At 73.3% G+C, this 205,131-nt stretch carries 164 protein-coding genes and 2 pseudogenes; 106 read left to right on the top strand and 60 right to left on the bottom strand.

Going from position 1 to position 205,131, the window contains the following annotated elements; genetic code table 11:
* Positions 1-137 precede the first annotated feature (137 nt).
* From ABT006_RS09480 to ABT006_RS09470, 3 genes are read left to right on the top strand one after another with little or no spacing between them, the layout of a single operon-like run.
* Positions 138-1,097 (top strand): carbohydrate ABC transporter permease, encoded by a 960-nt coding sequence (locus tag ABT006_RS09480; protein ID WP_350704621.1) that lies wholly within the window; start codon positions 138-140, stop codon positions 1,095-1,097.
* The gene (locus ABT006_RS09475; protein ID WP_350678952.1) at positions 1,094-1,927 is read left to right on the top strand and encodes a carbohydrate ABC transporter permease; all 834 of its coding nucleotides are present in this window, start codon (positions 1,094-1,096) and stop codon (positions 1,925-1,927) included. The genes ABT006_RS09480 and ABT006_RS09475 overlap by 4 nt, the downstream gene beginning before the upstream one ends.
* Positions 1,928-1,935: 8 nt before the next feature.
* Positions 1,936-2,319, top strand: a complete 384-nt coding sequence (locus ABT006_RS09470) for an L-rhamnose mutarotase (RefSeq protein WP_350704619.1) — start codon at positions 1,936-1,938, stop codon at positions 2,317-2,319.
* Between the two features lie 62 nt (positions 2,320-2,381).
* On the opposite strand, the gene ABT006_RS09465 is transcribed toward ABT006_RS09470, so the two are convergent.
* Positions 2,382-3,512, bottom strand: coding sequence for a mandelate racemase/muconate lactonizing enzyme family protein (locus ABT006_RS09465; RefSeq protein ID WP_350704618.1), 1,131 nt, complete (start codon positions 3,510-3,512; stop codon positions 2,382-2,384).
* A 130-nt stretch (positions 3,513-3,642) separates the two neighbouring features.
* Between ABT006_RS09465 and ABT006_RS09460 the strand changes: the two genes are divergently transcribed.
* The 13 genes from ABT006_RS09460 to ABT006_RS09400 all read left to right on the top strand — a co-directional run bounded on the left by ABT006_RS09460 (position 3,643) and on the right by ABT006_RS09400 (position 16,666).
* The gene (locus ABT006_RS09460) at positions 3,643-4,578 is read left to right on the top strand and encodes a thiamine pyrophosphate-dependent dehydrogenase E1 component subunit alpha (RefSeq protein WP_350704616.1); all 936 of its coding nucleotides are present in this window, start codon (positions 3,643-3,645) and stop codon (positions 4,576-4,578) included.
* Positions 4,571-5,551, top strand: coding sequence for an alpha-ketoacid dehydrogenase subunit beta (locus tag ABT006_RS09455; RefSeq protein WP_350704614.1), 981 nt, complete (start codon positions 4,571-4,573; stop codon positions 5,549-5,551). Before ABT006_RS09460 ends, ABT006_RS09455 begins: the two co-directional genes overlap by 8 nt.
* A complete protein-coding gene (locus ABT006_RS09450; RefSeq protein WP_350704612.1) occupies positions 5,548-6,309 on the top strand; it encodes an SDR family NAD(P)-dependent oxidoreductase in 762 nt (253 codons plus the stop codon). The genes ABT006_RS09455 and ABT006_RS09450 overlap by 4 nt, the downstream gene beginning before the upstream one ends.
* Positions 6,310-6,348: 39 nt before the next feature.
* A complete protein-coding gene (locus tag ABT006_RS09445; protein ID WP_350704611.1) occupies positions 6,349-7,674 on the top strand; it encodes a helix-turn-helix domain-containing protein in 1,326 nt (441 codons plus the stop codon).
* Positions 7,671-7,970 (top strand): YciI family protein, encoded by a 300-nt coding sequence (locus tag ABT006_RS09440; protein WP_350704609.1) that lies wholly within the window; start codon positions 7,671-7,673, stop codon positions 7,968-7,970. Before ABT006_RS09445 ends, ABT006_RS09440 begins: the two co-directional genes overlap by 4 nt.
* Positions 7,970-9,547, top strand: coding sequence for a hypothetical protein (locus ABT006_RS09435; protein WP_350704607.1), 1,578 nt, complete (start codon positions 7,970-7,972; stop codon positions 9,545-9,547). Before ABT006_RS09440 ends, ABT006_RS09435 begins: the two co-directional genes overlap by 1 nt.
* A 170-nt stretch (positions 9,548-9,717) precedes the next feature.
* Positions 9,718-10,095, top strand: a complete 378-nt coding sequence (locus tag ABT006_RS09430) for an SCP2 sterol-binding domain-containing protein (protein ID WP_350704605.1) — start codon at positions 9,718-9,720, stop codon at positions 10,093-10,095.
* A complete protein-coding gene (locus ABT006_RS09425) occupies positions 10,092-12,155 on the top strand; it encodes an amylo-alpha-1,6-glucosidase (RefSeq protein WP_350704603.1) in 2,064 nt (687 codons plus the stop codon). Before ABT006_RS09430 ends, ABT006_RS09425 begins: the two co-directional genes overlap by 4 nt.
* 76 nt (positions 12,156-12,231) lie before the next feature.
* A complete protein-coding gene (locus tag ABT006_RS09420) occupies positions 12,232-12,801 on the top strand; it encodes a TetR/AcrR family transcriptional regulator (protein ID WP_350704601.1) in 570 nt (189 codons plus the stop codon).
* A gap of 10 nt (positions 12,802-12,811) precedes the next feature.
* Entirely contained in the window at positions 12,812-13,168 is a 357-nt protein-coding gene (locus tag ABT006_RS09415) for a hypothetical protein (protein WP_350704599.1), read from the top strand.
* Positions 13,169-13,252: 84 nt separating this feature from the next.
* Complete coding sequence (locus tag ABT006_RS09410) at positions 13,253-14,242, top strand: ABC transporter ATP-binding protein (protein WP_350704597.1); 990 nt, start codon at positions 13,253-13,255, stop codon at positions 14,240-14,242.
* Positions 14,239-15,033, top strand: a complete 795-nt coding sequence (locus ABT006_RS09405) for an ABC transporter permease (RefSeq protein ID WP_350704595.1) — start codon at positions 14,239-14,241, stop codon at positions 15,031-15,033. The genes ABT006_RS09410 and ABT006_RS09405 overlap by 4 nt, the downstream gene beginning before the upstream one ends.
* A gap of 235 nt (positions 15,034-15,268) precedes the next feature.
* Positions 15,269-16,666 (top strand): hypothetical protein, encoded by a 1,398-nt coding sequence (locus tag ABT006_RS09400; RefSeq protein WP_350704593.1) that lies wholly within the window; start codon positions 15,269-15,271, stop codon positions 16,664-16,666.
* Between the two features lie 114 nt (positions 16,667-16,780).
* Here ABT006_RS09400 and ABT006_RS09395 read toward each other — a convergent pair whose 3' ends face one another.
* From ABT006_RS09395 to ABT006_RS09385, 3 genes are all read right to left on the bottom strand, one after another.
* Entirely contained in the window at positions 16,781-17,311 is a 531-nt protein-coding gene (locus tag ABT006_RS09395) for an SRPBCC family protein (protein ID WP_350704591.1), read from the bottom strand.
* Positions 17,312-17,405: 94 nt separating this feature from the next.
* Positions 17,406-18,800: an N-acetylmuramoyl-L-alanine amidase gene (locus ABT006_RS09390; protein ID WP_350704589.1), complete on the bottom strand. Its 1,395-nt coding sequence runs from the start codon at positions 18,798-18,800 to the stop codon at positions 17,406-17,408.
* Positions 18,801-19,039: 239 nt separating this feature from the next.
* Positions 19,040-20,020, bottom strand: coding sequence for a DMT family transporter (locus ABT006_RS09385; RefSeq protein ID WP_350704587.1), 981 nt, complete (start codon positions 20,018-20,020; stop codon positions 19,040-19,042).
* Positions 20,021-20,045: 25 nt separating this feature from the next.
* Here ABT006_RS09385 and ABT006_RS09380 point away from each other — a divergent pair, with 25 nt between their 5' ends.
* The 4 genes from ABT006_RS09380 (at position 20,046) to ABT006_RS09365 (ending at position 24,313) form a co-directional block, all read left to right on the top strand.
* Positions 20,046-21,452, top strand: coding sequence for an aminotransferase-like domain-containing protein (locus tag ABT006_RS09380; RefSeq protein ID WP_350704585.1), 1,407 nt, complete (start codon positions 20,046-20,048; stop codon positions 21,450-21,452).
* A 271-nt stretch (positions 21,453-21,723) separates the two neighbouring features.
* The gene (locus ABT006_RS09375; protein ID WP_350704583.1) at positions 21,724-23,313 is read left to right on the top strand and encodes a hypothetical protein; all 1,590 of its coding nucleotides are present in this window, start codon (positions 21,724-21,726) and stop codon (positions 23,311-23,313) included.
* Between the two features lie 137 nt (positions 23,314-23,450).
* Positions 23,451-23,840 carry a hypothetical protein gene (locus ABT006_RS09370; RefSeq protein ID WP_350704581.1) on the top strand — a complete coding sequence of 130 codons (390 nt, stop codon included), beginning with the start codon at positions 23,451-23,453 and terminating at the stop codon, positions 23,838-23,840.
* Between the two features lie 77 nt (positions 23,841-23,917).
* A complete protein-coding gene (locus ABT006_RS09365) occupies positions 23,918-24,313 on the top strand; it encodes a hypothetical protein (RefSeq protein WP_350704579.1) in 396 nt (131 codons plus the stop codon).
* A gap of 245 nt (positions 24,314-24,558) precedes the next feature.
* Here ABT006_RS09365 and rpsD read toward each other — a convergent pair whose 3' ends face one another.
* The 5 genes from rpsD to ABT006_RS09340 all read right to left on the bottom strand — a co-directional run bounded on the left by rpsD (position 24,559) and on the right by ABT006_RS09340 (position 29,604).
* Positions 24,559-25,155 carry a 30S ribosomal protein S4 gene (rpsD, locus tag ABT006_RS09360; RefSeq protein WP_350704577.1) on the bottom strand — a complete coding sequence of 199 codons (597 nt, stop codon included), beginning with the start codon at positions 25,153-25,155 and terminating at the stop codon, positions 24,559-24,561.
* Between the two features lie 209 nt (positions 25,156-25,364).
* The gene (locus ABT006_RS09355; protein ID WP_350704575.1) at positions 25,365-26,396 is read right to left on the bottom strand and encodes a methyltransferase; all 1,032 of its coding nucleotides are present in this window, start codon (positions 26,394-26,396) and stop codon (positions 25,365-25,367) included.
* Positions 26,393-27,571, bottom strand: coding sequence for an aminotransferase class V-fold PLP-dependent enzyme (locus ABT006_RS09350; RefSeq protein ID WP_350704574.1), 1,179 nt, complete (start codon positions 27,569-27,571; stop codon positions 26,393-26,395). Before ABT006_RS09350 ends, ABT006_RS09355 begins: the two co-directional genes overlap by 4 nt.
* Entirely contained in the window at positions 27,568-28,827 is a 1,260-nt protein-coding gene (locus tag ABT006_RS09345; RefSeq protein WP_350704573.1) for a tryptophan 2,3-dioxygenase, read from the bottom strand. Before ABT006_RS09345 ends, ABT006_RS09350 begins: the two co-directional genes overlap by 4 nt.
* 72 nt (positions 28,828-28,899) lie before the next feature.
* Positions 28,900-29,604 carry a tryptophan 2,3-dioxygenase family protein gene (locus ABT006_RS09340; RefSeq protein WP_350704571.1) on the bottom strand — a complete coding sequence of 235 codons (705 nt, stop codon included), beginning with the start codon at positions 29,602-29,604 and terminating at the stop codon, positions 28,900-28,902.
* A gap of 355 nt (positions 29,605-29,959) precedes the next feature.
* Here ABT006_RS09340 and ABT006_RS09335 point away from each other — a divergent pair, with 355 nt between their 5' ends.
* Together ABT006_RS09335 and ABT006_RS09330 are read left to right on the top strand one after the other, a co-directional pair.
* Positions 29,960-30,484, top strand: a complete 525-nt coding sequence (locus ABT006_RS09335; RefSeq protein WP_350704569.1) for an SMI1/KNR4 family protein — start codon at positions 29,960-29,962, stop codon at positions 30,482-30,484.
* Between the two features lie 110 nt (positions 30,485-30,594).
* Entirely contained in the window at positions 30,595-31,179 is a 585-nt protein-coding gene (locus ABT006_RS09330) for a mycothiol transferase (protein WP_350704567.1), read from the top strand.
* A 64-nt stretch (positions 31,180-31,243) separates the two neighbouring features.
* On the opposite strand, the gene ABT006_RS09325 is transcribed toward ABT006_RS09330, so the two are convergent.
* From ABT006_RS09325 to ABT006_RS09300, 6 genes are read right to left on the bottom strand one after another with little or no spacing between them, the layout of a single operon-like run.
* Positions 31,244-33,049 carry a hypothetical protein gene (locus tag ABT006_RS09325; protein WP_350704566.1) on the bottom strand — a complete coding sequence of 602 codons (1,806 nt, stop codon included), beginning with the start codon at positions 33,047-33,049 and terminating at the stop codon, positions 31,244-31,246.
* A 46-nt stretch (positions 33,050-33,095) separates the two neighbouring features.
* Complete coding sequence (locus tag ABT006_RS09320; RefSeq protein WP_350704564.1) at positions 33,096-34,940, bottom strand: hypothetical protein; 1,845 nt, start codon at positions 34,938-34,940, stop codon at positions 33,096-33,098.
* Positions 34,937-39,454 carry a hypothetical protein gene (locus ABT006_RS09315; protein WP_350704562.1) on the bottom strand — a complete coding sequence of 1,506 codons (4,518 nt, stop codon included), beginning with the start codon at positions 39,452-39,454 and terminating at the stop codon, positions 34,937-34,939. The genes ABT006_RS09320 and ABT006_RS09315 overlap by 4 nt, the downstream gene beginning before the upstream one ends.
* Complete coding sequence (locus tag ABT006_RS09310; RefSeq protein WP_350704560.1) at positions 39,454-44,253, bottom strand: hypothetical protein; 4,800 nt, start codon at positions 44,251-44,253, stop codon at positions 39,454-39,456. The genes ABT006_RS09315 and ABT006_RS09310 overlap by 1 nt, the downstream gene beginning before the upstream one ends.
* 1 nt (position 44,254) lies before the next feature.
* Positions 44,255-47,845: a DUF6603 domain-containing protein gene (locus ABT006_RS09305; RefSeq protein WP_350704558.1), complete on the bottom strand. Its 3,591-nt coding sequence runs from the start codon at positions 47,843-47,845 to the stop codon at positions 44,255-44,257.
* Positions 47,846-47,900: 55 nt separating this feature from the next.
* A complete protein-coding gene (locus tag ABT006_RS09300; RefSeq protein WP_350704556.1) occupies positions 47,901-52,268 on the bottom strand; it encodes a peptidoglycan-binding protein in 4,368 nt (1,455 codons plus the stop codon).
* A gap of 679 nt (positions 52,269-52,947) precedes the next feature.
* On the opposite strand from ABT006_RS09300, the gene ABT006_RS09295 reads away from it, so the two are divergent.
* The 9 genes from ABT006_RS09295 (at position 52,948) to ABT006_RS09255 (ending at position 62,790) form a co-directional block, all read left to right on the top strand.
* Positions 52,948-53,589: a hypothetical protein gene (locus ABT006_RS09295; RefSeq protein ID WP_350704555.1), complete on the top strand. Its 642-nt coding sequence runs from the start codon at positions 52,948-52,950 to the stop codon at positions 53,587-53,589.
* Positions 53,586-54,863: a sensor histidine kinase gene (locus ABT006_RS09290; protein WP_350704553.1), complete on the top strand. Its 1,278-nt coding sequence runs from the start codon at positions 53,586-53,588 to the stop codon at positions 54,861-54,863. The genes ABT006_RS09295 and ABT006_RS09290 overlap by 4 nt, the downstream gene beginning before the upstream one ends.
* A 2-nt stretch (positions 54,864-54,865) precedes the next feature.
* On the top strand, positions 54,866-55,510 hold the full coding sequence (locus ABT006_RS09285; RefSeq protein WP_350704551.1) for a response regulator: 645 nt from the start codon (positions 54,866-54,868) through the stop codon (positions 55,508-55,510).
* Positions 55,511-56,091: 581 nt separating this feature from the next.
* Positions 56,092-56,874 carry a transposase family protein gene (locus ABT006_RS09280; RefSeq protein WP_350704550.1) on the top strand — a complete coding sequence of 261 codons (783 nt, stop codon included), beginning with the start codon at positions 56,092-56,094 and terminating at the stop codon, positions 56,872-56,874.
* 41 nt (positions 56,875-56,915) lie between these two features.
* The gene (locus ABT006_RS09275; RefSeq protein WP_350704548.1) at positions 56,916-57,392 is read left to right on the top strand and encodes a hypothetical protein; all 477 of its coding nucleotides are present in this window, start codon (positions 56,916-56,918) and stop codon (positions 57,390-57,392) included.
* Between the two features lie 288 nt (positions 57,393-57,680).
* Positions 57,681-58,112: a hypothetical protein gene (locus ABT006_RS09270; protein ID WP_350704546.1), complete on the top strand. Its 432-nt coding sequence runs from the start codon at positions 57,681-57,683 to the stop codon at positions 58,110-58,112.
* A 253-nt stretch (positions 58,113-58,365) separates the two neighbouring features.
* Entirely contained in the window at positions 58,366-58,986 is a 621-nt protein-coding gene (locus tag ABT006_RS09265; protein ID WP_350704544.1) for an L-threonylcarbamoyladenylate synthase, read from the top strand.
* Between the two features lie 216 nt (positions 58,987-59,202).
* Positions 59,203-60,813, top strand: coding sequence for an L-lactate permease (locus ABT006_RS09260; RefSeq protein WP_350704543.1), 1,611 nt, complete (start codon positions 59,203-59,205; stop codon positions 60,811-60,813).
* A gap of 339 nt (positions 60,814-61,152) precedes the next feature.
* Positions 61,153-62,790: a BCCT family transporter gene (locus ABT006_RS09255; RefSeq protein WP_350704541.1), complete on the top strand. Its 1,638-nt coding sequence runs from the start codon at positions 61,153-61,155 to the stop codon at positions 62,788-62,790.
* 188 nt (positions 62,791-62,978) lie between these two features.
* Here the strand turns inward: ABT006_RS09255 and ABT006_RS09250 are convergent, their stop codons facing one another.
* Positions 62,979-64,187: an MFS transporter gene (locus tag ABT006_RS09250; RefSeq protein WP_350704540.1), complete on the bottom strand. Its 1,209-nt coding sequence runs from the start codon at positions 64,185-64,187 to the stop codon at positions 62,979-62,981.
* Positions 64,188-64,773: 586 nt separating this feature from the next.
* On the opposite strand from ABT006_RS09250, the gene ABT006_RS09245 reads away from it, so the two are divergent.
* The 9 genes from ABT006_RS09245 (at position 64,774) to ABT006_RS09205 (ending at position 82,315) form a co-directional block, all read left to right on the top strand.
* Positions 64,774-65,538, top strand: coding sequence for a LuxR C-terminal-related transcriptional regulator (locus tag ABT006_RS09245; protein ID WP_350704538.1), 765 nt, complete (start codon positions 64,774-64,776; stop codon positions 65,536-65,538).
* 5 nt (positions 65,539-65,543) lie between these two features.
* Positions 65,544-66,383 carry an aminoglycoside phosphotransferase family protein gene (locus tag ABT006_RS09240; RefSeq protein ID WP_350704536.1) on the top strand — a complete coding sequence of 280 codons (840 nt, stop codon included), beginning with the start codon at positions 65,544-65,546 and terminating at the stop codon, positions 66,381-66,383.
* A gap of 212 nt (positions 66,384-66,595) precedes the next feature.
* A complete protein-coding gene (locus tag ABT006_RS09235) occupies positions 66,596-67,750 on the top strand; it encodes a S8 family peptidase (protein ID WP_350704534.1) in 1,155 nt (384 codons plus the stop codon).
* Positions 67,751-68,059: 309 nt separating this feature from the next.
* Positions 68,060-71,287: a non-ribosomal peptide synthetase gene (locus ABT006_RS09230; protein WP_350704532.1), complete on the top strand. Its 3,228-nt coding sequence runs from the start codon at positions 68,060-68,062 to the stop codon at positions 71,285-71,287.
* Positions 71,280-73,550, top strand: coding sequence for a beta-ketoacyl synthase N-terminal-like domain-containing protein (locus ABT006_RS09225; protein ID WP_350704530.1), 2,271 nt, complete (start codon positions 71,280-71,282; stop codon positions 73,548-73,550). The genes ABT006_RS09230 and ABT006_RS09225 overlap by 8 nt, the downstream gene beginning before the upstream one ends.
* Positions 73,550-73,816: a phosphopantetheine-binding protein gene (locus ABT006_RS09220; protein ID WP_350704528.1), complete on the top strand. Its 267-nt coding sequence runs from the start codon at positions 73,550-73,552 to the stop codon at positions 73,814-73,816. The genes ABT006_RS09225 and ABT006_RS09220 overlap by 1 nt, the downstream gene beginning before the upstream one ends.
* A complete protein-coding gene (locus ABT006_RS09215; protein ID WP_350704526.1) occupies positions 73,816-77,379 on the top strand; it encodes a non-ribosomal peptide synthetase in 3,564 nt (1,187 codons plus the stop codon). Before ABT006_RS09220 ends, ABT006_RS09215 begins: the two co-directional genes overlap by 1 nt.
* Positions 77,379-80,303 (top strand): beta-ketoacyl synthase N-terminal-like domain-containing protein, encoded by a 2,925-nt coding sequence (locus ABT006_RS09210; RefSeq protein WP_350704525.1) that lies wholly within the window; start codon positions 77,379-77,381, stop codon positions 80,301-80,303. Before ABT006_RS09215 ends, ABT006_RS09210 begins: the two co-directional genes overlap by 1 nt.
* Positions 80,300-82,315, top strand: coding sequence for a non-ribosomal peptide synthetase (locus ABT006_RS09205; protein ID WP_350704523.1), 2,016 nt, complete (start codon positions 80,300-80,302; stop codon positions 82,313-82,315). Before ABT006_RS09210 ends, ABT006_RS09205 begins: the two co-directional genes overlap by 4 nt.
* Before the next feature lie 90 nt (positions 82,316-82,405).
* On the opposite strand, the gene ABT006_RS09200 is transcribed toward ABT006_RS09205, so the two are convergent.
* Positions 82,406-85,282, bottom strand: coding sequence for a condensation domain-containing protein (locus ABT006_RS09200; protein ID WP_350704522.1), 2,877 nt, complete (start codon positions 85,280-85,282; stop codon positions 82,406-82,408).
* Between the two features lie 181 nt (positions 85,283-85,463).
* Here ABT006_RS09200 and ABT006_RS09195 point away from each other — a divergent pair, with 181 nt between their 5' ends.
* From ABT006_RS09195 to ABT006_RS09155, 9 genes are all read left to right on the top strand, one after another.
* On the top strand, positions 85,464-91,019 hold the full coding sequence (locus tag ABT006_RS09195) for a non-ribosomal peptide synthetase/MFS transporter (protein WP_350704520.1): 5,556 nt from the start codon (positions 85,464-85,466) through the stop codon (positions 91,017-91,019).
* A gap of 1 nt (position 91,020) precedes the next feature.
* Complete coding sequence (locus tag ABT006_RS09190) at positions 91,021-92,526, top strand: class I adenylate-forming enzyme family protein (protein ID WP_350704518.1); 1,506 nt, start codon at positions 91,021-91,023, stop codon at positions 92,524-92,526.
* 26 nt (positions 92,527-92,552) lie between these two features.
* Positions 92,553-95,639, top strand: a complete 3,087-nt coding sequence (locus ABT006_RS09185; protein ID WP_350704516.1) for a non-ribosomal peptide synthetase — start codon at positions 92,553-92,555, stop codon at positions 95,637-95,639.
* Between the two features lies 1 nt (position 95,640).
* Entirely contained in the window at positions 95,641-95,934 is a 294-nt protein-coding gene (locus ABT006_RS09180) for an acyl carrier protein (protein WP_350704514.1), read from the top strand.
* 112 nt (positions 95,935-96,046) lie between these two features.
* Entirely contained in the window at positions 96,047-97,858 is a 1,812-nt protein-coding gene (locus tag ABT006_RS09175) for a hypothetical protein (protein WP_350704512.1), read from the top strand.
* A gap of 364 nt (positions 97,859-98,222) precedes the next feature.
* Positions 98,223-98,939: an SCO2525 family SAM-dependent methyltransferase gene (locus tag ABT006_RS09170; RefSeq protein WP_350704510.1), complete on the top strand. Its 717-nt coding sequence runs from the start codon at positions 98,223-98,225 to the stop codon at positions 98,937-98,939.
* Between the two features lie 237 nt (positions 98,940-99,176).
* Positions 99,177-101,018 (top strand): SCO2524 family protein, encoded by a 1,842-nt coding sequence (locus tag ABT006_RS09165; protein WP_350704508.1) that lies wholly within the window; start codon positions 99,177-99,179, stop codon positions 101,016-101,018.
* A complete protein-coding gene (locus ABT006_RS09160) occupies positions 101,019-101,948 on the top strand; it encodes an SCO2523 family variant P-loop protein (RefSeq protein ID WP_350704506.1) in 930 nt (309 codons plus the stop codon). It abuts the gene before it with no gap.
* Positions 101,933-102,910, top strand: a complete 978-nt coding sequence (locus tag ABT006_RS09155; RefSeq protein WP_350704504.1) for an SCO2522 family protein — start codon at positions 101,933-101,935, stop codon at positions 102,908-102,910. The genes ABT006_RS09160 and ABT006_RS09155 overlap by 16 nt, the downstream gene beginning before the upstream one ends.
* A 6-nt stretch (positions 102,911-102,916) precedes the next feature.
* Here the strand turns inward: ABT006_RS09155 and ABT006_RS09150 are convergent, their stop codons facing one another.
* The gene (locus ABT006_RS09150) at positions 102,917-103,873 is read right to left on the bottom strand and encodes an SCO2521 family protein (RefSeq protein WP_350704502.1); all 957 of its coding nucleotides are present in this window, start codon (positions 103,871-103,873) and stop codon (positions 102,917-102,919) included.
* Positions 103,874-104,168: 295 nt separating this feature from the next.
* Between ABT006_RS09150 and ABT006_RS09145 the strand changes: the two genes are divergently transcribed.
* The 7 genes from ABT006_RS09145 to ABT006_RS09115 all read left to right on the top strand — a co-directional run bounded on the left by ABT006_RS09145 (position 104,169) and on the right by ABT006_RS09115 (position 116,021).
* Positions 104,169-108,386, top strand: a complete 4,218-nt coding sequence (locus ABT006_RS09145; protein ID WP_350704500.1) for a HEAT repeat domain-containing protein — start codon at positions 104,169-104,171, stop codon at positions 108,384-108,386.
* A 279-nt stretch (positions 108,387-108,665) separates the two neighbouring features.
* Positions 108,666-110,474, top strand: a complete 1,809-nt coding sequence (locus ABT006_RS09140) for a RyR domain-containing protein (protein WP_350704499.1) — start codon at positions 108,666-108,668, stop codon at positions 110,472-110,474.
* Entirely contained in the window at positions 110,464-110,976 is a 513-nt protein-coding gene (locus ABT006_RS09135; protein WP_350704497.1) for a hypothetical protein, read from the top strand. The genes ABT006_RS09140 and ABT006_RS09135 overlap by 11 nt, the downstream gene beginning before the upstream one ends.
* A gap of 204 nt (positions 110,977-111,180) precedes the next feature.
* Positions 111,181-111,969: an ATP-binding cassette domain-containing protein gene (locus ABT006_RS09130; RefSeq protein WP_350704496.1), complete on the top strand. Its 789-nt coding sequence runs from the start codon at positions 111,181-111,183 to the stop codon at positions 111,967-111,969.
* The gene (locus tag ABT006_RS09125) at positions 111,966-112,745 is read left to right on the top strand and encodes an ABC transporter ATP-binding protein (RefSeq protein WP_350704494.1); all 780 of its coding nucleotides are present in this window, start codon (positions 111,966-111,968) and stop codon (positions 112,743-112,745) included. The genes ABT006_RS09130 and ABT006_RS09125 overlap by 4 nt, the downstream gene beginning before the upstream one ends.
* A gap of 34 nt (positions 112,746-112,779) precedes the next feature.
* Positions 112,780-114,279, top strand: a complete 1,500-nt coding sequence (locus tag ABT006_RS09120; RefSeq protein ID WP_350704492.1) for an ABC transporter substrate-binding protein — start codon at positions 112,780-112,782, stop codon at positions 114,277-114,279.
* The gene (locus ABT006_RS09115; RefSeq protein WP_350704491.1) at positions 114,276-116,021 is read left to right on the top strand and encodes an ABC transporter permease subunit; all 1,746 of its coding nucleotides are present in this window, start codon (positions 114,276-114,278) and stop codon (positions 116,019-116,021) included. Before ABT006_RS09120 ends, ABT006_RS09115 begins: the two co-directional genes overlap by 4 nt.
* Before the next feature lie 22 nt (positions 116,022-116,043).
* Here the strand turns inward: ABT006_RS09115 and ABT006_RS09110 are convergent, their stop codons facing one another.
* Both ABT006_RS09110 and ABT006_RS09105 read right to left on the bottom strand, forming a co-directional pair.
* A complete protein-coding gene (locus ABT006_RS09110; RefSeq protein WP_350704489.1) occupies positions 116,044-116,493 on the bottom strand; it encodes a hypothetical protein in 450 nt (149 codons plus the stop codon).
* Positions 116,494-116,539: 46 nt separating this feature from the next.
* Positions 116,540-116,950 (bottom strand): DoxX family protein, encoded by a 411-nt coding sequence (locus ABT006_RS09105; protein ID WP_350704488.1) that lies wholly within the window; start codon positions 116,948-116,950, stop codon positions 116,540-116,542.
* A gap of 291 nt (positions 116,951-117,241) precedes the next feature.
* Here ABT006_RS09105 and ABT006_RS09100 point away from each other — a divergent pair, with 291 nt between their 5' ends.
* The 3 genes from ABT006_RS09100 to ABT006_RS09090 all read left to right on the top strand — a co-directional run bounded on the left by ABT006_RS09100 (position 117,242) and on the right by ABT006_RS09090 (position 119,414).
* Entirely contained in the window at positions 117,242-117,601 is a 360-nt protein-coding gene (locus ABT006_RS09100; protein WP_350704486.1) for a YciI family protein, read from the top strand.
* Positions 117,598-118,821 carry an RNA polymerase sigma factor gene (locus ABT006_RS09095; protein ID WP_350704484.1) on the top strand — a complete coding sequence of 408 codons (1,224 nt, stop codon included), beginning with the start codon at positions 117,598-117,600 and terminating at the stop codon, positions 118,819-118,821. Before ABT006_RS09100 ends, ABT006_RS09095 begins: the two co-directional genes overlap by 4 nt.
* Before the next feature lie 155 nt (positions 118,822-118,976).
* Entirely contained in the window at positions 118,977-119,414 is a 438-nt protein-coding gene (locus ABT006_RS09090; protein ID WP_350704482.1) for a helix-turn-helix transcriptional regulator, read from the top strand.
* Between the two features lie 329 nt (positions 119,415-119,743).
* On the opposite strand, the gene ABT006_RS09085 is transcribed toward ABT006_RS09090, so the two are convergent.
* From ABT006_RS09085 to ccsA, 5 genes are read right to left on the bottom strand one after another with little or no spacing between them, the layout of a single operon-like run.
* Complete coding sequence (locus ABT006_RS09085) at positions 119,744-120,634, bottom strand: cytochrome c-type biogenesis protein CcmH (RefSeq protein WP_350704480.1); 891 nt, start codon at positions 120,632-120,634, stop codon at positions 119,744-119,746.
* A complete protein-coding gene (locus ABT006_RS09080) occupies positions 120,631-121,170 on the bottom strand; it encodes a TlpA family protein disulfide reductase (protein ID WP_350704478.1) in 540 nt (179 codons plus the stop codon). Before ABT006_RS09080 ends, ABT006_RS09085 begins: the two co-directional genes overlap by 4 nt.
* Complete coding sequence (locus ABT006_RS09075; protein ID WP_350704476.1) at positions 121,167-123,107, bottom strand: heme lyase CcmF/NrfE family subunit; 1,941 nt, start codon at positions 123,105-123,107, stop codon at positions 121,167-121,169. Before ABT006_RS09075 ends, ABT006_RS09080 begins: the two co-directional genes overlap by 4 nt.
* Positions 123,097-123,504, bottom strand: coding sequence for a cytochrome c maturation protein CcmE (locus tag ABT006_RS09070; RefSeq protein ID WP_350704474.1), 408 nt, complete (start codon positions 123,502-123,504; stop codon positions 123,097-123,099). Before ABT006_RS09070 ends, ABT006_RS09075 begins: the two co-directional genes overlap by 11 nt.
* Positions 123,501-124,262 (bottom strand): cytochrome c biogenesis protein CcsA, encoded by a 762-nt coding sequence (gene ccsA / locus ABT006_RS09065; protein WP_350704472.1) that lies wholly within the window; start codon positions 124,260-124,262, stop codon positions 123,501-123,503. Before ccsA ends, ABT006_RS09070 begins: the two co-directional genes overlap by 4 nt.
* Positions 124,263-124,464: 202 nt before the next feature.
* Here ccsA and coxB point away from each other — a divergent pair, with 202 nt between their 5' ends.
* The 10 genes from coxB to ABT006_RS09015 all read left to right on the top strand — a co-directional run bounded on the left by coxB (position 124,465) and on the right by ABT006_RS09015 (position 133,656).
* Positions 124,465-125,436 carry a cytochrome c oxidase subunit II gene (gene coxB / locus ABT006_RS09060; protein ID WP_350704471.1) on the top strand — a complete coding sequence of 324 codons (972 nt, stop codon included), beginning with the start codon at positions 124,465-124,467 and terminating at the stop codon, positions 125,434-125,436.
* A gap of 21 nt (positions 125,437-125,457) precedes the next feature.
* Positions 125,458-127,386 carry a cytochrome c oxidase subunit I gene (gene ctaD, locus ABT006_RS09055; RefSeq protein ID WP_350704469.1) on the top strand — a complete coding sequence of 643 codons (1,929 nt, stop codon included), beginning with the start codon at positions 125,458-125,460 and terminating at the stop codon, positions 127,384-127,386.
* Positions 127,383-128,012, top strand: coding sequence for a cytochrome c oxidase subunit 3 (locus ABT006_RS09050; RefSeq protein ID WP_350704467.1), 630 nt, complete (start codon positions 127,383-127,385; stop codon positions 128,010-128,012). Before ctaD ends, ABT006_RS09050 begins: the two co-directional genes overlap by 4 nt.
* The gene (locus tag ABT006_RS09045) at positions 128,012-128,401 is read left to right on the top strand and encodes a hypothetical protein (protein WP_350704465.1); all 390 of its coding nucleotides are present in this window, start codon (positions 128,012-128,014) and stop codon (positions 128,399-128,401) included. Before ABT006_RS09050 ends, ABT006_RS09045 begins: the two co-directional genes overlap by 1 nt.
* Positions 128,398-129,288 carry a cytochrome c oxidase assembly protein gene (locus ABT006_RS09040; protein WP_350704463.1) on the top strand — a complete coding sequence of 297 codons (891 nt, stop codon included), beginning with the start codon at positions 128,398-128,400 and terminating at the stop codon, positions 129,286-129,288. Before ABT006_RS09045 ends, ABT006_RS09040 begins: the two co-directional genes overlap by 4 nt.
* Complete coding sequence (locus ABT006_RS09035) at positions 129,285-129,674, top strand: c-type cytochrome (protein ID WP_350704461.1); 390 nt, start codon at positions 129,285-129,287, stop codon at positions 129,672-129,674. The genes ABT006_RS09040 and ABT006_RS09035 overlap by 4 nt, the downstream gene beginning before the upstream one ends.
* A gap of 4 nt (positions 129,675-129,678) precedes the next feature.
* The gene (gene qcrC / locus ABT006_RS09030; protein WP_350704459.1) at positions 129,679-130,545 is read left to right on the top strand and encodes a cytochrome bc1 complex diheme cytochrome c subunit; all 867 of its coding nucleotides are present in this window, start codon (positions 129,679-129,681) and stop codon (positions 130,543-130,545) included.
* Positions 130,542-131,405: a QcrA and Rieske domain-containing protein gene (locus ABT006_RS09025; RefSeq protein WP_350704457.1), complete on the top strand. Its 864-nt coding sequence runs from the start codon at positions 130,542-130,544 to the stop codon at positions 131,403-131,405. The genes qcrC and ABT006_RS09025 overlap by 4 nt, the downstream gene beginning before the upstream one ends.
* Positions 131,402-133,156: a cytochrome bc1 complex cytochrome b subunit gene (gene qcrB / locus ABT006_RS09020; protein ID WP_350704455.1), complete on the top strand. Its 1,755-nt coding sequence runs from the start codon at positions 131,402-131,404 to the stop codon at positions 133,154-133,156. The genes ABT006_RS09025 and qcrB overlap by 4 nt, the downstream gene beginning before the upstream one ends.
* Positions 133,157-133,434: 278 nt before the next feature.
* Positions 133,435-133,656 (top strand): hypothetical protein, encoded by a 222-nt coding sequence (locus tag ABT006_RS09015; protein ID WP_350704453.1) that lies wholly within the window; start codon positions 133,435-133,437, stop codon positions 133,654-133,656.
* Here the strand turns inward: ABT006_RS09015 and ABT006_RS09010 are convergent.
* The 5 genes from ABT006_RS09010 to ABT006_RS08990 form a co-directional block, all read right to left on the bottom strand.
* Entirely contained in the window at positions 133,634-133,930 is a 297-nt protein-coding gene (locus ABT006_RS09010) for a GYD domain-containing protein (RefSeq protein ID WP_350704452.1), read from the bottom strand. The two genes, ABT006_RS09015 and ABT006_RS09010, sit on opposite strands and share 23 nt — an antisense overlap.
* A 282-nt stretch (positions 133,931-134,212) precedes the next feature.
* Entirely contained in the window at positions 134,213-135,283 is a 1,071-nt protein-coding gene (locus ABT006_RS09005) for an FUSC family protein (protein ID WP_350704450.1), read from the bottom strand.
* Between the two features lie 776 nt (positions 135,284-136,059).
* Positions 136,060-136,929: a PhzF family phenazine biosynthesis protein gene (locus tag ABT006_RS09000; RefSeq protein WP_350704448.1), complete on the bottom strand. Its 870-nt coding sequence runs from the start codon at positions 136,927-136,929 to the stop codon at positions 136,060-136,062.
* Positions 136,926-137,174: a hypothetical protein gene (locus tag ABT006_RS08995; RefSeq protein ID WP_350704446.1), complete on the bottom strand. Its 249-nt coding sequence runs from the start codon at positions 137,172-137,174 to the stop codon at positions 136,926-136,928. The genes ABT006_RS09000 and ABT006_RS08995 overlap by 4 nt, the downstream gene beginning before the upstream one ends.
* Before the next feature lie 105 nt (positions 137,175-137,279).
* Entirely contained in the window at positions 137,280-138,323 is a 1,044-nt protein-coding gene (locus ABT006_RS08990; protein ID WP_350704639.1) for an NAD(P)-dependent alcohol dehydrogenase, read from the bottom strand.
* Between the two features lie 2 nt (positions 138,324-138,325).
* Between ABT006_RS08990 and ABT006_RS08985 the strand changes: the two genes are divergently transcribed.
* The gene (locus ABT006_RS08985) at positions 138,326-138,508 is read left to right on the top strand and encodes a hypothetical protein (RefSeq protein WP_350704641.1); all 183 of its coding nucleotides are present in this window, start codon (positions 138,326-138,328) and stop codon (positions 138,506-138,508) included.
* Positions 138,509-138,624: 116 nt separating this feature from the next.
* On the opposite strand, the gene ABT006_RS08980 is transcribed toward ABT006_RS08985, so the two are convergent.
* Both ABT006_RS08980 and ABT006_RS08975 read right to left on the bottom strand, forming a co-directional pair.
* Complete coding sequence (locus ABT006_RS08980) at positions 138,625-139,125, bottom strand: PQQ-dependent sugar dehydrogenase (protein WP_350704444.1); 501 nt, start codon at positions 139,123-139,125, stop codon at positions 138,625-138,627.
* Between the two features lie 288 nt (positions 139,126-139,413).
* Positions 139,414-140,304 carry a helix-turn-helix transcriptional regulator gene (locus ABT006_RS08975; RefSeq protein ID WP_350704442.1) on the bottom strand — a complete coding sequence of 297 codons (891 nt, stop codon included), beginning with the start codon at positions 140,302-140,304 and terminating at the stop codon, positions 139,414-139,416.
* A gap of 266 nt (positions 140,305-140,570) precedes the next feature.
* Here ABT006_RS08975 and ABT006_RS08970 point away from each other — a divergent pair, with 266 nt between their 5' ends.
* Positions 140,571-141,578, top strand: a complete 1,008-nt coding sequence (locus tag ABT006_RS08970; protein WP_350704440.1) for a zinc-dependent alcohol dehydrogenase family protein — start codon at positions 140,571-140,573, stop codon at positions 141,576-141,578.
* Here the strand turns inward: ABT006_RS08970 and ABT006_RS08965 are convergent.
* The 8 genes from ABT006_RS08965 to ABT006_RS08930 form a co-directional block, all read right to left on the bottom strand.
* A complete protein-coding gene (locus tag ABT006_RS08965) occupies positions 141,568-141,693 on the bottom strand; it encodes a hypothetical protein (protein ID WP_350704438.1) in 126 nt (41 codons plus the stop codon). The two genes, ABT006_RS08970 and ABT006_RS08965, sit on opposite strands and share 11 nt — an antisense overlap.
* Before the next feature lie 115 nt (positions 141,694-141,808).
* Positions 141,809-142,873, bottom strand: coding sequence for a golvesin C-terminal-like domain-containing protein (locus ABT006_RS08960; protein ID WP_350704437.1), 1,065 nt, complete (start codon positions 142,871-142,873; stop codon positions 141,809-141,811).
* Positions 142,874-143,259: 386 nt separating this feature from the next.
* Positions 143,260-143,739: an MFS transporter gene (locus ABT006_RS08955; protein WP_350704637.1), complete on the bottom strand. Its 480-nt coding sequence runs from the start codon at positions 143,737-143,739 to the stop codon at positions 143,260-143,262.
* Positions 143,646-144,419: an MFS transporter gene (locus ABT006_RS08950; protein ID WP_350704435.1), complete on the bottom strand. Its 774-nt coding sequence runs from the start codon at positions 144,417-144,419 to the stop codon at positions 143,646-143,648. The genes ABT006_RS08955 and ABT006_RS08950 overlap by 94 nt, the downstream gene beginning before the upstream one ends.
* Before the next feature lie 50 nt (positions 144,420-144,469).
* Positions 144,470-144,862 (bottom strand): universal stress protein, encoded by a 393-nt coding sequence (locus tag ABT006_RS08945; RefSeq protein ID WP_350704433.1) that lies wholly within the window; start codon positions 144,860-144,862, stop codon positions 144,470-144,472.
* On the bottom strand, positions 144,859-146,364 hold the full coding sequence (locus tag ABT006_RS08940; protein WP_350704431.1) for a tripartite tricarboxylate transporter permease: 1,506 nt from the start codon (positions 146,362-146,364) through the stop codon (positions 144,859-144,861). Before ABT006_RS08940 ends, ABT006_RS08945 begins: the two co-directional genes overlap by 4 nt.
* Positions 146,364-147,122 (bottom strand): tripartite tricarboxylate transporter TctB family protein, encoded by a 759-nt coding sequence (locus ABT006_RS08935; protein WP_350704429.1) that lies wholly within the window; start codon positions 147,120-147,122, stop codon positions 146,364-146,366. Before ABT006_RS08935 ends, ABT006_RS08940 begins: the two co-directional genes overlap by 1 nt.
* A 5-nt stretch (positions 147,123-147,127) precedes the next feature.
* Complete coding sequence (locus tag ABT006_RS08930) at positions 147,128-148,135, bottom strand: Bug family tripartite tricarboxylate transporter substrate binding protein (protein WP_350704427.1); 1,008 nt, start codon at positions 148,133-148,135, stop codon at positions 147,128-147,130.
* A gap of 99 nt (positions 148,136-148,234) precedes the next feature.
* Between ABT006_RS08930 and ABT006_RS08925 the strand changes: the two genes are divergently transcribed.
* From ABT006_RS08925 to ABT006_RS08885, 9 genes are all read left to right on the top strand, one after another.
* Positions 148,235-149,929, top strand: coding sequence for a sensor histidine kinase (locus ABT006_RS08925; RefSeq protein WP_350704425.1), 1,695 nt, complete (start codon positions 148,235-148,237; stop codon positions 149,927-149,929).
* Positions 149,926-150,600: a response regulator gene (locus tag ABT006_RS08920; protein WP_350704423.1), complete on the top strand. Its 675-nt coding sequence runs from the start codon at positions 149,926-149,928 to the stop codon at positions 150,598-150,600. Before ABT006_RS08925 ends, ABT006_RS08920 begins: the two co-directional genes overlap by 4 nt.
* A 166-nt stretch (positions 150,601-150,766) precedes the next feature.
* Entirely contained in the window at positions 150,767-151,924 is a 1,158-nt protein-coding gene (locus tag ABT006_RS08915; protein WP_350704422.1) for a CapA family protein, read from the top strand.
* 115 nt (positions 151,925-152,039) lie between these two features.
* Entirely contained in the window at positions 152,040-152,477 is a 438-nt protein-coding gene (locus tag ABT006_RS08910) for a DUF6463 family protein (RefSeq protein ID WP_350704420.1), read from the top strand.
* 375 nt (positions 152,478-152,852) lie between these two features.
* Positions 152,853-153,458 (top strand): winged helix-turn-helix domain-containing protein, encoded by a 606-nt coding sequence (locus tag ABT006_RS08905; protein ID WP_350704418.1) that lies wholly within the window; start codon positions 152,853-152,855, stop codon positions 153,456-153,458.
* Between the two features lie 126 nt (positions 153,459-153,584).
* The gene (locus ABT006_RS08900) at positions 153,585-154,223 is read left to right on the top strand and encodes a nucleoside/nucleotide kinase family protein (protein ID WP_350704416.1); all 639 of its coding nucleotides are present in this window, start codon (positions 153,585-153,587) and stop codon (positions 154,221-154,223) included.
* A gap of 161 nt (positions 154,224-154,384) precedes the next feature.
* The gene (locus ABT006_RS08895) at positions 154,385-154,783 is read left to right on the top strand and encodes a TraR/DksA family transcriptional regulator (protein WP_350704414.1); all 399 of its coding nucleotides are present in this window, start codon (positions 154,385-154,387) and stop codon (positions 154,781-154,783) included.
* A 44-nt stretch (positions 154,784-154,827) separates the two neighbouring features.
* Positions 154,828-155,700, top strand: a complete 873-nt coding sequence (locus tag ABT006_RS08890) for a DUF72 domain-containing protein (protein ID WP_350704413.1) — start codon at positions 154,828-154,830, stop codon at positions 155,698-155,700.
* Between the two features lie 301 nt (positions 155,701-156,001).
* Complete coding sequence (locus tag ABT006_RS08885) at positions 156,002-156,430, top strand: DUF2267 domain-containing protein (protein WP_350704411.1); 429 nt, start codon at positions 156,002-156,004, stop codon at positions 156,428-156,430.
* A gap of 111 nt (positions 156,431-156,541) precedes the next feature.
* Here the strand turns inward: ABT006_RS08885 and ABT006_RS08880 are convergent, their stop codons facing one another.
* Positions 156,542-157,288: a PIG-L deacetylase family protein gene (locus tag ABT006_RS08880; RefSeq protein ID WP_350704409.1), complete on the bottom strand. Its 747-nt coding sequence runs from the start codon at positions 157,286-157,288 to the stop codon at positions 156,542-156,544.
* A 256-nt stretch (positions 157,289-157,544) separates the two neighbouring features.
* Here ABT006_RS08880 and ABT006_RS08875 point away from each other — a divergent pair, with 256 nt between their 5' ends.
* Both ABT006_RS08875 and ABT006_RS08870 read left to right on the top strand, forming a co-directional pair.
* Positions 157,545-157,892 (top strand): hypothetical protein, encoded by a 348-nt coding sequence (locus ABT006_RS08875; RefSeq protein WP_350704407.1) that lies wholly within the window; start codon positions 157,545-157,547, stop codon positions 157,890-157,892.
* Between the two features lie 9 nt (positions 157,893-157,901).
* Complete coding sequence (locus ABT006_RS08870) at positions 157,902-159,170, top strand: cupin domain-containing protein (protein ID WP_350704406.1); 1,269 nt, start codon at positions 157,902-157,904, stop codon at positions 159,168-159,170.
* 54 nt (positions 159,171-159,224) lie between these two features.
* Here the strand turns inward: ABT006_RS08870 and ABT006_RS08865 are convergent, their stop codons facing one another.
* From ABT006_RS08865 to ABT006_RS08845, 5 genes and pseudogenes are all read right to left on the bottom strand, one after another.
* Entirely contained in the window at positions 159,225-159,890 is a 666-nt protein-coding gene (locus ABT006_RS08865) for a hypothetical protein (RefSeq protein ID WP_350704404.1), read from the bottom strand.
* Positions 159,887-162,550, bottom strand: coding sequence for an FtsK/SpoIIIE domain-containing protein (locus ABT006_RS08860; protein ID WP_350704402.1), 2,664 nt, complete (start codon positions 162,548-162,550; stop codon positions 159,887-159,889). Before ABT006_RS08860 ends, ABT006_RS08865 begins: the two co-directional genes overlap by 4 nt.
* 163 nt (positions 162,551-162,713) lie before the next feature.
* Positions 162,714-163,811 (bottom strand): annotated as a pseudogene (locus tag ABT006_RS08855) (hypothetical protein); the annotation flags it as partial.
* A gap of 9 nt (positions 163,812-163,820) precedes the next feature.
* A complete protein-coding gene (locus tag ABT006_RS08850) occupies positions 163,821-164,081 on the bottom strand; it encodes a hypothetical protein (RefSeq protein ID WP_089000636.1) in 261 nt (86 codons plus the stop codon).
* 124 nt (positions 164,082-164,205) lie between these two features.
* On the bottom strand, positions 164,206-164,610 hold the full coding sequence (locus tag ABT006_RS08845) for a hypothetical protein (RefSeq protein WP_350704397.1): 405 nt from the start codon (positions 164,608-164,610) through the stop codon (positions 164,206-164,208).
* 195 nt (positions 164,611-164,805) lie between these two features.
* On the opposite strand from ABT006_RS08845, the gene ABT006_RS08840 reads away from it, so the two are divergent.
* From ABT006_RS08840 to ABT006_RS08830, 3 genes are read left to right on the top strand one after another with little or no spacing between them, the layout of a single operon-like run.
* Positions 164,806-167,361: an ATP-dependent Clp protease ATP-binding subunit gene (locus ABT006_RS08840; RefSeq protein WP_350704395.1), complete on the top strand. Its 2,556-nt coding sequence runs from the start codon at positions 164,806-164,808 to the stop codon at positions 167,359-167,361.
* Between the two features lie 14 nt (positions 167,362-167,375).
* Positions 167,376-167,546, top strand: a complete 171-nt coding sequence (locus tag ABT006_RS08835; RefSeq protein WP_350704394.1) for a hypothetical protein — start codon at positions 167,376-167,378, stop codon at positions 167,544-167,546.
* On the top strand, positions 167,546-167,896 hold the full coding sequence (locus tag ABT006_RS08830) for a DUF3140 domain-containing protein (RefSeq protein ID WP_350704392.1): 351 nt from the start codon (positions 167,546-167,548) through the stop codon (positions 167,894-167,896). Before ABT006_RS08835 ends, ABT006_RS08830 begins: the two co-directional genes overlap by 1 nt.
* A 68-nt stretch (positions 167,897-167,964) precedes the next feature.
* Here ABT006_RS08830 and ABT006_RS08825 read toward each other — a convergent pair whose 3' ends face one another.
* The 3 genes from ABT006_RS08825 to ABT006_RS08815 all read right to left on the bottom strand — a co-directional run bounded on the left by ABT006_RS08825 (position 167,965) and on the right by ABT006_RS08815 (position 169,940).
* Positions 167,965-168,207, bottom strand: a complete 243-nt coding sequence (locus ABT006_RS08825; RefSeq protein ID WP_350704390.1) for a hypothetical protein — start codon at positions 168,205-168,207, stop codon at positions 167,965-167,967.
* A 19-nt stretch (positions 168,208-168,226) separates the two neighbouring features.
* On the bottom strand, positions 168,227-169,222 hold the full coding sequence (locus ABT006_RS08820; RefSeq protein ID WP_350704388.1) for a LysR family transcriptional regulator: 996 nt from the start codon (positions 169,220-169,222) through the stop codon (positions 168,227-168,229).
* A 109-nt stretch (positions 169,223-169,331) separates the two neighbouring features.
* Positions 169,332-169,940, bottom strand: coding sequence for a hemerythrin domain-containing protein (locus ABT006_RS08815; RefSeq protein WP_350704386.1), 609 nt, complete (start codon positions 169,938-169,940; stop codon positions 169,332-169,334).
* Positions 169,941-170,123: 183 nt separating this feature from the next.
* Between ABT006_RS08815 and ABT006_RS08810 the strand changes: the two genes are divergently transcribed.
* Together ABT006_RS08810 and ABT006_RS08805 are read left to right on the top strand one after the other, a co-directional pair.
* Positions 170,124-171,452 carry a M20/M25/M40 family metallo-hydrolase gene (locus tag ABT006_RS08810; protein ID WP_350704384.1) on the top strand — a complete coding sequence of 443 codons (1,329 nt, stop codon included), beginning with the start codon at positions 170,124-170,126 and terminating at the stop codon, positions 171,450-171,452.
* Between the two features lie 62 nt (positions 171,453-171,514).
* Positions 171,515-172,165, top strand: coding sequence for a hypothetical protein (locus ABT006_RS08805; RefSeq protein WP_350704635.1), 651 nt, complete (start codon positions 171,515-171,517; stop codon positions 172,163-172,165).
* A 77-nt stretch (positions 172,166-172,242) separates the two neighbouring features.
* Here the strand turns inward: ABT006_RS08805 and ABT006_RS08800 are convergent, their stop codons facing one another.
* From ABT006_RS08800 to ABT006_RS08790, 3 genes are all read right to left on the bottom strand, one after another.
* Positions 172,243-172,434: a DUF5703 family protein gene (locus ABT006_RS08800; protein ID WP_053655860.1), complete on the bottom strand. Its 192-nt coding sequence runs from the start codon at positions 172,432-172,434 to the stop codon at positions 172,243-172,245.
* Between the two features lie 164 nt (positions 172,435-172,598).
* Complete coding sequence (locus tag ABT006_RS08795; RefSeq protein WP_350704383.1) at positions 172,599-173,684, bottom strand: SseB family protein; 1,086 nt, start codon at positions 173,682-173,684, stop codon at positions 172,599-172,601.
* Entirely contained in the window at positions 173,681-174,151 is a 471-nt protein-coding gene (locus ABT006_RS08790; RefSeq protein WP_350704381.1) for a YbaB/EbfC family nucleoid-associated protein, read from the bottom strand. Before ABT006_RS08790 ends, ABT006_RS08795 begins: the two co-directional genes overlap by 4 nt.
* Positions 174,152-174,191: 40 nt before the next feature.
* Between ABT006_RS08790 and ABT006_RS08785 the strand changes: the two genes are divergently transcribed.
* The 3 genes from ABT006_RS08785 to ABT006_RS08775 are packed head-to-tail and all read left to right on the top strand — an operon-like array spanning position 174,192 to position 176,501.
* Entirely contained in the window at positions 174,192-174,521 is a 330-nt protein-coding gene (locus ABT006_RS08785; protein WP_350704379.1) for a hypothetical protein, read from the top strand.
* The gene (locus ABT006_RS08780; RefSeq protein ID WP_350704377.1) at positions 174,518-175,576 is read left to right on the top strand and encodes a WXG100 family type VII secretion target; all 1,059 of its coding nucleotides are present in this window, start codon (positions 174,518-174,520) and stop codon (positions 175,574-175,576) included. The genes ABT006_RS08785 and ABT006_RS08780 overlap by 4 nt, the downstream gene beginning before the upstream one ends.
* Before the next feature lie 22 nt (positions 175,577-175,598).
* Positions 175,599-176,501, top strand: coding sequence for a hypothetical protein (locus ABT006_RS08775; RefSeq protein ID WP_350704375.1), 903 nt, complete (start codon positions 175,599-175,601; stop codon positions 176,499-176,501).
* A 54-nt stretch (positions 176,502-176,555) separates the two neighbouring features.
* Here the strand turns inward: ABT006_RS08775 and ABT006_RS08770 are convergent, their stop codons facing one another.
* On the bottom strand, positions 176,556-177,527 hold the full coding sequence (locus ABT006_RS08770; RefSeq protein WP_350687314.1) for an aldo/keto reductase: 972 nt from the start codon (positions 177,525-177,527) through the stop codon (positions 176,556-176,558).
* Between the two features lie 179 nt (positions 177,528-177,706).
* On the opposite strand from ABT006_RS08770, the gene ABT006_RS08765 reads away from it, so the two are divergent.
* The gene (locus ABT006_RS08765; protein WP_350704373.1) at positions 177,707-178,759 is read left to right on the top strand and encodes an LLM class F420-dependent oxidoreductase; all 1,053 of its coding nucleotides are present in this window, start codon (positions 177,707-177,709) and stop codon (positions 178,757-178,759) included.
* Positions 178,756-179,592 (top strand): undecaprenyl-diphosphate phosphatase, encoded by an 837-nt coding sequence (locus ABT006_RS08760; protein WP_350704371.1) that lies wholly within the window; start codon positions 178,756-178,758, stop codon positions 179,590-179,592. Before ABT006_RS08765 ends, ABT006_RS08760 begins: the two co-directional genes overlap by 4 nt.
* 89 nt (positions 179,593-179,681) lie before the next feature.
* Here ABT006_RS08760 and ABT006_RS08755 read toward each other — a convergent pair whose 3' ends face one another.
* Positions 179,682-180,290 (bottom strand): helix-turn-helix domain-containing protein, encoded by a 609-nt coding sequence (locus tag ABT006_RS08755; RefSeq protein WP_350704369.1) that lies wholly within the window; start codon positions 180,288-180,290, stop codon positions 179,682-179,684.
* Positions 180,291-180,411: 121 nt separating this feature from the next.
* On the opposite strand from ABT006_RS08755, the gene ABT006_RS08750 reads away from it, so the two are divergent.
* From ABT006_RS08750 to mshC, 4 genes are all read left to right on the top strand, one after another.
* Complete coding sequence (locus tag ABT006_RS08750; protein ID WP_350704367.1) at positions 180,412-181,125, top strand: histidine phosphatase family protein; 714 nt, start codon at positions 180,412-180,414, stop codon at positions 181,123-181,125.
* Positions 181,126-181,249: 124 nt separating this feature from the next.
* Positions 181,250-181,825 (top strand): DUF3090 domain-containing protein, encoded by a 576-nt coding sequence (locus ABT006_RS08745; protein WP_350704365.1) that lies wholly within the window; start codon positions 181,250-181,252, stop codon positions 181,823-181,825.
* Positions 181,822-182,640 (top strand): SCO1664 family protein, encoded by an 819-nt coding sequence (locus tag ABT006_RS08740; RefSeq protein WP_350704363.1) that lies wholly within the window; start codon positions 181,822-181,824, stop codon positions 182,638-182,640. The genes ABT006_RS08745 and ABT006_RS08740 overlap by 4 nt, the downstream gene beginning before the upstream one ends.
* 87 nt (positions 182,641-182,727) lie before the next feature.
* Positions 182,728-183,966, top strand: coding sequence for a cysteine--1-D-myo-inosityl 2-amino-2-deoxy-alpha-D-glucopyranoside ligase (mshC, locus tag ABT006_RS08735; protein ID WP_350704361.1), 1,239 nt, complete (start codon positions 182,728-182,730; stop codon positions 183,964-183,966).
* Between the two features lie 130 nt (positions 183,967-184,096).
* On the opposite strand, the gene ABT006_RS08730 is transcribed toward mshC, so the two are convergent.
* Positions 184,097-184,888 carry a GntR family transcriptional regulator gene (locus ABT006_RS08730; RefSeq protein ID WP_350704359.1) on the bottom strand — a complete coding sequence of 264 codons (792 nt, stop codon included), beginning with the start codon at positions 184,886-184,888 and terminating at the stop codon, positions 184,097-184,099.
* A gap of 126 nt (positions 184,889-185,014) precedes the next feature.
* A complete protein-coding gene (locus ABT006_RS08725; protein WP_350704357.1) occupies positions 185,015-185,884 on the bottom strand; it encodes a PAC2 family protein in 870 nt (289 codons plus the stop codon).
* Positions 185,885-186,146: 262 nt separating this feature from the next.
* Here ABT006_RS08725 and metH point away from each other — a divergent pair, with 262 nt between their 5' ends.
* Positions 186,147-189,662 carry a methionine synthase gene (gene metH, locus ABT006_RS08720; protein ID WP_350704355.1) on the top strand — a complete coding sequence of 1,172 codons (3,516 nt, stop codon included), beginning with the start codon at positions 186,147-186,149 and terminating at the stop codon, positions 189,660-189,662.
* A 100-nt stretch (positions 189,663-189,762) separates the two neighbouring features.
* Here metH and ABT006_RS08715 read toward each other — a convergent pair whose 3' ends face one another.
* Positions 189,763-191,133, bottom strand: a complete 1,371-nt coding sequence (locus ABT006_RS08715; protein ID WP_350704353.1) for a serine hydrolase domain-containing protein — start codon at positions 191,131-191,133, stop codon at positions 189,763-189,765.
* 287 nt (positions 191,134-191,420) lie between these two features.
* Here ABT006_RS08715 and ABT006_RS08710 point away from each other — a divergent pair, with 287 nt between their 5' ends.
* From ABT006_RS08710 to ABT006_RS08685, 6 genes are all read left to right on the top strand, one after another.
* Complete coding sequence (locus ABT006_RS08710) at positions 191,421-191,861, top strand: phage holin family protein (RefSeq protein WP_350704351.1); 441 nt, start codon at positions 191,421-191,423, stop codon at positions 191,859-191,861.
* 113 nt (positions 191,862-191,974) lie between these two features.
* Positions 191,975-192,154 (top strand): hypothetical protein, encoded by a 180-nt coding sequence (locus ABT006_RS08705; protein WP_350704349.1) that lies wholly within the window; start codon positions 191,975-191,977, stop codon positions 192,152-192,154.
* A 224-nt stretch (positions 192,155-192,378) separates the two neighbouring features.
* Positions 192,379-194,148, top strand: a complete 1,770-nt coding sequence (locus tag ABT006_RS08700) for a thiamine pyrophosphate-dependent enzyme (RefSeq protein ID WP_350704347.1) — start codon at positions 192,379-192,381, stop codon at positions 194,146-194,148.
* A complete protein-coding gene (locus ABT006_RS08695) occupies positions 194,145-197,273 on the top strand; it encodes an FAD-binding and (Fe-S)-binding domain-containing protein (protein WP_350704345.1) in 3,129 nt (1,042 codons plus the stop codon). The genes ABT006_RS08700 and ABT006_RS08695 overlap by 4 nt, the downstream gene beginning before the upstream one ends.
* A 5-nt stretch (positions 197,274-197,278) precedes the next feature.
* The gene (locus tag ABT006_RS08690) at positions 197,279-198,358 is read left to right on the top strand and encodes an enolase C-terminal domain-like protein (RefSeq protein ID WP_350704343.1); all 1,080 of its coding nucleotides are present in this window, start codon (positions 197,279-197,281) and stop codon (positions 198,356-198,358) included.
* A gap of 135 nt (positions 198,359-198,493) precedes the next feature.
* A complete protein-coding gene (locus tag ABT006_RS08685) occupies positions 198,494-198,937 on the top strand; it encodes a PPC domain-containing DNA-binding protein (protein ID WP_350704341.1) in 444 nt (147 codons plus the stop codon).
* A gap of 5 nt (positions 198,938-198,942) precedes the next feature.
* On the opposite strand, the pseudogene ABT006_RS08680 reads toward ABT006_RS08685, so the two are convergent.
* A pseudogene (locus ABT006_RS08680) lies at positions 198,943-200,729 on the bottom strand (glycoside hydrolase family 15 protein).
* A gap of 155 nt (positions 200,730-200,884) precedes the next feature.
* Complete coding sequence (locus ABT006_RS08675; RefSeq protein WP_350704339.1) at positions 200,885-201,136, bottom strand: DUF7660 family protein; 252 nt, start codon at positions 201,134-201,136, stop codon at positions 200,885-200,887.
* A 425-nt stretch (positions 201,137-201,561) separates the two neighbouring features.
* Here ABT006_RS08675 and ABT006_RS08670 point away from each other — a divergent pair, with 425 nt between their 5' ends.
* The gene (locus ABT006_RS08670; protein ID WP_350704337.1) at positions 201,562-201,873 is read left to right on the top strand and encodes a hypothetical protein; all 312 of its coding nucleotides are present in this window, start codon (positions 201,562-201,564) and stop codon (positions 201,871-201,873) included.
* A 757-nt stretch (positions 201,874-202,630) separates the two neighbouring features.
* Here the strand turns inward: ABT006_RS08670 and ABT006_RS08665 are convergent.
* On the bottom strand, positions 202,631-203,023 hold the full coding sequence (locus tag ABT006_RS08665) for a dihydrofolate reductase family protein (RefSeq protein WP_350704335.1): 393 nt from the start codon (positions 203,021-203,023) through the stop codon (positions 202,631-202,633).
* Between the two features lie 437 nt (positions 203,024-203,460).
* Here ABT006_RS08665 and ABT006_RS08660 point away from each other — a divergent pair, with 437 nt between their 5' ends.
* Both ABT006_RS08660 and ABT006_RS08655 read left to right on the top strand, forming a co-directional pair.
* Positions 203,461-203,676, top strand: coding sequence for a hypothetical protein (locus ABT006_RS08660; RefSeq protein ID WP_350704333.1), 216 nt, complete (start codon positions 203,461-203,463; stop codon positions 203,674-203,676).
* 1,013 nt (positions 203,677-204,689) lie between these two features.
* Positions 204,690-204,878, top strand: coding sequence for a DUF7677 family protein (locus ABT006_RS08655; protein ID WP_350704331.1), 189 nt, complete (start codon positions 204,690-204,692; stop codon positions 204,876-204,878).
* The last annotated feature ends 253 nt before the right edge of the window (positions 204,879-205,131 follow it).

The following is a 205,131-nucleotide window of genomic DNA, read 5'->3' as shown; positions in this document are numbered from 1 at the left end:
CAACCCCCTCTATACGGGCCCCCCCCTGCGCCCGCCGCCCCCGCCCCCCCCCCCCCCCCCCCCCCCCCCCCCCCCCCCCCCCGGGGCGGGGCGCCCCCCCCCCCCCCCCCCGGCCCGCCCGGAAAGAGGAACCCCCGATGAGCATCTCCACCGCGCCGGTGTCGGAGCCGGTGGTCGCGGACCGCCCGCCCGAGCCCGCACGCCGTCCGGCCCGCGCCGCGCGGCTCCGGGAGTGGTGGCTGGGTGCCGCCCTGGTGCTGCCGGCGCTGGCCCTGGCCGTCGCGTTCAAGTTCGTGCCCCTCGGCCGGGGCGTGGTCACCAGCCTCGAATCGTCGAGCGGTTTCGGTGGCAGTTCCTTCGCCGGCGCCGACAACTACACCCGGATGCTCGACGACCCGGTGGTGCGCTCCAGTTTCCGCAACGCGCTGCTCGTGGTGGCGACGCTGCCGATCTGGGTCGTGCTGCCCCTGGTCCTGGCGGTGGTCATCCACCAGCGCGCCCCGGGCTGGAAGTTCTTCCGCGCCGTGTACTTCATCCCGTACACCATCGCGCCGATCGTCGTCGGCATCATGTTCCGGCAGATCCTCGCCCCGGACGGGCCGCTCAACGCCTTCCTGCGCTCGGTCGGGCTGGACCCCCTGGCCCTCGAGTGGCTCAACGGCCGCTACAGCGCCCTGTTCTCGCTCGTCGCGGTGGCCCTGTGGAGCCTGTTCGGCCTGGGCGTGATGACGTACCTCGCCGGCCTGGCCACCATCCCCGACGAGGTCCTCGAGGCCGCCTACCTCGACGGGGCGAACTTCTGGCGGCGGCTGTTCTCGGTGGTCGTGCCGATGCTCCGGCCCACCGTCGCCTACTGGAGCGTGCTGTGCGCCTCCGGCGTGCTGATCTGGTTGTTCCCGCTGATCTACGCGCTGACCCAGGGCGGGCCGGGGGACGCCACCATGCTCCCCGAGTACCTGGTCTTCCTCACCACCTTCCAGTTCCTGGACCGGGGGTACGGCTCCGCCATCGGCATCGCCCTGTTCGTCTTCGTCGCCCTGCTGTCGATCCTCAGCGTGCGGCACATGTTCACAGAGGGGACCCGGAAGTCGCGATGAACCGGCGTGCCACCGCCCGGCTGGGGCGTTACCTGTTGACCTTCGCGCTGGTGGTCGTCGCGGTCGCGGCGGTCTACCCGTTGCTGTTCACCATCGTCAGCTCGCTGAAGACGCAGACGGGCTTCGCGCGGGACCCGCTGGGCCTGCCGGCCGGCGTGACCCTGGAGAACTACCTCGAGGCGTTCCGCCGGATGGACATGCCGCGGCTGCTGCTGAACTCGCTGATCACCACCGCCGGTGGGCTGGTGCTGTCGGTGCTGGCCGCGCTGCTGGTCGCGTACGCGGTGACCAAGCTGCGCTTCCGGGGCGGCAAGCTGGTCTTCCTGCTGATCATCGTCACGTTGACCATCCCCAGCCAGGCGATCATCTATCCGCTGTACCAGACGGTGCTGGACCTGGGCATGTCCGGGCAGTACCAGGGCCTGATCCTGGCGTACGCGGCGTTCGGCCTGCCGTTGGGCACGTACCAGCTGGCCGGTTACTTCCAGCAGGTGCCCGACGAGCTGATCGAGGCGGCCAGGGTGGACGGCGCCGGCCACTTCACCATCCTGTTCCGCCTGTTGGCGCCGATCGCGACCCCGGCGCTGGCCGCGCTGGCCATCTTCAACTTCGTCTGGATGTGGAACGACCTGCTGCTGCCCCTGGTCATCATGGGCGGCTCGGACAGCAAGACGTTGATGGTCGGTGTCTCCCTGCTCAGCGGCCAGTACGACGTGTCGGTGCCGCTGGTCAGCGCCGGTCTGATCGTCGCGCTGCTGCCGGTGCTGATCATCTATCTGGTCTTCCAGCGGCAGTTGGTGGCCGGCGCGCTGGCCGGCTCCGGCAAGTGAGCCCGCCGGTGGAGGTTTCCGGTGCGGACGGGGCGGCCGGGCCGGGGGAGGCCGGGCCCGGGGTCCAGCTGTGCCACCTGTACCGGCTGCGCCCCGGGGCGGAGCGGGAGTACGAGCGGCGGCACGCCGAGATCTGGCCGGAGATGTCGGCGTTGCTCGACGACGCCGGCATCTACGACTACCACATCTACCGGCACGGGCTGCTGCTGATCTGCGTGCTGCGGACCCGGCACGGTCACCCGCACGCCCGGCGGGTCACCGGCGCGTCCGCCGTGCAGGCCCGCTGGAGCCGGTCCCTGGCGCACCTGTTCGCCGAGATCGCCGACGCCGACGGCGAACCGCTGTGGGCGTACCCGGTCTTCCACCACGCGGGCCGTCCCGCGGGATGCTGAGCGCGGCGTCGCGCACCCCCGTGGCCCGGCGGACCGTCCCGCCGGGCCACGGGGGTGAGCACTCAGACCGCGTAGGCGACCGAGCCGTCGGCGCGCAGCGGGATCCGGGTCAACGGGCGACCGGTCAGGTCGAGCGGCGTGGCGCCGGTGAGGTCCAGCGTCACGCCGAGTCCCGGTTCCTGCGGCACCGGCAGGAAACCGCCCTGCCGCCGTACGCAGGCACGCGCGGGCCCGTCGGCGAGCTGGTCGTCCAGGGGCGAGTACTCCTGCACGACGAAGTTCGGGATGGCCGCGTCCAACTGCACCGAGGCCATGGTCAGCAGTGGACCGAGACAGTTGTGGCTCACCACGGCGGCGTGGTGGGCCTCGGCCAGTGCGGCGATCTTGCGGGCGTGGCTGATCCCGCCGGCCAGGCCCAGGTCGGGGCGGACGTACTGGGCGCCGCCCTGGGCGAGCAACTCCTTGAACTCCCAGATGCTGTGGAGGCGTTCGCCGTTGGCCATCGGCACCCCCGCCACGCGGCGGGCGACGTCGGCCTGGCTGCTGACGCTGTCGATCTGGATGGGGTCCTCCACCAGCAGCGGCAGGTGTCTGGCCAACGCGGGCACGACCGCCTCGGCCTGCAGGGGCGTGAGCTTGCGGTGCAGCTCGATGAGCAGGTCCACGTCGGTGCCGACGGTGTCGCGGACCGCGGCGGTGGTGGCCTCGGTGGCGGTGACCAGCCGGGCCAGCGACAGGTCGGCGTAGTCGGCCGGCAGCGGGTCGAACTTGACCGCCGTGAAGCCGTCGGCCACGGCTGCCGCGGCCTGCGCGGCCAGCGCCTCCGCCCCCGTGCCGGGCAGCAGCAGGTGCAGCCGGATCCGGTCGCGCACCCGGCCGCCGAGCAGCTGCCAGACCGGGACCCCGAGGCGCTTGCCGAGCAGGTCCCACAGGGCCAGGTCGACGGCGGAGACGGCGGCGGAGAGCACCGAGCCCCGGAACGGTCCCATCCGGTAGAGGTGGTGCCAGTGGTGCTCGATCCGGGTGGGGTCGGCGCCGAGCAGGTGCGGGCGGAACGCCTCCACGACGGCGTGCACCGCGGTGGGGTAGCCCCAGCAGGCGGACTGGCCGACGCCGACCAGCCCGTCCGACGTGTGCACCTGGACGAAGTGCGCGTCGCCCAGCACCACCGACTCGACGGCGGTGATCTCCATACCTGCCTCCAAATAAGAGACCAATAACGGCCAGAAACTTGCTCTTGCACTCTTCCATAGGCTTACAGCGCTGGTCTAGGCTTCAAAACGAACGAGCCGGAATAAGGCTCTAACTACCACTGGGGGTGTGATGGGTCTGCCGGACGACTATCGGCTCATGGCCCGGATCCGCCGGTTCGAGGAGCGGCTGGCCGCCCTCAAGGACGACGGCGAGATCCCGGGCTCGATCCACCTGTGCAACGGCCAGGAGGCGATCCCGGTCGGCGCCTGCCGGCCGCTGCGCGACGGCGACCACGTGACCGCCACGTACCGCGGCCACGGCTGGGCGATCGCCCGGGGCGTGGACATGGTGGGCCTCTTCGCCGAGATGATGGGCCGCGACTCCGCCCTCTGCGGCGGCCGGGCCGCCTCGCCGTACCTGTCCGACCCGGGCCGGTGGTTCCTCGGCGAGAACTCCATCGTCGGCGCGGGCGTGCCCGTCGCCGCCGGCGCGGCCCTCACCGCCCAGCGCACCGGCAGCGGCGCGGTGTCCGTGGTCAGCATCGGCGACGGCGCGATGAACCAGGGCAACGTCCACGAGGCACTCAACCTCGCCGCGGTGCTCGACCTGCCGCTGGTGCTGGTGGTGGAGAACAACGTCTACTCCGAGATGTCCCGCATCGAGGACATGGTGCGCGTCCGCCAGCTCGCCGAGCGGGCCGCCGGCTACGGCATCCCCGGCCGGGTGGTGGACGGCAACGACCCCGACGCCGTCGCCGAGGCGGTCACCGAGGCGGTGACCCGGGCCCGCGAGGGGTCCGGACCGTCCATCGTCGAGGCCATGACCGAACGGCTGGTCGGCCACTACAGCGGCGACGTGCAGCACTACCGGCCGGCGGGCGAGGTCGCCGCCGCCCGGGAACGCGAGCCGCTGGCCCGGATCCGGCAGGCCGCCGACGCCGCGCTCACCGCCCGGCTCGACGCGATCGACGCCGAGGTCGCCACCGAGGTGGAGGCCGCCGTCACCGCCGCCCGTGCCGTGCCGTTCCCGGACCCGGCGACCGTCAAGGAGCACGTCCATGTCTGAGTCCCTGCGCTACATCCAGGCCGTCAACGCCGCGCTCACCTGGGCGCTGGACAGCCGGGAGGACACCGTCTACTTCGGCGAGGACGTCGCCCTGCCCGGCGGGCCGTTCGGCGCCACGAAGGGGCTGCACAAGCGGTTCGGCTCCGCGCGGATCTTCGACACCCCGATCTCCGAGACCGGGTTCCTCGGCATGGCCCTGGGGGCGGCGATGACCGGCCTCCGGCCGATCGCCGAGATCATGTACGCCGACTTCTCGTTCGTGGCCATGGACCAGTTCGTCAACCAGATCTCCACCATCCACTACTCCAGCAACGGGCGGTGGAAGGCGCCGCTGGTGATCCGGATGCAGCAGGGCTACTCGCCCGGCGCCTGCGCCCAGCACTCGCACTCACCCGAGGCGTACTTCGCGCACACCCCCGGGTTGCGGGTGGCCCTGCCGGCCACGCCCGACGACGCGTACCAGATGCTGCGCACCGCGGTCGTCAGCGACGACCCGGTGGTGGTCGCCGAGGCGCGCATGCTCTACCCGACCCGCGGCCCCGTCCGCACCGACGCCCCGGTCGAACCGGTCGGCGGCGCCCGCGTGGTCCGCCCGGGCACCGACGTCACCGTCGTCGCGTGGTCCCGGATGGTCTCGGCGTCCCTGGACGCCGCGGGCCAGCTCAGCGAGGAGGGCATCGAGGCCGAGGTGATCGACCTGCGCTGGCTCAACCCGCTGGACTTCGACACCGTCGCCGCCTCGGTGGCCCGCACGGGTCGGCTGGTCGTCGCCCACGAGGCGAACCTGACCGGCGGGTTCGGCGCCGAGATCGCCGCCCGGGCCGCCGCGGAGTGCTTCGCCGACCTGCGCGCCCCGGTCGCCCGGGTGGCCACCCCGGACGTGCCGATGCCGGCCGCCCCGGCCCTGCAGGCCGCCGTGATCCCCGAGGCGGCCGACGTGGTGGATGCCGTGCGCCGCACGGTCGCGCGATGACCGCTGACACTCCGCCGGCCGGCCTGCTGGCCGGCCGGCGGGTGGTCGTCGTCGGCGGCGCCTCCGGCATCGGCCTGGCCACCGTCCACGCCGCCGCCGCGGCCGGCGCGGCGGTCGCGGTGCTGGACGCCGACGGCGACGGCGCGGCCGGGGCCGCCGACGCGGCCCGGCGCACCGGGGCGAGCGCCAGCGCCCGCCGGGTCGACGTGACGGTCGAGACCGAGGTCGCCGCCGCGCTCGACGACGTCGCCGCCGAGTGGGGCGGGATCGACGCCGTGCTGCACGTGGCGGGCGTCATGCGCGGCCAGGGCCTCGACGTCCGGGAGGTCACCGCCGAGCTGTGGGCGCAGGTGATCGCGGTCAACCTGACCGGGCCGTTCCTCGTCGCCAAGCACGCGGTGCGGCACCTCACCCCGGGCGCCGGTGTCCTCGTGCTGGTGGGCTCCAGGGCGGGCGTGCAGAACGGCTCCGGCTCGGTACCCTACGGCGCGAGCAAGGGTGGACTGCACGGCCTGGCGCTCACATTGGACCGACAGCTCCGTCCACAGGGGATCCGCGTGCACACGCTGTGCCCCGGCGACATCGACACGCCGCTGATGCGACGGTCGCTGGACGAGGCGCGGACCAACGGGACCGACGCCGGCCGGGTCGCGGAGATCGAGGCGGCCCTGGGCCGTCCGGAGGACGTGGCGTCCGCGCTGGTCCTGTTGGCGTCGCCGGTCAGCGACGGTGTGGTCGGCACCGTCCACACCCGCTGAGCAGCCCGCCCGAGACGGCGACGACGTGGAGGTGGCAAGGTGATCGGCATCATCGGTCCGGAGGACTCGATCCGGCTCGTGCAGGAGGTCGCCGCGGGCGAGGGCCGCGCCACGGACCTGACGGCCCGCACGTACACCCGGCCGGAACAGGCCCTCGAGCTCGCCCGCGAACTCGACGAGCTGTGCCAGGTGCTGCTCTTCACCGGGCGCATCCCGTACGCGTTCGCCGCCGCCGCCGCCGGCGACCTGCGCGCCGAGATCGACTACATGCCGCACGCCGGTATCGACCTCTACCGGACACTGTCGCGGATGCTGCTGGCGAGCGGCGGACGGCTGCCCACGGTGAGCGTGGACACCATCGAGGCCGACATCGTCCGCGAGACGTACCACGACATCGACCTGGTCCCGCCGACCGAGATCCTGCCCATCGCGGACTCGTCCGGCCTGCTCTTCTCCGGCCTCGACGAGATCACCGCCTTCCACCGCGAGCGGTACGCCTCCGGCGCGGTCGAGGCGTGCCTGACCTGCCTCGGCGCCGTGCACCGCGACCTGGCCGACAGCGGGGTGCCGGTCTGGCGGGTGGAACACACCCGCGCCTCCGTGCGGGACGCCCTGCGCCGGGCGTGGCTCGCCGCGGAGGTACGACAGTCCCGCGCCACCCAGATCGCGGTGATGATGATCGAGCTGACCGAGCCCGCCAGCCGCCAGCAGGACCCGTACCAGATGGAACGGGAGCGGCTGCGGCTGCGCGAGGCGTTGCTCGAACACGCCGAGCGGATGCGGGGCAGGCTGGGCACGATCGACGACCGGACGCTGCTCATCACGACGACCCGCGGCACCGTCGAGAGCGCCATCGCCCGGCACCGGGCCGGCCACGCCTCCCTGCTGACCCTCCGTGGCGTCGACGTCGAGCACACGGTCGGCTTCGGTGCCGGCACCACCATCGCCGCCGCCGAGGACAACGCCCGCAAGGCGCTGGCACTCGGCCGCGGCAGCGGCGACACCCACGTCGTCTTCCCCGACGGGCAGATCTACTCCAGCCGGGAGAGCCCGGTGAAGCAACGGCTCCGCGAGACCGCGCCCGAGGTCCTGCGGATCTCCGAACAGCTCCGCCTCGGTCCGCTGTCGACCCGCCGGTTGCTGGACGCGCTGCACCAGATGGACCCGAACCAGGTGACCGCGCGGGCCCTGGCCGACGCCTACGGGGTGGAGGCACGATCGGCGCGCCGACTGCTCAAGTCGCTGCGGGCCGCCGGCTTCGCCGAGGAGGTCGGCGTGCACGTCAGCACCGGCGCGGGCCGGCCGCAGACGGTCTACCGGGTGGCGATGCGGCGGCTGCTCGAGGCCATCGGCGGTGAGGCGTGAGGTTCGAACCGACCTTCCTGGTCACGGCCACCTTCGCCGCGGACGCCGCCACCCGCCGGGAACCGCACCGGCAGGCCCACCTCGCCCACGTCGAGGCCCTGCTCGCCGACGGCACCGCCCTGCTCGCCGGGGCCCGGGCCGACCTCGGCGCTTCCGTCCTCGTCCTGCGGGCCGCCGACGCCACCGCCGCCCGCAACCGTGTCGAACAGGATCCGTACTGGCAGCACCGGGTGTGGACCGGCATCGAGGTGGTCGACTACCTCGCCGCCACCCCGCAGTCCCTCGGGAGGTCATGATGTCGCAGTACCGCCAGATCGCCGGAGTCCGGGTGCAGGGCAGCGCGTCCGCGCCGTACGCGGCCCGGCTCCTGGGCGAGGCGTGGGGAGAGACACCCGAGGGGGTGCCGGTCCGCTTCGAGGCCGACCCGGCGCGGCCCGAGGGCGGCTACCGGATCGAGGTGCCCGAGCAGGGCGAGATCCGGCTCAGCGGCGACCCCTTCGCCGGCCTGGTCTACGCCGCGCGGGAACTGCTCGCCCTGGCCACCCCGGCCGGCGTGCCGGTGGGCGTCCGGGAGGGCGCGCCTCGGCTGCCGCTGCGCAACCTGTGGACCTGGGACCACTCCACCAACTGGGACCTCCGGCAGCTCGGCCAGCAGGAGATCGGCGCGCTGAACCCGTACGCCAAGCCCGCCGAGGCGTTCGGCGCCGACTACCGGCGGCTGGTCGACTTCTGCAGCCGGGAGCGGATCGGCGGCATCGTGGTGTACGGGCTGCTGCGCGACGCCCACGGCGGCGTCGAGGCGGCCCGCGAGCTGTGCGAGTACGCCAACGCCCGAGGCGTACGGATCATCGCCGGGATCGGCGTCAACGCCTACGGCGGCATCTACTTCGACGGCCGGCACCGCTACAACCTCGCCACCTGGCTGCGGCAGCGCCCCGACCTGGCCGCCGAGCTGCCGAAGAAGGTCGGGTTCGACATCGACGACTTCGGCGACCTGCACTTCCCGGCCAGCGAGTACATGATGGCTGCCTGCCCGTCCCAGCCGGACAACCTGGCGTGGCACCGGGAGGCGGTCGACTGGCTGCTGGACACCCTCCCCGTCGGCGGCGTCAACTTCGAGACCGGCGACTACGGCAGCTGCGCCTGCGCCAGGTGCGCGGCCCGCACCGGCGGCGAGCGCACCTCCTGGTCGTACGAGGCCATGCGGTCGGTCTACCCGACCCTGCTCGAGACCGCCCGCCGCACCGGGCCGGCGGGGGTGCCGCTGCGGCACCTCGTCGAGGTCTACTGGGACAACATCTTCGACCTGGAGGCCCAGAAGCCGCTGGCCGACCTGCCCGACGACGTGGCCTACCAGTACTGCGTCAACCGGGGTTTCTGGCACGACAACCGGGACCGGCTCACCGCCGACCACGTCGACGGGCTTCCGCACACCACCAACGTGCTGCGCACCCACGCCGGCTCCCAGTGGAACCGGCAGCGGCACTCCTGGGTGCCCGACCTGTACGCCGACATGGCGACCCGGGCCGCCGGGGCGGGCATGCGCGGCCTGACGATCTTCGCCGAGGCGTCGGCGTACCACCCGACCAACGAGATCAGCTACCTGGCGTACGCGCGCTTCACCTGGAACCCGGACCTGGCCTGGGCGGACTTCTGGCGCGCGGAGGTGGCACCGCGGTTCGGCGGCGCGGCCGAGGCCGAGGCGTTCCGCGCCGGCGCGGCCGTGCTGGACGACCCCACGGCGACGGCGGACGCCCTCGGCGCGGTCCGCGGCGACGCCCTGGCGATGGTCGCCGCCACCAGCGGCGACGTGCAGCGTCGGTGGCTGTGGCTGGCCGAGCGCGCGGCCCGTCACGCCCACTCCGCCGGCTGACCTGCCAGACCCCCCCCGGAGGCAGCGGTGCGGCCGGACGACCGGCCCCCGCTGCGCGGCGGGTACACCGCCGGCGACTTTCACCCGCTTCGGGTGACGGCCGCTCACCACCGGGCGTTCCAGGCTGTACGAACAGTGCTGCTCGCGGGGGTGTCGGAAGGAGGTTTCTGATGGGGGACCCGACCGCCGACTATCTCGGCCGGCTGGGCCGGCGCCCGGCCACACCGATCACGATGAAGGCCCGGGGCACGATCCGGCTGGAAGTCGAACGCGATACGGGAGCAGATGTCTGGTTCGTAACGTTGTGCGACGGCACGACCCAGGTGTCGCGCCAGGACCAGCGGCCGGACCTGGTGATCCGGGGCCACCAGACGCTCTTCGACCGGCTGGTCCAGGGTCGGGCGCAGCTCTACGCGGCGCTGATGCGCAACGAGATCAACGTCGAGGGCGACCTGGCGCTCCTGTCGTCGTTCGAGCGGCTGCTGCCCGGCCCCGAGGGCGCCCACCACCCGCGCGACTTCGCCCGTGCAGGAGGACAGGGCTCATGAGCGAACGAGGCGTCAGCATCCTGGACGGCAACACGTTCGTCGTCAGCGACGAACGTGGCGACCTGCACCCGTCGCCGACCTTTCCCACCGGGCTCTTCTCGTTCGACACCCGGTTCCTGTCGACCTGGGTGCTGACCGTCGACGGCGAACCGCTCAACGCCCTGTCCCGGGACGACCTGCAGTACTTCGAGACCCGCTACTTCCTCGTACCCGGCGAGCCGACCCACTACGTCGACGCGAAGGTCTCGGTCATCCGGCAGCAGCAGATCTGCCGGGAGTTCAGCGAACAGTTGACGGTACTCAACCACGACACCGAGGAACGGCACCTCACGTTGCGGGTGGAGATGGCCACCGACTTCGCCGACCTGTTCGAGATCAAGGACGTGCGGCAGAAGACCGGGAAGACTCTGACGAGCGTCGAGGACGGTCATCTGCGGTTCCGTTACGAACGAGGTACCTTCCACCGTGAGACGATCATTTCGAGCACTTCGCCGGCGCGCGTCGACGAAACGGGGATGACCTTCGACCTCCGGATCGCACCGCGCGGCAGGTGGAGCACGGAACTGCACGTCTACCCGATCGTGCGCGGCGCGCGGGGCCTCGACATCCGGGCCAGCCTGGACGCCCACCAGGGGCAGGTGAAGCCGCAACTGCGGCAGGACCTCGACGACTTCCTCGTCCAGACACCACAGCTGGTGTGCGACCACCGGTCCCTGCAGACGGCGTACGAGCGCAGCCTCACCGACCTGGCCGCGATGCGGTACTCACCGCTGGCCTTCCCCCGGCGGTTGCCGGCCGCGGGGCTGCCCTGGTTCATGACCATTTTCGGCCGGGACAGCATCTTCATCAGCCTGCAGACGCTGCCGTTCGTGCCGGAACTCGCCTCGACGGTCCTCCGTGACCTCGCCTTCCAGCAGGGCAGCAAGCTGGACGACTACCGCGACGAGGAACCCGGGAAGATCGCGCACGAGTTCCGCTACGGCGAATCGGCGGCGTTCGAGGAGCAGCCGCACAGCCCCTACTACGGATCGGCGGACTCCACCCCCCTGTACGTGATCCTGCTCGACGAGTACGAGCGGTGGAGCGGGGACGCCAGCCTGGTGCGACAGTTGGAGCTCGAGGCCCGCGCGGCGCTGAACTGGATCGACGAGTACGGCGACATCCTGGGCAACGGCTACATTTCGTACCAGCGGCGAAACACCGTGAACGGCCTGGAGAACCAGTGCTGGAAGGACTCCTGGGATGCCGTCTCCTACCGGGACGGCCGGCTGCCCGGACTGCCACGCGCGACCTGTGAGCTGCAGGGGTACGCCTACGACGCGAAGCTGCGCGGCGCCCGTCTGGCCCGGCACTTCTGGAACGACCCCGCCTACGCCGACCGGCTGGAAGCCGAGGCGGCCGACCTCAAACGGCGTTTCAACCGCGACTTCTGGATCGAGGAGGGGGAGTACTACGCGCTCGCCCTCGACACCGACGGCAAGCCGGTCGACGCCATGTCATCCAACATGGGCCACCTGCTGTGGAGCGGCATCGTCGAACCGGACCGGGCCCAGAGGATCGCCCAGCACCTCCTCGGGCCGAGCATGTTCTCCGGGTGGGGCGTCCGCACCCTGGCCGACACCGCGGCGCGGTACAACCCGGTCGGCTACCACGTCGGCACGGTCTGGCCGTTCGACAATTCGATCATCGCCTGGGGCCTGTGGCGCTACGGCTTCCGCACCGAGGCCGGCCAGATCGCCGAGGCGGTCATCGACGCGTCGCAGTACTTCGGCGGGCGGCTGCCCGAAGCGTTCGCCGGCTACGAGCGGCCCCTGACCAAGTACCCCGTCGAGTACCCCACCGCCTGCAGCCCGCAGGGCTGGTCGGCCGGAGCGACCCTGCTGTTCCTCCGTACGATGCTCGGCCTCAATCCGCACGAGGACCACCTCGCGGTCGACCCCGCTCTGCCGGCCGCGATCGGCCGGATCGAACTGCTCGACATTCCGGGCCGTTGGGGGCGCGCCGACGCGTTCGGCCGGAGCGGGATCGACAGCCGGCGTCGGGCCAGGGCTCGACGGTAGGGGCGGAACAGGGCCCACGGAATTTAGGAACGATCGTTCTTGACTGGTCGTTCCTAAACCCGCTACTGTGGCTGACATGGGGAGACCACGTGGGTTCGACGAGGATCAAGCTGTCCAGGCGGCGATAGGAGTTTTCGCCGAGCGGGGATACGACGGCACGTCCGTCGACGACCTGGTGGCCAGCCTCGGCGTCCATCGCAACAGCCTGTACAAGACCTTCGGCAGCAAGGGCGGGCTCTACACCAGGGCGCTGCGCTGGCACGTGGAGCACCAGGTGCGACCACTCGTCACGGCCGTCGCGGCGGCTGGCGACATCACCGAGGCGATGCATCGCGTACTCGCCACCGACGCGGCGAAACCCGGCTTCGACCTGCTCCTGAGGGCCGCGGTCGAGCGCGCCCCGGTCGATCCCGAGGTCGCCGAAGTGGTCGCCCAGTGCCTGCGGGAGATGGACGAGGCCCTCGGTCGCGCCCTGATCGCCGAACATCCGGGCGCCGACGGAACCGCTCGCGTCGAGGCACTGACCACCGCGCTGACCGCCACCGTGCTGGGTCTGCGCCTGCGGGCCAGGGCCGGCACCTCCGATACGCAAACCACCGAAGCCGGCAGGGCAGTGGCCCACCAGCTCAGCCACCACGAGATCTGAGGAGACAGATATGGCACGTGTGTATGTCGACGGCGAGGCCCTCGTCGTGGAGATCGAAGGCATGGACAAGCTCTGGGCACTGAAGAGCCGGCTCACCATCCCGCTGGTCAACGTCAGGGGCGCGACCGCCGACCCGGGGATCGTCAAGGAGCCGAAGGGCCTGCGAGCGCCGGGAGCCCACCTCCCTGGGGTCATCGTCGCGGGCACCTTCCACCACGACGGCGAGCGGGTGTTCTGGGACGTCCGCGATCCAGCGAAGGCCGTCGTCATCGAACTGACCGACGAACGCTACAGCCGCCTCGTCGTCCAGGTCAGCGACCCCCACGCCACGGTCCGACTCATCGAAGAGGCCACGCGGACGCCCTGACCAGTCCGTCCGTCGCTTCCCGGCCGGTGGCCGCTCCGGCGGCCACCGGTCCCTTTTTCACCCCACCTCGAACGGCGATGCCTCATGCCCAAGATCCAAAGGCTGGTTCCCAGTGACCACGACAAACCGCTCACCGGCATCACGACGACGTCCGGCGGCGTGCGGGTGCAGGTGCGCAACCTCACCAAGCGGTTCGGTGTCGTCCCGGCGGTCACCGACCTGAGCTTCACCGTGGAGCCCGGGCGGGTCACCGGTTTCCTCGGCCCGAACGGCGCCGGGAAGTCGACCACCCTGCGAATGATCCTGGGATTGATTCGGCCCACCTCCGGCGGCGCGCTCATCGGTGGCCGACGGTACGTCGAACTGCCGCAGCCGGCTCGTACCGTCGGCGCGGCCCTGGACGCATCAAGCTGTCATCCCGGAATCAGCGCCCGGAACCACCTGCGGATCTACTGCGACATGGCCGGGCTGCCGGTACGACGCGCGGACGAGGTCATCGAGGCTCTGGACATGTCCGGGTTCGCGGGCCGGAAGACCGGCGAATTCTCCACGGGTATGCGCCAGCGGCTCGCCCTCGCCACGGCCCTACTCGGCAACGCTCCCGTGCTGCTTCTGGACGAGCCGACCAACGGGCTCGACCCCGGGGGGATCGCCTGGCTACGCCGGTTCCTACGCCAGCTCGCCGACGAGGGGCGCACCGTCCTGGTCTCCAGCCACGTGCTCAGCGAGGTGGAACAGATGGTGGACGGCGTGGTCGTGATCAGCGGCGGGCGCCTGATGGCCGAAGGCACCCTCGACGAACTCGCTGCGGTGACCGTTCCCGCCGTCGTGGTCCAGTCTCCTGACGCCGACCTCCTCGCCGCGCGACTGGCCGATGCCGGGACGACCGATGGTCGCCCGCCCCGGATCGACAACACGGGTCCGGGCACCCTCCGAGTCCATGGCCTCAGCGCCGAACGGATCGCAGACACCGCAGCGGGCGCGGGCCTGCGCGTGTACGGACTGACTCCGTGCCGCACCGACCTGGAGCATGCATTTCTGCAGTTGACCGGGGAAAAGAGGACCACCCGATGAGCCACCTCGTCCGAGCCGAGTTCCGCCGGCTGTTCGCCACCCGCCTCTGGATCTGGGCGGTGGCCGCCGCGGTCGTCTTCGGCGGCGGCCTGGTCGGGCTGCTCACCATCATCGGTCCCGAGAACGTCAATCCGCCACTGCCCGGACTGGACACCGAAGCCGGCATCCGGGCGGTACTCGGCCTCGCCGGGCTCGGAGTGATCGTCCCTGCGCTGTTCGGCGCGACAGCGGTCACCTCCGAGTACCGGCACCGGACCATATCGGCCACGTTTCTGTTCGCACCTCGACGCTGGAGCGTGCTGGCCGCGAAACTCCTCGTCTACCTCGTCGCCGGGGTGGCCTATGGGCTGATCACCACGATCGCGGCCGGCATCGCGCTCTACGCCGGGACGGCTGTCCGGGACATCCCCACCGGCGCACCGCTCGATGTCGTCGTCAGTCTGCTGCTGCGCCTGGTCGTGGCGATGGCGGCCTACACGGTACTGGGCGTGGGCATCGGCGCACTGGTCCGAAACCAGGTGCTCGCGTTGGCCGGCTTGGGCGCGTACCTCTACATGGGCGAGAACCTGCTGCTCTTCGTTCCTGGGGTGAACACGGCTTACCCGTTCCTGCCCGGCGGTGCCACCGCCGCGCTGACCAACTTCACCGCGCTCACCCAGGTGGCGAGCGACACGACCGGAGCCGCACCGCAACTCCTCTCCCCGCAGGCCGGCGCCGGGCTGCTGATCGCCTACGCGCTCGCCGCCGCACTACTGGCTGTCGTCCTGCCCCTACGCAGGGACGTCGTCTGATCGGGGCGGACGACCGGACGGGCACAAGGCGTGCGTCGGGTCGGCACCCCCGGGCTTTCCCGGTCAGGAGGGCCGGCCCACGCCCAGCGGGTCCAGCCAGCCGTCGACGTCGAAACCCTGCGCCGCTCTCGGTCTGCCGTCGGCAGGCGCTGGCCTTGTACCGTCTTGGAACTGGTCCGCCGCAGTCGCGTCGGGAACGGTGGTGTCAAGGACCGACGTCAGCCAAGGAGGGGCAGTGCGAAGTTTCGCCCGGACGTTCGTCGGCAACCTCGTGCTCTTCACCGTCCTTGGGGCGGCGGGGCCGATCCTGCTCGTCTGCGGCGCCCTGGGCGTCACCGATGCCGGTGAGGGCGAACGGGGCGTCCCACTGGCCTTCCTCCTCGCCGGGCTGGGGCTCACCCTCGCGATAGCCGTGAGCGCCTTTCTCTTCACCCGCAGGCACCACCCGGTTCTCACCGACCGCGACCGCGTGTCCACGGCGCACCAGTGGGACGATCACACCTTCGCCATGTGGACCCCCAGCGCCCGGATTCCCATCCAGGGCGGCCGGCTGGCCACGGCCGAGGTGCGCGAGGCGGCGCTCGTGTCGTACGGCGACGACTGGGAGGCGACGTACCAGTCCTACGGCGACCTCGACCCCGACGAGCCGAAGCCGCGCATCCGGCTCAGGCTGCGGGTGCACCCTGACGGCGGCGCGCCGTTCGAGTCGACGCACACGTGGCGGGTGCCGTCCCTGTGCCTGGCGGCCGTCACCGCGGGGCGACTCGTCGCCGTCGTCCATCCCGACATCCCCGGGGAGTTCGGCATCGACTGGCCGCGCAGCGCCCTGCTGTCGGGCGCCAGGACGTGCAGGCTGCTCGGCCTCGACGGGCGGCACGTCGAGCTGACCGGTCGCCCGGATCTCCTCCTGGAGCTGTGGCGGATCACCGGGACCGGGACCGCGGGCCGGATCACTATGGACGGCGACACGATCGACCTGCGCCGCGTCGAGCCCGCCGTGGCGACGCGGCTCCAGAGCCTGGTCGAGCGGGCCGCCGGCGGGTGGCCGATGCCCGAGCCGGTGCCGGACGGGCAGTCCAGGTGGGTGCTCGATCGTTTGCCCGCGCAGGAAGGGGCGTTCGGCGGCGTGGACCGTCGGTGGGCCCGCCACGGCGGGCACCTCGTCCGTGGCCGGTTCCTGGAACTGCGGGGCACGAAGACCTTCCAGTACGCCGGCCCGGTGCTGGAGACCGTCCTGCGGGTCTTCCCCGCCGACGGCACCGCCCCGATCGACCTCGGGAAGAAACTGACGGTGCCGATGACCTACCTCGCGCTGCTGCACCGCACGAAGCAGCTCGTCGTGCGGGTCGGCCCCGGCCGCCGGTCGTACGAGATCGACTGGGTGCGCACCACCCTCGCCGTCGGGGCGAGCCCGGCCGTCGTGATCGGACCCGACGGTCGCCGGTTCGACCTGACCGGCCGGTTCGACGCCCTGTTGGCGATCATGCGGCTGCTCGTGGCCAACCGGGTGAGTGTCTCCGGCAACGTCCTGGATCTCCGGGACCGCCGTGCCTCCGCGGTGGCGGCGCAGGTCATGGACGTGGTCTCTGCGCGTCCCGACCGGCATTCGCACCTGGACTTCCCGGTGCCGTAGAGCGGGGCCGCACTCGCTGCGCCACCAGTGCGGCCCGCCCACCGCCGCGGCGGTGTCGCTCGACGTGGCCGAAGGCTCGAATCCGGTGGTGGCCGGGCCGCGCCGTCGGTGTGGTCAGCGCGGCTGCTCGGCGAGGCCCCGGATGCCCTGCAACGTGGCGGTCATGGCGTCCCGCAGGGCGGCCCGCCGGTTCTCGATGATCTGCTCCTCGTTCTCGGGTGCCCGGTCGATGACCAGGCTCACCCCGCTGCGGCCGGGGCCGATCCGCACGGACTGGACCAGCCGGCAGCCGTCATCCTCGGGCGTGAGCCGGAACTGCCAGGTGGCGGCGGGGTGCCGTAGGTCGGCGGGGCCGCCACCGAAGCGGTTGTCCGGGTCGAGCACCACCCAGCCGAAGACCTGCGGCTCGTCGAACCGCACGACGTGGGAGATGGTCCGCCACTCGCCCAGCGCGGGATGGTGGTTGTGCCCCTCGAACCGGGCGCCGAGCGCTGCCCCCCGGCTGCCGTCGAGCCATCGGACCCGGCGCAGCTCCGTACTGAACCGCGTGGGCAGCTCGATGTCGGTGACCAGTTCCCACACCCGGGCCGGATCGGCCGCCAGGTGCAGGTCACACTCCACCGTCGGGCCATCGACGTAGCGCACGGCATCCTCCCTTGTGTCCTTCGGCTCTCCAGATCCTCTCACCGCGTCGACCGTCGGCGGGGGGCCGCTCCGCCCGGGTTCGGTGCGGGGGCGGTCAGCACCGTGGCACGTTGGGGATGAAGCCGTCGTGGCCGGTCAGGACGTAGGCGTCCGAGACGTACCTGTTGATGCCGATCCGGTTCCAGACGTTGGTGGTGCCGTAGGTGCCGGTGACGGTGGTGCCGACGGCCTGGCAGTAGATGCTGACCGTCGCGCCGTCGGCGACGGATCCGACGATGGCGTAGCCGGAGCCGGGTCCCGAGCGGATGTTGAGGCCGGCCCCTCCGGTGTTCACGGTGCCGGAGCCGATGCCGGTCTTCCCGTTCACCAGCTCCATGTAGTAGGTCCAGTTCCAGTGCGGGCCCGGGTCGGTGTGGGTGGCCCCCGGCACCTCGTTGTGGCCGATGATGTGTGCCCGGTCCTTGGGGATGCCGTACTTGTTGGCCAGGTTGCGGGTCAGGGTCGCGGACGCCCGGTACATCGCGTCGGTGAACCAGGCGGGGTTGTCGACGTAGCCCTCGTGTTCGATGCCGATGGACTGGGTGTTGTACGTCCAGTTGCCGGCGTGCCAGGCGATGTCCTTCTCGCGCACGGACTGGGTGACGGCCCCGTCGGACGAGCGGAACGTGTAGTGCGCGCTGACCTTGGCGGCCGGGTTCTGGAACCAGCTGATCGATCCGGCGTAGCTGCCCTGCGTGATGTGGATGACGACGTACCTGACGGGGTGGCTGCCGGGCCGGCTGGCCACGGTGTAGTTGCTGGGGCTGGCCGGCGCCCACGCGGCCGGTCCGTAGTCGGTGCTGAGGGTTCCGACCCCGCCCGCTGCCTCGGCGAGCGCGCCCCGCTGCGGCGCGACCGGACGGTCGGGAACGGCCAACGCTTCGGGCTGTGCCGTCTCGAAGCCGGTTCGGAGCAGGTCGTAGACGGCGTCGGCGTAGAGCCGGGCGAGCGCCGGGGTGCTTGCCCCGCCGTAGCGCGCGACCGAGCCGTACCACGTGTTGACGTCCTGGCGCTCGACGGCGGTCAGGCCGGCCTGGTCGGCGTAGAAGCGTAGGACGGCGGCGGCCCCGGCGACGTTCGCGGTCGGGTCGGCGCGCAGCGTGTCCCGGTCGAGCCCGGTCAGCCGGGCCGCCTCGTCCAAGGTGTGCAGGTTCGGGTTGCTGACCAGGTGCATGAGGCCGTAACCGCCCGCCGCGCTCGGTCTGCCGCCATGCCCGTCGAGGCGCGTCTCGGCGTGGCCGAGGGCGAGGAGCAGATCGCGGGGAACGTCGTACCGTCCTGCGGCGGTGTCGAACGCGGTGGCCAACCGACTTGATGCGGCCGAGCCCCGGTCCGGGGCGGCGGATGCCGGCGAAGCCGCCAGGACCGACTCACCGGACAGGACCAGAGCCGCGGCGAGCATGGCGCCGAGCAGCCCGTGGGTACGCCGTGAGGCGCGTCGACCAGTCATCTTCCACCCCTCAGTACATCGATTTGTTATAGATGGAGTTCGATGGATGGCCCGTAACATACCTCGCGGCCGGCGGCGGTGTAAACGGTTTGCGATGCCGGGCTTTCGGGGCGGCGGAATCCTTCATTGGCGACGCGCCCGGCCGGGACCGCGCCGAGCGGCGGGAGAACCAGCGGGTCACCGTCGACGCGGCCCGCGCACGCCGCCCCGCCGGGCGCGCCAGGTGGTGCCGGTGCGCATCAGGACGGATCCGGCGACGGGTGGGCTGCCGACGCCACGACTGGTCTCGCGCCGGAACCGCCCGGCTCGCCCGTCGGCGACGGAGCAGCGGTTCGTGTTCCGGTGCGGGAGCGCTGGGTCAGGACGACGCAGGCGAGCACCACGAGCGCCGCGGCGACCGAGGCGGGGGCGACGGCCTCGCCGACCAGCAGCGCCGACCAGGTCAGGGTGAGGACGGGCTGGGCGAGCTGGATCTGTCCGACCTGCGCGATGCCTCCGCGGGCGAGGCCCGCGTACCAGGCGAAGAAGCCCAGGAACATGGAGACTGCGGTGAGGTAACCGAACGCTGCCCAGGCGACGGCGCCGGCGTGCGGTCGGTGGACCGTGGCGGTCACGGCCGTGACGGGCAGGGTGACGGGCAGCGACAGCAGCAGTGCCCAGCAGATCGTGCGGGCGCCGCCCAGTTCGCGGGCGAGCGCGCCGCCCTCGGCGTATCCCAGGCCGCACAGCACGACCGCCGCGAGCAGGTACAGATCCGCGAGGGACAGGGCGCCGCTGACCGCGCCGCTGACGATGAGGAACGCCAGGACCGCCAGCAGCCCGCCGATGCTCGCGGCCCAGAACAGCGGCGGCGGACGCTCTCCGGCGCGCAGCACCGCGAACATCGCGGTCATGGCCGGCAGCACGGCGACGACTACCGCGCCGTGCGCGGAGGTCTGCGTCGTCAGGGCCAGCGAGGTGAACAACGGAAAGCCGACGACGACACCGAGCGCGACGATCGACAGGCGTCGCCACTGACCCCGGCTGGGCCGGGGCGCGCCGGTGGATCTCAGGTACGCCCATGCCAGCAGCGCCGCGCCGACGGCCCGGCCGAAGGCGACGAACCAGGGGTCCAGTTCCTGCACGGCGACGCGGGTCATGGGCAGCGACATGCTGAAGGCCAGCACGCCCAGCGCGCCGAGGGCGAGCCCGACGGTGCGATCCGCTGTTACCGTACTCACGGCAGTAGCGCTACTCTTACCCTTCATGGGTAACGGTAACGCAGCCGAGCGCGTCATCCAAGATCTGCGCGCGCTCGTCGCCAGGTCCGACCCGGGGGACCGGCTGCCGTCCGTACGCGAGCTCACCGCGCGCCACCAGGCCTCCCCGGTGACGGTCACTGAGGCGATCCGGCAGCTCACCGCCCAGGGACTGGTCGAGGCGCGGTCAGGGCGGGGCACGTTCGTGGCCGCCGCGCCCACGCGGCAGCCCGGGTCGGACCTGTCCTGGCAGACCGTGGCGCTCGGCCCCCGCCCACCGGGCGAGGAGGACATGCAGGCGTTACTGGCGCTACCGCCCTCGGGCGCGATACCGCTGGCCGGCGGCTACCTGGACCCGGATCTCCAACCGGCCGCCGCGCTCGGTGCCGCGCTGGCCCGAGCCGCCCGACAGCCCGCGTCGTGGCAACGCGGCCCGGCCGAGGGCCGCGAGGACCTGCGCGCCTGGTTCGCCCGCGAGGCCGGAGGCGGGCTGAGCGCCGGCGACATGGTGATCTGCCCGGGCGGGCAGGCCGCGCTCTCCTCCGCACTCCGCGCGCTCGCCGCCCCCGGTGACACCCTGCTCGTCGAGTCGCCGACCTACCTGGGCGCGCTGGCCACGGCCCGCGCCGCCGGACTGCGGGTGGTGCCCGTCCCCGCCGACGCCGACGGCGTACGGCCCGACCAACTGGCCGCCGCGTTCACCCGCACCGGCGCGCGATTGTTCTACTGCCAGCCGCTGTACGCCAACCCCACCGGCGCGACCCTGGCCGCCCACCGCCGCGCCGAGGTCTCCGCGGCCGTACGCGACGCCGGGGCGTTCCTGATCGAGGACGACTACGCCCGGGACCTCGCCATCGACGGCGAGGCCACACCTCCACTGGCCGCCGACGACCCCGATGGACACGTCGTCTACCTGCGCTCCCTGACCAAGTCCGCCGCGCCCGGGCTCCGCGTCGCGGCGATCGGCGCCCGTGGCCCGGCCGGCGCCCGCCTGCGGGCAGGCCGGCTACTCGACGACTTCTTCGTCGCCGGCCCCCTGCAGCAGGCCACGATCGAGTTCGTCACCTCCCCGGCGTGGGCGCGTCACCGCCGCACCGTGCGCGCCGCGTTGCAGGCGCGGCGCGCGGCACTGCTGGCCGCGCTGCGGCGGCACCTGCCCCCACTCGCCCCGCAGGTGGTTCCGCGGGGCGGCCTGCACCTGTGGGCCCGCCTGCCCGACGGCACCGACGACGTCGCGCTGGCCGCCGCCGCGGCCCACGAGGGCGTCGTGGTCTTCCCCGGGCGGCCGTGGTACGCCGCCGAACCCCCGGCCCCGCACCTGCGCCTCACCTACGCGGCCGCGCCACCCGACCTCATGGACGAGGCCGTCCGCAGGCTCTCCCGTGCGCTGGCGAGCCGAACGGCATCCGCCTGACGCGTCCCGGCCGACGATTCCGTTCCCAGGAACACCGCGGCGGGAGACTTCCGCCTGCTACAGCCGGCGAGTTCGCCGAGCGTGGACACGCAACCCGCCTCGACGGCGCCGCCCTCGTCGAGGTCGGCGTCGTGCACCGCGAACACGGCGATGCCGTCCGGCCGGGGAACGAGCCGCGTGTCCGGGCCGGACCGCAGCGGCGGGCGAGGGCCGACCGCGCCAGTCGTCTGGCCGACAGCCGTCGCCCGGCTGCGGAAACTACAGTGGGTGGATGCGGCGGCCACCGCTCGTGTCTGGCGGACTGGTCCGCCGTACCGGCCTCGCGCCCACGGTCGGATGGCTCCTCCGCACCAACCGGGTGCTCTCGCCGATCACCGACCTGCGCCGGGCGTCCCGCTTCGCTCCAGCCTTCCGCGGCGGATCGTGGCCGCACGGCCCGGTCAGCGAGAGCCGGGTGTCCCGCTGGGAGTCGGGCTTCACCCCGGTGCCCCATGCCGCCGTCCGCCGCTACGAGGAACTGCTGCTCCTGCCGCCGAACACCCTCGTCGCCCCGCTGGACAACCTCTACCGGTATGTCGCGGCCGCCGAGCCGCTGCGGCTCACCCTCTGCCGGGACACCCTCCCCGACGACCCGTCCGAGGGTCTCGACAACCTGCTCGACCTGGCTGTCACCGCGGTGCCGCTCACCGGCGGGCAGTGGGACGACCTCACCGCAGCCCTCGTCGCCGACCCCCGCATCCGGCTCGTGCCGTCGGCGAGCTGGTCGACGATCACCGACCGGCTGGTCGCGGAGATGGTCATGTCCGACGGCGTCGACTGGCTGCAACGGCACGAGGCGCTCAACCGCCTGCTGGCCCACCCTGTCGGCTGCCAAGCCGCCATCGACAGTTGCGCCAGCCTCGCGCGAGACCGCGAGAACCAGGTGTTCATCGAGACGGTGTGCGCCCTCGAGGCGACCGGACACCCGGACGCCGCCCGCCACGTCTTCGCGCAACTGCGGGACCCGACCCACCAGCGGGCCAGAGTAGGCGCTCTCCTCGCCGCGATGCGCAAGCTCACCGTCGGGCACTTCACCGAGGAGCAGGTCGCCGACCTCGTTCCCCTGGTCGTCGACCTGCTTGCGGACCGCGACACCGCGCACCTGGCCGCCCAACTCGCCGCAGGACTTTCGCTCGACCGCGACCGCCGGTACCGCCAGTTCCTGGCCCGTCACCGCGCCCCGGTCACGACCCCGCCCGACACCCTGGCGCGGCAGCAGACCCTCGCCGCCCAGATCGCGTACGCGGCCAGCGCGGAAGCGACCCACGACCAGGTGCTCCGCGCCGATCCGATTCTTCCCGTCCTGGTCGGGGACACGTTGTTCCACCCGTCGCCCGACGTCCGCCTCTACACCCGCTTCCTGGTCGCCGCCACCCCCTATCGCGCCGCGCTCGCGACCGCCCTCGCCAACGAACTCGGCGGCGGCCGGCTCCGTCACGACCCCGCCCTCGCCGAGGCGATCCTGGATTCGTTGCGGATCCTCGGCGATCGGCGCCAACAGCCGCTGGTCGAACGGCTGGCGATCGCCGACGGCGTCCCGACGGCGGTGCGGGTCTCCGCCGCCCACGCCGTCGGGCACCTCGGGGACGGGGTCGCCCGTACGGTGGTCGAACATGCCGCCGGGCGGCTGGCGGGCCGGCCAGAACGCACCGGAGGAGACCGGCCGGTGCTGGAGGCGATCATCTACTCGCTGGGCATCAACGGCCGTGACGACCTGCTCCGGCAGTTGGCCACCGACCCGAGGCTCCCGGCGACGGCGCGCCGCTCGGCGTCCTGGTGGTTGGACCGACCGGGGTACGTCCGCCGCAGCGCGTCGCGCTGAATCCCACCAGGGTCCGGCCTCTTGCAGCCGGCGGTGGCGGCTGCAAGACCGCCGTCGCGGGCCCGCGTCGGCTTCTACCGTCAAGCAGGCACCGGCCAGGAGGCCGGAACCCCGACACCGGACAGGACGGTGGAGCGATGCGCGCAAACCTGATCATCCGACCTCGCCGGCTCGCCGCCGCGCTCACCGCGGTCGCGGCCGCCGGTCTCGCCGTGCCCCAGCCGGCACAGGCCGCCGCCGGCGACCTCAGCTACGTCCTCAACCACACGAACGTCCGCGTCTGCGGGTCGGTCCGGCCGATCCAGTGCCCCGACGGCGCCGGCCCCAACGGCGTCATGGGGTCGGTGGTGGGCGACCAGTGGGACCGGACCTGGTGCTGGCGCGACGGCGAGTGGGCCGGCGAGCCGGCCACGAACCGTTGGTTCAAGGTCACCGCGAACACCACCGCCGGCTGGAAGACCGGCTGGGTCAGCGCCGCGCAGGTACCGATCCAGGCGTTCGTCCCCTGGTGCTCGAGCTGGAACTGACCTTCCGGCACCCGTACGACGACAGCGGCACGTGCGCCGCTTCCTCCATCAACTGCCTGGGATAGAAGGGACTTCTCATGGTCATGCCGACACCGACGCGAGCCGAGCAGCGGAAGCCGGGCGCCCCGAGGACGATCCACCGGATCGTCGGCGTCGTCGCCGTCCTGGTCGCGTCGATCCTGATTCCGGGTGCACCGGCCAGCGCAGCTCCGTGCAGCCCGGTCTCCTGCGTCCACAACACCAAGGGCAGCCAGGTCCTCGTGAGGTGCTGGGACGGCGCCTGCACCCCGGGAACCAACGTGTGGCTGAACAACGGCTACCAGGTCTCCATGTCGTGCTGGTTCGACGCCGCCAACTTCGACGGCAACTACCCGAGCACCCGCTGGTTCCTCGTGCGGAGTGTCCCCCTGGCGGGCAGGTGGCTGGTCCACTCGTCCTACGTCTACAACCAGACCTCCGTCGGGCACTGTTAGGCGCGGTGGCACCACCGACCGGGAACTGCCCCCGCTCTCCCGAACAGGGGGAGCGGGGCACCCGGTCAGCCGGCCGGGTCGACGTGTAGGCGACGACCAGCTCCCATGCGCCGGGCAGCACCGCCACCCGCTCGAAGCCGACCCCCACGAGCAGCTTGGTGTAGAACTCCGCGCGCCGCCGGTGCGGGTGTCGCACGGCAAGGTGGCCGAAATGCCGCACCGTTGATCACAACCCGATACGTGCCCTAGTCGGACCGGACGGTGAGCGGGACGTCGCGCAGGTCGGGCACCTCCTGTCGGCGCGGCTCCCGGGTCAGTGTCGCGGTGAATTCCTCCGGCCGAACCTCCAGGTACGGCGGGGCCTCGACGTCGCGGAACCCGCCTGCGGCGACCACGGCCGGTGTGGGGCACTGCCGCTCCGGGCGTACCTGGATGATCTGCCCCGGCTGGACCAGGTACGAGGGGCGGTTGACCTTGCCGCCGTCCAGGGTGAACGTGTTGTGCTCGACCAGGCTGCGGGCCTCGCCGACGGTGCGGGCGAAGCCGGCGCGGTGCACCAGCGCGTCCAGCCGCTGCTCCAACTGCCCGGCCAGGTTCTCCGCCGCGTCGCCGGGCTGACCGGCGGCCGTCACCAGTGCCCGGACCAGTTGCCGCTCCCGCAGGTCGTACGCGGCCCGGATCTGCCGCCGCTCCGCGTCGGGCAGTCGGTAGCCGCGCGGGGCTCGGCGCGGCCCGCCCCGGACACCGATCGGATGCCGCTGCCGGCGCAGTCGGTAGCCATGCGCCGGCTTCAGCGGCACGTCGTCGGTCGGCGCGATGTTGACCTTGGAGCGGAGCGTCATGGTGCCCTCCCTGGCTGTCGTGGGTCACCACACTCTGTCCCGCACCGGGGTGAGTCCGCCCCACCCGGTCCGGGTGATCCGCCCTGGGCAGGGGCGTCGAGACCTGGGACGGCCCTGCGGTCGGTCAGGCGCGACGAGGCCGACCTTGCTGTTCGACCGGGCCGCAAGGCGACGAAGAAGGGCGGAAGGCGCGGCCGGGGCGGGGCCGGTCAGCCGGCCGGGGTCGGCTTGTACGCGACGACCAGCTCCCAGGTGCCGGGCAGCACCGCCACCCGCTCGAAGCCGACCTCCGCGAGCAGCTTGGTGTAGAACTCCGCCTCGCGCAGCCGGCTGACGCAGCTGTCCACGCCGATCAGGAAGTAGCTCCAGAAGAACTGCATCGCCAGCCGGTCCGGGGTGCGGAACTCCTCGCAGATCAGCAGCAGCCCACCCGGCTCCAGCGCCGCGTACGCCTGCTCCACCAGGTGACGGGCCACCTCGTTCGGCCAGTCGTGCAGCACCCGCACGAACGACATCGCGTCGTACCCCTTGGGCAGCGGCTCGGTCAGGAAGTCGCCGCCGACGAACCCCAGCCGCTCGGTGTGCCCCCGCGCGACCCGGGTGGCCGCCACCAACGGCGCCACCGCCGGGAGGTTGTAGACGTCGGCCCGCAGGCCCGGCGCGGTGTCGAGGACGTGCGCGGCGAGCGTCCCGTCGCCGCCGCCCACCTCCAGCAGGCGACGCCGGTCCGGCCACAGCAGATCGGCGTGCCGCCGCACCGCCTCGATCACCGGTCCCAGCCCGACGGCCATGCTGCGCTCGAAGTCGGCGGTCTGCGCGTCGGTCTTCGGCGGCCAGGCGAAGTCGTCGTCGCCGATGCTGACCTGGCCGCGCAGGCTCTCGGGCAGCCGGCCGTGCAGCCGCCGCCAGGGATAGCGGTCCCGGTCACGCTCGACCGCGCCGGGGCCGACCACCGCGGCGACCGCGTCGCGCAGCCCCGGCACGGCCCGGTAGCTGGTCGTGCCGATGTCGTCGTCGGGCTCGTCGCGCGTCAGGAAGCCCAGGCTTTCCAGGCAGTCGAGGAACTTGTAGAGCCGTAGCGGGCGTACCCCGAACCGGGTGGCCAGCGCGTCGAGACGGACCGGTCCGGGCTCCAGCGCGTCGAGCAGGCCCATGCCGAGCGCCGTCTCCAGCACGTCCATGGCCTTCGGACCGTTGGCGAGCAGGCTCATCAGCGCCCGCGGCGAGAGGGTGACGGTCACCGGTGCAACTCCTTCTCCAGCGCGTCCATGAACGCGTCGACCTCGCCGAGGGTGTTGTAGACGTGCGGACCGACCCGCAGGTAGCCGCGCCAACTGCAGATCAGGTCACGGGCGGCCAGCCGCCGCTTCACCGCCTCGCCGTCGGGCACGTCCAGGCACACCACGCCGCCGCGGCGGTGCGGCGCGGTGGGGCTGACCACCGCGATGCCGGCCGCGCCGGCCCGGTCCAGGACCCGCTGGGTGAGGGCCAGCGAGTGCCGCCGGATGGCCTCGGTACCGATCCCGGCCAGCAGGTCCAGGCCGACCTGGGAGACCAGGGAGGTGACCGGGTACGGCGTGCCGCCGGCGAACCGCCGGGCGGCGGGCGCCCAGCCGGTGGACGGCTGGAACGTGAACGCCCGGTCGCCGGCCTGCCAGCCGGTGGCGGCCGGCGCCAGTTCCGGCACCAGGTCGGGGCGGACGTAGAGGAAGGCGGTGCCGACGCCGCAGAGCCACTTGTGCGCGCCGCCGAGGACGACGTCGACACCGAGGGCGGTGACGTCCATCGGCACCACCCCCACGGTCTGGAAGGCGTCCACCACCACCAGCGCGCCGACGTCGTGGGCGCGGGCGACCAGGCGGGGCAGGTCGACGGTGGCGCCGGAGGTGAAGCTGGCGTGCGACACGCACACCAGCAGCGTCCGCTCGTCGAGGCGCGCCTCCAGGGCCTCCTGGTCGAGGTGCGGACCGCCGGTGCCGACCACGTCGAGGCGGGCGCCGTAGCGGCCGAACGCCCGGAAGACGAACGGCACCGTCGGGTACTCCAGGTCGGTGGTGACGACCCGGTCGCGCGGCGGGCGGTAGTCGAAACAGGACGCCACCCGGGCGAGCAGAGTGCTCAGGTTCGCGTCGGTGACCACGCTGCCCGGCGGTGCGCCGATCAGGGCGGCCACCGAGTCGGCGTACCGGTCGAGGCCGACGTGCCAGCCCTGCCACACGTCGTCCCGCCAGGTGCGCAGCGTCTCCCAGTAGTCGTGCAGCACCCGCTCCGCGCCCCTCGGCACCGCGCCGGTGGAGTTGTTGTTCAGGTAGACACAGGTCTCCAGCAGGGGGAACTCGGCGCGCAGCGCGGCCTGCGTGGCGGCGTCGAGGCACCGGGGCGCGTCGGGCCCGGGCGCGGGGTGGGATCGACTCACGCGGTGTGGCCTCCAATCGGGTCGATCGGGCGGGAGCCGGCGGTGCCGACCGTGAAGACCGGCACGTCGCGGACCGCCGCCAGATAGGGGGTGCCCTCCGTGTAGCCGGTCCCGGAGCGGGGACCGAGCATCCGGGTGGCGATCCGGTGGTGGGTGCGCCGCCACTGCAACAGAGCCCCGGCGAACGTCTCCATCCGCCGCGCCACCAGCGTGCGGTCCGCGCCGTCGAGCCGGCCCGCACGCACGGCCGACCGGTACGCCTCGTCGATCGTCGGCTGGCCGGCCCGCACCAGGGACCGCACCTCCGGCACCGACCGGTAGGCCACCGAGTCCAGCCGGTCTCCTTCCGGCGTACGGCAGAGCGACTCCACGAGCTTGTAGGAGCGGGACTGGATGGCGCTGGCCCCCTCGGTGTACTGCCGGAACGTCCGGAACGACTCCGCCTGCATGGTGGCCAGCAGCGAGAAGAGCGGGCCGGCGGCGCCGAGCAGGTTCCCGGCGTACCCCAGCCGGTCGGCCGCCGCACGTGGCGCGGCCCCGGCCAGCGCGGCGACGGCGGCGCGCAACTCGTCCGCGACCCCGGCGAAGAGACACTCGTACGCCTGGAGCACCCGGATGAACAGGTATTCGTCGTGGGTCACGTGGACCGGCAGCATGCTCAGCCGCAGCGTCTGATCCCCGTCGGGGTCGAGTTCGACGGCGACGGCGTGCAGCGCGGCGGCGCTGGTCGCCGGCTCGTCGTCGCCGACCGCGACCAGGCCGAGGCGGGCCAGCGGGGGCAGGGCGGCCCGGACGCCGAGGCGGCAGCGTTTGGTCACCACCGGCGGCCCCGGACGCTGCTGCGGGAGCAGGTCGGTGGTGTGGGCGGCGGCGGCCAACTCGAAGGCCAACGCGTCGGCGACCAGGCGGACGAACAGCCGGTCACGGGCGCGCCGCGAGGTGGCGTCGTCCTCGGCCGGGGGCGGGTCGTCCGCGCCGCAGGGCAGCCGGAGCAGGCGTAGGGCCAGGTAGCTGCGGTAGTCGTAGCGGCCGTCCCACTTGTCGAGCGTCACGTCGAGGAAGTCGGTCAACAGCCGCGCCTCGTCGCCGCCGGCCGCCGTCGCGCCGGCCACCCTCGCCCGCGTCTCGTCGAGCAGGGCGAGGAGTTCCTTTTCGACGAAGTGTTTGCCGACCCGATGGAATTCGTGCAGCACCGCCGGGTAGGGAAAAGTGCGCGGGTCGGCCGTACCGGACAACCAGGTCGTCAATTCGTGCACGAAGCGCCCCTCGACATTTCCGAATCGGCACCACAATGGGAGGACGCCGGTCACCGCCGGCGAGTGCGGAAGTCAGGGCTTGGCGGCACCGGAATCGTCGGCCGCGGGCTGGAGTCGGGCCTGCCACAAATCGGGAAAGAACCGGTGCCCGACAAGTTTGGCGAGCATGGTGGCCGGGCTGCCCGGGGTGCCGGCCGGAGCGTGACCGCCGACCCGCAGGGCCACCTGGTAGTGCCGCGTGCGCCACAGCGACACCCGCTCGTCCCACTCCACCATCGCCTCGGCCAGCCGGTGGACGGGGTCCGCCGGGTCTGCCGGGCACAACGCCGCCACCGGGATGCCCCGCTCGGCGAGGCAGTCGGCGAACGCGCGCCCGAGTTGCCGGCTGGCCGCCTGGACCTGCCGCCAGCCCGGCGACTCGGCGCCGGAGCCGTTGCCCAGCGCGGGCTGCATCGCCTGGAAGTCCACGGGGGACAGGTGCCGGAACATCTCCAGTTGGTCGGTGATCAGCCGCACGGCGAGCGTCGCCCGCGCCAGCAGCGCCTCGGCCGTCGCGGGGTCCCCGGCGCCCACCCGGGCGGTCGCCTCGGTCAACTCGGCCGCCGCCAGTTTGAGCCACAGTTCGGCCGACTGGTGCACCACCTGGAAGAGCAGTTCGTCGCGGTGGATCATCTCGGCCGGCGACCGTTGCAGGTCGAGCAGCGCATCCGTGCGCATATAGCGTGCGTAGTCGGTGGCGCCGCTGCCCGGCAGCACAGGCGACTGGTCACGCTTCACGGAATAACCTTTCGGTCGGTATCGGCACGCCGGGATCGCCCGTGCGTCGGCGGCAAGTATGCAACGACGTGAAGCGATGCGCTACCCCTTGATTTCGATCCGTTTCCGTGCGGCGGAGAAAGGGCTGAATGTCCACTTGAGAGGAGTGGCTAACGCATCACATTTGACGATCTGGGTCAATATGTGTGACGTGTGTCATTGCCGCAGGGCGTCGGAGGTGGCACGCCCTGGAACCTCGATCCGATGACGTTCGTGCCGGCCGCCACGGCGCCCTTGTCGAGTCGGGGCGGCCGGTCGAGATGGTCGAGCCGGGTGGTCGCGCCGTTCCTGTCGTGGCCCCCGCTACGGTGCGCGGGTGACCGGAGAAGAACTCACCCTGCCCGCCGCGCTGCGGGAGGCCCAGGACGGCGGCTTCGACTACGCGGGCGGCGACGGCGTCGACTTCGAGCCGTACGACAGCTTTCGCACCCTCGGCGAGACCGCCGAGTGGTGGCACGCCTGGAGCGGCAACAGCTCGATGGACGGCCTGGACCTGCGGATCTTCGGCCGGGACGGCACCGGCGGACTGGCCGCCTTCTGGCTGGCCCGGCCGGGTGAGCCGGTCGACCGGCAGCCGGTGGTGTTCCTCGGCTCCGAAGGTGAGACGTCCGTCGTCGCCGGCGACCTGGGGGCCTACCTGTGGCTGCTGGCCGATGGTTTCGGCCCGCTGGAGGCGACCATGTGGCCGCGCCACGAGCACCGCCCCCGTCCGGACGCCCGTCGCACCGTGATCGCCGAGCGCTACGCGCCGCAGGCACGGCGGACCGCGCCCGAGGTGATCGAGGCGGCACGGGCCGAGTTCCCCGACTTCGAGTCGTTCGTCGATTCCCTCTGCCGCTGACCGGTTCGTCAGTCGGTGGTGCCCTCGGCCAACCCGGCCCAGGTCGAGTCCGCACAAGGTCTGTGACTTCGCGGACACGGGTTGTCGGAGGCCAGAGCTACGGTGGCGCCATGAGCAACAGCGAGTACCCGTGGGAGCCGCCCCTCGCCGGCACCGAGGTCGAGCATCTCGTCGGTGCGCTCGACCGGCTGCGTGCGACCTTCCGTTGGAAGGCCGACGGCCTCGACGCCGCCGCGCTGCGGACCCGCTTCGGCGCCTCCTCGCTGACCCTCGGCGGCCTGCTCAAGCATCTCGCCGCCGTGGAGGACAGCACCTTCACGACCAAGCTGACCGGGCAGCCGATCGGCGCGCCGTGGGAGGGCACGGCCTGGGACGGCGGCAACGACTGGTCGTTCGCCTCCGCCGCCACCGACACTCCCCAACAGCTCTACGCGCTGTGGGACGGCGCCGTCGAACGATCCCGCGCGAGGCTCGACGCGGCCCTGGCCGACGGCGGGCTCGACCAACCCGTCCACGCCGCCACGCCCGACGGCCGCCACGCCAGCCTGCGCCGGCTCGTCTGCGACCTCGTCGAGGAGTACGGCCGGCACACCGGCCACGCCGACCTGCTCCGCGAGGCGGTGGACGGACTGGTCGGTGAGGACCCGCCGGCCGGCTGGCGGCCCCGCGGCGCGCCCACGCGCGTGAACCCCTGACGCATGGACAGCACCGGCCGCAGGGGCCGGGCCCGATTACGGGTGGCCCGGCCCCGAGGGCAGGTCAGTGCGTCGCCGGCACCTCCACCTCGAGCGGCTCCAGGTCGTCGCGGACGGCCTTGACCTCCCAGTAGAAGGCGTGCGAGGCCGGCGACCCGTCGACGGTGCGGACGCGGAAGGCCCCGTCCTTCACCCGGCTCGCGGCCAGCGCGGAGACCGGCTCGTCGTCGTCGAAGACCGGCGTCAGGTGCACGGTCCGGCCCTCCGGCCGGGTCAGCGCCTCGAAGTACGCGGGCAGTTCGACGGTGGCGGTGCCGCCGTCCAGCCGCGCCTCACCCCGGTAGTAGACGCCGTTCTCCGGCCCTTCGATGGCGGCGTGGATGAGCTGGCGGCGTTCGGTGGCGTCGGGGGCGTCCAGCGGGTGGTCGATGGCGAACTGCTTGGACTTGCCCTTGATCACGCCGCTGCCGGCCATCAGGCTGATCGTGTAGCCGCCCGACTCGGTGCCGAGATAGATCGCGCCGGAGGAGAACAGGTCGAACGTGCTGATGCCGCCGCCGCTCCAGGAGGGCACCGTGTTCGGGCTGACCGCGACGCCGAGCTGGCCGTTGATCTGGACGTTCCCGCCGAAGAAGCCGCGCTTCTCGACCCACAGGCAGCCGGTCTCCGGGCCGCTGCCCTCGCCGTAGCCGACGTAGACGCCGGCGCTGTTGAGCAGGTAAAGCCGTTCGGGGCCGTTGATGTGCAGTCGGTTCGCGCCGTTGAGGGAGCCATAGGACGGCATGGAGATGTTCCCGCCCGTCCACAGGCCACCCTGCACCGTCAGGTCGCCGTTGCCGTTGGCGTCCTTGACCACGGTGACGCCGCCGGTGGCCCGCACGGCGACGCCGCCCTCGGCGGTCAGCGACAGCCCGCCGCGCCCGCGCAGGCTCGCCGCCCGCAGCTCCTTGACCGCCAGGTCGGCGTACGGCTTGCTGCCCTCGCCGTAACCGAGCCCCGGCACGTCGTTGCTGCGGTCGACCAGCTCGAAGCCCCTGCCGGCCCGGAACGACAGTTGCGCGTGCTGCACGCCGGGGCCCCAGAAGCCGAGCCCGGTGACCACCTGGCCGGGGGAGACGGTGGCCCCCTCCATGCTGCCCAGGTGCAGCATGCCGCCGGCGATGCGCAGCCGGTCCGCGTTCTGCTGGGTGAAGGCGATGATGTCGTCGGCGTCGTTGTTGTTGGCGATGCGCAGGATGGTGTTCTCGCCGCTGTACGGCCAGTACCGGATGTACGCCTCGTCGCCGGCGCCGCCGCCGGGGTCGCCGGGGAAGGTGATGCCGGACTGGGCGCCGCCGCCGACGGCCGGCACGATGGCTCCGACCGGGACCCGGAGGCCCGCCGCCATCCGCCCGCTGCTCTGCACGGTGATCGTGCCGCCGGCGCGGGTGACCGTGCCGAGCACGATGGCGTGGGCCGGGTCGGTGGGGGTGGCGGCGGAGAACTCGATGCGTCCCTCCTCGGTCCACCGGGTCTCGCCGGCGACCCCGCCCTCGTCGCGCCGCTCGGTGAGGTACTCGTGGTAGCGGATCACCACGTGCCAGCCGCTGCCCTCGGCGGGCAGGGTCTTGCGGGTGTTCTCCGCCAGCACGATCACCCGGCCGGCGCCGTCGATCGCCACGCCCTGGCCGATCGTCACGTCGCCGCCGGTGGCGGTCAGGTCGAGGCCGGTGACCACGCCCCTGGGCTGCAGCAGCCGGGCGGCGAGGTTCTGCCGGGCCAGCAGGTAGTCCAGCGCCTGGGTCAGGTCGCCGGCGCGCAGGTACTGGTGGTCGTAGTACCGGGGCCGGGCCATCGGCAGCGGCAGGTCGTTCTTCCAGGTGATCGTCATGGTGGTCTCCGCTGATCTGGTTCGGTCGGTGCGCGGGTGGGGTCGTTCAGCGCGGTTGGACGGTGTCGTAGCGCAGGCCGCTGGACAGCTCGCCCGTGCCGGTGTGGCGGGCGCGGCCCAGCCACAGGTGCACCGACCCGTCGGTCCACCGGGCGAGCTGCCACCGGCGCAGCAGCCGGGTGCCGGCGCGCGGCACCTCCTCCTCGGGGATGGCCAGCTCGACCAGGTCGTCGCCGCGCCAGCGCCAGTCGAGCAGGCGACTGTGGCCGGCGACCGCGACCGGCGGACCCTCGCGGGACGGCTGTTGCAGCGGGACCCGGCGCAGCCGGACCACGTCGGGTCGGTCCTGCGTCGGCCCCGGGATCAGCGGCACCCAGTTGTCCGGCACGGTCGTGGCGAAGGCGTACGACAGGCTGGGCACCGCCTCGGCGTCGGCGACCGGTGGCCGCGGCGGCGGCGCCGCCCGACCCACCTGGGCGCCGCGGTCGATCGGCCGGCCGGTGGCGCCGGTGACGGTCCGTTCGACGGCCCACGCCAGGTTCGCCATCTCGTCGCGGCCGAGGCGTACCTCCTCCACCGGCTCGGAGTCGAGGGTGACGGCGGCCGTCGCGGGCAGGACCAGCACGTCGGCCGGCCCGCCGGCGGTCGCCCCGGACGGGCGGAACAGCGCCGTGTCGTCGGGCGCGGCCGGCACGAGCGTCTGGATGCCGAAGGTGTCGGTGACGATCAGCGACCGGATCCGGGTGGCGGACCCGACGGGCAGCTCCAGCGGCACCAGGAAGTGGTCGTTGCCGTAGACGAGGCCGTACTCGACCAGGAACATCCGGGCCAGGTCGCCGGCGCCGGCGCCGATGCCGGCCAGGTTGACCCGGGCGTCCTCCAACTCCCAGAAGCGGGTCGAGGGCATGCCGGCGTACGCGACCGGGGTCGGCAGCAGCACCTTGACGACGTCCTCGACCGCCGGGACGGCGTCGAGGGTCGCCCCGGGTTCGTGGTCGAAGTGGTACCAGTCCAGCCGGTCGCCGTCGTACTCGTGGGCGGTGAGGACAAGTTCGCCGGCGCAGCCGTGCGCGCCGACGGCGAAGTCGTACTCCAGCCGCTCGCGCCGCCACGCGGGCCCCTCCTGGCCGGGGGCGCTGAACAGGGGCGTGAAGTCCTCGGGCGGCCACGGCGGCGCGGCGGGCCGGGACGCGCCCGGCGCCAGCACGGCGGGCAGTTGCAGCAGGTAGCCGTCCGGTGGGCCGGCGGGGCGGGGCGGCACGCCCAGCCAGGTCATCCACTCGGCGATCGCGGCGGTGACCGCGCCGACCAGGGCGGACGGAACCTCGTTCTCGGCGACGAACCGGCCTTCGGCGCAGGCGCGCAGCGCCAGGTCGCCGTGCGGTACGCGGCCGGCGGCGATGCGCAGGTAGCCGAGGGTCTCGGCGTCTGCGGCCGACGTGGCGTCGGGCGGCACGGCGGGGACGGGATACCTGCTGCACAGCCGGGGTGCCAGCTCGCCGGCGCCGGCGGCGGCGAGCGACCGCAGCAGCTGCTGGCCGCTCTCGACGGCGAAGCGCAGGTCGCCGGCGGTGGCGGCGGACTCCCGTTCCACCACCGCCTCCAACGGTGTGGCGGTGGGCAGGCCGACCGTGCTGGCGGAGGCCGTGCCGGGCCGGTAGCGGGTGAACCGGGCGGCCTCGGCGTGCACCCGGGCGCTGACCGGCGAGCCGGTGTCCTCGCCGGTGAACTCGCCGAGCTGCCACTGCCGGGCGAGCAGCCACAACGGGTCGGCGGTGCGGGCCTCCACGGCGGGGGCCAGGTCGGCGCGGCGGGTACGCGGTTCGAGGCGGGTCCAGGTGGTGACCGACGGGGTGTGCGTGTCGGCCAGGGCTGGTTCGACGGTGGTCACTGGCCCTCCTGCCCGCCCTGCGGCGCGAGCGTCGCGTCGGGGACGAAGTCGGTGGTGGTCGTGGTCTCGGCGATGTTGGTGGGGAAGTAGAGGGCGGGCAGGAACTGGCCGGCCGCGCCGAGGGAGTCGACGTCGACGGCGCGGGCGACGGCCAGGTCGAGGGCCTCCTCCAGAACGTTGGCGAGGGTGGCCGGCTGCCACGTCGCGGCGCCGTCGGGCGCGAGGCCCAGCAGCACCGCCTGCGGCGCGGCGGCGCCGGGGGCGTCGTACTCGAAGGTGAGGCCGGTCTGCACCCGCCCGGCGGGCACCACCTCCGTCCACTCGTCGACCAGCAGGCCGTGCACCGGCCTGGTCGCGTCGATGCCGCCGGGGGCGACGACGACCAGGGACACCGGTTCGGTGTTCGCGCGCGGCGGGGCCTCGCCCACCCAGCGGTCGCCGGGGGCGTACGGCAGCTGTGCCACCCGGACGGTGGCGGGCAGCTTCACCACGCCGCCGGCGTCCAGTGCCTGCGCGGTGGTCAGCACCTCCTGGAGCCGGCCGACGGCGGGGCGGACCCGGCCGTAGCGGGACAGCCACCGGCGCACCGGGTGGGGGGAGCCGCCCTGCAACGCGTCGCTGGCGGCCAGCGCGGCGGCCAACCGCTCCGGCTGGGGCGCGCCGGCGGCGGTCAGGACCGGCATGTCGGGGCCGAGCAGCGCCCGGACGCGGGCGATCTGGGCTTCCCGCCGCCGCGCGGGGGGTGCGGTCGGCCGGTCGAAGTCGGTCGCCGGGTCGCAGGTGCAGGCCGACGGTGGGCAGGGCGCCCGGTCGTGCAGGTCGGCGACGACCCGGCAGTGGGCGGCCAGCCGGCGGTCCAGCTCGTGGCCGGCGACCAGGGCGGCGTCGGCGACCGCGGCGGCGGTGCCGGCGGCCGGCGGCGGGGGCACCGCGCCGGTGACGCCGAAGCCGGCGGCGGTGTCCAGCAGCAGGCGGACCGCCGTCTCGTCCCAGGCGGGCGCGTCGGCGGCCGGGGTGGCCCGCAGCGCGGCGGCGGCGGTCCGCGCCGACTGCCACAGCTCGTCGGTCTGCGCCTTCATCACCGGATCGACCTGCGGGGGCGCGTCCGGGTCCAGGCCCAGGTCGGCGGCGAGGACCGGCCGGGAGCGGCCGAACAGGTCCCGCAGCACGTTCACGGCGTGCAGGAACTCGGCCAGGCCGACCTTGTCCGCTGCCCAGGCCGGGTCGCGGTCGTAGTCCAGCTCCAGCGTCCAGTCCGGTCGCACCTCGGCGGGCAGCAGCTTCGCCCAGGTGACGAGGGCGATGCGGCGGTCCAGTTCGGCGTCGTCGGGGCGGCCGGGGTGTGGCGGGGCGGCGAGCAGGTCGATCGCCGGGGTCTGCAGCCGGTCCAGACTCGCGTCGCGCCACGGCGTGGCGGTGACGCCGTCGGGGGCGTGCCAGCGGTAGCGCCAGAACACCCGCGGCGAGGGCGGCAGCAGCACGGCGGTGAGCGCGTCGGCGGGGCTGCCGATGATGCGCGGGTGCTGGGCGCGGGCGGCCGGCCAGTCCCGCCGCAGCGGGTCCATCCGGTCGTCGACGTTGATCAGCAGCAGCACCCGGTGGGTGAGGGTCGCGCCGGTGGCCGGCGTGCGGGTGACGTGTAGCCGGGGTGGGCTGGCGGCGGCGCCGGAGGCGGCGTCGACGGCGGCCGCGGCCCGGTTCATGTCGCCCAGGGCGAGCTGGTGGACGCTCTCGGCGAGCAGCGTGTCGGCCACGGCGTCGGTGGCGTCGGCCAGGTCGGCGAGGACCTGCCGCACGGCGGTGCGGGCCGCGCCGGGCAGCGCGTCGAGTGGTGACTCGATGGCCTTGGCCTGGTGCAGCCGGTGCAGTTCCAGCCCGTCGACGGTCGCCGCCGACTCGACGGTCGCGGTGACCGTGGTGGTGTCGTCGTGGGCGTCGACGCGGTGGGCGCGCGCTGGCGCGAGCCGGCGGAACAACGGCAGGAACTGGTCCAGCGGACCGTCGGGGTGGTCGTGCAGGCCGCGCTCGAAGCGGTAGCCGAGCAGGGCGCCGAGGCTCTGGCCGGCGCGGACGCCGTCGAGCAGTTGCTCGGCGAGGCGGACCCGGCGGGAGGACAGGTCGACGGCCATCGGGTGGTCGCCGCCGTGGTGCGAGCGCCACGCGCTGCGCAGCACGGCGGTGGTGACGGCCTGCGCCGGCGAGGGGGCGTGCACGTGACCCGCGCCGTCGGGGGCGACGGGCAGCGTGGGCGGCGCCACGGTGTCGGGCACGTCGGCGGGGCGGGGCACCAGCCGCGGCGGCCCGGCCGGCCGCAGGTCGACCAGCCAGCCGTACCCGCCGACGTGCACCCCGGTCGGCGGCCCGGCGGTGAGCTGGGCCAGCCGGCGGGTGGCCAGCGAGGTGATCCAGGCGTCCAACCGGTGCGTGGCCAGGCCGAGGGTGCCGGCGACGTGCCGGTGCAGGTCGGCGGGGGACAGCCCGTCGTCGAGCGCGTCGCCCAGGTCGGTCAGGGCGGCGCGGAAGGCGCGCAGGTCGGTGGTGGCCCGGATGTGGCGGGGGTCGAGCTGGGAGCTGGCGAGGTAGCTGCCGACGGTCTCGCCGGGGGCGCCGGGCACGGACACGGCGAGGCGGCGGCGCAGCACCGGGGTGCGGTCGTGCGGCCGGATGTCGACCAGTTCCGGCTCCGGGACCTCCGCCGCGGCGGGCAGGGACGCCTCGGCGGCGAACGCGTGCGCGGCGGCGGAGTGCTCGGCGATCAGGGCGGCGCGCAGCAGCCGGTGGAACAGCGGCACCGGCCCGTCGCCGGGGCTCACCGGAACCTCGTCGCCCTCCAGGCCGACGGCGGCGAGCGCGTCGAGGTACGCGCGGATCCGGTCGGCGCGCGGCTGTCCGGGCCCGTCGAGCAGGGGCGTGCCGAGGGCGTACGCCTCCTTGGCGAACACGGCCAGGGACAGCCGCGGGTCGGTGGGGCTGCCCAGCCCGAGGGCGGCGAGCAGGTCCCGGGCCGGTTCGACCACCTGCTCGCGCCAGTCCGGGCCGAGGCCGAGGCGGGCGAAGCGCCACAGCCAGCTGACGTACTCGTTGCCGAGCATGCTGCGGGCGCGTACCTCCAGCACCCGCGCGTCGGTGGCCAGGATGTCCAGCAGGGTGCGCTCGGGGTCGGCGAGGCCGGGGACGATCCGGGAAACGGGGGAGGGCAGCCACACCTGCTGCCACAGCTTGGTGAGCAGCCCGACGGCCCGGGCCTCGCCGCCGCCGGCCGGGCGCCAGTCCCGCAGGCTGGCCACCGGCAGCAGTCCGTACGGCTGGCGGCCGATGCGCAGCGTCGGCAGCGGCCCGTCGGCGTGCACGTGGGCGACGAAGTGCGCGCGCAGCGCGGCCTGCTCGGCGGCGGTGGCGACGGGCAGCAGGTCCCGCAGCAGGGCGCCGAAGCTGGCCGGCCAGAGCAGTCGCCGCACCAGCCGGCCGGTGGGTCGGTCGGCGACGGTGGCGCCGGTGCCGCGGGCGAGCGCGGTCGGCGCGCCCTCGCGGGTCGGCGCGCCCCGGGCGGCGGTCAGCGCGTCGTCGGGTTCGGCGGTCAGCGACACGCCCAGGGCCGCGGCGACCAGCGCGGCGGCGGCGTCGGGCGCCCCGGCCCCGGTGGCGGTGTCGGCGGCGCTCGGCGCGGCGGTGGTGGGGGCCGCCGCCGGCGCGGCGGTGGCGGTGTTGTTGGTGGGGGTGTCGGGGGCGAGGAACGCCAGCCCGTCGGTCGCGGCGTGCGCCTCCAGCAGGCGCCCGAGGGCCTTCGCGGCGGCGTCGGGCGCGGCGGTGGTGTCGAGCCCGAACACCAGCAGCCGTTCCACCGTCTCCGGTTTCCCGTCGGTGCCGGTGGGGACGGTGACGGTCAGCGCCATGCCGGCGGCCTCGGCGGTGGCGAAGTCGACGGTCCAGCGCATCCCGGCGTCCACGGGCGGCGCCTCGGCCGGCACCTGGTCGATGGTGCCGGTGCCGCCGGCCGGCACGGGGGTGGGTCCGACGGGCAGGTCCGGGGTGACGGTGCCGGAGGTGCCGGTGAACAGCCGGCCGCTGGCGGTGCGGCCGACGGCGTACCAGCGGGTGGGCAGCAGCCGGGCCCGGGCCGGTTCGCACCAGGGGCTGGGGCGGGGCTGCGGCTCGGGGAAGTCGCCGGCGACGGGTTCCATCACCCGGGCGATCCAGGCGGCGCGGGGCGCGCCGAAGCGGCGGACCAGGTCGTTCCAGGCCGCCTCGTCGGGTGCGCCGGTGACGCCGCCGGGCCGGCCCTCGCCCCAGTACGTCCGGCCGGCGGCGATCTCCTCGGCGGTGAGGTCCGGCTCGTGGTCGTCGACGTGGATCTGGTCGGGGTAGACGCGGATCTTCAGGGTCGCGCCGGCGAACCGGGTCTCCAGGCGCACCGGCAGCATGACCGCGGGGACGAGCGCGGACGACGTCCACGGGGCCTGCGTCAGCACGGTGGACAGCGGCGGCCGGTTCGCGGCGTACGACGAGGTGGTCATCACTGGGTCTCCGGCGTCGGTAGCAGGTCGCTGGCGTGGCGGGCGAGCAGGACGGGGCGTTGCAGCACCGCGAGGGCGGTGTCGGCGGCGTTGCGGCCCTGCCGGGCGGCGAAGACGACCGCGTCCGGCGGCAGCGGGTCGCCGGTGAGGTCGACGCCGAAGCGGGGCGCGGCCGGCTGCTCGCGCAGCAGGAAGAAGTAGCCGGCGGGGCCGGCGGCCTGCCGGGTGGCGCCGCGGGCGACGTCGGCGGTGAACGGGAACCCGAACAGCAGCAGGTCGGGCGACAGCCACGCGTGGAAGATGGGCAGGATGTCCGGCCCGGCCGGTTCCCGCTGCTCGGGGCCGGTCCACGTGGCCTGACGCATGGTGACGATGGTGGACGGGTAGCGGCGCAGCAGCTCACCACGGATGACCAGCACGAGGGACTGCTCGCCGGGGGCGCCGACGGCGGTGAGGTGGCTGCCCAGCGGCCCGTTGTGCCAGGCGTCGTCGGTCAGCGGCGGGATGTCGGTCAGTGGCGCGCCGGCCGAGACGGCGCCGCGGACGTCCCAGAACTGCCGGAACCAGGTCTGCCGCGGGTCGGCGGGGAACTCCCGCCACAGCATCTCCCGGCTCATCTCGTGGTTGAGCCCGACCAGGAACGCTTCGATGAACCGGGGGTTGGCGGCCAGCGCGGTCATCGTCTCCGGCGCCACCGCGGGCAGGTTCGGCACGACGTGCTCCTGGGACAGGCCGCGCAGCAGCTCGTAGGCGGGGACGGTGAAGCTGACCCCGGCGAGCAGCCGCCGCAGCGGGTCGCCGCTGTCGGGCAGGGCGTCGACCAGGTCGCCGTCGCCGAGGCTGAGCCCGGCGAGCACCTCCCCGGCCACGGCGGTCTCGGGGCGGACCGTCTCGCGTACGGCCGCCGCGGCGGTGGCGAGGTCGACCGGTGCGGGCCGGTGGTTGCGGGCCAGCGACTGCGCCGGGGCGAGCCGGCCCTGGTGGGCCGCGGCGGCGGCCATGAAGTCGTCGCCCATCCGGGCCCGGTCGGCGACGAGGTCGGCCCGCAGGTCGGCGATCGCGACCGCGCAGCCGCGGGCGGTGCCGGCGTCGGCGGCCCCGGTGACGGTGACCGCGGGGCTCCAGCTGACGGGTACGCCGGCGGGGTCGAGGTCGAAGGCGGTGCGGTAGGTGATGGTGGTGCCGCTGCGGCGGGCGACGACGAGGTCGGGGCGGCGGGTGCCGGTCACGTCGGCCACGGCGATGCCCGCCCCTGCGGCGCCGGCGACGGCCGCCTCGTCGGGCACCGCGCGGGCGGCCGTCCAGCCGTTGACGATCCGGCCGCGCCGGTTGAGCCCGAGCCCGGTGGAGTAGCGGGCCACCGGGGTGGCGCCGACCGCGCCGGCGGCGAAGACCAGCAGGTCGGGGACCTGGTCGCCGGTCATGTCGACCACGTCGACGCCGACGGCGGTGATGGTGTCGAGCTGCTGCGGGGTGGGCTGCGAGTCACCCCACCCGCGGGTCACCGTGCCGGCCGCGTCCAGGCCCCACCCGACGCGGTAGTACACCCGGTTCTCGGTGCCGCCGGGGCGGCTCACCCCGTACGCGACGACGAGTTCGGGCTGCTCGTCGCCGTCGAGGTCGGCGAGGGCGACGTCGAGGCCGGCGGCGTGGGCGCTGACCGGGTCGGGCAGCTCGTACGGGCCGCTCCACCCGGCGGCGGCCGTGCCGGTGGCGGTGGCGTCCCGGCCGATCCAGTAGCTGATCCGGCAGGTGCCGTCCGCGCCGGGCAGCAGGGCGGCGGTGACCAGGGCCGGGCGGCCGTTCGGCGCGAGGGGGCCGATCGTGGTGGCGGTGGCGCGGGCGGCCACGGGGATGGCCGGTCCGTCCACGGCGGCGGTGAGGACGTTCTCCCGCACCGCGCCGTCGTCGCCCACGTTGTGCCCGATCTGCATCCGGGCTCGGCTGCCCGCGCCCACCGGGACGGTGTGGGTGAACAGCAGCGACGCGAGCAGCCCCACCCGGGGGGCGAACCGCAGGTGCGCCGGGGCGGGCGCGGTGTCCGGGCCGGCGCCGCGCGGGTCGGCGGGGGTGCCGTGGTCGATCCAGCCGGTCGGTGCGTAGCCCCAGCGCCACGAGGTGAGCCGGCCGTCGCCGGTCACGGCGAAGATCTCGCCGCTGCGGAACTCGCCGAGCACGGGCCCGGGGCGGTGCCGGCCGAGGCCCCCGGCCGGCGCGGACCCGATCACTTCCCAGCCCCAGTACTCCCGTTCGTGCCCGTCGTGGTAGTAGCGGTAGCGGCGCATGAGGCGCACGTCGGCCGGGTTGGCGTCGGGCGCGCCGAGGGCGATGATCGACATGCCGTCGTCCTCGCCGATCTGGGCCGCCTGCTGCCCGAGCGAGACCAGCCGCCGCCCCTCGGGGGCCGCGTCGTGCCGGTAGAGGGAACCGTCGGAGAGCTGGGAGACCAGCCAGCCGTCCGTGGTGAGGTAGGAGAAGCGGGACCCGTACGCGGACGGGTGCTGGCTGGCCGGTGAACCCCACACCGGCGGGATGGCGTCGTTGCCGACCTGGCTCCACTGCCCGCTGTGGACGAACAGCCGGTTGTGGCTGGTGGCGACCAGGACCGTCGTCCCGATCGGGCGGGGGGTGCCCCAGAGCCGTTCGGTGGACCACATCGCCGGCTTTCCCAGCGACGTCCACGACCCGGCCGCCGGGTCGTAGCGGTACAGGCTGCCGTCCCCGCCGAGCACATGGACCAGGTTGCCGCCGGCCGTCGGGCGGCTGCGCACCCCGAGCGGCGGCGCGCCGCAGTCGCGCCACACCCACCTGTCGCCGTCCCACCGCCGCTCGAACAGCCGGCTGTCGCGGGTGCGGACGAACACCCGGTCGGGTGCCACGGTGGCGCCGGAGGTGGCCACGGCGGTGCCCGGCGGGAGGCCGTGGTCGCGCCACACCCACTGCTCGCCGACGCGGCGGCGTTCGAACAGCCGACCGTCGGCGGCGCCGAGGAAGAACCGGTCGGCGCCGAGCAGGTCGCCGGCGTTGGTGGCCACGGTGGTGACGGGGTCGTCGGCGGCCAGCGCCCGGATGCCCGCCGTGAGGCCGGCCGCGCTGGTGGTGTGCCACCACGGGTTCTGGGCGGCCTGCTCGATGACGGCGCGGGTCAGCGAGCCGAGCCCACGGCCGTCGGTGACCAGCGTGTCCAGCACCTTGCCGCCGGCGGGCACCTTCGCGGCGGGCACCGCGCTGGCGCCGCCGGCCAGCCGGGCCAGCGTCGCCGGGCCGCCGTCGGCGTCGACCCGGCGGGCGAGGGGCCCGCGGGGGCGCAGCAGCCGGCGCAGCGGCGCGCTGGTGGCGGCCCGCGCGCCCGGGTTGCCGTCGAGCTGCCGGTCGAGCGGGTCGCCGGCGGCGGCGAGGCGGGCACCGGCGCCCGGGTCGACGAGGTCGTGCACCGGCTGGGTCATGGCCACGAGCTGGTCGTCGCCGACCGGCGTGCCGGGGGAGTCCGGGTCGACGCGGCGGGCGAACAGGGCGGTGGCGGTGTCCCGGGCGGCCTGGCCGCGGCGGAGCTCCTCGTTGGCCTCGCGCAGCTCGGCGGCCCGTTCCCACGCGGCGGCGGCCAGGTCCTCCTGGTGGCGTTGCACCACCTGGGTGCCGAGGGCGGCGGCGGCCCGGTATCGGGGGTCCAGGTTGAGCCCGGCCAGCCAGCGCGGCTCCGCGCCGTCGGTGGGGACCTGCCCCTGCTGGGTGTGGATGTTGCCGTACAGCGGCGGGGTCAGCCGGTCGTCGGCGTGGCGCAGCAGGTCGGTGAGCGCGCCCTGCCAGGCCTGGCGGACGTCGTCGGCCCAGGCGGTCGGGGTCATGCCGGGCGCGGCGAGGGCGCCTTCGAAGCCGAGCACGGAGCGGCCCTCGACGCCCTCGTCGTCGCCGGCGGGCAGGCCGCCGCCGGGCGCGGCGATGTCGACCGGCTGCCGGCCGACGTCGTCGGGCAGGACCCGGGCCCGCAGCCGGCGGGCCAGGGACTCGAAGTCCCCGTCGGGCCCGGTGCGGAACGTCCAGTGGTGGTAGACGGGCAGCAGCACCGGATCGTCGGGGCCGGGGTGGGCCGAGTCGGGACCCCAGGCGGGGGCGAGCGGGCCGGTGTCGTCGACGGTCTCGCCGAGCCCGGCGCGGACCCCGGCGGCGAAGGCGGGCACCACGGCGGCCAGGTAGTCGGTGCCGGCGGCGAGCCGGCGCGGGCATACCAGCCGCGACAGGGTGCGTTCCGGGGCGGAGGCGATCACCTCGGACAGGTCCTCGTCGTCGGTGACCAGCACCTGGGCGTGTGCCCACGCCCACGACTCGGCCAGCACCGGCAGGTGCCGCACCGTGGTGGCGAGCCGGGCCAGGGCCTGGCCCGGCTGCGTGCGCAGCTGCGCGCCGTCCTCGCCGACCGGCACCACGACGAGGACCAGCCACGGGCGCAGCGCGCCGTTGTCGTCGGGCCGCGCAGGGGTGTACCGCCACGGCAGGTCGGGGTTGTCGAACTCGACCGCGGCCAGCAGGGACACCTCGACGTTCTCCGCGCCGGGTGCCGGGTAGCTGCGGATGATCTCGTGCGGGTCGACGCCGACGACGTCGCCGGGCCCGTGCAGCAGCGCCGTCGAGGTGCCGGTGATCTGCTCGGTGTCGCCGGTGGCGGTGTCGGTGCCGAGCGCGGCGACGGTGAGGGTCACCTCGGCGCGGGGGCGGGGCAGCGCGCCGGTGAGGGTGTCGGTGTGGGAGACCACGCGGGCGACGCCGTCGCGGACCCAGGGCAGGAAACGCAGGCCACCCATGTCAGCAGACCTCCAGCTCGACGGGCGTGATCCTCGGGTGGGGAACCCGGACGCGGGGGCGGCGCGGCCCCGCCGGGGCGGCGGTCGCGCGCCGCTGCGCCGGCACGGTCGCGGCGGCGGCGCGCGGCGCGCGGGCGGCCGGCGCGGTGGTGGCCAGGTCCAGGGTGGGTCCGGTGAAGCGGGCGGCGCCGCCGTGGCGGCTGCCCGCGTAGGCGGCCGGCGCGGTGGCCGCGAACCGGGCCAGCAGGTCACCGCCGCGGGCGGCGAGCCGCGCCGCCGTCGCCGGCTGGGCGGGCAGGGGCCGGCCGGCGGCGTCCGGGTCGTCGATGATGATCCGGTCGTACGCGGAGTCGTCGGCCAGCTCGGCGAACGTGGTCAGGTCGGCAGGCGGCAGGGTGGTGCCCTCCGGCAGCGCGACGGTCCGCCCGGCGGCCAGCCGCACGAACCCGGGGGTGGTGAGCTGCTCGACGGGGGACAGGTCGCGGAACTGCCCCGGCGCGAAGTCGTCCTCGACGGTGTCGCCGAGGGTGCCGGAGAGCGCGTCGTCGCCGGTGCCGACACTCACCCCGGTCAGCGTGAACCGGTTCGGTCCGCTGATCCGGGACGTGCCGACGCGTTGCAGGTCGGTGTCGAGCGGCAGCACGTTCTCCCGCACCGACAGTTGCGCGCCGGGTTGCAGCAGCATCGGCCCGGTCCAGCCGGTCAGGTCGCGCAGTGTCACCGGCTCGCCGGCGCCGATGGCGGGACGGATCTCCCACGCCTCGGGTGCGGACAGCGCCGCGCGCAGCGTCTCGGCGGCGTCGACGTGGGTGGGTTCGTCGGCCGCGGCGGTGTCCCCGTCGGTCCAGGAGAACTTCGCCGACACCTCCCAGAACAGGAACTTGATCCGGGCCTCGCCCCAGGCCTTCCACGGGCCGGGGCCGGAGACCCCGATGAGCAGGTTGATCGCCAGCAGTTCCGTGTCGCCGTACTTCAGCGACACGGTGGCGCCGATGTCGGCGGTGAACCAGAACGGCTTGAACTGGAACATCACGTCGAGCCAGGCGCGGCCGTCGATGACGAAGCCGCCGCCCTCGAAGTGCAGCTTCAGCTCCGCGCCGAACTGGGCGGTGTTGCTGGTGACCGCCAGGTAGGCCAGCAGGTCGATGCCCTTGCCGGACTTCTGCAGGGCGATGCTGAAGCGTTTGACCGGCGGAAAGCCGGGCGGGGGTGTGTAGCGGGGGTGGAAGCCGCCGATCGAGATGGCGAAGGTGCGCCCGGCACCCCAGCGGGCCCGCAGCGCCATCTCCCCGGAGACCGGCCGGCCGAACAGCTTCGAGTCGATGAGTGCGGCATCGAGGCTGATCTCGCGGCGGGCGAAGTCGACCATGCCGAAGGAGTCCAGCCGGAACCTGCCGGCGTCCTTGAAGTCGATCACCAGCTTGCCGAGCAGCAGGATGCGTACCGGGTCGGGGAACTCGACGAGCACCCCCAGGTCGGCGACGACCTGCCCACCGAGGAAGTTCAGCCGCACCATCGCCCCGAGGACGGTGCCGGTGGTGTCGACCGGGAACAGCCGGCTGAGGGTGGCGATGACGGCCGGGGCGTTGGCGACGGGGTCCTGCGGGAACAACAGCGCGTCGAGGGTGCCGGAGCGGGCGGCGTTGCGGAACTCCTCGGGGTTGCTGCGCCGGTTGTGCCCGACGACCAGGCCCAGGCCGGTGATGGAGATGCCCCAGAACAGCATCAGCCCGGGGAACCACTCGTACGTGCCGGCGAGGAGCAGGGAGAAGCTGTGCCCGCCGTCGGCCTCGGTCAGTCGGCTGCCGTCGGGGTTGCGGGTGTTGACGATCGCGGTGGCCTGGAGCCGGAACCCCTTCATCGGAGCGAGCGGCGTGGTGGAGGTCATGCCGAGCTGCAGGGCGCCGGCGTACATGCCGCGGGGCTCGTCGACGAACAGGTAGCCGCCGCCGGAGACGAAGCCGTTGTCCATCCGCAGCGCGACGCCGTCGGGCGCCTTGAACCCGGGCGCCAGGTCGGCCACGCCGAGGTTGCCGCCGCGGGCGTCGTCCCCTCCGCCGGCCGGGAGCGCGGGCGGGAAGGTGAGGTCGGCGCGGACGCCGATGTTCTCCACCGTGACGTGCAGCGGCCCCAGCGCGGCCTGCACGGTGGTCGTGATCAGCAGGCTGACCGCGCGGGTCCGCGTGGAGGCCTGCAACGCGATGCGCAGCCCCTCGATGCCGATGCCGTGCCAGGACAGGTGCACCGGGTACTCGGCGGCCAGGGCGGCGGCCCCGGCCAGGTGCAGACCGGTGCGCATCGACCAGGCGGCGCCGAGGTCGAGGCCGAGGCGCAGCCCGTCGGCGGGCAGCAGCTTGGCGAGCAGCCCGTCGCCGTCGCCGGCGCGGATGACCAGCTCGGCGCGGCCGGCCTGCACGCCCAGCTCGACGTCGTCGCGGCCGGCGCCGAGGCTGGCCCGGCCGGTGACGACGAGCTGCCCGACGGCGAGGTGGGTGCCCTCCGGTGCGCCGATGATCCAGCCGGGCTCGCCGGCCGGCGCGATCCGGGCGATCTCGGCGGCCCACTTGACGACGGCCGTGTCGCCGCTGAACGTGACCCCGTCGCTGTTGACGGCGATCGCGGGGCCGGCGCCGCTGAGGTCGGTGGCGACGTTCCACGCGCCGATCGACCCCTCCAGGTGATCCTCGCCGGTCGGGGCGAGGATCACGGTGAACCGGCCGTCCCAGCTCGCCAGGCCGAGGGTGACGCCGACGCCGAAGGTGGGCTGCCACGCCGCGAGCCCGGCGCCGGTCGGTGGGGGTTCCCCGCCGGGGGTGCGCAGCCCGGTGAACCGCAGCCGCAGCAGGCTGTCCGCCAGCCGTCGCCCCACCTCGCCCTGGTCGGGGCCGACGCCGGGGCGTACGCCCTGGTCGGCGTCGAGGCCGAGGGCCCGCAGCGCCCGGGCCAGCCGGGGCAGCAGCCGGGCGGACAGCTCCGCCACGCCCTCCGGGGTGTCCCAGCCGGCCGGGGCGTACAGGCCGCGGAAGTAGGCGCCGGGGTCGGCGACGAGGTCGACGACACGTTCGAGGTGCAGCTCGTCGCGTCGGCGGGGCAGCCGGATCGGGGCGTCGCCGGGCGGCATCGGCGCGCTGGGCAGGCCGTCCGTGGCGGGGGTGACCAGGCCCAGCAGGTCCAGCACGGGCACCGCCCACGGCGCCCGGCGCAGCAGGTACGTCAGGATCAGCAGGTCGAGCAGGTCGTCGGCGAGTTCCTCGGGCAGGCCGGCCACGTCGGGCAGCTGCCCCTGCAACGTCGGCGGGAGGGCGCCGATCTTGCCGAACGCGTCGCCGGCGGCGGCACCGAGCTTCTTCACCGCCTCCAGGCTGTCCAGCTCCGCCTCGGCCGCCGTGCCGAGCGCGTCGAGGGCCGGGCCGATCGTCTTCACCCAGTCCTCGAAGCGGGCGGCGTCGAACCCGCTGACCGCCTCCAGGTCCCAGCCCAACGCGCGCATCAGCCGGGCCCGCTGCCACGGGTCGTACGCGGCCAGCACCGGCTCGGCCAGCAGCCGGATCTCGTTCCACAGCAGTGCCAGCGCGTTCTTGGCGTCGCTCATCGTCCACCCCGTCCCTTGTGCTGCCGGCCGCTGTCCGTCGCCGGTCGTGTGCTGCTCACGCGGTCACCCGCGACAGGTCGCCGAGGTCCAGCCGCAGCGACCCGCGGGCGGCCGACAGGCCCCGCTCGGCGGCGGGCAGCGCGTCCAGCGGCAGCGTGTAGTGCCGCCCCGTCGGCCAGGACGGCCAGGCGGCGAGCCGGGTCAGCGCGGTGGCGACCTCGGCGTCGCCCGCGACGACCTGGCCGATGGCGGTGATCAGCGCGGTCTCGTGCGCATCGGTCCAGCCGGTGGGCGCCCCGCTGAAGTCCGCGCCCAGCGCCCTGGCCTTCGTGAGCACCAGGTGCAGCGGGGTGGCGGCACGCGCCCGGGTGCGGAACTCCGGCTTCTCCGCGTTCGCCGACGGCGGCCCGACGGCGACGAGCTGGTGCGCCCGGTGCTGCTGCCAGCAGGCCAGCAGCGCCACCGCCCGCTCGGAGGTGAACAGGTCGCCGACGCGGGCCCGCCGCGGGTTGCCGTCCGCCCCGGGCACGTTCGCCACCGTGGGGGAGACGTCCGGGTCGGGGGAGTCCCAGTCGGTGGCCAGCAGGTCGTGCAGCCGCTGCCGGGCGAACGTCCAGATCCCCCGGCGGACGCCGTCGTGGCCGCGCAGGGCGAGCGCGTAGCGGTGCATCCAGTGCCACGACCGCAGCCCCAGCAGCTCCAGCGTCGTGCTGATGCCCTCGCGGGCGGCGCCGGTCGCGTCGGTCCGCGCCGGGCGGGCCCGCAGCACCCGCAGGTCGGTGAAGAGCAGCCCGCCGCCGTCGCGCCCCCACCCGGGCACGGCGGTGACACCCGCCAGCCCGCCCAGCGCGTCGTAGGCGTCCCGGTCGGTGGCGCGCAGGAACGCCAGGTAGGCCCACATCTCGCCCGGCTCGGAGTTCAGGTCGAGGAAGGTCGGCACCGACGTCGGCGTGACCAGCGGGCCGTGTGCCCGCCATCCGAACGGCCCGAACCGGATCACCGCCGGGTCGTCCGCGGCGACCGCGTCGAGGTAGCCGCCGGCGGCGTCCGGCACCCGGTTCTCGGCGACGGCACGCAGCACCTTGAAGGTGGACAGCTGCCGGGCGGCCCGCGCGCCCGCGTCCCCGCCGGCGCCGATCGCCGCCACCAGCGCGGCCAGCGACGGGCCGCTGCCGTGGTCCTGCGGGCGCGGCAGCACCGCCTCGGGCAGCAGCTCCGACTCGGCGTCGAGCACCGGGCCGCTCCACTCGGCCCCGGTGGGGTGCGCCCGGTACGCGCCCAACCGGATCAGCTCCGGGTACCCGTCCGGGGCGCGGCCCGCCCCCGCCGGCCGCCCGGTGACCACCCGCGAGTACACCCGCCGGTCGGCGGCGGTCACCTCATCGAAGTTCCACACGTTCGGCTGGTCCAGCCGCTGCGGAGCGTCCCCCGCCACCTGCCACGCCTCGACCACGACGGGGCAGCGCCACCGCTTGTCCAGCCAGTGCTTGATCGCCACCTGGGTCGCCAGGTCGGCCATGCCGCTGACCGGCCCGAGGTACCGTTCGGCCTCCGGCACGTCCACCGGCTGCAGCCGGTCGGAGTAGCGGGGCGCGGTGGCACCGGCCGGCTCGACCGCGGCCCGCTCCCGGCGGGCGTACGTCTGGAACTCCAGCACCGCCCAGTAGGTGAGCAGGCCGAACACCCCGTCGACCTCGGCCGGTGCCAGGAAGCCCAGCGTGGCCAGGTCCTGCTGCAACCGGGTCACCCAGCGGTCCTTGACCAGATCCGCCGGCCGCTCCAGCCCGTCGTAGCGGGCCTTGGCCGTCGCCGTGGCGTCCCGGTCGTCGGCGCGCAGGTTCCACCCCCCGTACGGCGGGGTGACGGCCAGCGAGCAGCCGAAGGACAGGTCCACGGTGAACGTGGTCAGCGCGGCCGCCCGGTTCTCGCCGGGCAGGTGCCACCAGAGCCGCTGCGTCGCCGACTTGCACTCCCCGTCCGGCCAGTCGAAGGTGACCTCGCCGAGGTTGTTGCGGCCGACGATCTCCTTGCCGTTGCCCCACGACCCCTTGTAGTGGTCCAGGTTGCGGGCCGCCGCCAGGTACTGCGCGAGCGCCTGGTCGCGCGGCAGGCCCGCCGGGTCCACCACCGACTCGGGCGTGCCGTCGCGGCGGACCTCCGGGTCGGCCTCGTCGTGGCGGACGAACTGCACGTGCACGTTCCACTCCGGATGCCGGGTCAGCACCTTGAGCGCGTCGAGGTCGCTGACCGAGGGCCGCCCGGACACCCACCAGCCGGTCACGTCGTCGGCGGCCAGCGTCACCTGCACGCCGGCCTGCATGCGCTGGCCCTCCTTGTCGGGCAGCTCGTTGGCCCAGCCGACCAGGTCGATGCGGCCGGTGCCGTCCAGCAGCGGCACGTACCCGAGCGCGTGCAGGATCCGGGTCTTGCCGTCCTCGTTGCGGAACCCGCTGGACACGAACCCGGCGAGCACCCCCTCGGTGCGGTTGACCCCCTCGAACGGCTTCGCGGGGTCGGGCCCGCACGCGTACGGCAGGGTGGCGGAGTAGCGGATCCGCTCGGCGGAGCCGAAGTGGATGTCACCGCCGAGCATGACCAGGCGCCGCCGCCGGACACCGTCGGCCCCGGGAGGCGCCGCCGCGAACAGCCGGGCCAGGATCTTGTGTACGGCGGCGTCGCTGGTCACCCACGCGTCCTCGGCGTCGGCCTCGTACCGGCCGGCGAACACCCTCGCGAGGGGCTGCGCGAGCTGCTCCAGGACGGGCACGCCGAACAGGGCGACCGGCTGGGCGACGACGGTGACCGCGTCGTCGCCGAGCACCCCGCCGCCGCTGATCATCTCGTTGAGCGGCTGGTCGTCGTAGAGCAGGCCGCCCGGCTTGCCCGCGCCGGCCGGGTACTGCCGCCAGGTGCGGGTGTCCAACGCGACCAGCTGGTAGCGCGGCCAGGTGACGGTCCAGTGGTAGGTCAGCGCGCCCGCCGGCCGGGCCAGCCGGCCCTCGCTGGTGACCGCCGTGGGCAACCCGAGACGGGTCCGCAACGCCAGGTCGTCGCCGTCGTTGGGGGCGGCGACCCAGCCGCGCAGCGCGGCCAGCGCGGCCCGGCCGGGCTCCCCGGCGGCCCCGGCCTCGGCATACCGCTCCGGGGTGTTCCCCCACGCCTGGAACACCGCGTACGCGGCCATCGCGTTGCGTACCACCCGCCGTCCCAGCGGGGAGTTCACCACCGCGTCGGTGACCCACGAGCTGGTCATGTTCCAGTCGTCGGTGACCTCGTGGTCGTCGGCCACCATGTACGTCGCCACGTTCGCCAGCTGCCGGCGCACGGCGCCCAGCCCCTGCCGGAACATCCGCAGCGCGAGCGCCTGCCGCTGCCACCGCTCGAACCGCTCGATGATCTCCTTCTGCTGGGCGCTGGGCGTGTACGCCCGCCCGGCCAGCATGAGGTCGTACACCGTCTCGCCGGGGCGGCGGTCCTGCGGGTCCTTCAGGATCCGGGTGTCCGCCGGCAGCACGTGCTCGAACCTCGGCCAGCTCTCCGGCCACAGCACGTCCGACCAGACCAGCAGGTACATGCACAGGTACTCGCGCAGCGACATCAGGTGGCTGTCGGCCGCGCCGGAGGTGAACTTCGCGTCCTTCGCCATCGCGTCGGCGCGCTTGCCCGGCGCGTACCGCGCGTCCGTCGGCTGATCGGTCGTCCCGACCGGCAGCACCTCGGCGGCCAGGCCCAGCCGGGCGGCCACCCCCTGGTACGCGGGCACCGCCGGGTCGCTGCCGTTCGCCGCCAGCGCGTCGTGGCCGTGGATCAGCGCGAGCAGCGGGTCGGCCACGTCGTCGGCGTAGATCTGGTCCCCGCCGAGCACCAGCTGGTGCGGGCGCCGGGCCGGGTCGCCCGCCGAGGCCGCGATGATCGGGTCCAGGGCGGGGAACGCGTCGTAGCCCTCGCCGTGCGGCTTGCGGCACGACCCGTGGAAGATCCGCAGCCCGTTCGGGTCACCGGGCGGGGTGGCGAAGGTCGGGAACGCGGGCGCGGCGGCCGGCGCCTGCGGGTGCCCGACGTACGTCAGGGCCGCCCGCGCCGCCGCCGCGTCGGCGGCGACCACGCCGGCGTCGAACAGGCTCCCGACGGTCGAGCCGCCGGAGAACCCCAGGTCGTAGCCGTAGAGGGTGCCGGGTTGCAGGGTGATCCCGCTCGCGGTGACCGCGACGACGTGCAGCCGCTCCCCGAGCCGCACCGTCGTACGGCTGGCGGTGCCGACCGTGGCGCCGCGGGCGAACCCGGGAGCCGCGCCGACCGCGAACACGTTCAGGGTCACCGTGCACTCCGCGCGCAGCGCGACGAACACCGTGACGCCGGTCGGGTCGACCCGACGCACGACGGGACCGCTGAGCACCAGAGGCAGACTGGACGGAGCCGTCATCGCGCATCCCTTCGCCAGTGGCCGAGCGACGGGACGGTGGGAGTCGCGCGGTGTCTACGACGATTGAAGTCGCCGGGATCCGCCGCGCCTACCGGGCAACGGTGCGGAAGACCCGTCCCGGCGTTCGGCAACCACCGGATCCACGACGGGCGGGGCGCGCCGTCCGGGCGGGCCGGATGTCCACTCAGGTCGTTCCTCTGACGGAGACCCGACGCCGGCTTGCCGCCGGGCATCGCGGCGCGGTAACACCGGCAGCGCCGGGCCAGGTGCCGACGTGGTCGCATGCCTTTTCCCTCCCCGTGCGGACGCCGCTCCGACGGCCGAGGTCGGCACGGGAACGTGAGTCCGGATGTCGTGGCGGCCGGCCCGTCCACCCCGTGTGGTGCGAGCGGGTTGTGCCGGGTGTAGCCGTTGCCGCGCAACGGTTCCGGCGGGTCTGCCGGCCACCTCGCCCGCAAGCCTGTCGGCCCGGGGGGTACCAGCGACAGGGTCCGCTGTCCCGGGCGGCCGGGACACGGGGTCCGGATCTTTCGACCGTCCGCACGACAACAGGTGTCCAACCATCCGGGACGGCCCACCGGCCCGAGCCCTCCGAGCCGACCGGTCAGAAAGGCGCGGGTGAGGCGTGCCCTCCGGCCCGCAGCGCGTTGGTGGTGTTGCTACCCCCACCATCGGCCGCGTGGTGCCACGATCGCGGCCCCGGCTCGACGCGACGAGCATCGAACCGTCACTGTCCACGACCGAGGGAGCCGAGATGGCCGAGGTGAGCACGTCCGACCTGACCACGCCTACTACCCGTGACAGGACGATCCGCGGCGGCAGCGGACCGCTGCGGCGGTGGGTCGTCGCCCCGACGGTTCGTGGATTGACCGGGCTGCCGCTCGCGCTCGCCGCAGCACCGTTGGCGTTGATCAGCGCCACCGCGCTCGGGCGGGTGCAGCTGCGGCTGGCCGACCGGTACAGCGGCGCCACCGGCGTCGAACGGCAGCCGAAGACCCAGCCGGTCGGCCCGGTACGCGTACTCGCGCACAGCGTTCTGGTGCTGATACCGGCCAGCGCGGCGTTCGCCCTGGTCCTCCTCCAGATGGTCCTGATCTGGTCCGGGCACCTGTACCCGCTCCGGCCGGACGCCATCGGGGCGATCGGGCATCCGTTCACCGCCGATCCGCTCCTGAACGGCGCGTGGGGCGGGCCGACGCTGGTCGGTGCCTGGTTGGTGCACTCCGCGCTCGCGCTGGTGATCCAGGTGTGCTGCGCCGGGCTGCTGCGCGGTCTGCTCGCCGCGATGAACCGGATCACTCGGCGGGTACTCGGCGGGTGACCGGGACGGCCACCACCCAGCACAATGGCGGCGTGGTGCTGCGGGTGTTCCAGGTAACCGGCAGGGCCCTGCTCTCCCGCCGGTCCTGGGCGGACCTGGCGTACCTGCTGATCACGGCACCGCTGGACGTGGCCGGGGCGATCCTGCTGCTTGCCGGCGGGCTGGTCGGCGCCGTACTGCTGGTGACCCCACTCGGTCCGTGGCTGCTGGCGTCGGTGCTGTCGGCCGGCGCCGGACTTGGCGCGGCCCGCCGCGCCACCGCCGGGTGGTTGCTCGACGAGCACGTTCCCACCCCGCCGCGGCCCGATCGGGGCCGTGGCCTGTTCGCCCGCCGCCGCGCCGTGTTCAGCGACCCGGCCAACTGGCGGGCGCTGGGCTATCTGCTGATCAAACTGCCGCTCGGGCTGCTGTCCCTCGCCGTCGGCGGCGGGGCATACGTGTACGCGGTCGTGTTCCTCACCTATCCGCTGCAACGGCACGGGTTCGCGCCGTGGGGGCTCACCGTGGCCGGCTGGGTGCTCGGTGCGGTGCTGCTGCTCGCCGCCCCGTGGGTGGTCCGGTCCGTGCTACTGGTGGATCGGGCGCTGATCCGTGGACTGCTCGGCCCGAGTCGAACCGCGCAGCGGATGCGTCACCTGCGGGAGACCCGCGACCGGGCGGTCAGCGACGCCGACGCGACGCTGCGGCGCATCGAACGGGACCTGCACGACGGTGCGCAGGCACGGCTGGTGGGGGTCGGCATGCAGTTGACGTTGGTCCGGGAACTACTCGGCGCGGGCGCGTCCGTCGAGCAGATCCGTGCGGCCGTCGACACCGCGCAGGGGAACCTGACGACCGCGCTGGCCGAGCTGCGTGACCTGGTACGGGGCATCCGCCCGCCGGTACTCGACAACGGCCTGGCGGCGGCGCTGGCGACGGTGGCGTCCGGCAGCACCGTGTCGGTGTCGGTAGACGTCGACCTGTCGTCGCGACCGTCTCCCGCCGTCGAGCGCATCGCCTACTTCTGCGCCTGCGAGCTGCTCACCAACGTCAACCGGCACAGCGGTGCACGGCACGCGGCCGTGCGGATCACCGACAGCGGCGGGGCGCTGCGACTGCGGGTACGCGACGACGGCCGGGGCGGCGCGTCCCGGCGCCCCGGCGGCGGCCTGGCGGGGCTGGCCGAACGCATCCAGGTCGTCGACGGGACACTGTCGGTGGAGAGTCCGCCCGGTGGTCCCACCGTGGCCACCGTCGACATACCCGTCGCCGCGTTGGAACGGAGCACCCGGTAGCCATGCGTGTCGTCATCGCCGAGGACTCCGCGATCCTGCGCGAAGGGTTGGCGCAACTGCTGACCATACGGGGGCACGAGGTGGTCGCCACCGTCGTCGACGCGCCGGCTCTGCTCGCCGCCGTGGCGACCGAACGTCCCGACGTCGCGATCGTCGACATCCGGCTGCCGCCCACCCACACCGACGAGGGGCTGCGTGCGGCGATCCGACTCCGCCGGGAGGCGCCCGGCGTCGGCGTACTGATCTTCTCGCAGTACGTCGAGACGAGTTTCGCCGCCGAGCTGCTCGCGGGCGGCTCCGACGGGGTCGGGTACCTGCTCAAGGAGCGGGTGGTGCAACTCGACGATTTCGTCGACGCGCTGACCCGGGTGGCCGCGGGCGGCACCGCGCTCGACCCGGAGGTGGTGACGCAGCTGGTCGGGGCGAGCCGGCGCCGGGACCAGCTCGACGCGCTCACTCCGAGGGAGCGGGAGGTGCTGGGGCTGATGGCGCAGGGACGTACGAACACGGCGATCGCCACCGCGCTCTCGGTCACCGATCGGGCGGTGGAGAAGCACGTCGCCAACATCTTCACGAAGTTCGCCCTGCCGCCGTCCGAGGCCGACCACCGCCGGGTCCTGGCGGTACTGCGCTACCTGCGGAGTTGACCAGCCCGACGGTTCTTGTCGGTGCCGGTCGGCACCATGTCGCGGTGACCGTCTTCGCCTACCGCAGCCCGTACGCGGGGCCGCTCAGCAAACACATCCGTCGGCTGCCTGACCCGTCCGGCCTGCACTGGTTCCGGCGCGGCTGGTTCAACGCACGGGACGATCCCGAGGCGTGGCCGAGCGTGAGCTGGGCACCCGGGTCGACGGGCTCTGCTCGATCTTCGAAGCGGCGGCCACACACGACCTGGCGAAGCCGGCGACGTGATGTTCTCGGCAAATCGTGGGACTGGCGCTGGGACATCCACGACGCCGAGTTCTACGGCACCCACTGGGTGCTACGCGGCGGCGGCCGGTTCGACGAGAACTGGAGTTGTCGGGGCGTCCGTGCGGCGGCGCAATCACCCGACCTTCCAGGTCGACGACATCGGATCCGCATCGCACGCTCTGCCGTGCACTGAGCCTTTTCCAAGCTGGTCATGCAGCTCAGAAACGGTGTTGGCGGGCCGAGGATCGATGAAGACGAGGCTCCAGGTAAGACAGCAGTCGACCAAGATCAGATGCCCCGACCGGGAGCCTCGCCTGTGCTGTCTTACCCGTCCACGATCTCGTTGTCCAGCCGGACCTTGAACCATCTCGCCGACCGCATCCGCAGCCGTCGCAAGCAGCATCGGTCCCGCTGGCGGCGCCTCGATCCGGGACGGCAGGCACTGCTCGTTCTCGCTCATCTGCGTAACGGCGATACCTACACCCGTCTGGCCGCCGGGTTCGCCGTCGGTGTGGCCACCGCCTGGCGCTACGTGCAGGAAGCGGTCGCGCTGCTCACGGCATCGGCCGACGACCTGGCCGCGGCGATGCAGCGGATCCGGCTGCTGGCGTACGCGATCCTGGACGGCACGCTGATCCCGATCGACCGCGTCGCCGACCAGAAGCCCTACTACTCCGGAAAGCACCAGCGACACGGGGTGAACGTGCAGGTCATCGCCGACGCGGCCGGCCGGCTCGTCTGGGCCTCGCCGGCACTGCCGGGCGCGGTCCACGACCTGACCGCAGCCCGCACCCACGGCATCATCGAAGCGCTGACCAGCGCGAACGTGATGACGTTCGCGGACAAGGGTTATCAAGGTGCCCGTGGCAGCGTCCGCACCCCATTCAAGCGGCACCGCTACCGGCCGAAGCTGTCACGCCGACAGAAAGCCGTGAACCGTGCGCACGCCAAGATCCGCGCCCGTGGTGAACGAGCCATCGCCACCTTGAAGACCTGGAAGATCCTGACCAAGCTGCGCTGCTGCCCACGTCGAGCCACCACGATCGTGCAGGCCATCCTGGTCCTGCACCGGGTCGAAGCCAACCGCTACGCAGGATGAAAAGAGCTCACTGATCCACCTGAAAGAAAGCGAGCGAGTCGATGGCGATACCTGATCACATCAAACAGCAGATCGTCAAAAACATTGACAAAAAGCGAGACAAAACTCTATCGAAGCTGCGCGAGGTTCTGGACTACCCCTACCACCCTGACACCAAAATCCTGATCTTTCGCGTGGAAGGTGACTCAGGCGCGTACGGTATGAACCTGCTGGCAGCGAACGAGCATTGGGACATGATCGAAGTCAACGCGGATGGAGAGGATCTGTACGGCACCCGATTCCTCCACTTCGGATTCAACTTCTACGTCCTTGAAGACTGCGATGTGAGCCCAGCCAGGACGAGCCTGCCCGAACAGATAAGCAAATTTACCAGGGACTACCTTTACCCGTGGTTCGCGGATCGGTTCGAGGAGTTGGGCGGAAAAGACCGCCCCTTCGACTGCGTCTTGCAGAAACACGACACGCTGCGCGGATTCTCCATGAAGGAGCGAAAGTGGATCAAGGTTCACCCGGTATAGGGACGTGATCGGGCTGGTCTGCCGGTCGCCGCGACCGATGTTGCGGCGAGCTGGCAGGCCCGCGCCGGGGCGATGCGCGGTGGTGGTTCCGACGCCCTGCGAACGTGATTCGAGGATAACCAGGCGCGGCACGCGCGTAATGAGTTGATCTCAGCAACGCGAATGCGTTGATTGGGGCGACATGGACGGTCCGTCCGACGTGGACCGGGCTGGATTCGGGCGTGGAGCCCCCACAGGGCTCTGGAGGCAGTGCCTTTGGCGTGGGTGAGTGCCCGTAGGATGTGCGCCGTGGGATACCTGGTAGAGCCTTCAGGCCGCCTGAACCTTCCGCAGTCGGACGACGCCGCTGCCGTCGCCGCCGTCAAGGCCGCCATGGCTGAACGATGTGTGTGGTTCGCCCCGGATGAGTCTGCGGTAGTCGACACACTGGCCGACATCGCGGAGGAGGCGGCAGCCTTGATCATCCGCGACGGAGACTGGATCGAGTTCGGTTACGACGATGCGGGAGACCCCAAGTGGTCGGATCAGGCCACGGCCTTCTACGTCGCGATTGCGCCGTTCGTTCGCTCGGGAATCGTCCATATCGAGGGCGAAGACGGTTCCCGCTGGTCCTGCACCTATGCTGATGGGCAGATCACTCAACAGGGTTGGAACGGTTGGGATGGATCCATCGAGCCGTTTGGCGAGCCCGTGGAGCCCCCTCCGCCCGACCAGCTATAGGCGTCCGCGGCGGTGTCGAGCGTTGTCGTGCTGTTCCTGGTCGCACTGACTCTGATCCGGCCGCGACCGGCGCTGGGCCACCATCGGAACGCGGCGGCACTCCGGGGAAGCTCAGCAATCGCGTCTTCGCTGGTAGACACGCTGTCTCTGCTGGCCGCTGAGCGGGAGGCCCTGGTCGCCCGCCGCGTAACCCGGGGCTGACCTGCGAAGACGCCGAATTTACCAGCTACGGCGGGAGTACTAGTCTCGGCGTATGGCGAGGTACTACGACGTGCACCCGGACAATCCCCAGCCCCGGGTCCTCCGTCAGGTCGCCGACCTGATCCGGGACGGCGGGCTGGTCGCCTACCCGACGGACTCGTGCTTCGCGTTCGGTTGCCAGTTGGGCAACCGGGCCGGGCTGGACCGGATCCGGGAGGTCCGTCGGCTGGACGAACGGCACCACTTCACGCTGGTGTGCCGCGACTTCGCCCAGCTCGGCCAGTTCGTGCAGGTCAGCAACTCGGTCTTCCGGCTGGTGAAGGCGAGCACCCCGGGCAGCTACACGTTCATCCTGCCCGCCACCCGTGAGGTGCCGCGTCGACTGCTGCATCCCAAGAAGCGCACGGTGGGCGTACGCGTCCCCCGGCACACGGTCGCCCAGGCGCTGCTGGCCGAACTCGGCGAGCCGTTGGTGTCGAGCACCCTGATCCTGCCCGACGAGGACGAGCCGATGACCCAGGGGTGGGAGATCAAGGAACGGCTGGACCACGTCCTCGACGCGGTGATCGACGCCGGCGACTGCGGAAAGGAGCCGACGACCGTGGTCGACCTGTCGCAACCCGAGCCGGAGATCCTGCGCGAGGGGGCAGGGGACCCGTCCCGCTTCGCGTGAGTGCACCGCCGCCCTGATCGGCGTCCACCTGTCCGTCGGCTTTTCCTCCGCGGCCTCTCCTCACCGCCCTGGTGACACGGTCCGTCACGGAGCGCGTGCGCGGCCGGCACGACGGCTTGCGCAAGGTGGAAGGCGCGTCCCGTTGGCTGCGTCCGGTGAGATGAGCCGTACGCCACGCCGCCGGGACCGGGGGCGTCCGCAGCCGAGGCGGTCTCGATGTACCAGCAGCCCCTGCAACCTGTCGCCGGGTCGCTCGCGCTGAGCGCCGCCTGTGCCGCGCTGCCCCTGTTGACCCTGTTCGTCCTGCTGGGCGTCGTGCGGGCGCGGGCCTGGGTGGCGGCGTTCGGCGCGCTGACCGTGGCGGTCGTCCTGGCCTGGTGGCTGTGGCGGATGCCGTTGTCGCAGACGCTGCTGGCCGCCGGCCAGGGTGCCACCTTCGCTCTCTTCCCGCTCGTCTGGACGTTCGGCACGGCGATCTGGATCTATCGCCTGACCGTGTACACGGGGCACTTCGACACGCTGCGGCAGGGCTTCGCCCGGATCAGCGGCGACCGCCGCATCCAGGCCATGGTGATCGCGTTCTGCTTCGGGTCGCTGCTCGAGGCGTTGGCCGGCCAGGGCACGCCGGTGGCCGTCACCACGGTCATGTTGCTGGCCCTCGGTTTCACCCCGGTCCGGGCGGCCGCCGTGGCGCTGGCGGCGAACACGGTACCGGCAGCCTTCGGGCCGCTCGGCCTGCCGATCACCACGCTGGCCGGCGTGACCGGGCTGCCCGCGCCGGAACTGGGCATGATGGCCGGCCGGCAGGTCCCGGTGATCGCGGTCGTCGTGCCCCTGGTCCTGCTCGTCGTCGTCGACGGCCGCCGGGGCGTACGGGAGCTGTGGCGCCCGGCGCTGGCGTGCGGCGCCGCCTTCGCGGTGGCCCAGTTCGTCACCGCGAACTTCCTGACGGCCGCGCTCGCCGACATCACGGCCGCGTTCGCGGGGATGGGTGCCCTGCTGCTCGTCACCCGCCGGCCGGCGGCGCGGCAGCGAGTTCCCGTCACGGTCGGCGGGGGCCTGCCGGAGGAGCGCGAGGCGCCGCCGGCGCCGGGCTCGCAGTGGCGGGCGTACGCGCCCTACCTGACGATCGTGGCGGTCTTCGCCGTCTCCCAGGTGCCGGCCGTCAAGCACCTGCTCGACGCCGGCACGGTGACGTTCGCCTGGCCCGGCCTGCACGTCGTCACGGCGTCCGGCGCGCCGTCACCGCTGACGACCTTCCGCTTCGCCTGGTTCGCCGCCCCCGGCTCGTTGCTGGTCGTGGCCGGCCTGGTCACGATGGCGCTGCTGCGGGTGTCACCGCGCGAGGCCGTGAGACAGTACGGGCGCACCCTGTTCGAGCTGCGCTGGGCCGTCCTGACGGTGGTCGGGCTGCTCGCCCTGTCGTTCACGATGAACGCCGCCGGGCAGATCGCCACCCTGGGTGTCTGGATGGCCGGTGCAGGTGGCTTCTTCGCCGTCCTGGCACCCGTTCTCGGCTGGCTGGGGGTCGCCCTGACCGGCTCGGACACCTCGTCCAACTCGCTGTTCGGCGCGCTCCAGGTGGCGGCGGCGCAGCGGGCCGGCCTCGACCCGGTCCTGCTCGCCGCGGCCAACGCCTCCGGCGGCACGCTCGGCAAGATGATCAGCTTGCAGAACTTGACGATCGCCGCCGCCGCTGTCGGACTCAGCGGCCGGGAGGGCGACCTGTTCCGGCGCATGTTCGGCTGGAGCGTGGCGCTGCTCGCCCTGATGTGCCTGCTGGTCGGGTTGCAGGCCACGCCTGTGCTGGCCTGGATCGTGCCCTGACGCGAGCCGGTCCCGGAGGGGTTGCCCCGCGCTCGTCCACGGTCCGTGACGCTCGATCACCGGTCTTGTCACGGGACTGTCATGAGATCGCAGGGTCTCCTCCAAGATTGACACCCAGAGTGATTGCGGCCCGTCGCCGGCGTCAGTGGCGGTCGAGCCCCGACAAACCGCACGTACGTTTCGTCACTCACGCAAGATCGCCTATGAACCGGAGACACCATCCCGAGTTCCCGGACCGCTGACCAGGTCGGGACAAATCGGAATTGCGGGCCCACCGGCGGGAATACAGCGCCGGAACCGCGGCCTGCGTTCCCGCGAGCCCACGGAGGTCCACAGACCATGGCCGTGCCCGCCACAGGTACGTCAACTGACAGCAACACCCCGTTAGGAGAAGCGCCGGCCCAGCCGGGCCGCCGCCCGGGAGACGTCGACCGGGCGGTGCTGGGGATCGCCGCCGCGGTGTCCGTGCTCTTCGTCGTGTGGGGCATCGTGGCCACCGACAACCTGGCGTCGGTCACCGGCGCGGCGCTCGACTGGGTGGTCAGGGCGTTCGGCTGGGTCTTCGTGCTGGCCAGCGCCGCCTTCGTCGTGCTGTCGGTCTGGCTGGCGTTGAGCCGGTACGGGCGGATCAAGCTCGGCCGGGACGACGAGAAACCGGAGTTCTCCACCGTCTCCTGGGTGGCGATGATGTTCAGCGCCGGCATGGGCATCGGCCTGATGTTCTGGGGTGCCGCCGAGCCGCTGTCCCACCTGGGGACGCCGCCGCGCGGTCTCACCGAACCGAACTCCCAGCAGGCCGCCCGGGTGGCCATGGAGTACTCGTTCTTCCACTGGGCGCTGCACCCGTGGGCCATCTACGCGGTGGTGGGCCTGGCGCTGGCCTACTTCACCTTCCGCAAGGGCCGGCGCGGCCTGATCAGCAGCGCCTTCTTCCCGCTCATCGGCGACCGGGCCAACCGGGGCCCCGGCAAGGCCATCGACATCTTCGCGATCTTCGCGACGCTGTTCGGATCGGCGGTCTCCCTCGGGCTGGGCGCCCTGCAGATCAACAGCGGCCTGACGAACCTCTGGGACGTGCCGAAGTCCACCCCGCTGGCGATCGGGATCATCGCGGTGCTCACCGTGGCGTTCGTGGTGTCCGCCGTCACCGGCGTCAAGCGCGGCATCCAGTTCCTCTCGAACACCAACATGGTGCTCGCGGTGGCGCTGATGTTCTTCCTGCTCGTGGTGGGTCCGACGGTCTTCATCCTCAACAGCCTCACCGCCTCGACCGGCGGATACCTCTACGACCTCATCCCGATGAGCTTCCGCACCGGCGCTTTCGGGGGCGAGAAGTGGATGGCGGGCTGGACCATCTTCTACTGGGCGTGGTGGATCTCCTGGACCCCGTTCGTCGGCGCGTTCATCGCCCGCATCTCCAGGGGCCGTACCATCCGCCAGTTCGTCCTCGGTGTGGTGGCCATCCCGAGCCTGGTCAGCTTCGCCTGGTTCTCGGTGTTCGGCGGTACCGCCATCGACCTGCAGCTCGGCGGCACCGACCTCTCGGCCGCCGTGGCGGAGAGCCCGGAGGCCGCGCTCTTCGCGGTCCTGCGGGAGTTCCCGCTCTTCACCGTCACCGCGATCCTGGTGATGGTGCTGGTGGCCCTCTTCTTCGTCAGCGGGGCCGACGCCGCCTCGGTGGTGATGGGCACACTCTCCTCGCGCGGCAACCTCGAACCGAGGGCATGGCTGGTCTCCATGTGGGGCATCCTGACCGGCCTGGTGGCCGCCGTGCTGCTGCTCGCCGGTGGCCTGTCCGCCCTGCAGTCGCTGACCATCCTCGCCGCGTTGCCGTTCCTGTTCGTGATGGTCGGCATGGTCGCCGGGCTGCTGCGCGAGCTGCGTCGCGAACCCCTCAGCGCGACGATGGCCCCGGAGATCCGGGCCCTGGTGGCCGCCGCCGCGCGGCCGGAGCACGCGGACCCCGACCCTTCCTGACCCATCACGCGGCCGCGGGCCGTCCCCACACCGGGGCCGGCCCGCGCCCGCGTGGTGCTGGGCCCTTTTCGGTGGTCGGACCGCTGTTCACGCTCCTGTTGTCCTGGTGCGGAACCGCCGCCCCGCGCGACGGCTGCCCGTGGCACGCCCCGCGCCGCCGGCCCGGATGACCCGGCCGACGGTGGCGCTCACGGGCTTGTCGCCGAGGCCGCTTCCGGGACGAGGGTGGCCTGGCTGCGGTGCGCGACCGGGATGATCAGCGCCGACGCCACCAGCGCGGCGACCGCGATGCCGAGCCAGCCCCAGAAGCCGAAGGCGATGACCAGGCCGGACAGCACGGCCGGACCGATGATGTTCTGCGTGATCACGTGCAGGTCGAACGCGCCCAGGTACTCGCCCTGCGCGTGCTCGGGGGCGAGGCCGAACGCGAGACCCCAACCCGAGGCGGCCTGCATCACCTCGGCCACCGACAGGATCAGCACCGCGGCGACGATCGCGACGGACACCAGCGCCACGTTGTCGTCCAGGGCCGTCACCGCGATCACCGCGCAGCCGCCGGCCAGCCAGTAGCCGGAGCGTCGCGCGAGCCTGCCGGCCCCTTCCACGGTGTCCGCGCCCCGGCTGGCCCGCACCTGGAACAGGATGACGAACACCGTGTTGAAGATGAGCAGCAACGGGATCAGGAAGTGCGGCAGCGAGGTGCGGTTGAGCGCCCACAGCGGCATCGTGACCAGGATGACGGTGACGTGGGAGGCGAGCACCGTCGAGACGCCGATGACGGAGAGGAAGCGCGGGTCGCGTACGGCGGCGAAGCGCTTGAAGCCCACCGGGACGGGACGCGACGGCACGTCGGGCAGGCGGGTGACCAGTAGCGCGGCGCTGGCCATGAGTGCGGCGGTGGTGAGCGGGATCAGGACGAGCAGCCGCTGATCGAGCGCGGCGACGGCGGCCACCCCGATGCCGATGCTGAAGCCGATGTTGAACACCGAGCGCATCATCGCCTTGAGCTTGACCCGTTCCTCGGCGGGCACGAGGTTGCCGACGAGGGCCCCGTTGGTCGGGCCGGTGCCGTACTCGATGAAGCCGACGGCGACCACCAGGGCGAAGAAGTGGATCGCGTTGTCCACCAGGGCGTAGAGGCCGAAGCCCACCGTCAGCGCGGCGAACAGCATGACGAGCAGCCTGCGCGCCCCCACCCGGTCGGCGATCACGCCGAACACGACCGACGAGATGAAGGCGGACAGGCCGGCGGCGGACAGGCCCAGGCCGACCTGCTTGGGGTCGAGGCCGACGCGGAGTGTGAAGTAGACGACGCTGCCGCTGAGGAAGACTCCCTTGCCGATCGATTCGGCCAGCCGGATCGCGATCAGTTTCCTGCGCAGCGGATCGGTCGGCACCAAACGGGATGAAAAATCAATCATTCGTGACAAGGGCATATTCGCACATCCTTGTGTGGTGGAGCGGCCGGCGTCAATCCTCGCGGCGGCGGGGCCGGGCGGGACAGGGCGTTCGGCGGACGGGGGTCGGGACGACTTCCCGGGTGGGCAGGGAACTTTCCCGGTGGACGGCCGGGGCGCGGTGCGCTAGACGCCCGGCCTGATCCGGGTGGACGGTGCGTCCCGGCGTGCGGCGCGGAGGCGGGACCTGCGGGTACATCGTCCCGGCATTCCCCGGTCTGTCGCGGCCTGCTCCGTCGGCCGAGAAGGGTAGCGGATGGTCGTATTAAATTGATTTCGGAAAATACGTCAGAAGATTGACATGGCTTCCGTCCGACTGACTTCATGTGTTGTTCTGTTCGCCGTCAGTAGATGTTCACGCCGACGCGGAGGTCGGCGCTTCCGCGACGCCTCCGGAAGGGAGGCGTCGCGGGCCGTTAGGACGGGGTGAGGTGTCGTAATGGTCAGCGTTGGCTCGACCTCGGAACTGGCTCATACGATGAGGCGGGGTCCGGGAAGTGTCGCGGACGAGGCAAAACCTCGCACCGTGACGGTGGTGCTGGCCGACGCTCAGCCGGTGGTACGCAGGGGCCTGCACGCCCTGCTGTCCTCCTCGGCTGAGGTCAGCGTGGTCGCCGAGGCGGGGACCACGCGGGAGGCGATGGCATGCGCGGCGTCGCTGCGCCCGGACGTGCTCGTGCTCGACATCGAGCTGCCGGGCTTCCAGGTGGGGGTGACGCTGCAGGAGATCGCCCGGATGTCGCCCTCGACCGCCGTGCTGGTCTTCACCGCGGTGGAGGACGAGGCGGCGGTCTTCGCGGCCATGCGGGCGGGCGCGCGGGGCTACGTGCTCAAGAGCTGCCCGGGCGACGGCATCGTGCGGACGATCCGGGGCATCGCGACGGGCGAGGTGATCCTCGGCCCCCGGGTGGCCGACCAACTCATCGGGCGATTGGGTCGCGAGCCGCGCAACCAGCAGCTCTTCCCGGAGCTGACGACGCGTGAGCGGCAGGTGCTGGAGCTGATCGCGTCGGGCATGCGAAACGTGGCGATCGCCACGCGGCTGAACCTCTCGCCGAAGACGGTCAGCAACCACATCTCGACCATCTTCAGCAAGCTGAACGTGTCGGACCGGCACGAGGCGATCGAGGTCGCCCGCAAGGCCAGGCTGGAGCGCCCCGGGCCGTACGGGTCGAGTCTCGACACGGTGTCCGGTGGCGGCGTGCCGCTGGCCCGTAGGCGTGGCGCCATGTCCCTGCCGGGGGTGGGCGGCTCGGCCGCCTGCGCCGGCGCGCGATCGATGGAGAGGTGAGCGGGATGACCCTGGATCTGGAAGCGATCGCGAACCGGCTGGAGCCGCGGTTCGGCAAGGCGGCGCACCGCTGGGTCGGCACGCTGCCCCAGCGACTGGACGAGCTCGTCGCGCAGTGGCAGCTCGACCTCGGCGACCGGCTCAAGTCCGGCAACTCCTCGGTGGTGTTCCGGTGCCGCGGCCCGCAGGGCGACGCGGTGCTGAAACTGTCGCCCGACAGCTACGCCGTACGGGAGGAGGTCGACATGCTGCGCCAGTTCGCGCCCGGCGGGCGGGTGCCGGCGGTGCTGGCGGCCGCCAAGGGCGCCGTGCTGCTGGAGTCGATCCACCCGGGCACGCTGGTGGAGAAGATGCCGCAGCCGCCGTCGCCGCGGGAGTACGCGGCGTTCCTCAACGACCTGCACGGCGCCGGCGATCCGGCCGCCGCGCCGCGGCGGCTGGAGGACTGGATCGACGTGCTGTTCAACTCGGCGGTGCGGCGGGGCGCCGACCTCGCCGGGTCGAAGCGGCTGCGCGACGACCTGTTCGCGGTGCCCACCGACACCGTGCTGCTGCACGGCGACCTGCACCTGGGCAACGTGCTCAGCGGCGGCGCGAAGGGGCTGGTCGCCATCGACCCGATGGCCTGCGCCGGCGACCCGTGCTTCGACGCGGTCGACTACGTGCTGGAGGGCCTGGACCGTGCGGAGATGCTGCGCCGGCGCGACGAGCTGGCCGCGGCGGCCGGCATCGACGTGGAACGGCTGGACATGTGGTGCCGGGTGACCGCCCCGATCGGGGCGACGTACGTCAGCAACCCCGGCCACTCCGCGGAGCTGGCCGCCTTCGGGCGTGGCGAATACTAGTCGTCGCTCCGTCGGGCTCGGTGGCGTACGTCGCCGGGCCCGGCGCGACAGTCGATGTCACGACCGGTCGTCCGCCACCCTGCCCTCGGGTCCGTCGGGCGAGGAAGGCATTGACGCTCGACAGTGCTCCGACTAGCGTGCCTCTTCACCGCGGCGTCATCCCGTGATGACACCGGGTCAGTCTGGGAGGCAATGTGAGATCAAGAGTCCTGATGGCTTCGCTGGTGGCGGCGGGCTGCACCCTGGTCGCCGTACCGGCTGCGGCGGCACCGGCGTCCACGTCGTCCGCACCGGTGAACGCGGCGTCCGCCGCGCCCGGCGTGCGGCCGGTGCCCGGCGAGTACATCGTCCGGCTGCGCCCGGGCGCCGAACCGCGCGGTATCGCCCGTGCCCTGTCGGTCAACCCGCGGTTCGTCTACGAACGGGCGGTCAACGGCTTCGCCGCCGAGCTGACCGCCGGGCAGGTGCAGGCGCTGCGCCGCGATCCGGCGGTGCTCGCCGTCGAGCAGGACGCCTGGCTCGACGGCGTCGCCGAGGGCACCCAGGCCAACCCGCCGTCCTGGGGCCTGGACCGGATCGACCAGCGCACGCTGCCGCTGTCCAACAGCTACACCGCCACCGCCACCGGCTCCGGTGTGCACGCCTACGTCATCGACTCGGGCATCGACGTGACCCACCCGGACTTCGAGGGCCGGGCGAGTTTCGACTACAACGCCATCGACCGGCGCAACACCGACTGCGACGGGCACGGCACCCACGTCGCCGGCACGATCGGCTCGAAGACGTACGGGGTGGCCAAAGGCGTCCGGCTGCACGCCGTGAAGATCCTCAACTGCCAGGGGTCGGGCAAGACCTCGGCGACCATCGCCGCGATCGACTGGGTGACCGCCAACGCGGCGAAGCCGGCAGTGGCCAACACCTCGTGGAACTGGACGTACTCCGACACGATGGCCGCCGCGATCACCGGGATGATGAACTCCGGTGTCTTCCTGGCCACCTCGGCGGGCAACACCGGCGCGGACTCCTGCGATCGGCTGCCCCGGGCGGTGACCGCCGCGGTGGCCGTCGCCGCGTCGACCAACACCGACGCCCGGGCCAGCTACTCCTCGACCGGCGCCTGCGTCGACCTCTACGCTCCCGGCTCGGCGATCCTGTCGACCCAACCGAACAACACCACCGCCGTCTTCAACGGCACCTCGATGGCCACCCCGCACGTCGCGGGCATCGCCGCGCTCTACAAGAGCGTGAACGGTGACGCCTCCCAGGCCACCCTGCACAGCTGGCTGGTCGGCAACGCCACCACCGGCGTGGTCCAGGGCGACCTGGCCGGTACGCCCAACCGGCTGGTCTTCACCGGCGGCCTCTGACCCGTCCACAGACTGCCGCGTGGGGTGGCCGGCACCTGCCGGCCACCCCACGCGCCGCTCCAGGTCGGGCCCGCCCGGCCCGAGCAGTCGAACCGTCCCTCATCGCCATCCGCCGGCCGGTCCTGTCGGGACCTGCCGGGCGTGCCCAGCCTGACCGGCCCCCGGTCCGACGGTTGACCCGCCGGACCGGGGGCCGAGCCGTGTCCGGCGAAGGCGTGCGGTGTCCGGCACCCGACCGGGAGGTTTTCCCTGGCGGGGCGGGGAAGGTCGCTCTGCCGGGCGGGACGTCCGGCAGACCACGATCGACGCATGGTTCGTACCGGTCGTGCTTCCTTCGCTCAGGAACGGCTCTATTTCCTCAACCAGCTCCAGCCCGGCAATCCGGCGTACGTGGTGGCCTTCGCGGTCCACCTGCAGGGCGCGCTGCGGCCCGAGGCGCTGCGCGGGGCACTGATCCGCGTCGTCGCCCGGCACGACGCGTTGCGCACCACGTTCGCCCTGGTCGACGGTGTGCTCACCCAGCGGGTGTCGGCCACCCCGCACGCGGACGTCGACGTCCAGGCGGGTGGGTGGGCCGACCGGGACACCCAGGAGAGCTTCCTGCACGCCCTCGTGGCCGAACAGGCCCGGCGCCCGTTCCGGCTCGGCGACGGGCCGGTGCTGCGCGCCTTCGTGCGCTCGTGGGGCCCCGACGAGCACACCCTCGCCGTGCTGGTGCACCACATCGCCTGTGACGGCTGGTCGGTGGGCCTGCTGCTGCGCGACCTCGCCGCCGAGTACAACGCCGCGGTGTCCGGCCCGGATGCCGCCACGTACGCCGAACCTGCGGAGTCCTACCTGGCGTACGCGCGGCGGCAACGCGAGTCCTGGGAGCGCGACAGCTCCGGGCTGGACTTCTGGCGCACCGAGCTGCGGGACGTCCCGCAGCTCGCGCTGCCCACCGACTTCCCCCGGCCGAGCGTGCTCAGCGCCCGCGGCGCGGTGCTGCGCCGCCCCGTCGAGCCCGAGCTGGTCGAGCGGCTCACCGCCTGGGCCAGGTCGCGGGGCACGACGCTGTTCGCGGTGACCCTGGCCGCGTACGCCTCGGTGCTGTCGCGGTACGCGCGCCAGGACGAGGTGGTGGTCGGGGTGCCGGTGGCCAACCGGATGGACGAGGCCGAGGAACGGATCGTCGGCTGCCTGGTCAACACGCTGCCGATCCGGCTCGACGTGTCCGGCCGGCCGGGCTTCGCCGAGCTGGTCGAGCGGGCCCGCCGGGCCAGCATGGCCGCGTTCGCCAACCAGGACGTGCCGTTCGAGCAGATCGTGCGGGCCACCGTGGGGGAGCGGCAGCTCAGCCACGCGCCGCTGTTCCAGACCTCGCTGACGGTGCAGAACTTCCCGTTCGCGTTCCCCGAGTTCGACGGGGTGAAGCTGACCGAGGTCGACGTGGAGGTCGACGTCACCAAGTTCGACCTGGGGCTGACCCTCGACGTGTCCGCCGCCGCGCCGTTCCTGCGCGCCGAGTACAGCACCGAGCTGTTCACCCCGGAGACCGTCGCGACGCTGCTCACGCACTACCTGGCCTTCCTGCGGTCGGTCGTCGACGGGCCGGACGCTGAGCCGTCCATGGTGGACGAGGCGGAGCGGCTGCTGCTGACCGCGGGGGTGAACCCGCCGATCCCGGAGGAGCCCGTCGACCACCCGTCGGTGCTGCGCCGGTTCGCCGGGCACGTGGCGAACTCCCCGGACGCCGTGGCGGTGCGCCACCGGGACGTGGAGGTCACCTACGCCGAACTGGACCGCTGGGCCGGGCGGATCGCGGCGGGCCTGGCCGACCGGGGCGTGCGGCGCGGCGACCGGGTCGGGCTGCTGCTGCGCCGTTCGCCCGCGGTCATCGCGGCGATCCTCGGCGTCTGGAAGCTCGGCGGCGTCTACGTGCCACTGGATCCGGAGTATCCGCAGCAGCGCCTCGAACTGATCACGGCCAGCGCCGCCATGCCGATCATGTTGGTGGAGGCCGGCACCGCGGACGCGGCAGCCGCGTTGGCGCGGGGCCGTGACATCCGGATGGCCGACGCGCACACCCTCGACGGGGCGTCCGTGGTCGCCGAGACGTTCCCCGGGCCGGGCGACCAGGCGTACATCATCTACACCTCGGGCTCCACCGGCGTGCCCAAGGGCGTCATCGTCGGGCACGGCGGCCTGGACGCGCTGAACAGCCCCACCCCCGCCGGTCTCGACATCACCGCCGACGACGTGTGGCTGGCCGCCAGCTCGTTCTCGTTCGACGCCTCGGTGTGGGAGATGTGGGGGGCGCTGAGCACCGGCGGCCGGCTCGTCATCGCCGACCAGGCCGACCTGGTGGACCGGGAGCGCCTCGCCGCGCTGGTGCGCCGCGAGGCCGTCACGGTGGTGTTCCAGACCCCGGGGGCGCTCTACCGGCTGCTGCCCCCGTACCTGCGGCTGCTGGGCGCGGACGAGGTCTCCAGCATCCGCTACGTCGTCCTCGGCGGCGAGGCGCTGAGCTGGTCGCGGGTCACGTCGCTGGTCGCCGGCGCGCCGGGCATGCGCGCGGTGTTCGTCAACATGTACGGCATCACCGAGGGCACCATCCACGTCACGATCGTCGAGGTGCCCACCGGCGAGCTGGCCCGGGTCACGGAGGGCGACATCGGTGTGCCGCTGCCGTCGGGGCGCTGCTACGTCCTGGACGAGGACCTGCGCCCGACCGGCCTCAACGTGCCCGGCGAGCTGTACTGCGGCGGCGTGCTCGTCGCGCACGGCTACGTGGACAACCCGGAGCTGACCGAGGCGCGCTTCCTGCCCGACCCGTACGGCGGGGGCGTCATGTACAAGACCGGCGACGTCGTCAAGTGGGGCGTCGACGGGAACATGGTGTACCTCGGCCGCAACGACACCCAGGTGCAGCTGCGCGGCTACCGCGTCGAGCTGGCCGAGGTCGAGGCCGCCTTCCTGACCCACCCGGCGGTACGCTCGTGCGCCGTCGCGGCCGAGAACGACCACCTGGTCGCCTTCGTCGTCGGCGAGGTCGGCCCGGACGCCGAACGCGAGCTGCGCGCCCACGTGCGGGCGATCCTGCCGGCGTACATGGTGCCGTCGCGGATCCTGGCCGTCGCGGCGATCCCGCTCACCGCGCACGGCAAGGTGGACACCGCCCGACTGCTGGCCGACAGCCGCGCCGCGCGCACGGCCGCCGCACCCGCGACGCGACGCGAGCACACCGCCGGCACCGGGTTGGAGGAACGGATCCGGGCCGCCTGGGGCGAGGTGCTCGACCGGGGCGACATCGGGCTGCACGACAACTTCTTCGACCTGGGCGGGCACAGCTTCGCGCTGATCGCGTTGCAGCAGCGGCTGTCCGAGGAGGGCCTGGAGGTCTCCGTGACGGACCTGTTCCGCGCCGGCACGGTCGCCGGCTGCGCCGCGCACCTGCAGCAGGCGGCCCCCGTGGTCGCCGACGCGCACGCGGCGCAGCGCCACCAGGGCCGCGCCCTGCTCGCCGCCCGCCGGGCCGGGGGAGGCAGCCGTGGCTGAGTTCGACGACAGCGCGGCGGTGGCCGTGGTCGGCATGGCCGTCCGCGTCCCGGGCGCCGAACGCGACCTGGACCTGTTCTGGCACCACGTCGTCAACGGCATCGACGCGGTCACCTTCTTCACCCCCGAGCAGCTCGTCGGCTGGGGCGTGCCGAAGGACCTGGTGGAGCGGCCCGACTTCGTGCCCGCCCGGGCGGTGCTGCGCGACGCGGACCGCTTCGACCACCGGCTGTTCAGCTACTCACCGTCCGACAGCATGCTGATGGACCCGCAGCAGCGGATCCTGCTGGAGTGCGCCTGGGCCGCGCTGGAGCACGCCGGCCACCCGCCGGTCGCCGCCGACGGCAACCGCATCGGGGTGTACGTCGGCACCGGCCTGAACGTCTACCTGCTCGACAACGTCTGGCCCGACGAGCGCGCCGTCGAGGCGGCCGGCGGCCTGGGGCTGATCATCGGCAGCGACAAGGACTTCGCCAGCACCCGGATCGCGTACAAACTGAACCTGCAGGGCCCGGCGCTGACGCTGCAGACCGCCTGCTCGACGTCGCTGGTCGCGGTGCACCAGGCGGCGCAGGCCCTGCTGACGTACGACGCCGACCTGGCGCTGGCCGGCGGCGCCACGGTGGCCCCGCCGACGCGACGCGGGCACCTGCACGAGCCCGGCGGGATCTTCTCCGCCGACGGCCGGTGCCGGGCCTTCGACGCCGCGGCCGACGGGACGGTGCCCGGCGACGGCGCGGGCGTGGTGGTGCTCAAGCGACTCGCCGACGCGCTGCGCGACGGCGACACCGTGCACGCGGTGATCCGCGGCTGCGCGGTCAACAACGACGGCGCCCGCAAGGCGGGCTTCACCGCGCCCGGCCCCACCGGCCAGGCCGGCGTGATCTCGGCGGCGCTGAGCGTGGCCGGCGTCGACCCGGACACCATCGGCCTGGTCGAGACCCACGGCACCGGCACCGCGCTCGGCGACCCGATCGAGGTGGCGGCGCTGCGGCAGGTCTTCGACAGCGACCGGCCCGACCGGGCGCCCTGCGCGCTCGGCGCGGCCAAGTCGGTCGTCGGGCACCTGGACACCGCCGCCGGGGTGATCGGCCTGATCAAGACGGTGCTGGCGCTGAAGCACCGCGTGATCCCGCCGATCGCCCACCTCGCCACGCCCAACCCGGCGGTCCGGCTGGACGGCTCGGTGTTCGAGCTGCCGACGGCGGCCCGGCCGTGGGCGCCGATCGACGGCGTACGCCGGGCCGGGGTCAGCGCCTTCGGCATCGGCGGCACCAACGCCCACGTCGTGCTGGAGGAGGCCCCGGCCGCCCGGCCCCGGCCGCGCCGCCACGTCACCGAGCTGGTCCTGGTCTCCGCCAAGACCGCCGCCGCGGCGCAGGACAGCCTGGACCGCGCCGTCGCGTGTGTGGCCGGGACCGCGCCCGGGGAACTGGCCGACCTCGCGTACACGCTGCGGACCGGCCGGGCGGAGCTGCCGTGGCGGGCCGCGTTCCTGACCGGACCGCACGCCTCGCCGCCGACGGTCCGGCAGGCCGTGGCCAAGGCGCGGGCACGTGGTGTGGCGCTGCACCTCACCGGGGCCGGCGAGCTGACCGGCAACCGGCCCAACTACGACGCCGACCCGGTGTACCGCCAGGTCGTCGACGAGGGTGTGGCGCTGCTGCGCGGGCGCGACCTCGACGAGGCCGTCCGGGAGCGCTGCACCCGGCTGCTGGCCTGCGTCGGCCTGGCGCGGTCGCTGCGCAGCCGGGGCGTGGCACCGCGCGCCCTGGCCGGCGTCGGTCTCGGCGCGGTGGCCTGCGCGGTCGTGGCCGGGATCATGTCCGTCGCGGACGCGCTGGCGCTGATCCGCGGCGCCGACGTCGACGGCAGCCGGTTCGGCCCGCCCGACCTGCCCGTCCACACGTCCGGCGGAGAGCCGCTGACCGGTTACGACAACCTCGCGTACTGGCGGGCGCAGGCGGCCGTACCGCCCGCGCCGGCGACGCTGCCCGTCGACCTCGACCAGGTGCTCTGGATCGAGGTCGGCACGAGCGTCACCCCGCACCTGGGCCCGGACCAGCCCGCGCTGCCCGCCGACCGGCACGCCCGGCTGCTGGCGACCGTCGGCGCGCTGTGGCAACTCGGCGTCGTCGACGCCTGGGACCCCGCGCACGACGCCGGCCGGCGCCGCGTGCCCGCCCCCACCTACCCCTTCGCGGCCACCCGGCACTACCTGGACGCCCCCGCGACCCGACTCGACACAGAGAGGCACCACTGATGCGCGACGTAACCGACCGGACCTGGGTGGCCGAGCTCGAACAGCTGTGGATGGAGGTGCTCGGCGTCGACACCGTCGACGACGAGGACGACTTCTTCGACCTCGGCGGCCACTCGCTCAGCGCGCTGCGGCTGAGCACCCTCATCCGCCAGGAACTCAACCTCGCGGTGATGTTCGGCCACGTGCTGGAGAACCCCCGCTTCGCCGACCTGCGCGACATCGCCGGCCAGGTGCCGCTGGACCGGCCCGTGGCGGAGAGCGTCTGATGGCCGCCCCCGACCTCACCGCCTGGGCGCCGCTCGCCGCGCAGGTGCTCGGCCTCACCCCCGAACACCTCCGGGACGCGGCGGCCACCGAGTCGTTCGTCGGCCTGGGCGGCACCTCGCTGCAGGCCATCGCGCTGGTCTCGCTCGGCCAGCGGGAGCTGCGCGCGCACGTGGAGAGCGCCCGGCTGCTGTCGGCGCTGCCGCTGGCGCAGGCACTGGCCGGCGCGGTGGACCACGTGGACACCGCGCCGCCGCCGGCCGCCCAGCGGCCCACCGAGCTGGAGCTGCTGCCCGGCCAGCGGTCCATGCTGGCCGCGCACCTGCTCGACCAGGACGCGCCGTACCACCTGATGTTCACCCTCGAGGCGGACGGGCCGCTCGACGCGGCCCGGACCCGCGCGGCGCTGCGCGAGCTGACGACCCGCCACGAGGCGCTGCGCACCCGGTTCGTCCGCGACCCACGCCAGGCCCGGATCGTGCTGCCCGCGCCGTACGAGCCCCGGCTGCTGCACCAGACACTGCCCGGCGACGACCCGGTACGCGCCGTGCACGATCTCTACGGCCGGTCGGCCGCGCAGCTGCTGCGCCCCTTCGAGCAGCCGCCGGTCGTCTTCGTGCTGACCCGTGCCGGGCAGCGGGACCTGCTCACCATGCTGGTGCACCACACGATCAGCGACGGCTGGAGCATCGGGGTGCTCTGGCGCGAGTTCGCCGAGCTCTACGCCGGCGCCGGTCCGGCGGAACCCGCGCCGTCGCCCGACTGGATCGGTTCGCGGCTCGCCGCGCGGGAGAAGGCCGGGGCGGTGGACGAGGCGCTGGCCCGGATCGCGGCCCGGCTGGACGGCGCGCCGTGGACGGTGGCGCTGCCCACCGACCTGCCGCCGGTCGTCGAGGCCGACGGGCGCGGCGCGCGCCTGCACTTCCACCTCGACGCCGAGGCGGCGCAGGCCGCGACCGAACTGGCCCGGCACTGCCGGGTGACGGTGACGTCGGTGGCCATGGCGGCGTGGGCGCTGGCCGCGTCCCGCCGCGCCGGCCTGACCGACCTGGTGCTCGGGGTGCCGGCGGCGGGCCGGTTCGAGGCGGGCATGGACGCCATCGTGGGCCTTTGCACCCGGGCCGTCCCGGTGCGCTGCGCCGCGCCCGACGACGTCAGCGTGCGCGACCACGTACGCGGCGTGGCCGATGCGATGGCCGAGGCGGCTGCCGACGCCGACGTGCCGTTCGAGCGGGTCGTCTCCGGGCTCGGCGTCACCACCGACCCGGGCCGCAACCCGCTCGCGCAGCTCGGCTTCGCCGCCCACCACGAGCTGGTGCCCGACGAGCTGGTCGAGGGCGGGCGCACCTGGCGGGTGCACGAGGGCCACTGCCACGGCGCGGTGTTCGACGCGCTGCTCTACCTCCAGTCGTGGTCCGAACGACCCCGCTTCGCCCTGGAGTACGCCACGTCGGCGCTCACCGCCGCCGACGCCGGGGAGCTGGCCGAGTCGTTCCAGGCGGCGCTGCGGGAGCTGGCCGCCGACCCGGACGCTGCCCTGCGCGACGTCACGACCCTGTCGACGGGGCAGCACGCCCGGCTGCGGACGCTGGGCGCGGGCGGGCCGCACGACACCGCCGACGACGTGTGGAGCCGGTTCGCGGCGCACGCGGAGGCCACGGGCGAACGGATCGCGCTGGTCGACCCGCACGCCGGGCTCACGCTGACCTACCGCGAGCTGCACGACCACGCGGTCGAGCAGGCGCGGCTGCTGCGCGCGCACGGCGTACGCGCCGGCGACGCGGTGATCCTGGAGGTGCCGCGCTCGGCGGCCGAGGCGGTCGCGGTGCTGGGTGTGCTGCGGCTGGGCGCGCACTACGTCGCGGTCGACCAGCACGCCACCGGCGAGTGGCGGGCGCACCTGGCCGCGGCCGTCGCGCCGCGGGCCCGCCTCGGCGCGGCCGGGCCCGGCCCGGAGTGGTCGGGCGCGGCCGACTGCCCACTTGCCCGCCTGGGCGGGTCGGCGCAGCCGGGAGAGGGCCCGGTCGAGGCGCGCGGGGGTGCGCCTGGCTGGGCCGGCTCGGCGACGGCCGACCTCGCGCGGTCCGACGGCGGCCCGGCCGAGGCGGCGCCGGCCGACCCGGCGCGGGCCGCGTACGTCTCCTTCACCTCGGGCTCCACGGGGGTGCCCAAGGGTGTGGTCGTGCCGCACCGGGCCGTGCTGCGGCTGGCCGACGACCCGCGGTTGTTCGCCGACCGGCGGGCGGGCATGCGGATGATGCGGCTGTCCCCGCTGGCGTTCGACGCGTCCACGCTGGAGCTGCTGGTGCCGCTCGCCAACGGCGACACCGTGGTCGTGTTCCCGCCCGGCGAACCGACGCCGAGCGGCCTGGCCGGGTTCCTGCACACCGCCGGGATCACCCACGCCTGGCTCACCTCGGGCGTGTTCCACCTGGTCGCCGACCACCGCCCGGACGCGTTCGCCGGGCTGCGGCAGCTGTTCACCGGCGGCGGCGTGGTCTCCCCGGCGCACGTGCGCCGGGTGCTGCGGGCCTGCCCGGAGCTGCGGCTCACCAACGGCTACGGCCCCACCGAGAACACCACGTTCACCACGACGTACTCGGTCGAGCACGCCGACGCGACGCCCGACCCGCTGCCGATCGGTGCGGCGGTGCACGGCACCGACCTGTACGTCGTCGACCCGTCGGGGCGCCTCGTGCCGCCGGGCGCGATCGGCGAACTGTGGGCGGCGGGCGGCGGGCTCGCCGACGGCTACCTCAACGACCCCGTGCGCACCGACGCGTCGTTCGTGCGGCACGCGGGCCTGGGGGTGCGCCTGTACCGCACCGGGGACCTGGTGCGCTGGGGCGCGGACGGGCAGCTGCGCTTCCTGGGCCGCAACGACCGTCAGGTGAAGATCGCCGGGCACCGGGTGGAGCTGGTCGACGTCGAGCGCCGGCTGCGCGCGCGGCCCGGGGTGCAGGACGCGGTGGTGTTCACCACCGGCGACCCGGTGACGGGGTCGGGCGTACGCCTGTGCGCCGCGTTGAAGCCCGCGCCCGAGGGCCTTGTCGTGGCCGACGTGCGCCGCGCGGTGGAGGCCGAGCTGGCCCCCTACGCCCGGCCGCAGCAGTGGGTGACCGTGGCCGAGTTCCCGCTCGACCGCAACGGCAAGGTCGACCTCCGTGCCCTGGGCGCGCTGGCCGCGGTGCCGCAGCCCGCCGTTGCCGCGACACCCGCCGTTGCCGCGTTGCCCGCCGCTGCGACGGCGAGCGACGAGGCGACCGCCGCCGCGACGGCCGGACAGCCGGCGCGGGTTCCGGCCCAGCGTTCCGCGTCGCTCGCCGAGTTCGAGGAGCTGGTGACGGGGGCCTGGGTGGAGGCGCTGGGCACCGACGACTTCGACGTCGACGAGGCGTTCTTCGACGTCGGCGGGGAGTCGCTGCGGCTCGCCATCGTGCGCCGGCTGCTCCAGGAGCGGCTGGCCGGCCGGGCCGTCGCGCTGACCGACCTCTACCGCTTCCCGACCGTCCAGACGCTGGCCCGGCATCTGCACGCACAGACCGAAGGAGCAGGCGCATCCTGATGAACGGCGACATCGCGATCGTAGGCATGGCGGGCCGGTTCCCCGGCGCCGCCGACGTCTGGGAGTACTGGTCCAACGTGGCCGCCGGGAAGATCACGATCAGCGAGCTGACCCGCGGCGAACTGCTGGCCGCGGGCGTGCCCGCCGACCGGCTCGACGACCCGGCGTACGTGCCGGCGCGTGGCGTGCTGGCCGACCCGGACCTGTTCGACGCCGCCTTCTTCGGCATCACGCCGAGGGAGGCCGAGACCATGGATCCGCAGCACCGGCTGCTGATGCAGACGGCGTGGGCCACGCTGGAGTCCGCCGGCCTGGCCACCCGCGAGCCCTTCGGCCGGGTCGGCGTGTTCGCCGGGGCCGGGTTCAACTACTACGCGCTGCACCACGTGTTCGCGCAGCCCGGCCTGGTCGAGACCCAGGGGCTGCTGTCGGTGGTGCTGGGCAACGAGAAGGACCACCTGGCCGCGAAGATCGCGTACCGGCTGGACCTGGGCGGCCCCGCGATCACCGTGCAGACCGCCTGCTCGACGTCGCTGGTGGCGGTGCACCTGGCGTGCCAGAGCCTGCGCACCGGCGACTCGGACGTCGCGCTCGCCGGGGGCGCCTGCGTGGCCGTGCCGCAGCAGGCCGGCTACCTCTACGAGACGAAGGGCATCATGTCGCCCGACGGCACGTGCCGGCCCTTCGACGCCACGGCCGCCGGGACCGTCCCCGGCAACGGCGTCGCCATGGTGGCGCTCAAACGCGCCGAGGACGCCCGCCGCGACGGAGACACCGTGTACGCCCTGATCAAGGGCTCGGCGGTGAACAACGACGGCGGCATGAAGGTCGGCTACACCGCGCCCGGCATCGCCGGACAGATCGACGTGCTGACGCGCGCGTACGCCGCCGCCGGCGTCGATCCCGCGACCGTCGGCTACCTCGAGGCGCACGGCACCGCCACCGAGGTCGGCGACGCGATCGAGCTGGCGGCGCTGACCGAGGTGTTCCGGCGCGGCGAGCAGCCGTGCTCGATCGGCTCGGTCAAGGCCAACGTCGGTCACCTCGACGCGGCCGCCGGCGTCACCGGGCTCATCAAGGCCGCGCTGGCGCTGCACTTCCGGCAGATCCCGCCGCTGGCCGGCCTCAAGCAGGCCCGTCCCGAACTGCTCGACGGGTCGACCCCGTTCACGGTGGACAGCGTGGCCCGGCAGTGGGACTCCGCCGGCGGCCCGCGCCGGGCGGCGGTCAGCTCCTTCGGCCTCGGCGGCACCAACGCCCACGTGGTGCTGGAGGAGGCCGACGGATCGGTCGCGCCCGGTCCCGCTGTGCTCGACGGTCGCACCGAGCTGATCGTGCTGTCCGGGCGCAGCCCGGAGGCGGTCCGCGAGGCCGCCGAGCAGCTCGGCGAGCACCTGCGGCAACGCCCCGACCTGGCCGTCGGCGATGTCGCGCTGACGTCGCAGACGTACCGCAGGCACTTCCCGCACCGGCTCGCGGTCGCCGCGCGGGACGTCCCCGCGGCGCTGACCCGGCTGCCCAAGGCGCCGGTCCGCGAGGCGGCGCGCCGGCCCAGCGTGGTGTTCCTGTTCCCGGGTCAGGGCGCCGAGTTCCCCGCCATGTCGCGGGGCCTCTACGACCGCTACCCGTCCTTCCGCGCCGACCTCGACCACGGGGCGGCGCTGCTGGCCCCGGTCCTGGGGCTGGACCTGCGCGACGTGCTGGTCGACGACGACCCGCACGGGATCGTGCACCGCACCGACGTCACCCAGCCCGCGCTGGCGCTGCACGAACTCGCCCTCGGCAGACTGCTGGTGTCGTGGGGCGTCCGCCCGGCGGCGTTGATCGGCCACTCGATCGGCGAGTTCGCCGCCGCGGCGCTGGCCGGCGAGATGGCCGCCGACGACATGCTGCGCCTGGTCGCGACCCGCGGCAGGCTGATGCAGGACGCGCCCGAGGGCGGCATGCTGGCCGTGCTCGCGCCGCCGTCCACCGTCGAGGAGCACCTGGCGGGCCTGGACGGTCTCGACGTGGCCGCGTACAACACCCCCGAGTTCACCGTGCTGGCCGGGCCGGTGGCGCAGCTCGCCGAGTTGCGGGAGCGCCTGGCCACGGCCGAGGTGCACTGCCGGACGATGCCCGCGCAGCGCGCCTTCCACTCGCGGATGATGGCCGACGCGGCACGACTGCTCGGCGCCGAGGCGGACCGCATCGCCCAGCGACCCCGCACCGTACCGGTCGTCAGCAGCATCGACGGCGTACTGCTCGGCCGGGGGCTGCCCCGTGCCGAGGGCTACTGGGCCGCGCAGTTGCGCAGCCCGGTGCGCTACCACGACGCGCTGCTGACCGCGCTGGACCTGCCCGACCCGGTCCTGGTCGAGGTCGGGCCGGGCACCGCCCTGACCGGCATGGCCCGGCAGACGACGGCGGGCTCGGGCTCTGCGCGGCCGGGGCGGTGGACGCAGGACCGGGGGCGGGTGCCCACGTTCGCGCTGCAACCCCGGCCGAGGGCGCAGGTCGACGCCGGTGACGTGCTCGCCGGACTCGGCGGGCTGTGGGCCGCCGGAGCGGCCGTGGACTGGACCGCGGTGCGGGGTGCGAGCAGCGCACGGCGGGTCGCGCTGCCCACGTACCCGTTCGCCCGCACCCGGCACTGGCTCGACCCCGTACCGGCGGCGCCGGCCACCGACATCGCGGAACCGGAGCAGCCCGCCGTCGGCGCCGGAGAGACCGAGGTGGTGGACGAGATCATGGAGCTGTGGGGCCGGATGCTCGGCACCCCCGACATCGACCCGGACGCGAACTTCTTCGTGCTGGGTGGTGAATCGCTGCTGTTCATCCGCATGATCACCCAGGTGCAGCGCAGGTTCGGGGTGCATGTCCCGGTCGAGGCGTTCTCCGCCGACCCCACGCCGCGCACGCTGGCCGGGCTGGTGACGGCATGAGCGGCCACGACGATCTGGACCTGGTCGCGGCGGTGGCGGCCGTGCTCTGCCACCGCCTCTCGGCCGCGACGTCGGTCGCCGTGCACGGCCCGCGCGGCGACGTCCTGGTGCGCGTCTCCCCGGACAGCACCCTGACCCAGGTACGCGCGCAGACGCCCGGCCGGCAGCCGGAGCCGCCGTCCGCGGACGTCGTGCTGGCCGAGCCCATGACGGGTGGGCCCGGGGCGTCGGCGGTCCTGGCCGGGGTGCCGGTCAGGTTCACCCGGCACCATGGCGATCCCGCGTACCTGCAGGAGCGCCTGGACACCCTGCACGCCTGGCTCGCCGCCCATCCGGACCGGCCGGTCCGGGACGCCGCGCTGGTCGGCCCGGCGGAGCGCGCGACGCTGCTCGGCTTCAACCCCGCGCCGGTCCCCGCGCCACGTACGCCGGTGCACGAGACGATCTGCCGCCAGGCGGCGCTCACCCCGGACGCCGTCGCGCTGCGCGGCGGCGGACGGGACCGCACCTACCGCGAGTTCCTGGACGAGGCGGCGACGCTGGCCGGGCGGCTGCGCGCCGAGGGCGTGGGACCCGGGTCGGTCGTCGGGCTGTGCACCGAGCGGAGCCCCGAGATGGTGGTCGCGGTGCTCGGCGTCCTGCTGGCCGGCGGGGCGTACCTGCCGCTGGATCCGTCCCACCCCCGCGCCCGGCTGGACCTCATGCTCAGCGCGGCCGACGCCGCGCTGGTGCTGGCCGACGACGCGGGGCGGGCCGCGCTGGGCTCCGGCGGCGAGCCGTCCGTGCCCGTACGGCCGCTGACGGGCGGTGACCTGCCCGCCGCGCCGGTCGACTGGCGCGGCTACCGGGCCCCGGCGGAGGTGGTGCAAGGGCTGTCGTACGTCATCTTCACCTCCGGCTCCACCGGGGCGCCCAAGGGCGTGCAGATGACGCACCTGTCGCTGGCCAACCGGCTGGTGTGGATGCAGGACGAGTACCGCATCGGCCCCGGCGACGTGGTGCTGCAGAAGACGCCGTACACCTTCGACGTGTCGGTGTGGGAGCTGTTGTGGGCGTTCATGGCCGGCGCGACACTGGTCACGGCCGAGGCGCAGGCGCACCGCGACCCGCAGGAGATGGTCGACGTCATCGCCCGCGAGTCGGTGACCACGGTGCACTTCGTGCCCTCCATGCTCGCCCTCTTCGTCGAGGAGGCCGGCCTGGGCCGCTGCACCGGGCTGCGACGGGTCGTATGCAGCGGGGAGGCGCTGCCGCCGAAGCTGGTCAACAAGCTCACCACCGTCCTGCCGCAGGTCGAGGTGCACAACCTGTACGGGCCCACCGAGGCCGCCATCGACGTCACCGCCTGGCCGTGCCGCCGGCCCGAACCGGACGACACCGTCCCCATCGGCCGGCCGATCACGAACGTCGCCGCGTACGTCCTCGACGAGCGCGGCGCGCTCGCCCCGCTGGGCCAGCCCGGGGAACTGGTCCTCGGCGGGGACTGCCTGGCCCGGGGGTACGCCGGGCGGCCCGACCTGACCGCGGAGCGGTTCGTCGAGACGGATGTCGCCGGCCGGCCGCAACGGGTGTACCGCACCGGCGACCTGGCCTGGTGGTCGCCGGGCGGGCACCTCCACTACGGCGGGCGCATCGACACCCAGGTGAAGGTCCGCGGGCAGCGGGTGGAACTCGGCGAGATCGAGTCGGTGCTCAACCGGCACGCGCTCGTCGCCAACAGCGTCGTGCTGTTGCGCGACGACCTGGGCGCCGCGGCGACCCTCGTGGCGTACGTGGTGACCGAACGCGACGCCGACCCGCAGCGGGTGGCCGAACGCGCGCTGCGCGCCTTCATGGCGCAGCAGTTGCCCGACTACATGGTGCCCCTGCGGTACGTGGTCCTGCCGGAGCTGCCCGCGACCGCGAACGGCAAGGTCGACCGGCGTGCCCTGCCCGCCCCGCCGGCCCGGGTCCGCCCGCGCGTCGCGACCGCCGACGTCGCCGCCGAACTGTCGAACGTCGGGCGTCGGTGACCGAGGCCGGGTGGCTCGTCCGTGGCCGTCGGCGTGACCGGTGGGCTGAGTGGCCTCAGCCCACCGGTCGGGCTGCGGTCGTGCCGTCGTTCAACGAGCAGCCGCGCTGCGCGTCGTGTCGTCGAAGGCCGCCTCGACCAGCAGCGCCTCGACGCCGCGCAGCAACCCCTCGGCCCGCAGGGGCGGGAGGTACCGGGTGTCGGCGGTGACGATCAGCTCGACCGCGCCGGGCGCGTCGCGCACCTGGAGGCGGCAGCGCCAGGGGAACTGCGCCAGGTCCGGCAGCCACCGGACGGTGCTTCGGGCCAGCATGGCCCGCACGTCGGCCTCGTCCGGGCCGGCCGTCGAGGGTCGGGCGGGGCGCGACAGGCGGGCGTCGTTGAGGTAGCAGAACGGGGCCAGGAAGGTCCGGTGGTCGTGGCCCAGCTCGGTGACCGCCTGCTCCCACGCCGCCGGGTCGTAGTAGGCGTGCCGGTAGGCGTCCAGGGCCGAGCGTCGCGTACGGGACAGCAGCTCGGCGAAGCCGGGCCGGTCGGCCAGATCCACCCGGCAGAACCCGATCTGGTTCAGGGTGCCGACGGCGCGGTCGTGGTCGGGCTGGAAGCGGTTGTTGGCCATGACGACGATTCCGCAGGCGCCCCGCCCGCTGCCCGCGTCCAGCACGGCGGCGGTCGCCGCCAGCAGGGCGTCGGAGGTGCTGACCCGGTGGCGGGCCGCCACCAGCCCGGTCGCGTGGTGCAGCGCCGGGGACACCAGCGAACCGCGCAGGTGACGGGACTCCGCCGCGGTCGGGTCGGGGTCGGACAGGCTCCCGGTGAGGCCGTCCAACTGCCGGACCCAGTACGCCACGGCCCGCTGCGAGCGCCCTGTCCCGACGCGGCGCTCCCGCTCGGCGAGGTCCAGCGACTGAAGGCCGGGCGGCGTGTCCGGCGCGCCGCGCAGCAGCAGCGTCCGCAGGTCACGCAGCACGGTGTCGGCGGCGTGCAGGTCCACGACGGAGTGGCTGAACACCACGACGATCTGCCGTACCCGGTCGTCGACCGTGACCAGCGCGACGCGCAGCGGCCACTCGGCGACGTGGTCGAAGCGCGGCTCGCGCAGCCGGGCGGTCAGGGCGGCCGCGGCACGCCGGCCGTGGGGGTCGTCGGCCGGTCGGGCCACGGCGTGGACGAGGACCGGCAGCCGGCCCGTCGCCGCCGCCTCCTGGTGCAGCTCGCGGTCCCGGAGGCGGAACCGGGTACGCAGCGACTCGTGCCGGGCGACCAGCGCGCCGACGGAGTCCAGCGCCCGGGGCACGGTGACGTCGGCCCGAGCGGGGACCGTCAGGGTGCGGGGGAGGGCCAGCACCCGGTAGGCGGCGGGGGAGTCGAACTCCTCGACGGTGCGCCACATCGCGCGTTGCCCCCAGGTCAGCGGCGCACTCGCGGCGCGTCCGCCCTGGAACGACGCGTACGCCACCTGCTCGGTGCCCGTGACGTCGCCGCCGCGGTCCGGCACGCGGTGCCCGGCCACGACGTCGTCGTCGACGCCGCCGCCGGGGGCGACCGGCCCGGCGGCGGCCGGGAGCCCGGCGCGGGCGGCCGACCACGGCCACGGCACCGCCGCGAAGGCCGCCTCGACCAGCAGTTCCTCCAGCCCGCGCAGGAACGGCTCGACGGCGTCCGTCGGAAGGTGGCGGGTGTCGGCGGTGAGCGTGACGCCGACCCCGGCCGGCTCGTCGACCACGTGGGCCAGCAGGTGCCAGGCCGCCTGCTGGAGGCCGGCGGTCCAGGAGAAGGTGCTGCGCTCCATGGCCGCCCGTAGCTCGCCGGGGGTCACCCGGGGCGCCGGCTCGGCACCGCCGGTGGCCAGCCGGACGTCGTTGAAGTAGTGGTACGGCTGGAACGCCGAGTCGAGGTCGACGCCCTGGGCCTCGAAGGCGTGGCGCAGGGCGGGCGGTGCGTAGTAGGCGTGCCGCAGGCCGTCCAGGGACGCGGCCCAGACCCGGGACACCAGCTCGCCGAAGTCGGGACGCCCGGTCAGGTCCACCACGCAGAAGCCGATCTGGCCGAGGTTGGCCACCGCGTCGGCGTACTCGACGCGGAACCGGTTGTGGGCCATCGGGAACAGGCCGCACAGCTCGCGCCCCGAATCGCGGGCGGCCATCGCCGCGTACCCGGCCAGCAGCACCGCCGACACGCTGACCCGCTGCCGGGCGGCGATCAGCCGGGCGGCGGTGTCGATGGCGGAGGAGACCAGCACGCCCCGGCGCAGCGGAGGATCGAGCCCCGGCCCGGTCGGGGTCAGCGGCCGGCGGGGCAGGCGCTGGAACTGCCGCAGCCAGTACGCCACGGCCCGCTCCGAGCGGCGCCGGTCGGCCCCGTGCTGGTGGCGGGCCACCTCCGCCGACTGGGGGCCGGGCGGCGTGGGCAGGGGGCCCCGGAGCAGGATCAGCCGCAGGTCGCGCAGCACCACCTCGGCGGCGTACGCGTCCACGGTGGTGTGGCTGAACACCACCACGATCTGCCGTACCCGGTCGTCGACCGTGACCAGCGCGACCCGCAGCGGCCACTCCTCGGCGTGGTCGAACGCGACGTCACCGAGGCGGCCGGCGGCCTCCCGGGCGGCCCCGGACCCGTCGTCGGCGCCGGCGCACACCAGCAGCGGCAGCACCCCGGCCGCCGCCGTCTCCTGGCGCGGCTCGCCGTCGCTCACCCGCAGCCGGGTGCGCAGCGCGGAGTGCCGGCCGACCAGCTCACCGACCGCGCGGGCCGCGGCGGCCACGTCCGCGCCGGCCCGCGCGGACACCGCCACGGTGCGCCGCAGGTTGAGGAAGCGGTGGTTGGATCCGAACCGGGTGAGCGCCCGCCACAGCACCTGCTGGGCCCAGGTCAGCGGCGCCGTTCCGGCCCCGGCGCCGGCGAACTCGACGTGCACGAGGGCATCCGACGCCCACTCGGCGGGCACGACCATGTCGGTGAATCGCATTCCCGACCGTACGACGGTCCCGTCCGGTTCCGGATCGCTCGATCATCTTGTCCATCGTGGACCAATCAGCTTCCGGATCGCTCGATCATGGTGTCCACCGTGGACCGATCAGCCGATCCACCCGGTTGGTTGCGGCGTGCAAACTACTGGCTCCCGTCCGTCACCGCAGCAGAGGGTACCCGTGACCAACGTTGACGTACCGTCGCGGAGCCCTGCCCTCGCGCCGGCCGCCACCCGTCCCCCCGCCGACCCCCGCCTGTCGTTCGGCCAGGAGCGGATCTGGTTCACCGAACAGCTCACCCCCGGCACCGCCGCGTACGTCGTCCACTCGACCACCCGGCTGCGCGGGCCGCTGGACGTCGACCTCCTGCGCGCCGCCCTCGACGCCACCGCCGGCCGGCACGACAGCCTGCGCATGCGGTTCGTCGAGAACGCCGACGGCGAGCCCGTCGTGCACGTGCTCCCGCAGGTGCGGGTGCCGGTGACCGTCACCGCCGCACCGTCGGAGGCCGCCGCCCGCGCGCTGGTGGCCGCCTCCGTCGCCACCCCCTTCGACCTCGGCCACGCCCCGCTGCTGCGGGCCCTCGTCGTCCGGCTCGGCGACGAGGAGCACCTCGTGCACCTCGCGATGCACCACATCGTCAGCGATGGCTGGTCACTGGACCTGCTCCTCGGCGAGCTCGCCGCCACCTACGCCGCGCTGCGCGACGGTGGCGTCCCACCCCCGGCCCCGGCCGTCGACTACGTCGACTACGCCGCCTGGCAGCGGGACCGGCTCGACGGGCCGGCCACCGGCGACGGCTTCGCGTACTGGACCCGCGCGCTGGCCGGGGTGCCTGCGCTGGAGCTGCCCACCGACCGGCCCCGGCCGGCCGTGCAGTCGTACGCCGGCGCCACGTACCGCTTCGCCCTCGACGCCGACCTCACCGACGGCCTGCGCCGGCTCAGCCGCGCCCACCGGGCCACCCTCTACATGACCCTGCTCACCGGTCTGCAGGCCGCGCTGTTCCGGTACAGCGGCCAGCGGGACTTCGCCGTCGGCACCCCGGTCGCCGGCCGGGTGGTGCCGGAGCTGGAGAACCTCGTCGGTCTCTTCGTCAACACCCTCGCCCTGCGCGCCGACCTCTCCCCGGTCGCCGCGACCGCCGACGCCCCGGCCGCCGAGCCCAGCTTCGCGGCCCTGCTGCGGCGCACCCGCACCACCGTGGTCCGGGCCCTGGCCCACCAGGAGATCCCGTTCGAACGGCTGGTCAAGGAGCTCAACGTCGCCCGCGACGTCAGCCGCGCCCCGGTGTTCCAGGTGTTGTTCACCCTCCAGAACTACGCCCACGGCGGCGACCGCTGGCCCGCCGGCCTGCACGCCGAGGGCGTCGGCACCGACGCCGCCACCGCCCGCTTCGACCTCTCGCTCTACGTGGGCGAGACCGCCGACGGCCTGCGCTGCATGGTCGTCCACAACACCGACCTGTTCGACACCGCCACCGTACGCCGGCTGGCCGGCAGCTTCGAGACGCTGTTGCGCGCCGCGGTCGCCCGGCCGGACCTGCCCGTCGTCGACCTGGACCTGATCGGTCCCGCCGAGCGGGACCGGGTGCTCGCCCTCGCCCGGCCCGAGCGTGGCGACGCCGGCGCGGACCGGGCACGCCATGACCACCGCGCCGACCACCCTGCCGCCGGCGACGGCGTCACCGGCCCGGCGGACACCCTGGCCGACCTCGTCACCCCCTTCGTCACCGCCACGCCCGACGCGCCGGCCGTGGTCTGCGGGCCGGACACGCTCACCTACCGGGAGATGGACCGACGGGCGAACCGGCTGGCGCACGTGCTGCGCGCCCGCGGTGTCGGCCCGGAGCGGCTGGTCGGGGTCCTGCTGGAGCAGTCCGTCGACCTGGCCGCGACGCTGCTCGGGGTGCTCCGCGCCGGCGGCGCGTACCTGCCGCTGGACCCGGAACAGCCCGCCGCCCGGCTGGCCCTGATGCTCGCCGACGCCCGCCCGACGGTGGTGCTCACCAGCGCGGACCTGCGGGACCTGCTGCCCGCCGACGCCCCGGCCGCCTGCCTCGACGAGATCGCCGTCGAGGCCGCCGCCGCGCCCGACACCGCACCGGAGACCGGGGCGACCGGCGGAAACCTCGCGTACGTCATCTACACCTCCGGCTCCACGGGCACGCCGAAGGGCGTCGCCGTGGGGCACCGGCAGGCGCTGCGCTACCTCGACGGGGTGGCCGACCGGTTCGCGGTCGTCCCGGCCGCCCGGTACGGGCTGCTCCAGTCGATGTCGTTCGACTTCAGCGTCACCCTCTTCTACCTGGCGCTGGCCACCGGCGGCGCGGTGCACCTGCTGCCCCGCCGCGGCACCGGCGCCGAACTGGCCGAGCGGCTGCGCGACGGGCACATCGACTACCTCAAGATCACCCCGTCGCACCTGGCGGCGCTCACCGCCGACGCCGAGCCGGCCGAGCTGCTGCCCGCCCGCGCGCTGATCCTCGGCGGCGAGGCGTCCGACCTGGAGCGCGTCGGCCCGCTCGCCGACGCCGGCCCGGCCCGGGTCTTCAACCACTACGGCCCCACCGAGGCCACCGTCGGCGTGGCCACCTACGAGGTGGTCGCCGACAGCCCGCGCACCGGCCCGGTGCCGATCGGCCGGCCCCTGCCGCACGCCCGCGTGTACGTGCTCGACGAGCGGATGCGCCCGGTGCCGGTCGGGGTGGCCGGCGAGCTGTACCTCGGCGGCGACCGGCTCGCGCGCGGCTACCTGAACCGACCCGGCCTCACCGCCGAGCGGTTCGTGCCCGACCCGTACGGGCCCCCGGGCGCCCGCCTCTACCGCACCGGCGACCTGGGCCGCTGGAACGCCGACGGGCAACTGGTCTTCCTCGGCCGCCGCGACCACCAGGTGAAGATCCGCGGCTACCGGGTCGAGCTGGGGGAGATCGAAGCCACCCTGCGGAACTGCCCCGGCGTACGGCAGGCAGCGGTGCTGCTGCGCGACGACCGGCTGGTGGCCTATCTGGAGCCGACGCCCGGCACGGACGGGCCGGACCCCGCGCGCCTGCGCCGCCGCCTCGCCGACCGGCTGCCCGAGCACATGGTGCCGACCCGCTGGATGGTCCTGGACCGGCTGCCGCTGCAGGAGCACGGCAAGGTCGACCGGCGGGCCCTGCCCGAGCCGACCGACGCACCGCCGGGCGGCGAGCGGGTGGCGCCGGTCGGGCCGGTGGAGACGCTCGTGGCCGGCATCTGGCGGGCCGTGCTGGGGGTGGCCGAGGTCGGCGCCACCGACGACTTCTTCGACCTGGGCGGGCACTCGCTGCTGGCCACCCAGGTGGTGGCCCGGCTGCGCCGGGAGCTGCCCGTCGTCGTGGGCGAAGCGCCGGCGGTCAGCGTGATGGACCTCTTCCGCCACCGCACCGTACGCGAGCTGGCCGCCCTCGTCGCCGAGGCCGGCGCCGGCCCCGCCGGGCTGCTGCACGAACTGACCCCGCCGGTGCCGTCCGCCGACCGGGTCGCGACCCTGGTCTGCGTCCCGTACGGCGGCGGCAGCGCCGTGGTGTACCAACCGCTGGCCGACGCGCTGCCGGCCGGGTACCGGCTGCTGTCGGTGGCCGTGCCCGGGCACGACATCGGCCTCGCCGACGAGCCCGCGCCCATCGCCGACGTCGCCGCCGACGTCGTCGCGGAGATCCTGGCCCGGGTGGAGGGCCCACTGATCCTCTACGGACACTGCGGCCCCGGCGGCGCGCTGGCCGTGGAGGTCGCCCGCCGGCTGGAGGCCGCCGGCCGGGACCTGCTGGCGGTGTACCTCGGCGCGGTCTTCCCGTTCGCCCGGCCGGCCGGCGGGCCGCTCGGTCCGCTGCTGCGGCTGCGGCTGGCCGAACGCCTGCGCAGCGACCGGATCTACCGCACCTGGCTGCAGGCGCAGGGCACCGCCGTCGGGTCGCTCGCGCCCGACGAGGTCCGGTTCCTGATCCGGGCGATGCGCCACGACGCCGAGGTCTCCGAGGACTACTTCACCGACCTGATGCGCCAGCGGGTCACCCCGCTGCGCGCGCCCGTCATCTCGGTGGTCGGCGAACGCGACCGCAGCACCGACTACCACGAGGAGCGGTACCGGGAGTGGCACCTCCTCACCGACCGCACCGCGCTGGTGGTGGTCGACGAGGGCGGGCACTACTTCCTCAAGTACCGGGCCGCCGAGCTGGCGGAGATCGTCACCGACGTGCACCGGCGCCTCGACGGGCCGCCACCCGCGTCGGCCGAACCGGACGCCGCTCGGCCCGCCTGGCAGCTCGCCGCCGTCTCCCACCGGCCCGCCGGCCCCCCACCACCGGGCGCGGACACCCCGGCGGACGCCGCGCCGCCGCCCAGCATGCGCCGCTTCGGCCTGGTCGCCGCCGGCCAGATCGTCTCCGGCCTGGGCACCGCGCTGACCACCTTCGCGATCCCGCTGTGGATCTACACCGAGACCGGGTCGCTCGCCCGGTTCGCCCTCTTCGCCGTGCTGGGCCTGCTGCCCGGCCTGCTCGTCGCCCCGCTGGCCGGGGCGCTGGTCGACCGGACCAGCCGGCGGCGCGTCCTGCTGCTGGCCAACGTCGCCGCCGGGGGCGCCAACGCGGTGCTGGCCGGGCTCGTGCTGGTCGACCGGGCCGAGGTGTGGCACTTCTATCCGCTGACGGCATGGCTGTCGGTGGCGCTGGCGTTCCAGCGCCTCGCGTTCGTCTCGGCGCTGCCGCAGCTGGTGCCCAAGCGCTACCTCGGCCACGCCAACGGCCTCACCCAGACCGCCGTCGGCCTCACCCAGTTCACCGTGCCGCTGCTCGCCGTGGCCCTGCTGCAGGCCGTCGGGCTGCGGGGCATCCTGCTCATCGACGTGGCGTCGTACCTGTTCGCGATCGGTGTCCTGGCGGTCGTGCGGTTCCCGCGCACCCTGGCGCTGCAACGGCGCGAGGGCATCGGCGCCGAGATCGTCGCCGGCTTCCGGTACTCGTTGCGCCGCCGGGAGTTCCGCGCCATGCTGGCGTTCTTCGCGGCGCTGAACTTCTTCCTGTTCCCGGTGCTGTTCCTGCTCTCCCCGCTCGTGCTCGGCTTCGCCGGCCTGGACGAGGTGGCCCGGGTCGCGCTCGCCGGCGGGGTCGGCGCGGCCGTCGGCGGCCTGGTGATGCTGATCTGGGGCGGCCCCCGCCGACGCCGGATGCGGGCGGTGCTGCTGGGCACCTGCGGCATCGCGGTGGCCGCCGTGCTGACCGGGCTGCGACCGAACCTGCTGCTCATCGGCGCGGGCGCGTTCGGCATCTACCTGGCCCTCGGCATCGTCAACGGCGTCTACCACACGATTATCCAGACCAAGGTGCCGGCGCGCGTCCACGGCCGGGTCTTCGCGCTCAACCAGATGGTCGCGCAGTCCACCCTGCCGCTGGGCTGGGGCGTCGTCGCCCCGTTCGCCGCCCGGGTCGCCGAGCCGATGCTGCTGCCCGACGGCGCGCTCGCCGCCACGGTCGGCGCGGTGATCGGCGTCGGTCCGGGCCGCGGCCACGGCCTGCTGTACGTGCTGTTCGGGGTGTGCATCGCGGCGACGGCGCTGGTGTCGCTGCTCACGCCGACCCTCGCCCGGTTCGACGACGAGGTGCCCGACGCGCCGCCGGACGACCTGGTCGGCATCGAGGAGCGCCGCGCCCGGGTCGCCGGTGTCCGGGAGCGCCGGGAACCCGCCGCCACGATCGGACGGAAGGCCGCCTGAGATGACCGCGACGACCACCGGCCGGGCCACTCTCCGTACCGTGCCCGAGCTGCTCGACTGGCGCACCAGCCTGCACCCCGACCAGGTCGCGGTCGAGGTGCACGGCGTGGCGACGCTGACCTTCGCCCAGTGGTCCGCCGGCGCGACCACCGTGGCCGCCGCGCTGCGGCACCGGGGCCTGTCCCGCGGCGACCGGGTCGGCCTGCTGTTCGGCGCCCGCGACTGGACCCGGTTCGCCGTGGCGTACTGCGGGGTGCTGCGGGCCGGCGGCGTCGCCGTGCCGCTGTCCGACCGGCTCGCCGCCGGGCAACTCGGGTACGCGCTGACCCACTGCGCGGCCACCGCCGTCCTGCACGGCGACGACACCCCCGCCCCGCCGGTACCGCCCGGCGTGTCGACCTGGACGGTGGGTGACCTGCTCGCCGGTCCCGGAACCGGCCTCGACCCCGCCGGCCCCCGCCCGGGCGACCTCGCCCAGATCCTCTACACCTCGGGCACCACGGGCCGCCCGAAGGGAGTGGCCGCCAACCACGCCAACCTCACCGTGGGCGCGCCGACCCACCCGCGCCGGCTGGCGCTGGCCCACTCGCAGCGGTTCCTGCACGCGTTCGCCATCGGCACCAACGCCGGGCAGACCATGCTGGCCAACGCGCTCACCGCGAAGGCCGCCGCGTTCACCCTGCCCCGGTTCACCCCGGCCCGGTTCGCCCGGCTGATCGAGACCGCCGGCACCGGGACCGTCTTCGTCGTCCCGTCGATCGCCGTCGAGCTGCTCGACTCCGGGGCGCTGCGCGGGCGGGACACCGGCGCCGTGCAGCTCATCGGCTCCACCGCCGCCCCGCTCGCCCCGGCGGTCGCGGCCCGGCTGGCCGAGGCGTTCCCGCAGGCCACGATCGTCAACTACTACACGTCGACGGAGGCGGCCCCGGCCCAGACCACGATGATCTACGACCCGTCCCGTCGGGACGCGGTCGGGCGGCCGGTGGGTGGGCAGTTGATGGTCGCCGACGCCGACGGGAACCCGCTGCCGGCCGGGGCCACCGGCGACGTGTGGCTGCGCGCCCCCCACCCCCGCGCGTACTACCGCGACGAGGCGGCCAACCGGGCCACCTTCCGCGACGGGTGGGTCAGGATGGGCGACGTCGGCCGGATGGACGCCGACGGCTACCTGTACCTCACCGACCGGCACCAGGACGTCGTCAAGACCGGCGCGTTCAAGGTCTCCACCATCGAGGTCGAGGCCGCCCTGCACGAGCATCCCCTGGTCGCCGAGGCGGCCGTCGTCGGCGTCCCGCACCCGGTGCTCGGTTCGGTCGTGGCCGCCGCCGTCGTGCCCCGCCCCCCGGCCGGCCCGGACGGGCTGTCCCTGCCGGTGCTGCGCGGTTTCCTCGCCGACCGGCTGGCCGACTACCAGCTGCCCGCCCGACTCCTGCTGCTGGACCGGCTGCCCCGCAACGAGGGCGGCAAGGTGCTCAAGCGGCAGCTCACCCACCTCTTCGACAACTGACCACCAGCACGACCATAGGAGCACATGTGGGTACCGCCGAGGCGACCTCCGCGCAGCACGCCGTCTGGTTCACCGAGCAGGCCGGCGTCGCCGGCACGGCCTACCACATGGCGTTGGGCGTACGGTTCGCCGCCGAACTCGACCGTCGGGCCCTCGTCGCGGCGTGCGCCGCGGTGGCCGAACAGCACCCGGTCCTGGCCGCCCGCGTCGTCACCGACGACGACGGCATCCCCCACCTGGCCCCTGCGGACACGCGCCCGGCGGTGATGGTCGGCGAGTGGACCGACGCCCGTGTCACCGAGGAGATCGCCCGCCCGCACGACCTGGGCACCGGCCCGCTGGCCCGGTTCGCCCTGCTGACCGCCGCCGACGGCAGCCACCTGCTGCTCGTCACCGCGCACCACCTGGCCTTCGACGGCACGTCCAAGGACGTGCTCGTCCGCGACCTGGCCGCCGCCTACGCCGCCGCCCGCGCCGGCGGCCCGGCCGCGCCGTCACCCCGCGCCGACGGGTACGCCGGCCTCGCCGCCGCCGAGCAGCAACGCGTCGTGGCCGACCTGCCCGCCGCCCGCGACCACTGGGCGCGGCACTGGTCCGGCCCCGGAGACGTCGTCCTGCCCGGCCTACGTCGGCTGCCCACCGCCGCGGAGCCCGGCGAGGCCGTGCCCCTGGACCTGCCCGCCGGCCTGGTCGACGGCGTCGACCGGGCCGCCCGGTCGATCGGGGTGACCCGCTTCGAGCTGCTGTTCGCCGTGCTGCACGCCCTGCTCGGGCGCTACGGCAACCAGGGCGCGCCGGTCGGGGCGGCCCTGTCCACCCGCACCCCCGACCAGGCCGACCGGGTCGGGCTGTTCGTCAACGAGCTGCCCGTCGCGGTCGCCCCGGCGCGGGGCACGTTCCGCGACCACGCCCTCGCCGTCCGGGCCCGGCTGCGCGAGACGTACCGGCACCGCGCCGTGCCGCTGGCCCACGCCGTGCCCGGGTTGCGGCCCGCCCCGGCCCTGACCCCGGTCAGCGTCGCCTACCGGCGGCGCGGTGCGGAACCGAGGTTCCCCGGAGTGGCCAGCGAGGTCGACTGGACCCTGTTCTGCGGCGCCGCCCGCAACGCCCTGCACGTGCAGATCGTCGACGCCCCGACAGGCGTCACGGTGAGCCTCCAGCACAGCCCGGCGGCCATCGACACCGACTCCGTACGCCGGATCGGCGGGCACCTGCGCACCATGCTCGCCGCGGCGGTCGCCGAACCCGACCGCCCCGTGGCGGACCTGCCGCTGCTGCCCGCCGACGAACTCGACCGGGTCACCCGCGCCGTCAACGACACCGTCCGGGCGTACCCCGCCGTGACGGTGCCGGTCCTGTTCGCCGCCCGGGTCGCCGCAGAACCGGACGCGCCGGCCCTGGTCGACGGCGACATGACGCTGACCTACGCCCAGCTCGACGCCGCCGTCCTCCGGCTCGCCGCGCTGCTGCGCCAGCGCGCGGTCGGCCCCGGCACACTGGTGGCCGTCGCGCTGGACCGCTCCTGGCAGGCGGTGGTGACCGTGCTGGCGGTGCTGCACTGCCGCGCCGCCTACCTGCCGGTCGACCCGGGCAACCCGCCGGCCCGGCGGGCGGCGATCCTCGCCGACGCCGCCCCGGCGCTGGTCGTGACGGGCCCCGCCGTCGAGACGGGCCGGCCCACCCTCGCCCTCGACGGGACCGACCTGCTCCACGGCCCGGTCCCGACCGGACCCGCCGACGGGCCGCCGGACGCCGACGATCTCGCGTACGTGCTCTACACCTCCGGGTCGACCGGCCGGCCCAAGGGCGTGGCGGTGCGGCACGGCGCGTTGGCGAACCTGCTGCTGGGCGTCCGCGACCTGCTGGGCAGCGGGCCACGGGACCGGTGGCTGCACCTGACGTCGCTGTCGTTCGACATCTCCACCGTGGAGGTGTTCCTGCCGCTGGTCACCGGCGGCCGGGTGGTCGTCGCCTCGGCCGTCAGCGCGCTGGACGGCGCGGGCGTGCTGCGGCTGGTCCGCGACACCGGCGTGACCCACGCCCAGGCCACCCCGTCCGGCTGGCGGGTGCTGCTGGACGCCGGCCTCGGCGTGCCGGCCCCGGACGCCGGGGACACGCCGGCGCCGCTGGTCGCGGTCGCCGGCGGGGAGACGCTGCCGGTCGCCCTCGCGCGGGACCTGCGGGCCCGCACCGCCCGCCTGGTCAACGGGTACGGGCCCACGGAGGCGACCGTCTACGCGACCATGGCGGAGATCCCCGCCGGTCTCGACGAGGTCACCATCGGTCGGCCGCTGCCGAACGTGCGGGCGTACGTCCTGGACGAGGCCCGCCGACCGGTGCCGCTCGGGGTGCCCGGCGAGCTGCACCTGGCCGGCGCGGGGCTGGCCACCGGCTACCTGGGGCAGGACGACCTCACCGCCGAGCGGTTCGTGCCGGACCCGTTCGGGCGGGCCGGCGAGCGGCTCTACCGCACCGGCGACCGCTGCCGGTGGCTGCCCGACGGGCGGATCGAGTTCCTCGGTCGCGTCGACGACCAGGTCAAGATCCGGGGGCACCGGGTCGAGCTGGGGGAGATCGACGCCCGGCTCCTCGACCATCCGGCCGTGGCCGCGGCGGCCACCGCGCTGCGGCACGACGCGGACGAGCCGCGCCTCGTCGCGTACGTGGTGTGCCGCGCCGGGGCCGCCGCGCAGCCGGCGGAGCTGCGACAGCACCTGGCGCTGAGCCTGCCGCAGGCCGTGCTGCCCACCGACTACGTGACGCTCGACCGGCTGCCGCTGAACCCGAACGGGAAAGTCGACCGGGCCGCGCTGCCCGCCCCCGCGCCCAGGGAGCCGGTCGGGGCGGCCCCGGGCGGGACCGCTGCCGACGGAACCGGCGACGACCCGGTGGTGGAGCAGCTGCGCCAGATCTGGCAGGAGGTGCTGCGCGTCCCCGACATCGGTGTGCACGAGGACCTGTTCGACCTGGGCGGGCACTCGCTGACCATCACCCGGATCAGCGGCCGGATCCAGCAGCGGCTCGGGGTCGAGGTGCCGCTGGACGACTTCTTCGAGACCCCGACCATCGCCGAGATCGCCGAGATCGTCCGGCAGTCCGCAAAGGAGTTCTGACATGGGTGGCACCGACCTGCGCGAGCGGATCGCGGAGCTGGTGAGCGAGGCCACGACCGGGGAGGTCGCGGCGGCCGACGTGCTGGCCGGCGGGTCGATGGTCGCGCTCGGCGTGGACTCCCTCGGCCTGCTGCGCCTGGTCGACGCGATCGAGCTGGAGTACGGCGTCGAGGTGGACCTGAACGGTCCCGGCCGCACCCTGGACACCCTCGACGACCTCGTGGCGCTGGTGAGCGTGGCAGGGGCCGGGCGAGCTGCCACCGGATCCGGTGGGACGGGCGGGCCGCTGAGCTGATCCGCCCGCGTCCCTTTCCCATCGTCCGCGACGCGCAAAGTCTGACGGGTCGCGGGTCGTGGCCCGGTCCGGGGGATCGCGGTAGATGGCGTGGCTGTCCATCATTGGTGCCATGACGTCGGTAGGTCGCCAGCGGGTACGGAATGCGGACCGTCGAGCGCACAGTCGTGTCGAGCAGCGACTGATCAAGTCCGTCGCCTGCGGCGAGGTGCTCGACCTGGCCGGTGACGGGCCGGTCGACGAGGCAGCGATGCGGTCCTGGGGCGAGGAGCGGACGGTCTCGGCTTCGGTCATCCGCGAGCTCGTCCGCGGCCGTCTGGTCAGCGAACCCGACCCACACGGTCTGCGGCTACGCGGAGCCCGGATCGCCGGTCAGATCGATCTGGAGAACATCACCAGTGACCTGGCGCTGGAGCTGCGCGACTGTCTCCTGCCCAGCGGCCTGAATCTCCGCAACGCCCAACTGTCGGCGGTTGCCCTGACCGGGTGCCGCATCGAGCAAGCGGCAGATTCGGACGACGCGCCAGTCGACGCCACACGCTTCGCCGCGCGGGTGCTCTCGCTCGAAGGGAGCACCGCCACCAGCGCCAGCGAGCTGGGCACGGTCCGGCTCCTCGCAGCCCACCTCGGCACACTGGACTGCAGCGGAGCGCGGCTCGAGAACGCCTCCGGACCCGCCCTCGACGCCGACGGGCTCAAGGTCGACCAGAGCGTGTTCCTGCGCGGGTCCACCGCCACCGGCGCCGGCGAGCGAGGCACGGTCCGGCTACTCGGTGCCCACCTCGGCGGCCAACTGAACTGCAGCGGAGCGCGGCTGCGGAACACCACCGGACCCGCCCTCAACGCCGACCGCCTCCAGGTCGACCAGGACGTGTTCCTGCTCGGCGGGTTCACCGCCACCAGCGCCAGCGAACAGGGCACGGTCCGGCTACTCGGTGCCCACCTCGGCACATTGCACTGCACCGGGGCACGGCTGATGAACACCAGCGGACCCGCCCTCGAAGCCGACCACCTCCAGGTCGACCGGGACGTGGCCCTGGACGATCGGTTCACCGCCACCAGCGCCAGCGAGCTGGGCACGATCCAGCTGCCCGGTGCCCACATCGGCGGCGTCCTGTACTGCGGCGGAGCGCGGCTGGAGAACGCCACCGGACCTGCCCTCAACACCGACGGCCTCCGCGTCGACCAGGACGTGATGCTGGACGACGGGTTCACCGCCACCAGCGCAGACGGCCAGGCCGTGCTCGTGTTGACCGGTACGCGGATCGGCGGGACCTTCCGCCTCGACACCGACCGAACGACGCACACGGCACCGGACCAGGGATCGCTGATCGAGTTGGACGGGCTCACCTACAGCGGGCTGCCGCGGCCAGCGTCACTGCCGCGCTGGCTGACCCTGCTGCGCGAGCACACCCCCGGCTACGCAGCCCAGCCCTACCAGCACCTCGCCGCCGCCTACCGTGCCGCCGGCCACGACCGCGACGCCCGCACGATTCTCATCGCCCAACGCCGCGACCAGATCCAGCGCGCCGGACTGGCCGGCTCCGAACGGGCCTGGGGCCGCCTCACCGGCATCACCCTCGGATACGGCTACCAGCCCTGGCGCGCCCTGCTCCTGCTCCTCGCCACGCTTGCGGCCGCGGTCACCCTCAGCGTCACCGGCGGCCACCACGGCGGGCTGGCCCAGAAGCCGGCGATCACCGGAGAAGCCGCAGCCACCGCCTGCACCACCATCGACCAGATCGGCGTGGGCCTCGACCTCGGCACCCCACTGATCAAAACCGGCGCCCGTGACCGCTGCCAACCCACCGACACCCCCGCCGGCCAAACCCTCACCATCGCCAGCTGGTTCCTGCAACTGCTCGCCTGGACCTTCGCCACCCTCTTCATCGCCGGCTTCACCAGCGCAGTCCGCAAGACCTGACTCAACCCACCGAGCTGCAGAGCACCTGACCACGAAAACGTCCTACCTTCACTGACAGGTTCCGCGGCGCCGCTGGCTTTCGATATCGGATGTCCGTCAAAGCGGATCAGGCCCACGCCTCGGCCGGGTGAACTGGGGAGGGCAAGGCGAACATCGTCCGGTCCTGGAGTTGGTGAAGTGCCGCTGCTTGCAAGCAAACACCACCTTCGATACACAATGGTCAGTGAGAAGGAGCGCGCCGGAACGACGATCATTGTGATCCGCCGACATCGATGGAGGCCCGTCCATGACGTTGACCCCGGCGGCTGGCGGCGGTTGCGGCGAGTCGTCGACGCCAACCCCGCCGATCCAGTCTCCGAGGCCGGTGAATTCCGACGTCGAGTGGGACAGCTTCGACCCCCAGGCATACGTCCGGCACAACTACGCGGTCCTGCGTGCCGACGATCGTGAGATCCTCTGCCGTACCAGAGATTTTCTCGCCGAGGCGAAGCTCTCCGGCGCGCGCTGTGTCGACGTGGGGTCGGGGGCGAACCTCTACCCGGCGCTGTCGCTTCTGCCGTTCGCGCGCACGATCGACCTGTGTGACTGGTCGATGTCGAATGTGAGCTGGCTGCGTACGCAGGTCGACAGCTACGACGAACTCTGGGACCCGTACTGGCAGGTGTGCGCGGAGCATCCGGCGTACTCGGCGCTGACCGATCCGCGGGGCCGCCTGGCGCGGGTGGGCCGAGTGCTGAGGACAAGTGTCTTCGACGCGCCGAGGCACGCCTGGGACGCCGGCACGATGTTCTTCGTGGCCTGCTCCATCTCGGCCGACCGCGCGGAGGCCGAGCGCGCGATCGGCCGGTTCCTCGACGCGCTGCGGCCCGGCTCGCCCTTTGCCGTGGCGGTCATGCTCGGCTCCCGCGGCTACCGCGTCGGCCAGCGATTGTTCCCGGCCGTGGCGCTGCAGCGCGCCGAGGTGGTGGCCAGCATCGCGGCCGGCGCGTACGACCTGGCCGTCCACGAGGTGCGGCTCACACCGCCGCTGCGTGACGGGTACCTGAGCATGCTGCTGACCACCGGCCGTACCCGCGGTTAGTGCCGACGCCCGATCATGGGAGGCGCCGGCGGCGTGGGATTCACCCGGCCTACCAGTACGGGCATTCACGCCGCCGATGGGCCGGGTTGCCGACACGCGGCCATCGAAGCTGTTCGAGTGGCACTCGACTGGCCCGCTACCATGTTGTTGCGCGTCATTGTGGATCACCGTAGATCATCGTGTGAACGGCAACATCGGCAGTTTCGAGTCGACGACTACAGCAGACGGCGGTGAATCGTGCGGATACAGCCACGCCAGGAGATTCTCGACATCTGGCGGGCCACGGTGCGTAGTTGCTGGCAGAACGGTGAATGGCACTGGGGTGGTCGAAGTGGCAGCAACTCGATCAGCGATGCGGAGCAACTACTGACCCTGCTGCTCCCGGCGGCGAGGGTCCCCGTGCTGTCGCTCGACGACCCGGATCGCGCCGACGAGGAGGTGATCGAGGCGCTCAGCCCGATCGGCGGCGCGATCGAGATTCCCCGCCGGCTGGTCAGCGTGATCACCGACTACTTCACGCGGTACACCGACGACACCGGCACCCCGATCTTCAGCGGCGGTAGCTACCTCGCCCCGCTGGAGGGCGGCTCGGAGCTCACCGACGAGCAACGCTCCCTGGACATCGTCGACTCCTTCGCGGTGTCCGTCACGCTGACCCTGGCGACGATCGGCTTCGTCAAGGTCTACCGTGGCGCCACCAAGCGACGTGACCTGCTGGCGCAGCTGGACGCCCTGGAAGCGATGGCCAGCGCGCGGCTCACCGCGGCCATGGTCGGCCTGCTCCGCAGCTTCAGTACCTTCGTCTTCACCGCCAGCGACGAGTACGGCGTCCGGCTGTGCGACATGATCAACCAGGACGAGTTGCCGCGCCGCGAAGTCGTGGCCGCGCTGCGCGAACAGCTGCGGGAAACGATGGCCAGCCTGCGCAGCGTGGTCATCGGGTCGGGCCGGGTGACCGAGGACCTGGACAACAGCGAGATGCTGTTCGAGTGCGGCTGGTCGTGGGGGATCATCGCCGGGGCCGAGGAGGTCCCGACCACCGAGCCGATCGGCCTGCAGCGGGAGGGCTCGGCGGAGAACGCCCCCTACCTGTACTTCACCGTCATCGCGATGGACGCCATCGAGGACCTGAACTCCGAACGCACCCGCCTGCTCGGTTTGCTCAACGAGGAGCAGCAGCGGCTGTCTCGGGCGCTGCAGCTGCGCTGGGAGCTGACCCGGACCTACTGGGCGACGGTGGCGACCTTCGGCAACCGACGCCGGTGGCCCATCGAGGACATTCCCTGGCGGACGACCGACGGTGACCGGACCGACTACTACACCCTCCAGGCCACGTCGCTGGCGGTGAAGGGCCTGATCGCCGGCGGGCGCGGCGCCGACGAGGAGCTCGGCCGGATCGCCTCGGTGCTGGTGGAGCTGGCGCAGCGGGCGCGGATCACCCGGCGTGCCTCGCCCGACGAGCCGGCGCTGCTCCTGCACGCGCCGGGCAAGCGGGTGACCCTGAACGACGACACGTCGAAGCCGATCATGACGTGGAACGTGAACGAGTACTCCACGGTGCTGCTCCAGCGGGCGGCCACCGTCGCCGGTCTGCTGAGCAACGCCCGGCGGCGCAGCGAGCTGCTCGAACTGGCGGACGAGGTGTGGGATCACCTGCTGCTGCGGCGCATCCCTGACGGCCAGCACCGAGGGTTGTGGGATCACGCCGGCGGCGCTTTCCCCGGGTTGGCGCCGAAGCCGGACGCACCCTCCTGGTACCTGACCGAGCGGGTGGTGGAGGCGCTGGTCAGCGCCGGTCAGCTGCTCTGGGACCGGCCGTTCCCACGCGCCGGCCGGCTCGCCGCGTACGCGCAGGATCTCATCGACGAGGCCGAGTACCTGTTCGACCGGGAGTTGATGCGCGGCACGTTCGCCGGTGAGGCGATGCAGCGCAGCATGCGCAGCATCCGGGCCAGCCTGCGCCGGGCGCAGCTGCTGGTGGACGAACGCCCCGGCACGGCGGCCGCCCTGGCGAACACGCTGCTGCTGCTGCTCAACGACATTGCCACCGGGCAGCAGAAGGCCAGCGAGGGGATCTGAATGCTGGTCTTCGTCACGTCGCACAAGGGCGGTACCGGGCGCTCGGTGACCGCGGCGAACATCGCCTACCGCAGCGCGTTGTCCGGCCGCCCCACCTGCTACCTGGACTACGATTTCGGCTCGCCGACGGCCGGTATCACGTTCCAGATCCCGCAGGCCGTCAACGGGGTGGAGGGCGCCGGGCCCAACGGCGGCGGCCTGCACCGGTATCTGCGCGGGGAGATCCCGTCTCCGGAGCAGTTGGACGTGTGGGCCACGTCGGAGCGGGCCAGCCTGCGTCAGCGTCCCATCGGGTCCGGCCCGCTGGTGCTCCTGCCCGGGCAGCGCAACGGCAGCGAGTTCGGTTTCACCAACGACATCGCCAAGCGCTGCGCCGAACTCTTCCTCCGGCTGGAGGAGGAGTTCGACCTGACCCTGGTGGACCTCAGCGCCGGCCGGTCGTACGCCAGCCAGATCGCGCTGGCCGCCACCGCCACCCCGACCCTGCGCAAGGTCACCGTTCGCTGGTTGGTCTTCCACCGGTGGACTCCCCAGCACGTCACCGCGGCCGCGGATCTGGCCTTCGAGGCAGGCGGGATCGTGGCCATGGGCAAGGAGTACGGTCACGAGCCGGACCGGCTGCGGGAGTCGCTGCGGTTCATCCGCACGGCGGTGATCGATTCACGCGGCCCCGAGGTCGGCTACCTCGACCTCGCGCAGCAGGCCTTCCTGCGCAAGTGCGACGCGGAGCTGTCGGAGCTGGCCCGACGGCGGGGCGTCGGGCGCACCACGCTCTTCGGCGCGGTGCCGCTGGATCCTCTGTTGCAGTGGCGGGAGCAGCTCATCTCGGACCACGACGTGCAAAGCAAGATCGCAAACGTCAAGACCGTGGACGCCTTCGTGGATCTGACCGAGAAGCTCTTCGACGAGACGGCATGGGAGACCGTGTGATTGGCGTGGATGTCAGGTTCCAGGAGGCAGCTGCGGTGCGACGTACAGAGAGCGTGGCGTACTCGCATCTGTCCGTGGAGTTGGGGCACTTCTACGCGGAGGACTTCGGCGACGGATGTCAGGAGCTGCGGCGCAAGTTCGAGCGGATCGCGGACTGGTCGGCCGCGATCCCGGCCCTGGCCCGACGAGGCCTGCCCCCACACCGGCAACCGCGGATCAGCACCTGCTTCATGGTGGACGACTACTTCCACCGCTTCGGTACCCCTCGTGAGGTGATCCCGCAGGTGCAGAGCGCCGCGGCGGAGCACGGCCTGATGCTGGACTACGTGGCCCGGGAGTCCAGCTTCGCGCGGCACGACGGCGTCGAGCTGGCCCAGCTGGTGGTCGACACGCTGGTGGTGGAACCGCCTCGGCACACCACCGGGAGCCGCCCACCGCTGAGCGAGTCGGGTTGGCTGTCCAACGGTAAGCGGTCGCCCGGGCACGTCGACGCCCCGGCGATGACCCTGCCGCGGCCGTGGTCCCCGCCGGTGCAGTCCGGCGATCCCCAGCACTCCATCTTCGTCGACATCGAACTGTGGTCCGGCGAGCCGAACACCCGGGTGTGGGCCTGCGCGCTGCTCGCCTCGGTCTGGCAGTTGACCCGGCTGGGCGTGCTACGGCACCGGGGTGAGACGATCAGGCAGCCGTGCCGGCTTACCGGGGAGTTGCCCACCGACTGGGACGAACTGCCGGCGATCGTCCAGCTGAATCCGGTCGCCGCGCCGTTCTGCGCGTACCGCACGTTGACCCTCATGGACACCCAGTACCTGCCGGTGGAGCTGGCCGTACGGACCATCCTCGGCCAGGTGGCGGTACCGCCGGCAGTCGCGCAGCAGGTCGCCAAGCGGGCCGGCGGCGAGGGCCTGCGGTTGCCGAGCGAGTTGGTCGACCGGTTGAGCTACGTGTTCATCGGCGAGTGAGCGCGGTCAGCGACCGCACGGCTGCTTGACCGCCACCCGGTCGGCCAGGTCGCGCAGCAGTGCCATGTTGTTCACGCTGATCTGATCCCGGATCCAGTTGACCGACGACTTCCACTGCCGGCTGAACCCGGGCACCTGCTCCAGGCGGTCCCAGATCGGCCGCAGCCGCGGGTGGACCCGAGCGCCGGGCAGCCACAGGTGCAGCAGGTGCTCCAGCACCGGCCGCAGCCGCTCGATGTGCTCCTGCCCGGAGGCCGGTCGGGTGACCGCGGCCTCCACCAGGGAGGACAGCATGGTCAGCAGCCAATCGTGCAGCGCGAGATCTTCGCAGAGGCCGGCCACGGCGGCCGGCACGTCCTGCGGGCCGACCACGAGTTCGACCGTGCGCAGCGTGGGGGAGTCCACGGTGACCACCGCCGAGACGGCCCGGCCCGGCTGCTGGTCGACCTGCGCGGTCCAGCGCAGTCGGGTGCGCGCCGCGCGCAGTGGCGGGTGCCGGTCCAGCAGGTCGGACATCTGCACGCCGTCGAGTACCCGGCCGGTGATCGCCTCCAGGTTCAGCACGTCCGCGTTGTTGCCGTGCAGGAAGCCTGCGGTCAGGTCCGCGGCGTCCAGCCTGCCGACCGTCTCAAGGACGCCGGGGTTGGCCAGATAGTGCGACCATGGCTGGCGGCGATCTCCAGCGACGACCTGGATGACCGAGGAGGCCTGGACGATTCGGCCACCGGTGACGATGGCCCGGGTGACCACCGCACCCACCCCGCGCAGTTGGCGCTTCCTGGCGCTGGGCAGCCAGCAGTCCACGCCGGTGCGGACGTCGGGCGACACCGCGTAGAGCGAAGGGCGTCGGGAGGTCAGCACGACCTCGCCCTCGACCAGGCCGAGCACCTCGGAGCTCTGCTCCTGGGTCAGCGCCGTGCTGTGCTGCAGCAGGCTGGTGTGCACCTCACCCACCGTGAGCATGGCTTCCTCCGCATTGCCGGCACCGGTCCGCGGTCGCCCCGCGGAGTGCGGTCCCATGGTGATTGACGTACGCCGCCGTGACCCGCACCGACACGGATCCGTGTGGGATTGCCGAAACTTGTCGTGAGCACGGGATTCGGCTCGCCCGGATCCGGGTCTGTCCTGTGGCCATCATAGGCCCACCGTTGGCGGGATTCCCATGTACGGCGGGGGGTGTTCGCGGGTCAGAGGGATGTGAAGGCAACTGATATTTTCATTGGTGCGGTCGCCAGCTACCCCCTGGAGTTTGCCGTTCATGAAGGTCTACATTTCGGCCACCCAAAAGGACCTGCTGGAATATCGTGCTGCCGTGCACGTCGTGGCACGTCGTCTGGAGATCGAGGACGTGGCCATGGAGGCGTACGGCGCCGACGTCCGGCCACCGCTGGAACGCTGCCTGGCCGACGTTCGCCGGTGCGATCTCTACGTGGGGCTGTTCGCCTGGCGGTACGGGTTTCGGCCGCCCGGCCAGGATTCCTCCATCACCGAACTGGAATACCGTGAGGCGCTCGCGGCCGGAAAGCCCTGCCTGATCTTCCTGCTCGCCGAGGACACACCCTGGCCGGTCGGCATGATCGACCGGGACGCCGACTGGCAGCAGATCGTCGCGCTGCGCCGGGAGCTCAAGGAGCGCCACCTCTGTGCCTTCTTCTCCGGCGTGGACGACCTCGCCGCCAAGGTGACCGTGGCGCTGGCCGAGGTGCGCAGCGGCCGATCCCCGGCGCGCGAGCCCGCCGACCCGGACACCCACCTGCCGGAAGCCGTGCGCAGCCAGTACTACAAACAGCTGGCGCTGAGGTATCAGGCCGTTCCGCTGGACGCGGTCTCACCACGCCCCACCATCGGATACCTCACGGTCGGGTTACCGAAGATGTTCGTGGAGCCCCGCGTGCACGAGGACACCCGGCCGGAGATGCCACTGGCCTGGTGGCGGTGGGCCAGCTCCTCAGGGGACGATCATGCCAGCGGGCTGCCCGGGGTGGTCAACCCGGAGGAGGTGGAGCGGCTCTGGGAAGAGTACGCGGCCAAGGACGCGCTGGCCCTGTTCGACGTGGTGTGCGATCCGGGCCGGCGGGCGATCGTGCTGCTCGGCGACCCCGGCTCCGGCAAGTCGGCGGCCGCGCGGTACCTGGCGCTGGCGCTGGCCGGCGTCTGCGCCGAGCCCCGGCTGGCGGCGCTGGAGCGGTACCTACCCGTCCTGATCGAGCTGCGCTCCTATGCCGCGCACTGCGGGGACGGGCGGTGCGACGGCCTGCTGGACTACGTGGGGCACCGCCACCAGCAGGGACTGGCCGGAATCGACCAGGGCGTGCTGGAGGCGTACCTGCGTCAGGGCGGCCAGGCGCTGTTCCTGTTCGACGGCCTGGACGAGGTGTTCGACCCCGCGCAGCGGGAGGAGGTGGCCGCGCAGATCGCCACGTTCGCCAGCGAGTACCCGGGGGTGCGGACGATGGTCACCTCGCGGGCGGCCGGGTACCTGCGGCACACCTTCGCCAACGCCGGCTTCGACCACTTCACTTTGGAGGATCTCGACGACGAGCGAATCGTCCGGTTCCTCGGCAACTGGTACCGCTACGTGATGCCCACACCGGCGGCGGAAGCGGACCGGCAACGGCGACAGATTCTTGACGTGGTGCGCAGGTCCCGAGCGATGCACGAGATCGCCGGCAATCCCCTGCTGCTGATGCTCATGGCGATCGTCGGCCGGGGCCACCCGCTGCCCCGCAACCGGCACCGGCTCTACGCGCACGTCACAGACGTCCTGATCTCCGAGTGGGACGTGACCAAACAGTTGCGGGAAAGCCACAGCGACGTGCCGCTGCTAGACCTGCAGGCGAAGCGCCGGTTGGTGCGCCACCTGGCGTATTGGATGCAGTTCCGGGAATCCGGCCCGGCAGGAAACTACATTGAATCCGACGAACTGGCGCGCATCTTCCGGGACGACCTCGTCGCGTTCTACGGTTTCGAGAACGAGCGGGCGCTCGCCATGGCCTACTCGATGATCGACAAATTGCGTCAGCGAAGCTTCATCCTGGAACGGTACGGACTGCGACTGTTCGGGTTCGTGCACCGCACGTTCCTGGAGTTCTTCTGCGCAGAGGAGATCGTGGACAGGTTCGAGCACGATCCGGACGCCTGGGGCCTCGACCAACTGCGCGCGCTGTTCCGGGAGCACTGGGCCGACCCGTCCTGGCGGGAGGTGCTCCGGCTGGTCGCCGGCGCCCTGCCCGCCCAGACCGCCAACGACCTGGTCATCCTGCTCGCCACCGAGGCCAACCAACCCTGGCCGCCGCTGAACCTGGCCGGCCCGCCATGGAACCTGGTGCTGGCCGCGCAGTGCGTGGCGGAGGCGCCGCAGCCCGCCGAGCTGGCCGGCGCGGGCGACGCGGTGCTGTGCCAGGTCGTGCGGCTGGTCGAACACGGCATTTCCGCCGACGACCCCAACCTGGTGGAGCTCACCGAGCAGGAGCTGCTGTCCTCGATCCGGGCGCTCGGACCGAGCTGGCCCGGCCGGGAGACCTTCCTGCACTGGTACCGCCGTCGCGGGGTGCGGACCAGCTGGCGCTCCGGCTCCGCATTCGCCACCCGGATCGCCGCGGCGCTCTCCACCGCCGAGGAGCAGCTGGAGGAATTGCTGGTCCGGGAACTCGGGCAGGGCCGCGAGCGGCAGGCCCACCTCACCCTGGTCGCGGGGCTGGCCGAGACCGCCGGCCGGCTGGGCACCACCACCAGCCGCAGCCGCCGCCGATGCCGGGACCTCCTGCTCGCCCAGGCACAGGCCGAGGTCTCCACCGCGGTGCGGCAGGCCGCCGTGCGGGCTCTGGTCGCGCACTTCGGCGCCGACCCCGACCACGTCGACGTGCTGCGCGACCTTGCCGACTCACCCGATCTCGCGGTGCGCGCGCTGGCCGTGCAGTCCCTCGGCGGCCGGACCGAGCTCTCCGAGGACGTCCGCCAGGTGCTGGCCAGGGCCACCGAAGACCCCGCCACCGCGGTGCGGCGGGCCGCCGCCGGAGTGCTCACCACGCGCTGCGCCGACCTGCCGGACGCCCCCGAGACACTGCAGCGGCTGCTGGCCACCGACACCGACCCGGGCGTGGTGCAGTGCGCGCTGGAGGGACTGCTGGCCCTGCCGGAGCACGCCGAGACCGCCCGCATCCGGGCGCTGGAGCGGGTGACCGGCGACTCCCCGGACGAGGTGCGGCGCTGCGTGGTGACCGAGCTGCTGCCGGGGCGGTCCGGCCCGGAGAGCACCGAACTGCTGCTGAAGCTGGCCTGCTCGGACACCTCCGCGCGGCTCCGCGCGGTCGCCGTGCAGCGGCTGGCGCTCGTATCCGATCCGGAGGGGCGCTGCCGAGCCCGGCTGGTCGACCAGATCGAGCAGGACGAGGACGCCTCCGTGCGTGCCGCCGCCGTGACCGCGCTGATCGACCGGGACCGCGCCGACGACACCGCATGGACCGTGGTGGCGCACGCGGCCCGTGCCGACGAGGACGCGACGGTACGCCTCGCCGCGGTGCGCGCGCTGGCTGAGGCATACCCGGACCACCGCACCGGGGAGCTGCTGCTGGAGAAAGCTCACCGCGACCCGACCGCGAGCGTCCGGCTCGCCGCGGTCGACCTGCTCACCGGCCGGCCGCTACTCGGGCACGCCACTCGTGCTCTGCTCATCAGCCGCGCTTCCCAGGAGCGGGACGCGATCGTCCGGCTGCGGGTCACCCTCCGCCTGACCCGCCTCGCCGACCCGCCCGACCCTGAGGTGCTGGAGTGCCTGGCCGAGCAGGTCAGCCGGGATCCCGACCCGAACGTGCTGCGCGCGGCCGCCCAGGCGCTCGCCCGCCACGGCGAGGCCGACGGCCTGATGGAGACACTGTGCCGGCGGGCCCGCCGGGACAGCTACGTCGGCATCCGGCTGGCCGCCGTGCAGGCCCTCTGCGCGTACGGGAGCCCCGATCTGGTGACCGACGTGCTGCTGGAGTGCGTCGAATCGGACAGCGACCCTACCGTGTTCGACGCGGCGGTGTGCTGCCTGACCGAGCAGGGCTCGGCATCCATGGCGGTGACACTGCGGCTCCTGCGCCGCCTGGCAGACCAGGACCCGGCGATCCGCGCCCGCATCGCCGCCGCGCTCGGCGCGCACTTCGGAGCCGACCCGGAGGTCCGGGTACTGCTGGTGGGGCTGGTCCGCGACGACCCGGACCTCGAGGTGCGGCGCCGGGCCGTGGAACAGCTGGGGGCCACGCTGGCCGGCCGAGTGGGGGTACAGGAGCTGCTGCTACGGCTGGCCGACGACAATGACTGGGAGATCCGCCGGACCGCGCTGCTCGGGTTGACCCGCCACTACTCTCGGGACGCCCGGACCCGGGTTGTGCTCGCGCGGCTTGCTCGCCAGGAGGACGACGCCACCGTACGGCGGCTGGCCGGGCAACTGCTGGCCGCGCTGCCCGACACCAGGCCCGACGACTTCCCGTGACCGGGCCCGACCGGACGCCCGGGCGGGCGGTGCCGTCGCCCGTGAGCAGGTCGAGCCGGACGGGGCACCAACCGTAGCCCCGTCCGCCGTCAGCAACACGCTCGCACCGACCGTGGCATCAGCTTGCGCGTGTCCCGTACCCGCACGGGCGACCGGTCCCGGCTGCGGAGACGGCCTCCGCCCGAGCTGGTCCCCGCCGCCAATTCGCCCGAGCTGGTAGCGCGTCGGCGGGTGCGCCGAGCGCGGCCCTGATCGACCTCGTCAAATATCATGAGGGCCATGACAGACCCGGTCGCCGGCTCGCGCCGCCTGGTCGAATGGTGGCTTCGAGTCGTGTTCGGAGTCATCGGACTGGCCGCCTTCATTCTCGGCTACGTCGGCTTCGAGCGCCTGCTCCAGGCTCGGCCGGACACCGCGCACGACCCGTACGACGTGCTCTACTACGACCTGCAACTCTTCGTCTTCGGCGCCGAACCGTTCCAGGACGCCGGACCGTACCCGTGGCAGCTGCAGGTCGCCCGGTTCGCCGCCCCGCTGTTCACCCTCCTCGCCGTGGCCGAGGCCAGCCGGCTGCTGCTGGCCGCCGAGAGCCGCCGCCTGCGGGCCCGGCGGTCCCGTGGTCACGTCCTGGTCTGCGGCGACTCCCAGTTCGCCCACATGCTCGCCGACCGGCTCTTCGCCGACGGCGAGCGCGTGGTCGTGGTGCGCTCCGAGCCGTTCGGACCGCTGGAGTACCGCTTACGCCGGTATCTCGGCGTCATCGGCGACCCGGCCAGCCCCCAGGTGTTGCGCGGCGCCGGGCTGCCCCGGGCCCACACCATCTACGCGTGCAGCGAGGACGACGACCGCAACCACGCCATCGCCAACACCGCCAGCCGGCTCATCCAGGACCGACGGCAACCACCTCGGGTCTACGTCCTGGTCCACGACTCCGAGATGTGCCTGTCACTGCAGGCCCGACGACTCGGCGCCGCCGGATCCAGCCGGCTGCGGCTGGACTACTTCCACGTCGACGACGTCGCCGCCCGCGCACTGCACCGGCACCACCCGCTGCCACACGCGACCGGCCGACCCACCAAGGTCCTCATCGCCGGCACCGGCACCTTCCGCCGAGCCCTCCTGGTGGAAACCGCTCGGCACTGGCGGGCACGCCACGCCGACACCCGTCCCGGCCAGTTCGTGCCACCCCTGCGGGTGGACCTCGTGGCCCCGGACGCCGACACCGAACTCGCCGTCGCGGCGTCCCGCTACCCGTTCCTGACCACCGTCTGCCAGCTCACCGCGCACAACCTGGACCTCGACGGCCTCGTGGGGCTCGACCAGCTCGACCGCGGCCGCTACGACCGCATCTACGTCTGCGCACCGGACGAAACCAGCGGCCTGCAGTTCGTGCTGGACACGCCCGCCCTCTGGCAGAGCGCCGAGAGTTCCGTCTTCGTGCCGGTCTACCAGCAGGCAGCGCTCGCCGCCGCCTTCCACGGCGACTCCCGCCACGACCTGCTCGACGAGGTGCACGGCAAGCTCCGCCTCTATCCGGTGCTGACCCGCGCCTGCGATGCCCGGTTGATCGCCGAGGACCTAACCGAGCGGCTGGCCCGGCTGATCCACGAGCGGTACCTCCAGGCCCAGCAGGGCGCCGGGGTGCGCCCCGGTGACGCGCCGGCGATGGTGGACTGGTCGCGACTGCCCGAGTCGCTGCGGCGCGCGAACCGGGCCCACGTCCAGGACATCGCCGCGAAGCTGTTGAATCTCGGGTGTGTCGTGGCGCCCCGGCGTGGCGGCACCCGCGACGCCTCCGCCGCCGGGCAGGTCATCGACGACCGGATCGAGGAACTCGCCCGCCTCGAGCACGAACGGTGGTGCCGGGAACGGCGAGGGGAGGGCTGGACGTACGGCGAGCCCCGCGACGACGCCCGGCGGCGGCATCCCGCCTTGCGGCCGTGGGACGAACTTCCCCCTGACGTCCAGGAGCAGAACCGCGAAGAGATCCGGGCGCTGCCCGACGTGCTGTCCGACAGCGGGTTCGAGCTGATCCGGCTGGCACCCGCGGTGCCCGCGCAGCGGAGAGGACCGGGGGATGCCGGCTGATCCCGCACCGCTGCGCGTCGGCATGACCGGGCACATCAACCTGACCCGCGACACCGAGCTGCTCGTCGCCGACGCGCTCCGCGTCGAGTTGCGCCGGATCAGCGACCGGCCGGTGCACGGCGTCACCTGCCTGGCGGCCGGTGCGGATCAGGTCTTCGTGCGCACGATTCTGGAGATGGGCGGCACGCACGAGGTGATTCTCCCGGCCCGCGACTACCGGACCGCCGTGATCAGCCCGGAGAACCGGACGGCCTTCGATGAGCTGCTCGCCCGGGCGGCGGCGGTCGTCCACACCGGCTACGACCGCTCGCACACCGCCGCCTACGTGGCCGCCAACCGGGAAATGGTGCGACGGGTGCAGCGACTCGTGGCGGTGTGGGACGGCGAACCTGGCTGCCACGCGGCGTCGACGGACCGGACCGTCGACTGGGCGCGGCGCCACGGCATCCCGACCACGATCCTCTGGCCCGTCGGCGCCCGCCGGATGGCTCTCGGGGACTGACGGGCCAACGGCGGGCGGGTGCCTGCGACGAGAGCTGGATGTGTGGGTTCGAGAACCTGAACACGTGGGTCGGGTGACGCCACGATTTTGTTGGCAACGATTTTCATTGTAGCCTCCAGGGCCCGAGGGGTCAGGCCCGTGGCGTCACGGCCGGGCAGCAGGCCGCGCGGACGACGAAAACGGATCTCATTTTCTGGAGGTTAGGTGGGGCAGGCGGTTCTGACCACAACCGACCTGCGGGTACGCGGGAACGGTCGCGTACTCGTCTCCGATGTCAACCTGACGTGCGCGGTGGGCGAGCGTGTCGCGTTGGTCGGCGCCTCCGGGTCCGGCAAGAGCCTCACCGCGAAGGCCGTGCTGGGTGTCCTGCCCCTGGGCCTGGTCGCCGCCGGCAGCATCCGCATCGCCGGCGAGGAGGTGCGCGGTCTCCCGTGCGCCCGCCGCGGCGCCGCGCTCAGGCCCGCTGCGGTGCTCCAGGACCCCGCACTGGCACTGCACCCCTTGGTCACCATCGGTGAACAGGTCGCCCTGCCACTGCACCGCGACGTCCGGCGCGCCGACACCCGGCGGGCGCGTCTCGAACTGCTGGCCGCCGTGGGCCTGCCGGACCCGGAGCAGGTCGCCGGCCGCTACCCGAGCCAGCTCTCGGGTGGGCAACGCCAACGCGCCTGCCTCGCCGTGGCCCTGGCCGCCCGCCCGCCACTGCTGATCGCCGACGAACCGACGACCGCCCTCGACGTCGTCACCCAGGCCGCGATCGTGCGGCTGCTGCGGGAGCGTACCGGCGGCCCGGACGGCCCGGCGCTGCTGTTCATCACGCACGACCTCGCCATCGCCGCCGAGCTGTGCACCCGCATCGTGGTAATGCACGAGGGGCGCGTCGTCGAGGACCGCCCGGCCCTCGACGTGCTGCACGACCCCCGGCATCCCCGGGCCCGTGACCTCGTCGACGCCGCCCGGCTCTCGACGGACGCCCTGGCCGCACGCCGATGACCGTCATCGAGTGCCACCGGCTTCGGCACGCCTACCCGCCGTCCCACCGCTCGGCGGCCGCCGTGCCCGTGCTCGACGGCGTCGATCTCACGATCGCCGCGGGTGAGCGCGTCGCGTTGGTCGGCCGGTCCGGGTCCGGCAAATCCACTCTGGTACGGGCGCTGCTCGCCCTGGAACCGGTGGAGGCCGGGACGATCCGCTGCGACGGCCGGGACGTGACGCCCGGACCGGTTCACCGGCTGCGCTGGTTCCGCCGGGTCGTCCAGTACGTGCCGCAGGACCCCGGGTCCACGCTCGACCCGCGCGCCCGGGTCCTCGACATCGTCACGGAGCCGATTCGCCGGCTGTGCGGGGTCACCGACCGGGCCCGGCTCACCGCTGTGGCCGTGGCGGCGCTGGAGGCCGTACGGCTGCCGGCGGACCTGCGGACGGCCCGCGCCCGGGATCTCTCCGGCGGGCAGGCCCAGCGGGTGGCGATCGCCCGGGCGCTGAGCCCCGAGCCGCGACTGCTGATCGCCGACGAGCCGGTCAGCGGCCTCGACGCCCCGCTGCGGGCGCACGTCGTCGACGCCCTGCGCCAGGCGTCCGAGACCCGGGGGACCGCGCTGCTGCTGGTCTCCCACGACCTCTCCGCGGCGGCCGCCCTGTGCGACCGGATCACGGTGCTGCACGAGGGCCGGCTCGTCGAGGACCGCCCGACCGGCGACCTGCTCGCCGGACCCGAACATCCGGAGACCCGCGCGCTGCTCGCCGCGGTGCCCCGGTTCCCGGCCTGAAACACCGGAATCCCCCTACCCATCGGAGAATCACGTGCCTTCAACCCGCCTACGCCTCGCCGCCGCCGTTGCCGGCGTGCTGCTGCTGAGCGGCTGCTTCAACGCCGGCGGCGACACCGCCGAGGCCACCGGCGACGACCGGATCTCGGTGGCGATGCTGTTGCCGCCGCGCAGCGGGCTGACCCCGTTCAGCGACGACGCGTTCAAGCTGTCCCGCTGGTCGACGGCCGAGACCCTGGTGACCCTCGACGCCGACGGCATCGCGCAGCCCGCCCTCGCCACCGCCTTCACCCCGCTCGACGACCCGAAGACGTGGCGGTTCGAGATCCGCAACGGGGTCACGTTCCACGACGGCAGCCCGCTCACCGTGGCGTCGGTGGTGGCCGCCCTGACCGCGGCGACCAGGGCCAGCCCCAAGCCCCGCATCCTCGACGGCGTCGAGCTGACCGTGCAGCCGGACCCCGCGGCCGCCGACAAGGCGGTCCTGGTCACCACCCGGGAAACCGACCCGCTGCTGCCGCAGCGGCTGTCCAGTCCGCAGCTCTCCATCCTGTCCACCGCAGCCTACGGAGCGAACGGCGTGGTCAACCCCGCCGGGCACGGCACCGGCCCCTTCAAGCTGATCTCCAGTAACACCACGACCGCCAAGCTGGACCGATACGACGGCTACTGGGGCGGGCCCGCGAAGGCCGCCGGGATCGATGTCAGCTTCGTCCCGGACGCCACCGCGCGGGCGGCGGCGCTGCGGACCGGCACGGTGGACGTGGCGGAGGCCGTCCCGGTGTCGCAGGCCGGTCTGCTCGACGCCGACAAGGTGTTCGAGGTCCCGATGCCCCGCACCAACACGCTGTACCTCAACACGAAGAAGGGCCCGTTCGCCGACCCTGCCGTGCGGGCCGCCGCCCGCCAGGCGATCAACCGCGAACCGATCGTCGACACCGTCTACGAGGGCCGCGCCGACGTCGCCGCCGGCCTGCTCGGTCCCGCTCTGCCCTGGGCGGCCGAGGCACGCCTCGAGCGAGAGAACACCGCCGCGAAGAAGGTGAACGGCATCCCGATCGTGCTGGCCACCTTCACCGACCGGGCCGAGCTGCCCGAGGTCGCCGTGCAACTCCAGCAGCAGCTCGAAGCCGTCGGCTTCGAGGTGCGCCAAGAGGTACGCGAGTACGCCCAGATCGAGGCCGACGCCCTGGCCGGCAGGTTCGACGCCTTCGTCCTGTCCCGCGCCACCGTCCTGGACTCCGGCGACCCGGTCGCCTACATGTACAGCGACTTCTCCTGCGAGGGCTCGTTCAACATCGCCCAGCTCTGCGACCCGGCCATCGACGCTGCCCTGAGGACCGCCGCGGCCACCACGGCCGGACCGCTGCGACAGGGGGCCATCATGCGGGCGGAGAAGCTGATCCTGGAGTCGGACGCCGCGATCCCGCTGCTGCACGAACGGGTCATCCAGGGGGAGTCCGGCGCGTTCACCGGCGTGGAGCGCGACTCGCGCGAGCGTACGCTGATCACGGCCCGAACCGCGCCAGCGTGACCGGCACACGCCTTCTGAACGCCGCGCCCCGGCCGTTTCCCGGGGTGGCCGCCCTGTCCCGGATCGGCGCGGCCGGGGCGGTGATCGCCCTGGTCGGCGTCCTGCCCTGGCTGTCCGGGCGCGACCCCGCGCTCACCGTGCTGCGTGGGCGTTCCGCCGAGCAGGAGGCCACCCCCGAGGCGCTGGCGGCGGTCCGCGAGCAACTCGGCCTCGACGCGGGACCGCTCGCGCTGCTCGGCCGCTGGCTCTCCGGTCTGCCGCGCGGGGACCTCGGCACGTCCTGGGTCAGCGGCCGGCCCGTGCTGCCGGACCTGCTCACCGCCACCGGGGTCTCGCTGACCCTGACGGCCTTCGCCGGGCTGGTCGCCGCCGTGGTGGCCGGGCTGCTGACGCTGCCCGCGCTCCGGGCGGCGCTGCGCGGCACCCCGCGACGCAGCGGCGGGGCGGGGGCCGCGGCCCTCACCGCGCTGCCGGAGTTCCTGCTCGCCTCGGTCCTGCTGATCGCCGGGGCGGTCGGTCTGCGCGCTTTTCCACCGTACGGGTGGGACTCGGCGCACCACGCCGTGCTGCCGTCGCTGGCGCTGGGACTCCCGGCCGGCGGGCTGATCGGGATGCTCCTGGCCGACGCGGTGTCCCGTGCCGTGGGGGAGCCGTGGACGATCACCTGGGCGACCGCCGGGGCGGGCCGTGCCCGTACCGCGGCCGCCCTGCTCCGGCGGGCGCTGCCCGCGCTGCTCCCGCAGATCGGGCTGGTGCTCATCGGCCTGACCGGCGGGGGCGTCGCCGTCGAACGGGTCTTCGCCGTTCCCGGGCTGGGCCGGGTGACCCTGGGCGCGGCCCAGACGCAGGACCTCCCGGTGCTGCAGGGCGGCGTGCTGATCCTGCTCGTTCTCGGCGTCGTGGCCGGCATCGGCGTCGAACTGCTGCGCCGCGCCATGCTCGGCCCCGCGCTGCGTTCCGGCGCCCTGCCGGTGGCCGCGCACGCCCCGGCGCCGCACCGCGGCCTGTGGATCACGACCGGCGTGGCGATGCTCGTGCTCACCGTCCTCGTCGTCGCCGGGCTGGCCGGCGACCCGTACGCCGCCGACCGTGGCCGGTTGGCGGCTCCCTCGTGGGACCTGCCGCTGGGCGCCGACGCCTCCGGGCGGGACCTGCTCGCCCGGCTGGGCCACGGCGCGGCCACGACCATCGGCACCGCGCTGCTGCTGTGCGCGGCGTGCCTGCTGATCGGGCTCGTGGTCGGACTGCTTCCCCGGGCGGCGACCGGCCCAATCGAGATGGCGAACGCGGCGCCGCCGGTGCTGGCCGGGCTGCTCGTCGTCGCGGTCACCGGCCCGTCGACCGGGGCCGCTGCCGCCGCCGTGCTGCTGGTCGGCTGGGCGCCCCTGGCAGCGCACACCGCGGCTCTGGTCGTGGAGGCACGGGCACAGCCGTACGTGGCGATCCTGCCCGTGCTCGGTGTCGGACGGACCCGGATCCTGTGGTGTCACATCCTTCCCGGCGTGCTCGGGCCGCTGACCCGCCACGCGCTGCTGCGCATCCCGGGCATCGCGCTGGCCTTGGCGGCACTCGGCTTCCTCGGCCTCGGTCCGCAACCGCCGACCCCGGACTGGGGCCTCGTGCTGTCCGAGGGCATGCCGTACGTGGAGCGCGCCCCGTGGACGGCCTTCGGACCGTGCCTGTCGCTGGTCGCCCTGTCCGTGCTCACCGTCACGGCCTCGGCACTGCGGCGTTCCCGCTGAGAAACACCGCCCCACCAGGCTGTCAACAGATGGCGGGATGGACGCGGGTCATGGTGGACTGGTAGCCGCCACCGGGCCAGGCCCACGCTCCGGTGGCGCTGGTGCCCTCCGCGTCGAAGGTCCCGCGATACCGCGCGGGCGAGCCTGGCTCGCCGAACCAGATGGTCAGCTCGCGGTCGGCGACCTCGTAGACGTACTCCAGGATCTCTCCCGTGCTGCCGAAGAAGTGCGACTTCAGGGTGCCGCTCGCGGGGTCGTGTCCGATGTACTCGACACCGGAGGTGGTGTCGTCGCCCTGGACGAGGTGGACGCGCTGGACCAGGAAGTGGCCGCCGGGCATCCACTCGTAGGTGACGGTGCCATGGTGCCCGGGCCCGGAGACGTGCCAGGTGCCGACCAGTACGTCGAGGGTCTTCAGGGTCGGGTGGGGGGTGCCGGCGGACGGCGCGCCGCCGAGGATCTCGTCGGTCATGGCGGTGGTTCCTTTCACGGGTCGGGCGTGTGAAACGGTTGGGGTGTCAACGGGTGGGGGTGGGGCGGCGCAGCTGAGCGCGGCGGCCGTAGGCGACGACCGCCGCGAGCAGCAGGAACGCGGCTGGCACCGCGGGGTTGGCGCCGATCAGCACGTTGGTGACCACGGCCCCGGCCATGAGCCCGGCCAGGCCGAGGGCGGCCAGCGCGGCCAGCCGCGGAACCAGCAGACCGAGGGCGCCGGCCACCTCGCACACGCCGACCAGGTAGCGCAGCCACTGCCCCGCACCGATGTCGGTGAACAGGTCGACCATCCGCGGTTCGCCGATGAGCTTCAGCACCCCGCCCGAGACGAACTGCACGGCGAGGAACACCCGCACTATCCACCGGGCGATCGATCCGGTGCGGCGCCGACCGGTCGGGCGGCTGGCGGAACGGGTGGTGACGTTGGTGGTCATCGGGCTCTCCTCGTCGGATCGTCGTTGTACCCGGGACGTCGGAGCCGGCCATCCGTTCTCTACACGCCGGTCGAGAACCTTTGCCAAGATCTTTTCCGCCGGTGACGGAGGCGCCGGGAGGATGGGGACGGTCGGCGGGGAACAAGGCCGGCGTTGTGGGCAGCCGGCAGAACGTGTGGCGCGCGGAGGGCACACCGCACCCGCTGGTGCGCGGCCTGCCGGCCGAATCCGACCGTTGTGATCTGGTATCAATGTCCGATCGAGCGAACGCGGAGGGTGACGGTGAAATACATGGTGATGACCTACGGTGGCCCGTCGGCCTGGGAAGCACTGGCCGGCACCGGCCCGGACGCGATGTCGCCCGAGGAGATCGCCGCCCACTTCGAAGCGATGCAGGCGTTGCAGAAGGAACTGGCCGCCACCGGCGAGCTGGTCAGCGCCTTCGGGCTGTCCGAGCCGGCACGCGCACAGACGGTCGACCTGCGCGGCGGCACGCCGGTGGTCTCCGACGGGCCCTACGCCGAGACCAAGGAGTTTCTCGCCGGGTTCGGCATCATCGATGTGGCGAGCCACGACCGTGCGGTCGAGTTGGCAGCCCGGTTCGCCGGCGTCGTGTCCACCCGCGTCGAACTGCGGCCCGTGCACGGATGAGCGATGACCTGCTGCGCGAACTGGCGCCACAGGTCCTGGCAGCGGTAACGCGCCGCTACGGGCACTTCGACGAGGCCGAGGACGCCACCCAGGAGGCGCTGCTGGCGGCGACGACGCAGTGGCCCGCCGAAGGCGTACCGGACAACCCGCAGGGGTGGCTGATCCGGGTCGCCTCCCGACGCCTGATCGACCACCTGCGCAGCGAGCAGTCCCGTCTGCGGCGCGAGGCGACACTCGCGGCGCAGGTACCACCCGCCGACTGGCTGGCTCCGGCGGCCGACACCGGCGAGGCGTCCGACGACACCCTGACGCTGTTCTTCCTGTGCTGCCATCCCGCGCTCACGGCGGCCTCGCAGATCGTCCTGACCCTGCGAGCGGTGGGCGGGCTGACCACGGCGGAGATCGCCCATGCCCTGCTCGTGCCGGAGGCGACGCTGGCACAGCGGATCAGCCGGGCCAAGCAGCGCATCAGGGACGCCGGCGCCAGGTTCGAACCACCCACCCGGCACGACCACGACGGTCGGTTGCGGGCGGTGCTGCACGTGCTCTACCTCATCTTCAACGAAGGGCACACGGCGACCTCCGGCGCCGCCCTGCACCGCACGGACCTGGCCACCGAGGCGATCCGGCTGGCCCGCACGGTCCACCGGGCCCGCCCCGGCGACGCCGAGGTCGCCGGCCTGCTCGCGCTGCTGCTGCTCACCGACGCCCGGCGGGCGGCGCGCACCGGCCCCGCCGGTGAACTGGTGCCGCTGGCGGAGCAGGACCGCGGCCGCTGGGATCACCGCACCATTCACGAAGGCATCACGCTGCTCGCCGCGGCACTGGCGCACCGCCGACCGGGCCCCTACCAGATCCAGGCGGCGATCGCCGCGGCGCACAGCCAGGCCGCCCGTGCCGAAGACACCGACTGGCCGCACATCCTCGACCTGTACGACATGCTCCAGCGTTTCGACGACAATCCCGTCGTGACGCTCAACCGCGCCGTCGCCGCCGCCATGGTCCACGGGCCCCGGACCGGCCTGACACTACTGGAAGCGCTCGACTCCGATCCCCGGATGACGGGCAACCACCGCCTGGCCGCCGTGCGGGCCCACCTGCTCCACCAAGCCGGTGATCACGAGGCTGCCGTCGCCCATTACCAGGCCGCGGCGCGGCAGACGGCGAGCATTCCGGAACGCGAGTACCTGCTCCGGCAGGCCCGACTCGCCGCCCGGTAACCCACGGTGTGGACCGGCGGTGGCTCAAGGGGCACCGGTCCGGGCTCCCACGCCATCGACTCCGCAACCCCAAGTTGGACATTTATCCATTTTCGGGAGGTTCGGTGTGCTTAGCTGCGAGGAGGAGCGGCGGCCCGACCGCGGAAGGGACTGACATGCATGGGCGTGAACTGCGCAGCCTGCTGCATCCGTTCCTCCTGCTCTTGATCTTCGAGCGACCCGGTTACGGGTACGACCTGATCGAGCGACTTGAAGCGATGGGAATGTCCGACGTGGAATCCGGTCAGGTCTACCGGGTGCTGCGCGGGCTGGAGCGCGACCGTTCGCTGCTGTCGATGTGGGAGGCCGCCGAGGCGGGCCCGGCGCGTCGGCGCTACGAGCTGACGGCGAAGGGACGCAACGACCTCCGGTCGTGGATCGCCCGCCTGGCGCAACTGGACCACGTCATGGATGCCTTCCTGCGGCGCTCGGCGGACGCCTTCGACAGGCCGCGGGGCGGCTCCCGGCATCGCTCCTGTCGACAGGCCGGTAGCCGCCGTCGGCCGTCCGTTCCTCGGTCACCCGTCTTTGCAGGTGCAGGAACCGCACCCTGATCCGGACGACTGCGCTGTCCGGCACCTCCATCAGGCACTCGGTCTGCTGCCACGGCGACTCGGCCGAACCTGCCACCGTGCTGTCGGCCAGGCCGTGCGCATCCGCCCAGGCGGGGGCACGAGGACACCGAACTGCCAACGGACGCGGTTCTTGCCCGATGACCGCCGGTAGGGGTAGAGCACTCACCGGATCGGGTGAGCATGGTCCGGACGTGGGGATGCTCGTGCTGTCGACGGGCGACTGGCCGAGGGCGTGAGCCGGCGCAGGGGGAGCGAGGTGGGCGCCGACCCCGCCGGCGAACGAGGTCGCCGCGTGGCACGGGTGGGGGTCAGGCGAGCAGCCGGCGGATCTCGGCGGCGGCGGGATGGTCCGGGGCGGCGGTCAGGAAGCGGCGCAGGGTCACCTCGGCCCGGGCCCGGTCGGACCGCCGCTGGGCCAGCCCGAGCACCAGCAGCGCGTCCGGCGAATCGGGGACGCGCGCCAGCACCTGCCGGGCCTCCCGTTCCGCGCCGGCCGTGTCACCGGCGCGGACCAACGCGAATCCCATCCGCAGCCGCACGCCGTCGTCGTCGGGACGGGTTTGCAACGCCTGCCGGTACAGCTCCGCCGCCGCGTCGAAGCGGCTCTGCTGCTCCAGGTCCCGGGCGAGCAGCACGGCCACTGCCGCCGGGTCCGGTGGCTCGCCGCCCTCGGTCGACCCGTCGAGGCGGGCCCCGGCGGCCGCCACCGCCACGACGACGGCGACCAGACCGAGCGAGCCGGCCCGCCAGGCCAGGCGGGCCGCCGCGACGCCCGGCGCCGGTTCCGTCGGTGCCGGCGCCGGCGCCCCCCGGGCACGGGGGCGCAGCGTCCGAACCGCGGCGTACCCGGCGCCGACCAGCGTCAGGGCTGGTACGACCCACAGCAGCAGCCCGGAGCCGCGCACCGGCGGATCGGCCAGCACCTCCTCGCCGTAGCGCTGCACGAACCAGCGCCGGATGTCGTCCGGGTCGCGGCCCCGCGCGAGCTGGTCGGCCACGACCTGCCGCATGCCGGCGGCGATCGGGGAACGCGAGTCGGCCACCGACTCGCCCTGGCAGGACGGGCAGCGCAACCCGAGGGCGACCGACCGGACCGGATCCTGCCGTGGTGCGGGCTGGCCCGCACGAACCATGCCGAGGACCGCCGCGGCCAGCAGGACGGCCAGCACGGCGCCGCCGAGGGCGTGACGCCGCCTCATCCGGCCAGCAGCGGACCGAGCCGCTGTTCCAGCCACTGCCGGGTGACCACGCCCTGGCGCCGGTCCACGACCCGCCCGTCCCGGTCCACCAGGAAGGTTTCCGGCACGCCCCGGACCCCCCAGCCGATCGCCAGCGTGCCGTCGGGATCCGGCACCACCGTCATCGCTTCCGCGCCGGTCTCGCGCAGCAGCGCCCGTACCGCGTCGGGCCCGTCGCGCAGGTTGATGCCGACGATCCGCAACCCGGCGGGCTGCCCCCGCCGGCCGGCCTCCGCCAGCAGCGGCAGCTCGTCGCGGCAGGGCCCGCACCAGGATGCGAACACGTTCACCAGCACCGGATGCCCCCGCACGTCGGCGAGGTTGAACCGGCCCCCGTCGAGGGTCGTGCCGGCGATCGGCGGTGCGGGTTCCCCGGTCGAGGCGCCGACCGGCGCCGATCGGTCCGGCGTGCCGAGGCCGGCGGCGAGGCCGGCGCCGACGGCGGCGGTGACCACCAGCACCAGCGCCGGCCACAGCCGCGCGCGGAGCACGCTCACACCCGCACCTCCGGCCGCGTGACCGCCGCCGCGGTCGGGGCGGCGGCCCCGGGCGCAGGGCGGCGCCGCACCGCCGCCGGCACCGCGAGCAGCCCACCGGCCGCCGTCAGCCCGCCACCGACCCACAGCAGAGCCACCAGCGGATTCACCGCGAGCCGTACGGTCGCGCTGCCGCCGTCCGCGCCGGCGGCGATCAGCGTGACGTAGACGTCCCGGACCACTCCGGTGCGGATCTGCGGAACGGTGACGGCGGTGTCGTGGGCGGGAAAGTAGCGCAGGGCCGGCGTCAGTGTCCCGCCGCCGTCGTGCTCGAGCCGGGCGGTCACCGCCATCCGATCCGTGTCGCCCGTTCGACGCACCTCCAGCAGCCGCACCTGGACCCCGCCGACGCGTAGGGTCTCGCCCACCCGGATCTCCCGCTCGATGCTGCTGCCGTACGCCGACGAGCCGGCGACCCCGACGGCGACCAGCGCGATCCCGGCATGCGCCAGCAGGCCGCCGAGCCTCGCAGCGCTCAGTCGGGGGGCGGCCGTCACGATGCGGGCGGCCCGGGCGGCCTGCCCCGCCACGCCGGTGAGGACGAACGCCGCGGCCCCGAACGCGGCGAGGGCGGGCGCACCGGGGCGGCCGGCCCAGCCCAGCACGGCCACGACGGCCAGCGCGACGCCGAACGGCACGCCCAGCCGGCGCAGCCCGCCCGCGCGCCGGGCCGACACCACCGCGGGCACCACGCCCATCACCAGTAGCACCACGACGGCCAGCGGCACTGCGGTCCGCTGGTAGTAGCGGGGGCCCACGGCCGTGCGGATCCCACCGAGCGACTCGGACAGCAGCGGGAAGATCGTGCCGACCAGCACCATCGCCGCGATGGTGAGCAGCAGGACCCCGTTGACCAGAACGGCCGCGCCCCGCGACAGCATCGGCGTGCGGCTCCGCGGGACCGCATCCGGGCCCCGCCATCCCACCAGCACGGTCGAGACCGCGATGGCGAGCAGGACGAAGCCCAGCAGCATCGGACCGAGCGGCGACTCGGTGAACGCGTGCACGCTGGCCACCGCGCCGGAGCGGGTGAGGAACGTGCCGAGCAGCACCAGCAGGAAGCTCGCGCAGGCCAGCACGACGTTCCAACCCGCCCGCGCCCGCGCACCGCCGAGCGCCGTGTGCAGCAGCGCGGTGGCGGTCAGCCAGGGCAACAGGGAGGCGTTCTCCACCGGATCCCAGGCCCAGTATCCGCCCCAGCCCAGCACGGCGTAGGACCACCAGGCGCCGAGCCCGATCCCGGCGGTGAGCGCCGACCAGGCGACCAGGGCCCAGGGCCGGGCGGCGCGCAGCCAGTGGTGCCCGTCCCGGCCGGCGAGCAGCCCGGCGAGCGCGAACGCGAACGGCACGACCAGGCCGATGTAGCCCACGTAGAGCAGGGGCGGGTGCACCCCCATCGCGGGGTGCTGCTGCAGCAGTGGGTTGGGTCCGGGACCGTCGAGCGGCACCGGCCGCACCTCCCGGAACGGGTTCGCCGCGAAGTAGGTCAGCGCGAAGAAGAACATGCCGACCGCGCTGACCACGAGCATGGCGTACGCGTGCAGCCGGGCCGGGTACCGCGACGCCCGAGTTGCCAGCAGCGCGGCGATCGCGCAGTGGATGACCAGCCACAGCAGCAGCGAGCCGTCCAGTGCCGACCAGAGGCTGGTGACGGTGTAGTAGACAGGCACGTCCCGTCCACCGTTCTCGGCCACGAACCGGACGCTGAAGTCGTGGCGCAGCAGGGCGTACTCCAGCACGGCGCCACCGAGGACGGCGGCCAGGAAACTGGCGACGGTCGCGGCGCGTGCCACCCTGACCGGCCCGCCGGACAGCCCGGCGCGCAGCCAGAGCAGGGCGGCGAGGGTGGCCGTGACCAGGCCGGCGGCGAGGCTCGCGGTGCCGAACTCACCGGCCATCCGCCGGCCCTCCCGGGGTGGTCGAAGGCCGGTACTCGTTGCCGTGCCGAACGACGACCTGATCCGCGTCGAAGACCCCGTCGGCGGAGAAGCGGCCTTCGACGACGGCCGCCTCGCCCTCCCGGAAGGTCTCCGGCGGCACACCGCGCTGCCGCACGGCGATCTCGTGGCCGTCCTCCGCGAGCCGGAACTCCGTCCGATCGGAGGCACGGCGCAGCGAGCCGGGTACCACCTGGCCGCTCACCCGCAGCCGTTCCTGACGGACCTGCGGATCCCGGGACACCTCCGCCGGGGTGCGGTAGAAGGTGAGAGTGCCCTGCATGGCGGCGGCCGCCAGCAGGGCACCGGCGGAAAGGCCGACCAGGCCGACTGCGATCCGGCCGATGCGGCGGGTCATCCCGTCCGGACCGGCGTCCGCGCCGCCCTCGCCTGCTGCACGGCAGGGGCGCACTGGCGTTCCAGAGCCGCCAGCCGGCGCAGCAGGACGCAGAGAGCGGCGGCCGTCGCGGCGGCGACCGCGAGCAGCAGAGCCGCCCCCATCCGCGGGTCGATCGGGGGGCGCTGCGGCGCGAGTACCGTCGCCTGCTGGTGCAGGGAGCGCCACCAGACGACCGAGAAGTGCACCACCGGTACCAGCAGGAACGCGGCAACGCCGACGGCGGCCACCGGACGGGCGACCCGATGGTCGGCGCTGTCCGCCGCGGCGTGCCGCTCGCTGAGCAGGCGGCGCAGCGCCAGGTAACCGGCGTACACCGCCAGCAGCAGGGCGCTGCTCACCAGCCGCGGATCCCAGGCCCACCAGGTGCCCCAGACGAGATGGCCCCAGACGGCGCCGGTGGCGATCGCGGCGGCGGTCAGCACGACGCCGATCTCGGCCGCCGACCGGGCCAGGCGGTCGAACCGCAGATCCCGGTTGAGCAGGTAGGCGCCGCTGCCGAGCAGGACGACCGCGAAGGCGGCGTAGGCCACCCACGCGGCCGGGACGTGCAGGTACATCAGCCGCTGCGCCTGCCCCTGGAGCTGGTCCGCGGGCGCCACCAACCCGCCGGTCAGGGTCGCCGCGGCAGCCAACCCGCCGGCGGTCCAGGCCAGGGTGCGGCGGCCGGCGGCGGCCCGCGGGGTATCCGCGACGAGATCGAGGACCCGCTGGTGCATGATCTCCCTGTCCGCGCCCCGACCGGGCGCTTCCGCTGGCTATCGCTCGAACAGGACGCTAGCGGCCCAAAGAAGGCGATAGACGGCTTTTGGCGTAATTGCGGCACCAAAGCGGTTGGTGCCGCTACCGTCCCTGGCGGTGGACAGGTCAGCGGCGTCGACGGCCGGTGGGACCGCGCGGCGGTCGCACCGTCGCACCGTCATGGCGCTCGGCACCCTGGCGGCGCTGTTCGCCCTGACCTCCTGTGCCACGGACGCGCCGTCGACGCTCGACACCGCGGGGACCGGCGCCGAGCGCGTCGAGCGGACCTGGTGGCTGCTGTTCTGGATAGCCCTGGCGGTCTTCGTCGAGGTGATGGCGCTGCTGGCCTGGGCGCTGCTGTTCCGCCGCGCCCCGACGACCCGGGTCCGGCACGGCCAGCCACTGCGCTTCGTGGCCGTCGCCGGCGCCGGCGTTCCGCTGCTCATCCTGGTCGCGGTCTACGGCGTCGGGCTGCGGGACCTGGCGATGCTCGGCGCCGGCCCGGAGCCGCAGGCGCCGACCATCGAGGTCACCGGCCACAAGTGGTGGTGGGAGGTGCGGGTGCCGGGAATCGCCGGGGCGACCGCCAACGAGCTCCACATCCCGGTGGGGGAGCGGGTCCGGGTGCGGCTACGGTCCGCGGACGTGCTGCACAGCTTCTGGGTGCCGCAGCTGATGCCCAAGACCGACCTGATCGCCGGCGAGACCCGTGAGACGTGGCTGGAGGCCGAGCGGGCGGGCACCTACCGTGGCCAGTGCGCCGAGTACTGCGGCACCCAGCACGCGCACATGGCGTTCCTGGTGGTGGCTGAGCCCCGCCCGCAGTTCGACGCCTGGCTGGCCCGACTCGGCTCGCCGGCCCGGCAGCCGCGGACCGACGCCGAACAGCGCGGGCGGCAGGCGTTCGTCCAGGGCACCTGCGCCGGGTGCCACGCCGTCCGCGGCACCGCCGACGGCCGGGCCGGTCCCGACCTGTCCGACGTCGGTTCTCGCTGGAGCCTCGGTGCCGGCGCGGTGCCGAACGACGCCGGCCACCTCGGCGGCTGGATCGCCAACCCGCAGACCGTCAAACCCGGCAGCTACATGCCGCCGCAACCGATCGATGCCGCGCGGCTGCCGGACCTCATCGCGTACCTGCAGTCGCTGAAGTGACCACACGGGGGAGGTGACGACATGTCGACCGCTGCCGCACCGCCGACCGGCGCGACCCGCGAGGACCTGGCACGGCTGCAACAGCACTGGGGTGAGCGGCCGTCCCTGGTCGTCTGGTTCGGCACCGTCGACCACAAGAGGATCGGGCGGCGCTACCTGGTGACCGCCGGACTGTTCTTCGCCCTCGCCGGCATCAGCGCGCTGGCGATGCGCACCCAACTGGCCCGCCCCGAGTCCACCCTGCTCACCCCGGACGAGTACAACCAGCTGTTCACCATGCACGGCACGGCGATGATCTTCCTGTTCGCCACCCCGATGCTCTTCGGCTTCGGCAACTACCTGGTCCCGCTCATGATCGGTTCGCGGGACATGGCGTTTCCGAAGCTGAACGCGCTGGGCTACTGGATCTTCCTCTCCGCCGGGCTGTTCATGTGGGCCAGCCTGCCCTTCGGCGCCGCCCCGAACGCCGGCTGGTTCGCGTACGTGCCGTTGGCCGGTGAGCAGAGCCTGCCCGGGTTGAACATCGACGTCTACACCCTCGGGCTGCTGTTCCTCGGCATCGCCACCACCGCCGGCTCGATCAACTTCATCGTCACCGCGCTGAAGCTGCGCGCCCCCGGCATGTCGCTCGACCGGGTGCCGCTGTTCGTCTGGGCGATCGTCGCCACCGCGTTCATGGTGATCTTTGCGTTGCCCGCGTTGAACCTGGACAACGCGATGCTGTTCCTCGACCGCCGGTTCGGCACCCACTTCTTCGATCCGGAGGCCGGCGGAAACGTGCTGCTCTGGCAGCACCTGTTCTGGATCTTCGGCCATCCGGACGTCTACATCATCGTGCTGCCGGCACTGGGCATCGTCTCGGCGGTGCTGCCGACCTTCACCCGTCGGGGCGTGGTCGGCTACGCGCTGATCGTGCTCTCCATCGTGTCCATCGCGATCATCTCCTTCGGCGTGTGGGTGCACCACATGTTCGCCACCGGGCTGCCGCAGCTGTCCTACAGCTTCTTCAGCGCGGCCAGCACGATCATCACCATCCCGTCGGGCATCCAGATCTTCGCCTGGCTGGCCACCATGCTGCTCGGCCGGGTGGTCCTCCGGGTGCCGATGCTGTTCCTGATCGGATTCCTGGTGACCTTCGTGGTCGGCGGCTTCACCGGCACCATGTTCGCGATCACCGCCTTCGACCAGCAGATCACCGACTCGTACTTCGTCGTGGCGCACTTCCACTACGTGCTCGTCGGCGGCGCGCTGTTTCCGATCCTCGCCGGCATCTACTACTGGCTGCCGAAGATCACCGGCAGGATGTACCACGAGCGGCTCGGCCGGTGGGCGTTCGGGCTGGTGTTCACCGGCATGCAGGTCACGTTCTTCCCGATGCACCTCTACGGCCTGTGGGGCATGCCCCGACGCGTCTACACCTATCCCGGAGAGCTGGGCTGGGAGCGGTGGAACCTGGTCAGCACGGCGGGGGCGTACCTTCTCGCGGTCGGGCTGCTGCTCGTGCTGATCGGGGTCGGGCACGCGATCCGGCGCGGCCGGCCCGCCCCGGCCGATCCGTGGGGCGGGGACAGCCTGGAGTGGGCGACCCCATCACCACCGCAGCCCTACAACTTCCCGGTGCTGCCGCGGGTGCACAGCCTGCATCCCGTCTGGGACGCCCAGAGCATGGAGTCGATGGGCGCGGGCGCCACGGGTGACCGGATCCTCGCCGACGGCCGGACGACGCTGATCACCAGCGAACTGGACGGCCGGCGCGAACGCGCGGTCCAGATGCCCGAGGCCTCCCTGCAGCCGCTCCTGGTCGCCGTGGAGCTGCTCGTCTTCTTCACCGCGATGTTGTTCGCCTGGTACCCGGTCGCCGCCGTCGCCGCGCTGGCCGTCGCCGCGACGCTGGCCGTCTGGCTCTGGCCGCCGCGCCGGCCGGAGGCGGAGCCGGGGGTGACCGGATGAGAGACGCCCGAGGCGGCCTCGCGGCGGCCACCGGCGCCGAGGCGCTGACCACGGAACTGCCGGTCGGCCGCTCCATCGGCTGGTGGGGAATGGTCATGTTCGTCGCCACCGAGGCGACCCTGTTCGCCTACCTGCTCGGCAGCTACTTCTACCTGCGCTTCCAGCACGGCTCCCCGTGGCCCCCCGACGGAATCGCCGAGCCGGCGCTGCTGCGCCCGCTGGTGATGACCGCGGTGCTGCTGCCCAGCAGCCTGCCCCTGATCTGGGCGGAACGCGGCATCCGCGCCGGGCGGCGCCGGCGGCTGAACATCGGCGTCGCCGCCACCCTGCTTCTCGGGCTGACGTTCCTGGCCCTGCAGGCCACCGAGTACGCCGAACTGCTGCGTGAGTTCACCGTGACCACCAACGTCTACGGCTCGCTGTTCTACGTCATCACCGGGTTCCACGGCCTGCACGTGCTGGTCGGGCTGACCATGCTGAGCCGGCTGCTCGCCGCCTCGCTGCGCGGCGGCAGCCTTGGGGGCCACCGCCACGACCGGGTCCGCAACACGGCCATCTACTGGCACTTCGTCGACGCGGTGTGGGCCGCCATCCTGTTCACCGTCTACCTCTCGCCGTGGCTGTGATGAGCGTCCAGCCCGGTCAGCGCGCCCGCCTCGCCGGCGGGCTGCTGCTCTGGTACGGGGTCCTCGGCGGCGCGCTCGCCTGGGCCGTGCACCTGATCGTCGCCTGGGGCGTCGAGGAACTCACCTGCGCCTCCGGCTCCACGCGCGTCGGCGCCGTGCCGCTGCGCCTGGTCGTCACCCTGGCGGTGGTGCTGCCGGCGCTGGCCACCGTGGGATCGCTGCTCGCCGCCGGGCTGGCCTGGCGGCGCATCCGCCAGGACGGCGCGGACCGGTCTGTCTCCCGCACCAGGATGCTCGCCGTCGTGGGGATCTGGCTGAACCTGCTCTTCCTGACCATCATCGTCCTGGGCGGGGCCGCCCTGCTGGTGCTGGCGCCATGCCAGGGATGACCGCGACCGGCGGCGTGCCGCAGGAGGCGTCCGTCGTGGCCGGGCTGCTCGACATCCTGCTCGTGCTGACGCTGGCTCTGCTGGCCGCCGGCTACGGTCGCGGCGTACACGAGCTCTGGGCGCGCCGCGGCGCGGGACGCGTCCTGCCGGGCTGGCGGGTGGGCACCTTCGGCCTCGGCGTGCTGGTCGCGCTCGCCGCGCAGGGCCCTCCGCTGACCGACCTGGCCGGGCGGTCGTTGACCGGGCACATGATCCAGCACATGGCACTGCTGCTGGTCGCCGGGCCGCTGCTCGCCGCAGGCGCCGCCGGGCTGCCGCTGACCCTCGCCTGTCCGCAGCCGCTACGGCAACGACTGGCCCGGCTCCGGGCCGCCCCCACCGCCCGGTGGCTGCGCCGGCCGGTGACCACGGCTGCGCTGGCCGGTGGGGTGCAGACGCTGGTGCTGTGGGTCTGGCACCTGCCCGGGCCCTACGTCGCCGCCCTGCAACAGCCGCTCGTGCACGCCGTCGAGCATCTCTGCTTCGTCACCGCTGCCTGGCTGTTGTGGGCGCCGGTGCTCGGCGCGCCGCAGCACCGCCTGCCCGCCCCGATCGCGGTGCTGCTCCTGGTCGCCACGATGCTGCCGGCCTCGGCGCTGGGCGCGGTGCTCACCTTCGCGCCGCGACCGGTCTACCCGGCCGAGGCGCTCGGCCCCAACCCGCTCACCGATCAACAGGTGGCGGGCCTGCTGATGTGGGCGCCGATGGACGTGGTCGTGCTGGTCGCGACGTTGACCATCTTCCTGCGCTGGCTGCTGCGCCTGCACCGGCAGAGCCCGGACCGGGTGACCCCGCCGGAACAGAGCGGCCCGGTCGTCACCACGCATACCGGAGCGGGGGCGCGATGACGCGAAGAATCCGGTCGCTGTGGCCGGTCCTGGTGGTGTTGCCGGTCGTGCTCGTCGCGCCCGGCTGCGCCAGCACCGCCCCGCCGCCACCGCCGGAGGTCCGCGTCGGCTTCCCCGAGCGCGGCGCACAGCTCATCGTCGAGCACGGCTGCGGCTCCTGCCACGTCATCCCGGGCATCGACCGGGCGAACGGGCTGGTCGGCCCGCCCCTGACCCGCTTCGGCGCCCGCTCCTACATCGCCGGCGCGTTGCCGAACAACGCCGACAACCTGCGGCGCTGGATCGCCGACCCGCAGGCGGTCGAGCCCGGCACCGCCATGCCGGACCTGGGCATCGACCCGATCGACGCGCAGGACATCGCCGCCTACCTGTACACACTGGACTGAGGCCGTGGACCAACCAGCAACGATCACCGCCGGACGGGGCCGCAGGACGCGGCTGCACCCCCGGCGGGCCCTCGCCGTCGGTGCGGTGCTGGCGCTCGCCGCCGGACCCGGCGTCGCGGCGCAGCCCGACCCCCAACCGGCCACGTCCGCACCGGCCACGCCAGCACCGACCACGTCGGCGGCGTCCACGTCCGCACCGCCGTCGACCACGGCGGCACCGACCACGTCGGCACCGGCGGACCGCGGCGCCGAGCTCTACCGGCAGCGCTGCGCCAGCTGCCACGGCCCCCAGGGCCAGGGCGCCCAGCGGGGGCCCTCCCTGATCGGTGTCGGGCCCGCCTCGGTCGACTTCCAGGTCTCCACCGGCCGGATGCCGCTCTCGGCCGAGCGGCAGCAGCCCCGACGTGCCGAGCCGGTGTTCTCGGCCGGCGAGATCGCGGCGCTGGTCGGCCACGTCGGCACCTTCGGCGGCGGCCCGCAGATCCCGCAGGTCGTACCCGGCAGCGTCACCAACGGCCGGGAGATCTTCGCCGCCACCTGCGCACCCTGCCACGGCGCGACCGGGGCGGGCGCGTACCTGACCAACGGATCGATCGCCCCACCCCTGTACGACGCGACCGCGGTGCAGGTGGCCGAGGCGGTGCGGGTCGGTCCCGGTCTGATGCCGGTCTTTCCCAGCCAGGTCCTCAGCGACCAGCAGGTCAACGACGTGGTCACCTACGTGCGGAGGTTGCAGAGCGACCGACTGGACCGGGGCGGGAACCCGTTGGGCCGGTTGGGCCCGCTGGCTGAGGGACTCGTGGCGTGGATCGTCGTGCTGGGGCTGCTCGTCGCGGCAGCGCGCTGGCTGGGCGGGAGGGCTGGCGAGTGAGCGACAGCGGCGCACCGGTGCCCGACCGGGGTGTGACCCGCCGCATCGTCGCGGCCTTCCTGGTCAGCGCCGCCGGAGCGGTCGGCTTCGCGGTGACCTACGTCCTCGGCGGCCAGACGCAGTGGGAGGGCGTCTCGCTCGCGGTGGCCTTCGCCGGTCTGGCCGTGGGTCTCGCGGTCTGGGGGCGGCGGCTCGTGCCGTCCGGCGGCTACGTCGAGGAGCACGCCGGGTTCACCCCACCGCCGCGCACGCAGGCGCTGGCGGCGGCGGAGCTCACGGCCGAGGACAGCCCGCTGCGCCGCCGTGGCCCACTCGCCGCGCTCGGGCTGGCGCTGGCCGCCCTCGGCGTCACCGCGCTCTTCCCGCTGCGCTCCCTGCTGCCGTTCGACCGCGCCCGCCCGGTGACGGCACGGAAGGACACGCCCTGGGCGTTCGGTGTGCGGCTGGTGACCCGCGAGGGGCGACTGTTGCGCCCCGAGGACGTGCCGGCGGACACGATGGTCGCGGTCTTCCCGGAAGGCGGCGTCGACGCCGGTGACGGGCCCGCCTTCGCGGTCCGCCTCGACCCGCGACGCTTCACCCGGCCACCGGCCGGCGGTCACCTCGACGGCTTGGTCGTCTACTCGCTGCTGTGCACGCACGCCGGTTGCCCGGTCCGCCTCTACCTGGCAGGTACCGGGCAACTGCTCTGCCCCTGCCACCAGTCCGCGTTCGACCTGCTCGCCGCGGCCCGTCCGGTGTCTGGGCCGGCCGCCCGGGCGCTGCCCGGGTTGCCGATCGAGGTCGGTCCGGACGGCCACCTGCGCGCCACCGGTGACTTCACCGCCCCACCCGGCGCCGGCTTCTGGGGCCGGCCGTGATCGTCGACCGGTTCGCCCGCGCCCTCGACGACCGGCTGCGGCTGTCTCCCGTCGCCCGCAAAGCCCTGGCCAAGGTGTTCCCCGACCACTGGTCGTTCATGCTGGGCGAGATCGCGCTCTACTCGTTCGTCGCGCTGATCCTCACCGGCGTCTACCTGACCCTCTTCTTCGACCCCAGCGTCGCCGAACGCGTCTACCAGGGCAGCTACGCGCCGCTGGATGGCGTCCCCACCTCCGCCGCGTACGCCTCGACGGTGCGGTTGAGCTGGGACGTGTCTGCCGGGTTGCTGATCCGGCAGACACACCACTGGGCGGCGCTGGTCTTCGTCGCCGCGATCGTGGTGCACCTGATCCGGATCTTCTTCACCGGGGCGTACCGCAAGCCGCGCGAGATCAACTGGCTGATCGGCGTCACCATGCTGGCCCTGGCCCTGTTCAACGGCTTCACCGGCTACTCGTTGCCGGACGATCTGCTCTCCGGTATGGGCCTGCGGATCCTCGTCTCGGTGACGGAGTCCGTCCCGGTGGTCGGGCCGTGGCTGGCGTTCCTGGCTCTCGGCGGCGAATTTCCCTCCGACGAGATGATTCCCCGGATGTTCGTCAGCCACGTGCTGCTGGTCCCGGCCATCCTCGTCGCGCTGGTATCGATCCACCTGGCGATCATCGTGCGGCAGACGCACAGCCAGTTCCCGGGCCCGGGACGGACCGAACACAACGTCGTCGGCTCCCGGCTCTGGCCCAGCTACGCCCTGCGCTCGCTGGCCCTGTTCGCCTGGGTGCTCGCCGTGCTGTTCGCCCTCGGCGGGCTGGTGCAGATCAACCCGGTGTGGATCTACGGACCGTTCGAACCGGCCGAGGCCACGGCCCCCGCCCAACCCGACTGGTACGTCGCCTTCGGCGACGGGGCGCTGCGCCTCTTCCCGCCGTGGGAGATCCGAATCGCCGGGTACCTCGTGCCCGCCCCGTTCGTCCCCGGGGTGGTGCTGGGCGGGCTGACCTTCCTCGCCCTGTACGCCTGGCCGTTCGCCGAGCGGCTGCGCACGAAGGACCGCCGGCCGCACCAACTGCTCGACCGCCCCCGCGACCACCCCGCGCGCACCGGCGTCGGCGTCACCGCCATCACCTTCTACGGGGTGCTGACCGTCGCCGCGGGCGACGACCTCATCGCCCGGCTGCTGGATGTGCCGACCCATGACGTGCGCTCGCTGCTGCAGGTGCTGGTCCTGCTGCTGCCCGTGGCGGCCGGGCTGCTCGCGTACCTGGTGGCGCGGGCCCTGAACCGCGGCGACGCCGCCGGGATCGGCGATCTCACCCGCGCCGACCTGCGGCGGGCCGTCGGTGGGCCCCGCCGTGGGGGCGAGGCGGGGCGGGCGTACCGGCCGCCCGGGCCTGCCGCGCAGGCGCCGCTGCCGGGCGAGCGGATCGAGGTGTGGTCCGAGGGCGACCTGTGGCGCTGGCGCTACCGCGACGACGCCCGGGACGTCACCATCCACGGAAACCTGTCGGGGGAGTCGGAGCACGAGGTGGCCCGGGCGTCCCGGCTGGCGTACCCGGGGGTGGACCGCGTCGTCGTTCCCGGGCCCCCGCCGCCGGCTCCCGGCCTCCGGTCCGCGCTGCGCCGCTGGGGCGACGCCGCGCTCGGGGTGTCCCTGCTGGTGACGGCCCTGGCGCAGCGGCGGCGGGTGCGCAGACCGGACCGTCCCGGCCCGGACGGCGACCGGCCGGACGGGCGGTCGGGGCCGTCGGACTGACCGGTACGGCGATGACGGAACTGCGGGGACGGCACGAAACTTGTCTCGGTGGCGGTCAAGGCGGTTCTGCTCCACGTCACCGCGGTCGTCGGCCTGCGCACCACCATCCTGGCCACCCACGCCTCGGGGCTGGTGTCGAAGTCCGTCACAGCCACCCGTTGATGGCGGCGACGTGCACGGCGGCTTCGAAGCACTGGAGACGGGCGGCCGGCCCGGGCGCGGCGGAAGCGCCGTCGACACCGGCGCGACCGGGCCGCTCACCGGCGGCCGGTGGCGGCGTGAGCTACGCGACGTTGCTCTGCTTGGGCCTCCTCGGCGAGCTGGCCTCGACGGCGCTGGCCGGTGCGCGGCGTGCTTGCCGATGGTTGCCGCGGGCCGCTCCCGGCGTGATCTTCCTGCCACCGGTTTTTACCGCGCTCGACACCGCCCTTGCGCTGCAGGTGTGGCGGCCCGTCGTATGGCAGTGTGTGGAAGGCCTTAGCCAGCGGCTTTGGCGATGATGCGGTCCATCTCATCTCGACCGAAGGCCCGCAGGGTCGTGGTACGGACGTTGCCCGCCCCGCCGAGCTGCAGGAGCGCTGCGGCGGCGGTTTCGTCGTCGGGCGCCTCGACGACGGCCACGACGTCGTACGGACCGACGGTCCAGTAAATGTTCAGGAGATTCGCCCCGAGATTCTGGGTCGCTGCGGCGAAAGCCTCGGCGCGCTTCGCGGTGTCCTTGTAGCCTCGGATCCCCTGATCGGTCCAGTTCAGCAACGCGACATACGTTGGCATCGGTCCTTCACCTCCATGAAGAGACCTCATCGTAAGGTTAATTCAGGGCATAACAGCCGGAATCCGCATCAAGTACGCACCAGAACGAGTGCCCTCGTCGTCCGGTGGGCGGATCCCCTCCGGCAACTCTCACCTCTCTGGCGCGCCCCGCTCAGCGGCCTCCCGTCGAGCAGCCGTACATCCAGCGATGGCGACCCGACAAGTCCGACCGATATCCACGCCGCTGCACGCCCACGAACCAACCCCACCGCAACAGCCGAAATGAGTCAGCCACTACGCGGATCAGATGCCCTCTTCAGTCGCTTCGCCGCGGCGCGCCGCGTCGCGGATCACGCGAGCGGCGTCGTCGCTGGAGCAGCCGGTGGCGCGGAGCAGATCGCCGGCGGCGACGCGTACCTGCGCCACGACGGCGTTGCCGTAGGTTCCCACCTCCTCGCGGCTGGCTTGTCCTGCTGTCTCAGCGGCCTGGACGGCCCGGTGCCTGGCGGCATCGAGGGAACGTCCGCGGGGGCAGTCCTGCTGCAGTTGCCGTATCGCGTCGGACAGGGTGTCGACGGCGTCGGGCAGTGCCGCGGGCAGCGGTTCCTGGTGGCGGATGAGGATCGCCGCTCGGCGGGCGAGGTCCCGGCTGTCGCCGATGATCCAGTACATGCAGGTGACAGCTCGGGCGTACCGCTCGAACTCCGTGCGTCGGTTCCACCGGGCCGGGGCGATGGTCACCACTTCCTGGGCGCCGCTGAGCGCCTCGCGGAGCCGCTGCACGTCCGGCTCCATCGCCCCCAGTCCGTCCAGTGTTTGTTGGGCCTGGTCGGCGTCGTGGGCGCGCAGCGCCTCGGCGATCCCGCGTAGGTAGCAGTTGAGGGTGTGCACGACGGGGTCGGCGGCCCGGTTGAGCACTCTGATCGGGTTGAGGGGCAGCAACAGCGCGACCACCACGAGGCCGACCAGGCTGCCGGCGACCGCGTCGACGATCCTGGGCACCTCGAGGTTCCGGTCGCTCGGGGACAACGTCGCGATCAGCACGGCCGTGCCGGCGACCTGGCTGACCAGCGTTCCGGCGCCTCCGGCGATGCCCAGCGCGAGACCGACGGCCAGGCAGACCACCACGCCGGTCTGCCACGGGCCGGTGCCGATAAGGAAGATCAAACCGTCGCCGATTGCGATCCCGAGCCCTACCCCGGCCAGCAGAACGGCGGTACGTCGGGCACGCTGGCCGACAGCGGCGACGATGGTGCCGACCGCTGCGCTGGGTGCGAAGACAGGACTCGGATTGCCGAGCAGGTCATGCGCCAACCACCATGCCAGCGCCGCGGCGAGACCGGATTGCACCGCGATCACCGCGATGATCTCCATCTGACGTCGCCGCAGCCGCCCCCCTCTCTCGCTGCGCCGCCATGCGCGGGCCGCGACCCGTCGCGCGCTGGCATCAAGCGAAGCAAGCGGCATGCGGTCACGCGCTTGTGGTCGGGAGTCCGCCATGGCCGAGCCTACCCGCGGAGCCGCTGTCGAATCGGCCCGTCTGGCCGACCTGGGTGCCCCTGGCCGTCGCCTCGCCCCACACCCGCACGAGGGGCGACCAGCGCTGCGTCGGGCGGTGAGAAGCCAGGGCCCACGGGAGCGGCCACAACGCTGGAGCGATGGGCCCTGAGGGAAGCCACGGAAATGCCACACCCTCTCGACGGCGTGGCGTGCCGGGCCCACCGCACGGCGAGGCATCGTACGGTGCGGGCGTGACGAAGTGCCGTGCCCGGCCGCAGGCCGCTGCTGACGCCGAGTACCGGCGGCGCGGAGCCAGCCGGCGAGCGGCGACCTACCTGAACGCCCGGCTCCACCGGAGCCATCGACATCCCCCCATTTCCGGCAAGCCGTCGCACAAGCCGCGCTGTCTGGGTCATTGACGGCAATGCCGTCAGATCAAAGTTGCGCTGTCCCGCGACGGTGACGTCCGCGACGAGCAGCCCGCGATTGACGGTGGAGCTCACGGCGCACTGTTAGGCAGCGTTGCGGTTGGGTGGTAGCCAACTCGGATGGCGACAGACGAGGGGTAGCCCAACGATCAGGCGCCGGTCCGAGGCCTGGACGACCCGGACACCACTGGCTCGCGTCAGGGCGCCATCCAGGACAGAGCGTCAGGCCGTCGTGTCCTCGACTCCGCTTCGGACAACGGCCGTTCCGCCGACCCGGGTCAAGATGCCCTCCGGGGTGGTTGTCGCGGTGGCGAACACCAGGGACGGGCGCCCGGCCGAGTGTCCCTGTTCGACCTCGACGCTGCTCCGGCCATGTGTCACATGAAGGTGCGCGGCGAGGCATCCGCTGCTGTTGGCGTTGACGACATCCTCGCCGACTCCGATGGCGGGCGCGAACATGCGCGCCACCGCCCTGCCGTCGACCGGAGACATCGTGTAGACAAAGCAGCCGAGGTAACCGAGGCGGCGGCATTCGGCGGCGAGCCGGGGCAGATCCGGTCGCAGGGAGCGCAGGATCGACGCCGTCTTGACGGGCACGAGCAGTCGCGGCGTTCCCGGCGACGCGACGCTCGGGGTGTCGTCCGCGGCGATGGCGTCCGGCCCGACACCGAGGGCGCCGAGGACCCCGTCGAGGCCTGCGGGAACGCCGTCCTGAAGACCGATGAGGCCCTGGTCGAACCACACCTCGATGCCGTCGTCGCGCTCGACCGCCGTGGTCTCGAAGATGCGGCCACCGGTCCGCTGGCGCCCGTAATGCTCTGCTGAGCCGCGACGGCGCAGCAGGAACGCCTGGGCGGCCACGGTGCCGTGCCCGCAGTTGGTGAGCTCGCCATGCGTGGTGAAGAACCGGACAGTGTCCGTACCGGTGTCCACGAACGCCGCGTGTGAGGTACCTGCGTCGCGAACTGCCACGCGGCGCGCGCCATCGCCGAGTGCCGGGTCGTCGATCAGCACGGCGGTGGGGCTGCCGCCTTGTCCCCCGAGCGTGCAGGCGTCGACGATCGTCACGTCGCGGCGGGAGAAGCCGGTCATGCCGGCATCCCTTCGTCGGTAGATGCCGTGTGGCCGGCGAGGGCGCCCGCCCAGTCGTCGGACCAGCGTACAAGCGGGCACAGCGCCTGGTAGGCGTGGTGCCCGAGCACGCTGGGAGCGTACGCGGTATCCGGTTGCTGCTCGACGATGCGGGCCATTGGCAGCTCGGCCGGTCGGTGCTGCACGTCGATTCCGCCCGCCTTCTCCAACGCTACGTTTCCGATACGGTACCGCCTCGCGGTCATTCGCCTTCTCCGCCGCTGACGGGCTGTTGCTCAGCGTTGTCCTCGGGACCGTGGGCTCCGCTCGGCCGCGGGCCGCCCGAGCGGAGCCGGTCAGGGAACCTCGGGTCAGCCGAGGGTGGCGGTGTCGATGACGAACCGGTAGCGGACGTCGGAGGCGAGGACGCGTTCGTAGGCATCGTTGATCTTGTCGGCGGAGATGAGTTCGACGTCGGCGCCGATGCGGTGTTCGGCGCAGAAGTCGAGCATCTCCTGGGTCTCGCGGATGCCGCCGATCATCGAGCCGGCGTAGGAGCGTCGAGCGCCGATGAGGGAGAAGACGTTGAGGGTCAGCGGCTCGGCGGGGGCGCCGACGTTGACGAGGGTGCCGTCGACGGCGAGCAGGTTCAGGTAGGCGTCGACGTCGATGGGGGCGCTGACCGTGTTGATGATCAGATCGAACCGGCCGGCGAGCTGCTGGAAGGTGTCCGGGTCGCTCGTGGCGTGGTAGTGGTCGGCGCCCAGGCGGAGTCCGTCCTCCTGCTTCTTCAGCGACTGGGACAGCACGGTCACCTCGGCACCCAGGGCGTGGGCGATCTTGACTGCCAGGTGCCCCAGCCCGCCGAGGCCGACGATGGCGACCTTCTTGCCCGGGCCGGCGCCCCAACGGCGCAGCGGCGAGTAGGTGGTGATGCCCGCACACAGCAGCGGCGCGGCGGCCGCGAAGTCGATTCCCTCGGGCACCGACAGGACAAAATCGGCATCGACCACGACGTGGGTGGCGTAGCCGCCCTGGGTGACGGTGCCGTCCCGGTCGACCCCGCCGTAGGTGGGCACCATGCCGTTGACGCAGTACTGCTCGTCGCCGGTGCGGCAGTTCACGCAGTCCCGGCAGGCGTTCACCATGCAGCCGACCCCGACCCGGTCCCCGACCTGATGCCGGGTGACCTCGGGGCCCACCTCGGTGACGATGCCGACGATCTCGTGGCCGGGCACCAGCGGGTAGGGCTGGGGTCCCCAGTCACCGCGAACGGTGTGGATGTCGGAGTGGCAGATGCCCGCGTACGTGATCTCGATGAGCACGTCGTTGCGACCGACGTCACGCCGCTCGATGATCGTGGGGGCCAGCGGCTCGGACGGGCTGGGTGCTGCGTAGGCGTGAACACGCATGATGGTTGCTCCTGTTCTTCGTGACGAGGCTTGGTCGCGGCGCGGCCGGTTGCGCTTACGGGCACCTGCCCGAGCAGGGCGTCGGGGTGCCGCCGTCGCGCGGGATGGCGCTGGTGCCGCATTATGTGGGCTCAGGCGGCGGCCCGCTGCTCGGCGCGTTCTCGCCATCCAGGAAACCTCGTCTGTGACCTGCTGGGGAGTCTCTGATGGAAGGTGTACTGGCAGGGCACCCCACGGCGAGCCGCAGAGGTGCGTCGGAACGTGGACAATCGCACCGAGGTCCGCGAGGTTCCACGCCTCGTGGCTATCGGGCGGGGAAGCGCAGGATTCGATCGTCACCGTCGCGTACGTCACCGCGGCCGTCGGTGTTGGAGGTGGTCAGCCACAACGCTCCGTCGGGTGCGACCTGCGCGGTCCGCAGGCGGCCGTAGCGGTCCTCCAGTCGCGCCGACGGCTCGCCGGCGGTGCCGCCGTCGAGGGGGATGGTCCACAGCCGTTCGCCTCGCAGCGCCGCCACGTATGCGACATCGGCGGCGATGGCCATGCCCGACGGCGAGGCCTCACGGACGGTCCAGGTGACGAGCGGGTTGGTGTACCGCCCACCGTCCGTGTCACCGGTTCCTTCGACCCGGGGCCAGCCGTAGTTGCGTCCCGGCTCGATGCGGTTGACCTCGTCCAGTTCGTTCTGCCCGAACTCGGTGGCGAAGAGCCGTCCAGCCGAGTCCCAGGCCAGGCCCTGCACGCCCACGATGAGCAGCGCGGCGCACGCCGCACGCCACCGTCTGCCTGTCGTGCCGATTGCCATCTGATTCCTCTGAGACTGCTGGGGAGCGTGTTCCGTCGGCCGCTGAAGAACCGCGTGGGTGCCCTGTCATCACGGCTGTGGGTGCGGGGGCGGTCAGCTTCCAACTCGAGCCGGGCGGGGCCCGGATCATCAGTGGGCTTGCTGCGGCCGACGCAGAGCCGCCGATGCGCGGCCTGCCGGTACCCATGTCCCGAGCGGCGCTTCTGCCCAGGTCACCGGCATCGGGATCAGGCGGGGTGGCCAGGGCGGGCCACGCAGGTAAGGCCGGGGACGTGGTCGACCGTGGCATCAATCCGTGAAAGCGGCTTGTGTGTCGGCGTCCGCTTCCTTGGAGGCGGCCCAGGAGGCGAGCAGGCGTAGCGCGTCCTCGGATGGGGAGCCGGGCTCGGCGGTGTAGATCGTGAGGGTGAGGCCGGGCTCCGCGGCCATCTCCAGCCCTTCGTAGGCGAGGGTCAGGTCGCCGACGATGTGGTGGCGGAACGTTTTGGCGCCGGTGCCGTGGTGCCTCACGTTGTGGGCTCCCCAGCGTTCGCGGAACTCGCCGCTGCGGGTGGAGAGCTCACCGACGAGGTCGTGGAGGTCCTTGTCGTGGGGGTCGCGGCCCGCTTCCGTACGGAGGATGGCGACGCAGACGTCGGCGGCGAGATCCCATTCCGGGTAGAAGCGGTGCGCCTTCTCGTCCAGGAAGGTGAACCGCGCGATGTTGGCGGGGCGCTGCGGATCGGCGTACACGTCGGCGTAGAACGCGCGGGCGAGCCGGTTCGCGGCGAGCAGGTCCATGCGGCCGTTGCGCACGAACGCGGGGCCCTGGGTCACCGCGTCGAGGGTCCATTGCAGGCTGGGACGCACCGACCACTGCCGCGCGGTGCGGCGCCGGGGCCGCATGAGGGCGCCGCTGCCCTCCGCGGCTCGGGCGAGGTCGAACAGGTGCGCCCGCTCTGCGTCGTCGAGTTGGAGCGCCCGTGCGATGGCGTTCAGCACACCGGGCGACACTCCGGCGATGGCGCCTCGTTCGAGTTTCGAGTAGTACTCGATGCTCACGCCGGCGAGCGACGCGACTTCGCTGCGGCGTAGTCCCGGGACCCGCCGCTTGGTGCCGGCGGGCAGGCCGACCTGCTCCGGGCTGATCTTGGCGCGCCGCGAGACGAGGAACTCGCGGACCTCCGTGCGGTTGTCCACGTCTCGACCGTACGTGTCACGGTTGGCCAATGGGGTGCCCTGTCAGTACACCTTCCAGGAGAAACTCCCTGAGCGGGCGCTGCCGGGCTTCGCTGGATGGCGAGGAGCGCGCCGCCGCGCCCGGTGGGAGCGACTGTCGTGGTCCCCAGGCGGGTAGCACGCCCGGATGGCGGCATCATCACGGCCTACTCGGGTAGGCGGGGGAGCGTAACAGACCGGATCGCGTCCGGTCCTTCGGAAAGGAAGAACCTGTGCGTGGTGTGGTCATGCATGCCCCTGGCGACGTCCGCGTGGAAACGCGGGAGGATCCCCGGATCCTGCTTCCGACCGACGCGATCATTCGCCTGTCCGCGACCTGTGTCTGCGGTTCGGACCTGTGGCCGTATCGGGGCGTCGAAGCGGTCAGGGGGCCGTCCCCGATGGGCCACGAGTACGTCGGCGTCGTCCAGGAGGTCGGCAGCGAGGTCGAGAACATCAGGCCGGGCCAGTTCGTCATCGGCTCGTTCTTCGCCTCCGACAACACCTGCCTGATCTGCCGGGCTGGCTACCAGACCTCGTGCATCCAGCGGGAACCGGTGGGCGGACTCGGCGCCCAAGCCCAGTACCTGCGTGTCCCTCTGGCCGACGGCACCCTGGTCGCCGCACCCGACACTCCCTCGGACGACCTGATCCCGGATCTGCTCGCTGCCTCCGACGTGCTCGGCACGGGCTGGTTCGGCGCCGTGGCCGCCGAGGTCGGCCCGGGCAAGACCGTCGCGGTGGTCGGTGACGGTGCGGTCGGTCTTCTCGCCGTTCTGGCGGCGAAGCAGCTCGGCGCGGAACGCATCATCGCGATGAGCAGGTACGAGCCCCGTCAGGAACTGGCGATCCACTACGGTGCCACCGACATCGTCACCGAGCGCGGCGATGACGGTGTCGCACGCATCAAGGACCTCACCGACGGCGTCGGGGCGCACTCGGTGATCGAGGCGGTCGGCACCCAGGAGTCGATGATGACGTCCATCCGCTCGACCCGTCCCGGCGGCCACGTCGGCTACGTCGGGGTGGCCCACGATGTCCAACTGCCCGGCGAGGAGCTGTTCTTCTCGCACGTACACCTGCACGGCGGTCCGGCACCGGTGCGCCGTTTCCTGCCAGACCTGATCGACCTGATCTGGAACCGGCAGATCGACCCTGGCAAGGTCTTCGACCTCAGTCTCCCCCTTGAGCAGGCCGCCGAGGGCTACAAGGCCATGGACGAGCGACGGGCCGTCAAGGTCCTCCTCAATCCCTGACGAACCGCGCCACCTTGAGCGGGCAGCCGCCATGGCAGCGCACGCCGCGCCGCAGCACCGTCGTCAATCCGGCCACCGGGTCACGCAGCTCAACCACGTGACCGACGACGAGCACCGACGGCAGCTCGCGTGACCACCTGCCGTCGGCCGCGTCGTCACTCTGCCAGGGAGGGCGCGGAGCGTGACCAGGCACGGGCCGCGCCCTCCCACTCGACGCCGAGGCCGGCGCCTCAGACCCGGGTGACCCGTACCGCGTCGGCGATCACGTATCCGCCGGCGCTGCTCCAACGGCTCACACCGACGAGGTTGCGGTCGCCGGCAGCGAGGTTGAAGGTTCCGATCGAACGCCAGACGCCGCCGTTGGTGCGTTGGTCCACGTGCACCGTCTGGTTTCCCGCCGCGGTGACGATCACGTACGGCGTCGCGCTGTTGTAGCCGGGGTCCGCCGGGTGCCGCACCTCGACGCGGTAGTTGCCGGACTGCGGAATGCTGACCTTGAACCATGCCGCGTCGCTCGCGGCCACCGGGTTGGCGAACCGGTAGTCGGCTCCGTACCGCTGTGCCGAGTAGGTCGACGTGCCCCAGTTGGTGCTCGCGGTGAAGCGACCCGCGGTGGCGTTGTCCACGATGGTGCTGTATGCGGGCGGGGGAGTGCTGCCGAGCCCCAGGTACTGCGCGATGCCCTGGGCGTGCCCGTGGGCGGTGGCGGTGATGAAGTCGGCCCGCTTGAGCAGGTTCGCGTCGGCGACGGTGTCGATGAACAGGTTCTCGGTGAGGACCGCCGGCATGGTGGTCTCGCGGAGTACGTGGAAGTTGGCCGTCCGCTGGCCCCGGTCGGCGACCCCACCGATCGTCCGCATGCCCGAGAGGACCCTCGAGTGCAGTGCGTTGTGCAGGTTGACCGTAGCCGAGTCCGCCGTCGGGTACCGGTAGCTTTCGAAGCCGGTGCCGCCGCCCGAGTTGATGTGGACGCTCACGAACAGGTCGGCGCCCCATGCGTTGGCGTCGTCGGTGCGGTAGGTGAGGCTGCGGGTGACGTCGGTCGTCCGTGACATCCGCACGTCGACGCTCCAGTTGGCCAGCAGGATGCTGCGCAGCTGCAGGGCGATGTCGAGGGTGAGTGCCTTCTCCTGCAGGCCGTTCCCGACCGCGCCGGGGTCGGTGCCGCCGTGCCCCGGGTCGAGGTAGACGCGGGGGATCGCGGCCCGGGCCTGGCCAGCGACGATGGGCGCGAATGCGGCGCCGGCCGCGGCGGCCAACAGGGTGCGGCGCCGCAGGGGGGTGTTGCTGAGCATGGGTGCCTCTCGGATGCAGGGACGGGCAATGGGGGAGTGTGAGGCGCCCACCACGGCGCCGGTCTGGCGTTGTCCGCCTCCGCCCGGCGAACCTCGCGTACGTGGGCATGCGCGATGACGCCACGTCGTCGAGGGGTCGCGTTCAGCGGTGACATGCGCGGGCGGCCGACGTGGCGGCAACCTCAGCTGCCGCCGTCGGCAACGCGCGTGGAGTCCAGGGAATCCTCACGGCGGAGACTGTAACCATCGTCGATGTGTCCGGGAAGGACGTTTACGTGTTCGTGATCTTGGAAGCGACCGAGTGGTGCGTTGGCGTTCGCGCCGGCGGTGGTCGTCCAGGTGTCCACGTCAGGTCCAGTTCCCCATCCGGCGAGCGAGGGCCGCGCTCAGGTTGCCGGGGGTGGCCGGGGCAGGCCGGTCGCGGCGACGGCCGCGCCGGCCAGGCCGGCGGCGGTGCAGGCGAGCACGCCCGCCGCCCCGGCGCCGGCGGCGAGCGCACCGGCGGCGCTCGGGATGAGCACCTGGCCGAGCCGGTTGCCGGTGAGGCGCAGGGACATCGCCCGGCCGCGCAGCCCCGGCGGCGCGGCCTCGGCCAGGAACGACATGGTCAGCGGTTGCCCGGCGCCCAGGCCCAACCCCGAGACCGTGACCACCACGGCCATCGCCCACAGCGGCAGGGGCGGCAGCAGCAGACCGAGACCGGCGGCGGAGATCGCGACGGTGCCGACGAGCAGCCGGCGCCGGCCGACGGCGGCGACCAGCCGGCCGAGCATCAGCCGCGAGGCCATCGACGCGACCGCCCGTATCCCCAGCAGCACGCCGATGGTGCCGGCGGCGATGCCCCGCTCGGCGCCGAGGGCGGGCAGGTAGACCAGGGTGATGTCGACCGCCGCCAGGACGACGCAACTGACCGCGAGGGCACGCACCAGTCCCGGCTGCCGGAGCAGGTCGCCCAACCCGCCGGCGGCCGGCCCCGCCGCCTGCCGGTGGTGCGCCGACGGGCGGAGGAACGCGGCGACGACCAGCAGGGGCAGGGCGAGCGCGGTGGCGCCGAGGAAGATCGCCCCGGTGTCCGGATCGGGCGGTCACCGCCGAAGGCCACGATGAGGCCGGGACCGAACGCCTGGCCGAGCGAGGCGGCGAAGGTGTAGTAGCCGAACGCCGTGTCGTACCGGTCCGCCGCGGTGCGGTTGGCGACCAGCGCCTGCTGGCCGACCACCGCGAAGAGGTGGCCGGTGCCGAGGACCATGCTGGCCACGACCAGGCCGGCGACCGAGTCGGCGAACAGCACGAAGCAGGCGCCGGCGGCGGCGAGCAGACCCGAGCCGGCCAGCACGATCCGGCGTTCGCCGAACCGGTCGACCGCGTGGCCGGAGGGGACCGCGAGCACCAGCGGCACGACGGCGAAGCTGGCCCCGAGCACGCCGAGCCAGGCCGCCGGCACGTCCAGGTCCAGCGCCTGGTACGCGGACGCCGGGCGCAGCATGAAGGTGACCGCCTGCACCGCGACGGTGTGGGCGAGCAGCAGACCCGTCTGGGTACGCACGGGGACCCCGGTCAGCCCGGGGTCCCCGTGAACGGTGGTGGGCACTCCACTCAGTCGGCCTTCACCGCGAGCACCGGGCAGGGCACCCGCAGCAGGATCTCCTGTGCGGTCGAACCCATGATCAGCTTGCCCACCGGGGTGCGGTGCCGGATGCCGATCACCACCAGCGAGATCTCCTCCGTGTCGACGATCTCCGCGATCTCCTCGGCCGCGTCCCGCCCGCGCATCAGCTGGCGGACGGTGTGCGGCACCCCCTCGGCGGTCAACTCCCGCACCACCCGGGCCAGGTCGTCCTCCTGGGCGAAGCGCGGGTCGACGTAGGCGTCGCCGCGCGACGTGTTCACCACCAGCACCGGCTCGTCGCGGAACCGGGCCTGCTCCACGGCGGCCCGCAGGGCCGCCTCACCCAGGGCCGAGGGGACGTACCCCACCAGCACCGTCATCGGACCACCAGCCTTTCCCGAACAGGTCGAACGACGAAGCGGCCGAGCACCGGCCAGAGCAGCACCACCAGGACCACGGCGTAGATCGTCCAGGACACCCAGCCGCCGACGAGGCCGTGCAGCTCGCCGCCGGAGAGCTGCAACGCCCGCCGGCCCTGCAACTCGGCGCGCGGGCCGAGGATCACCCCGACGATCAGCGGCAGGATCGGCAGCCCGAAGCGACGCATGCCGAAGCCGAGCAGGCCGAGGGTGAGCAGCAGGAACAGGTCGAACGGCTGGGCGTTGACGGCGTAGGCGCCCATCGAGGCGAAGAAGAGGATCCCGGCGTAGAGGTACGGGCGGGGGATCCGCAGCAGCCGCGCCCAGGCGGGCGCGAGCGGCAGGTTGAGCACCAGCAGCAGCAGGTTGCCCACGAAGAGGCTGGCGATCAACGTCCACACCAGGCCCGACTCCCGCTCGAAGAGCAGCGGGCCCGGCTGGATGCCGTACTGCTGGAAGGCGGCCAGCATCACCGCGGCGGTGGCGTTGGTGGGCAGGCCGATGGCCAGCATCGGCACCAGCGTGCCGGCCGCGGAGGCGTTGTTGGCCGCCTCCGGCCCGGCAACGCCCTCGATCGCGCCCCGGCCGAACTCCTCCGGGTGCCTCGTCAGCTTCTTCTCCGTGGCGTACGACAGGAACGTCGGGATCTCCGCCCCGCCGGCCGGCAGCGCGCCGAACGGGAACCCGTACGCGGTGCCGCGCAGCCACGGCTTCCAGGACCGTTTCCAGTCCTGCTTCCCCATCCACGGCCGCCCGACCGGGATCACCTCGGCGGCGCGGCGGCGAAGGTGCGCGGCGATCCAGAGCGCCTCGCCGACGGCGAAGATGCCGACCGCCACCACCACCACGTCGATGCCGTCGGCGAGTTGCGGGATGCCCAGGGTGAGCCGCTGCTGGCCGCTCACCGCGTCGATCCCGATCGTGCCGATGACCAGGCCGATCAGCAGCGAGGCGAAGCCGCGTACCCGGGACGCGCCGAGCACCGCGGTGACCGCCACGAACGACAGCAGCATCAGCGCGAAGTAGTCGGGCGCGCCGAGGCTGATCGCGAACTGCACGACCGGCGGGGTCACCACCACCAGCAGCAGGGTGGCGATGGTCCCGGCGACGAACGAGCCGATCGCGGCGGTGGCGAGAGCCTGCGCGGCCCGGCCCGCCTTCGCCATCTTGTTGCCCTCGATCGCGGTGATCACCGAGGACGACTCGCCCGGGGTGTTCAACAGGATCGAGGTGGTCGAACCGCCGTACATGCCGCCGTAGAAGATGCCGGCGAACATGATGAACGCCTGGGTGGGCTCCATCCCGTAGGTGACCGGCAGCAGCAGCGCCACCGTCATCGCCGGGCCGATCCCGGGCAGCACGCCGACGGCGGTGCCGATGGTGACCCCGAGCAGCGCGATCAGCAGGTTCATCGGGGTCACCACGTTGGCGAACCCGTCGAGCAGGTTTCCGAGGTTGTCCATCAGAGGATCCCTTGCAGCACACCCGCGGGCAGGTTCACGCCGAGCCCGATGGCGAACGTGTAGAAGGTGATCAACGACAGCGCGACGGAGATCAGCAGGTTGCGCACGTGGTGCCGGTTGCCCAGCGCGAACGCCGAACCCCAGAACAGCAGCGTCCCGCTGATCACCCAGCCCAGCCGGTCGATGAGCACCGCGTTGACTCCGAACGCGCCGATGAGCAGCAGCACCGTCCGCCAGTCGATCGGGGTGGTCAGGTCGACGTCCTCGCCGGCCTCTGGCTCCCCCGCGCCGCCACGGGCCACGTCCACCGCGTAGATCGCGGCGACGATCAGCAGCAGCACCCCGAGCAGGATCGGCACCGGCTTCGGGCCGATCGGGTCGGCGGTGCTGATCGCGTGCCCGGTGCGGGCAGCGTCGACGAGGACCAGCGCGCCGACGAGGGCGAGGAAGGCGCAGACGGCGTACTGGGCCCGGTCGCGACGGGGCGTCGCCGCCGGTTCCGCCCCGACCTCCGCGTCGGTCGGGGCGGGGCCGCCCGGCACGGCCGAGGGCTCCGCCGGCCCGACCGGCGTACGCGCCGCGCCCGGCCGTCCCGCCGCGGGCACGGGCGCCACGTCCGGGCCGGGAACCGTCGGCGTCCCGCCCGACGTGACCGGGTCCGGACCGGTCGGCTGGCCCGGCACCGGCGCGGTGACCGGTCCGTCGGTGGCGCCCGGGCGGGACGGCGGGTCGCCGCCCCGCTCCGGTCGGGTGGTCATGCCGGTCATGCCAGTCCGAGCTGCGCGAGCAGGTCCGCCACCGACTTGTCCTGCTCGGTGAGGAAGGTGGCGAACTGGTCGCCGGTGACGAAGGCGTCGGTCCAGCCCCGCTTGGTCAGCTCGGCCTTCCACTCGTCCGACTCGTGCATCTTCGTCAGCGCGTCGATCCAGACCTTCTTGTCGGCGTCGCTGATGCCGGGCGGCGCGACGATGCCCCGCCAGTTGGTGAAGACGAGGTCGATGCCGGACGACTTCAGCGTCGGCACGTCCTTGAGCGCGTCGATCGGGGCCGCGCTGGTGACCGCGAGGACCCGGATCTGACCGGCCTCGACCTGGTCGAGGAACTCGCCGAAGCCGCTGGCGCCGAAGGCGACCTTGCCGCCGAGCACGGCCGGCAGCAGCTCGCCGCCGCCGTCGTACGAGACGAAGTTGACCTGGCGGGGGTCGATGCCGACGGCCTTGGCGAGCTGCATCGGCAGCAGGTGGTCCGGGCCGCCGGGGGACGAGCCGCCGCCGACCGCGATGCCTTTGGGGTTGGCCTTCCACGCCGCGACGAGGTCGCCGATGGTCTTGTACGGCGAGTCCTTCGGCACCACGATGGCGCCGGCCTCCTCGATCATCTTGGCCAGCGGGGTGGTCTGGGTGAGCGTCGCCGACGACTTCGAGGTGTACGAGGCACCCACCACGCCCAGCCCCATCTGCATGGCGAGCTTGCCGTTGCCCTTCTCGTTCACCATGCGCTGCAGACCGACGGTGCCGCCCGCGCCCGGCAGGTTGAAGACCTGCACCCCGGTGGCGATCTTGGCGTCCTCCATCACCTTGGCCGCGGTGCGAGCGGTGGTGTCGTACCCGCCGCCGGGGGTGTTCGGCACCATGATCCGCAGTCCGGTCGCGGGTCCGCTGTCGCCGCCGGACCCGCCCTCGTTCTTGTCCGCGGTGGCGCCGCAGGCGCCCAGCGCCAGCGCCGTGGCGGCCGCGACGCCCATGACCAGCAGTTTTCTCCGAGTTGCCATCATGTTTCTCTTCCGTTTCGAAGGAGTCCGGCGGCAAGATGATGGCCCCCGGGCGAACCCTACGTCTGCGTTCTGTCACCAGCGGAAGTTGAGGTCTTTGTGGTCACGGTCACCCCCCGCCGTACGTTGGCCGGGCAGTTGCTCGTGCTCCAGCTCGCGATCATCGTGGTCGTGCTGGTGGCGGTGGCCGCCGTCTCGCTGGCCCAGTCCGCCGCCACCTTCAACCGGGTGGAGGGGCGGCGGGTGGCCGCCCTCGGCGAGCAGCTCGCCGGCAACCGGCTGCTGCGCGAGCGGATCAACCAGCCGGCGCCGGCGGAACTCGTCGCCCCGCTGGTGCAGAACGCGCTGACCCAGTCCGGGGTGACCTCGGTGACCGTGGCCGACGCCCGGGGCCGGGTGGTCAGCTCCACCGACCCGACGCTGGTGGGGAGCCCGCTCGTGCTCGGCGACCCCGAGGTGGCACGGGGCCGGAGCTGGTCCGGCGAGCTGGCGGTCGGCGACTCGCGGGAGCTGGTCGCCCAGGTGCCGGTGCTCGGCGACCGCAAGGACAACCTCGGGCGGCATCTCGGCGTGGTGATGATCGGGGAGGCGTCGCCCGGATGGTCCCAGCGCCTGGTGGGCGCCTCGTCGTACCTCTTCACCTACCTGGGCATCGCCAGTCTGCTCGGGGTCGTCGGCTCCTGGCTCCTGGCCCGCCGGATCAAGCGGCAGACCCTGGGCCTGGAGCCCCGGGAGATCGCCGGCCTGGCCGAGCACCGGGAGGCGCTGCTGCACGGCATCGCCGAGGGGGTGATCGCGCTGGACCCGCAGCAGCGAGTCACCCTGGTCAACGCGGTCGGCCGGCGGCTGCTCGACCTGCCCGAGCACTGCCTCGGCCGGACCCTCGCCGAGCTGAGGATCTCCGGCCGGCTGCGGGACGTGCTGGCCGGCGCCGACCACGAGCCGCAGGCCCGGGACGAGGTGGTGGTGCGCGCCGGCCGGGTGCTGGTGATGAACCGGATGACGGTCAGCAAGGACGGCCGTCGGCTCGGTTCGGTGACCACCCTGCGGGACCGCACCGAACTGGCCCGCCTGGAGCAGGAGATCGGTTCCTTCCGCAGCACCACCGAGCTGCTGCGCGCCCAGACCCACGAGTTCGCCAACCAGCTGCACACCATCTCCGGGCTGATCCAGATCGGCGAGCACGACGAGGTGGTCCGGTACGTCGACGCGCTGAGCCGGCACCGGGCCTCCCTCGACCTCACCGTCACCAGCCGGATCCAGGACACGGCGGTGGCGGCCCTGCTGATGGCGAAGTCGGCGCTGGCCGCCGAGCGCCGGGTGGAGCTGCGGATCTCCGAGCGGACCGGCCTGGACCGGTTGGAGCCGGCGGTCGCCGCGGACGTCGCGACGGTCCTGGGCAACCTGGTCGACAACGCCGTGGAGGCCGTGGCAGGCGGCCGGGAGAGCCGGACGCCGGTGCCGCCGGGCAGCCCGGACGGCGCTGGAGCGGACGGCGGTGACGTCCCGGACGGGCCGGCCTGGGTGGAGGTCGAGCTACGTCAGGACGCCTCCTCGGTGGAGATCGTGGTCCGTGACTCCGGCCCGGGGGTGGCCCCGCAACTGGCCCAGGAGGTCTTCACGCACGGGTTCACCACCAAGGCGGCGCGCGGTGGCGAACGCGGCATCGGGCTGGCGCTCACCCGGCTGGTCTGCCACCGTCGTGGCGGCGAGGTGGCGGTGACGAACACCGAGGAGGGTGCGATGTTCACGGCCCGGATGTCGGTGACCGGGGCAGTGGAGGCGAGCCGGTGATCGACGTACTGGTGGTCGACGACGACTTCATGGTGGCCCGGATCCACCGCGGCTTCGTCGAGCGTATCGACGGCTTCCGGGTGGTGGGCACGGCCAGCACGGGCGAGGAGGCGGTCGCCGCCGTCGACGAGTTCCGCCCCGACCTGGTGCTGCTCGACCTCTACCTGCCGGACATGTTCGGCCTGGATGTGGTGACCCGGCTGCGGGCCGCCCGGCACGACTGCGACGTGCTGGTGATCAGCGCGGCCCGGGAGGCCGAGGCGGTGCGTCGGGCCGTCCGTTACGGCGCGGTCAACTACCTGCTCAAGCCGTTCGGCTTCGACGAGCTGCGGACCCGGCTGGAGCAGTACGCCGCCCGGCGCAACTCGCTGCGCGCCACCGTGGTCAGCGACCAGACCGACGTGGACCGGGTGCTGTCCCGCAGCGGCGCGCACATCGCCACCTCCGCGCTGCCCCGGGGCCTCAGCGCGGAGACCGCCGAGCTGGTGGAGCGCGCCCTGCGGGGGCACTCCGGGACGCTCTCCGCCGCCGAGTGCGCCAACGCGGTGGGCATCTCCCGGGTCAGCGCCCGTCGCTACCTGGAACACTTCGCCGACACGGGACGGGCGGAGGTCAGTCTCCGGTACGGCTCCGCCGGCCGCCCGGAGCGTCGCTACGTCTGGGTTTCCTGACCGCCGACGGCTCGACTCCGCAGGCGCCTGGCACCCCCGGGGAGGCGCCCGGCCGTGCTCGCCGCGACCGTCCCAGGACGATGCCGGCATCTGGCCCTTCCTCCCTGGGAAGGACGTTTTCCTCTCTCCCCAACCCGCTGTCCGGAGCATCGGCATTATGTGCTGAATGAGAAGAATATCGGCTGTGGTGCTGCTGGTGATCGCTGCTCTGGCGTCCGGCTGCGACGCGCCGGAGAGGGAGACGACAAGCGAACCGCCCAGCGCCGCCGCCACCAGCCCCGGACCCCGAAACACCCTCACCGTGGTGGCGGCCGGTGACCTGCTCGTGCACCCCGCGCTCACCGAGCAGGCAGCCGCCGATGCGCGCCGAGCAGGACGCGACGGCCACGACTTCACGCAGGTGCTCGCCGCGGTCCGCGCCCGCGTGAGCGCCGCCGATCTGGCCATCTGCCACATGGAGACGCCCCTGGCCGAGCCCACCGGCCCGTTCACCGGCTGGCCGAACTTCAGCGTGCCCCCCGCACTGGCCGACGCCGCCGCATGGGCGGGCTTCGACACCTGTTCCACCGCCTCCAACCACTCTCTGGACACCGGGGTCGAGGGCATCGCCCGTACTCTCGACAACCTCGACCGGGTGGGCCTGCGGCACACGGGCACGGCCCGGAGCGCGGCGGAGAGCCAACGGCCGAATGTCATGGACGTGGGCGGCGTCAGGATCGGACACCTCTCGTACACCCTGAGCTTCAACGACATCCCGCTGCCACCGGGACGACCCTGGGCGGCCAACCTGATCGACGCGGACGCCATCCTCGCCGAAGCGCGGCGGGCCCGCGTCGCCGGCGCGGAGATCGTCATCCTGTCGATGCACTGGGGCACGGAGTACCAGAACGAACCGAACGCCGACCAGGTCGACCTCGCGAGCCGGCTGCTCTCCTCGCCCGACATCGACCTGATCGTCGGCCACCATGCGCACGTGGTGCAGCCCTTCGAGAAGGTCGGCGCAAAATGGGTCGCCTACGGCATGGGAAACCTGACCACCCGGTTCGGTGACGGTTCGGCGGAAAACACTCAGGACGCGGTCGTGCCGGAGTTCACCTTCACCCGCACCCCGTCCGGTGGGTGGGAGGTCACCGGCGTGACCGTGCTGCCGACCTGGATGGAGTACCGACCGCGGGCCCGCGTCGTCGACCTGACCGCCGCGCTGAGTGACCCGAAGGTGCCCGCCCCGCGTCGGGCGCACTACGCCGCGATCGCACGGCGGATCAACGGATACGTCGACCTGCGGGATGCCTTCTCCGCCGGGCTGCGGATGCCGCACCAATGATCGAGACGGATTCACGTCCCCTTTCACGCGCCCGTGCGGATGTTCCCTCCTGCGGGGGAGGGGGCCACCCTCATCGGGGAGGCGCGGCCCCGGGCAGGAGGCGGATGCTAGGGGCATGATCAAGAAAAAATTGACGATCGGCGCCGGATGGTCGATGGCGGCCATCGGCGTCCTGCACACCGTGGTCTTCCTGCCCCACCCGTACTGGAGCGAGTGGCTCACCGGCGGACTGCGCTCGGGCGAAGGCGGTGACGCGTCCCTGTCCGTGTTCTGGGCGCTGCCCGGGGGCTTCGTCGTCCCGCTGGTCCTGTTCGGCCTCCTGCTGGCGCGGCTGGGGCGGCGCGGCGAGTGCGCGCCGGCTTACGTCGGCTGGACAGTGGCCGGATGGGCGGCCGGATGCGCACTGCTCGTCGGTCCCAGCGGCTTCCTGCTGGGCCTCATCCCGGCCGGGCTGCTCATCGCCGAAGACCTGCTGGCCCGCCGCGGGGGCGCCGGGCGTGGCGTAACGGGGCCGGCGGTCGGGCGGGAGGAGGCCGCGCGGCCACAGCGCTGATCGCCGCCAGTACGGCAGCCGCCGGTTCGTGACCACCTGGGCAGCGTCTCCGTGCATGTCGCCGCTTCGTCACGCCTTCCGTGGGAGCGTGCCCGACCGCCATGCGGTGCCGAGGTGAGCCAGGTTCACCCGTGCCGGGGCATGCCACCTCGACGGACGTGAACCGGACGGGTACCCCCCGTATCGGGTCAACCCGGCGGCTCTGCTGTAATCATCAGGCTTCGTACGCAGAGCGAGCATTCGGCTCCGATGCGTTCGTCAATTGTCACATTCATGCAACGTAGCCGCCCCTTGACCCTCGCACGGGCGCCGGGAAGCATCGATGAAGCGGCGTCCCGGGCCGTGGGGAGATACCCGGACCAGCCAAGGAGGACCATGTCGGTCAGCCCCGCCTCGTCGCGCGCCGGATGGCATACGTCCCAGCCCGCTGTTCCCGGTCGGCCCCCCGGCGGCCAGCGCCGCCCCGCCAACACGGCCGCCCCGATGCTCACGGTGACGCTGAACATCCCGCTGGCCTGCGAGGAGTCGCTGACCCCACCCGCCCGTCGGCTGCTGGAGGCCGCCCGGGAGATGCTCGAACGAGGCGAGGGCACCATCACGGCCGCCACCGTGGAGCGTCGGCCCGACGCCGTGCCGGCCGGCCGGTCGCCGGCCCGCCCGGCCGCCGCCCCCACGATCCCCGCCCTGCACATCCTCGCCTCGTCCCGCTCCGTGCTGCGCGACGGCGAGCCGTTGCCGCTGACCCGGCTGGAGTTCGACCTGCTGCTGCACCTGGTCGCCCACCCCCGCCGGGTGTTCACCCGGTTGCAGCTGCTCAACGCGGTGTGGGGCTACGAGCACGCCGGGGTGCGCACGGTCGACGTGCACGTCCGCCGCCTGCGCGGCAAGGTCGGCGTCGACGTCCCGTTGGTCACCACCGTCTACGGCGTCGGCTACCGGCTGGCCGACGACGCCCGCGTCACCATCGACCGCAGCGGCTGACCTCGCGCCCGCAGTGGCCCGATCGCGGGGCGAGTCGCGCCGGTCGCGACCGGGCGGCGCCCTCCCGGCCCCACCCCGCAGCCTGCCGGCCGGTGGAGCCGCCGGCCCACGGGGCACGATGGTCGGATGCGCATCCGTCCCATCACCCCGGACCGGCTGGTCACCGAGCTGACCGAGCGGCTCGCCGGCACCGCGAGCGCCGGGCGGCTGCGCGTGGGCGTCGACGGCCCGCCCGCCGCCGGCCCGGACGCGCTGGCCGCCGCGCTGGTCGACCCGCTGCGCGCGCTCGGCCGGCCCGTGCTGCACGTGCGCGCCGACGACTTCCTCCGCCCCGCCTCCGTCCGCCTCGAGCACGGCCGGACCAACCCCGACGCGTACTACGAGGGGTGGGTCGACGAGGCGGGGCTGCGCCGGGAGGTGCTCGACCCGGCCGGGCCGGACGGCTCCGGGCGGGTGCTGCCCTCGCTCTGGGACGCCCGCGCCGACCGGGCCAGCCGCGCCGCGTACGTCGACCTGCCACCCGGAGGCGTCCTGCTGGTCAGCGGGGCGCTGCTGCTCGGCGGGGGCCTGCCCTTCGACGTCACGGTCCACCTGGCGCTCTCCCCGGCGGCCCTGGCCCGGCGCACCGACCCGGCGCTGCGGTGGACGCTGCCGGCCTTCGCCCGGTACGCCGACGAGGTGGCCCCGGCCTCGTTCGCCGACGTCGTGGTGCGCGCCGACGACCCCCGACACCCGGCGCTGGTGGAGTCCGCGGTGTCCTCCTGACCGCCGCGACGTCCGGAAAAGTGGCCGGTTTGATCGTCGGCGGGCCGGGGTATTCGGCCGGCTCACAGAGCACGGGTGATCCACCCGCGCGCAGACGACCACGGCCCGGGCGCACGCACCGGCGCCCCGACGGACTTTGAGGCCCAGAAAGGCAGGCAGCGATGCTCGTCCACGACAAGGTCGGTACGGGCCGATCCCAGGCGGAGATCGACCAGATCCGGCGCTCCCTGCAGGCCCGCTACGACGAGCTGTCCGCGGAGTACGAGCAGGCGGTGCTGCAGAGCCAGGTGCTGCGGCTGGTGGAGGTCGGCGACACCGCCGGCGACGACCAGGCCGACAGCGGCACCAAGACGGCCGAACGGGACACCGCGCAGTCCCTGCTGCGGACCATCCTCGACCGCCGCGCCCAGTACGAGCACGCCCTCACCAGGCTGGAGGAGGGCACCTACGGCTTCTGCGAGGGCTGCTCCGCGGCCATCCCGGTCGAGCGGCTGGAGATCTTCCCCTCCGCCACCACCTGCGTGCAGTGCAAGCAGAACCGGGAGCGCCGGGCGGCCTGACGCGAGCGGTTGCCGGTCGGTCCGGGACGCGGTGGACTCCACCCATGGGCGAGATCAAGGTGGGCACCGCCTCCTGGACCGACCGCACGCTGCTGGACTCCGGCTGGTATCCGCAGACTGCCGACACCCCGGAGAAGCGGCTGGCGTACTACGCCCGGCAGTTCCCGCTCGTCGAGGTGGACGCCACCTACTACTCGCCGCCCGCCGAGCGGACGGCGCGGCTGTGGGCCGAGCGCACCCCGGCCGGCTTCACCTTCAACGTCAAGGCGTTCAGCATGCTCACCGGGCACCCGACCCGGGTCAACGCCCTCTACAAGGATCTCCGGCCCGACACGGAGAAGAAGAACCTCTACCCGGACGACCTGCCGCCGCAGGCGTACGAGGAGGTCTGGACGCGGTTCCTCAGCGCGCTGGACCCGCTGGTCGAGGCGGGCCGGCTCGGCGCGCTGCTGTTCCAGTTCCCGCCCTGGTTCACCATCCGCCGGGACAACAAGCAGTACCTGTTGGAGGTGGCGAAGCGCTGCGCCCCGCTGCCCCCGGTCTACGAGTTCCGGCACGCCTCCTGGTTCGACGGCGACAACGCCGACGAGACGCTCGCCTTCCTGCGTCAGCACCGGCTGGCGTACGTCTGCGTGGACATGCCGCAGGGGCACCGCTCGTCGGTGCCGCCGGTGCTGGCCGCCACCGCGGACCTGGCGGTGGTCCGCTTCCACGGGCACAGCGACAAGTGGACCAGCAAGGACATCCACGAGAAGTTCGGCTACCGCTACTCCGACCGGGAGTTGCGCGACTGGGCGCCGAAGCTGCGCGAGCTGGCCGACACCGCCGAGCGGACCCACGTCCTCCTCAACAATTGCTACCGCGACTATGCGCAGACCAACGCCGCCACTCTCGCCGGGCTGCTCGACGCCGGCTGAGCCGCCCCGGTCTCATCCCGTCCGGGTGAAGCCCGCTCACCCTGCCGCCGCGCAGCATGGACGGTGCGTGCGGTCGACGCGACCGCGGAACCGACACCACGGAGGTGGCTGGAGATGACGGTTCGGGTGGTACCGGATCGACGACGCGGCGCCGTGCTGCACGTCGTCGGGTCGTCCGGCGACGCCCGGTGGGTGCCGCGCGCCGACCGGGTCAGGCCGACCCGGCAGCCGCGCGGCCCGGTGGGGCCGCCGCGACGCGACGACGACCGACGGTGGGAGACCGACGTACGGGGGTGGAGAGATGGCTGAGCAGTTGCAGTCGGCAATCGAGTCCTCGATGCAGAAGACCAACGAGATGTTGAGGGACATCGAGCAGGCCTACGGCTGGCCGAAGGAGCACCGCAACCAGTCCTACTGCGCGATGCGCACGGTGCTGCACCTGTTGCGCGACCGGATGCCGGTGCAGGAGAGCGTGGAGTTCGCCGCGCAGTTGCCGGTGGTGGTGCGGGGGATCTACTTCGACGGCTGGAAGCCGATGGACGTGCCGGTCAAGCTGAACCGGGACGACTTCCTGCTGGAGGTCCGGCAGCGCTTTCCGTACGACGTCGAGGGCGGCCCGGAGCGGGTGGTGCAGGTGGTGCTGGACACCCTGCGCCGGCACGTGACCCAGGGCGAGTGGCAGGACGTGAAGGACACCATGCCCAAGGACATGGCCCGGATGATTCCCTGACCGGCGCGTCGACGAGGGCTCGCTCCACCGGCGTGGGGCGGGCCGCTCGCGCGTTCCGGCGAGGCGTCGTTCACCTCGACCGTGGTGCCGAGCAGGATCGTCGTGGCAGCCCTACCAGAGGTCGAAGTGGAAGACCTCGAAGGCGGTGCCGTAGCGGACGCCGAGCCGGGCGCCGGCGGGACGGCCCAGTCCCTCGAGGAACTCCTCGGCGTCGAAGCTGCCGTCGCCCAGCCCGGCCAGGTACGCGTCGTGCGCCCGCAGCGAGGCGACTCCCCGGTCGAAGGTGTCGGTGACGTCCACCCCGTGGGCGGCGAGCGGGGAGGAGGCCGCCCACACCTGGCGCACCCCGCCCCACGGTTCGACGCCGTCGGCGAGCTGCTCGGGGAAGATCCAGCGGTTGCCGGCGTCGCGGACGGCGTCCAGCACCGCCCGCCCGGTGGCGATGTGGTCGGCCTGGTTCAGCGCGTACGCCCCGTCCCAGGTGTCGCGGAAGTTGTTGGTGATGACGATCTCGGGGCGATGCCGGCGCACCACCGCGGCCAGCTCGCGGCGCAGCGGCACGCCGTACTCCAGGATGCCGTCGGGCAGGCCGAGGAACTCCACCGTGTCCACCCCGACCAGCGCGGCGGACGCCCGCTGCTCCTGCTCGCGCACCTGGCGGGCCCGCGCCGGCGGCATCCCGTCGATGCCCGCCTCGCCGCTGGTGACCAGGCAGTAGACGATGTGCTTGCCCTGCGCCGTCCAGCGCGCGACCGCGGCGGCGGCGCCGAACTCCAGGTCGTCGGGGTGCGCCACGATCGCCAGCGCGCGCTGCCACTGCTCGGTCACGGGCTCCAGCGGCCCTGGCCCCTCGGTCATCGCCACCTCCTCGTCGGCCTGACCATCCTGACACCGCCGGTGCCGGCCCGCCGCCCGGCACCGCCGACCGCGGGTGAACGGCCGCCTCGCCCGTCCTGCTGTACCGCCGAACTGACCGCCCACCCGGCACGGCGAACCGCCGGTGTGAGCTGAAAAGGACGTCTACGGTGTGGTTAGAGAAGATCGGGCGTGGGGTACCACCCGCTGCACGACGGACCCCGGCGCACGGCGGGGCGGCACATCCGAGGGAGCACCGATGGCACTCAACGACGACGACATGCAGACCACCGGCGGCGGCCTCGAGGGCCCGGCCGACGGCGGCGCGACGCCCGGCCAGCAGGACGGCGGCGCCGACGGCAGTGCCGACCGTGGCGCGGACAAGGGTGCCGACCGTGGCGCGGACAAGGGTGCCGACCGTGGCGCGGACAAGGGTGCCGACCGTGGCGCGGACAAGGGTGCGGACCGTGGCGCGGAGGGCCCGGCCGACGGTGGTGCCACCCCGGGCCAGCAGGACGGCGGCGCCGACGGCGGGGCGGAGGGCCCGGCCGACGGCGGTGCCACCCCCGGCCAGCAGGACGGCGGCGCCGACGGCAGCGCCTCCTGACGGATCGCCGTGACCCACATCGTCCCGCCGGGCGGCCACGGTCGCCCGGCGGTTCCGTCCGCACCCACGACCGCGCTGACCCGCTGCGTGTCGGTCGAGCCGGCGAAGTTCGCCGCCGCCCATTGGGGACGCACGCCGCTGCTGTCCCGCGCCGACGAGCTGCCCAACTCCGCCGGGTTCGCCGACCTGCTCAGCCCCGCCGACGCCGACGAGCTGCTCAGCCGGCGCGGCCTGCGTACCCCGTTCCTGCGCATCGCCAAGGACGGCCAACTCGTTTCGGCGGCGCGCTTCACCGGCGGCGGCGGCGCCGGGGCCGAGATCGGCGACCAGGTCCTCGACGAGCGGGTCCTGGAGCTGTACGCCGACGGCGCCACCCTGGTGCTGCAGGGCCTGCACCGCACCTGGCCGGCGCTGATCGACTTCGCCCGTGACCTCGGCGTCGCGGTCGGGCAGCCGCTGCAGGTCAACGCCTACCTGACCCCCGCCGGCAACCAGGGCTTCGCCACCCACTACGACACCCACGACGTCTTCGTCCTCCAGGTCGACGGCCGCAAGCACTGGCGGATCCACCCGCCCGTGCTGCCCGACCCGCTGGAGAAGCAGGCCTGGGGCGGGCGGGCCGACGAGGTCGCCGCCACCGCCGACGGGCCGCCCGCGCTCGACGTGGTGCTCGGCCCCGGCGACGCGCTCTACCTGCCCCGCGGCTGGCTGCACAGCGCGCAGGCGCAGGAGTCCAGCTCGCTGCACCTGACCGTCGGGGTCCGGGCACTGACCCGGTACGCCCTGGTCGAGGAGCTGCTCGCTCTGGCGGCCGAGGACCAGCGGCTACGCGCCACGCTGCCGTTCGGCACCGACGTGGCCGACCCGGACGCGATCGAGCCGGAGCTGACCGAGACCGTCGAGGCGCTGCGGGACTGGCTGCTGCGGGCCGACCCGGCGACGGTGGCCGCCCGGCTGCGCCAGCGCGCCTGGCCGGCCGCCCGGCCGGCGCCGATCCGGCCCCTGGCCCAGGCAGCCGCGCTGGCGGCGTTGGACGCCGACACCCGACTCGCCCCGCGCCCCGGCCTGCGCTGGCAGCTCGCCCCGCAGGGCGACCGGGTGGCGCTGTGCCTCTTCGACCGCACCATCACCCTGCCGACGTCGTGCGCGCCGGCGGTGCGCGCCCTGCTCGCCGGCGAGGCCACCCGGGTCGGCGACCTGCCGGGCCTCGACGACGACGCCGACCGGGTCACCCTGGCCCGCCGCCTGCTCCGGGAGGCCGTCGTCGTCCCCGCCTGACGCGCGGGACCGGCACCCGGCGTGCCCGCCGACCCCCACGCCACAGGCGCGGGCTCAGCGGGCGAGGGTCAGCAGCAGGACCGTGGTGAGCAGGCCGGCACCGAGGACCACGGCGACCGGGCGGGGGCCGAGCACCGCGTGCCGGCGGTCGGCCAGGACCTTCGCCGGCACCAGGCCGACCAGCGGGCCCAGCAGGGTCACCACCAGGGCCAGCACGGGCAGCCCGACCGCGAGTTCGCCGCCGTACCGGTCGCCCGCCGCCCGGGCCACGCCGCCCAGGGCGTACGCGACCACCGCGCCGGCCACGCCGCAGAGCGCCAGCAGCGGGTTCACCGAGCCCGGCAGGTCACCGGGCTGGCGGGTGCGGTTCAGCAGGTCGCGTACGCCGTCCAGCAGCGTCACCGGGTCCGCCGTGGCGCCCGGCGCCGGGGCCGGGGGCCCGCCCGCCCGACGGCCGCCCCCGCCGAGCCGGCCGCGCAGCTGCTGCCACAGGTGGGCGACCTCGGCGTCCACCCGCTCCTGCAACTCCCGCGCCGCCACCAGCTCCCGCTCGGCGCGCGCGACCTCGGCCTCGGCCTCGGCGACCGCCCGTTCGGCGGCGGCACACTGCTGCGCGTACCAGGTGTGCGCCTCGGTCCGCTGGTCGCGCACCCGCGCCGTCAGCTCGGCCAGCCGCCGCAGCTGCGCCGCGTACGTCTCACTGGTCACCGGTTCGTTCATCGGGCCGGTCCGTAGGGGATGATCACCTGACCGGTGCGGTGCACCGCCCGGTCGAAGAAGAGCCCACGCCAGGGGCGGGGATACCAGTCCGGGCCACCGGTGCCCGGATAGAGCGACGAGCCCAGTTCGCCGCCGTGCGCGTCCAGCGCCACCCAGGCGCCGATCTGGTCCGTCCGCGCTGCCGGCCCGCCCAGGTCGGCGCGCATCCGGGCGACACCCCGCCACCAGGCCAGCACGTGCGTACGCCGTTCCGGCCCGTCGTGCAGGATCCGGCGCAGCTCCTCCAGCCCGGTACGCCGGCCGACCCGCGCCGCCAGCGCCCCGGCCGCCGCGTCGACCGCGAACAGCAGCAGGTAGTGCGGGGTGCCCGGCGCGCCGAGCCCCTCGGCGGTCTCGGCCATCAGCTCCCCGACGGTCTCCTCGTCGTACCAGGCGGCGTCGTCGGCGAGGTCCTCGTAGAGGGAACGGGCGGCCGGGTCGGCGTCCGGGTCGAGGCAGGCGATGGAGAAGCGGGCCGTGCCGGGGCGGTGCTGCCGGGCCAGCGAGCGGGCCGCCGCGTCGAGCACCGCGCACGCCTCGTCCACCCGCGTGCCGAGCACCGCCAGGTTGCGCCCGGGGGCCCGGGGCAGCCGCAGCGCCGCCGAACGGGCCTGCACGTCGATGATCTCGCCGAGCAGCGCGACCGGCGTCCGCGGATGGCCGGCCTCCGGCGCGGTGAGCGCCCGGAAGTCCGGCGCGTCGGCGAGCCGGGGGATCGCGTCGCCGTCGAAGAGCCGGGCCGGGGCGGCGTCCTGCGGGCGCATGCGCCACAGCCGGTGCTGCAACTCGCTCCACGTCTCCCAGTCGCTGGCCGACGGGATGCGGGCCACCTGGTTGCCCTCGGCCATGCCCGACTCGGCGTTGACGACCGCGTGGTGGCGGGGCAGCGACTGGGCGGCGTCGTTGCGTTCGGCGAGGATCCGCAGCGCCTTGGGCAGCGCGATGCGCAGCGTGAACTGGGCGACCAGGGCCGGCCGCCCCCAGAGCGCCTCGATGCCGCGCACGTCCTGCGAGGCGAGCACCAGGTGGATGCCCTGGGACCGGCCGCGCCGGGCCAGGTCCTCCAGCAGGTCGGCGGCCTCCCGGGCGACGACGTCGCGCCCGGCCAGCAGCATCTGGAACTCGTCGACCACCGCGACGATCCGCGGCCAGTGCCCCGTCGGGTCGACCGCGCGCAGCTCGGCGAGCTTGGTGACCTCGTGCTTCTTCGCGGCGTCGGCCCGCCGGCGCAGCTCCTCGGCGAGGAAACGCAGCAGGGCCAGGCCGAACTCCCGGTCGGTGTTGACGTTGATCCCGACGAGCCGCATGTGCGGCAGCCAGCTCGGGTCGCGCCGGCCCTGGGCGAACCGGGCGAAGGAGACCCCCTCCTTGAAGTCCAGCAGGTAGAACTCCAACTCGGTGGGGGAGTAGCGGGCCGCCAGCGCGCCGATCCAGGCGAAGATCAGGTTCGTCTTGCCGGTGCCGGACGGGCCGCCGATCAGCGCGTGCGGCGGGTAGTCGCCCAGGGTGAGCAGGACCGGCCGGCCGTGCGGCCCCTCGCCGATCGGGGCGGTCAGCCCGGTCGCCGAATCCTCCCGCCACATCTGCTCGGGGGGCGGGAGCAGGTCGGTGAACGGGGTCGGGGCGGGGCCGGCGTTCACCCGCGCCGCCACGTCCCGGCAGGTCTCGGTGACCAGGGCCGTGGGCGGCGGCGGGTCCAACCTGACCGGCAGCCCACCGATCCGCGCGCCGTCGGGGTCGACCGTCACCCGGGTCACCGTGCGATCGTCGGGCAGCGACACGCCCCGCACCACCAGGTGCACCCCGCAGGCCGCCCCGGTGCGCACCACCCGGTCGAGCTGGCCGCGCTCGTGCCGGGACAGCTCGTCCCCGCCGAGCAGCACCGCCACCCGCCACGGCTCCGGCCGGCGGCCGGTCGCGGCGGCCAGCTCGCGCAGCGAGCCGTGCTCCCCGGCCAGCACCGTCTCGTTGATCCGGCGGATCTGCTCCACCAGGTCGTCGAGCAGGCGGGCCAGCCCGCCCGGGCCGACGAAGGTGAGCAGCCCGGCGGTGCCGAGCGGGGCGAAGCCGGCCAGGCCGCCGCCCAGGTGCTCCGGGTCGTAGCCGATCAGCCGGCCGGCGCCCGGGTCGGCCCGGCCGACGGCGCGCAGCAGCAGCGCCGACACCACCGCCTCGCCGCCGTCCCGGTCGTCCCCGGTCAGCTCCACGTGGCCGGCGTCCAGCAGCGGCACCAGCGCCGGCACCGGTTCCGCGCCCGGGATGCGGACCGTGCCGATCCGCAGCGCGCCGGGCGGCTCCGCCCGCCGCGCCGGGGTGGGGCGCCACCGCGCCCAGTCGGCGGACGCGGCGCCGGGGGCCTCCCGCCGCGCGGCGTCCGCCGCGCGGCGGGCCAGCTCGGCGATCCGCGCCGCGTGCCGGTCGTCGATGTCGGCCAGCCGGCGGTCCCGCTGCGCGCCCACCCGCTCCGGCACGACCGCCGCGGCCCGCCGCACCTTCGCCAGCCGCTCCCGGGCCGTGGTCAGCTCGGCCTGCGCCGTCGACAGCCGGGTCCGGGTCGCGCCGAGGGCCTCGCCGAGCATGCCCCGGACCCGGGTGACCAGCTGTGCCCGCCGGTCAGCCATCGACGCCCCGCGACCGCGGCTCCCCGGCCCCGCCGGACGCGGGCCGACCTGTCGGCGGGCTCGACCAGGCGCGACCGGCGCCCGCCGCGCCCCGGCCGGCCGCCGGCCCGCCGGGTGTCCCCGGTCCGCCCGGTGCCGCCCGGTCGCCAGGGGCGGCCCGTCCGCCGTCCGCCGGTCCGTTCCGTCGGGCGGCGGCCCGGTCCCGTACCGCGGTGGCCCGCTCCTGCGCCGCGGCCGCCCGGTCGGACGCCGCGGCGGCCCGCTTCCGGGCCTCGGCCACCCGGTCCCGCGCGTCGGCGGCGCGCCGCCCCCACTCGGCGTCGGCGGCCCGGTCGCGTGCGGCGTCGGCCCGGCGGTCCCGCTCGGCGGCGGCCTGCCGCTCCCGGGCGGCCTCGGCCTGCCGGTCCCGCTCGTCCTCGGCCGGCAGGTCCCGGCCGAGCCGGGCCAGCAGCACGCCGGTCAGCACCCCGGCGGTGATCGCGGGATCGGCGGCGTGCGGCTGCTCCGCCTCGCCGCGCCGCGGCGGCGGCATCCGGCAGACCCGGGTCAGGAGGGTGTCCAGCACCGGCGCGGGCAGCCCGGGCAGCAGGTCCCGGACCCGGCCGTCCAGCTCACGGTGCAGTCGCCCCAGGTCGTCGGCGCGCGGCGGGTGCCCCAGCAGCTCCCCGGCCAGGTCGCGCAGCAGCGGCGGCGCCAGCGCGGCCAGGCCGAGGCCGACGTCGGCGTGCGCGCGGCGCAGCTCGCGGTGCAGCCGGTCCCGGTCGCCGGCCCGGACCCCGCCCACCACCCGACGCAGCAGCTCCCGGGAGTCGCCGACCCGCTCGTCGGGCTCGTCCGGCGGCCCCTCCCGGCCGCCGGTCAGCTCGGCCACCCGCACCGACCACCAGCGGCGCAGCTTCACCTCGCCGGGCGGCTCGGGCGCCGGAGCGACCGGGGCCGCCTCGCGCGGCGCGTCGTGTGCCGGCCGGCGTTGCTGCCGCTCCGGCCCGGGCGCCGGCGCGCCGTCGGGGCCCAGCCCGATCGCCGCCAGGTACGCCGACAACTGCTCCTGCGCGACGCGCAGCGCGTAGCCGACGGTCTCGGCGTGCTCGGTGGCGGCGGACAACTCCGGCACACCCATCGGGTCGGCCGACTCCTGGCGCACCCAGCGCAGCCGCTCGGCGGCCAGCCCGAACTTCTCCAACGCCAGGGCGAGCTGGGCGAGCGGCAGGTCCTCGGCGGCGGCGCGGACCTGCGCGCCGATGTCCTCGACGATGGACACGGCCCGGCCTCAGAGCGTCGCGACGTAGAGCTGCGCCTGCTCGACCGCGACGAGTGTCGCGGCGAGGCACTCCTCCAGCTCCTGGCTGGCCTGGGTCAGCGAGGACTGGGCCGCCTCGACCGTCTCGTGGCCGCTGCCCTCCAGCGCGCCGGCCAGTGTCTGCTGCGCCTCGGCCAGCTTCTCGCCGGCCGCCTGCACGGCACTCTGGCCGTCGCCGATCTGTTGGAGCGCGACATCGATGGCTGCCTTGAGCTCGGCGACGCTCGCCACGGCGAAACCTCCTGGGGGCGGGGAGGCCTCCATTAGAGCCTATCGGTTGCGGCGGGAGAACATCCGCCCTGTCAGTGTTCCTGCCCCGCTGACCGGTTGTCGACCGGAAGCGCCGCGAGTCCGGTTAACGGGACTGGCCGGAGGGCTCGGTCCGGTCCCGCAACCAGCGCGGGCCGTACACCTCGGCGCCCAGTGCCGCGACCCGTTCCCGCAGCTCACGGTCGGCGGTGACGACCAGCCGCCGGCGCTCCGGCGCGCCGGCGACCAGCTCGACCGTGGCGTCGTCCCCGGACCCCGCCGCGGCGACCACGCGGACCCCGGCCGCGCTCGGCACGTTCCGCGCCCGGCCCTCCACCACGAGCACCACCTCCACCGGGGCCGGCAGCTCCGGGGGCAGCCCGTCGTCGGCCACCCGGACCAGCGAGTCGCGCAGCCGGGCGGTGGCGCCCGCGCGGTCCCGCCACCAGCCGTCCGGGCGGGAACCCACCACGTTGGCGGCGTCCACGATCAGCAGCGGCGTCGGTTCCATGCCGCCAGCCTGCCACTCCGCCCCCGTCGCCACGTCGCCGGCGGCAGGTGTACGGACCGGGGCCCTTCCCTCCGCGTACGCCCCGCCGGCGGCGTGCCGGGCGTACGCGGGTTGCCTCGGCGGGCGGCGGCGTTTGTCGGGCCGGCCGCCGGGTAGCCCCTGGCGACCGTGCCGCGCCCGAGCAGCGGAGGAGACATGATGGGACCCGGTGACTTCGGCTCCGACCCGTGGGACGAGTTCCTGGCCCGGTACTTCGGCCGGGGCGAGGGCGGGCGCCGACCCGCGCACCGGGTCGACATCACCCGGCTGATGACCGCCGACGCCCGGGAGATGCTGGCCGACGCGGCCCGGCGGGCCGCCCAGCGGCAGAGCACCGACCTGGACACCGACCACCTGCTGTGGGCGGCACTGCAACGCGAGCCGCTGCGCGACCTGGTCCGCCGCGCCGGCGCCGACCCGGACACCCTGCTCAACGCGCTCGGCGGGCGCGGCGACGGCGCGCCCCGGGGCGAGGTGCCGCCGAACCTGTCGCTGACGCCGGCGGCGAAACGGGCGCTGCTCGACGCCCACCAGTTGTCCCGGGCGATGGGGGCGAACTACATCGGCCCCGAGCACATCCTGATGGCGCTGCCGCTGAACCCGGAGTCGCCCGCGGGCCGGATGCTCGCCGCCGGCCGGATCCAGCCCGAGTCCCTGCAGGCGGCCAGCGCCGAGCGTGGGCCGATGGCCGGTCCGAAGCCGGACCGTGGCACCCCCACCCTCGACCAGTACGGCCAGGACCTCACCGACCTGGCCCGCAACGACCAGATCGACCCGGTGATCGGCCGGGCCGACGAGATCGAGCAGGCCGTCGAGATCCTGTCCCGGCGTACGAAGAACAACCCGGTGCTGATCGGCGAGGCGGGCGTCGGCAAGACCGCGATCGTGGAGGGCCTCGCCGAGCGGATCTGCGACGGCGACGTGCCGCAGACGCTGCTCGGCAAGCGGGTCGTCCAGCTCGACCTCGCCGGCCTGGTCGCCGGCACCCGCTACCGGGGCGACTTCGAGGAGCGGCTGAAGAAGGTGATCGACGAGATCCGCGCGCACCGCGAGGAGCTGATCGTCTTCCTGGACGAGATCCACACCCTGGTCGGCGCGGGTGGGGCGGGCAGCGAGGGCGGCATGGACGCCTCCAACATGCTCAAGCCCGCGCTGGCCCGGGGCGAGCTGCGGGTGATCGGCGCGACCACCCTGGACGAGTACCGCAAGAGCATCGAGAAGGACGCCGCGCTGGCCCGCCGGTTCCAGCCGGTGTTCGTGCCGGAGCCCAGCGTGGAGGACACCGTGGCGATCCTGCGCGGCCTGCGGGACCGCTACGAGGCGCACCACCAGGTGCGGTTCACCGACGAGGCGCTGGTCGCCGCGGCCGAGCTGTCCGACCGGTACATCACCGACCGGTACCTGCCGGACAAGGCGATCGACCTGATCGACCAGGCCGGCGCCCGGGTCCGGCTGCGCACCCGCACACCGGCCTCCGACGTGCGCGAGCTGGAGACGCAGCTCGACGACGTACGCCGGGACAAGGAGCAGGCCGTCGCCGACGAGCAGTACGAGAAGGCGTCCACCCTGCGCGACCGGCTCGCCGAGCTGGAGGAGCAGATCCGCCGCGCCCGGGGCGACGAGGGCACCACCTCGCAGGTGCCGGCGGTGGGGCCGCAGGAGATCGCCGAGGTGGTCTCCCGGGCCACCGGCATCCCGGCCAGCCAGCTCACCGAGGAGGAACGCGACCGGCTGCTGCGCCTGGAGGGTTATCTGCACGAGAAGGTGGTCGGCCAGGACGACGCGGTCACCGCGGTCGCCGAGGCGGTCCGCCGCTCGCGGACGGGGCTGGCCGACCCGGAACGGCCGATGGGCAGCTTCCTGTTCCTCGGGCCGACCGGCGTCGGCAAGACGGAACTGGCCCGGGCCCTCGCGGAGGCGCTCTTCGGCGAGGCCGACCGGATGGTCCGGGTGGACATGAGCGAGTTCCAGGAGCGGCACACGGTGAGCCGCCTCGTCGGCGCCCCGCCCGGGTACGTCGGCTACGAGGAGGCCGGCCAGCTCACCGAGGCGGTGCGCCGCCGCCCGTACGCGGTGGTGCTGCTCGACGAGATCGAGAAGGCCCACCCGGACGTGTTCAACATCCTGCTCCAGGTGCTCGACGACGGCCGGCTCACCGACAGCCAGGGACGTACGGTCAACTTCAAGAACACCGTGCTGATCATGACGAGCAACCTCGGCTCGGAGCTGATCACCGGCACCCAGCGCGCGGTCGGGTTCGGCGCCGGCGCGCCGGGCACCGACGCCGAGCGCGAGGAACTGCGCGAGCGGCTGATGCGCCGGCTCCAGGAGAACTTCCGGCCGGAGTTCCTCAACCGCATCGACGAGGTGATCATCTTCCGTCGGCTGGAGGCCGAGCAGCTGCGCCAGATCACCGAGCTGATGCTGGAGGAGACCCGCCGCCGCCTGCACGCCCAGGACATCGAGGTCGACTTCACCACCGCCGGCATCGACTGGCTCGCCGAGCACGGCTACCAGCCGGAGTTCGGCGCGCGGCCGTTGCGCCGGGTCATCCAGCGGGAGGTGGACAACCACCTCTCCAGGATGCTGCTGGAATCGGCCATCTCGCCCGGCCAGAAGGTCGTCGTCGACGCCCGCGACGGCCGACTCGCCTTCGACGTGACCGCCGGCGAGCGCGGATACACCGCGGCCAGCACGTCCCATCCCCGATGACCCGGAGGGCGGACATGACCGAACCCGAGGAGACCCAGGAAGAGACCGACCGCACCGATCCGATCCTGGCGCCGCCGACGGCGAACCCCGCCCGGGTGCAGGTGCCGCCGGAGGGCCTGGGCCAGCAGCAGGGCGACGAGCCGGAGCCGGTGGCGTCCGACCGTCACCGTCGAGAGGAGGGCTGATGGTACGCGAGCAGCGGCTCGATCCCGAGGTGGAGGTGCTCTGGGACGACTTCCACGCCCAGGTGAACGTCCCGTCGGAGAAGCTGCGGCAGTGGCTGCTCACCCGCGGCTCCGGAGAGGAGGCGTTCGGGCCGAACCCGGACCTCGACCTGCCCGCGCTGGGCCGGGAGATCCTCAAGGTGCTCACCAAGCGCAAGGTCGACCTCACCCCGGAGGACATCAAGGTGATGCAGGACGCGATCGACGAGATCGAGAACCTGCTGGAGGCCAAGCCGGACCGCGGCAACGCCGACGACGAGTGGCGGCACTCGCTGCTCGACCTGGGTCACGACGTCCTCGTCGAACGCTGAACCGTCCCGTCGACACGCGGGCCGGCGGCGCCCCGGGAACACCTCCCGGGCGCCGCCGGCCCGTGTGGTCAGCCCTGGTCGCTCTCCAGGCTGCCGATCGTCAGGCCCGCGGCGTCGGCCGCCGCCTCGCGGTCGGCGCGCGTCTGCTCCTCCCGGGTGAGCAGGGTGGCGTACTCCGTGACGTCCGCCGGGTCGGGCACCTCGGGCAGGCGGCGCAGGAAGGCCTCCACGTCGCGGGCGGCGGACGTGTGCGCGGCGGCCGCCTGCCGGAGGATCTCCCGGTCGTCGGCGGCGGGGTAGAGATCGGTCATGCCCGCCAGATACCCGACGTCACGCCGTTCGCACCCGGTCCGTCCCGGCGGCCGTCAGCCCCCGCGCCCCGAAGCCCGGGTTGCGCAGCAGCCAGGACAGGTATTCCGGATGCGCCGCCAGCGAGTCGGTGTACGCGGCCAGCGCGGTCTCCAGCACCACCTCGGCGTCCCCGGCGGCGGGGGAGTCGGGGTGCCAACCGAGCATCAGCCGCCAGCGCAGCGGGGTCCCGGCCAGCATCCGGGTGACCAGCCCGGCGACCGGGCGGAAGGTGGCCTGGCACAGCGCCACCGCCTCGCCGGAGTCGACCATGTCGATGCACACGCGCACGTCGGCCTCGTACAGCTTGCGGGGGGTGAAGCCGGCGCGGGCGCAGGCGGCGGCGAAGCAGTCGCCGAAGCAGCCGTCGCCGGGCGCGGCGACCCACTGCTCGCGGCGCAGGTCGGCCAGGGGCACCTCGGCCCGGCCGGCCAGCGGATGCTGCTCGGGCAGCATGACGAGCACCGGGTCGACGGCCACCTCCCGCCAGCTCAACCCGTACTCGGCCGGCGGCGCGGCATCGCCGCACACCCCGATCAGCGCGAAGTCCAGCCGGCCGCCCGCGACCAGGTGGGTCAGCTCCTCCGCCGACCAGGAGGCGTGGGTGGTGATCTGGGCCGGTGGGGGATCGGCGGCGAGCCGGTGCACGAGCCGACCGAGGATCGGGCTGTTCACCCCGCCGAACCGGTAGCGCCGGGGGGCGTCCCCGGCACCGGCCAGCCGGGCCGCCTCGTCCTGCAGGCCCTTCATCGCCGGCAGCAGCACGCGGGCCCGGGCGAGGACCAGCTCGCCGAGGACGGTGGGCCGGGCGCCGCGGCGGTCCCGTTCGAACAGCGGCCCGCCCAGCGTCCGCTCGATGCGCTGGAGCTGGGCGGTGAGCGCCGGCTGGGCCAGGCCGAGCGCCGAGGCCGCCTTGGTCACGCTCCCCGTCTCCGCGATCGCGCAGACCACCCTCAGGTGACGCAGCTCCAGATTCATAGAGTGACGGTATGACCCCGCAGCGGCTGGCGGAAGGCCCTGGACGGATCAACACCTTCCGATGTTTGCCGGACCGGTGGCCGGGGCGCCCGGCGGGGAAGCCGGCGGCTCAGCTCGACGGCGGCTCGGCCAGGTCGGCGAGGTAGGTGGGGCGGCCGGTGACGGCGTCGCGCACCTTGTCGACCACCCCCACCGCCGGCTCGACGACCCGGTTCCAGGGCGGGGTCGCCGGCGTGCCCGGGTGCGGTCGGGTCGGGGCCGCCTCCTCGGCGATCTCCAGCCGGTTGCCCAGGCGGATCAGCTCCTCGGGGCTGGCCACCTCGCGCAGCGCCGCGACCAGGGCGCCGACCTCCTCGACGTGGCGGCGGACCCGCGCGTCGACCTCGGCCAGCCCGTCGTCGGCGAGCCCGCCCAGGGCGGTCAGCAGGGCCGCGTCGTCGGCGAGCGCCCGGTCCACCCGGTCGGCGGCGTCGGGCAGCGCGGCCCGGACCGTGGGCAGCAGGTACTGCTCCTCGGCGGACAGGTGCCGGGACAGCGCCGCCGTCAGCACCTCCAGCCCCCGTTCCGGGGCGGGCTCGGGGTCGGCGTCGGTGAGCCGGCGCAGCAGCTCCCGCAGTTGCCGGTGCTCGGCGTCGACGATGTCGGCGATGCTGCGCCCGCCCGGCCGGAAGGTCTCGTCCTCTCCGGTGGGCGGCAGCGGCGGCAGCGGAACGGTCATGGTGCCCTCCTCGGGCGGCGGGCGGAGCACGTGGTGGGGGTGCGGTCGCGACCGGCGGTACCCGACCGCGCCGGCGGCGAAACCGGGCGGCGGTACCCGCCCGCCCCGGCGTCCCCGCCCCGCCGCGCCACAGGGGCGGGACGGGGCGACCAGAGCGGAGCGGTCGGCTGGTATGAAGAAGCGATGACGAGCGACCCCGCCTCCGCCCTTCCCGACCCCACCGACGAGGTCGTCGGCCTGTGCCGCGACCTCCTGCGGATCGACACCACCAACACCGGGGACAACGACACCAGCGTCGGCGAACGCGTCGCCGCCGAGTACGTGGCGGAGAAGCTGGCCGAGGTGGGCGTCGAGTCCGTCATCCACGAGTCGGCGCCGGGCCGCGCCAACCTGGTCGCCCGCATCCCGGGCGCCGACCCGAGCCGCGGCGCCCTGCTGGTGCACGGCCACCTCGACGTGGTCCCCGCCGACGCCGACGAGTGGTCGGTGCACCCGTTCTCCGGGGAGCTGCGCGACGGCTACCTGTGGGGCCGGGGCGCGATCGACATGAAGGACTTCGACGCGATGGTGCTGGCCGTGGTGCGGCACTGGCAGCGCACCGGGGTGCGCCCGCCGCGCGACATCGTGCTCGCGTACACCGCCGACGAGGAGGCCGGCAGCGACTACGGCGCACACTTCCTCGTCCAGCGGCACCGCGATCTCCTCGACGGCTGCACCGAGGCCATCGGTGAGGTCGGCGGCTTCTCCTACTCCGTCAACGACGAGCAGCGGCTCTACCTGATCGAGACGGCCGAGAAGGGCATCGACTGGCTGCGCCTGCGCGCCAAGGGCCGGCCCGGGCACGGCTCGATGGTGCACGACGACAACGCCGTCACCGCGCTCGCCGAGGCGGTGGCCCGGGTCGGCCGGCACCGCTTCCCCGTGGTGGTGACCGACACCGTCCGGGCCTTCCTGGAGGAGGTCTCCGACCTGCTCGGGATCGAACTCGACCCGGAGGACCCGGAGACCGCCATCGCCAAGCTGGGGCCGATCGCCAACATCATCGGCGCGACGATCCGCAACACCGCCAACCCGACCCGGCTCGCCGCCGGCTACAAGGACAACGTCATCCCCGGCCGGGCCACCGCCACCATCGACTGCCGCAGCCTCCCGGGGCAGTCGGAGCTGCTGGAGCGGCAGCTGCGCGAGCTGGTCGGCCCGGACATCGTCATCGAGTACATCCAGCGCCAGCCCGCGCTGGAGACGACGTTCGACGGCGACCTGGTCGACGCGATGTCGGCGGCGCTGCGCGCGGAGGACCCGGGGGCGCGGCCGGTGCCGTACATGCTCTCCGGCGGCACCGACGCCAAGGCGTTCTCCCAGCTCGGCATCCGATGCTTCGGCTTCGCGCCGCTGCGGCTGCCCGCCGACCTGAACTTCTCCGCGCTGTTCCACGGCATCGACGAGCGCGTTCCGGTGGACGGACTACAGTTCGGCGTGCGGGTTCTCGACCGGTTCCTCCGCACCTGCTAGCCCCCGTCCGGAACGCCAGTGTTCCGCCGGGGAACCTCCCCATCGTGAAGGGACTGACCCACATGACCGACCAGCACGGTGAGCTGGACGCCGCCCTCGAGCGCGTGATCGATGCGGCCCGCCACCACCTGGCCGCCGTCCGAGCCGCGCAGGGCCGCGTCGACGACGACGACGTCTGGCAGGCGTACGTCGCCCTGAACAACGCCTCCTTCGCGTACGACGAGCAACTCCTGGACGCCTTCGGCGAGGTCACCCCCTGGGACGTCGAGTCGATCGACCCGGACGAGGCCGACGAGCGCTTCGGCGGGGAGGGCGTGGAGCCCACCGACCCGCACCCGCGGGTCATCTCGGTGCGCCAGCGGCGCGACTACCGGGTGCCGAGCGTGTCGGCGCTGATCCGGGTGGCCGAGGCGGCCCGCCGGGAGGGCACCCCGGCCGACGACGAGCCGGCACCCGTCGAGGGGGTCGGTGAGGCGGTGCTGGAGCTGCTCCAGAGCGGCGACGGCTCACTCGGCGCGCTGGACGTGCCGGAGCTGGAGCCGCTGGACGGTGTGGTGATGGTCAGCGAGGTCGGCACCCCGGTCGACCTGGAGTCCTTCGACGACGACGACCCGGTCGGCCCGTTCCAGCCGGCGCCCGACGACCGGCTGGTGGGCCGGCTCGACGAGCACCCGTTCCTGGAGCTCGACGACGAGCACGACCACGCCCACTAGCGAGCGGTGACGCCCCGGGGCACCCGGCAGTTCGGCCGGGCCCCGGGGCGTCCGCGTACCGGCGGTGCCGCCGGTGATCAGTACGACAGGCCCGGCTGCGGCTGGTTGACCCGTCGGCGGCGCAGCACCACCTGGCGCGTGCCGTCGCGGAACAGCCGTACCCGGGCCAACTCCCACCCGGAGAACTCCGCCTGGATCGCCAACTGCGCCGCGGCGGTCAACCGGTCGACGTTCGGCGGCAGCCGCAGCGGCGCGTACTCGTAGTCCATGAGCCCTATGCTGCCCAGCGCGGAGGCCGTCCGCCACCCCCTCGCCGGTGACCCGCGCCGCCGTCCGACGCCCGGGTGTGACGTGACGCACCCCGGGGCCGCGGCCCGTCGTCGCCCCCGTACCCGGCCGGTCCACCCGACACCGGCCGGTCCCGACACCGTCCCTAGTCGAGGGGCGCGCTGTCGACGGGCGGGTTCGCCGCCAGCAGGGCGGCCAGCGCCGGCGGCGCCAGGAGCAGCGTCCGCGGGGTGCCGGCGTCCACCGCCAGCCCCCACGCCGGGTCCGGCCAGTCGGCGAGCAGGTCCGCGCAGGGCACCGCGACGAACGGCACGCCCGACCCGGCGAACGCGGTCAGGGCGTCCGGCGTGGTGAAGACGGGCAGCAGCGGCGCGCCGGACGAGTCGGTGACGACCGTCCAGGGCACGTCGCGGTCCGGGCCCGGCTCCGCCGCCAGCGGTACGCACACCGTCGCGGTGGCCAGGACGCCGAGGTACGCCGGCAGGTCCCGCCGCGCGACGGCGTCGCCGAGCAGGTCCTGCACCGTCCGGCCGCCCACCGCCGACCCGCCCCCGACGGCGGCGGTCGGTCCGGACCCCGGGCGGGCCGACCCGTCCCGGGCGTCGGCGGTGGGGGGCTCGGTGCCGTCGGTGGGCCGGTGGGCCGAGGCGGCGGTCGGTCCGCTCCGCTCCGGCCGGTCCCCGGCGGGCGGCTGCGGGACGGCGGGAACGGGCGGGGGCGGCGGTGCGGCTGGCGGGGCCACGGGCACGGCCGGGCCGGCGGGCGGCGGGACGGGCGGCGCGGCCACCGGGGCGACGGGCACGGCCGGGCCGGCGGGCGGCGGGACGGGCGGTGCGGCTACCTGGGGCCGGGGTTGCGCCGGGCGCGGCAGGGTCGGCGCCGGCCGCACCCGGGGGCCGGTGGGCGGGAGGATCTGGCAGGACAGCGCGTCGGGTTCCGTGGTGAGCACCGCGGCGGCGGTCCGCGCCACGAACCCGCTCCACCAACGCAGGCCCTCGGGGGTGCGCGGCGTCTCGTGCCACCAGCCGCCGGCGCCCCGCGGCGCCTGCCAGCCGAGTTCCGCGAGGTGCCGCTCGTCGTAGGCCGGGCAGATCCCCCGGACCCGGTTGCGGCGCACCATGAGGTGCAGCCGGCGGGGACCCGCGGCGAGTTCCAGATCGGTGTCGTGGTCGCAGCGGGACAGCGTGTCGTGGAGCTGGGCGACGACGTCGGGCCAGCCCGGCGACGTCATGCCGGCGGCCCCGGGAGACGCCCGTCGAGTCGCCCGAGCCGCCCCATGGCCTCCTCCAGCCGGCCCAGCGAGGCGAAGTCGCCGGGGGTGCCGAAGATCTCGCCCAGGCCCGCGCCGAGCGTGACGTCGAGGCCCTCGGTGCGCTCGCCGAGCTGCTCCGCCGCCGCCGTCCGGGCCTGCCGGTACGCCGCCAGCACCATCGCCGCGAGGTTCTCCGTGCCCACCCGCAGCGCGGTCGGCGCGAAGCTCAGGTCGGTCAGTTCGCCGGTGGCGTCGACGGTCGCGGACACCAGTCCACTGTCGTCGGTCGCGGTGCTGCTCAACTCGTCCAGGTCGTCCCTGAGACCGGCGAAACGGCGTTCGATGTCGGCGAGCCGTCCGGCGAGGGCGTCGAACGCGGACAGCGGGTCGGACATGAGAACCTCCCGGGCACAACGCCGGTCCGGGGTGGCGACCGGCAGCCGCATGATCGTATCGTCGTCGCGCCGGGCGACGGGGAGGAACGGCATGGGGGACATCGACGTCGACGTGCAGGCGGTACGGCGACTGGAAGCGGCGGCGAAACAGGTGGCCACCTCGCTGACCGCGCTGGAGAGCCGGATCGCGTCCGCGGGCGACATTCCCGACGGGGCGTTCGGGCACCTGCCGTTCGTCAGCGACCTGCTCCGCGAGAAGTACGCCGAGCAGGTCAGCGGCGGCATGGAGCTGTTCCGGTCCGGCCACGACGCGTTCGAGCGGGTCGGCGGGGCGCTGAGCGGGACGGCCGAGGCGTACGAGCGCAACGAGCAGGACATCGACGCGTCCTTCCGCGCCATCGGCACCGGCATGGCCCGGTGAGCGGGCCGGCGGGAACCGCCGTCGAGCTGTGGAACGGCATCGACGGCGCACTCTCCAGTGTGGACAAGGCGGTCGACAGCGTTTGCCGAGCCCTGGCCTGGCCGCTGATCCAGCTCGTCGACCTCGTCGACGGCGAGCCGGCCGCGCTGCGCGCCAAGGCCGCCGAGTGGGACGCCCTGGCCGCCCAGGTCCGCGAGCTGGCCACGGGACACCGCGGCGTACGGGAGGCCGTGCGGGCCGGGTGGCGCTCGCCGGCCGGTGAGGCGTACGGGCGGCGGCTGGCCGAGGTCGAGCAGCAGTTGCTGGACGTCGCGGAGCAGTTCACCGCCACCGCCGAATACCTGCGCGGCGTCGCCGACGCCCTGCAGACCGTCCACGACGTGCTGGTCGACATCTGCGTCGAGTTCGTCAACTTCCTGCTGGTGACGCTGGTGACCGCGCTGCTGATGGCGCCGTTCACCGCCGGCGCGTCCTGGGCGGCCGGCGTGGCGCTGGGCGTCACCCGGGGCATGATCGCTCTCGCCCGGATGCTGAAGATCATCCGCCCGCTGGCGGCGCACCTGCAGAAGGTCATCCGGCTGCTCCAGCGGGTGCTCCACCACCTGCGCAGGCTGCGCAACCACCTGGACAAGCTGGTCGACAAGCAGAAGGCGCTGCGCGCCGGCCAGAAGTACGCCGACAAGCGCCGCGCCGCCGGCGACCCCGACAAGTGGTTCCACAAGTTCACGGACCCGGCGAAGGGCAGCTGGAAGCTCGGCAAGTCGGGCACGCCGTTCGACATGAGCACCTTCGAGCGCGTCGGGGCGCTGCGGGCGCACGGCATGGCCGACGGGGCGCGGATGATCGGCCGGGACTTCGTCACCAACCTGCCGTGGAACGTCCCGAACGCGGTGGTGCACGGCGCGACCTGGGGCACCGTCGCCATGGTCTCGGGGCTGTCGGTGCCCGGCACGGACCAGCTCGACGACAAGGTCGACGGGGCGGTGGCGGGCGGCGCCGAGTGGATCGACCAGAATGTCTTCGGGCAGCCGGCGGAGCAACCGGCCGGCCGGTGAGGGCCGATCGAGGGGGTGGGGCGTGACCGGTGCCCGGGGTCGACTCGGCCGGCTGACCGACGCGGTGCTCGGTGGGGCGCGGGCCGCCCGCGACAAGGCCCGCGAGCTGCGCGACGAGTTCCGCACCAGCGACGAGCCGGAGCGCGCCCTGGTCGCGCCGCTGCTGCCCGGCGAGGAGATCCGCTACGTCGGCCTGGCGCCGGTGCGGGCGCCGGAGAACCACCGGGCGGGCGACCAGCTCGCCGACCGGGTGAACGCCGAGCTGGCTGAGGCGCTCGACCCGCGCGCGCTGTTCGGGCTGCTCCACGTCGTCAACCCGGTCGCGTGGGTGGACGCCGTGATGACGCCCGTGCGGGTCGTCGCGGGCGTCCTGCTGCTGCCGGGCAGGGCGTCCGTCCTCGCGGCGGGCAGCCCGGAGGCGGCCGAGACGGACGAGCCGGGCCCGGCCGCCGAGCCCCGGCAGCCGCTGCCGCTCACCGCCGAACAGGAGGCGTTCCGGGCGCTGTTCCGGCTCAGCCGCTACCGGCCGCTGGCCGACCAGCTCGCGGAGATCGCCTACCGGCGGCGGTACGTCTTCAGCGGGGACCTCGCCACGCTCGCCGGCAGCCTGCTGCTGTTCCTGGAGCGTTACACCGGCACCCCGCTCGCCGTCACCGACACCCACCTGCACCTGTTGCGGATGGGCCGCCGCCCCGACCCCGATCGGGAGGACCGTCGCCGCCCCCAGGTGCTGTGGAGCGTGGACCGGCGGCGCATCGCCCGGATCGATTCCGACCACGGCGCAGCCCGCCTCATGCAGTTCCCGTCCACCATCGTGTTCGACGACGGCTCCTGGATCCGGGTCGTCAACCCGGCCACCCGCGACGACCAGGCGCGCTTCCTCACCGCCGTACGCGACATCCCCGGTCGGCGCCCCACGGCCTGAGCCGGCGGCGTCCGCCGGAGCGGCGCGGACGCCGGTGTCCTGCGTCGCAGCAGGTCAGCCGTCGCGCTCGGGGTAGCCGACCGGTACGGCCGACACGTCGTCCAGCGCGGTGATGATCTCCTCCGGCAGCGTCATCCGCTCGACCTGGAGCGCGCCGAGCAACTGCCCGACCGTTCGCGCGCCGAGGATCGGGGCCACCACCCCGGGCCGGTCGCGGATCCAGGCCAGCGCCACCTCCAGCGGCGAGACCCCCAGCCCGCCGGCCGCGGTGGCGACCGCCTCCACGATGCTGGAGCAGCGCGGCTCCAGGTAGGTGGCGACGAACCGTTCGAAGTGCGGCGAGGCCGCCCGCGAGTCGGCGGGGCGGCCGTGCCGGTACTTGCCGGTGAGCACCCCGCGGCCCAGCGGCGACCAGGGCAGCACCCCCAGCCCCAGGGCCTCGCACGCGGGCAGCACCTCCCGCTCCACGCCCCGCTCCAGCAGCGAGTACTCCACCTGCGCGGCCACCACCGGGGCGCGGCCCGGCCAGGCGGCCTGCCAGGCGGCCGCCCGCGCGGTCTGCCAACCGGAGAAGTTCGACACCCCGACGTAGCGGACCCGGCCGCTGGCCACCGCGTGGTCCAGCGCCGCGAGGGTCTCCTCCAGCGGGGTGTCGGGGTCGTAGCCGTGCACCTGGAACAGGTCGACGTGGTCGGTGTTGAGGCGGCGCAGCGAGGCGTCCAACGTCCGCAGCAGGTGCCCCCGGGAGCCGTCGCGGCGCCGGCCGCTGCCCGGCCGCAGCCCCGCCTTGGTGGCGATCAGCAGCTCCTCGCGCGGCACCAGGGTGCCCAGCAGCGACCCGATGACCGACTCGGCGTCGCCGTCGCCGTAGACGTCGGCGGTGTCGATCAGGTTGCCGCCCGCGTCGAGGTAACTCTTCAGCTGGGCGGCCGCATCGTCGGCGTCGGTGTCCCGGCCCCACGTCATGGTGCCGAGCGCGAGCCGCGAAACCGCCAGCCCGCTTCGGCCGAGCGGTCGCTGTTGCATGGGTGAACCTTATTTCGAACCGGGCCGCGCGGACATCCTCGCTCCCGTCAAGTCTGCCGGGCGCGTCGTGTTTCCGACCGCCCGGGTCGGCCCCGGGGTTGCGGTGAGCCGGTGATCGGGGCGTCCTCCCGCATTGCGTAACCTGATGCGACTTGTGGTGCGGATGGGGGAGGACCTTAGTGCGACTCGGGCTCAGCCTCGGATACCAGACGGCGTGGAGCACGCCGGCCGATCACCTGGCTCTCGCCCAGGAGGCGGACCGGCTCGGCTACTCGGTGGTGTGGGCGGCGGAGGCCTACGGCTCCGACTCGCCGAGCATGCTCGCCTGGATGGCGGGGCAGACGGAACGGATCGACGTGGGCAGCGCGGTGATGCAGATCCCCGCCCGGACCCCGGCGATGACCGCGATGACCGCGGCCACCATCGACGCGCTCTCCGGCGGCCGGTTCCGGCTCGGCCTGGGGGTGTCCGGTCCGCAGGTCTCCGAGGGCTGGCACGGGGTGCGGTTCGGCAAGCCGCTGGCGCGGACCCGCGAGTTCGTGGACATCGTGAAGCTGGCCGTCGCCCGCAAGGAGGTCGCGTACGACGGCGAGTTCTACACGCTGCCGCTGCCGGACGGGCCCGGGAAGGCGCTGCGCCTCGGCTTCCACCCGCCGCGCGAACACATCCCGATCTACCTCGCCGCGGTCGGCCCGAAGAACCTGGAGCTGGCCGGGGAGATCGCTGACGGCTGGCTCGCCGTCTTCTACGCCCCCGAGTTCGCCGAGGAGCAGCTCGCGTCGGTCCGGGCCGGGCGGGCGAAGGCGGGCAAGGAACTCGCCGGCTTCGACGTTGTCCCGTCCGTGCCGGTGGTGGTCGGCGACGACGTCGCGTCCTGCGCCGAGCTGGTCCGCTTCTACGCGGCCCTCTACGTGGGCGGCATGGGCAGCCGGCAGCAGAACTTCTACAACCAGCTCGCCACCCGGATGGGTTACGGCGACGCCGCCCGCGAGGTGCAGGACCTCTACCTGGCCAAGCGGCAGCGTGACGCCGCCGCGGCGGTGCCGATGGAGTTCATCGACCGGACCTCGCTGCTGGGCCCGAAGGAGCGTATCGCCGAGCGGATGCGCGAGTACGCGGCCGCCGGCGTCACCACCCTGTCGGTGACCCTGTTCGCGGCGGACCGGGACAGCGGCGTGCAGACGCTGCGTACCGTCGCCGAGGCGCTGGAGCTCTCGGGAGTCGGCGAGTGACCTGGGTCGAGGCCATCGTCCTGGGCATCGTCCAGGGACTGACCGAGTTCCTGCCGGTCAGCTCGTCGGGGCACCTGCGGATCACCTCGGCGATCTTCTTCGACCGCGACGCCGGGGCGTCGTTCACCGCGGTCACCCAGCTGGGCACCGAGGCGGCGGTGCTGATCTATTTCGCCAAGGACATCTGGCGGATCACCCGGACGTGGCTGGTCGGCATCCGGGACAAGTCGGTCCGCTCCAGCCTCGACTACCGGATGGGCTGGTACGTGATCGTCGGCTCGATCCCGATCGGGCTGTTCGGCTTCCTGTTCAAGGACCAGATCCGCACCGCCGGCCGCAACCTCTGGCTGGTGTCCACCACGCTGATCGTCTTCGCGTTCGTGCTGGCGTTCGCCGAGTACTGGGGCCGGCAGAGCCGCACCCTGGAGAACTTCCGGATGCGCGACGGCGTGGTGATGGGCTTCGCCCAGGCGATGGCGCTGATCCCCGGCGTGTCCCGCTCCGGCGGCACGCTCACCGCCGGGCTGCTGCTCAACCTCACCCGGGAGGCGGCGGCGCGCTACTCGTTCCTGCTGGCCATCCCGGCGGTGGTGATGTCCGGGATCTTCAGCGTCGGCGACGTCTTCGAGCCGGCGGCCCCCGGCACCTCCGTGCCGAGCGTCGCCCAGATGGTCGTGGCCACGATCATCGCCTTCGGCGTCGGGTACGCGGCCATCGCCTGGCTGCTGCGCTACGTCGCGCACCACACCCTGTACGTCTTCGTGCTGTACCGGGTCGCGCTGGGCACCCTGGTGCTCGCCCTGTTGATGACCGGCACCATCAGCGCCACCTGACCGCTCGCGGCCCCGCCGGCCCCCGCCTCCGCCTCGTGTGGACGGGGGCCGGCCCGTGTCCGGGCGGGCCGGGCGGACCGTCCGCGAGGTCAGCGCCCGTCCGGTTCCTCCGACGGGGTGGCCCTGGGACGGGCGCGCAGGTGCGCCCGCTCGCCCTGCGTGCCGAACAGGCTGAGGAACTCGACCGGCTCGGCGTCGGCGGCCCCGAACCAGTGCGGCACCCGGGTGTCGAACTCGGCCGCCTCGCCGGGGGAGAGCACCAGGTCCCGCTCGCCGAGGACGAGCCGCAGCCGCCCGTTGAGGACGTAGAGCCACTCGTAGCCCTCGTGGGTCTGCGGATCGGGCTCCCGGCGGGGGCTGCTGACCGGGATCACGAGCTTGTACGCCTGGATGCCGCCGGCCCGGCGGGTCAGGGGCAGCATCGTCATGCCGTGCCGGGTGACGGGCCGCAGGTGGATGCGCGGGTCGCCGGTGGGCGGGGCGCCGACCAACTCGTCGAGCGTGACGCCGTGGGCCCGGGCCAGGGGGAGCAGCAGTTCGAGGGTCGGCCGGCGGGAGCCGGACTCCAGCCGGGACAGCGTGCTCACCGAGATGCCGGTCGCCGCCGACAGGTCGGCCAGCGTGGTCGCGCGCTGCCGGCGCAGCGCGCGCAGCCGGGGTCCCACCGCGTCGAGCGCGTGGTCGAGATCGTCGTCCATGCCGCCAGTTTGCCAGCCCGGCAACACGACTTGCCACCCTGGCCGGCGCGGGGCCGGATACGGCGGCCACGGCGGACGCCGCGTACGCCCGCCGCCGGGCGCAGGATCATAGGGTGTCACCGTGGCGACCCTTCTGCTTCTGCGACACGGCCGGACGACCGCGAACGCGGACGGCGGGCTGGCCGGCCGCCAGCCGGTCGAGCTGGACGACACCGGCCGGGCCCAGGCCGCCGCGGTGGGCGAGCGGCTGCGGCCGGTGCCGCTGGCCGCGGTGGTGACCAGCCCGCTCATCCGCTGCCGGCAGACCCTGGAGCTGGCGTTGCCCGGGGCCACCCCGACGGTGGAGGAGGGCCTGACCGAGTGCGGCTACGGCACCTGGGAGGGACAGCCGCTCAAGAAGCTGGCCAAGGAGCCGCTCTGGCCGGTGGTCCAGCAGCACCCGAGCGCGGCGGTCTTCCCGGAGGGGGAGGCGATGGCGGCGATGGCGGCGCGGGCGGTCGCCGCGGTGCGCTCGTGGGACGCCCGGGTCACCGCGGAGCACGGCCCGGAGGCGGTGTGGCTGGCGTGCAGCCACGGCGACGTGATCAAGGCCATCGTGGCCGACGCGCTTGGCGTACACCTGGACCTGTTCCAGCGGATCGTGGCCGACCCGGCGTCGGTGACGGCGATCCGCTACACCCCGCTGCGGCCGTTCCTGGTGCGGCTCAACGACACCGGCGGCGACCTGGCCGCCCTGGTGCCGCCGCCGCCCAGGCGACGCCGCCGGGCGGCCCGGGCGGCCGGCGCGGCCGACTCCGACGCGGCGGTGGGCGGCGGCGCGGGGGCAGGCCGGTGACGGCCCGGCGGCGGCCCACCGCCACGCCCGGGCCCGGCCGCCGCTCCGCCGGGCGCGGCGGGCGCGCGGCGATTCGCGTCGGTGGGGTACGCGGTGCCGTGGCGCGCCGGATAGGGTCGTGGGTATGACCCACCAGGTGCACGCCTTCGAGCCGCCGGAGCGGTTCGTCGCCGGGACCGTCGGGCCGCCCGGGGAGCGCACGTTCTTCCTCCAGGCGCGCGGCGGCGGCCGGCTGGTCAGCGTCGCGCTGGAGAAGGTCCAGGTGTCGCTGCTCGCCGAGAAGCTGGAGGAGCTGCTCTCCGAGGCGCAGCGCCGCTTCGGCGTGGAGCTGCCCGAGCCGGTGGCCGCCGTCGGCGACAACGACCCGCTGGACACGCCGGTCGACGAGGAGTTCCGGGTCGGCACGCTCGGGCTGGCCTTCGACGTCGACACCGCGACCGTGGTGATCGAGGCCATCGCCGCCGGTGAGGCGGAGGCCGAGGTCGAGCTGGGCGAGCCGGACGACGACGAGGACGTCGACGACGAGCCGGACGACGACCTCGACCGGCTCCGGGTGCGGCTGACCCCCGAGGCGACCCGCGCGTTCATCGAACGGGCCCGACGGGTGGTCAACGCCGGCCGCCCGCCCTGCCCGCTGTGCGGCCAGCCACTCGACCCGGCGGGTCACCTCTGCCCGCGCCACAACGGTTATCACCGGTGACCTCGTCGGAACTCCAGCCCCGACAGGACGGCGACGCCGCGCTCCGGTTGCTCCGCGACGGCCGACTCGACCTGGAGGGGCGACTCGTCGACGCCTCCAACACCACCCTGCGCGGCATCCTGACCCTCGACGGGGCGACCGCGCGGTGTGTCTACAAGCCCGTGCGGGGTGAGCGTCCGCTGTGGGACTTCCCCGACGGCACCCTGGCCGGCCGGGAGGTCTCGGCGTACGTGGTCTCCCGGGCCACCGGGTGGGATCTGGTCCCGCCCACGGTGCTGCGGGACGGCCCGTTGGGGCCGGGGTCGTGCCAGCTCTGGATCGACGAGCCGGAGGAGGCCGAGCCGCTGGTCGGCTTCGTGCCGGCCGACGCGCTGCCGCCCCGCTGGTTCCCGATCGCCGCGGCCCGCGACGACGACGGCACGCCCTACGCGCTCGCCCACGCAGACGACCCGCGGCTGGCCCGCCTCGCGGTGCTCGACGCGGTGATCAACAACGCCGACCGCAAGGGCGGCCACGTGCTGGTCGGCCCGGACGACCGGATCTACGGCGTGGACCACGGGGTGAGCTTCCACGTCGAGGAGAAGCTGCGCACGGTGCTCTGGGGCTGGGCCGGCCGGCCGCTGCCGGGGGATGCCGTGGAGATGCTCGACGCGCTCGCCGGTCAGCTCGCCGGCGCGCTCGGCGCGGAACTGGCCGACCACCTCACCATCGGGGAGATCGCCGAGCTGGCCGCCCGGGTCGACCGGATGCGCCACACCGGCTGTTTCCCGCAGCCGTCGCAGGACTGGCCGGCGGTGCCCTGGCCCCCCATGTGACCGCCCGGCACCGCTTCGGCGGGCTGTCGTGATGATCACTTGTGGGGTGGACGTGTCCGGGTCCGGCGGCTGGTTAGGCTGACGGTCATGGACTCTTGGGTGGGACACGAGGTGCCGCGGCTGCCGGGCAGGGGCGGGCCGCTGGCGTTGTTCGACTCGGCGCGGCAGGGCGTCCGGCCGAGCGAGCCGTCCGGCACCGCGACCATGTACGTCTGCGGCATCACCCCGTACGACGCGACCCACCTCGGCCACGCCGCCACCATGATCGCGTTCGATCTCGTGCAGCGGATGTGGCGGGACGCGGGCCTCGACGTGCGCTACGTGCAGAACGTCACCGACATCGACGACCCGCTGCTGGAGCGGGCCGAGCGCGACGGCGAGGACTGGAAGGTCCTGGCGATGCGCGAGACGGCCCTGTTCCGGGAGGACATGGAGGCGCTGCGGATCATCCCGCCGGCGCACTACGTGGGCGCGGTCGAGTCCATCCCCGACATCGCCGAGAAGGTCCTCGTGCTGCTCAAGGAGGGGGCCGCGTACCGCCTGGAGGACGGCACCGGCGACGTCTACTTCGACATCGCCGCCGCGCCCCGGTTCGGCTACGAGTCCAACCTGACCCGCGAGCAGATGCTGGAGATCTTCCCCGAGCGCGGGGGCGACCCCGACCGGGCCGGCAAGCGCGACCCGCTCGACCCGCTGCTGTGGCGCGGCGCCCGCGAGGGCGAGCCCTCCTGGCCGGGCGGTGACCTGGGTTCCGGCCGCCCCGGCTGGCACATCGAGTGCGCGGTGATCGCGCTCAACCTGCTGGGCGACCGGATCGACGTGCAGGGCGGCGGCAACGACCTGATCTTCCCGCACCACGAGTGCTCCGCCGCGCACGCCGAGCGGCTCACCGGCGCGGCGCCGTTCGCCGACCACTACGTGCACGCCGGCATGATCGGCCTCGACGGCGAGAAGATGTCGAAGTCCCGGGGCAACCTGGTCTTCGTCTCCCGGCTGCGCGCCGACCGGGTCGACCCGATGGCGGTCCGGCTGGCACTGCTCTCCGGGCACTACCGCGCCGACCGCACCTGGACCGACGAGCTGCTGGCGGCCGCGCAGCAGCGGCTGGCCCGCTGGCGGCAGGCCGCCGCCGTGCCCGCCGGCCCGTCGGGGGAGGCGTTCCTGGCCGGCGTACGCGCCCGCCTCGCCGACGACCTCGACTCGCCGGCCGCCCTGGTGCTGGCCGACGAGTGGGCCGCGGCTGCCCTCGCCGGCACCGCGACCGACCCGGCCGCCCCCACTCTCTTCGCCGACACCCTCGACGCCCTCCTGGGCATCCGCCTCTGACCCAGCCCTCGCTTCCCACGCCCCGGTCCCGACCGCGATCTTGCACTGTCGGCCTTGGCGCGCGGCGTGTGTCCGCCTTCGCCGGGCGGCAGGCGCACGAGCGCGGTCGGGAGGGGCAGGAGGGGCGGCGTCAGCCCAGGACCAGCCCCGGGTCGGGGTCCGGGTCCGGGGCGGGGGAGGGGACCTTGTACTCCTCGGTCAGCGTGGTGACCGGGCCGGGCCAGGTCGCCTGGGCGACCTCGATCGGCTTGCGGTGGCCGTCGTACGCGACGTGCAGCAGGTGCAGCACCGGGGTGTCGGGACGGATCTGGAGGATCTCCGCCTCCTCCCGGCTGGGCTGGCGGGCACTGATCGTGTCGGTGGCCGAGACGTACCGCCGGCCGGTGGCATCCTCGGCCTCCTGGTAGAGCGGCCGGCCGAACGCCTCGGCGCGCTCCAGGGACGTGCCGGCGGTGTCGGCGGGCAGGAACCACGAGGCGCCCACCTCGACCGGCGAGTCCTCGGTGCGGACGAGGTGGCGCCGGCAGAGCAGCTCGGTGCCGTCGGCCACGCCGAACGCGTCGGCCACCTCGGGCGGGGCGGGGGCCCGGCCGACCGAGACGAGCTGCTGCCGGTACCGGGCGGCCAGGTCGGTGTGGTAGCCGCGGAAGCCGCCGTACCGGCCCCGGGAGAGCCGGTTGAGCCGCCGCCGCGTGCCCCGGACGTACGTCCCGGAGCCGGGCTTGGTGATCAGGATGCCCTCGACCCGCAGCTGGTCGACGGCCCGCTGCACGGTCTGCTTTGCCACGCCGAACATCTCGGCGATCGCCGGGATGGACGGCAGCCGCTCGCCGGGCCCCCAGTCGCCGCGGCGGATCTGCGCCTTGAGCTGCGCGGCGATCTGTCGGTGCGGGAACTCGGCCGCCCCCGGATTGATCTGCATGCCCGCCTCCTCGATCACAGCTAGGTTCCTAGGATGCCGTAGAGGTGGTGACGGCGCCACCCCGGACACGCGGAAAGGGCCCCGGACGACACGCGTCCGGGGCCCGGGGCGGGCAGGGGAGAGGCGCTACCAGGAGCCGGCGGTCGGGCCGGCGGAGCCGCCACGGCGGCGCAGGTACTTCTCGAACTCCTGGGCGATCTCGTCGCCCGTCAGCGGGGTGATGCCCGCGTCGCCGACGCGTTCCTCCAACTCGCGCACGTAGTCGCCGAGCTCGGCGTCCTGCTCGGCGGCGCTGCGCACCCGCTGCTCCCACTCGGCGGCCTCCTCGGCGAGGTCGGCCATCGGCACCGGCAGGTCGAGCACCTCCTCGACCCGGTGCAGCAGGGCCAGGGTGGCCTTCGGGCAGGGCGGGTTGTTGGCGTAGTGCGGCACGTGCACCCAGAACGACACCGCGTCGACCTCGGCGCGGTTGCAGGCGTCGTGCAGCACGCCCACGATCCCGGTCGGGCCGTCGTAGCGGGTGGGGGTGAGCTGGTAGCGCTGCGCGGCCTCCGCGTCGGAGGCGCTGCCGCTGATCGGCAGCGGCCGGGTGTACGGCACGTCGGCCAGCAGGGCGCCGAGCACGACCACGCGCTCGACCTCCAGGCTGTGGCAGATCTCCAGCACCTGCTCGCAGAAGGTGCGCCACCGCATGCTCGGCTCGATGCCCCGGATCAGCACCACGTCCCGTTCGGTGCCCTCGGGGCTGGCCACCATGAAGCGCGTGGTGGGCCACTCCACCCGGCGGGTCTCGCCCTCGGCCATCGTGATGGTGGGGCGGCTGACCTGGAAGTCGTAGAAGTCCTCCGGGTCGAGCTCGGTGACCTGGCGGGCCTGCCACACCTGCTCCAGGTGCTCCACGGCGGCGGTGGACGCGTCGGCGGCGTCGTTCCAACCCTCGAACGCGGCGATCGCCACGGGGGACCGCAGCACCGGCAGTCCGTCGAACTCGGTCACGCCGTCACCTCACCCTGCTCGTCGGGGGCGGTGCCGGGACCGTACCCGGTCGCCCGCCCGCCGGGCGTGGTGCTGTCGCTGTAGTCCTTCACGTCCGTCAGCCTACGTCCCGGCGCGGGAAGCGGCCCGTCGGCCGCGCCGGTCGGGCCCGACGTCGGCCGGTCATAGCGCGATGAACCGGACGGCGTGATCCCGCTGACAGAATGTGGGAAGACAGGCACGGGGGAGCCCATCGGGTCGCGGCGGCACTAACCTGAACCCCGTGCGGACCTCATTGCTCGACGTGCTGGCAGACCGGATCCTCATCGCCGACGGCGCCATGGGCACGATGCTGCAGGCGGCTGACCTCACCCTCGACGACTTCGAGGGCTACGAGGGCTGCAACGAGATCCTCAACGTCACCAGGCCGGACGTGGTCCGCGGGGTGCACGAGGCGTACCTGGCCGCCGGCGCGGACTGCGTCGAGACCAACACCTTCGGGGCCAACCTGGCCAACCTCGGCGAGTACGACATCCCGCACCGCATCCGCGAGCTCTCCGAGGCGGGGGCGCGGATCGCCCGGGCGGCCGCCGACGCGTACGCCACGCCGGAGCGGCCCCGGTTCGTGCTCGGCTCGATCGGCCCGGGCACCAAGCTGCCCACCCTCGGGCACGCCGCCTACGCGACCCTGCGCGACGCCTACCAGGAGAACGCCGAGGGCCTGATCGACGGCGGTTCGGACGCGCTGATCGTGGAGACCTGCCAGGACCTGCTCCAGGTCAAGGCCGCGGTGGTCGGCTCGAAGCGGGCGATGGCCCGGCTCGGCCGGACGGTCCCGATCATCTGCCACGTCGCCGTGGAGACCACCGGCACCATGCTGGTGGGCAGCGAGATCGGGGCGGCGCTGGCGGCCATCGAGCCGTTGGGGGTCGACCTGATCGGGCTGAACTGCTCGACCGGGCCGGCCGAGATGGGCGAGCACGTGCGCTACCTCTCCCAGCACTCCCGGATCCCGCTGTCGGTGATGCCGAACGCGGGCCTGCCGGTGCTGACCGCGGACGGGGCATACTTCCCGCTGACCCCGGTGGAGCTGGCCGACGCCCTGGAGCGGTTCGTCACCGAACACGGCGTCTCGCTGGTCGGCGGCTGCTGCGGCACCACCCCCGAGCACATCCGGGTCCTGGCCGAGCGCCTGCACGGCACGAGCCCCGTACCCCGCGAGGCGCGGCACGAGGCGGGGGTCTCGTCGGTCTACCACCCGGTGCCGTTCGCTCAGGACGCCTCCCTGCTGATGGTGGGGGAGCGGACCAACGCCAACGGCTCCAAGGCGTTCCGCGAGGCCATGCTCGCCGGCGACTGGCGGGCCTGCGTGGAGATCGCCCGTGGCCAGGCGCGCGACGGCTCGCACCTGCTGGACCTGTGCGTCGACTACGTCGGCCGCGACGGCACGCAGGACATGCGGGAACTCGCCGGCCGCTTCGCCACCGCCTCCACCCTGCCGATCATGCTGGACTCGACCGAGCCGGCGGTGATCGAGGCGGGGCTGGAGATGCTCGGCGGGCGGTGCGTGGTCAACTCGGTCAACTTCGAGGACGGGGACGGCCCCGAATCCCGGTACGCGCGGGTGATGCCCATCGTCAAGGAGCACGGAGCCGCCGTGGTGGCGCTGCTCATCGACGAGGAGGGGCAGGCGCGGACCGCCGACTGGAAGGTGCGGGTCGCGGGCCGACTGATCGAGGACCTCACGGGGCGGTGGGGGATGGACCGCGCGGACATCCTGATCGACGCGCTGACCTTCCCGATCGCCACCGGCCAGGAGGAGACCCGGCGCGACGGCATCGAGACGATCGAGGCGATCCGGGAGATCGCCCGCCGCTGGCCGGGCGTCAACTTCACCCTCGGCATCTCCAACGTCTCCTTCGGGCTCAACCCGGCCGCCCGGCAGGTGCTCAACTCGGTCTTCCTGCACGAGTGCCGCCAGGCGGGCCTGACCAGCGCCATCGTGCACGCCAGCAAGATCCTGCCGTTCAACAAGATCCCCGACGAGCAGCGGGAGGTGGCGCTGGACCTCGTCTACGACCGGCGCCGCGAGGGCAACGACCCGGTGCAGAAGTTCATCGAGATCTTCGAGGGCGTGGATGCCGCGTCGGCGCGGGCCGGCCGGGCGGAGGAACTGGCCGCGCTGCCGCTGGAGGAGCGGCTCAAGCGGCGGATCATCGACGGCGAGCGCAACGGCCTGGAGGCCGACCTGGACGCGGCGATGGCGCAGGGGCGCAGCCCGCTGTCCATCATCAACGACATCCTGCTCGACGGCATGAAGGTCGTCGGCGAGTTGTTCGGCTCGGGCCAGATGCAGCTGCCGTTCGTGCTCCAGTCCGCCGAGGTGATGAAGACCGCGGTGGCGTACCTCGAGCCGCACATGGAGACCGCCGAGGACGGCGGCAAGGGCCGCATCGTGCTGGCCACCGTGCGGGGCGACGTGCACGACATCGGCAAGAACCTGGTCGACATCATCCTGTCCAACAACGGTTACGAGGTCGTCAACATCGGCATCAAGCAGCCGATCAACGCGATCCTGGAGGCCGCCGAGCAGCACCGGGCCGACGCCATCGGCATGTCCGGCCTGCTGGTCAAGAGCACCGTGATCATGAAGGAGAACCTGGCCGAGATGGCCTCGCGCGGGGTCGCGGAGCGCTGGCCGGTGCTGCTGGGCGGGGCGGCGCTGACCCGGGCGTACGTCGAGGACGACCTGCGGGCGATGTTCCCCGGCCAGGTGCACTACGCCCGGGACGCCTTCGAGGGGCTGTCCCTGATGGACCGGGTGATGACCGCCAAGCGTGGTGGGGCGCCCGTGATCGACGCCGAGCGGGAGGCGGCCCTGGCGGCCCGCCGGGCCCGCCGCGAGCGGCAGCGGGCGATCGTCAGCGAGGCGCTGCCGGCGCTGGACGACGCCTCGGTCCGCTCCGACGTGGCCACCGACGTCGAGGTGCCCGCCCCGCCGTTCCTGGGCACCAGGGTCGTCAAGGGCGTGCCGCTCGCGGACTACGCGGCGCTGCTCGACGAGCGGGCCACCTTCCTCGGGCAGTGGGGGCTGCGCGGCGCGCGGGGCGGCAAGGGACCGTCCTACGAGGAGCTGGTGGAGACCGAGGGTCGGCCGCGGCTGCGCTACTGGCTGGACCGTCTCATCGCCGACCAGGTGCTTGAGGCCGCCGTCGTGTACGGCTACTTCCCGGCGTACGCCGAGGGCAACGACCTGGTGGTGCTGGACGAGAACGGGCACGCCGAGCGGGCCCGGTTCTCCTTCCCCCGGCAGCGCCAGGAGCGGCGGCTCTGTCTGGCCGACTTCTTCCGCCCGCGCGGCGACGAGCTGGACGTGGTGGCGTTGCAGCTGGTCACGGTGGGCCAGCCGGTCAGCGAGTACGCCGCCAAGCTGTTCGCCCGCAACGAGTACCGCGACTACCTGGAGGTGCACGGGCTGTCCGTGCAGCTCACCGAGGCCCTGGCGGAGTACTGGCACCGGCGGATCCGGTCCGAGTTGACCCTGCCGGGCGGCCGTACCGTGGCCGACGACGATCCGGCCGACCTGGCGGGGCTGCTGCGCACCGACTACCGGGGCTGCCGGTACGCGTTCGGCTACCCGGCCTGTCCGGACCTGGAGGACCGAGCGAAGATCGTGGAGCTGCTGGGCTCGGATCGGATCGGTGTGCAGTTGTCGGAGGAGTTCCAGCTGATGCCGGAGCAGGCCACGGACGCGATCGTGGTGCACCACCCGGAGGCGAGCTACTTCAACGCCAAGTAACTCACGCATGGCAGCGCAACGGATCGGGGTTGATCCGCGACTCGTATACGAACAGAGGCCAGCACATCGTTGGCCGCCGCGAGCACAGGTGAATACTCGGCTATTTGGGTTGCCTGGTTGATGGTGTCGCGGTTTGCGTGACTCCCTCCTGCCGCAGTTCCAGGATGTAAGGCTGGTTGTTGGTCTGTAGGAACCGGACTTCCAGGTCGAGTCCTGGGTGTAGGTAGCGCCCGTCTGGTTCTGCCAGTAGTACAACCGGTTGCTGGTCAGCGGCGGAGAAGGTCAGTTGGCCGTTGGTGACCGCGATGTCGATCGGGTAACCGTCGTGTAGGACGTAGCGGCCCGTCACGTCACTGGGCGGCGCGGCTGTGATGCTGGTGGCGTACTGACGGTCCGCGGCGGCGCGGATGCTGGCCAGCAGCTCCCATCCATCCTCCGAGTTGGTCATCGCAGCGACCGCGGTGCCGCTGTCGGGCCACACGTAGGAAAAGCAGGTATAGCCAACGTTCAACCCGGTGTGTCCGACACGCCGGCGCCCGGCGCGGTCGTCGACCTCAGTGCCGAGCCCGTAGCTGCCGGCAGGAATCTGCGGTGTCCACATCTCGGTGGCCAGGTCGCGGTCGAGCAGCTTCGAGTCTCCCGAGGCCGCCCGGGCGATCTCGAGGTCGAGCAGGAGCAGGTCGGTCGGGGTGCTCCACAGTCCAGCTGCGGCCGTCTCCGGCTGCACTCGCCAACCGCCGGGAATCCCGGTGCCGCCCCCGTGATGGCCACGAGCCACCAGATGCGGTCGCTGGTGCGGAAACTGCTGGTCGAAGCTGCTGTCGGCCATGGCGACCGGTTCCAGCACCAGAGTTTGCATGAGGTCCTCGAACGGGATTCCGGTCGCGTCCACCATCAGCTGCTGGAGCACGGAGTAGTGGCTGCCCGAGTACCGGAAGCGGCTACCCGGCAACAGGGTCGACCGAACCGGTGGAGTAGTCGTCGAGCCGCTGCCTTCCAGGACCTGCAACAGCGACGGGGCGCGATCAGCGGCATAGCCGCGGTACCAGGTGTCGGACAAACCCGCCGTGTGCGCCAGCAATTGTCGTAACGTAACTCCCGGTTGCTGACCCTCGCGGTCGAGTAGTTGCCACGAGGTGAGGTACTCGCCGATGTCGGTCTCCAGGTCCAGGACACCGTCCTGGACCAGTAGCAATGCGCCGAACGCGGCGACATGCTTACTGATCGAACAGGCCGCAAACGCGGTGCCCGCGGTCACCGGCGTCGACGTCTCGCCACCCGTGACGCCATACCCCGCCGCCCACACCCGCCCGCTCACGTGCCCGACTGCGATGCTGACCCCCGGCACCTGATAGATGCTCATCAGATCGGACAACGCCGCGGTGTCCGGCGAGAGCCGCCCGGAAGACACATGCCGGTCAAGTTGGCCCAGCAATGGGACCCAGTCCTGAGAGATACCCACGTCTTCCACGGCGCCGATTCTCGGCCACACGTACCCGGTGGATCAACGCGATGGCGGACGCGTTCACCGACGCGGGCTTCCGCCGCTTCCATGCCGGTGCCGGGACCGGCGGCGGTCTCGGGATACGCGGTGCTGACGCGGCGCGAGCGGTTCCCGGCGTAGCGGTGAGTCGTACGCCGCCGTCTCCGCCTGGCTCGTGCTGCGCGATCCCCCAGCCGCCGCTGTGGGACGGGAGCGAATGGGGGCGCTGTTTCGGGGTACCCGACCGGGCCGAGACGAGCCGAGGGGGAGGCCCGATGGGCATGGCGAACCAGCCCGGGGATGGCGGCCGACCAGCCAGTCCCACCGACCGCCTGGCGGAGGACGTGGCCGAGGTGGTACGCGAGGAGGTTCGAGCGGTACGCATCCAGCTCGCGGACGCCGCCCGCCCGGCCGGGTTCGGCTTCGTGCTGCTGGCCGCCGCCGGAGGGTGTGCGGTGCTGGCTGTCGGGGCGGCCTCGGCGACCTCGCTGCGCATGTTGGAGGCGTTCCTGCCGCGACGGCTGGCGGCTGCCGGGATGACCGCCGGGTACGTGGCCGCTGCCGTGTTCCTCGGCGCCGCGGGCCTGGATCGGCTGCGTGCGGCGGGCGGAAGGTCCGCCCGGCTGGCGGACGAGGTACGCGACGCGGTGTCCAGCACCGCCGGCCGGGTGGTGCCGGCCGGTTCCTCGGCCGCCCGCGACGAGCTGGGGCGCTGAACCAGATCCGCAGCGGATCGGCCGTGGCGCTGGTTCTCACCTCGTTTGCCGGGCGGAGCGTCGGGTACCGCCGGCAGGATGCGGGGGCCGCACACAGGAATGGACGGTGGGCGATGAGACGGAGTCGGATCGACGACGCGATCGTCGGAAGGATTGGTGACGCCGCGGGCACCCTCGTCGACCCCAGGAGAGGACTTGGTCAGCTGAAGTCGTCGGTCTCCGGTAAGCAGATCGCGCTGCTCCTGGCGGGTCTGGTCCTCGGCCTGCTGATCTCGCGTCGCCGCCGCGGCTGAGCGGTCGCGGGCCGCCCGGCCCTGGCCGAGCTGCACCCTGCGCACCTCGCCGCCGTGGCCGCCGCCCACGGGTCTTCGTCCGGCGGCATCCGTCCGGCATGTCACCGCCGCTCTGCCGAAAACGTCAGGTCGGACGTTTGCCGCGAATCGTCACGGGTAGCTCGCGACGGATCGGATGTCGGGTGGCCGTCCGGACCGCGGGGTACGGATTCAGGAGGCGTGACGTGCAGGAGATCGTAGGCGAAGGCCTTGCCCGACGACTGGTGGAGTGGGGCGTCGACACCGTCTTCGGCCTCCCCGGCGACGGCATCAACGGCCTGATGGAGGGCTTTCGTCGGCAGCGGGAGAGGCTGCGGTTCGTGCTGGTGCACCACGAGGAGGCGGCGGCCTTCATGGCCACCGGGTACGCCAAGGCCACCGGCCGGATCGGGGTGTGCGCCGCCACCTCCGGGCCGGGCGCCATCCACCTGCTCAACGGGCTTTACGACGCCAAGCTCGACCACGTCCCGGTGCTCGCCATCACCGGCATGCAGGAGACGTCGGTGCTCGGCTCCCACTACCAGCAGGAGGTACACACGGCGCTGCTCTTCCAGGACGTGGCGGAGGCGTACAACCTGATGGTCACCAACCCCCAGCAGGTGCCCGGCGTGGTCGACATCGCCATCCGGCACGCCCTGGCGCGGCGCAGCGTCGCCCATCTGACCTTTCCCAACGACGTGCAGGTCGCCGCCGTCGGCGAGGACCCCTACCGGCACGTCAGCCCGGGGGTGCCACCGGCGAGCAGCGCCGTGGTGTCGCAGCCGCCGGTGGCGCCGGCGCAGGTCGACCTGGCCCGGGCGGCGGAGGTGCTCAACGCCGGGAAGAGGGTGGCCATGCTGGTGGGCGTCGGCGCCCGCCACGCCCGGGACGAGGTGCTGGCGGTGGCTGAGGCACTGGCCAGTCCGATCGTCAAGACCCTGCCCGGCAAGCTGGTGGTGCCGGACGACCATCCGCTCACCACCGGCGGCCTCGGCCTGCTCGGCACGAAGCCGAGCGAGGAGCTGATGGAGGAGTGCGACACCCTGCTGATGGTGGGCACCTCTTTCCCGTACGGGAAGTACCTGCCCGGGCCGGGGCAGGCCAAGGTGGTGCAGATCGACATCGACGCGAGCCTGATCGGCCTGCGCCTGCCGGTGCAGGCGGCGGTGACCGCGGACGCGAAGCTGGCGTTGCAGCAGCTGCTGCCGATGCTCCAGGCCCGCTCGGACCGGTCCTTCCTGACGAAGTACCAGCGGGCGCGGGACGCCTGGCGCGCGGACATGATCGCCCTGCAGGACCCGGGGCGGGATCCGATCGCCCCGCAGTACCTGATCAGCTGCATCGACGCGGCCGCCACCTCGGACGCCATCCTCACCTGCGACTCCGGCACGATCGCCACATGGGCGGCGCGGCACTGGACCATCCGCGGCGGCCGCGAGTTCTACCTCTCCGGCAATCTGGCCACCATGGCGCCGGGCCTGCCGTACGCGATCGCCATGCAGCACGCGTTCCCCGGCCGGCAGGTCATCGCGTTCGTCGGCGACGGCGGCTTCGCCATGTTGATGGCCGAGTTCCTCACCGCCGTGCGGCACGAGCTGCCGATCAAGGTGGTGATCAACAACAACAACTCGTACGGCCAGATCCTCTGGGAGCAGATCGTCCTCGGCTACCCGGAGTACGCGGTGCGGCACCGGCAGCCCGAGGCCGACTTCGGTGCGTGGGCGCGGGCCTGCGGTGGGTACGGCGTGAAGGTCACCGACCCGAAGGCGGTGCCGGACGCGATCCGGGGGGCGTTGGCCCATCCGGGCCCGGCGCTGGTCGACTGTGACGTCAACCCGGACGAACCGCCGATGCCCGGCAAGGTCCGGTACGAACAGGCCAAGCACTTCACCGAGGCGTTCCTGCGGGGCCAGCCGCACAAGGTCGCGACCCTCGCCACCGTGGCCCGAGACAAGATCAACGAGCTGCGGTCATGACCCGGCGCGTCACCGGCACGGCACGGAGGGCAGCTCCGGCCACGGAGCCGGTGTCCCTGCCCGGGCCCGTCCTGCGGCCGCCCGAGCCGGCGTACGACGTCGACCTGGCCGCGCTCGCCGCGGACCTGCGCGCCGAGGTGGACGGGGAGGTGCGCTTCGACGCCGGCGCACGGGCCGCGTACGCCACCGGTGGTTCCAACTACCGCCAGGTGCCGCTCGGCCTGGTGGTGCCCCGCACCGTCGAGGCGGCGGTGGCCGCGGTCGCCGTCTGCCGCCGCCACCGCGCGCCGGTGCTCTCCCGGGGCGGCGGTACCAGCCTGGGGGGACAGGTGACCAACGTGGCGGTGGTCATCGACTGGTCGAAGTACTGCAACCGGCTGCTGGAGGTCGACCCGCAGGCCGGCACCTGCCTGGTGGAGCCCGGCATCGTGCTCGACACGCTCAACGAGTTGCTGGCACCGCACGGGCTGGAGTTCGGGCCGCGCCCGTCCACCCACAGCCACTGCGCCATCGGCGGAATGATCGGCAACAACTCCTGCGGCTCCACCGCGCAGCGCAGCGGCAAGGTGGTCGACAACCTCGTCGAGATGGAGGTACTGCTCTACGACGGCACCCGGATGTGGGTCGGCGAGACCAGCGACGAGGAGTACGCCGAGATCGAGCGACGGGGCGGCCGGCAGGCCGAGATCTACCGCCAACTGCGGGCGCTGCGCGACGAGTACCAGAGCGACATCCGTACCCGCTACCCGCGCATCCCGCGCCGGGTCTCCGGATACAACCTGGACAGCCTGCTGCCGGAGAAGAACTTCCACGTCGCACAGGCGTTGGTCGGCTCCGAGGGGACGCTGGTCACCGTGCTGCGGGCCCGCTTGATGCTGGTGCCGGTGACACGGGCCAAGTCGATGGTGTTCCTGTCGTACCCGGACATCGCCGCCGCCGGAGACGACGTGCCGCGGGTCCTGCCGTACGACCCGATCGCGTTGGAGGGGCTCGACGACAAGCTGATCAACTTCGAGAAGCGTAAGCACCTGCACCCGGAGGCGCTGCACAAGCTGCCCGCGGGCGGCGGCTGGCTGATGGTGCAGTTCGGTGGCGACACCCGCGAGGAGGCCGACGCCGCGGCCGAGCGGATGATCAACGACCTGTGCCGCGACGGCGGGCCGACCGCGCACCGGTACGACAACGAGGCAGACGAGCGCCAGATGTGGCTGGTCCGCGAGTCCGGACTCGGTGCCACCGCCCGGGTGCCGGGTGAACCCGACACCTGGGAGGGCTGGGAGGACTCGGCCGTCGCTCCCGAACGGCTCGGCGACTACCTGCGCGATCTCGACGCGCTGTTCCGCGAGTACGGCTTCGAAAAGGCCTCGCTCTACGGGCACTTCGGGCAGGGCTGCGTCCACACCCGCATCCCGTTCAAGCTGACGACCGCCGAGGGGGTGCGGCAGTTCCGCTCGTTCGTCGAGCGTGCCGCGGATCTGGTGGTCTCCTACGGGGGCTCCTTCTCCGGAGAGCACGGCGACGGGCAGTCCCGCGGCGAACTGCTGCCGAAGATGTTCGGCGACCGGCTTGTCAGCGCGTTCGGGCAGTTCAAGGCGATCTTCGATCCGGACGACCGGATGAACCCGGGCAAGCTGGTGGCCTCCTACCCGTTGGACAGCCACCTGCGGCTCGGCGTCGACTACAACCACGGCCAGGTGGCGACCCACTTCCACTATCCGGACGACGACGGCAGTTTCGGCCGGGCGGTGCTGCGCTGCGTGGGCGTCGGCCAGTGCCGGCGAGAGCACGGCGGGGTGATGTGCCCGTCCTACATGGTCACCCGGGAGGAGGAGCACTCCACCCGGGGCCGGGCGCGCCTGCTGTTCGAGATGCTCGACGGCACCGCCCGCGGCGGCACCATCTCCGACGGTTGGCGCTCCGAGGCGGTCCGCGACGCGCTCGACCTCTGCCTGGCCTGCAAGGGCTGCAAGTCCGACTGCCCGGTCAACGTGGACATGGCGACGTACAAGGCGGAATTCCTGTCCCATCACTACCAGGGCCGGCTCCGGCCCCGCCCGCACTACTCGATGGGCTGGCTGCCGGCGGTGGCCACGGTCGCCGCCCGGGCGCCCCGGGTGGTGAACGCGCTGGCCCAGGCGCCCGGGCTGAGCCGGCTCGCCAAGCTGGCCGGCGGCATCGACCAGCGCCGGGAGATCCCGGTCTTCGCGGCCGAGACCTTCCAGCACTGGTTCGCGGACCGCTGGCCGACCGGCGACGGCTGGCGCGGCGAGGTGATGCTCTGGCCGGACACGTTCACCAACCACCTCCAGCCGGGCATCGCCCAGGCGGCCGTGGAGGTGCTGGAGGCGGCGGGCTGGCGGGTCCGGGTGCCGGAGCAGCCGGTCTGCTGCGGGCTCACCTGGATCTCCACCGGACAGCTCGGCATGGCGAAGAAGGTGCTGCGGCGGACGGTGGAGGTGCTCCGACCCCACCTGCGGGCCGGCACCCCGATCGTGGGGCTGGAACCGAGCTGCACCGCGGTGTTCCGCAGCGACGCCCGGGAACTCTTCCCCGACGACGAGGACGTGCACCGTCTGCGGCAGCAGACCGTCACCCTGGCCGAGCTGCTGCACGACCACAGCCCCGGATGGCAGGCGCCGAAGCTGCCCGCGCACGCACTGATCCAGACCCACTGCCATCAGCACGCCGTCCTCGGCACCACCGCGGACCAGGCGGTGCTCACCGATGCGGGGGTCCAGGCCGAACTCCTCGACTCGGGCTGCTGCGGGCTGGCTGGCAACTTCGGCTTCGAGGCGGGGCACTACGAGGTCTCCGCGGCCTGCGCCGAACGGGTCCTGCTGCCGGCCGTCCGGGGCGCCGCCGACACGGACGTCATCCTGGCCGACGGCTTCAGCTGCCGTACGCAGGTCGAGCAGAGCGCCAACGGCGGCCGCTCCGCGATCCACCTCGCCGAGCTGCTGCGGGCCGGCCTGCGTGGTGAGCGGGTGACCGCCCGCCCCGAGCAGGGGTGGGGGCAACGCCCGCAGCGGCCCTCCCGGGCTGCCCGCCTGCTCGCCACCAGCCTCGTCGGGCTGGCCGCGCTGGCGCCGGTCGCCGCGCTGGCCAGCCGCCGCCGGGGGCGGTGACGGCGGTGCGGCTGAGCGCGGCGGCGTACCGGGTACCGACCGACGCGCCCGAGGGCGACGGCACCTTCGCCTGGGACAGCACCACCATGGTGCTGGTCCGCGCGGAGGCCGACGGCCAGGTGGGCACCGGCTGGACGTACGGGCCCGCAGCGGTGGTTCCGGCCGTCACGGATCTGCTCGCGCCCGTGGTGGCCGAACTCGACCCGGACGATGTGCCGGCTGCGTGGTCGGCCATGCGGCGGCGGCTGAGAAACGCCGGGCGGCCCGGAATCGCCGGCTTGGCGCTCTCCGCAGCCGACTGCGCGGTCTGGGACCTCAAGGCCCGCCGGCACGGCCTGCCGTTGGCCCGGCTGCTCGGCACCGCCCGTCGGCAGGTGCCGGTCTACGGCAGCGGCGGATTCACCACCTACGACGCCGAGCGGCAGCACCGGCAGCTCTCCGGCTGGGTACACGACGAGGGCATCCCACGGGTCAAGATCAAGATTGGCGAGTCCGGGGGCACCGACGCGCCGCGGGATCTGGCCCGGATGGTGGCCGCCCGACGCGCCATCGGCGACGACGCCGAGTTGTACGTCGATGCGAACGGCGGATACCAGCGCAAGCAGGCGGTACGGATGGCCCGGGCCGCGGCCGACCTCGACGTGCGCTGGTACGAGGAACCGGTCAGCTCGGACGACCTGGTCGGCCTCGGGCTGGTCCGCGACCAGGTGCTGCCCGACGTCGCGGCGGGGGAGTACGGCTTCGACCTCGTCTACTTCCATCGGATGGCCCCGTACGTCGACTGCTTGCAGATCGACGTCACCCGGTGCGGTGGCATCAGCGAATTCCTTCGGGCGGCGGCGGTGGCCGCCGCCTCGGGCCTGGAGGTGTCCGCGCACTGTGCGCCCCATCAGCACCTGGCCGTGGCGGCAGCGACGCCGAACCTGCGCCACATCGAGTGGTTCCACGACCACGTCCGGATCGAGGCGATGCTCTTCGACGGTGCGGTGTCCGCGGCGGGAGGCGGCGCCCCGGTGCCGCTGGACCGGCCGGGCCACGGGCTGGAGCTGCGTGCCGCCGAGGCGGAGCGGTACCGGGTGGGCTGAGGCTGCGCCGGAGAGAGGAAAGGGTGCGATGGACGCGACGACGGCGGTGCCGGCCTGGCACACCAGTGCTCGCCCGACCGGTCGGGGCAGCACGGTGACCGCCCGGCCGGCCGGCTGGCGGCGGGACGGTCGGCGATGAGGGCGCACGAGCTGCACCACCAGACCGGACGGGTCCTCGTGGTCGTCTGCGACAAGGGGGAGGAGGCGGTCGAGGCCGTGGGGGCGGCGCTGCGCGAGCATCGGATACACGCCGCCCGGGTGACCGCCGTCGGCGGTTTCGCCGACGCCGAGGTCGGGTGGTTCGACCGGGAGACCGGCGACTACCGACCGATCCCGGTACGCGAGCAGGTCGAGGTGCTCTCCCTGCTCGGCGACGTTGCCGAGCGGGGCGGGGAGCCGGCGCTGCACGTGCACGCGGTGCTCGGCCGCGCCGACGGCAGCACCGTGGGTGGGCACCTGCTCCGGGGCCGGGTGTGGCCGACGCTGGAGGTGATGATCTCCGAGGTGGCGCCTGAGTTGGCCAAGCGGGTGGACCCGGAGACCGGGCTGGCACTCATCTCGGGCACGGGCGGCGGGTAGACCGCTCAGCCGGCCGATGGGCAGGGTGCCGCCTGACCCAGGTTACCGCCGTCTCCAACATCAGCGCGTGCACGAACGCCTGGGGCAGGTTCGCGCGCAACTGCCGCTGCTGCACGTCGTACTCCTCGGTGAAGAGGCCCGCCGGGCCGCAGGCGGCCCGGCTCCGCTCGAACCACCGGTTCGCCCCCACGACGTCGCCGGCCTGCCAGGCGGCCATCGCGGCCGCGAAACCGCAGAGCAGGAACGCTCCCTCGGCGTCCCCAGTGGGCGGCTGTCGGGGCGGAACCGGTACAGGTATCCGTCGCATTCCAGCTCCGCCAGGATCGCCCGCCGGGAGGCCTCGGTCCGCGCGTCCCCTGCCGGCGCCGCGCCCCGGATGCCGGGGAAGAGCAACGCGGCGTCGACCCGCCCGTCGTCGTACGCCCGCTGCCAACGCCCGGACGGATGCTGCCCGTGGGCTGCCACGTCGGCGAGGATCGCATCGGCCAGGGCCAGCCATCGTCCTGCCTGTCCGCCCGACGCGACCCCGGCCGCCGCGCGCAGCCCGGCCACACAGATCAGCTTCGAGTGGGTCCACTGGCGGGGCGGCAGTTCCCAGATGCCGGAGTCCGGCTCGCGCCAGCGTTTCCCGGTGATCCGGGCCGTCAGCTCCAGCGCCTGCCACGAGGCCTGGTCCAGCCGGTCGTGCCGCCCGGCGACGGCCAGCAGCAGCGTCTCGCCGAGGACATCGAGCTGGAACTGGCCGCGGACCCAGTTGCCGACCCGCGGCGGCGCCCCTGGATATCCGGCCAGGTAACCCAGTTCCTCCTGGTCCGGCACCGGGTCGCCGTCAACGGTGTAGGCGGGGGAGAGCCGATCGCCGTCGGCCAGCACACGTTCGGTGAGGAACGCGACGGCGTAGTCCAGCAGGTCGTACCGGCCGATGAGCGCCGACGCCCGGCCGGCGAAGGTCTGGTCCCGCAGCCAGGCGTACCGGTAGTCGAAGTTGTGCCCGGCCAGCGCCCGCTCCGGCAGTGCCGTGGTCGCCGCCGCCACCATCCCCCCGCCGGGCTGGGTGAGGCCGCGCAGCACGACGTACGCGAAAACGGCGTCCCGCTGGGCGGGCCGCCGGCCAGCGGGGGAGCGAGTTGCCGCCAGGTGTATTCGGCCGTCCGCCACAGCTCGAAGGACTCGGGCGGCGCCTCGCCGAGCGGGTGGGTGGCGATCTCCAGCACCAGATCGTGCCGCCCGCCCGCCGGGACGGTGATCTCGCCGCAGAGCGGGCCGTCCTCGGTCCGGCCGAGCATCTCGCCACCGCTGTGCCGCAGGTGCAGGCCGCCCGAGCGGGCCAGCCAGTGGGGCCCTCCCGCCGTACGTCGCGCATCGGCTCGCGGCCGAAGTCGGCCCGAGGATCCAGTCGGACCGGACGACCGCCTCCCGGTCCACTGCGCGGATCTGGCGCAGCAGTACCACCCGATGCTTCTCGCCGGGAAAAGAGCGCCTCGCGGCATTCGATGATCCCGTTCGTGGTCACCCAGCGGCTCACCCAACCAGGGAGGCCGCTTCGTAGTGCCCTCCCCAGATGAACCGCGGGTTCGCCGGGGTCACGAGGTAGTCGCCTCGGCCGCCGATGAGCCGGCTGAAGAGGGGGAGGGTCGGCCCAGCCCGGGGCGCAGAGCCAGCTCACGTTCCCGTCCGGACCGACGAGCGCGCCGCGGCGCCCGTCGGCGAGCAGCGCGTACTCCCGCAGCACATGGGGCCCATGATCGGCAGCGGCCTCCGGTCCGTTCGGCTTATCGTCGCCCCCGCGCACCGCCCGCACCTCCCACCTGCGTCGCAGGGCCTACCCGCCCCGCCCGCCCCTACACCCCTCCGTTCAACTTCCGACTACCCGGTCGCGCAGCGGGTAGCCCTGGGTCTGCGTCGATGGCTACGTGTGGGTGCGGCATGGCTCGGTCTCGGTTTCGACTACTCGTAGACGCAGGCCGCCCTGAGGATGTCTGCTACCAGCGACCACGTGGGCTGCTCAGGCAACTCTCGGCCTTGATTGCGTGCCCAGCCATCCATGCTGCCGATCCAGCGGGACGCGGCGTCGAGGTACCGGGGCAGGTCGACGTTCTCCCAGTAGTCCGGAGGCGTAGCCGACGCCTCGGCGAGCGCCCGAACGTAGGCCGCCAGATCCTCGCGGCTCGTCACCGCGCCAGTGTCGTTGAGATCCATCAGCGGATGATCGCTTACCGTCAAAGGGGTTCGCCGCAGCCCTCCAAGGCCCTCCCGCAAGGCCGTGACGATCACGGGATCCCGGAGCACCGCCGAGGGCAGGCGGTCGCTGCCGCGCCGACTCGCGGCTTGCCACCGGATACCGGGGCCAGGCGCGGAGAGTTGCCGACATGGCAAGCCGCCCCGACCCGAAGGCCGGGGGCGGTAGGCCGCACGCAGCCGGGCAGCCGCGCGCCCACCGCGCAGCCGTGCCAGCCACGTGCCAGTAGCGAGTGTCCCGACGGTCTTCAGCGATATGGTCGGGCAGCACGACACCGCCGCCGACCAGGCGATCCGGACAGTTCACGACAGCCGAGAACGATCTTCCAACTGGCGGTGCGGGGATCTTTCTTGTCCTGGCTGTTTCGGTGCGCCACTGTCGCAGTGTGGGCAAGAGCAGGAAACAGAAGCGCCTGGCGGAGGCTGGGCTCCGTTTGCAGGAGGAGCGCGACGCAGACTGGGTGTCGCTGGCCTGGTCCGAGGACCAGGCCGCCGTAGTGGCTCAGGCATGGAGGCGCCTGGCTGACTTTGGCGTTGATCTGCCACCGCGACCGACTCGCCGAGATCTCTGGGCCGCTGGCATCGCGGACACGGACATCAAGATCGATCACTTCTACCTCGGTCCGGAGCGGGGTATCTGCGCGATCCAGATCAGTGTGCGTCGGGCAGCGCTGGATTCCGCGCGGCGTAGACCGTGATTGAGCACTCCGGTCGGTCCGCCCTCGCGGCTGTCGGCGGAGTTGCCGAAATTTGGACGGTGCGCCGGCTTGCGGTTCCACCGGTGCCAACTGGTACTCCTCATTACGGTTCACCGCTCTCGCGTGCGAAGAAGACTGCGGCTCTTTAAGATCTCCTTCTCCAGTTCCAGCTGCGCGACCTGACGCCGCAAGCGGATCAGCTCGGCTCGCTCGTCAGCGGCCAGGTCACCGGGCGGGCTGCCGTCGCGTTCCTGACGCAGATGCTACGAGCGGCTCGGCGGTCTCGCGGCGGTGCAGAAGCAGGACGCCTTACCGAAGACGCTGCCGGCTACCTTGAGCCCTACCTCAAGCGCGCCGCGCTAGCGTTGCTGTCCGTCTACGGCACCCTGTTCCTGTCCGGCTCGATGGCCGCCGCCGGTCCAACGATGCTGCCACCACCCGTACCTTCCTCGCCGCCCCCGGCCACGCCGCCGGCCAGCCTGGAGCCGACGCCAACCACCTCTGGACCGCGTTCGGCCCGACCAACGTCGCCATCCACCGCGTCGCCACCGCCGCCGAGCTGGGCGACCTACAAGTCGCCATCGACCTCGGACCGCGAGTCGACACCGTCGGCCTACCGATGGAGCGTCGGGTACGACACGCCCTCGAAGTCGCCCGTGCCTACAGCTCGTGGAACCGTCTCGACGACGCCCAAGCCGTCCTCCTCGACGCCGAACAGATGTGGCCTACCACTGCGCGACCGGCTGAACCCGGGCAGTCAGGAGTCACGGCCGGGCGCGACGTAGCGCAACGCAAGGAATGACTCGTACTGGTTGGTCTCTGCCAAGGCCCACGGCGTGTACGCCTCTGCGTGCAGCAGTCGGGTGCCGGAGCCGACCAGGACTGGTGCGACGCCGATGTGAAGCTCGTCGACGAGGTCGGCCTGCACGAACTGGGTCGCAAGCTCGGCACCGCCGAGGATCCAGACGTTCTTCCCCCTGGCCGCCTCGATCAGCTGCGGGTGTACCTCGGTTACGTCGCTGTCGGTGAAGCGTAGGTCAGCGCCGTCGTGGTGCGGCAGTTTGCGATGGGTGAAGACCCAGGTAGGTCGGTCGCCGTAGAACCAAGGGGCGTTATGGCGATAGATGAACTCGTACGACCGCGCCCCCATCGCGATGGCACCTACCTGATCGAAGAACCGCTCGTAGCGCCGCCGTTTACCCCTCCAGATTGCTGAACTGGGAGAGCCAGTCAAGCTGTTCGGCGGGTTCGGCGATGTACCCATCGATGCTCATGGCGACGAAATACTGCGTCAGGGTCATGCACGGACACTAGGACCAAGCGACGGTCCCGCTGTCCGGCGGCCCGTACTCGGGTCGCCGAGCTACCGTGCATGGAATCGAATCGGCCGGGCCATCCACGGGCCAGTAACCGTGGTGCCCAGCGGTCATGAGGAGGCACGAGCGGCATCTGGCTCTGCCGCTGCCCGCAGGCGTTTCGGGCATCACGACCGCTTGAGCACGCTCTTCCAAACTGAGGGTGCCGCATGCCAGAGGCGTGGCTCTAGCCGGCGTGGTCCACCCAGTCTCGTGCGCTACGGTGCTCGCTGTGATCCGGCAAACCATGGCGGCCTCCGTGGATAAGACGAGCGAGGTCGAGGCGGCTGAGGTTTGGCTGAACGCCAACCGTGACGCTCTGACCTACGCCGAAGAGGAAGGTGGCTGCGGCTGCTGCGTCCGGGTGTGGAAGTTGGAGGGACCTGCCGAGGTTTTGGCGACAATTCCCTACGAGGTCTCGGCTTCCTCCGACTGGGATACGGCCTAGCCACTCCGCTCAGCCGGCGGGCGGGCGCGCGGCGGGTCGGAGGTCCAGAGAACGACGCGCCGTCAGCACGGTCTCCCGACGCTTGTCGGGGCCTTGATCTTTGCGATGCAGGGGAGTGCGGGGCGTGCCCGTCGTGTGCCCGATGGGACGGGATCCTAGGGTCATCGGCGGTCAGGTCCTGGACGCGGCGGCCGGCATGGCGGCGCAGGTCAAGCCAGGTCGACACCCCGCGACTATCGACCGTGTCCATACTTCCTAAACCGTGTGGCTGTACAGCCATCCGTACAGCCAAGCCCGCTTGCGAGCGCCGACGCTGCCCGACAACGACGGACGGGCTGACCAGGGGCGAAGCCACCCGACCAGCCATCCCTGATCTTCTTCTAAATCCTAGGCCGGTCGTGGCCGCCAGGCGCAGGCTTTGACAACCGACAACGAGGCTCGCGGCTACGACGAGCGGGGGCGAACAGTTGCGGTGATCCGGGAAGATCACCGACATGACAGAGGTCGACAAGGCGGTCGAACGGATCCGGGCGACGGGAGCATATCGGCTGCTGGTCGTCGGGTACCGCTGCCTGCTCGTCGGGCCGCTCATGATGGGTCTGACCATCGGCGCGATAGCGCTCTGGTCCCTGAAGCCACCGCTGGTCTGGCTGCCGATCACCATCACGTTTGGGACAGTGTTTGTCGGGGTGGCTGGGATATGGGTGGGGCTAGCGACTCTGTACGCCCGTCGACTCATGCCACGTGGTGGCACTAATCGACACGCAGCCTTGATGAGGACCCTGCGACGGGACGTGATGCCGCGAGCGAGGCGTGGCAAGTAACAGTCCGCATCTAGTCCGCAAGAGGTCGGTGGACAGCGGGGGAGCAGTGTGAGATGCCGAGAGGTGTTTCCGCTGCTAGACCATCATGCCGCGCCACCCACCCGGAGTCCACCCCCGCCTGCGACCAGGTCGGCGGGGCGGCCAGTTTGATCTCGTAATGCGTAGGTCGCTGATGCGGTCGCTTCCAAGATGCAGTTCGGCTCGACGCTCGAACAGGTCATGGCGATCTTCTCCAACGTGCTCGACATCGACGAGCACGGCCAGGTGACGAACGCAGGTGATGCCGAGTGGCGCGCCGCGCAGTACATCCGCCGCTACTGCGACCGGGAGTACACAGTCGAGCCGCCATTCGAGGCTTGGGAGCTAGAACTGCCGTGACGAGGCTTGGCTGTACAGCCACCCGTACAGCCAAGCCGACCGACGGAGACAGTTAGGGGTCGACGCGAGTCGACAAGGCGAGCAGGTCAACGGCAGCCACCGACGCCAGCCGACAGCAGTCTTGATCTTTGCAAGGCAGGGGTAGGCGCTTACCCACGCTCGCGGGCTGCCCTGCGGGCGGCCTCCGGCCGTCCTCGGGCGCCCGCAGCGCGTCGTGCCGGAAGTCAGCGGCTCGTCAGCGAACGCCGTACCG

It is taken from the genome of Micromonospora sp. NPDC002717, assembly GCF_040295705.1.
GTDB lineage: Bacteria > Actinomycetota > Actinomycetes > Mycobacteriales > Micromonosporaceae > Micromonospora.
Note: the sequence above shows the minus strand (reverse complement) of the source record. Positions and strands in the feature narration are given on the sequence as shown.

Excerpts from the sequence above, each read along its gene's own strand:
- ABT006_RS09480 (WP_350704621.1), top strand. The coding sequence starts at position 138 with ATGAGCATCTCCACCGCGCCGGTGTCGGAGCCGGTGGTCGCGGACCGC.
- ABT006_RS09475 (WP_350678952.1), top strand. The coding sequence starts at position 1,094 with ATGAACCGGCGTGCCACCGCCCGGCTGGGGCGTTACCTGTTGACCTTC.
- ABT006_RS09465 (WP_350704618.1), bottom strand. The coding sequence starts at position 3,512 with ATGGAGATCACCGCCGTCGAGTCGGTGGTGCTGGGCGACGCGCACTTC.
- ABT006_RS09460 (WP_350704616.1), top strand. The coding sequence starts at position 3,643 with ATGGGTCTGCCGGACGACTATCGGCTCATGGCCCGGATCCGCCGGTTC.
- ABT006_RS09455 (WP_350704614.1), top strand. The coding sequence starts at position 4,571 with ATGTCTGAGTCCCTGCGCTACATCCAGGCCGTCAACGCCGCGCTCACC.
- ABT006_RS09450 (WP_350704612.1), top strand. The coding sequence starts at position 5,548 with ATGACCGCTGACACTCCGCCGGCCGGCCTGCTGGCCGGCCGGCGGGTG.
- ABT006_RS09435 (WP_350704607.1), top strand. The coding sequence starts at position 7,970 with ATGTCGCAGTACCGCCAGATCGCCGGAGTCCGGGTGCAGGGCAGCGCG.
- ABT006_RS09430 (WP_350704605.1), top strand. The coding sequence starts at position 9,718 with ATGGGGGACCCGACCGCCGACTATCTCGGCCGGCTGGGCCGGCGCCCG.
- ABT006_RS09425 (WP_350704603.1), top strand. The coding sequence starts at position 10,092 with ATGAGCGAACGAGGCGTCAGCATCCTGGACGGCAACACGTTCGTCGTC.
- ABT006_RS09420 (WP_350704601.1), top strand. The coding sequence starts at position 12,232 with ATGGGGAGACCACGTGGGTTCGACGAGGATCAAGCTGTCCAGGCGGCG.
- ABT006_RS09415 (WP_350704599.1), top strand. The coding sequence starts at position 12,812 with ATGGCACGTGTGTATGTCGACGGCGAGGCCCTCGTCGTGGAGATCGAA.
- ABT006_RS09410 (WP_350704597.1), top strand. The coding sequence starts at position 13,253 with ATGCCCAAGATCCAAAGGCTGGTTCCCAGTGACCACGACAAACCGCTC.
- ABT006_RS09405 (WP_350704595.1), top strand. The coding sequence starts at position 14,239 with ATGAGCCACCTCGTCCGAGCCGAGTTCCGCCGGCTGTTCGCCACCCGC.
- ABT006_RS09390 (WP_350704589.1), bottom strand. The coding sequence starts at position 18,800 with ATGACTGGTCGACGCGCCTCACGGCGTACCCACGGGCTGCTCGGCGCC.
- ABT006_RS09380 (WP_350704585.1), top strand. The coding sequence starts at position 20,046 with ATGGGTAACGGTAACGCAGCCGAGCGCGTCATCCAAGATCTGCGCGCG.
- ABT006_RS09375 (WP_350704583.1), top strand. The coding sequence starts at position 21,724 with ATGCGGCGGCCACCGCTCGTGTCTGGCGGACTGGTCCGCCGTACCGGC.
- ABT006_RS09370 (WP_350704581.1), top strand. The coding sequence starts at position 23,451 with ATGCGCGCAAACCTGATCATCCGACCTCGCCGGCTCGCCGCCGCGCTC.
- ABT006_RS09365 (WP_350704579.1), top strand. The coding sequence starts at position 23,918 with ATGGTCATGCCGACACCGACGCGAGCCGAGCAGCGGAAGCCGGGCGCC.
- rpsD (WP_350704577.1), bottom strand. The coding sequence starts at position 25,155 with ATGACGCTCCGCTCCAAGGTCAACATCGCGCCGACCGACGACGTGCCG.
- ABT006_RS09330 (WP_350704567.1), top strand. The coding sequence starts at position 30,595 with ATGAGCAACAGCGAGTACCCGTGGGAGCCGCCCCTCGCCGGCACCGAG.
- ABT006_RS09325 (WP_350704566.1), bottom strand. The coding sequence starts at position 33,049 with ATGACGATCACCTGGAAGAACGACCTGCCGCTGCCGATGGCCCGGCCC.
- ABT006_RS09315 (WP_350704562.1), bottom strand. The coding sequence starts at position 39,454 with ATGACCACCTCGTCGTACGCCGCGAACCGGCCGCCGCTGTCCACCGTG.
- ABT006_RS09310 (WP_350704560.1), bottom strand. The coding sequence starts at position 44,253 with ATGGGTGGCCTGCGTTTCCTGCCCTGGGTCCGCGACGGCGTCGCCCGC.
- ABT006_RS09305 (WP_350704558.1), bottom strand. The coding sequence starts at position 47,845 with ATGAGCGACGCCAAGAACGCGCTGGCACTGCTGTGGAACGAGATCCGG.
- ABT006_RS09300 (WP_350704556.1), bottom strand. The coding sequence starts at position 52,268 with ATGACGGCTCCGTCCAGTCTGCCTCTGGTGCTCAGCGGTCCCGTCGTG.
- ABT006_RS09285 (WP_350704551.1), top strand. The coding sequence starts at position 54,866 with ATGCGTGTCGTCATCGCCGAGGACTCCGCGATCCTGCGCGAAGGGTTG.
- ABT006_RS09275 (WP_350704548.1), top strand. The coding sequence starts at position 56,916 with ATGGCGATACCTGATCACATCAAACAGCAGATCGTCAAAAACATTGAC.
- ABT006_RS09265 (WP_350704544.1), top strand. The coding sequence starts at position 58,366 with ATGGCGAGGTACTACGACGTGCACCCGGACAATCCCCAGCCCCGGGTC.
- ABT006_RS09260 (WP_350704543.1), top strand. The coding sequence starts at position 59,203 with ATGTACCAGCAGCCCCTGCAACCTGTCGCCGGGTCGCTCGCGCTGAGC.
- ABT006_RS09255 (WP_350704541.1), top strand. The coding sequence starts at position 61,153 with ATGGCCGTGCCCGCCACAGGTACGTCAACTGACAGCAACACCCCGTTA.
- ABT006_RS09240 (WP_350704536.1), top strand. The coding sequence starts at position 65,544 with ATGACCCTGGATCTGGAAGCGATCGCGAACCGGCTGGAGCCGCGGTTC.
- ABT006_RS09235 (WP_350704534.1), top strand. The coding sequence starts at position 66,596 with ATGGCTTCGCTGGTGGCGGCGGGCTGCACCCTGGTCGCCGTACCGGCT.
- ABT006_RS09230 (WP_350704532.1), top strand. The coding sequence starts at position 68,060 with ATGGTTCGTACCGGTCGTGCTTCCTTCGCTCAGGAACGGCTCTATTTC.
- ABT006_RS09220 (WP_350704528.1), top strand. The coding sequence starts at position 73,550 with ATGCGCGACGTAACCGACCGGACCTGGGTGGCCGAGCTCGAACAGCTG.
- ABT006_RS09215 (WP_350704526.1), top strand. The coding sequence starts at position 73,816 with ATGGCCGCCCCCGACCTCACCGCCTGGGCGCCGCTCGCCGCGCAGGTG.
- ABT006_RS09210 (WP_350704525.1), top strand. The coding sequence starts at position 77,379 with ATGAACGGCGACATCGCGATCGTAGGCATGGCGGGCCGGTTCCCCGGC.
- ABT006_RS09205 (WP_350704523.1), top strand. The coding sequence starts at position 80,300 with ATGAGCGGCCACGACGATCTGGACCTGGTCGCGGCGGTGGCGGCCGTG.
- ABT006_RS09200 (WP_350704522.1), bottom strand. The coding sequence starts at position 85,282 with ATGCGATTCACCGACATGGTCGTGCCCGCCGAGTGGGCGTCGGATGCC.
- ABT006_RS09190 (WP_350704518.1), top strand. The coding sequence starts at position 91,021 with ATGACCGCGACGACCACCGGCCGGGCCACTCTCCGTACCGTGCCCGAG.
- ABT006_RS09180 (WP_350704514.1), top strand. The coding sequence starts at position 95,641 with ATGGGTGGCACCGACCTGCGCGAGCGGATCGCGGAGCTGGTGAGCGAG.
- ABT006_RS09175 (WP_350704512.1), top strand. The coding sequence starts at position 96,047 with ATGACGTCGGTAGGTCGCCAGCGGGTACGGAATGCGGACCGTCGAGCG.
- ABT006_RS09160 (WP_350704506.1), top strand. The coding sequence starts at position 101,019 with ATGCTGGTCTTCGTCACGTCGCACAAGGGCGGTACCGGGCGCTCGGTG.
- ABT006_RS09155 (WP_350704504.1), top strand. The coding sequence starts at position 101,933 with ATGGGAGACCGTGTGATTGGCGTGGATGTCAGGTTCCAGGAGGCAGCT.
- ABT006_RS09150 (WP_350704502.1), bottom strand. The coding sequence starts at position 103,873 with ATGCTCACGGTGGGTGAGGTGCACACCAGCCTGCTGCAGCACAGCACG.
- ABT006_RS09145 (WP_350704500.1), top strand. The coding sequence starts at position 104,169 with ATGAAGGTCTACATTTCGGCCACCCAAAAGGACCTGCTGGAATATCGT.
- ABT006_RS09140 (WP_350704499.1), top strand. The coding sequence starts at position 108,666 with ATGACAGACCCGGTCGCCGGCTCGCGCCGCCTGGTCGAATGGTGGCTT.
- ABT006_RS09135 (WP_350704497.1), top strand. The coding sequence starts at position 110,464 with ATGCCGGCTGATCCCGCACCGCTGCGCGTCGGCATGACCGGGCACATC.
- ABT006_RS09125 (WP_350704494.1), top strand. The coding sequence starts at position 111,966 with ATGACCGTCATCGAGTGCCACCGGCTTCGGCACGCCTACCCGCCGTCC.
- ABT006_RS09110 (WP_350704489.1), bottom strand. The coding sequence starts at position 116,493 with ATGACCGACGAGATCCTCGGCGGCGCGCCGTCCGCCGGCACCCCCCAC.
- ABT006_RS09105 (WP_350704488.1), bottom strand. The coding sequence starts at position 116,950 with ATGACCACCAACGTCACCACCCGTTCCGCCAGCCGCCCGACCGGTCGG.
- ABT006_RS09100 (WP_350704486.1), top strand. The coding sequence starts at position 117,242 with ATGGTGATGACCTACGGTGGCCCGTCGGCCTGGGAAGCACTGGCCGGC.
- ABT006_RS09095 (WP_350704484.1), top strand. The coding sequence starts at position 117,598 with ATGAGCGATGACCTGCTGCGCGAACTGGCGCCACAGGTCCTGGCAGCG.
- ABT006_RS09090 (WP_350704482.1), top strand. The coding sequence starts at position 118,977 with ATGCATGGGCGTGAACTGCGCAGCCTGCTGCATCCGTTCCTCCTGCTC.
- ABT006_RS09085 (WP_350704480.1), bottom strand. The coding sequence starts at position 120,634 with ATGAGGCGGCGTCACGCCCTCGGCGGCGCCGTGCTGGCCGTCCTGCTG.
- ABT006_RS09075 (WP_350704476.1), bottom strand. The coding sequence starts at position 123,107 with ATGGCCGGTGAGTTCGGCACCGCGAGCCTCGCCGCCGGCCTGGTCACG.
- ABT006_RS09070 (WP_350704474.1), bottom strand. The coding sequence starts at position 123,504 with ATGACCCGCCGCATCGGCCGGATCGCAGTCGGCCTGGTCGGCCTTTCC.
- ccsA (WP_350704472.1), bottom strand. The coding sequence starts at position 124,262 with ATGCACCAGCGGGTCCTCGATCTCGTCGCGGATACCCCGCGGGCCGCC.
- coxB (WP_350704471.1), top strand. The coding sequence starts at position 124,465 with ATGGCGCTCGGCACCCTGGCGGCGCTGTTCGCCCTGACCTCCTGTGCC.
- ctaD (WP_350704469.1), top strand. The coding sequence starts at position 125,458 with ATGTCGACCGCTGCCGCACCGCCGACCGGCGCGACCCGCGAGGACCTG.
- ABT006_RS09050 (WP_350704467.1), top strand. The coding sequence starts at position 127,383 with ATGAGAGACGCCCGAGGCGGCCTCGCGGCGGCCACCGGCGCCGAGGCG.
- ABT006_RS09045 (WP_350704465.1), top strand. The coding sequence starts at position 128,012 with ATGAGCGTCCAGCCCGGTCAGCGCGCCCGCCTCGCCGGCGGGCTGCTG.
- ABT006_RS09040 (WP_350704463.1), top strand. The coding sequence starts at position 128,398 with ATGACCGCGACCGGCGGCGTGCCGCAGGAGGCGTCCGTCGTGGCCGGG.
- ABT006_RS09035 (WP_350704461.1), top strand. The coding sequence starts at position 129,285 with ATGACGCGAAGAATCCGGTCGCTGTGGCCGGTCCTGGTGGTGTTGCCG.
- ABT006_RS09010 (WP_350704452.1), bottom strand. The coding sequence starts at position 133,930 with ATGCCAACGTATGTCGCGTTGCTGAACTGGACCGATCAGGGGATCCGA.
- ABT006_RS09005 (WP_350704450.1), bottom strand. The coding sequence starts at position 135,283 with ATGGAGATCATCGCGGTGATCGCGGTGCAATCCGGTCTCGCCGCGGCG.
- ABT006_RS09000 (WP_350704448.1), bottom strand. The coding sequence starts at position 136,929 with ATGACCGGCTTCTCCCGCCGCGACGTGACGATCGTCGACGCCTGCACG.
- ABT006_RS08995 (WP_350704446.1), bottom strand. The coding sequence starts at position 137,174 with ATGACCGCGAGGCGGTACCGTATCGGAAACGTAGCGTTGGAGAAGGCG.
- ABT006_RS08980 (WP_350704444.1), bottom strand. The coding sequence starts at position 139,125 with ATGGCAATCGGCACGACAGGCAGACGGTGGCGTGCGGCGTGCGCCGCG.
- ABT006_RS08970 (WP_350704440.1), top strand. The coding sequence starts at position 140,571 with ATGCATGCCCCTGGCGACGTCCGCGTGGAAACGCGGGAGGATCCCCGG.
- ABT006_RS08960 (WP_350704437.1), bottom strand. The coding sequence starts at position 142,873 with ATGCTCAGCAACACCCCCCTGCGGCGCCGCACCCTGTTGGCCGCCGCG.
- ABT006_RS08945 (WP_350704433.1), bottom strand. The coding sequence starts at position 144,862 with ATGACGGTGCTGGTGGGGTACGTCCCCTCGGCCCTGGGTGAGGCGGCC.
- ABT006_RS08940 (WP_350704431.1), bottom strand. The coding sequence starts at position 146,364 with ATGGACAACCTCGGAAACCTGCTCGACGGGTTCGCCAACGTGGTGACC.
- ABT006_RS08935 (WP_350704429.1), bottom strand. The coding sequence starts at position 147,122 with ATGACCACCCGACCGGAGCGGGGCGGCGACCCGCCGTCCCGCCCGGGC.
- ABT006_RS08930 (WP_350704427.1), bottom strand. The coding sequence starts at position 148,135 with ATGGCAACTCGGAGAAAACTGCTGGTCATGGGCGTCGCGGCCGCCACG.
- ABT006_RS08915 (WP_350704422.1), top strand. The coding sequence starts at position 150,767 with ATGAGAAGAATATCGGCTGTGGTGCTGCTGGTGATCGCTGCTCTGGCG.
- ABT006_RS08910 (WP_350704420.1), top strand. The coding sequence starts at position 152,040 with ATGATCAAGAAAAAATTGACGATCGGCGCCGGATGGTCGATGGCGGCC.
- ABT006_RS08905 (WP_350704418.1), top strand. The coding sequence starts at position 152,853 with ATGTCGGTCAGCCCCGCCTCGTCGCGCGCCGGATGGCATACGTCCCAG.
- ABT006_RS08900 (WP_350704416.1), top strand. The coding sequence starts at position 153,585 with ATGCGCATCCGTCCCATCACCCCGGACCGGCTGGTCACCGAGCTGACC.
- ABT006_RS08895 (WP_350704414.1), top strand. The coding sequence starts at position 154,385 with ATGCTCGTCCACGACAAGGTCGGTACGGGCCGATCCCAGGCGGAGATC.
- ABT006_RS08890 (WP_350704413.1), top strand. The coding sequence starts at position 154,828 with ATGGGCGAGATCAAGGTGGGCACCGCCTCCTGGACCGACCGCACGCTG.
- ABT006_RS08885 (WP_350704411.1), top strand. The coding sequence starts at position 156,002 with ATGGCTGAGCAGTTGCAGTCGGCAATCGAGTCCTCGATGCAGAAGACC.
- ABT006_RS08880 (WP_350704409.1), bottom strand. The coding sequence starts at position 157,288 with ATGACCGAGGGGCCAGGGCCGCTGGAGCCCGTGACCGAGCAGTGGCAG.
- ABT006_RS08875 (WP_350704407.1), top strand. The coding sequence starts at position 157,545 with ATGGCACTCAACGACGACGACATGCAGACCACCGGCGGCGGCCTCGAG.
- ABT006_RS08865 (WP_350704404.1), bottom strand. The coding sequence starts at position 159,890 with ATGAACGAACCGGTGACCAGTGAGACGTACGCGGCGCAGCTGCGGCGG.
- ABT006_RS08860 (WP_350704402.1), bottom strand. The coding sequence starts at position 162,550 with ATGGCTGACCGGCGGGCACAGCTGGTCACCCGGGTCCGGGGCATGCTC.
- ABT006_RS08845 (WP_350704397.1), bottom strand. The coding sequence starts at position 164,610 with ATGGAACCGACGCCGCTGCTGATCGTGGACGCCGCCAACGTGGTGGGT.
- ABT006_RS08840 (WP_350704395.1), top strand. The coding sequence starts at position 164,806 with ATGATGGGACCCGGTGACTTCGGCTCCGACCCGTGGGACGAGTTCCTG.
- ABT006_RS08835 (WP_350704394.1), top strand. The coding sequence starts at position 167,376 with ATGACCGAACCCGAGGAGACCCAGGAAGAGACCGACCGCACCGATCCG.
- ABT006_RS08830 (WP_350704392.1), top strand. The coding sequence starts at position 167,546 with ATGGTACGCGAGCAGCGGCTCGATCCCGAGGTGGAGGTGCTCTGGGAC.
- ABT006_RS08825 (WP_350704390.1), bottom strand. The coding sequence starts at position 168,207 with ATGACCGATCTCTACCCCGCCGCCGACGACCGGGAGATCCTCCGGCAG.
- ABT006_RS08820 (WP_350704388.1), bottom strand. The coding sequence starts at position 169,222 with ATGAATCTGGAGCTGCGTCACCTGAGGGTGGTCTGCGCGATCGCGGAG.
- ABT006_RS08815 (WP_350704386.1), bottom strand. The coding sequence starts at position 169,940 with ATGACCGTTCCGCTGCCGCCGCTGCCGCCCACCGGAGAGGACGAGACC.
- ABT006_RS08810 (WP_350704384.1), top strand. The coding sequence starts at position 170,124 with ATGACGAGCGACCCCGCCTCCGCCCTTCCCGACCCCACCGACGAGGTC.
- ABT006_RS08805 (WP_350704635.1), top strand. The coding sequence starts at position 171,515 with ATGACCGACCAGCACGGTGAGCTGGACGCCGCCCTCGAGCGCGTGATC.
- ABT006_RS08800 (WP_053655860.1), bottom strand. The coding sequence starts at position 172,434 with ATGGACTACGAGTACGCGCCGCTGCGGCTGCCGCCGAACGTCGACCGG.
- ABT006_RS08795 (WP_350704383.1), bottom strand. The coding sequence starts at position 173,684 with ATGACGTCGCCGGGCTGGCCCGACGTCGTCGCCCAGCTCCACGACACG.
- ABT006_RS08790 (WP_350704381.1), bottom strand. The coding sequence starts at position 174,151 with ATGCGGCTGCCGGTCGCCACCCCGGACCGGCGTTGTGCCCGGGAGGTT.
- ABT006_RS08785 (WP_350704379.1), top strand. The coding sequence starts at position 174,192 with ATGGGGGACATCGACGTCGACGTGCAGGCGGTACGGCGACTGGAAGCG.
- ABT006_RS08770 (WP_350687314.1), bottom strand. The coding sequence starts at position 177,527 with ATGCAACAGCGACCGCTCGGCCGAAGCGGGCTGGCGGTTTCGCGGCTC.
- ABT006_RS08755 (WP_350704369.1), bottom strand. The coding sequence starts at position 180,290 with ATGGACGACGATCTCGACCACGCGCTCGACGCGGTGGGACCCCGGCTG.
- ABT006_RS08745 (WP_350704365.1), top strand. The coding sequence starts at position 181,250 with ATGACCCACCAGGTGCACGCCTTCGAGCCGCCGGAGCGGTTCGTCGCC.
- mshC (WP_350704361.1), top strand. The coding sequence starts at position 182,728 with ATGGACTCTTGGGTGGGACACGAGGTGCCGCGGCTGCCGGGCAGGGGC.
- ABT006_RS08730 (WP_350704359.1), bottom strand. The coding sequence starts at position 184,888 with ATGCAGATCAATCCGGGGGCGGCCGAGTTCCCGCACCGACAGATCGCC.
- ABT006_RS08710 (WP_350704351.1), top strand. The coding sequence starts at position 191,421 with ATGGGCATGGCGAACCAGCCCGGGGATGGCGGCCGACCAGCCAGTCCC.
- ABT006_RS08705 (WP_350704349.1), top strand. The coding sequence starts at position 191,975 with ATGAGACGGAGTCGGATCGACGACGCGATCGTCGGAAGGATTGGTGAC.
- ABT006_RS08695 (WP_350704345.1), top strand. The coding sequence starts at position 194,145 with ATGACCCGGCGCGTCACCGGCACGGCACGGAGGGCAGCTCCGGCCACG.
- ABT006_RS08685 (WP_350704341.1), top strand. The coding sequence starts at position 198,494 with ATGAGGGCGCACGAGCTGCACCACCAGACCGGACGGGTCCTCGTGGTC.
- ABT006_RS08675 (WP_350704339.1), bottom strand. The coding sequence starts at position 201,136 with ATGGATCTCAACGACACTGGCGCGGTGACGAGCCGCGAGGATCTGGCG.
- ABT006_RS08665 (WP_350704335.1), bottom strand. The coding sequence starts at position 203,023 with ATGGGGGCGCGGTCGTACGAGTTCATCTATCGCCATAACGCCCCTTGG.
- ABT006_RS08655 (WP_350704331.1), top strand. The coding sequence starts at position 204,690 with ATGCAGTTCGGCTCGACGCTCGAACAGGTCATGGCGATCTTCTCCAAC.